The organism is Clostridiales bacterium FE2011, assembly GCA_017569305.1.
GTDB lineage: Bacteria > Bacillota > Clostridia > Christensenellales > Aristaeellaceae > Aristaeella.
In genome coordinates this window covers 576,715-807,400 of the sequence record CP069418.1, presented here as the reverse complement: position 1 = coordinate 807,400, position 230,686 = coordinate 576,715, and the positions used below count along the sequence as shown (strand labels likewise).

Annotated in this window: 231 protein-coding genes, 8 tRNA genes, 1 other RNA gene, 2 pseudogenes and 1 riboswitch (1 of these 243 cut by a window edge); of the genes and pseudogenes, 140 read left to right on the top strand and 102 right to left on the bottom strand. The window is 52.2% G+C overall.

Going from position 1 to position 230,686, the window contains the following annotated elements:
- Positions 1–46: 46 nt before the first annotated feature.
- From JRC49_03905 to JRC49_03855, 11 genes are all read left to right on the top strand, one after another.
- On the top strand, positions 47–250 hold the full coding sequence (locus tag JRC49_03905; GenBank protein QTE71981.1) for a 4Fe-4S dicluster domain-containing protein: 204 nt from the start codon (positions 47–49) through the stop codon (positions 248–250).
- A gap of 16 nt (positions 251–266) precedes the next feature.
- Positions 267–1,343 (top strand): 3-methyl-2-oxobutanoate dehydrogenase subunit VorB, encoded by a 1,077-nt coding sequence (locus JRC49_03900; protein ID QTE71980.1) that lies wholly within the window; start codon positions 267–269, stop codon positions 1,341–1,343.
- Between the two features lie 2 nt (positions 1,344–1,345).
- Complete coding sequence (locus JRC49_03895; GenBank protein QTE71979.1) at positions 1,346–2,083, top strand: 2-oxoglutarate oxidoreductase; 738 nt, start codon at positions 1,346–1,348, stop codon at positions 2,081–2,083.
- Between the two features lie 3 nt (positions 2,084–2,086).
- Positions 2,087–2,623, top strand: coding sequence for a 2-oxoacid:acceptor oxidoreductase family protein (locus tag JRC49_03890; GenBank protein QTE71978.1), 537 nt, complete (start codon positions 2,087–2,089; stop codon positions 2,621–2,623).
- 184 nt (positions 2,624–2,807) lie between these two features.
- Positions 2,808–3,842: a hypothetical protein gene (locus tag JRC49_03885; protein QTE71977.1), complete on the top strand. Its 1,035-nt coding sequence runs from the start codon at positions 2,808–2,810 to the stop codon at positions 3,840–3,842.
- A gap of 200 nt (positions 3,843–4,042) precedes the next feature.
- The gene (locus tag JRC49_03880) at positions 4,043–5,623 is read left to right on the top strand and encodes a 2,3-bisphosphoglycerate-independent phosphoglycerate mutase (protein ID QTE71976.1); all 1,581 of its coding nucleotides are present in this window, start codon (positions 4,043–4,045) and stop codon (positions 5,621–5,623) included.
- Between the two features lie 91 nt (positions 5,624–5,714).
- The gene (locus tag JRC49_03875; protein ID QTE71975.1) at positions 5,715–6,686 is read left to right on the top strand and encodes a carbohydrate kinase family protein; all 972 of its coding nucleotides are present in this window, start codon (positions 5,715–5,717) and stop codon (positions 6,684–6,686) included.
- A gap of 15 nt (positions 6,687–6,701) precedes the next feature.
- A complete protein-coding gene (locus tag JRC49_03870; GenBank protein QTE71974.1) occupies positions 6,702–7,619 on the top strand; it encodes a pseudouridine-5'-phosphate glycosidase in 918 nt (305 codons plus the stop codon).
- Between the two features lie 42 nt (positions 7,620–7,661).
- Complete coding sequence (locus tag JRC49_03865) at positions 7,662–8,450, top strand: esterase family protein (GenBank protein ID QTE71973.1); 789 nt, start codon at positions 7,662–7,664, stop codon at positions 8,448–8,450.
- Positions 8,451–8,500: 50 nt separating this feature from the next.
- Positions 8,501–8,622: riboswitch (FMN riboswitch) on the top strand.
- A 108-nt stretch (positions 8,623–8,730) separates the two neighbouring features.
- Positions 8,731–9,324 (top strand): ECF transporter S component, encoded by a 594-nt coding sequence (locus tag JRC49_03860; protein ID QTE71972.1) that lies wholly within the window; start codon positions 8,731–8,733, stop codon positions 9,322–9,324.
- A gap of 144 nt (positions 9,325–9,468) precedes the next feature.
- Positions 9,469–11,247, top strand: a complete 1,779-nt coding sequence (locus JRC49_03855; protein QTE71971.1) for an NFACT family protein — start codon at positions 9,469–9,471, stop codon at positions 11,245–11,247.
- Between the two features lie 117 nt (positions 11,248–11,364).
- On the opposite strand, the gene JRC49_03850 is transcribed toward JRC49_03855, so the two are convergent.
- The 4 genes from JRC49_03850 to JRC49_03835 all read right to left on the bottom strand — a co-directional run bounded on the left by JRC49_03850 (position 11,365) and on the right by JRC49_03835 (position 16,883).
- The gene (locus JRC49_03850) at positions 11,365–12,615 is read right to left on the bottom strand and encodes an endo-1,4-beta-xylanase (protein QTE71970.1); all 1,251 of its coding nucleotides are present in this window, start codon (positions 12,613–12,615) and stop codon (positions 11,365–11,367) included.
- Positions 12,616–12,687: 72 nt separating this feature from the next.
- The gene (locus tag JRC49_03845; protein ID QTE71969.1) at positions 12,688–14,334 is read right to left on the bottom strand and encodes a nucleoside kinase; all 1,647 of its coding nucleotides are present in this window, start codon (positions 14,332–14,334) and stop codon (positions 12,688–12,690) included.
- Between the two features lie 96 nt (positions 14,335–14,430).
- A complete protein-coding gene (locus tag JRC49_03840; protein ID QTE71968.1) occupies positions 14,431–15,432 on the bottom strand; it encodes an exonuclease domain-containing protein in 1,002 nt (333 codons plus the stop codon).
- 158 nt (positions 15,433–15,590) lie between these two features.
- Positions 15,591–16,883, bottom strand: coding sequence for an NAD(P)/FAD-dependent oxidoreductase (locus JRC49_03835; protein ID QTE71967.1), 1,293 nt, complete (start codon positions 16,881–16,883; stop codon positions 15,591–15,593).
- A 198-nt stretch (positions 16,884–17,081) separates the two neighbouring features.
- Here JRC49_03835 and JRC49_03830 point away from each other — a divergent pair, with 198 nt between their 5' ends.
- The 15 genes from JRC49_03830 (at position 17,082) to JRC49_03760 (ending at position 34,618) form a co-directional block, all read left to right on the top strand.
- Entirely contained in the window at positions 17,082–17,864 is a 783-nt protein-coding gene (locus JRC49_03830) for a transporter substrate-binding domain-containing protein (GenBank protein QTE71966.1), read from the top strand.
- A gap of 95 nt (positions 17,865–17,959) precedes the next feature.
- Positions 17,960–18,607: an amino acid ABC transporter permease gene (locus JRC49_03825; protein QTE71965.1), complete on the top strand. Its 648-nt coding sequence runs from the start codon at positions 17,960–17,962 to the stop codon at positions 18,605–18,607.
- A complete protein-coding gene (locus tag JRC49_03820) occupies positions 18,607–19,377 on the top strand; it encodes an amino acid ABC transporter ATP-binding protein (GenBank protein ID QTE71964.1) in 771 nt (256 codons plus the stop codon). Before JRC49_03825 ends, JRC49_03820 begins: the two co-directional genes overlap by 1 nt.
- On the top strand, positions 19,374–20,168 hold the full coding sequence (locus JRC49_03815) for a hypothetical protein (GenBank protein ID QTE71963.1): 795 nt from the start codon (positions 19,374–19,376) through the stop codon (positions 20,166–20,168). The genes JRC49_03820 and JRC49_03815 overlap by 4 nt, the downstream gene beginning before the upstream one ends.
- A 51-nt stretch (positions 20,169–20,219) precedes the next feature.
- Positions 20,220–22,130, top strand: coding sequence for a helix-turn-helix transcriptional regulator (locus JRC49_03810; GenBank protein QTE71962.1), 1,911 nt, complete (start codon positions 20,220–20,222; stop codon positions 22,128–22,130).
- Between the two features lie 95 nt (positions 22,131–22,225).
- A complete protein-coding gene (locus JRC49_03805; GenBank protein ID QTE71961.1) occupies positions 22,226–23,146 on the top strand; it encodes a sugar ABC transporter permease in 921 nt (306 codons plus the stop codon).
- Between the two features lie 14 nt (positions 23,147–23,160).
- Complete coding sequence (locus JRC49_03800) at positions 23,161–24,051, top strand: carbohydrate ABC transporter permease (protein QTE71960.1); 891 nt, start codon at positions 23,161–23,163, stop codon at positions 24,049–24,051.
- A 69-nt stretch (positions 24,052–24,120) separates the two neighbouring features.
- Positions 24,121–25,653, top strand: coding sequence for an extracellular solute-binding protein (locus JRC49_03795; protein ID QTE71959.1), 1,533 nt, complete (start codon positions 24,121–24,123; stop codon positions 25,651–25,653).
- A 154-nt stretch (positions 25,654–25,807) separates the two neighbouring features.
- Entirely contained in the window at positions 25,808–27,568 is a 1,761-nt protein-coding gene (locus JRC49_03790; GenBank protein ID QTE71958.1) for a flavocytochrome c, read from the top strand.
- Between the two features lie 170 nt (positions 27,569–27,738).
- Positions 27,739–29,517: an indolepyruvate ferredoxin oxidoreductase subunit alpha gene (iorA, locus tag JRC49_03785; GenBank protein ID QTE72781.1), complete on the top strand. Its 1,779-nt coding sequence runs from the start codon at positions 27,739–27,741 to the stop codon at positions 29,515–29,517.
- Positions 29,517–30,125 (top strand): indolepyruvate oxidoreductase subunit beta, encoded by a 609-nt coding sequence (locus tag JRC49_03780; GenBank protein ID QTE71957.1) that lies wholly within the window; start codon positions 29,517–29,519, stop codon positions 30,123–30,125. The genes iorA and JRC49_03780 overlap by 1 nt, the downstream gene beginning before the upstream one ends.
- A gap of 4 nt (positions 30,126–30,129) precedes the next feature.
- Positions 30,130–31,371: a phenylacetate--CoA ligase gene (locus JRC49_03775; protein QTE71956.1), complete on the top strand. Its 1,242-nt coding sequence runs from the start codon at positions 30,130–30,132 to the stop codon at positions 31,369–31,371.
- Between the two features lie 409 nt (positions 31,372–31,780).
- Complete coding sequence (locus JRC49_03770; protein ID QTE71955.1) at positions 31,781–32,797, top strand: ABC transporter substrate-binding protein; 1,017 nt, start codon at positions 31,781–31,783, stop codon at positions 32,795–32,797.
- A 91-nt stretch (positions 32,798–32,888) separates the two neighbouring features.
- Positions 32,889–33,824: an ABC transporter permease gene (locus JRC49_03765; protein ID QTE71954.1), complete on the top strand. Its 936-nt coding sequence runs from the start codon at positions 32,889–32,891 to the stop codon at positions 33,822–33,824.
- On the top strand, positions 33,824–34,618 hold the full coding sequence (locus JRC49_03760; protein QTE71953.1) for an ATP-binding cassette domain-containing protein: 795 nt from the start codon (positions 33,824–33,826) through the stop codon (positions 34,616–34,618). Before JRC49_03765 ends, JRC49_03760 begins: the two co-directional genes overlap by 1 nt.
- Before the next feature lie 71 nt (positions 34,619–34,689).
- Here the strand turns inward: JRC49_03760 and JRC49_03755 are convergent, their stop codons facing one another.
- Positions 34,690–35,682 (bottom strand): LacI family DNA-binding transcriptional regulator, encoded by a 993-nt coding sequence (locus JRC49_03755; protein QTE71952.1) that lies wholly within the window; start codon positions 35,680–35,682, stop codon positions 34,690–34,692.
- Between the two features lie 268 nt (positions 35,683–35,950).
- Between JRC49_03755 and JRC49_03750 the strand changes: the two genes are divergently transcribed.
- From JRC49_03750 to JRC49_03730, 5 genes are all read left to right on the top strand, one after another.
- Positions 35,951–37,417, top strand: coding sequence for an extracellular solute-binding protein (locus tag JRC49_03750; protein ID QTE71951.1), 1,467 nt, complete (start codon positions 35,951–35,953; stop codon positions 37,415–37,417).
- A gap of 117 nt (positions 37,418–37,534) precedes the next feature.
- A complete protein-coding gene (locus tag JRC49_03745) occupies positions 37,535–38,470 on the top strand; it encodes a sugar ABC transporter permease (protein ID QTE71950.1) in 936 nt (311 codons plus the stop codon).
- Position 38,471: 1 nt separating this feature from the next.
- Positions 38,472–39,320 carry a carbohydrate ABC transporter permease gene (locus tag JRC49_03740; GenBank protein QTE71949.1) on the top strand — a complete coding sequence of 283 codons (849 nt, stop codon included), beginning with the start codon at positions 38,472–38,474 and terminating at the stop codon, positions 39,318–39,320.
- 23 nt (positions 39,321–39,343) lie between these two features.
- Positions 39,344–40,741, top strand: coding sequence for an arabinan endo-1,5-alpha-L-arabinosidase (locus tag JRC49_03735; GenBank protein QTE71948.1), 1,398 nt, complete (start codon positions 39,344–39,346; stop codon positions 40,739–40,741).
- Positions 40,738–41,661 carry a glycoside hydrolase family 43 protein gene (locus JRC49_03730; GenBank protein QTE71947.1) on the top strand — a complete coding sequence of 308 codons (924 nt, stop codon included), beginning with the start codon at positions 40,738–40,740 and terminating at the stop codon, positions 41,659–41,661. Before JRC49_03735 ends, JRC49_03730 begins: the two co-directional genes overlap by 4 nt.
- Before the next feature lie 59 nt (positions 41,662–41,720).
- Here the strand turns inward: JRC49_03730 and JRC49_03725 are convergent, their stop codons facing one another.
- On the bottom strand, positions 41,721–42,908 hold the full coding sequence (locus JRC49_03725) for an SAM-dependent methyltransferase (GenBank protein QTE71946.1): 1,188 nt from the start codon (positions 42,906–42,908) through the stop codon (positions 41,721–41,723).
- A gap of 177 nt (positions 42,909–43,085) precedes the next feature.
- Between JRC49_03725 and JRC49_03720 the strand changes: the two genes are divergently transcribed.
- From JRC49_03720 to JRC49_03700, 5 genes are all read left to right on the top strand, one after another.
- On the top strand, positions 43,086–45,530 hold the full coding sequence (locus JRC49_03720; GenBank protein ID QTE71945.1) for an adenosine deaminase: 2,445 nt from the start codon (positions 43,086–43,088) through the stop codon (positions 45,528–45,530).
- 75 nt (positions 45,531–45,605) lie between these two features.
- A complete protein-coding gene (locus JRC49_03715) occupies positions 45,606–46,730 on the top strand; it encodes an AI-2E family transporter (GenBank protein ID QTE71944.1) in 1,125 nt (374 codons plus the stop codon).
- Positions 46,731–46,833: 103 nt separating this feature from the next.
- Positions 46,834–48,321, top strand: coding sequence for a hypothetical protein (locus JRC49_03710; protein ID QTE71943.1), 1,488 nt, complete (start codon positions 46,834–46,836; stop codon positions 48,319–48,321).
- Complete coding sequence (locus tag JRC49_03705; protein ID QTE71942.1) at positions 48,318–49,094, top strand: hypothetical protein; 777 nt, start codon at positions 48,318–48,320, stop codon at positions 49,092–49,094. Before JRC49_03710 ends, JRC49_03705 begins: the two co-directional genes overlap by 4 nt.
- A gap of 145 nt (positions 49,095–49,239) precedes the next feature.
- Positions 49,240–50,565 carry an MATE family efflux transporter gene (locus JRC49_03700; GenBank protein ID QTE72780.1) on the top strand — a complete coding sequence of 442 codons (1,326 nt, stop codon included), beginning with the start codon at positions 49,240–49,242 and terminating at the stop codon, positions 50,563–50,565.
- 285 nt (positions 50,566–50,850) lie between these two features.
- On the opposite strand, the gene cysK is transcribed toward JRC49_03700, so the two are convergent.
- Positions 50,851–51,783, bottom strand: a complete 933-nt coding sequence (cysK, locus tag JRC49_03695; protein ID QTE71941.1) for a cysteine synthase A — start codon at positions 51,781–51,783, stop codon at positions 50,851–50,853.
- A 353-nt stretch (positions 51,784–52,136) separates the two neighbouring features.
- On the opposite strand from cysK, the gene JRC49_03690 reads away from it, so the two are divergent.
- The 12 genes from JRC49_03690 to JRC49_03635 all read left to right on the top strand — a co-directional run bounded on the left by JRC49_03690 (position 52,137) and on the right by JRC49_03635 (position 64,620).
- Positions 52,137–52,739: an epoxyqueuosine reductase QueH gene (locus JRC49_03690; protein QTE71940.1), complete on the top strand. Its 603-nt coding sequence runs from the start codon at positions 52,137–52,139 to the stop codon at positions 52,737–52,739.
- A gap of 56 nt (positions 52,740–52,795) precedes the next feature.
- The gene (locus JRC49_03685; GenBank protein QTE71939.1) at positions 52,796–54,940 is read left to right on the top strand and encodes an RNA-binding transcriptional accessory protein; all 2,145 of its coding nucleotides are present in this window, start codon (positions 52,796–52,798) and stop codon (positions 54,938–54,940) included.
- 131 nt (positions 54,941–55,071) lie between these two features.
- Entirely contained in the window at positions 55,072–56,346 is a 1,275-nt protein-coding gene (locus JRC49_03680; protein QTE71938.1) for an adenylosuccinate synthase, read from the top strand.
- Between the two features lie 51 nt (positions 56,347–56,397).
- A complete protein-coding gene (locus tag JRC49_03675; GenBank protein QTE71937.1) occupies positions 56,398–57,813 on the top strand; it encodes an adenylosuccinate lyase in 1,416 nt (471 codons plus the stop codon).
- 12 nt (positions 57,814–57,825) lie between these two features.
- Positions 57,826–58,611 carry a tRNA (guanosine(46)-N7)-methyltransferase TrmB gene (gene trmB, locus JRC49_03670; GenBank protein QTE71936.1) on the top strand — a complete coding sequence of 262 codons (786 nt, stop codon included), beginning with the start codon at positions 57,826–57,828 and terminating at the stop codon, positions 58,609–58,611.
- Positions 58,612–58,865: 254 nt separating this feature from the next.
- Positions 58,866–59,606 (top strand): transporter substrate-binding domain-containing protein, encoded by a 741-nt coding sequence (locus JRC49_03665; GenBank protein ID QTE71935.1) that lies wholly within the window; start codon positions 58,866–58,868, stop codon positions 59,604–59,606.
- A 116-nt stretch (positions 59,607–59,722) separates the two neighbouring features.
- Complete coding sequence (locus JRC49_03660; protein ID QTE71934.1) at positions 59,723–60,487, top strand: amino acid ABC transporter permease; 765 nt, start codon at positions 59,723–59,725, stop codon at positions 60,485–60,487.
- Positions 60,474–61,196, top strand: a complete 723-nt coding sequence (locus tag JRC49_03655) for an amino acid ABC transporter ATP-binding protein (protein ID QTE71933.1) — start codon at positions 60,474–60,476, stop codon at positions 61,194–61,196. The genes JRC49_03660 and JRC49_03655 overlap by 14 nt, the downstream gene beginning before the upstream one ends.
- A 58-nt stretch (positions 61,197–61,254) precedes the next feature.
- Positions 61,255–61,980: a M15 family metallopeptidase gene (locus tag JRC49_03650; GenBank protein QTE71932.1), complete on the top strand. Its 726-nt coding sequence runs from the start codon at positions 61,255–61,257 to the stop codon at positions 61,978–61,980.
- Between the two features lie 23 nt (positions 61,981–62,003).
- Positions 62,004–62,864, top strand: a complete 861-nt coding sequence (locus tag JRC49_03645; protein QTE71931.1) for a M15 family metallopeptidase — start codon at positions 62,004–62,006, stop codon at positions 62,862–62,864.
- Positions 62,865–63,536 (top strand): response regulator transcription factor, encoded by a 672-nt coding sequence (locus tag JRC49_03640; protein QTE71930.1) that lies wholly within the window; start codon positions 62,865–62,867, stop codon positions 63,534–63,536.
- On the top strand, positions 63,523–64,620 hold the full coding sequence (locus JRC49_03635; protein QTE71929.1) for a HAMP domain-containing histidine kinase: 1,098 nt from the start codon (positions 63,523–63,525) through the stop codon (positions 64,618–64,620). Before JRC49_03640 ends, JRC49_03635 begins: the two co-directional genes overlap by 14 nt.
- Before the next feature lie 47 nt (positions 64,621–64,667).
- Here the strand turns inward: JRC49_03635 and JRC49_03630 are convergent.
- From JRC49_03630 to JRC49_03600, 7 genes are all read right to left on the bottom strand, one after another.
- Positions 64,668–64,738 (bottom strand) — tRNA-Gly (locus JRC49_03630).
- Positions 64,739–64,741: 3 nt separating this feature from the next.
- Positions 64,742–64,817: transfer RNA gene (locus tag JRC49_03625), tRNA-Gly, on the bottom strand.
- A gap of 22 nt (positions 64,818–64,839) precedes the next feature.
- A tRNA-Leu gene (locus JRC49_03620) sits at positions 64,840–64,920 on the bottom strand.
- A gap of 29 nt (positions 64,921–64,949) precedes the next feature.
- Positions 64,950–65,022 (bottom strand) — tRNA-Lys (locus JRC49_03615).
- A 5-nt stretch (positions 65,023–65,027) separates the two neighbouring features.
- Positions 65,028–65,099: transfer RNA gene (locus tag JRC49_03610), tRNA-Gln, on the bottom strand.
- A 41-nt stretch (positions 65,100–65,140) separates the two neighbouring features.
- Positions 65,141–65,217, bottom strand: a tRNA-His gene (locus JRC49_03605).
- Positions 65,218–65,225: 8 nt separating this feature from the next.
- Positions 65,226–65,302 (bottom strand) — tRNA-Arg (locus JRC49_03600).
- Between the two features lie 159 nt (positions 65,303–65,461).
- Here JRC49_03600 and rnpB point away from each other — a divergent pair.
- An RNA gene (gene rnpB, locus JRC49_03595) (RNase P RNA component class A) lies at positions 65,462–65,797 on the top strand.
- A 48-nt stretch (positions 65,798–65,845) separates the two neighbouring features.
- Here rnpB and JRC49_03590 read toward each other — a convergent pair.
- Both JRC49_03590 and JRC49_03585 read right to left on the bottom strand, forming a co-directional pair.
- The gene (locus JRC49_03590; GenBank protein ID QTE71928.1) at positions 65,846–66,688 is read right to left on the bottom strand and encodes an MBL fold metallo-hydrolase; all 843 of its coding nucleotides are present in this window, start codon (positions 66,686–66,688) and stop codon (positions 65,846–65,848) included.
- Positions 66,685–67,155 carry a nucleoside deaminase gene (locus tag JRC49_03585; GenBank protein ID QTE71927.1) on the bottom strand — a complete coding sequence of 157 codons (471 nt, stop codon included), beginning with the start codon at positions 67,153–67,155 and terminating at the stop codon, positions 66,685–66,687. Before JRC49_03585 ends, JRC49_03590 begins: the two co-directional genes overlap by 4 nt.
- 446 nt (positions 67,156–67,601) lie before the next feature.
- Between JRC49_03585 and JRC49_03580 the strand changes: the two genes are divergently transcribed.
- The 6 genes from JRC49_03580 to JRC49_03555 all read left to right on the top strand — a co-directional run bounded on the left by JRC49_03580 (position 67,602) and on the right by JRC49_03555 (position 86,659).
- Positions 67,602–68,834: a winged helix-turn-helix domain-containing protein gene (locus JRC49_03580; protein QTE71926.1), complete on the top strand. Its 1,233-nt coding sequence runs from the start codon at positions 67,602–67,604 to the stop codon at positions 68,832–68,834.
- 442 nt (positions 68,835–69,276) lie between these two features.
- A complete protein-coding gene (locus tag JRC49_03575) occupies positions 69,277–70,509 on the top strand; it encodes a hypothetical protein (GenBank protein QTE71925.1) in 1,233 nt (410 codons plus the stop codon).
- A gap of 2,114 nt (positions 70,510–72,623) precedes the next feature.
- Positions 72,624–82,331: a Cna B-type domain-containing protein gene (locus JRC49_03570; GenBank protein ID QTE71924.1), complete on the top strand. Its 9,708-nt coding sequence runs from the start codon at positions 72,624–72,626 to the stop codon at positions 82,329–82,331.
- Between the two features lie 124 nt (positions 82,332–82,455).
- Positions 82,456–83,391 (top strand): LysR family transcriptional regulator, encoded by a 936-nt coding sequence (locus JRC49_03565; protein QTE71923.1) that lies wholly within the window; start codon positions 82,456–82,458, stop codon positions 83,389–83,391.
- 462 nt (positions 83,392–83,853) lie between these two features.
- Positions 83,854–85,233 (top strand): magnesium transporter, encoded by a 1,380-nt coding sequence (gene mgtE, locus JRC49_03560; protein QTE71922.1) that lies wholly within the window; start codon positions 83,854–83,856, stop codon positions 85,231–85,233.
- Between the two features lie 4 nt (positions 85,234–85,237).
- Positions 85,238–86,659: a flippase gene (locus JRC49_03555; protein QTE71921.1), complete on the top strand. Its 1,422-nt coding sequence runs from the start codon at positions 85,238–85,240 to the stop codon at positions 86,657–86,659.
- Between the two features lie 213 nt (positions 86,660–86,872).
- On the opposite strand, the gene JRC49_03550 is transcribed toward JRC49_03555, so the two are convergent.
- From JRC49_03550 to JRC49_03535, 4 genes are all read right to left on the bottom strand, one after another.
- A complete protein-coding gene (locus JRC49_03550) occupies positions 86,873–88,114 on the bottom strand; it encodes an LCP family protein (GenBank protein ID QTE71920.1) in 1,242 nt (413 codons plus the stop codon).
- Between the two features lie 145 nt (positions 88,115–88,259).
- On the bottom strand, positions 88,260–89,480 hold the full coding sequence (locus JRC49_03545; GenBank protein QTE71919.1) for an LCP family protein: 1,221 nt from the start codon (positions 89,478–89,480) through the stop codon (positions 88,260–88,262).
- 46 nt (positions 89,481–89,526) lie between these two features.
- On the bottom strand, positions 89,527–90,123 hold the full coding sequence (gene yfbR / locus JRC49_03540; GenBank protein QTE71918.1) for a 5'-deoxynucleotidase: 597 nt from the start codon (positions 90,121–90,123) through the stop codon (positions 89,527–89,529).
- A gap of 162 nt (positions 90,124–90,285) precedes the next feature.
- Positions 90,286–90,528 carry an AbrB/MazE/SpoVT family DNA-binding domain-containing protein gene (locus JRC49_03535; GenBank protein QTE71917.1) on the bottom strand — a complete coding sequence of 81 codons (243 nt, stop codon included), beginning with the start codon at positions 90,526–90,528 and terminating at the stop codon, positions 90,286–90,288.
- Positions 90,529–90,788: 260 nt separating this feature from the next.
- Here JRC49_03535 and JRC49_03530 point away from each other — a divergent pair, with 260 nt between their 5' ends.
- The 3 genes from JRC49_03530 to JRC49_03520 all read left to right on the top strand — a co-directional run bounded on the left by JRC49_03530 (position 90,789) and on the right by JRC49_03520 (position 94,329).
- Entirely contained in the window at positions 90,789–91,460 is a 672-nt protein-coding gene (locus JRC49_03530; GenBank protein QTE71916.1) for a (d)CMP kinase, read from the top strand.
- A complete protein-coding gene (locus tag JRC49_03525; protein QTE71915.1) occupies positions 91,453–92,100 on the top strand; it encodes a 1-acyl-sn-glycerol-3-phosphate acyltransferase in 648 nt (215 codons plus the stop codon). Before JRC49_03530 ends, JRC49_03525 begins: the two co-directional genes overlap by 8 nt.
- Positions 92,101–92,196: 96 nt before the next feature.
- Positions 92,197–94,329 carry a bifunctional 4-hydroxy-3-methylbut-2-enyl diphosphate reductase/30S ribosomal protein S1 gene (locus JRC49_03520; GenBank protein ID QTE71914.1) on the top strand — a complete coding sequence of 711 codons (2,133 nt, stop codon included), beginning with the start codon at positions 92,197–92,199 and terminating at the stop codon, positions 94,327–94,329.
- A gap of 63 nt (positions 94,330–94,392) precedes the next feature.
- On the opposite strand, the gene JRC49_03515 is transcribed toward JRC49_03520, so the two are convergent.
- The 3 genes from JRC49_03515 to JRC49_03505 all read right to left on the bottom strand — a co-directional run bounded on the left by JRC49_03515 (position 94,393) and on the right by JRC49_03505 (position 97,346).
- The gene (locus tag JRC49_03515) at positions 94,393–94,893 is read right to left on the bottom strand and encodes a helix-turn-helix domain-containing protein (protein ID QTE71913.1); all 501 of its coding nucleotides are present in this window, start codon (positions 94,891–94,893) and stop codon (positions 94,393–94,395) included.
- Complete coding sequence (locus JRC49_03510; GenBank protein QTE71912.1) at positions 94,865–96,436, bottom strand: SH3 domain-containing protein; 1,572 nt, start codon at positions 96,434–96,436, stop codon at positions 94,865–94,867. Before JRC49_03510 ends, JRC49_03515 begins: the two co-directional genes overlap by 29 nt.
- A 181-nt stretch (positions 96,437–96,617) precedes the next feature.
- Positions 96,618–97,346 (bottom strand): SH3 domain-containing protein, encoded by a 729-nt coding sequence (locus JRC49_03505; GenBank protein QTE71911.1) that lies wholly within the window; start codon positions 97,344–97,346, stop codon positions 96,618–96,620.
- Positions 97,347–97,552: 206 nt separating this feature from the next.
- Here JRC49_03505 and JRC49_03500 point away from each other — a divergent pair, with 206 nt between their 5' ends.
- The 3 genes from JRC49_03500 (at position 97,553) to JRC49_03490 (ending at position 99,711) form a co-directional block, all read left to right on the top strand.
- Entirely contained in the window at positions 97,553–98,971 is a 1,419-nt protein-coding gene (locus JRC49_03500; GenBank protein ID QTE71910.1) for a family 43 glycosylhydrolase, read from the top strand.
- Between the two features lie 53 nt (positions 98,972–99,024).
- Positions 99,025–99,112: transfer RNA gene (locus JRC49_03495), tRNA-Ser, on the top strand.
- 128 nt (positions 99,113–99,240) lie between these two features.
- On the top strand, positions 99,241–99,711 hold the full coding sequence (locus JRC49_03490; GenBank protein ID QTE71909.1) for a hypothetical protein: 471 nt from the start codon (positions 99,241–99,243) through the stop codon (positions 99,709–99,711).
- Here the strand turns inward: JRC49_03490 and JRC49_03485 are convergent.
- From JRC49_03485 to JRC49_03470, 4 genes and pseudogenes are all read right to left on the bottom strand, one after another.
- Positions 99,643–99,966 (bottom strand): annotated as a pseudogene (locus JRC49_03485) (recombinase zinc beta ribbon domain-containing protein). The gene JRC49_03490 and the pseudogene JRC49_03485 overlap by 69 nt on opposite strands.
- Before the next feature lie 210 nt (positions 99,967–100,176).
- A pseudogene (locus JRC49_03480) lies at positions 100,177–100,668 on the bottom strand (recombinase family protein).
- Positions 100,669–100,778: 110 nt separating this feature from the next.
- Complete coding sequence (locus JRC49_03475) at positions 100,779–101,243, bottom strand: hypothetical protein (protein QTE71908.1); 465 nt, start codon at positions 101,241–101,243, stop codon at positions 100,779–100,781.
- A 159-nt stretch (positions 101,244–101,402) separates the two neighbouring features.
- Positions 101,403–101,780 (bottom strand): helix-turn-helix transcriptional regulator, encoded by a 378-nt coding sequence (locus tag JRC49_03470; protein QTE71907.1) that lies wholly within the window; start codon positions 101,778–101,780, stop codon positions 101,403–101,405.
- Positions 101,781–101,940: 160 nt separating this feature from the next.
- On the opposite strand from JRC49_03470, the gene JRC49_03465 reads away from it, so the two are divergent.
- From JRC49_03465 to JRC49_03405, 13 genes are all read left to right on the top strand, one after another.
- Positions 101,941–102,186, top strand: a complete 246-nt coding sequence (locus tag JRC49_03465) for a hypothetical protein (protein QTE71906.1) — start codon at positions 101,941–101,943, stop codon at positions 102,184–102,186.
- A gap of 183 nt (positions 102,187–102,369) precedes the next feature.
- Positions 102,370–102,591 carry a hypothetical protein gene (locus JRC49_03460; GenBank protein QTE71905.1) on the top strand — a complete coding sequence of 74 codons (222 nt, stop codon included), beginning with the start codon at positions 102,370–102,372 and terminating at the stop codon, positions 102,589–102,591.
- Between the two features lie 11 nt (positions 102,592–102,602).
- Positions 102,603–102,812, top strand: a complete 210-nt coding sequence (locus JRC49_03455) for a hypothetical protein (GenBank protein QTE71904.1) — start codon at positions 102,603–102,605, stop codon at positions 102,810–102,812.
- Positions 102,813–102,832: 20 nt separating this feature from the next.
- On the top strand, positions 102,833–103,117 hold the full coding sequence (locus tag JRC49_03450) for a hypothetical protein (protein QTE71903.1): 285 nt from the start codon (positions 102,833–102,835) through the stop codon (positions 103,115–103,117).
- 4 nt (positions 103,118–103,121) lie between these two features.
- Complete coding sequence (locus JRC49_03445; GenBank protein ID QTE71902.1) at positions 103,122–103,625, top strand: hypothetical protein; 504 nt, start codon at positions 103,122–103,124, stop codon at positions 103,623–103,625.
- A complete protein-coding gene (locus tag JRC49_03440; protein ID QTE71901.1) occupies positions 103,583–103,855 on the top strand; it encodes a hypothetical protein in 273 nt (90 codons plus the stop codon). Before JRC49_03445 ends, JRC49_03440 begins: the two co-directional genes overlap by 43 nt.
- Before the next feature lie 212 nt (positions 103,856–104,067).
- Positions 104,068–104,322 (top strand): hypothetical protein, encoded by a 255-nt coding sequence (locus JRC49_03435; protein QTE71900.1) that lies wholly within the window; start codon positions 104,068–104,070, stop codon positions 104,320–104,322.
- On the top strand, positions 104,319–104,681 hold the full coding sequence (locus JRC49_03430; protein ID QTE71899.1) for a hypothetical protein: 363 nt from the start codon (positions 104,319–104,321) through the stop codon (positions 104,679–104,681). The genes JRC49_03435 and JRC49_03430 overlap by 4 nt, the downstream gene beginning before the upstream one ends.
- Positions 104,682–104,704: 23 nt before the next feature.
- Positions 104,705–105,625, top strand: a complete 921-nt coding sequence (locus JRC49_03425; GenBank protein ID QTE71898.1) for a DUF3102 domain-containing protein — start codon at positions 104,705–104,707, stop codon at positions 105,623–105,625.
- Between the two features lies 1 nt (position 105,626).
- Positions 105,627–106,145, top strand: a complete 519-nt coding sequence (locus JRC49_03420; protein QTE71897.1) for a hypothetical protein — start codon at positions 105,627–105,629, stop codon at positions 106,143–106,145.
- A complete protein-coding gene (locus JRC49_03415; GenBank protein QTE71896.1) occupies positions 106,129–106,278 on the top strand; it encodes a hypothetical protein in 150 nt (49 codons plus the stop codon). Before JRC49_03420 ends, JRC49_03415 begins: the two co-directional genes overlap by 17 nt.
- 52 nt (positions 106,279–106,330) lie before the next feature.
- The gene (locus JRC49_03410) at positions 106,331–107,242 is read left to right on the top strand and encodes a DnaD domain protein (protein ID QTE71895.1); all 912 of its coding nucleotides are present in this window, start codon (positions 106,331–106,333) and stop codon (positions 107,240–107,242) included.
- Between the two features lie 35 nt (positions 107,243–107,277).
- Positions 107,278–107,754 carry a hypothetical protein gene (locus JRC49_03405; GenBank protein ID QTE71894.1) on the top strand — a complete coding sequence of 159 codons (477 nt, stop codon included), beginning with the start codon at positions 107,278–107,280 and terminating at the stop codon, positions 107,752–107,754.
- Between the two features lie 87 nt (positions 107,755–107,841).
- On the opposite strand, the gene JRC49_03400 is transcribed toward JRC49_03405, so the two are convergent.
- Positions 107,842–108,486 carry a hypothetical protein gene (locus JRC49_03400; protein QTE71893.1) on the bottom strand — a complete coding sequence of 215 codons (645 nt, stop codon included), beginning with the start codon at positions 108,484–108,486 and terminating at the stop codon, positions 107,842–107,844.
- A 207-nt stretch (positions 108,487–108,693) separates the two neighbouring features.
- Between JRC49_03400 and JRC49_03395 the strand changes: the two genes are divergently transcribed.
- The 35 genes from JRC49_03395 to JRC49_03225 all read left to right on the top strand — a co-directional run bounded on the left by JRC49_03395 (position 108,694) and on the right by JRC49_03225 (position 140,799).
- Positions 108,694–109,881, top strand: coding sequence for a modification methylase (locus tag JRC49_03395; GenBank protein QTE71892.1), 1,188 nt, complete (start codon positions 108,694–108,696; stop codon positions 109,879–109,881).
- Positions 109,881–111,047: a DUF262 domain-containing protein gene (locus tag JRC49_03390; GenBank protein ID QTE71891.1), complete on the top strand. Its 1,167-nt coding sequence runs from the start codon at positions 109,881–109,883 to the stop codon at positions 111,045–111,047. Before JRC49_03395 ends, JRC49_03390 begins: the two co-directional genes overlap by 1 nt.
- A gap of 22 nt (positions 111,048–111,069) precedes the next feature.
- The gene (locus JRC49_03385) at positions 111,070–112,881 is read left to right on the top strand and encodes a DUF262 domain-containing protein (GenBank protein QTE71890.1); all 1,812 of its coding nucleotides are present in this window, start codon (positions 111,070–111,072) and stop codon (positions 112,879–112,881) included.
- 33 nt (positions 112,882–112,914) lie between these two features.
- Complete coding sequence (locus JRC49_03380; protein ID QTE71889.1) at positions 112,915–114,357, top strand: hypothetical protein; 1,443 nt, start codon at positions 112,915–112,917, stop codon at positions 114,355–114,357.
- Positions 114,358–114,395: 38 nt separating this feature from the next.
- The gene (locus tag JRC49_03375; GenBank protein QTE71888.1) at positions 114,396–115,172 is read left to right on the top strand and encodes a DUF4062 domain-containing protein; all 777 of its coding nucleotides are present in this window, start codon (positions 114,396–114,398) and stop codon (positions 115,170–115,172) included.
- Positions 115,173–115,348: 176 nt separating this feature from the next.
- Positions 115,349–115,951, top strand: a complete 603-nt coding sequence (locus tag JRC49_03370) for a hypothetical protein (protein QTE71887.1) — start codon at positions 115,349–115,351, stop codon at positions 115,949–115,951.
- 4 nt (positions 115,952–115,955) lie between these two features.
- The gene (locus JRC49_03365; protein ID QTE71886.1) at positions 115,956–116,474 is read left to right on the top strand and encodes a hypothetical protein; all 519 of its coding nucleotides are present in this window, start codon (positions 115,956–115,958) and stop codon (positions 116,472–116,474) included.
- On the top strand, positions 116,471–118,309 hold the full coding sequence (locus tag JRC49_03360) for a phage terminase large subunit family protein (protein QTE71885.1): 1,839 nt from the start codon (positions 116,471–116,473) through the stop codon (positions 118,307–118,309). The genes JRC49_03365 and JRC49_03360 overlap by 4 nt, the downstream gene beginning before the upstream one ends.
- 13 nt (positions 118,310–118,322) lie before the next feature.
- On the top strand, positions 118,323–118,583 hold the full coding sequence (locus JRC49_03355; GenBank protein QTE71884.1) for a hypothetical protein: 261 nt from the start codon (positions 118,323–118,325) through the stop codon (positions 118,581–118,583).
- A gap of 13 nt (positions 118,584–118,596) precedes the next feature.
- Entirely contained in the window at positions 118,597–120,243 is a 1,647-nt protein-coding gene (locus JRC49_03350; protein QTE71883.1) for a phage portal protein, read from the top strand.
- Positions 120,244–120,282: 39 nt separating this feature from the next.
- Positions 120,283–121,470 (top strand): Clp protease ClpP, encoded by a 1,188-nt coding sequence (locus tag JRC49_03345; GenBank protein QTE71882.1) that lies wholly within the window; start codon positions 120,283–120,285, stop codon positions 121,468–121,470.
- A 14-nt stretch (positions 121,471–121,484) separates the two neighbouring features.
- Positions 121,485–121,913, top strand: a complete 429-nt coding sequence (locus JRC49_03340) for a hypothetical protein (protein QTE71881.1) — start codon at positions 121,485–121,487, stop codon at positions 121,911–121,913.
- Between the two features lie 35 nt (positions 121,914–121,948).
- Complete coding sequence (locus JRC49_03335; GenBank protein QTE71880.1) at positions 121,949–123,010, top strand: major capsid protein; 1,062 nt, start codon at positions 121,949–121,951, stop codon at positions 123,008–123,010.
- 64 nt (positions 123,011–123,074) lie between these two features.
- Entirely contained in the window at positions 123,075–123,509 is a 435-nt protein-coding gene (locus JRC49_03330; protein ID QTE71879.1) for a hypothetical protein, read from the top strand.
- Positions 123,506–123,688 carry a hypothetical protein gene (locus JRC49_03325; protein ID QTE71878.1) on the top strand — a complete coding sequence of 61 codons (183 nt, stop codon included), beginning with the start codon at positions 123,506–123,508 and terminating at the stop codon, positions 123,686–123,688. The genes JRC49_03330 and JRC49_03325 overlap by 4 nt, the downstream gene beginning before the upstream one ends.
- 6 nt (positions 123,689–123,694) lie before the next feature.
- Positions 123,695–124,036: a hypothetical protein gene (locus JRC49_03320; GenBank protein ID QTE71877.1), complete on the top strand. Its 342-nt coding sequence runs from the start codon at positions 123,695–123,697 to the stop codon at positions 124,034–124,036.
- Between the two features lies 1 nt (position 124,037).
- Positions 124,038–124,694, top strand: coding sequence for a hypothetical protein (locus JRC49_03315; protein ID QTE71876.1), 657 nt, complete (start codon positions 124,038–124,040; stop codon positions 124,692–124,694).
- Positions 124,695–124,710: 16 nt separating this feature from the next.
- On the top strand, positions 124,711–126,219 hold the full coding sequence (locus tag JRC49_03310; GenBank protein QTE71875.1) for a hypothetical protein: 1,509 nt from the start codon (positions 124,711–124,713) through the stop codon (positions 126,217–126,219).
- 18 nt (positions 126,220–126,237) lie between these two features.
- A complete protein-coding gene (locus JRC49_03305) occupies positions 126,238–126,753 on the top strand; it encodes a phage major tail tube protein (protein ID QTE71874.1) in 516 nt (171 codons plus the stop codon).
- Between the two features lie 68 nt (positions 126,754–126,821).
- Entirely contained in the window at positions 126,822–127,349 is a 528-nt protein-coding gene (locus JRC49_03300; protein ID QTE71873.1) for a hypothetical protein, read from the top strand.
- A 173-nt stretch (positions 127,350–127,522) separates the two neighbouring features.
- Positions 127,523–128,440, top strand: coding sequence for a hypothetical protein (locus tag JRC49_03295; protein QTE71872.1), 918 nt, complete (start codon positions 127,523–127,525; stop codon positions 128,438–128,440).
- Positions 128,441–128,451: 11 nt separating this feature from the next.
- Positions 128,452–128,667: a hypothetical protein gene (locus JRC49_03290; protein ID QTE71871.1), complete on the top strand. Its 216-nt coding sequence runs from the start codon at positions 128,452–128,454 to the stop codon at positions 128,665–128,667.
- Between the two features lie 32 nt (positions 128,668–128,699).
- Positions 128,700–132,428, top strand: coding sequence for a phage tail tape measure protein (locus tag JRC49_03285; protein ID QTE71870.1), 3,729 nt, complete (start codon positions 128,700–128,702; stop codon positions 132,426–132,428).
- An 18-nt stretch (positions 132,429–132,446) separates the two neighbouring features.
- Complete coding sequence (locus JRC49_03280) at positions 132,447–132,674, top strand: hypothetical protein (protein ID QTE71869.1); 228 nt, start codon at positions 132,447–132,449, stop codon at positions 132,672–132,674.
- Positions 132,675–132,678: 4 nt separating this feature from the next.
- On the top strand, positions 132,679–133,425 hold the full coding sequence (locus JRC49_03275; protein QTE71868.1) for a hypothetical protein: 747 nt from the start codon (positions 132,679–132,681) through the stop codon (positions 133,423–133,425).
- Between the two features lie 13 nt (positions 133,426–133,438).
- Positions 133,439–133,807 carry a hypothetical protein gene (locus JRC49_03270; GenBank protein ID QTE71867.1) on the top strand — a complete coding sequence of 123 codons (369 nt, stop codon included), beginning with the start codon at positions 133,439–133,441 and terminating at the stop codon, positions 133,805–133,807.
- Positions 133,780–134,880 carry a baseplate J/gp47 family protein gene (locus tag JRC49_03265; GenBank protein ID QTE71866.1) on the top strand — a complete coding sequence of 367 codons (1,101 nt, stop codon included), beginning with the start codon at positions 133,780–133,782 and terminating at the stop codon, positions 134,878–134,880. The genes JRC49_03270 and JRC49_03265 overlap by 28 nt, the downstream gene beginning before the upstream one ends.
- On the top strand, positions 134,877–135,515 hold the full coding sequence (locus tag JRC49_03260; protein QTE71865.1) for a phage tail protein: 639 nt from the start codon (positions 134,877–134,879) through the stop codon (positions 135,513–135,515). The genes JRC49_03265 and JRC49_03260 overlap by 4 nt, the downstream gene beginning before the upstream one ends.
- Positions 135,516–135,529: 14 nt before the next feature.
- Entirely contained in the window at positions 135,530–136,105 is a 576-nt protein-coding gene (locus JRC49_03255) for a phage tail protein (GenBank protein ID QTE71864.1), read from the top strand.
- Positions 136,105–136,854 (top strand): hypothetical protein, encoded by a 750-nt coding sequence (locus JRC49_03250; GenBank protein ID QTE71863.1) that lies wholly within the window; start codon positions 136,105–136,107, stop codon positions 136,852–136,854. Before JRC49_03255 ends, JRC49_03250 begins: the two co-directional genes overlap by 1 nt.
- Complete coding sequence (locus JRC49_03245) at positions 136,851–137,918, top strand: hypothetical protein (protein QTE71862.1); 1,068 nt, start codon at positions 136,851–136,853, stop codon at positions 137,916–137,918. Before JRC49_03250 ends, JRC49_03245 begins: the two co-directional genes overlap by 4 nt.
- A gap of 74 nt (positions 137,919–137,992) precedes the next feature.
- Positions 137,993–138,967 carry a hypothetical protein gene (locus tag JRC49_03240; GenBank protein ID QTE71861.1) on the top strand — a complete coding sequence of 325 codons (975 nt, stop codon included), beginning with the start codon at positions 137,993–137,995 and terminating at the stop codon, positions 138,965–138,967.
- A gap of 5 nt (positions 138,968–138,972) precedes the next feature.
- A complete protein-coding gene (locus JRC49_03235) occupies positions 138,973–139,548 on the top strand; it encodes a hypothetical protein (protein QTE71860.1) in 576 nt (191 codons plus the stop codon).
- Positions 139,545–139,934 (top strand): hypothetical protein, encoded by a 390-nt coding sequence (locus JRC49_03230; protein QTE71859.1) that lies wholly within the window; start codon positions 139,545–139,547, stop codon positions 139,932–139,934. The genes JRC49_03235 and JRC49_03230 overlap by 4 nt, the downstream gene beginning before the upstream one ends.
- 253 nt (positions 139,935–140,187) lie before the next feature.
- Positions 140,188–140,799, top strand: a complete 612-nt coding sequence (locus JRC49_03225) for a tyrosine-type recombinase/integrase (protein QTE71858.1) — start codon at positions 140,188–140,190, stop codon at positions 140,797–140,799.
- 81 nt (positions 140,800–140,880) lie between these two features.
- Here the strand turns inward: JRC49_03225 and JRC49_03220 are convergent, their stop codons facing one another.
- Complete coding sequence (locus tag JRC49_03220) at positions 140,881–142,074, bottom strand: DUF4062 domain-containing protein (GenBank protein QTE71857.1); 1,194 nt, start codon at positions 142,072–142,074, stop codon at positions 140,881–140,883.
- A 421-nt stretch (positions 142,075–142,495) separates the two neighbouring features.
- Here JRC49_03220 and JRC49_03215 point away from each other — a divergent pair, with 421 nt between their 5' ends.
- Positions 142,496–143,578 (top strand): hypothetical protein, encoded by a 1,083-nt coding sequence (locus tag JRC49_03215; protein ID QTE71856.1) that lies wholly within the window; start codon positions 142,496–142,498, stop codon positions 143,576–143,578.
- Between the two features lie 255 nt (positions 143,579–143,833).
- Here the strand turns inward: JRC49_03215 and JRC49_03210 are convergent, their stop codons facing one another.
- The 19 genes from JRC49_03210 to JRC49_03120 all read right to left on the bottom strand — a co-directional run bounded on the left by JRC49_03210 (position 143,834) and on the right by JRC49_03120 (position 158,047).
- The gene (locus JRC49_03210; protein ID QTE71855.1) at positions 143,834–144,052 is read right to left on the bottom strand and encodes a hypothetical protein; all 219 of its coding nucleotides are present in this window, start codon (positions 144,050–144,052) and stop codon (positions 143,834–143,836) included.
- A gap of 16 nt (positions 144,053–144,068) precedes the next feature.
- Positions 144,069–144,251: a hypothetical protein gene (locus tag JRC49_03205; GenBank protein ID QTE71854.1), complete on the bottom strand. Its 183-nt coding sequence runs from the start codon at positions 144,249–144,251 to the stop codon at positions 144,069–144,071.
- Between the two features lie 57 nt (positions 144,252–144,308).
- A complete protein-coding gene (locus tag JRC49_03200) occupies positions 144,309–144,470 on the bottom strand; it encodes a hypothetical protein (protein ID QTE71853.1) in 162 nt (53 codons plus the stop codon).
- The gene (locus JRC49_03195) at positions 144,467–144,883 is read right to left on the bottom strand and encodes a hypothetical protein (GenBank protein QTE71852.1); all 417 of its coding nucleotides are present in this window, start codon (positions 144,881–144,883) and stop codon (positions 144,467–144,469) included. The genes JRC49_03200 and JRC49_03195 overlap by 4 nt, the downstream gene beginning before the upstream one ends.
- Positions 144,880–145,263 (bottom strand): hypothetical protein, encoded by a 384-nt coding sequence (locus JRC49_03190; GenBank protein QTE71851.1) that lies wholly within the window; start codon positions 145,261–145,263, stop codon positions 144,880–144,882. The genes JRC49_03195 and JRC49_03190 overlap by 4 nt, the downstream gene beginning before the upstream one ends.
- Complete coding sequence (locus JRC49_03185) at positions 145,263–145,538, bottom strand: hypothetical protein (protein ID QTE71850.1); 276 nt, start codon at positions 145,536–145,538, stop codon at positions 145,263–145,265. Before JRC49_03185 ends, JRC49_03190 begins: the two co-directional genes overlap by 1 nt.
- A 64-nt stretch (positions 145,539–145,602) precedes the next feature.
- The gene (locus JRC49_03180; GenBank protein ID QTE71849.1) at positions 145,603–146,079 is read right to left on the bottom strand and encodes a hypothetical protein; all 477 of its coding nucleotides are present in this window, start codon (positions 146,077–146,079) and stop codon (positions 145,603–145,605) included.
- 4 nt (positions 146,080–146,083) lie between these two features.
- Entirely contained in the window at positions 146,084–146,878 is a 795-nt protein-coding gene (locus tag JRC49_03175; GenBank protein ID QTE71848.1) for a hypothetical protein, read from the bottom strand.
- Positions 146,879–146,909: 31 nt separating this feature from the next.
- On the bottom strand, positions 146,910–147,794 hold the full coding sequence (locus JRC49_03170) for a hypothetical protein (GenBank protein ID QTE71847.1): 885 nt from the start codon (positions 147,792–147,794) through the stop codon (positions 146,910–146,912).
- Between the two features lie 13 nt (positions 147,795–147,807).
- Complete coding sequence (locus tag JRC49_03165; protein QTE71846.1) at positions 147,808–148,467, bottom strand: BRCT domain-containing protein; 660 nt, start codon at positions 148,465–148,467, stop codon at positions 147,808–147,810.
- Between the two features lie 67 nt (positions 148,468–148,534).
- Entirely contained in the window at positions 148,535–149,302 is a 768-nt protein-coding gene (locus JRC49_03160) for a hypothetical protein (GenBank protein QTE71845.1), read from the bottom strand.
- Positions 149,303–149,365: 63 nt separating this feature from the next.
- Positions 149,366–150,391, bottom strand: coding sequence for a hypothetical protein (locus tag JRC49_03155; protein QTE71844.1), 1,026 nt, complete (start codon positions 150,389–150,391; stop codon positions 149,366–149,368).
- A 153-nt stretch (positions 150,392–150,544) separates the two neighbouring features.
- The gene (locus tag JRC49_03150; protein ID QTE71843.1) at positions 150,545–151,285 is read right to left on the bottom strand and encodes a hypothetical protein; all 741 of its coding nucleotides are present in this window, start codon (positions 151,283–151,285) and stop codon (positions 150,545–150,547) included.
- Positions 151,286–152,757: 1,472 nt separating this feature from the next.
- Positions 152,758–154,950: a hypothetical protein gene (locus tag JRC49_03145; protein ID QTE71842.1), complete on the bottom strand. Its 2,193-nt coding sequence runs from the start codon at positions 154,948–154,950 to the stop codon at positions 152,758–152,760.
- 577 nt (positions 154,951–155,527) lie between these two features.
- Positions 155,528–155,938, bottom strand: coding sequence for an HIT domain-containing protein (locus JRC49_03140; GenBank protein ID QTE71841.1), 411 nt, complete (start codon positions 155,936–155,938; stop codon positions 155,528–155,530).
- Positions 155,939–155,983: 45 nt separating this feature from the next.
- A complete protein-coding gene (locus JRC49_03135; GenBank protein QTE71840.1) occupies positions 155,984–156,484 on the bottom strand; it encodes an NUDIX domain-containing protein in 501 nt (166 codons plus the stop codon).
- A 73-nt stretch (positions 156,485–156,557) separates the two neighbouring features.
- Positions 156,558–157,001 (bottom strand): GNAT family N-acetyltransferase, encoded by a 444-nt coding sequence (locus JRC49_03130; protein QTE71839.1) that lies wholly within the window; start codon positions 156,999–157,001, stop codon positions 156,558–156,560.
- 127 nt (positions 157,002–157,128) lie between these two features.
- Positions 157,129–157,647 carry a GNAT family N-acetyltransferase gene (locus JRC49_03125; GenBank protein QTE72779.1) on the bottom strand — a complete coding sequence of 173 codons (519 nt, stop codon included), beginning with the start codon at positions 157,645–157,647 and terminating at the stop codon, positions 157,129–157,131.
- A 52-nt stretch (positions 157,648–157,699) separates the two neighbouring features.
- Positions 157,700–158,047, bottom strand: coding sequence for an inorganic pyrophosphatase (locus tag JRC49_03120; GenBank protein ID QTE71838.1), 348 nt, complete (start codon positions 158,045–158,047; stop codon positions 157,700–157,702).
- 430 nt (positions 158,048–158,477) lie between these two features.
- Between JRC49_03120 and JRC49_03115 the strand changes: the two genes are divergently transcribed.
- The gene (locus JRC49_03115) at positions 158,478–159,599 is read left to right on the top strand and encodes a peptidoglycan-binding protein (GenBank protein ID QTE71837.1); all 1,122 of its coding nucleotides are present in this window, start codon (positions 158,478–158,480) and stop codon (positions 159,597–159,599) included.
- Positions 159,600–159,682: 83 nt separating this feature from the next.
- Here JRC49_03115 and JRC49_03110 read toward each other — a convergent pair whose 3' ends face one another.
- From JRC49_03110 to JRC49_03065, 10 genes are all read right to left on the bottom strand, one after another.
- Positions 159,683–160,171 carry a GNAT family N-acetyltransferase gene (locus JRC49_03110; protein ID QTE71836.1) on the bottom strand — a complete coding sequence of 163 codons (489 nt, stop codon included), beginning with the start codon at positions 160,169–160,171 and terminating at the stop codon, positions 159,683–159,685.
- 113 nt (positions 160,172–160,284) lie between these two features.
- Positions 160,285–160,989: a radical SAM protein gene (locus JRC49_03105; GenBank protein QTE71835.1), complete on the bottom strand. Its 705-nt coding sequence runs from the start codon at positions 160,987–160,989 to the stop codon at positions 160,285–160,287.
- A gap of 104 nt (positions 160,990–161,093) precedes the next feature.
- Complete coding sequence (locus JRC49_03100; GenBank protein ID QTE71834.1) at positions 161,094–161,417, bottom strand: AAA family ATPase; 324 nt, start codon at positions 161,415–161,417, stop codon at positions 161,094–161,096.
- A gap of 114 nt (positions 161,418–161,531) precedes the next feature.
- The gene (locus JRC49_03095) at positions 161,532–162,071 is read right to left on the bottom strand and encodes an NUDIX hydrolase (GenBank protein ID QTE71833.1); all 540 of its coding nucleotides are present in this window, start codon (positions 162,069–162,071) and stop codon (positions 161,532–161,534) included.
- A gap of 89 nt (positions 162,072–162,160) precedes the next feature.
- Positions 162,161–162,361 carry a hypothetical protein gene (locus JRC49_03090; GenBank protein QTE71832.1) on the bottom strand — a complete coding sequence of 67 codons (201 nt, stop codon included), beginning with the start codon at positions 162,359–162,361 and terminating at the stop codon, positions 162,161–162,163.
- Positions 162,362–162,447: 86 nt separating this feature from the next.
- Positions 162,448–163,503 carry a DUF3795 domain-containing protein gene (locus JRC49_03085; GenBank protein ID QTE71831.1) on the bottom strand — a complete coding sequence of 352 codons (1,056 nt, stop codon included), beginning with the start codon at positions 163,501–163,503 and terminating at the stop codon, positions 162,448–162,450.
- Positions 163,504–163,655: 152 nt separating this feature from the next.
- Positions 163,656–163,973, bottom strand: coding sequence for a hypothetical protein (locus JRC49_03080; GenBank protein QTE71830.1), 318 nt, complete (start codon positions 163,971–163,973; stop codon positions 163,656–163,658).
- Between the two features lie 144 nt (positions 163,974–164,117).
- Positions 164,118–164,732, bottom strand: coding sequence for an HAD family hydrolase (locus JRC49_03075; protein QTE72778.1), 615 nt, complete (start codon positions 164,730–164,732; stop codon positions 164,118–164,120).
- A 75-nt stretch (positions 164,733–164,807) separates the two neighbouring features.
- Positions 164,808–165,407 (bottom strand): YdcF family protein, encoded by a 600-nt coding sequence (locus JRC49_03070; GenBank protein QTE71829.1) that lies wholly within the window; start codon positions 165,405–165,407, stop codon positions 164,808–164,810.
- A 134-nt stretch (positions 165,408–165,541) separates the two neighbouring features.
- The gene (locus tag JRC49_03065) at positions 165,542–166,402 is read right to left on the bottom strand and encodes a LysR family transcriptional regulator (protein ID QTE71828.1); all 861 of its coding nucleotides are present in this window, start codon (positions 166,400–166,402) and stop codon (positions 165,542–165,544) included.
- A gap of 198 nt (positions 166,403–166,600) precedes the next feature.
- On the opposite strand from JRC49_03065, the gene JRC49_03060 reads away from it, so the two are divergent.
- Positions 166,601–166,810, top strand: coding sequence for a hypothetical protein (locus tag JRC49_03060; protein QTE71827.1), 210 nt, complete (start codon positions 166,601–166,603; stop codon positions 166,808–166,810).
- 151 nt (positions 166,811–166,961) lie between these two features.
- Here the strand turns inward: JRC49_03060 and JRC49_03055 are convergent, their stop codons facing one another.
- The 10 genes from JRC49_03055 to JRC49_03010 form a co-directional block, all read right to left on the bottom strand.
- Positions 166,962–167,567: a hypothetical protein gene (locus tag JRC49_03055; GenBank protein ID QTE71826.1), complete on the bottom strand. Its 606-nt coding sequence runs from the start codon at positions 167,565–167,567 to the stop codon at positions 166,962–166,964.
- Between the two features lie 67 nt (positions 167,568–167,634).
- Positions 167,635–168,444, bottom strand: coding sequence for a nucleotidyltransferase domain-containing protein (locus tag JRC49_03050; protein ID QTE71825.1), 810 nt, complete (start codon positions 168,442–168,444; stop codon positions 167,635–167,637).
- Between the two features lie 145 nt (positions 168,445–168,589).
- Positions 168,590–168,973, bottom strand: coding sequence for a VOC family protein (locus JRC49_03045; protein ID QTE71824.1), 384 nt, complete (start codon positions 168,971–168,973; stop codon positions 168,590–168,592).
- A 55-nt stretch (positions 168,974–169,028) separates the two neighbouring features.
- Complete coding sequence (locus JRC49_03040; GenBank protein ID QTE71823.1) at positions 169,029–170,012, bottom strand: aminoglycoside phosphotransferase family protein; 984 nt, start codon at positions 170,010–170,012, stop codon at positions 169,029–169,031.
- 28 nt (positions 170,013–170,040) lie between these two features.
- The gene (locus JRC49_03035; protein QTE71822.1) at positions 170,041–171,090 is read right to left on the bottom strand and encodes a helix-turn-helix transcriptional regulator; all 1,050 of its coding nucleotides are present in this window, start codon (positions 171,088–171,090) and stop codon (positions 170,041–170,043) included.
- A gap of 200 nt (positions 171,091–171,290) precedes the next feature.
- Complete coding sequence (locus JRC49_03030) at positions 171,291–172,043, bottom strand: AAC(3) family N-acetyltransferase (GenBank protein QTE71821.1); 753 nt, start codon at positions 172,041–172,043, stop codon at positions 171,291–171,293.
- Between the two features lie 21 nt (positions 172,044–172,064).
- Positions 172,065–172,721 carry a phosphotransferase gene (locus tag JRC49_03025; GenBank protein ID QTE71820.1) on the bottom strand — a complete coding sequence of 219 codons (657 nt, stop codon included), beginning with the start codon at positions 172,719–172,721 and terminating at the stop codon, positions 172,065–172,067.
- A 48-nt stretch (positions 172,722–172,769) separates the two neighbouring features.
- The gene (locus JRC49_03020; GenBank protein QTE71819.1) at positions 172,770–173,144 is read right to left on the bottom strand and encodes a hypothetical protein; all 375 of its coding nucleotides are present in this window, start codon (positions 173,142–173,144) and stop codon (positions 172,770–172,772) included.
- An 88-nt stretch (positions 173,145–173,232) separates the two neighbouring features.
- Entirely contained in the window at positions 173,233–174,240 is a 1,008-nt protein-coding gene (locus JRC49_03015) for a beta-lactamase family protein (protein ID QTE71818.1), read from the bottom strand.
- Between the two features lie 23 nt (positions 174,241–174,263).
- Positions 174,264–174,872, bottom strand: coding sequence for a GNAT family N-acetyltransferase (locus JRC49_03010; GenBank protein ID QTE71817.1), 609 nt, complete (start codon positions 174,870–174,872; stop codon positions 174,264–174,266).
- 414 nt (positions 174,873–175,286) lie between these two features.
- Here JRC49_03010 and JRC49_03005 point away from each other — a divergent pair, with 414 nt between their 5' ends.
- The 8 genes from JRC49_03005 to JRC49_02970 all read left to right on the top strand — a co-directional run bounded on the left by JRC49_03005 (position 175,287) and on the right by JRC49_02970 (position 183,801).
- Positions 175,287–177,758: a bifunctional metallophosphatase/5'-nucleotidase gene (locus JRC49_03005; GenBank protein QTE71816.1), complete on the top strand. Its 2,472-nt coding sequence runs from the start codon at positions 175,287–175,289 to the stop codon at positions 177,756–177,758.
- Positions 177,759–177,851: 93 nt separating this feature from the next.
- Entirely contained in the window at positions 177,852–178,643 is a 792-nt protein-coding gene (locus JRC49_03000; GenBank protein ID QTE71815.1) for a hypothetical protein, read from the top strand.
- A 35-nt stretch (positions 178,644–178,678) separates the two neighbouring features.
- Positions 178,679–179,689, top strand: a complete 1,011-nt coding sequence (locus tag JRC49_02995; protein QTE71814.1) for a YdcF family protein — start codon at positions 178,679–178,681, stop codon at positions 179,687–179,689.
- A 48-nt stretch (positions 179,690–179,737) separates the two neighbouring features.
- Positions 179,738–180,295: a transporter substrate-binding domain-containing protein gene (locus JRC49_02990; protein QTE72777.1), complete on the top strand. Its 558-nt coding sequence runs from the start codon at positions 179,738–179,740 to the stop codon at positions 180,293–180,295.
- Between the two features lie 47 nt (positions 180,296–180,342).
- The gene (locus JRC49_02985; protein QTE71813.1) at positions 180,343–181,563 is read left to right on the top strand and encodes a DUF819 family protein; all 1,221 of its coding nucleotides are present in this window, start codon (positions 180,343–180,345) and stop codon (positions 181,561–181,563) included.
- Between the two features lie 56 nt (positions 181,564–181,619).
- A complete protein-coding gene (locus JRC49_02980) occupies positions 181,620–182,033 on the top strand; it encodes a hypothetical protein (GenBank protein ID QTE71812.1) in 414 nt (137 codons plus the stop codon).
- 11 nt (positions 182,034–182,044) lie between these two features.
- Positions 182,045–182,683, top strand: a complete 639-nt coding sequence (locus tag JRC49_02975; GenBank protein ID QTE71811.1) for a M15 family metallopeptidase — start codon at positions 182,045–182,047, stop codon at positions 182,681–182,683.
- A gap of 17 nt (positions 182,684–182,700) precedes the next feature.
- Complete coding sequence (locus tag JRC49_02970) at positions 182,701–183,801, top strand: haloacid dehalogenase-like hydrolase (GenBank protein ID QTE71810.1); 1,101 nt, start codon at positions 182,701–182,703, stop codon at positions 183,799–183,801.
- Positions 183,802–183,908: 107 nt separating this feature from the next.
- On the opposite strand, the gene JRC49_02965 is transcribed toward JRC49_02970, so the two are convergent.
- The 14 genes from JRC49_02965 to JRC49_02900 all read right to left on the bottom strand — a co-directional run bounded on the left by JRC49_02965 (position 183,909) and on the right by JRC49_02900 (position 193,937).
- Positions 183,909–184,649 carry an alpha/beta hydrolase gene (locus tag JRC49_02965; protein QTE71809.1) on the bottom strand — a complete coding sequence of 247 codons (741 nt, stop codon included), beginning with the start codon at positions 184,647–184,649 and terminating at the stop codon, positions 183,909–183,911.
- 49 nt (positions 184,650–184,698) lie between these two features.
- Positions 184,699–185,154, bottom strand: coding sequence for a GNAT family N-acetyltransferase (locus JRC49_02960; protein QTE71808.1), 456 nt, complete (start codon positions 185,152–185,154; stop codon positions 184,699–184,701).
- 24 nt (positions 185,155–185,178) lie between these two features.
- On the bottom strand, positions 185,179–185,673 hold the full coding sequence (locus tag JRC49_02955) for a nucleoside deaminase (GenBank protein QTE71807.1): 495 nt from the start codon (positions 185,671–185,673) through the stop codon (positions 185,179–185,181).
- 13 nt (positions 185,674–185,686) lie between these two features.
- The gene (locus JRC49_02950) at positions 185,687–186,790 is read right to left on the bottom strand and encodes a GNAT family N-acetyltransferase (protein QTE71806.1); all 1,104 of its coding nucleotides are present in this window, start codon (positions 186,788–186,790) and stop codon (positions 185,687–185,689) included.
- 95 nt (positions 186,791–186,885) lie between these two features.
- Positions 186,886–187,224 (bottom strand): ASCH domain-containing protein, encoded by a 339-nt coding sequence (locus JRC49_02945; GenBank protein ID QTE71805.1) that lies wholly within the window; start codon positions 187,222–187,224, stop codon positions 186,886–186,888.
- Between the two features lie 143 nt (positions 187,225–187,367).
- Positions 187,368–188,078, bottom strand: a complete 711-nt coding sequence (locus tag JRC49_02940; GenBank protein ID QTE71804.1) for a hypothetical protein — start codon at positions 188,076–188,078, stop codon at positions 187,368–187,370.
- Between the two features lie 46 nt (positions 188,079–188,124).
- Positions 188,125–188,904: a sugar phosphate isomerase/epimerase gene (locus JRC49_02935; protein QTE71803.1), complete on the bottom strand. Its 780-nt coding sequence runs from the start codon at positions 188,902–188,904 to the stop codon at positions 188,125–188,127.
- Positions 188,905–188,969: 65 nt separating this feature from the next.
- Positions 188,970–189,776, bottom strand: coding sequence for an NAD(P)-binding domain-containing protein (locus JRC49_02930; GenBank protein ID QTE71802.1), 807 nt, complete (start codon positions 189,774–189,776; stop codon positions 188,970–188,972).
- A 42-nt stretch (positions 189,777–189,818) separates the two neighbouring features.
- Entirely contained in the window at positions 189,819–190,406 is a 588-nt protein-coding gene (locus JRC49_02925; GenBank protein ID QTE71801.1) for a GNAT family N-acetyltransferase, read from the bottom strand.
- 45 nt (positions 190,407–190,451) lie between these two features.
- On the bottom strand, positions 190,452–190,916 hold the full coding sequence (locus tag JRC49_02920) for an HIT family protein (GenBank protein ID QTE71800.1): 465 nt from the start codon (positions 190,914–190,916) through the stop codon (positions 190,452–190,454).
- Between the two features lie 49 nt (positions 190,917–190,965).
- Positions 190,966–191,451, bottom strand: coding sequence for an AAA family ATPase (locus tag JRC49_02915; GenBank protein QTE71799.1), 486 nt, complete (start codon positions 191,449–191,451; stop codon positions 190,966–190,968).
- Positions 191,452–191,556: 105 nt separating this feature from the next.
- Complete coding sequence (locus JRC49_02910) at positions 191,557–192,354, bottom strand: class I SAM-dependent methyltransferase (GenBank protein QTE71798.1); 798 nt, start codon at positions 192,352–192,354, stop codon at positions 191,557–191,559.
- A gap of 46 nt (positions 192,355–192,400) precedes the next feature.
- Positions 192,401–192,844: a GNAT family N-acetyltransferase gene (locus tag JRC49_02905; GenBank protein QTE71797.1), complete on the bottom strand. Its 444-nt coding sequence runs from the start codon at positions 192,842–192,844 to the stop codon at positions 192,401–192,403.
- Positions 192,845–192,872: 28 nt separating this feature from the next.
- On the bottom strand, positions 192,873–193,937 hold the full coding sequence (locus JRC49_02900; protein ID QTE71796.1) for a beta-lactamase family protein: 1,065 nt from the start codon (positions 193,935–193,937) through the stop codon (positions 192,873–192,875).
- A 284-nt stretch (positions 193,938–194,221) separates the two neighbouring features.
- On the opposite strand from JRC49_02900, the gene glgB reads away from it, so the two are divergent.
- Positions 194,222–196,168 (top strand): 1,4-alpha-glucan branching protein GlgB, encoded by a 1,947-nt coding sequence (gene glgB / locus JRC49_02895; GenBank protein QTE71795.1) that lies wholly within the window; start codon positions 194,222–194,224, stop codon positions 196,166–196,168.
- 170 nt (positions 196,169–196,338) lie between these two features.
- Positions 196,339–197,235 (top strand): helix-turn-helix transcriptional regulator, encoded by an 897-nt coding sequence (locus JRC49_02890; protein QTE71794.1) that lies wholly within the window; start codon positions 196,339–196,341, stop codon positions 197,233–197,235.
- A gap of 54 nt (positions 197,236–197,289) precedes the next feature.
- On the opposite strand, the gene JRC49_02885 is transcribed toward JRC49_02890, so the two are convergent.
- From JRC49_02885 to JRC49_02855, 7 genes are all read right to left on the bottom strand, one after another.
- A complete protein-coding gene (locus JRC49_02885; GenBank protein QTE71793.1) occupies positions 197,290–198,006 on the bottom strand; it encodes a sulfite exporter TauE/SafE family protein in 717 nt (238 codons plus the stop codon).
- A gap of 29 nt (positions 198,007–198,035) precedes the next feature.
- The gene (locus tag JRC49_02880; protein ID QTE71792.1) at positions 198,036–198,317 is read right to left on the bottom strand and encodes a hypothetical protein; all 282 of its coding nucleotides are present in this window, start codon (positions 198,315–198,317) and stop codon (positions 198,036–198,038) included.
- Between the two features lie 179 nt (positions 198,318–198,496).
- Positions 198,497–199,246: a hypothetical protein gene (locus tag JRC49_02875; GenBank protein ID QTE71791.1), complete on the bottom strand. Its 750-nt coding sequence runs from the start codon at positions 199,244–199,246 to the stop codon at positions 198,497–198,499.
- Positions 199,247–199,443: 197 nt separating this feature from the next.
- On the bottom strand, positions 199,444–200,058 hold the full coding sequence (locus tag JRC49_02870) for a 2-dehydropantoate 2-reductase (GenBank protein ID QTE71790.1): 615 nt from the start codon (positions 200,056–200,058) through the stop codon (positions 199,444–199,446).
- Positions 200,059–200,075: 17 nt separating this feature from the next.
- Positions 200,076–200,621 carry a GNAT family N-acetyltransferase gene (locus JRC49_02865; protein ID QTE71789.1) on the bottom strand — a complete coding sequence of 182 codons (546 nt, stop codon included), beginning with the start codon at positions 200,619–200,621 and terminating at the stop codon, positions 200,076–200,078.
- A gap of 4 nt (positions 200,622–200,625) precedes the next feature.
- A complete protein-coding gene (locus JRC49_02860; protein ID QTE72776.1) occupies positions 200,626–201,180 on the bottom strand; it encodes a hypothetical protein in 555 nt (184 codons plus the stop codon).
- A gap of 22 nt (positions 201,181–201,202) precedes the next feature.
- Positions 201,203–201,751, bottom strand: a complete 549-nt coding sequence (locus JRC49_02855) for a GNAT family N-acetyltransferase (GenBank protein QTE71788.1) — start codon at positions 201,749–201,751, stop codon at positions 201,203–201,205.
- Positions 201,752–201,974: 223 nt separating this feature from the next.
- Here JRC49_02855 and JRC49_02850 point away from each other — a divergent pair, with 223 nt between their 5' ends.
- From JRC49_02850 to JRC49_02840, 3 genes are read left to right on the top strand one after another with little or no spacing between them, the layout of a single operon-like run.
- Positions 201,975–202,586 (top strand): TetR/AcrR family transcriptional regulator, encoded by a 612-nt coding sequence (locus tag JRC49_02850; protein QTE71787.1) that lies wholly within the window; start codon positions 201,975–201,977, stop codon positions 202,584–202,586.
- A 9-nt stretch (positions 202,587–202,595) separates the two neighbouring features.
- A complete protein-coding gene (locus tag JRC49_02845) occupies positions 202,596–203,843 on the top strand; it encodes an MFS transporter (GenBank protein ID QTE72775.1) in 1,248 nt (415 codons plus the stop codon).
- Between the two features lie 28 nt (positions 203,844–203,871).
- On the top strand, positions 203,872–204,708 hold the full coding sequence (locus JRC49_02840; protein ID QTE71786.1) for a CPBP family intramembrane metalloprotease: 837 nt from the start codon (positions 203,872–203,874) through the stop codon (positions 204,706–204,708).
- 60 nt (positions 204,709–204,768) lie between these two features.
- Here JRC49_02840 and JRC49_02835 read toward each other — a convergent pair whose 3' ends face one another.
- Together JRC49_02835 and JRC49_02830 are read right to left on the bottom strand one after the other, a co-directional pair.
- A complete protein-coding gene (locus JRC49_02835) occupies positions 204,769–205,245 on the bottom strand; it encodes an SH3 domain-containing protein (GenBank protein ID QTE71785.1) in 477 nt (158 codons plus the stop codon).
- A 130-nt stretch (positions 205,246–205,375) separates the two neighbouring features.
- The gene (locus JRC49_02830) at positions 205,376–206,221 is read right to left on the bottom strand and encodes a CPBP family intramembrane metalloprotease (protein QTE71784.1); all 846 of its coding nucleotides are present in this window, start codon (positions 206,219–206,221) and stop codon (positions 205,376–205,378) included.
- Positions 206,222–206,475: 254 nt separating this feature from the next.
- Here JRC49_02830 and JRC49_02825 point away from each other — a divergent pair, with 254 nt between their 5' ends.
- Positions 206,476–207,690, top strand: coding sequence for a glycoside hydrolase family 18 protein (locus JRC49_02825; GenBank protein QTE71783.1), 1,215 nt, complete (start codon positions 206,476–206,478; stop codon positions 207,688–207,690).
- A gap of 71 nt (positions 207,691–207,761) precedes the next feature.
- Here JRC49_02825 and JRC49_02820 read toward each other — a convergent pair whose 3' ends face one another.
- Positions 207,762–208,427 carry a hypothetical protein gene (locus JRC49_02820; GenBank protein QTE71782.1) on the bottom strand — a complete coding sequence of 222 codons (666 nt, stop codon included), beginning with the start codon at positions 208,425–208,427 and terminating at the stop codon, positions 207,762–207,764.
- A 57-nt stretch (positions 208,428–208,484) separates the two neighbouring features.
- Positions 208,485–209,069 carry a DJ-1/PfpI family protein gene (locus tag JRC49_02815; protein QTE71781.1) on the bottom strand — a complete coding sequence of 195 codons (585 nt, stop codon included), beginning with the start codon at positions 209,067–209,069 and terminating at the stop codon, positions 208,485–208,487.
- Positions 209,070–209,333: 264 nt separating this feature from the next.
- Between JRC49_02815 and JRC49_02810 the strand changes: the two genes are divergently transcribed.
- On the top strand, positions 209,334–209,978 hold the full coding sequence (locus JRC49_02810; protein QTE71780.1) for a class I SAM-dependent methyltransferase: 645 nt from the start codon (positions 209,334–209,336) through the stop codon (positions 209,976–209,978).
- A 56-nt stretch (positions 209,979–210,034) separates the two neighbouring features.
- Here JRC49_02810 and JRC49_02805 read toward each other — a convergent pair whose 3' ends face one another.
- The 4 genes from JRC49_02805 to JRC49_02790 form a co-directional block, all read right to left on the bottom strand.
- Positions 210,035–210,697, bottom strand: a complete 663-nt coding sequence (locus JRC49_02805; protein QTE71779.1) for an HAD-IA family hydrolase — start codon at positions 210,695–210,697, stop codon at positions 210,035–210,037.
- Between the two features lie 2 nt (positions 210,698–210,699).
- Complete coding sequence (locus JRC49_02800) at positions 210,700–211,512, bottom strand: helix-turn-helix domain-containing protein (protein ID QTE71778.1); 813 nt, start codon at positions 211,510–211,512, stop codon at positions 210,700–210,702.
- 296 nt (positions 211,513–211,808) lie between these two features.
- Complete coding sequence (locus JRC49_02795; protein ID QTE71777.1) at positions 211,809–212,858, bottom strand: M42 family metallopeptidase; 1,050 nt, start codon at positions 212,856–212,858, stop codon at positions 211,809–211,811.
- Between the two features lie 23 nt (positions 212,859–212,881).
- On the bottom strand, positions 212,882–213,952 hold the full coding sequence (locus tag JRC49_02790; GenBank protein ID QTE71776.1) for a DUF4003 family protein: 1,071 nt from the start codon (positions 213,950–213,952) through the stop codon (positions 212,882–212,884).
- A gap of 474 nt (positions 213,953–214,426) precedes the next feature.
- Here JRC49_02790 and JRC49_02785 point away from each other — a divergent pair, with 474 nt between their 5' ends.
- The 6 genes from JRC49_02785 to JRC49_02760 all read left to right on the top strand — a co-directional run bounded on the left by JRC49_02785 (position 214,427) and on the right by JRC49_02760 (position 221,139).
- A complete protein-coding gene (locus JRC49_02785; GenBank protein ID QTE71775.1) occupies positions 214,427–216,154 on the top strand; it encodes a proline--tRNA ligase in 1,728 nt (575 codons plus the stop codon).
- A gap of 233 nt (positions 216,155–216,387) precedes the next feature.
- Positions 216,388–217,650 (top strand): Trk family potassium uptake protein, encoded by a 1,263-nt coding sequence (locus tag JRC49_02780; protein QTE72774.1) that lies wholly within the window; start codon positions 216,388–216,390, stop codon positions 217,648–217,650.
- Positions 217,651–217,662: 12 nt separating this feature from the next.
- Positions 217,663–218,310, top strand: coding sequence for a TrkA family potassium uptake protein (locus JRC49_02775; protein ID QTE71774.1), 648 nt, complete (start codon positions 217,663–217,665; stop codon positions 218,308–218,310).
- Between the two features lie 31 nt (positions 218,311–218,341).
- On the top strand, positions 218,342–218,542 hold the full coding sequence (locus JRC49_02770) for a hypothetical protein (protein ID QTE71773.1): 201 nt from the start codon (positions 218,342–218,344) through the stop codon (positions 218,540–218,542).
- Positions 218,475–220,442 (top strand): sensor histidine kinase KdpD, encoded by a 1,968-nt coding sequence (locus JRC49_02765; GenBank protein ID QTE71772.1) that lies wholly within the window; start codon positions 218,475–218,477, stop codon positions 220,440–220,442. The genes JRC49_02770 and JRC49_02765 overlap by 68 nt, the downstream gene beginning before the upstream one ends.
- Entirely contained in the window at positions 220,435–221,139 is a 705-nt protein-coding gene (locus tag JRC49_02760) for a response regulator transcription factor (protein ID QTE71771.1), read from the top strand. The genes JRC49_02765 and JRC49_02760 overlap by 8 nt, the downstream gene beginning before the upstream one ends.
- Positions 221,140–221,176: 37 nt before the next feature.
- Here the strand turns inward: JRC49_02760 and JRC49_02755 are convergent, their stop codons facing one another.
- Positions 221,177–221,644, bottom strand: coding sequence for an NUDIX hydrolase (locus tag JRC49_02755; GenBank protein QTE72773.1), 468 nt, complete (start codon positions 221,642–221,644; stop codon positions 221,177–221,179).
- A gap of 167 nt (positions 221,645–221,811) precedes the next feature.
- Here JRC49_02755 and JRC49_02750 point away from each other — a divergent pair, with 167 nt between their 5' ends.
- The gene (locus JRC49_02750; protein ID QTE71770.1) at positions 221,812–222,354 is read left to right on the top strand and encodes a hypothetical protein; all 543 of its coding nucleotides are present in this window, start codon (positions 221,812–221,814) and stop codon (positions 222,352–222,354) included.
- Positions 222,355–222,362: 8 nt separating this feature from the next.
- Here JRC49_02750 and JRC49_02745 read toward each other — a convergent pair whose 3' ends face one another.
- The 4 genes from JRC49_02745 to JRC49_02730 are packed head-to-tail and all read right to left on the bottom strand — an operon-like array spanning position 222,363 to position 224,667.
- Positions 222,363–222,773, bottom strand: a complete 411-nt coding sequence (locus tag JRC49_02745; protein ID QTE71769.1) for a GNAT family N-acetyltransferase — start codon at positions 222,771–222,773, stop codon at positions 222,363–222,365.
- A gap of 24 nt (positions 222,774–222,797) precedes the next feature.
- On the bottom strand, positions 222,798–223,322 hold the full coding sequence (locus JRC49_02740) for an adenylate kinase (GenBank protein ID QTE71768.1): 525 nt from the start codon (positions 223,320–223,322) through the stop codon (positions 222,798–222,800).
- A gap of 19 nt (positions 223,323–223,341) precedes the next feature.
- Positions 223,342–223,944 carry an AAA family ATPase gene (locus JRC49_02735; GenBank protein ID QTE71767.1) on the bottom strand — a complete coding sequence of 201 codons (603 nt, stop codon included), beginning with the start codon at positions 223,942–223,944 and terminating at the stop codon, positions 223,342–223,344.
- Positions 223,945–223,974: 30 nt separating this feature from the next.
- Positions 223,975–224,667 carry a 2-phosphosulfolactate phosphatase gene (locus tag JRC49_02730; protein QTE71766.1) on the bottom strand — a complete coding sequence of 231 codons (693 nt, stop codon included), beginning with the start codon at positions 224,665–224,667 and terminating at the stop codon, positions 223,975–223,977.
- A 260-nt stretch (positions 224,668–224,927) separates the two neighbouring features.
- On the opposite strand from JRC49_02730, the gene JRC49_02725 reads away from it, so the two are divergent.
- The 6 genes from JRC49_02725 to nadE all read left to right on the top strand — a co-directional run.
- Positions 224,928–226,016, top strand: coding sequence for an alpha/beta fold hydrolase (locus JRC49_02725; protein QTE72772.1), 1,089 nt, complete (start codon positions 224,928–224,930; stop codon positions 226,014–226,016).
- Positions 226,017–226,409: 393 nt separating this feature from the next.
- Positions 226,410–227,075: a hypothetical protein gene (locus JRC49_02720; GenBank protein ID QTE71765.1), complete on the top strand. Its 666-nt coding sequence runs from the start codon at positions 226,410–226,412 to the stop codon at positions 227,073–227,075.
- A gap of 3 nt (positions 227,076–227,078) precedes the next feature.
- Positions 227,079–228,488: a hypothetical protein gene (locus JRC49_02715; protein QTE71764.1), complete on the top strand. Its 1,410-nt coding sequence runs from the start codon at positions 227,079–227,081 to the stop codon at positions 228,486–228,488.
- A gap of 148 nt (positions 228,489–228,636) precedes the next feature.
- The gene (locus JRC49_02710; protein ID QTE71763.1) at positions 228,637–229,350 is read left to right on the top strand and encodes an NUDIX hydrolase; all 714 of its coding nucleotides are present in this window, start codon (positions 228,637–228,639) and stop codon (positions 229,348–229,350) included.
- A 4-nt stretch (positions 229,351–229,354) separates the two neighbouring features.
- Positions 229,355–229,891 (top strand): cysteine hydrolase, encoded by a 537-nt coding sequence (locus tag JRC49_02705; GenBank protein ID QTE71762.1) that lies wholly within the window; start codon positions 229,355–229,357, stop codon positions 229,889–229,891.
- Positions 229,892–229,915: 24 nt separating this feature from the next.
- On the top strand, positions 229,916–230,686 hold the 5' portion of the coding sequence (gene nadE / locus JRC49_02700; protein ID QTE71761.1) for an NAD(+) synthase. Its footprint extends 18 nt past the window's final position; the window shows 771 of its 789 coding nt (coding positions 1–771); it begins with the start codon at positions 229,916–229,918; the stop codon falls past the right edge of the window.

Here is a 230,686-nt window from a genome sequence, read left to right as displayed (position 1 = left end):
GGGAAACCTATAATAGGCTTAATCATTTTCTAAGGAGGCGGAAGTCATGGCCAAGCTGACCATCGACCGTGAGACCTGCAAGGGCTGCGGCCTCTGTGCCGATGTCTGTCCCAAGCATCTGCTTGCGCTGAGCAAGGAGATCAACACCAAAGGATATCATCCCATCGGAATTACGGATCAGGAAGCCTGCATCGGCTGCGCGTTCTGCGCACGCATGTGCCCCGACGCCGTAATCAAAGTGGAGAAATAAAGGAGGAAGCGAATCCATGGGTGAAAAAATGCTCATGAAGGGAAATGAAGCCATCGCCGAAGCCGCGATCCAGGCAGGATGCCGCTTCTTCTTCGGCTATCCCATTACCCCTCAGAACCAGATCCCGGAATACATGTCCAAGCGGCTGCCGAAGATTGAAGGCGGCTGTTTCCTGCAGGCGGAGAGCGAAGTGGCCGCCATCAATATGGTCTACGGCGCGGCCGGCGCCGGAGCGAGGGTTATGACCTCTTCCTCCAGCCCGGGAATCTCCCTGAAGCAGGAAGGCATCAGCTATATTGTGGGCGCGGAACTGCCCTGCGTTATCGTAAACATGGTGCGCGGCGGCCCCGGACTGGGTTCCATCCAGCCCGCCCAGAGCGACTACTATCAGTCCACCCGCGGCGGCGGACACGGCGACTACCGGATGCTGGTGCTGGCTCCCTCTTCCGTCCAGGAAGCGGTGGAACTGACACAGGAAGCATTTGACCTGGCGGATAAGTACCGCAATCCCGTGCTGATCATGGGCGACGGCCTCATCGGCCAGATGATGGAGCCCGTGGAGATGCCGGAACGCAAGGAGAAGACTGACCTGCCCGAAAAGACCTGGGCGGCGACCGGCTGGACGCCGGACTGCGGCCGGGAACGGGCGATCATCAACTCCCTGTACATTGATCCCGCCGTGCTGGAAAAGCATGTGAACAAGCTGTACGCCAAGTACGCTGTTATGGAACAGACCGAATGCCGCTGGCAGGAAGAAATGACCGATGACGCGGATTTCGTCATCGTCGCCTACGGCACCACCGCCCGTATTGCCCGCAGCGCCATGCGCAAGCTGCGCGACGAAGGCATCAAGGCCGGCCTGATCCGTCCCATCACCCTGTGGCCCTTCCCGTCGGCCCCGATTGCCAAGGCTGCTGAGCATGCCAAGGCCTTCCTGACCGTGGAAATGAGCATGGGTCAGATGGTGGATGACGTGAAGCTGGCTGTGGACGGCAAAAAGCCCGTGCACTTCTTCGGCCGCACCGGCGGTATTGTGCCGACGGTCCGGGAGATCATCACCCAGGTTGAAAATCTTGCCAAGGAGGGGAAATAAGCATGGCTGTTGTGTATGAAAAAACAAAGCTGCTGACCGACAAGCCGCTGCATTATTGCCCCGGCTGCACCCACGGTATCATCCATCGCCTGGTGGCGGAAGCCATCGACGAACTGGGCATCCAGGGAAAGACCATCGGTATCGCGCCGGTTGGCTGCGCCGTGTTTGCCTATGACTATTTCAACTGTGACATGATGGAAGCCGCTCACGGTCGTGCTCCGGCTGTGGCCACCGGCTGCAAGCGGGTCAACCCGAACAACATCGTGTTTACCTATCAGGGAGACGGCGACCTTGCCTCCATCGGCGCGGCGGAAATCACCCACGCTGCGACCCGCGGCGAGAACATCACCGTAATCTTTGTTAACAATGCCATTTACGGCATGACCGGCGGCCAGATGGCGCCCACCACCCTGCCGGGCCAGGTGACCACTACCTCTCCCTACGGCCGGGATCCCAAGCTGTGCGGCTATCCCATCCGGGTCAGCGAAATGCTGGCGACCCTGGACGGCCCCGCCTACATCTCCCGCGTATCCGTGCATGACGTGAAGCACATCATGGAAGCCAAGAAGTCCATCAAAAAGGCATTCGAAATGCAGATTGCCGGCAAGGGCTTCTCCCTGGTGGAAGTGCTGTCCGCCTGCCCCACCAACTGGGGAATGACGCCCCAGGAGGCGCTGAAATGGGTGGAAACCAACATGATTCCCCAGTACCCGCTGGGTGTGAAAAAGGAGGTTGAGTGATTCATGGAAGCTCAATTTCTGATTGCAGGTTTCGGCGGACAGGGCGTGCTGCTGATCGGCCAGCTGCTGGCCAAGGCGGCCATGCACGAGGGGATGAACGTTTCCTGGATGCCTTCCTACGGCCCGGAAATGCGCGGCGGTGAAGCCAACTGCGCCGTGGTAATCTCCGATGAACCCATCGGTTCCCCGCTGGTGACGGAAATCCCGATCGCCGTGATTATGAACAAGCCCAGCATGATCAAGTTCACTCCCGCCATGGAGAAGGGCGGCATCATGCTGTACAACTCCTCCCTGATCGATATCACCCCCGACCGGGACGATATCACCGCGATTCCCGTGGACTGCAACGGCATTGCTGAACAGCTCGGCAACAGCCGGACCGCCAACATGGTTATGCTTGGCGCGATCCTGGAGAAGACCGGCGTAGTGAGCATCGACTCCGCCATGGAAGCCCTGAAGGCAACCTTCGGCCCGAAAAAGGAACACCTGCTGCCCATCAACCGGCAGGCCATGGAAAAAGGCGCCGAAGCCGTTAAATAACCCTTGTAATGAAAGCAGCCCGCAGCAGTATGCAGCGGGCTGCTTTGCGTTTCCGCCCGCATTGACAACGGGTGGGAAGTATGAGAAAATCTCTTTTTGTCCGGGAACTTCGCAATCCGTAAACAGCAAGGTTCTGCCGGCTCCGAAGAAGAAAACTGTCAGAGGGGAAGAAAACAGTATGCATATGATCAAGCGTTTTATCCTGTGCACGGTTCTTGCGGCACTGTGCCTGATTTCGACGCAGTGTTTTGCTGAAACAAAGTCCTTTTCTTCAGTGAAATCCGCGATTGAATATGTTACCGCCAACCAGCCGGCTGAGCTGACGCTGGAAAAGAACAAGTTCAAGCCCACGGACCTGCTGAAAATCAAGAACGTGATGCCGGAAAACTCCGTTTTCCATTTCACGACAGCCTGGGGCAAAGTCACATTCTCCGATGACGTGGAGGATCTTGACCTGAAGCCCAAGGACGCAGGGGTGACCATTGATGAGCTGCGGGCTATCGTCCAGCTCTGCCCCAAGCTGAAAAGCGTCGATAACTCCAACAAGGCAAATCCGTCCAACAAGGATATGATTCCGCTGATCGAGGAGTATCCTGACATCCATTTTGACTGGAAAATCAACCTGGGCAAGGGACATTACGTCTCCTCCAAAGCGACCGTTTACTCAACAATGAACAGGATCGGCTCCGGAAAGGAACTGAATTCCGCCAACCTGGAGCTACTGAAATACTGCCCCAACCTGAAGGCACTGGATATCGGGCATAATAACGTGACCACCCTGGACTTCCTGCAGTATGTGCCTGAGCTGGAACTGCTGATTATTGCGGACAACGAGGTGACCGATATTACGCCCATCGGACAGCTGAAGCACCTGAAATATGCGGAACTGTTCAAGAATTCCTTCAGCGACCTGTCCGCCCTGGCCAACTGCACGGAACTGCTGGACCTGAATATTACCTGGTGCCCCGTGACTGATCTTTCTCCGCTGGATGACATCCAGACGCTGGAACGTTTCTGGGCGAATATGATGCGCAAGCTGCCGGAGGAACAGATCGGCCGCTTCCGGGAAAAGCATCCCGATACCGAATCTTATTTCTATCCTTCCCACGCCGCGACGGTGGACGGATGGCGGGATCATCCCCGCTATAAGCATTATATCTGGTGCTTTAAGAACCATCAGTGGATTCCCTTTGACGAACCGCTGCCGACTAAGAAATAAAAGACGGTTTATTACCTGATCCGGACAATGCAGGGACGCTGTGGAAATGGACTTCCGTCCATGGTACAAAACGTATATTGGCCATGCTTCAACATTGACTTTTTGGCCGGTTTCCTGTATCGTTTATAGGGTTAGACTATTCCCGCTCCGGCTTGTCCGGAAAGGGATTCCTAATATCTGTTACAGGAGGAAATTCCGATATGAAAAAGCCCGTTGTACTGGTTGTTATGGACGGTGTGGGTGAATCTTCCGAAGCGCTGGGAAACATGGTCATGCAGGCCACGACTCCTACCCTGGACGCGCTGAAAGCCAATGATCCTTTCCGGACCATCAAGGCCCACGGTACCGCCGTTGGTCTTCCCTCAGACGACGACATGGGCAACAGCGAAGTCGGCCACAACGCACTGGGCTGCGGCCAGGTCTACTCCCAGGGTGCCAAACTGGTCAACGAATCCATTGAAAGCGGCAGCATCTATGCTTCCGATACCTGGAAGGAACTGGTTGCCGGAGTCAAGACTTCCGGCGGTGCGCTGCACTTTATCGGCCTGCTGAGCGACGGCAACGTACACAGCAACATCGGCCACCTGCTGGCCATGCTGAAGGAAGCCAAGGCTGAAGGCGTCAGCAAGGTCCGGGTACATATCCTGCTGGACGGCCGTGACGTTCCCGCCACTTCCGCCCTGGAATATGTGGATCAGCTGGAGAACACCATTGCCGAGCTGAAGGATGCTTCCTTTGATGTATGCATCGCTTCCGGCGGCGGCCGTATGCAGATCACCATGGACCGCTACCAGGCCAACTGGAGCATGGTGGAAAAGGGATGGAACATCCATGTGCACGGTGAAGGTCGTGCCTTTGCCTCCGCCAAGGAAGCCATCGAAACTTACCGTGCGGAACAGCCCGGCGTGATCGACCAGGACCTGCCCGGATTTGTGATTGCCGAGAACGGACAGCCCGTGGGCGCCATGAAGGACGGCGACAGCGTGATCCTGTTCAACTTCCGCGGCGACCGCGCGCTGGAGCTTTCCATGGCCTTTGACGGTGACGCTTCCTTCGACAAGTTTGACCGGGGCGTGATGCCCAAGGTGCTGTATGCCGGCATGCTGGAGTATGACGGCGACCTGCACATCCCCCACAAGTACCTGGTGAACCCGCCGCAGATCCGCCACACGCTGACCGAGCTGCTGGTGGAGAACGGCATCAACGAATATGCCTGCTCCGAAACCCAGAAATACGGCCATGTGACCTACTTCTGGAACGGCAACCGCAGTGAGAAGTTCAGCGAAGAGCTGGAGACCTGGCAGGAAGTGCCCTCCGACGTGCGCTCCTTTGATGAGTGCCCCTGGATGAAGGGCACCGAGATCACCGACCTGGTGATCGAAGCCATCGAGAGCGGCAAGTACGGCTTCATCCGCTGCAACTTCCCCAACGGCGACATGGTCGGCCACACCGGCAACCTGTATGCCACGGAAATCGCGGTGGAGACCGTTGATCTCTGCCTGACCCGGATCCAGAAGGCCTGCGATGAGCACGGCTGCATCCTGGTGGTGACTGCCGACCACGGCAACAGCGACCAGATGCTGGAGAAGAACAAGAAGGGCGTTGTTTCCGTCCGTACGGCCCACAGCCTGCGGCCCGTCCCCTTCATCATCCATGACGCGGATGAACGGCACGAGATGGACATGGAGAGCCCCTTCGGTCTGGCGAACGTTGCTCCCACGGTGGTAGAGCTTCTGGGACTGAAGCCTTACGACTGCTGGGAAAAGTCCATGCTGAAATAAAAACACGGACAGCCGGGCCGATTGCCCGGCTGTCATTCTGTCAGAAAAGAAATGATTGGGAGTGAATCCGGTGAACCTGTATACATCCCCTGTGCCTCGCAGGGAAGGACCGGTATTTGACCGCCAGGCCCGGCTGCGGACCGAAGCTCCGGTATTTGTAATCGGCGCGGTTAACATGGACCTGGCCGGGACACCAACGAATCCGCTGCGCGAGGGAGATTCCAATCCCGGGCGGATTACCCTGACTCCCGGCGGCGTGGGCAGGAACATCGCAGAAAACCTGTGCCTGCTGGGAAGAAAGGTTTCCCTGATTACCATCATGGGGGAGGATCCCTATGCGGAAATGATCCGGGAACACTGCCTGAAGGCCGGCATTGACCTGCAGTACAGCTTTACGGAGCCCCGGGAAAACACCTCAGCCTACCTGTGCATCAACGGCCAGGACGGCGACCTGAACGTGGCTGTATCGGACATGTCCATCTGCGACAAGCTGACGCCGGACAAGCTGGAGCCCCTGCTGCCGGTGCTGAACCACGGAAGTATGGTGATCGCGGACGCGAACCTGCCGGAGGAAACACTGGCCTGGCTCGCGAAACATATTACTGTACCGATGGCGGCGGACCCGGTGTCCGTATCCAAGGCAGCACGCCTGAAGCCGCTGCTTTCCCGCCTGACGCTGCTGAAACCCAATGTGCCGGAAGCGGAATTGCTGACGGGAATGACCATCGGCGGAGACGCGGACCTGCCGAAGGCGGCGGACGCGCTGCACAGGCTGGGGGTTCAGCGGGTTTATATTTCCCTGGGCGGAAAAGGCGTCTGGGCGGATGACGCCCGGGAGGGCGGCGTACTGCTTCCCTGTATTCCGGGACCGGTGGTGAATTCCTCCGGATGCGGCGACGCCTTTGTGGCGGCAGCGGCTGACGCCTATCTGAGCGGCCTGAACACCATGCAGGCAGCGGACCGGGCGCTGGCGGCTTCCGCCATCTGCGCGGAGGATTCCGCGGCAGTCAGCCCGAAATTAAGTAATAAAGCAATTGATCTGAAACTGGGTCTTTCAATGTGAAAAGGAGCATTCGTTATGAATCTGAGCAAATATCTTTCCGTATCTCCTGAAGTGCAGGAAGCACTGGCGGCCAACAAGCCTGTTGTGGCCCTTGAATCCACCATTATCTCCCACGGTATGCCTTATCCCCAGAATGTGGAGACAGCGCTGAACGTGGAGAAGATCATCCGGGAGAACGGCGCCGTACCGGCGACCATTGCCATCATCCAGGGAAAGATTACCGTGGGCTGCACCCCGGAACAGATTGAATACCTGGGCAAGAAGGGCCTGGCGGTTACCAAGGCCAGCCGCCGCGACCTGCCGGTGCTGCTGATGCGCGGCGAGGACGGTGCGACCACTGTGACCACCACCATGATCGGCGCGGCCCTGGCGGGCATCCGGGTATTCGCCACCGGCGGTATCGGCGGTGTGCACCGCGGCGCGGAAACCACCATGGATATTTCCGCTGATCTGGAAGAACTGGCACAGACTCCGGTGATGGTGATCTGCGCGGGCGCCAAGAGCATCCTGGACCTGGGACTGACCCTGGAATACCTGGAGACACACGGCGTGCCGGTGATCGGTTACGGTACGGAAGAACTGCCCGCATTCTATACCCGTTCCTCCGGCTTTAAGGTTGACTACCGCCTGGATACCCCCAAGGAAGTGGCGGACGCCTTCAAGGTGAAGCTGGACTGCGGCCTGCAGGGCGGTATGCTGGTGACCAATCCGATTCCGGAGGAGTACTCCATGGATCCGGATTACATCAACAAAAACATTGACGAAGCGATTGCCGAATGTGAAAAGCTGGGCATTCACGGGAAACAGACTACGCCATACCTGCTGGACAAGATCCAGAAGCTGACCGGCGGCGATTCCCTGAAAGCGAACATCCAGCTGGTTTTCAACAACGCAAGGCTCGGCGCAAAGATCGCAAAGGCCCTGTGCGAATAATAAAGGTCATTCCGGTATCAGAACCGAAAGGGGAGAGGTTCCATGGCATTTATACAGGTTCAGTTTTTCTCCGCAGCACTGAATGTGGCATCCACTGTGAATGTGATCCTGCCTGAGGTCAACCAGGGCATTGGGATGGGTTCGTCCAAGGATGAACGCCCGCCGAAAGTGCTGTACCTGCTGCACGGATACAGCGATGATCATTCGATCTGGATGCGGCGGACTTCCGTGGAACGGTACGCGGCGAACCATAACCTGGCGGTGATTATGCCGGCGGTCAATCACAGCTTTTACTGCAACGAGGTCTACGGGGAAAAATACTGGGACTATGTGAGCGACGAGCTGCCGAGGACGATGCACCGATTCTTCCGCCTGAGCAGCAAACCGGAAGATACCTATGTGGCCGGCCTGAGCATGGGCGGATACGGTGCCATGAGGCTCGCCCTGACCTATCCGGAGCACTTCGCCGGCGCGGCTTCCTTCAGCGGCGCGGTGGACCTGGAAACGATCTTCTATCAGCGGCATCTGGGTACCGAGATTGACCGGGTATTCGGTGAGCAGAAGCAGATCAAAGGCTCGGAGTACGACCTCTTCTACCTGACGGAGAAGAATGCAAAGGCCGCGCATAAGCCCTGGCTGTACGTCAGCTGCGGCACGAAGGACTTCCTCTTTGATCAGCACAAGGCGTTTGTTCCGAACCTGAGAAAGAACGGCTGGACTGTGATGAGCCATGAGGAACCGGACGCCGTCCATGAATGGGGATTCTGGGACCAGCAGATCAAGGCGTTCATCGAACTGATTTACGCAAGAGAAGATACAGAAAGGGATTGACGAACGGGAAAGAAGTCCCTATAATGTACCCGTACATTGCGTACCACTTAAAGCTTCTTCGGGGATGGGTGAAATTCCCTACCGGCGGTAAAGCCCGCGAACTGAGCATCTGCTCAGCCGATCCGGTCCAATTCCGGAGCCGACAGTAAAGTCTGGATGAGAGAAGAACGGAAACAGAGTCATATATGCGCGTGCGCGCGCTTTTAGCTCTCCGCCCCCTTGAAGCAAACCGAGAAGTTGCTTTGAGGGGGCGCGCTCATTTGAAGGAGGGCTTTCAGCCATGGTTAGCACAACAAAGACCCGTTTCTCCGTCGGCGTGATGACCCGCGTCGCCATTCTGGCGGCGGCCGCATCCATCCTGTTCCTGATCCAGATCCCGATCGTTGCCTTCTATAAACTGGATCTGTCCAACATCCCGGTTCTGCTGGGCGCGTTCTCCATGGGCCCCATTCCGGGCATGATGATCCTGGCGCTCAAGAGCCTGATCGGCCTGCTGTCTTCCTCCAGCGCCGGCATCGGCGAACTGGCGGACTTCATCATGGGCGCCGCACTGGTGCTTCCCGCCGCGCTGATCTACCAGCAGAACAAGACCCGGAAGAGCGCGATCATCGGTATGGCTGTCGGCACTCTGTGCATGGTGATTGCCGGCGTGCTGGCGAACAAGTATATCATGCTGCCTTTCTACATGGGCGCTTTCCACATGGATATGGACGGTATCCTGCGGTTTGCCAATGTGGCAGGCGTTGACAGCGAGTGGAAGCTGCTGCTCATGATCACCGGTCCCTTCAACCTGCTGAAGGGTGTGGTGCTGAGCGTGGTGGCCGGCCTGATCTACAAGCCGCTGTCCCCGATCCTTCACGCGAAGGTTCGTTAATGAAGCTTTATCCTTATCCTCATCCTACAGGACCGGGCAGGGAGAAATCCCTCCCGGCCCATTTTTTTCATGCTTTTTCCGGGTATACATGGTATAATCCGAATAACCCGGTTTACGGGAGCACCAATTCACGGTCGATGCCGGATGGTATTTGAGACCGGAGAGGGGAAAGACAAGCATATGCCGATGGACGGACTGACGGTGGGATTTGCCGCCAGGGAACTGAATGAAATCCTCCGGGACGGGCGGATTGACAAGATCACCCAGCCGGAGCGCGATACAGTTGTGCTGGTGATACGTGCGGGAGGCGCGAATCACCGGCTTCTTCTGTGCGCCTCGCCGAACAATGCCCGCTGCCATCTGACGATGAACAATTATTCCAATCCGCTTGAACCGCCGGCGATGTGCATGCTGATGCGCAAGCAGATTTCCGGCGCGCGGATTACGGAAATCAGGCAGGTTGAGGGAGACCGGATCGTCTATGTGGATATGGACGCGGTCAATGAGCTGGGGGATCATGTGCTCCGGCGCCTTGTGCTGGAGATTATGGGACGGCATTCCAACCTGCTCCTGCTGGACGAGAATGACCGGATCCTGGAAGCGACCCGCCACGTGAACCCGGAAATGAGCCGTGTACGGCAGATCCAGCCTGGGATGACATATCTTCCGCCACCTTCCCAGGATAAGCTGAATCCGGAGACACTGACAGAAGAAGCACTGTATGAACGCCTGAGTGCGATGCCGGACGCCCGGCTGAGCCGTGCGCTGGCGGATACCATCACAGGCCTCAGCCGCGCGTCGGCGGAGGAACTGGCCTGCCGTGTGCTGCAGCCCGGGGAGGAACAGCCGGCAGACCTGAAGAATGCCTGTGAACGCCTGGCAGCTTTCCTGAAGAAAATGCCGTCCATGGCGGACGCCCGGGTACTGATGAAGGACAACGGAGAGGCGGAAGACGTTTTCCCCTTTGCCTATCTGTCCAGGCCGACGGACCTGCAGCGGTCCTGCAAAACGCTGAGCGAGGCACTGGAGGTATATTTCGGCACACGGGACGCCCGAGAACGGCTGAACCAGAAGAGTGCCACCATGATCCGGATGCTGAAAAGCCAGCTGGAGCGCTGCCAGCGGAAGCTGGCGATCCAGCTGGAAGAGCTTTCTTCCGCGGAGCGGATGGATGAATACCGCCGGATGGGAGAGGCAATCAACGCCAATCTCTATCAGCTGAAAAAAGGCATGACGGAGGCGGAACTGCCCGACTGGAATGATCCGGACGGGGGAACGTTGACGATACCGCTGGATATCCGTCTGACGCCCAGCCAGAACGCCCAGAAATACTTCAAGAAATACCAGAAAGCCCGTTCTGCCATGGAAATCGCCGCGCAGCAGCGGGACAAGACCCTGGAGGAAACGGACTACCTGGAGGGCATGCTGCTGGACGTGGACAAGTGCGTCGGCGAAAGTGAGCTGGAGGAGATCCGCCAGGAGCTGGTACGCACCGGCTACATGAAAAAGAACACCAATCGCCGCCAGCAGCGCCAGCTGCCCGGCAGCAAACCGTACCGCTATGTTTCCGCGGACGGAATTGAAATCCTGGTAGGCAAGAACGCTGCCCAGAACGACCGGATTACCCTCGGCGCAAAGGGCGAAAACACCTGGCTGCATGCCAAGGATATGCCGGGAAGCCACGTGGTGATCTGCCACGAGGGAGAGGTTCCCCTGGCAACAATGAAGCAGGCGGCAATGCTGGCAGCCTGGTACAGCAAGGGACAGCGGAGCTCGCTGGTGCCGGTGGACTATACCCTGCGGAAGTATGTTAAAAAGCCTTCCGGGGCAGCGCCCGGGAAGGTGATCTATACGCACCAGAAAACCGCGTATATGACGCCGGAAGAAGAGGAGATTAGGAAGATCAGGCTTGTGGAAGCCTGATCTTCCAATGAATAATGAAAACTGAAAACTTAAAACTGAAAAATAATTTATAGTGTAAAACGTCCCGCTGGATTGTTCCGGCGGGACGTTCAGCATTGTTTTCTATTGTTTGGGAAATTATAAATCCGATGGAATTGAGGAAACGTCGCCTTTCAGGGTGTGGTAGACGGCGTCGAAGCAGGTCTTGATTTTATACCTGGTGGTGAGCAGGCAGCCGTAGGGGCTGTTCAGATTATAGACGTAATTGCCTTTCATGGCTGCGGGCGCGTCCACCAGACCCCAGATACAGACGGCGGTCAGGGGACTGCTTTCCTCTGTGTTGGCTTTCATGAAAACATCACTGAACAGCCTGGAATAGAACGCGTCGTGCTCCGCAACCTTGGTTTTGTCGAAGTTGCGAACGGCCATTTCTGTCAGCTGAACATCCATGCCCAGAGCGGCATAGGTTTCGATGGATTCCTTCACATCGGTGATAATGGAGGGCTCCAGACAGCCTTTCTGTTCTCCATAGCCGCCCATATAACCCTGCATGCCAATGCCGTCGATCAGGGAACGGGGATTGCCGTCCTCATCCTTCGCATAGGACTGAATGCTTTTTACCAGCGCGCAGGCCGCTTTGCGCTTCGCAGAAAAGAACAGGTTATAGTCGTTGTAGAACAGTTTGATATCCGCGCCGAGATTATCCACGGCGTTTCGGGCGCAGAGGAAGGCATACTCAACATAGTCGTCCCCGACATATTCCAGGAAACAGTTTTTATCGCCGTTCCGCTTGGTACGCAGACGCCGCAGGTCTGTGACGCTGTATTCGCCGCCGTTGTCGCCGATGGCTTCATTGACGACGTCCCAGCAGTAGATGACGCCGGGAAACTTCTTTTCAAAATGATTGATGACCCGTTCAATATAACAGGCAAGGCGGGCACGCATCGTTTCCTTATCAGCGATAGGCTTGCTCATGTCATAGTCTTCATGGAAAAACCACTGGGTCATATAAGCGTCCCAGACAAGCACATGGCCCCGGATGCGGATGTTGTTTTTCTGGGCCCAGGAGATCATGGCATCCGCCCGGGAGTAGCTCATGCAGGGCATGCCGTCCTTGGCGGATTTAGACGCCCATTCATCCAGCAGTGAATAGGCCTTGGTCTCATTGCAGCAGGTCAGGGAGTTGAAATGGCGGGCCAGGAAATCCATAAATACCTGGTTCCTCATATCATCATAGCTGAAAGCACCGCCGAACTTGAACCCATAAGGTTCAGCCAGTTCCCACATGGGATCATAATCTTCCGAAACAGTTCCGGCTTCCTCAGCGAAGACGGACAGGGGAAGAAGGCAAACCAGGAGGACAAGAAGGAGGGACAGAAAGCGTTTCATGAGAAAGAGTCTCCTTTAGTGAAGAGTGTAGAGTGAAGAGTGAAATAGTGTCTGATATCAGCGCAGCTGATATCAGACCTCCTCCATGGTGCAGCCGCCGATGAATTCACGCAGCAGGGAAAGCGGCGGAATCTCGTTCAGGACTTCTTCATCCACATCCGGCAGGTAGTTCAGGGCCTTGATCAGCCGGCGGGAGAGCAGGTAGTTCGGGGAATCGGAAGGCACCTCCATGAGCAGCTTGAAGGCATACAGCTTCAGGATCGGCAGCTCATAATGGAGCGCGGTGTTGAACATGCTGTCCGCATTCTCCTGATAGGTGAAGATGTATTTTTCCTCTGCACGGCGAACCCGGGGCCAGATCTCCAGCGTGGTTTCCGGCGGATAGCCGCGGAACTGGTTGTCCCGGACAATACGGCGCAGCAGACGGACGTCTGTGGTGCGGATCCGGTTGTGGTCATCCAGGTTCAGGCAGGTCAGGGCGCTGGCGAAGACCCGGTAGATCTCGTCCGCGGGGAGCATATCGCAAACCAGCGGATTCAGGCCGTGGATGCCTTCCATGATGATGATTTCGCCGGGAGCGAGGGCGGTGGGCGGCGTCAGGTAATCCTTGACGCCGGATGCAAAATCGAAGTTAGGCATGAAGACTTCCTCGCCGTTCAGCAGCCCGGTCAGGGTATCGGAGAGGAGCTTCAGGTCCAGCGCGTCGATGGAGTCATAATCCTTGGTGCCGTCCAGCTGCAGGGGCATATCATCCCGGTTGACAAAGAAGTCATCCATGGAGATGCGGCGGCAGGCATGGCCGTACATCTGCAGGTGTACGCCGAGACGGCCGGAGAAGGTGGTCTTGCCGCTGGAAGAGGGACCGGCGACCAGAACGATGTGCTTGTTCTGCTCATGGATCTTCCGGGCGATATCGTTGATGGCGGATTCATGAAGCGCTTCATTGACACGGATGAAATTCCGCAGCTTCTTTTCCTCAATCATCCGGGACAGGTCCGAGACGTTGGTGACCCCCAGGATCTCGCACCATTCCGCACTCTGGCTGAAAACTTCCAGGTGCTTCGGACGGTAGATATAGGGCGCCGCGTGTTCAAAGTCAGAACCGGCCGGGAGCTGCAGCACGAAACCGCCGCGGAGCTCAAACATGGTGAAGACTTTTACGTAACCGGTGGAAACGGTCATGGCACCGTAGAAATACTCCCACATGCCGTCAATGCAGTACATATTGAAATAGGGAGCGGGACGATGTTTCAGCAGGGAAACTTTATCCTCCTGCTGCTCCTCTTCGAAGTAGCGGATGGCATCATCCTTTGTCCACCGTTTCTTTTCAAAAACGAGATCCAGGTCTGTCAGCCGGTGCATTTCATTTTCGATCCGGACGATATCCTGGCGGTGCAGGTCCACTCCGGGGAGACGGACAAACACGCCGTAGCCGACGGAGTACTCAATCCTGACCCGCTGGTAGGGATAGAGGTGGCGGAGCGCCAGCAGCATCACAAAACGCAGGGAACGCTCATAGATCCGGCGCCCTTCCTCATTTTCCAGGGTCAGGGGGATCAGCGTACAGTCCTGGCGGAGCTCGTCATTCAGCTCGCAGACCACGCCGCCGGACTGGGCGGCAAGCGTACCCACGGGAAAAGCGTCCAGCGCTTTCAGGCACGCAGCGACTGTAGTGCCTTCCGGGAATTCTTTTTCTTTGTTCATGGAACGGATAATCATATAGTAACCCTCCTATCAACAATTTGTCGGGTTTGCTTACATTATGATCTGTATCATCCTTATTATCGTTGACGGGTTGTATGCTTTTATATCGGATTAATCGAAGGGCATGCTGGATACGTCCGCGTTCAGCAGTTCCTCATCCGGATCGGGCAGGGAGCCATGCTCCGCCAGGTATTTTTCCAGGCGCTGCTGCATCTGAAGCTGCTTGGTATGCACATAGGCCACATTGGCATGGGTGGCCGGGGCGGTGGCACGGGTCATGATCTTTTTGCCATCGTCATCAATACGGAAATGCAGGCGGATCAGGATCCGGCCATGGTTTTTACACTTGGCAATGGCAATGTACTTATCAGCGCTCTGTTTAATATATTCGCCATCGAGGGCCAGAACCCTTCCGCAGCGCGGGCAGGTAGGATGAATCGCAGACTCGCTTGCCAATGCTTCCCGGACAGAATCGAAGATTTCGCCGGGAGTCTTTTCACGGACGGAACGCCGGCCGTGGATCAGTTCCTTCGGCTGGCGGGCATAATTCAGCACAGCGGAGGGATCGGGCAGGGTACGGAATACCAGTGCCGTATACCAGGCGTCGTTCAGCGCGTTATGGAAAGCCATGTTTTCATCCGGCTCAATATTCATCAGCTCCATGGCGGCTTTCAGGCCGGCACGGTCCTTCAGCTTATGCTCCTGGCTGAAGAGCTGCTGGATGTCGCACAGGGGCGGCAGCGGAATATCTTCGCAGTGGAAGAAATGAATGTTCTGATACAGGACGCTGACGTCGTCAATTCCCCAGGTGAGCAGGGTATAGTCCTCACCGCACCAGGAGGTGAACTGCTCCAGCGCTTCCCGGAACGCAGGCGCTCCGGCCAGGGTTTCCGAATCCAGGCCGGTCATCCGGCGGATGCGGGGATGGATCCGGAGATAGTGGGTCGGCGCGATCGGGATGGAAATGGAGTCAGCGGGGTTCAGGTCAGCGTCCAGTTTCACTGCGCCGATCTGGATCATCTCGAAAATCAGCTTGTCACCGACTTCACGGTAGGTGCGGCTCTGATAGGAGATGGGCTGGTTCCATTCAAGGTCAAGGATGATGTAGGTCATATGGTTTCACAACCCCAAATTAAAAATGAAGAATGCAAGAATTAAATTCAGAATTAATGGATGAAGCCCCTGCCAGGGCGCCTGTAGTCCGCAATCTCAATCGTCGCAGTGAACCTTGCGAGGGCGCTTCGGTTCTCTGCTCGTTTCGATTGACTCGTTCAGGTCGCTTTTGACTGCGTCAAATGACTCACAGGGTCACCGCTTCCTTCGCTCCCCAAGCTGATTGCCTGTCCTGCAGACGCTCCTGCGAGAGCGCCTGTACTCCAGGCAATCTGTAAGTTAAATCCTCCTGTATGGGCGTCGACGTCGATCATTTCGCCGGCGAAGTACAGGTTGGGGATCAGTTTGCTGCGCATGGTGCCGGGCTCGATTTCCTTCACGCTTACACCGCCGCGGGTGACGATGGCTTCGGCAATGGGCCGGGGAGCCTTTACGGTCAGCGGCAGGGCTTTGAGCGTGGTGAGCAGGGTTTCCCGCTGGGCAGCAGTGATCTGGTTGCAGGGTAGAACCGGGGAGATCCCGCAGAGCCTGGGGAAGATTTCCGCAAGGCTGGCGGGCAGCAGGCCCGGCAGGACGCTCTTCAGCTGCTTTTTACCGGCTTCTGAAAAGTCCCGGCGAAGACGGGCATCCAGCTGTTCCCGGGTGAGACCCGGCTTCAGGTCAATGGACAGGCGGGCGCCTTTGGCAGGATCCGGCAGGTGGCAGCTGGCTTCCAGCGCCAGAGGGCCGGAGATCCCGAAGTGGGTGAAAAGCATTTCTCCCAGTTCGGAATAAAGCGTTTTTTTGCCGGAAGTCAGATTCAGCGTGACATTCCGGAGGCTGAGCCCCTGGAGTTCCTTCGGCCAGGTTTCTTCTGTCTCCAGACCGACAAGGACAGGGGAGGCGAGGACTACGGTGTGTCCCAGCGCTTCGGCAAAGCGGAATCCGTCGCCGGTGGAACCGGTGGAGGGATAGCTCAGGCCGCCGCAGGCCAGAATGACCGCGTCAGCGGGAAGAAAGGTTTCGTCCGCCAGCACCGCGCCTGAGATCCTGCCGTTTTCCGTTCTGAGACTGCGGACATCGGCATTCAGGCGGATCCGGACATTCAGCTTCCGGAGCAGGCCGGCCAGGGCTTTTGTGACATCACTGGCTTTTTCAGAAGCAGGGAAGACCCGCTTTCCGCGCTGCACGGTGACAGGGCAGCCGTTTTCCTCCATCAGGGATATCATATCCCGGGACGAAAAAAAACTCAGCGCGCTGTAAAGAAACCGCGGATTGCGGGAAACCTGGGACAGGAACTCGTCCAGGTCGCAGTCGTTGGTCAGGTTGCAGCGGCCTTTGCCGGTGATATAGACTTTCTTTCCGAGTTTTTCGTTCTTTTCGAGCAGGGTCACATTTGCCCCTGCTTTGGCGGCAAACACAGCAGCCATCATGCCGGCTGCGCCGCCACCGATGACCAGTATTTCAGCCATGGAAATTCTCCCTCCGAATCAGTACGGCGGAAACGGCGGAAAAGCTTTCCGCAGCTCCTGTGAAAGTATACGGGAAAAGCGGAAAATATGCAAGAAAAGCAGGAAAAAGAGCTTGACTTTAGCTCGATAAAGTGATAATGTACTGATGTGATCCGGAAAACGGATCCTTATCCAATGATTCTGAGGAGGAAAACACCAATGAAGAAACTGCTTGCTCTTGCCCTGGCCCTGTGTCTGGTTCTCGGCGCTTCCGCTGCCCTGGCGGACGAATTCAAAATGGGCATCGACGCGGAATACCCGCCTTTCAGCTATCTGGACGATGACGGCAGCTACGCCGGCTTTGACGTTGAAATGTGCAAGGCAGCCTGCGATATTCTCGGCCTGGAACAGGTGATTGTTCCGATCAACTGGGATACCAAGCTGATCTCCCTGGACAACAAGGAACACGACTGCGTCTGGTCCGGCATGACGATCCTGGACACCATGAAGGAAGCCGGATATGTGCTGTCCTTCCCCTACTATGACAACACCCAGGTTGTGCTGACCAAGGAAGGCAACGGAATCAGCACCGTGGAAGACCTGGCCGGAAAGCGTGTGGCTGTGCAGCTGGGCACCTCCGGCGAAGCCCTGCTGGCCGATCCGGAAGGACAGCTGGAGCTGGCTCAGACCTTTGAAGGCGGCGCTCCCGTGACCATGGAGAACTTCAACATCTGCGGCACCGAGCTGGACGCCGGCGGCGTGGACGCGGTTGTGATCGACTTGCCCGTGGCCCAGAACCTGGCCAGCCGCTTCAACGGCTTCGTGATCCTGGACACCAACCTGGGCAGCGAACAGTACGGCATCTGCTTCCGCAACGGAGACGATGAGCTGTGCAAGAAGTTCGAAGACGCCATCATGAAGCTGGTGGAAGACGGCACTTACCTGAGCCTGGCCCAGAAGTACGGCCTGGATGAGAACGTGCTGTGCCTGCTGAACAAGTAAGTTTTTTCCCGCGGCGCGGGAGATGACAGAAGTCTGATCACGCAGGGGCCCGGTAACAGGCCCCTGCGATTTCACATTGAAGGAGCTTCCGAATCATGACGATCCTGACGATGATCACCAAGATGAGCGAGGGCCTGGGAAGAACCTGTGCAATCTTCTTCCTGACGCTCCTTTTTTCGCTGCCGCTGGGACTGATTGTGTCCCTGCTGCGCATGAGCAGGAACAAGGTGGTTTCCTCCATCATGAAGGTATACATTTCCGTGCTTCGCGGAACACCGCTGATGCTGCAGCTGCTGGCAGTGACCTATGGCCCTTACTACCTTTTCGGGATCAACGTTTCCCGGGAAAAGCTGATCCCGGTGGTGATTGCCTTTTCCCTGAACTATGCGGCATACTTCGCGGAGATCTACCGCGGCGGCATTGAGTCCATGAGCCTGGGCCAGTATGAAGCGGCGGAGGTGCTGGGATACACGAAATTCCAGTGCTTCATCAGGATTATCCTGCCACAGGTGATCAAGCGGATCCTGCCCTCGGTGACCAACGAGATTGTAACCCTGGTGAAGGACACCTCCATGGCGTTTACCGTGGCCTATCAGGAGATGTTCACCATCGGCAAGCAGATCGCGAATTCCCAGACCAGTTTCATGCCCTTTGTGATCGCAGGTGTGTTCTATTTCCTGTTCAACGCAATCGTGGGCTGGGTCATGGGACGGTTTGAGAAGAAACTGAGTTATTACAGGTGATGACGATGAGCAAGCTTCTTGAGATTAATCATTGCAGGAAACAGTTCGGCAGCACGGAGGTGCTGACGGACCTGAGCATATCAGTGGAAGAGGGACAGGTGCTGTCCATCATCGGCCCCAGCGGCAGCGGAAAATCCACGCTGCTGCGCTGTGCCACGCTCCTGGAAACCATGGACGGCGGCGACCTGATCTACCTGGGCAACTATGCCGCGCGGGACGTAAACGGAAAAGCGGTTTACGCGGCGCCGGCTGAGCTGCAGAAGATCCGGGGCATGTTCGGCCTGGTGTTCCAGAACTTCAATCTTTTCCCGCACTATTCCGTGCTGAAAAACGTGATGGAAGCACCGATGCTGGTGCAGAAGCGGCAGGAAAAGGAAGTCCGGGAAGAGGCCATGGCCCTGCTGGAGCAGATGGGCCTTTCAGACAAGGCGGACGCCTATCCCTATCAGCTGTCCGGCGGACAGCAGCAGCGGGTTTCCATTGCCCGGGCGCTAGCCATGAACCCGAAGATCCTGTTCTTTGACGAGCCGACTTCCGCCCTGGATCCGGAACTGACGGGTGAAATCCTGAAGGTGATCCGGAAGCTGGCGGAGAAGAAGATGACCATGGTCATTGTGACCCATGAAATGAGCTTTGCCCGGGACGTTTCAGACTGGGTGGTGTTCATGAACGGCGGCGTGATTGTGGAACAGGGAGATCCGCGGGACGTGATTGACAATCCGACCCATGAGCGGACGATTCAGTTCCTGAGGAGACTGCAGGAGAAATGAAAACATACCGGTATGTAAGGCTGGACCCGACAGGCAATATCACCTGCCTGGTACTGGATCCGGCGGATCACGGGGACGAAAAAAACCTGACCCGGGAACTGCTGAAGGAATGCGAGCAGGTGGCATACCTGGAGAAGCCTTCGCTGCCGGGTGCTGTGGCGGCCATCCGCCTGATGGGCGGTGAATTCTGCGGCAACGCGGCCATGGCGGCCGGAGCCTGGCTGGTCCGGGATGAACTGGCAGCAGGCAGCGAAATGTCTTTCCTGATACAGGTGTCCGGAGCGCCCGAACCGGTGAACTGCCGAATCCGCAGGACAGGGGAGGCTTTTGAGGGCACGGTGGAAATGCCTCCGGTGAAGGAGATCCGGGAGGCAAATATCGCAGGCATGTCCTTTACACTGGTCCGGATGGACGGCATCGTTCACCTGATCCGGGAGGGCAATCCCCTGGAAAAGGAAGCCGCGGAGAAGCTGCTTAAGGAAGCGGCTGATACACTGCCGGACGAGGCTGTCGGCCTTTTGCAATGGAACCGGGATACACAGTACATGTGCCCGCTGGTATACGTGCGGGGCAGCGGAAGCCTGGTCTGGGAAAACGGCTGCGGCAGCGGCAGCGCAGCTGTCGGCGCGGCGGAAGCACTGCGGACAGGAAACGGATTGCAGATTACGCAGGTGAAGCAGCCGGGCGGCGTGATCGGCGTCAGCGCGGAGGCGGAGGACGGACGGATCCTCTCTGTACAGATCACCGGACAGGTCAGACTAAATACAGAAACAGTCATTGAGATCCCGTAAGGGATTGTGTTATACTCTTCTCATCACAAAAAAAGACAGAAGGTTCAGCCCATGATACACAGAGCGGAAAACAAAACACGCCATCGCAGGGTTCAGCTGCAGATGGTTGTTTTGCTTTTGCTCTTTACGCTGCTGACGACCTCGCTGACGGGATGGATTATCTATGACCGGACTTCGGACCAGGTGATCCGGGATACCTGGCAGCAACAGGAGGCGCTGCTCCGCAGTACCGTGGCAGCGGTGAACCGGGAGATTGAGCAGGTGAAGTCTTTCTCCTGGCAGATCAGCAATGACAGCAGCGTGCAGAAGTACCTGCACCTGATGGAGGAAACACCGAAGGATATCCTGACCAAACGGGGCATCATTGAAAAACTGCAGCAGATGAAGGCCTTCAGCAACACCATGGCGGATATCGGTATTTACGCGGAAGGCATGGACATCATTATTACCGGGGAGAGCAGCTATCGGGCGGCAGACTATTACAGCCGGATCGACGGCATTACACTGGAGAAGATGATCGGAGAGCGTTCCGTACCGGGCACGGTGGCGCTGGGCCGCTATGCGGGGAACGGGACGGTCAGCCGGATCCTGAGCAAGGAACCGGTGCTGGTCTTTGTCAGCAGCCTGCCGCTGAACGCACAGGCCGGGAAAAGCTATGCTTTCTTCCAGCTGAATGCGGACAGGCTGTATGCCTGCCTGCCGGAAAGCGACGCCGGGACGCTGCTGCTGACGGACGGGGAAGGCATCCCGGTGATCCCGACGGACACAGAAGACAGCGCCGCAATCAGCCGGCAGTATGTACAGGAAAAACAAAACCGGATTCGCTATAACGGCAGCGAATACGGTGTGCTGAGCATGGAAACGGCCGCTGAGGGGCTGAACTGTACCGCTGTCATTCCTTACAGTGAACTGCTGAAACCCAGCCTGCGCCTGCGGGATGTGGTGATGCTGGTGATGGGCATTTGCATGGCGATCGGCCTTGTGGCGGCTGTGCTTGCCTCCAGGCGCCTGTATGCGCCGCTGGAGAGACTGCTGGGTAACGTCCGGCAACTGTGCCGCAGCTTGCCGGATGACAACCGGGGAAATGAATATAAGATGCTGGACGACGCCATCCACCTGATTTCGGCGGAAAACCATGAACTGACGCTTTCCAACCGGGAAGTGAACCGGCTGCTGAAGAACCGGCTGCTGAACGACTGGATGGAAGGCCGCCTGAAGGGAGACGCTGGCGAAACGCTGGCCAAGGTCGGTGTGGAACTGCCCTATGGGCTGGTGCGGATTGCCGTGGCTGAAACAGCGCCGCGGGACCTGGAACGACTGGAAGCACGGACGGGAGCAAATACGGCGGATCGTATTGAAACCCTGGCAGCAGAATCCGACCTGGGATTGCTGCGGGTCTGGTGTGCCAGACGGACGGACGGACTGATCCTGATCCTGTTCAACCTGAACGGAGAGCCGTCCGAAACCGCGTCGGTCGGGCAATGGCTGCAAGTCTGCCGTGAACAGGTGTTCGGGGAGTGCCCCTGTGCCATCGGCCTGGGCGGAATCCGCGAAAAAGAACGAGCGGCAGAATCGCTTGTGGATGCGATGATCGACCTGCGCAGCGGCGAGGAAAGCCGGGAAGAGAAGCATTACGCGCGGCTGACTGAATACATCCGGAAGGAATACATGCATGAAATCTCCCTGGACAGTGCAGGGGAAGCCCTGGGCATGTCGCCCAGCTACATCGGTCTTGTATTCCGGAAGGTGGGGGAGACCAGTTTCCTGAAATACCTGACAGATATCCGGATGGCAGAGACAAAACGACTGCTGAAGGAAACGGATCTGACGCTGCGGGAAATCGGTGAAAGAGTCGGAATAGAGAACCAGAATACGCTGATCCGCACGTTTAAAAAGGCCACGGGCGTTACGCCGGGACAGTACAGAGTGTCAAATCAGGCGATGCATTCGCAGAATGGATGATCGCTTTTCAGCAAATCTGAAGCCAGTTTCACAGAATGGCAGATAGCCTGCGGGCGTGTTTTCATGCTACCTTCAAACCAACGGAGGTGGACCTCATGCATACATCCCGCGGCGCGCGGCTCTGGCGCAGGATCTGGGCATCCAGATACCTGTATTTGATGTTTTTGCCTGTCTTTTTATATTACGTCATATTCCGCTACGGGCCTATGCTGGGCCTGTCCATTGCATTTAAGGATTACAATGCGTTCCTTGGATTTGACAGAAGTCCGTGGGTGGGCATCAAATACTTCAAACAGTTTTTCAATTCCATCTATTTATGGAGACTGCTGCGCAACACGCTGCTGATCAATCTGTACGACCTGGTCTTCAATTTCCCGGCGGCGATCATCCTGGCACTGCTGCTGAATGAGGTTCAGCAACGCCGGTTCAAGAAGACGGTACAGACCATCACCTATATGCCGTACTTCATTTCCAGCGTTGTGCTGGCCAGTATGGTGGTGCAGTTCCTGTCTCCCTCCAGCGGCATCGTCAACAACCTGATTGCCGCACTGGGCGGGGAACGGAAATATTTTATGACCCAGCCGGAATCCTTCCGCACGATCTATACAATCATGAACCTGTGGAAGAACATCGGCTGGAACTCCATCATCTTCCTGGCGGCCATCAGCGGAATCAACGGTGACCTGTATGAAGCCTGCCGGGTGGACGGAGGCGGACATCTCCGCCAGACCTGGCACATCACGCTGCCGGGAATCGCGGGGACGATTGTGGTGCTGCTGATCATGCGGCTGGGTCACGTGCTGGACGCCGGCTATGAGACCATCCTGCTTCTGCAGAACAGCGCAAACCAGGAAACCAGCGATGTGATCGGCACCTATGTGTACCGCCGCGGACTCAAGGGCGGCGAGTACAGCTATGCCACGGCTGTGGGTATGTTCCAGAGCGTGATTGGCTTTGGAATGGTCATTTTTGCGAACTGGCTCAGCCGCCGTTACAGTGATACGAGTCTGTGGTGAGGGGAGGAACGAGTATGGAACTTACGCGCAGACATACCGGAATCCGGGTATCCCCCGGCCGCAGGGCCTTTGTGATCATCAATACCATTGTCCTGCTGCTGGTCAGTGCCATTATGCTGTATCCTGCCATCTATGTGATTGCGGCATCTTTTTCCGAGGAGACGGCAATCCTCCGGGGAGACGTTTTCCTCATCCCTGTGCGGGCACATGTGAAGGCCTATCAGAAAGTTTTTGTATATCCGATGCTGTGGCAGAGCTACAGAAACACCCTGATCTATACTTTCCTGGGCACGGCCATTAACCTGGTGCTGACGGTATTCGGCGCATGGGCGCTGAGCCAGAAGAAAATGGTGGGACGCCGCTTCCTGACCCTGATGTGCACCTTCACCATGTTCTTCGGCGGAGGCATGATTCCCACATTCCTGGTGGTCAAAGGCCTGGGACTGCTGAATACAATCTGGGCGATTCTGCTGCCAGGCGCAGTGAGTACCTATAACATGATCCTGATGCGTACCTTCTTCCGCCAGATTCCGGAGAGCCTGGTGGAGGCGGCGGAGCTGGACGGGTGCCGGGATTTCGGCGTGCTGTTCCGGATTGTATTGCCCCTGAGCCTGGCCAGCCTGATGACCATCGGAATGTTCTATGCCGTAGGACACTGGAACAGCTATTTCCCGGCGGTGATGTACCTGACAACAAACAAGGAACTGAATCCGCTGCAGATTATTCTCCGCCAGGTGGTGCTGCTGAACGAGATTGTGGAGAATGCCAGCAGTACGGAAAACGTGATGGCGGAGGGAATCAAGTATGCCACGATCGTGGTGGCCATGCTGCCGATGCTGTGCATCTATCCCTTTGTGCAGCGGTATTTTGTCAAGGGCGTTATGGTAGGCTCCGTGAAGGAGTAATGACTTTGGTCTGACCCCCGGAGGATGGGGTTTTGATAGCATTACCAAATCACAGAAGGAGGAAGAATCATGAAACACTTTTCCCGTCTCCTGGCGCTGCTCCTGGCAGTTGCCCTGCTGCCGCTGTCCTTTATGGCAGCCGCGTCCGCGGAAGAACCCGTGACGATCACCATCTGGGGTTCCGACCGTGAGAATATGCCTTTCCGCAACGGCCTGTGGACCATTGACGTCCTGCAGGAAAAGCTGGGAATCAAGATTGAGATTATCTCCGCTCCCACCGAGAACCTGGCGGAGAAATACGGCCTGCTGATGGCCGGCGGCGACCTGCCCACCATCGTGCAGTACAAAGCGAAGGACCTGCTGCTGTACAAGGACGCCTGGACTCCCCTGAATGAGCTGATCAACGAGACCGACACCCCGAACCTGTGGAAGGTCTACAGCGACGCGGAGATCCGCCGCAAGGTTTCCGACGCGGACGGCATCATGCGGTTTATCGGACAGCGGACGGCCATCACCGCCGGCAAGCTCTACTTCTGGCGCCAGGACTGGCTGGACAAGCTGGGACTGGAAACCCCGAAGACCACGGAAGACCTGTACAACGTGTTCAAAGCCATCAAGGAAGGCGATCCCAACGGCAACGGCGAAGCGGATGAGATCCCCTTTGCGGTGCGCAAGAACGGCAGCAACAACCGCGGCAACGTGATCCCCTTCATCAACAACTGGGGCATCGCCGAGACCTTCTTCGCGGAAGACGGCCAGGTGAAGTTCGGCGCCACCGATCCCCGGATGAAGGACGCGCTTGAATGGCTGAACCGCTGCTATGCGGAAGGTCTGATCGACCAGGAATACCTGACCCGCGACAAGACCGCGTGGTACAGCGCCTGGACCAACAACCAGGTGTTCATGAGCTATGACTGGAGCGCCTACATTGACAACGTAGCCAACCTGTTCAAGGATGTGGAAACCGATATCAACATCGTCGGCGCCGTTCCTCCGGAAGGCCCCACCGGCATCAGCGAGACCCGTGACCAGCTGCAGCCCATCACCGTGGATGAGGACTGGAACGCCGGTATCTTTGTCGGCGCGACTGAAGAACAGAAGAAGGCCGCCCTCAAGCTGCTGGACTACGTCTACAGCGAAGAAGGCATGATCCTGATGAACTTCGGCGAAGAAGGCACCCACTTCAACATTGTGGACGGCGACTACAAGTATTCCGACCTGATCATGAACAACCCCGACGGCCTGTCTCCCCAGGACGCCCTCCGTTCCTTCGGTATCCAGAGCATGCTGACCCTGCTGCAGGACGCCCGTTATGAGCGTGCCTTCGTCAGCGACGAGGTCAACCGGATCCGTGATATCTACGAGCAGGAAGGCCATATCGGCGACGCATTCCCGACGCTGGCGTTCACCAATGATGAACAGGGTATCATCAATGAAAAGTACACCGAAATCGAAACCTATATGAACGAGACCATTGATAAGTTCATCATGGGCGTTGAACCGCTGGACAAGTTTGACGAGTATGTGGCTCAGGTTGAACGTATGGGCCTGGCGGACGTGCTGGCTGTCTATCAGGCTGCCTATGACCGCTACATGAAATAAACGGTAATCTCCTGACTTTGGGGAACGGGTCTGCGGATCCGTTCCCCTCTTTTTTACCTGCTGACATTTATTGACAGTGATTCGGCGGATATAGTAAGATGAAGACGGATGAAAACTGACTGACAACTGAACATGACCGAATGGAGGAAAACCGATGAAAAAGCTGTTTTGCCTGATTCTGACGTTCGCCCTGCTGCTGGTATCCGCCGCGGTATTCGCGGAAGCGCAGCCGGAGGAGTCCCTGTTTACGCCCGGAGCCTATACCGGGGAAGCCCAGGGCATCTTTGTGCCGGTCAAGGTGACGGTGCAGGTGAGCGAAAACGAGATTGAGACCGTGCTGGTGGACGCCACCGGGGAAACGCCCGAGCTGGGCGGCATCGCCGCGGAAAAAATGGCCATGGCCATTATGAACGCGCAGACTCCGAACGTGGATACCGTGAGCGGTGCCACCGTGACCAGTAACGCGATTATCGCCGCCGCGACCTCCGCCCTGGAGCAGGCAGGCGCGGACATTGCGGTGCTGGACGCGAATCGCAAAGACACCAAGGACGCCGGTCCCAAGGAAGAAAAGACGATTGATACGGAAATCGTGATCATCGGTGCCGGCGGCGCGGGTATGACCGCAGCCATCATGCTGCAGCAGGCCGGAAAGGATTTTGTGATCCTGGAGAAAATGCCTTACGTGGGCGGCAACACCACCAAGGCCACCGGCGGCATGAACGCTTCTGAAACCCATTACCAGAAGGAACAGGGAATTAAGGATTCCAACGCGCTGTTTGCGGCTGACACCATGAAGGGCGGCCACGCGCTGAACGACTCCTCCCTGGTGGCTGTAATGGCCAACAGCTCCGCGGGAGCCATTGACTGGCTGGATACCATCGGGGCGGAACTGCCAAAGATATCCTTCTCCGGCGGCGCTTCCGTGAACCGTATCCACGCTCCGGCGGACGGTTCCGGCGTCGGCGCGTACCTGGTGGACCGCTTCTCCGCGAAGCTGAATGAGCTGGGCGTGGAAGTGATGCTGGAAACCGCGGCAACCGAACTGATAGCGGACGCGGACGGAAAGATCACCGGCGTGAAGGCGGAGGGCCCGGACGCGGTCTATACCATCAACGCCAAGGCTGTGATCCTGGCCAGCGGCGGATTTGGAGCCAACGAGGAAATGTACACCACCTACCGTCCTGACCTGAAGGGTACGGTGACCACCAACGCGCCGGGCGCAACCGGCGACGGTATCGTGATGGCGCAGGCACTTGGAGCCGACCTGGTGGATATTGAGCAGATCCAGCTCCATCCCACCGTGGAACAGACGACCTCCATCCTGATTACTGAATCGGTCCGGGGCGACGGCGCTATCCTGGTGAACCAGAGCGGCGTACGTTTTACCAACGAACTGCTGACCCGTGACGCGGTATCCGCGGCGGAACTGGCCCAGGAAGGCAGCTATGCCTACATCATCTTTGACCAGAAGCTGCGGGATAACCTGAAGGCCATTGAAAAGTATGTGAAGAGCGGCATTACCGTTCAGGCGGATACGATCGAAGGCCTGGCGGAACAGCTGAACATCGATCCCGCGACGCTGGCAACGACGCTGGCTGACTGGAACGAGATCGTGAAGAACAAGCGGGATACCCAGTTCGGCCGAACCACCGGTATGAATGAAGACCTGACCACCCCGCCGTATTACGCCATCAAGATCGCTCCCGGTATTCACCACACCATGGGCGGCGTGAAGATCAATACCGCGGCTGAGGTCATCAATACCGACGGCGCTGCCATTCCCGGACTGTTCGCAGCCGGTGAGGTCTGCGGCGGCGTGCATGGCGGCAACCGCCTGGGCGGCAACGCGGTGGCGGATATCGTCATCTTCGGCCGGATCGCGGCGGAAAGTGCCATGGCTTACCTGGCCAAATAAAGCTTTACGGACAACTGAACCTGACCGCCGGAGCGTATGCTCCGGCGGTTTTTCTCTGTTCTTTCCCCGTTTCGTTATTGTCCTGTCCTGTGCCGGATGGTAAGATAAGAAAACGGCAAAAACAGAGATCCGTTTATCATTTCAGAGGTGAGCAAATGAAACAGTACGTTATGGGAAACGGCGCAATTGCGCTGGGAGCGCTGGCCGCAGGGGTGAATCTTGTGGCGGGGTATCCCGGTACGCCGTCTTCCGAGATCATAGAGACGATCTCCCACTATCCGCATGATGGCCTGCATCTGGAATGGTCCGTCAATGAGAAAGCCGCGCTGGAAGTAGCCGCTGCGGCTGCCTACAGCGGCGCCCGGGCGATGGTCACAATGAAACAGATGGGCCTGAACGTTGCTTCTGACCCGCTGATGTCTGTGGCCTATATCGGCGTGAAGGGCGGGCTGGTGATTGTGAGCGCGGACGATCCGGGTCCCATCTCCTCCCAGACGGAGCAGGATACCCGCAGGTATGCGGATTTCTGCCGTATCCCGGTATTTGATCCTTCTTCACCGGAAGAAGCGTATGAGATGATCCAGGAGGCCTTTGCGTATTCCGAGAAATACAGCACGCCTGTACTTTTCCGGCCGACCACCAGGGTCTGCCATGCCTATGCCTCCGTGGAAACCCCGGACAGCTTCGCACCGAAGGCGTATGAAGGCTTTGAACGGGATCCAGGCCGGTGGGTGATTTTCCCGCGGCTGTCCTACATCAACCACGGCAAAATGGAAGCACGCAATGTGGAAGTCGGCAGGGATTTCTCTTCCTTCCGGTTCAACACCGTCGAAGGCGAAGCCTCAGAGAAAGCGGTTGTTACCTCCGGTGTGAGTTATACCTACGTCAAAGAGTGTCTGAAAGGCCATGAGGGGGTCCGGCTGATCCGGATTGCCACGGCATTCCCGTTCCCGGAGGATTTCATCCTGAAGGCCCTGGAAGGCGTGAAGGAGGTGCTGTGCATTGAGGAACTCAGCCCGTTTATTGAGGAGCAGATCCTGAAAGCAGCCGGAAAGCATCACCTGGCGCTGCGGGTTTCCGGAAAACTGGACGGCAGCGTTCCCCATAACGGAGAAAACAGCGTGGAGCTTTGCACAGGCATCCTGAATACCTTCCTGGGAGTCCGGACCGGCTATGATCAGCGGGATCTTTCGGATGCACCGGCACTTCCGGTGCGTCCGCCGGTGCTGTGCGCCGGCTGTCCGCACAGGGCTTCTTTCTACGCGGTGAAGAAAGCAATGAAAGGCCGGAAGGCAGTATTCTGCGGCGATATCGGCTGTTACACGCTGGGAAATGCCATGCCGCTGGATATGGTGGACACCTGCCTGTGCATGGGCGCGGGCATTACCATGGCCCAGGGCCTGAGCCACATGAACCGGGACACGGTCAGCTTTGCCTTTGTGGGAGATTCCACTTTCTTTGCTTCCGGAATGACCGGTGTGGTGAACGCGGTCTATAACGAAGCGGATATGATCCTGTGCGTGCTGGACAATTCCACTACTGCCATGACAGGCCACCAGCCCCATCCAGGTACCGGCCGGAACATGATGGGGAACGTGGTGGAGAAAGTCAATATTGAAAAAGTACTGGAAGGAATCGGGGTTAAGAAGATCGTGACGGTCGATCCCCTGGCACTGGAAGACAGCATCAGGGCTGTGCAGGAGTGTGCCGAGGAAACCGGCGTCCGTGCAATCATCTTCAAATCGCCCTGCGTAGCCATCACAAAGCCGGAAAAGAAATGCGCGATTGACACTGCAAAGTGTGTTAACTGTAAAAAGTGTATCCGGGAGATCGGTTGTCCCGCGCTGATCACGGTGGACGGCCGGGTGGCCATTGACCGGAACCTGTGCGCGGGCTGCGGCCTGTGCAGCCATATCTGTCCCACCGGCGCGATCGGAGGTGAGCAGTGATGAACAAGGATATCCTGATCTGCGGTGTGGGCGGCCAGGGAACCGTCCTCGCATCCAAAATCATTGCCGCGGCAGCGATGGAAGAAGGCAGTCCCGTTCATTCCGCCGAAACCATCGGAATGGCCCAGCGGGGCGGATCGGTTACGAGCCACGTCCGGATCGGCGGGGAAGCCTGTTCCCCCCTGATTCCCTATGGCAGCGCGGATATGCTCCTGGCTTTTGAACCCGGGGAAGCAGTCCGGAACCTGAAGTATCTCCGGCAGGGCGGGATCGCGGTGGTGAATACCGCCCCGACGAAACCTGTCACGGAATCCCTGCGGGACACGGGATATGACGGCAGGGAAATGATTGAATACCTGCAGCAGAAATGTGACTGCATCCTGATCAACGCGGAGGAAGTCTGCAAACCCTTCGGATCCACCCGGTTTTTCAACGTTATCCTGCTGGGCGTAGCTGCGGGTTCCGGCCATCTTGGCCTGAGCCGGGAAACCCTGCTGAAGCAGCTGGAGAAGCGGGTACCGCCCAAATATCTGGAGATAAACACCAGGGCCTTCCTTGCCGGCGTCGAGATTGCCGGACAGGCATCCGGTGAACGGAAAGGAGAATAAACCCATGAGAATCAACGAGACCCAGCTGGCCCTTGTGGACAAGCAGATCAAGCGTATTCTTGCCAGCGGAAACTATTACAGCGAAGTGTATAAAAAAGCCGGTATCACCGGCGTGAGCACCGCTGAAGAGTTTGAAAAGATCCCCTTTACCGATAAGGCGGACCTGCGCAATGCGTATCCGCTGGGAATCCAGGCTGTTCCGGATGAACAGGTTGTGCGGATTCACTCCTCCTCGGGCACGACCGGCAAGCCGGTGATTATTCCCTATACCGCGAAGGACGTGGATGACTGGGCCACCATGTTTGCCCGGTGCTACGAGATTGCCGGGATTACCCCCAAGGACCGGATCCAGATTACCCCCGGGTACGGCCTGTGGACGGCCGGTATCGGATTCCAGGCCGGCTGTGAAAAGCTGGGCGCCATGGCGATCCCGATGGGTCCCGGCAACACCGACAAGCAGCTGCAGATGATGATCGACCTGGAGAGCACCGTGATCTGCGCCACTTCTTCCTATGCGCTGCTGCTGGCGGAGGAAATCAACAAGCGCGGCCTGAAGGACAAGATCAAGCTGAAGAAGGGCGTTATCGGCTCTGAGCGCTGGAGCGAAGCCAAGCGGAAGTATATTGCCGAAGCGCTGGGCATTGAACTGTATGATATCTATGGCCTGACGGAGATTTACGGCCCCGGTATCGGCATCAACTGTCCGGGTGAAACCGGCATGCATATCTTTGATGATTTCCTGTACACGGAGATCATTGACCCGGCGACGGGCAAAGTGCTTCCGGAGGGAGAAGAGGGCGAGATCGTCATCACGACCCTGGTCAAGGAAGGCGCTCCGCTGATCCGTTTCCGTACGCACGACCTGTCCAGGATCCTGCCCGGCGAATGCCGTTGCGGCCGGACCTATCCGCGGCTTGATATCATCAAGGGCAGAAGCGATGACATGTTCAAGGTGCACGGCGTCAACATGTTCCCGAGCCAGGTAGAGGAAGTGCTCGGCATGGTGGACGGCGTCTCCAGCGAGTATAAGATCGACATCGCCCATGACGACAATTTCAACCGGGATATCATCATGGTGACCGTGGAAGCGGAAGGCCGGGTAGACTTCACAGCGACAGGGGAGAAGATCAAACAGCTGTTCAAGTCCAGGCTGAATGTGACGCCGAAGGTGGCCGTGATTGCCCTGAATACGCTCCCGCGTTCCGAAAAGAAGACCCAGCGCGTGTTCGATCACCGGGCTGAATAAGTACGGTATTCATAATACAGGGTAAAAACAATCTGCACTCTTGACAGATGACCGGAGAAAGAGTAACCTTCACATAAACCATTGAAGGAGAATAGTAGCAACCCCGCGGCACGGTACAGGGAGCTGCCGATAGTGGAACGGCGGCGCGTGCGGAGGATGTGAATGGGCTCCTGAGGGCGTTCCGAAAAGCAATGAGTAGGAAACGACGGGGGACGCACCCGTTATCAGGGCGGCACGTATCAGGGGTACGTGATGAATGAGATGGCATTCCCTCCGGGGAGAGTCAAACTGAGTGGCACCGCGAGATAATCGCCTCAGTACACAGAGATCCTGTGTGCTGAGGTTTTTTGTTTCCGGCTCAATCCCCCCTGAATTTCATACATCCACAGATGAAAGGAAGGACAAAACAATGAAAAAGGCACTGGCACTGGTACTCTCCCTGATGATGGTATTCTCCATGATTTCCCTGGTTTCCGCTGAAGAAAAGACAAGCTTCAAAATCGGCATCTGCAACCTGGTTGATGACGCGAGCCTGAACCAGATCATCGCGAACATCCGTGAACGGCTGGGCGAGATTGAACAGGAAAAGGGCGTGACAATTGAAATCGCCGAAGACAACTGCAACCTTGATTTCAGCGTGATGCAGCAGATCATTGCCGATTTCATCGCGGATGAAGTGGACCTGATGGTGGGTGTCGCGACCCCCGTGGCCCAGAACATGAAGGCTATGACGGAAGACAACAAGATTCCGGTGGTGTTCGCTGCCGTATCTGATCCGATCGGGGCAGAAGTGGTGGAAAGCCTGGAAAAACCCGGCTCCAACATGACCGGCACTTCTGACTACCTGGATACTGCCGCAGTGCTGAACCTGATCTTTGCCGCCAATCCTGACGCGAAGAAGGTCGCCCTGCTGTACAATCCCTCTGAAGACGCTTCCGCCACGCCGATCGCTGCCGCGAAGGAAATCCTGGGTGAAAAGGGCATTGAAGTGAAAGAATACACCGGTTCCAATGCCTCTGAAGTCATGCTGGCTGCGGAAGCCATTGTGAGCGATGAAATGGACGCTGTCTTCACCCCCACTGACAACACCATCATGAATGCGGAACTGTCCATTTATGAGACCCTGGCTGAAGCGAAGATTCCGCACTACACCGGCGCAGACTCCTTCGCCCTGAACGGCGCCTTCCTGGGCTACGGCGTGGACTATGCCAACCTGGGCCGTGTGACCGGCGACATGATTGCCGCGATCCTGCTGGACGGCGCGGATCCCGCAACCACTCCCGTGCAGACTTTCGACAACGGTACTGCTACTGTGAACATCGAAACCTGCGCGGCGATTGGCTTCGACTTTGAAACGATCAAGGAAGCTTTCGCTCCCTACTGCACCAAGGTGCAGGAGATCACCACGGCGGAAGCCTTTGAGTGATTCCGTACCTGATTTGCCAAAGCAACGCGGAGGGAAGGGTTCTTCCCTCCGCTGCGGTGTTTTCTAATCATGAAATAACGGGCTGTGTGTTATGACAATAGACAAGATTCTTGCTTTAGGCCAGACGGCCATGGAACTGGGCCTGATCAACTCCCTGACGGTACTGAGCCTGTTCCTGAGCTATTCCATGCTGAACGTGTGCGACCTGTCCACGGATGGATGCTATACGCTGGGCGCAGCTGTGGGCGCGCTGGTGGCGATAGCCGGTTATCCCTGGCTTTCGCTTCCGGCAGCTATGCTGGCGGGTATGATTTCCGGCTTTGTGACGGCGACCCTGCAGACCAGGATGGGTGTGCAGAGCCTGCTGGCAGGCATTGTGGTGAATACAGCCCTGTATTCCGTGAACATGGCGCTGACCGGCAACAAAGCGACCCTGGCCATGAATAAAACCACCACGATTTTCTCCATGGCGAAGAACCTGCTGAAGGGGACCCCGCTGGCAGGACAGAGCACGCTGATTGTGATGCTGGTTATTGTGGCACTGGTGGTGTGCTTCCTGTGCTTCTTCCTGAAGACCAAGCTGGGCCTGGCGATCCGGGCAACAGGAAGCAATGCAGACATGGTTAGATCTTCCTCAATCAATCCCACTTTCACGACCACTGTGGGTCTTTGTGTTTCCAACGCGTTCACAGGACTGAGCGGCTGCCTGATGGCACAGCAGGCCAAGAGCTTTGATATCAACATGGGCTCCGGCATGGTGACGGTTGCCCTGGCCAGCCTGCTGATCGGCGGTGTGTTTGTCGCAAAGCATAAGCCGATTCCGCTGAGGGCTGTGGGTGCAGTGCTGGGCGCGGTGATCTTCCGGATCGTATACGCCCTGGCCCTGCGGTTCAATATGCCGGCCTTTATGCTCAAGGCGGTATCTTCCATCATCGTGGTACTGGCCATCTCCGGCCCCTATCTGCGGAAACAGCTTCCGCTGATGATCCGCCGGTGGAAGGCTTCCCGGGAAGGGAGGAATGCCTGATGCTGGAACTGAAGAACGTTTGTAAAACCTTCCATGCCGGGACGCCGGATGAAAAGAAGGCATTGATTGACATATCCCTGAAGATTGAAGACGGCGATTTCGTCAGCATTATCGGTGCGAACGGCGCCGGGAAATCCACGCTGTTCAATGCCATCTGCGGCAGCTTTGTACTGGATTCCGGATCGATCTACCTGGGCGGAAAGAACGTGACCATGGTGCCGGAACATCAGCGGGCGAGACAGATCGGCCGCCTGTTCCAGGATCCCATGCGGGGCAGTGCTCCGGATATGAGCATTGAGGAAAACCTGGCGCTGGCAGCCGGCAACGGCGGCTGGCTGTCCAGGGTTTCCGCGGCAGACAAGAAGGCTTTCCGGGATCGCCTGAGCCTGCTGGATATGGGCCTTGAAGACCGGATGCGCCAGCCGGTGGGCCTGCTTTCCGGCGGACAGCGCCAGGCGCTGACACTGCTCATGGCAACCTATCACGTACCGAAGGTGCTGCTGCTGGATGAACATACGGCGGCCCTGGATCCCGGCACGGCGGAAAAAGTGCTGGCACTGACCCGGAGCATTGTGGAAGAGAATCACATCACCTGCCTGATGATCACGCATAACATGCAGTCCGCCCTGGACCTGGGGAACCGTACCCTGATGATGGACCGGGGGCGGGTGATCTACGACGTGACCGGCGAAGAACGGGCCAGCCTGACGATCAATGACCTGACGGACAAGTTCCGCCAGCTGAGCGGCCGGGCGCTGGACAACGACAGGATGCTGCTGGGCGTTGCAGAATGATCTGAATAATTGATGAATGATAAAACCGTCCGATATTTCGGACGGTTTTTTGATATACAGGTGTATCAGTTTCAGCAGCTGCCGCGGCAGATCAGGGAGACGGGAAGGACAACCTGCTGGGGCGGAAGGGAAGGATCATGGATCCTTTTCCGGAGCAGATCGATGGCGGTAACCGCCTCTTCCCGCAGGTTGGGATCAATCGTACAGATGGGCTTGGGGAAGTTGATATACCGCATGATGTTGTCAAAGCCCACAAGGCCGAAACTGCGGTTCATTCCCGCATTTTCCATCATGGTTATGATACTCCAGGCTTCCACATCGCAGAAGGAGAAGAGACCGGTGACGCCTTCCTCCTGCCAGGACTGAAGCTGTTTCAGGATTTCCTGCTCGTTTTCAGGCTCGGCGTAGTGAATGTTTCCTTCCGGAATGCCGGCATCCAGACAGGCCTGCTGGAAGCCTTCAAAACGCTTCTGGGAAGAGAAAATCACGTGACGGAAGGAAATCATGGCCAGGTTTTTGTGACCGCGTTCAATCAGATGGCTTGCAGCCAGACGGCCGCCCTGGGCATCGTCACAGATGACGCAGTCATCCTGTGCGCCCGTCAGGTAACGGCTGAGCAGGACAAAGGGAATCCCGGAGGAACGAAGCAGCTCCAGTGCGGGGGAGTCAATGGCACAGGGGGTGATCAGTACGCCGTCCACCTGGCGGGACAGGGCCATTTCCACCATGCGGCTTTCGGTTTCCGGGTCGTCGCGGGAGCCCAGGATCATCAGGCTGTATCCAAGACGAACAGCTTCCTGCTGGATCAGGTCACCCAGAACAGCGTAGAAGGGGTTCATCATGGAACCGGCAATCATGGCGATGGTTTTTGTCCGGCCGGAACGGAGGGAACTGGCAATATAGTTACGGACGTATCCCATTTCCCGGGCGACGTTCTGGATATGCAGGCAGGTGTCCCGGCTGATATCTTCTTTATTTTTCAAGGCGCGCGATACGGTATTAACAGTAAAACCCGTAGCTTTCGCGATATCCTGCAGGGTTACCCGGCTGTTGTCCCTGGCCATGTATGCTGCACTTCCATTTCCAAGATGATGAACACATCCTACCATACATTTTTTAAAAAATCAAAAATTTAGGGCTTGACAGAGGAATAAAACCAGTGTTATATTGTCATCACCGAACAACATTAACGATAATGTTAACGTTAATATTTCCCATAAACTACATGAGAGAACAAGTTGGTATCAAAACGTCGTACAACATTAACGTTAATGTAAACTCAGGGAATGATGAGCGCGAAATGCTCTTCAGAAATAAAAGGAGGAAGAACCCATGAAGAAACTGTTGGCTGTGCTGCTGACCGTATGCCTGCTGTCCACCCTGTGGACCGTATTTGCGGTTGCGGAAGACAAACCCACCATCGTCGTGAACACCTTTGCCCAGGAACACGAGAAGGCCATGTATGAAGAAGTGATCAAGCAGTTTGAAGAAGAAAACAACTGCATCGTGGACTTCCGGGTCTCCGGCGACCAGTACTGGCCCGAACTCGAAGCGTCCCTGACCGCGGGCAATGCCCCTGATGTCTTCTACCTGGGCGTTGGCGACGTTCGCAAGCGCGTCTGGACCGGCGCTGTGGCCGCCCTGGACGATTACCTGGATGTGAGCACGCTGGGCAATATATGGCCCGAAGCGCTGAACCTGTACAAGTATGACGAAGAGTCCAACAAGCTGGGCGAAGGCAAGATCTACGGCCTCCCAAAGGACTTCTCCGCTGTTTCCATGACCGTGAACAAGGCGATCATCCGCAAGCGCGACGCTGAGATCAAGCAGGCGATTGCAGACGGTATCCTGCCTTTCTATCCTGAAATCGATGAAAACGGCAACCTGCCGGTTTATACCTTCACCGAGTTTGCCAACCTGTGCAAGATCTGCACCTTTGAAGACGAAACCCTGCCCGAGACCGCCGGTTCCAAGCAGGTTTACGGCACCCACCTGTGGGAAGACTTCTGCCTGAAGCCCTTTATCTGGGGCGCCGGCGGAGATTACCTGAACGAGGACTGCACGGAAGTGCTGTTCAACACGGATAAGTTCATCGAAGGCTATGAAGGCTTCATGAAGATCGTTGAAGTGGGCGGCTCCGGCTCCTCCACCGACGAAACCTCCGGTTACCTGAAGTTCCTGGCCGGCCGCTGCGCTTTCTTCCCCTGCGGAACGTGGGACGTGGGCGCCTTCCAGGCGATCGAGGAAGATGAAGCTGTGAACCCCGGCAAGAGCTGGTTTGACTTTGACGTAGCTCCCTGGCCCATCAGCGACGAATACGCCTCCCTGTCCATCGAAGAACGCCAGGACAAGTGGGTCGGCCGTCTGGATTCCGTCGGCTTCTGCATCAGCGCCCAGTCCAAGTATCCGGAACTGGCCGCGAAGTTCGCCTACGCCATGAGCGCGGATCCCGAAGTGCAGCGCTTCCTGGCCAAGAAGGGCGGCCAGCTTCCGAACCTGAAGGAAATGGCTGAAGGCGAGTACCTGACCGATGACAGCTACTTCCCGGAAACCCGCGTGGTGTTCGTGAAGATGCTGGAAGGCCAGAACGGTCACCGCGAAGTGTCCTCCATGACCTGGAATGACCTGTGGCTGACTGAAGGCTTCAACACCGGCCTGACGAGCGTCTGGAGCTTCTACGAGAAGAGCGACCTGGGCGTGACCCCCATGGACGTGCGCACCTACTGCGAATCCATCCAGGATAACGCTCAGCAGCTGCTGAATGACGCCATTGACGATATGGAAGCCATGAAACCCTGACTACTGACGGAGTAACTCCTTTTTAATTCGAAGGAGGAGGGATTCCCCTCCTCCTTCCCTTCTTGTTTGACTACAGCGGCGGAAGGCCGGGGACCATTTAAGAAAGGAAGCGGAAACATGCAGCGGACTGCAGGAACAACTGTGGCAGCACCGGATCTGCGCCGGTGCGGGCTGAATTACCGGCAGAAAGATGCCCTCTGGGGATACGGCCTGATCACGATCCCGCTGATCGGTATGCTGATTTTTGTGCTGATCCCCTTCGGTATGTCCGTGTATGCCAGTTTTACTTCCTGGCCTATGGGACAGGCGATTGAGAAAGCAAAGAATGTGGGCCTGAAGAACTATATTGACATGTTCAATAACAAGCTCTTCTGGCAGAGCCTGGGGAATACCTTTTACTACATGATCGGTATCCCCATCGGCCTGGCGATTTCCCTGCTGCTGGCTTATGCCATGAACCGGGGAACGCACTATGAGAAGGTCTTCCGTGTGGTTTATTATGTGCCTGTGATTTCCAGCGTGGTAGCCATCACCTTCGTTTTCCAGCAGATCTTTAACTCAGACGTGGGGATCATCAATGAAGGACTCCGTGCGCTGGGTGTTTCAGATCCGCCCAACTGGATGAGTCATGCCGGCTATACCAAATGGGTCATTATGATCATGGCCATCTGGAAAGGCCTGGGCAGTTCCATCATTCTGTATATTGCGGGGATGCAGGGTATTTCCCGTTCCTATTACGAAGCGGCGCAGGTGGACGGCGCCAACTGGTGGCAGACCTTCCGGAAGATTACGCTGCCGCTGCTGATGCCTGTAACCTTCTACCTGATCGTGACCGGGGTTATCGGCGGATCCCAGATGTATGTGGAACCGCGGCTGATGTTCTCCGGCAACGGACCGAACAATTCCACCTTTACCACGGTGATCCATCTGTATGACCGGACGTTTGTCAACTCCAAGGCGGGCTACGGCAGTGCTGTGGCTGTCTTCCTGGCGGTCATCGTGTTCATCCTGACCCTGATCCAGTTCAAACTGAACGGAAAGGGGGACAAGTGAGATGAAAACAAGAAAACGGATTGTTGACATTGTCATTTTTGTCCTGCTGCTGGCAGGATCCGTACTGATGCTTTATCCTTTTGTGTGGATGGTTTTCACCTCGTTCAAACCGAAGCTGCATGTTTATATCGGCGGCCTGCTGCCGCAGGTATGGACAACGGAAAGCTATACCCAGATCTGGGGCGAAATCGATCTGCTCCGCGGATTCCTGAATACAGCCCTGTATTCGATTCCGCCGGTGATTATCGGATCACTGGTATCCGTAGCCGCGGCCTATTCCTTCGCCAAGATCCGGTATAAGGGCCGGAACGCTTTGTTCCTTTTCCTGCTGGGCTCCATCATGATTCCGTTTCCGTCGATCATGGTTCCCCAGTATGTGCTGTTCAGCGGTCAGTTCTGGATTTTCAGGGTCAATCTGCTTCAGTCCCCCTGGCCCCTGATTCTGCCGAAGCTGACCGGCAATGTAATGATGATTTTCTTCCTGCGCCAGTTCCTTTACGGAATCTCGGATTCCCTGGTGGAAGCCGCGAAGATTGACGGCTGCTCCCATCTGCGGATTTACTGGAAGATCATCCTGCCTTTGACAATTCCGGCGCTGAGCGCACATGGCGTTCTCTGGTTCATCGCGGCCTGGAACGACTACCTTGCGCCGACGCTGTTTATCAAGAATCCTTCCTGGCAGCCTGTTACCGTGATGATCGCCAAATTCAACGAGCAGTATGCCATCAACAACCATGTGCCGCGGATTATGGCCGGCAGCGTTATGCTGATTGTGCCTGTGCTGATTATCTACGGTTTCTTCCAGCGGTGGATTATCGAATCTATGATGTTTGCCGCAGTCAAGGAATAATCTTTTCCAAAGGAGCGTCAGCATTGAAAATCTTTCTTATGCTGCTTGCGGCGTTGATCCTGGCCGTTCCTGCGCCTGGCCGGGCAGCGTCTTTCAGTGACCTGGGAAACACCGAGCTGATTAACCGGCCGGAAGACTGGGGCGCTGTCAACACACATGATCCCTCCCTGGTTCGCGGGGATGACGGAAGATGGTATGTCTTCTCCACTGACGCCAGCGCAGGAGATATTCATCGCTGCGGCGTCCAGGTGCGGGCTTCGGATGACCTGATTCACTGGGAATACCTTGGGGCCGCTTTCGACGACTATGAAACAACCTGCGCCGAAGAGATTGCGGCCGCCAGGCTGAATCCGTCGAAACATGACGGCCTCTGGGCTCCCGACGTGGTGAAGGTCGGAAACCAGTGGCGGATGTATTACAGCGCGTCCACTTTTGGCTCCAGCCGCTCTGTGATCGGCATGGCGGTATCCGGCAGCCTGACGGGTTCCTGGGAGGATAAAGGGATTGTGATCCGCAGCGACGCCGGTGCCTCGGCAAAACCGAACGCGATTGATCCATGCATTTTTACGGATCCATCCGGAAAACAGTACATGACCTGGGGCAGCTTCTTCGGCGGCATCTGGCTGACTGCGCTTGATGAGAACGGGTTCGCGGAAGGCGAACCGGTGCGGATCGCCGGTTCCCGGGGCTGCAGGGCAGAGGGCAGCTATCTGATCTGGCTGCCGCAGACAGAATACTATTATCTTTTCGTTTCCTACGGCTCGCTGCTGGAGGACTACAACATCCGGGTGGGCCGCTCGCGGACAATCGAAGGTCCGTATCTGGACGCCAACGGGCGGCAGATGACGGACCTTGTGGCGGCGAATGAAAGCCGGATCGGTGTCAAACTGATGGGCGGCTATCAGCTGCAGCATGACAACGGCACTTCTCTCGGAATCAAAGCTCCCGGTCACTGTTCCGTTGCAGTGGACGGGGAAAGGCTCTGGCTGTGCCATCATACCCGGACCCAGAAGCTGGCTGACTGGTGGTTTGCCATGCAGATCCGGCCGATGATGCTGTCCGCGGACGGATGGCCGCTGGTGATGCCGATGAGTTACCAGGGGGAGACCTTTGAGCCGGTGACGGAACTGCCGGAGGGAGTCTATAACCTGATCCGGCATGAAACCGACAGCAACAAGGCTCCGAAGGTTTCCGAAAGAATCACCCTGAAGGACGGCAGGCTGGATGACCGGGGAAGCTGCGCGCTGGAGGACGGCCGGGTAAACCTGACGCTGGACGGCGTCTGTTATGACGGGGTGGCCCTCTGGCAGACGGACGATGAACGGGGAGGCCGGGTCATGAGTATTTCCGCCATCAGCGGGGAGGGCGAATGCATCTGGCTCAGCGAGGAAACGATACATGAGGAGGAAACTTCCCGATGAAACCGTTTATTGAACAACGGGCGGATCCCTATATCATCCGCAAGGACGGCTGGTATTACTTTACGGCTTCTGCCCCGGAGTTTGACCGGATTATCCTGCGGAAGGCAAGAACCCTGGAGGAACTGCCTGACGCCGTGGAAAAGATTATCTGGTCCCGGCATGAGAAAGGCCCGATGAGCTGCAATATCTGGGCGCCGGAACTGCACTTTGTGGACGGAAAATGGTATGTGTACTTTGCCGCGGCCAGGCGGGGAGCGGATGAATCCGGCGTTTATGATCACAGGATCTATGCGTTGGAAAATGATCAGGCAGATCCGTTTTCCGGCGGTTTTACCGAGAAGGGAAGGATTGATACCGGATGGGAGAGCTTTTCCCTGGATTCCACTACAGTATCCTACGACGGGAAACGGTATTTTATCTGGGCACAGCGGGATTATGAGATTCCCGGAAACAGCAACCTGTATATTGCGGAAATGAAAAACGCGCTGGAGCTGAAGCTGCCGGCGGTGAGACTGAGCATTCCCGAGTATGACTGGGAGTGCCAGGGATACCTGGTGAACGAAGGGCCTGCCTGCCTCATCCATAACGGACGGTTGTTTCTGACCTATTCCGGAAGCGCCACGGATGAGCGGTATGCGGTAGGCCTGCTGACGCTGAAGGAGGGCGGAGACCCGCTGGATCCGGAAGAGTGGATCAAATCGCCGGTTCCGGTGATGGTGACCGAGGAAAAGAACGGCTTATACGGACCGGGACATAATTCCTTTACCGTGGACGAGAAAGGCCGGGACCTGATTGTGTTCCATGCCAGGCCTTATCCCGGCTTTCACGGGGACGCCCTCAGCGATCCGAACAGGCACTGCTTCCTGCGCGGGGTAGCGTATACAGAGGACGGGATTCCGGTTTTTGCTGATAATGATTAATATGATTCGGATACAGCAAAGCCCCCGCACAGAAAGTGCGGGGGCTTTGTGCTGGCATTTTATTCTTCTGATGAATCCTTAATCAGCAGTTTATACAGGGTTGGGGTGACCTGGAATTCCTTCAGGGCGGATTCGATCTCCGGGAGCATGGCCTGCTTCCGCTTGGCGGAGGCCTTGGCACCGCCGGGCCGGAGGACTGCCCGGAGCATGATGTTCTTGGGGGTATGCTCCAGGTCGATGAATTCCAGCACCTGGGTTTCATAACCGCAGCACTCCAGGATGTCCGCCCGGAGAGCATCGGTCAGCAGGGCGGAGAAGCGCTCCTTGATGATGCCGTAACGGGTGAGGACGTTCAGGTTCTGAGAGGTGATGGTGTTGTTGATTTCATGCTGGCAGCAGGGAACGGAGAAGATCTTCTTCGCGTTCCATTTGACCGCGTTGTATAGGGCGTAGTCTGTGGCGGTATCGCAGGCATGAAGGGTAATAACCATATCCACGTCGTCATCCGGGGAGTAATCGGCGATGTCGCCGACCTCAAACCGGAGGGAGGAGTAGCCGTACTTCTGAGCAGCCTGGTTGCACTTCTCAATGACGTCCGTTTTCAGGTCCAGACCGATGATGTCCACGGCCAGGTGTCTGATCTCTGTGAAATAGTAGTAGAGGACAAAGGTGAGGTAAGCCTTGCCGCAGCCGAAGTCGATGACGCGGAGGGGCTTGTCCGCGGTATAGTCCTTATACTCATCGTCGATGATTTCCAGGAACCGGTTGATCTGGCGGAACTTGTCATAGCGGGAGCGGATGATCTTACCTTCCGGGGTCAGGACACCCATATCCACCAGCGGAGGAACGATCATGCCTTCCTGCAGGATGTGGTTTTTCTGCCGGTTGGGAAGTGCCTTGGAGCGGACCAGGGGCGTAGCCTGGACAGAGGCGGTGGTAGTGACGTGCGCCTTTCCCTTTTTGGACAGGAGAATCTCCATGACCCGGCCGTCATTCAGCCAGAGGTTCAGCTGGCGGTAGGTTTCCGCGGCCGTTTTCAGGCAGAAGGAAAGGATATCAGTAGCGGGAACGGTCTCGTGGAAAACCTGGGTGACCGTAAAGGAGGAGACAAAGAACTCCTCTCCGTTTCTTTCCGCCCGGATCTTCCGGTACTTTGTTCTGGAGGGAAGCGGATTGCTGAAAATGACCGACTGCAGTGCGTCGGATGTAAGGGGGCGAAGCGCCTCGTCAAGACTTTCGTAATTCATGGAAAACCTCCGGATCATACAAACCGCCTGAAACGGCGGGAAACACTCTGGAACAACGTCATAGTACCACATCCGGGGATGAGCGTCCAGCAGCGCAACGGGGTTGAACGCATTTCCGGAACGTGATATAGTGGGCAAAAGGGAACTGAAGGAGCGCAGAGCGGGAAAGGAAAGGGCATGATCTTTTTTCAGCAGTTCTATCTCGATAAAGAAAAGGATATTGCGGTCGACCTCTGCATGGAGGGAGACCGCCTGTTTTATACCATCCGGACGCCGAATCACCATACCGGCAACCTGATCACCAACCTGGCCAGGCTGTGCGGCCTGCAGACAGAGGAGGATGACCGGGGACTGAAGGTGATCCGGGATGAGATCCCCTGTTACTATGACGGGGATAACCGTAAAATGTATATCCTGCGGCTGGGGAACACGAAGATCGCCAATATTTTCCCGGACGGCAGGGTGGAAATGAAGGCTTCGATTCCCGCCATTTCCAAAACCCTGATGAGCCAGACCCGGGACTACCGGCTCGGGGTGGCCAAGACGATCGTGAAAACCTATATCCGCAGCGAGTGCAAGTTCCATACGGACCTGCATACGCACATGAACGGCAACCTGCCGCCGGACGCGCTGATTGCCCTGGGCATTGTGCGGCAGCTGCGCTATCCCTATTACTACATTAAAAAACTGGGACTGAAGTGTGACTCGTCCCAGACAGCAAAGCTGGAAAAGCGCCGGGCTGAAACGGAGAAAAAGCTGGGAGAAACCGGCCTGACCGGCAAGTACCGGGACCGGCGGATTGACGACCATACCTTTATCAATTTTGCGGAGCTGATCCTGGGAAATCCTACGGACGCCCAGTATAACATTGACCGGATCCGGAACTCCCTGACCATCCCCAAGGACGGACAGGCGGTGTTCGCGGACCTGGAAAAGGTATACCTGTACCGCTATGTGTTTACCAAGGGAGTGCCGGCAGAGGATCCCTTCAGCGGGATCAACCTGGCCCTGATCCCGGACCGGGAAGTGCTGGCTTACGCGGAGCAGATGCGCCGGGACCGGGAAACGGAACGCTTCGGAAGCAACACCCTGTACCAGGACCTGCTGCTCTGGATTGCCCGGGAATACCGCCGCAGGGGGATTGAGTACGCGGAAATTTCGGATACGGCCCTGCTGAACCGGGATCTGTTCGCTGCAAGACTGCGGGAAATCCATGAAGTGATGCCGGCTGTGAACCGGGAGACCGGGGTGATGCTCCGGTTCCTGGCCGGTATCCGCCGGATACCGCTGACCATTATCCGGGACAGGATTACCCCGAACGACTACCTGGCGGACAACCTGCAGATCCTCCGGGCGATAGCCGGGGATCCCTATGTGGCCGGAAGCGATATCATCGGTGAGGAAATCAACAGCATCCTGGAACTGCGGGCGGTGATACGGGAACTGGTCCGGATCGCGGGAGAACACGACGGCTTTGTGATCCGGATTCACGCGGGCGAGAATGACTCCCTGAGGGACAACGTGGCCAACAGTATTGACTGCGTGAAGGAAGCACTGGCGCCCGGACAGCCCATGCCAGCCCTGCGGATCGGCCATGGTCTGTACACCTGCGACCTGAAGACAGCCCGGGGCAGGAAGCTGCTGGAGGACATCAAGGAACTGGGCGTGACGCTGGAATTCCAGATCACTTCCAATGTGCGGCTGAACAACCTTTCCCGGCTGGACAACCATCCGCTCCGCCGGTACCTGCGGGCGGGCATTGCCTGCGTACAGGGAACCGACGGCGGTGCCCTGTACGGAACGGATTCCATTGATGAGGAACTCTCCCTGGAAAAACTGCTGGGGCTGAGCTTTGAGGAACTGAAGAAGATGCGCCGGGCGGATGAACGGATCCTGCAGCGGAGCCGGCAGGTCTTTGAGCAGCGGATGGCGGCGTTCCGGGAGGACTGCGGTGCCGGAGACGCGGAAAAGTGGTACCAGCGCAGGCTGGAGGAGACGCCGCGGATCACCCAGGACCTGTGGAAGGAATCCGGACGGATTGACGCGGCGGAGGAGCTGAAGGAACTGATTGCGCCGCTGCCGGAAGGCCTGTTCCCGGTAGTGGTGGCGGGCGGCAGCTTTAACCACAGCGGACACCGGACGGTGATCCGGGAAGAGGATCAGCAGATGATTGACCGGCTGCTGGACACCCTGGATCCGGCCAAGACCTTCTTTGTGATCGGCCACAGCCTGACGGGGCTGGAGGGCCGCCTGGCCGCGAGGAACCGGGGACGGTTCCGGATTTTTGCCATTGTGCCTACACGGATCAGCCGGGCTGAGAAGAAGCGGCTGCAGGAGGCCGGCGTATCGGTACGGATCTCCATTGAAAGCTCCGGAATGGGTCTGTACAAGAGCTTTGCCTATGAGATCTTCAAGCGTATGAACTCCGTACTGCTGGCCTTTGACGGCAACGCGCCGGCCATGAACCTGATCCAGGAGGCGCGGAACGGCCGGGGAAAGTGCCGGATTTTCCTGAATCCCCGTTCCCGGGGACTGAGCGAGAAGGCGAAACTGCTGGAAGGATACGTCCGGCCGCTGACGGAAGACGCGGATATCGCAGGCGTTGTGGAAGAACTGAGATAAGGGCCTTTCTCTTTACAAATACAGCCCTTCAGGGGTAAAATATACTTTAGTTTTTGCCTGAAAGGCGGTGATCGGATGAGCGAAGAAAGAAAAGCGGCTGAGCGGATGCTGCTGCGTCTGCTGGGCGTTGCCGCGGCGTTTGCCGTTGTACGCTGGGTGCTGCCGGAAGTGTGGGACAAGATGTCTCCCTTTATTATCGCTGTTCCGATAGCGGCCGCGCTGCAGCCGGTGATCCGGTTCCTGCAGAAACGGATCAAACTGAAACGAAGCCCTGCTTCGCTGATTCCGGTGCTCCTGCTGCTGGCTCTTTTCCTGGGACTGATTATCTGGCTGCTGATCTTTACGATCGGTCATGTTCCGGGAATCGTCAGTCAATCCGGAGACCTGATGACTGAGAGCATCAGTACGATGCGGCTGGCGATGAGCAATCTGCTTACAAAAATCGGGGAATCCACCGATCCCGGAGTGGCAGACTGGATCCGGAATGCCCTGACCACACTGCTGGAACGCCTGAGCATATGGGGAACCAGTATTGCGCAGACTGTGGGCACCTTTGTTGTCAATCTGGCGACAGCCATGCCTTACAGTATCATCTATATCAGCTTCCTGACTATCGGCCTGTACTTTATTGCCAAGGAATATGAGGAAATCCGCAGCTACCTGCCGGGCGGAAAACGCCGCAAGCAAGACAGCCGGACCACCCAGCTGACCAATTCCACGGTGAAAAGCCTGTTCGGCTACCTGCGGGTCCAGGGCACATTTGCCCTGATTGTCGGGATTGTGTCATGGATTTACCTGACCTGTTTCGGCTTTTCCTACGCGGGCATCACGGCCCTCTTCTGCGGCGTGATGGAACTGGTGCCGATGATCGGCAGCGGCGTACCCTATATTATTATGAGCGTTATCCAGTTCCTGCTGGGGAATACGGCGGCGGGATTCCAGATCCTGTTCCTGACCCTGGGCCTGCAGCTGCTGCGCCGGGTGCTGGAACCGAAACTGATGTCCGATTCCATCGGTATTACTCCGCTGGAGAGCCTGATCGGCATGTTTGTGGGTATGCGCTTCGGCGGCATCATTGGCCTGATCGGCGGACCGGTGCTGATGTCGGTGCTGGTGGGCGCTTTCAAGGGTGGATTGTTTGCTTCCACAGCAAGAGACTTCCATCTGATCTCCGTCTGGATGAAGAACAGATTGAAATAAGCTTTCAGGAGGAACACTCATGTACAGTTGTCCCGGGTGCGGGTCCCAGATGTTGTTTGATATCCCCAGCCAGATGCTGAAATGCAATCGCTGCGATCGAACCATGAGCATTGCTGAGGCGGACGAGAAGGAAGCCCGGCAGGCGGGAAGCAGCTTCGATATGGAACTGCTGACCTGCCCGACATGCGGCGCGGGAATCCATGCGCTGAATACCGCCGCGGCAGCTTTCTGCAGCTACTGCGGTTCTTCTGTGATGCTGGAAAAGCAGGAAGCACAGTATGATCCGCCGGAGAAGGTGATTCCTTTCCAGATTACCCGGGAGCAGTGCTTTGAAAAATACCAGAGCATGCTGAAGGGCAGCTTCTGTGCCGATCACCGGCTGAAGGAGCATATTTCAGCGGACAGCTTCCGTGGTATTTATGTGCCTTACCACACTTACAATGCGAGCGTGGATGGCACCATGACCCTTGAAGGACATGAGGACAAGGGCAATACCACATACTACTACAAGACCCAGGTCAAACTGGATCACCGGTATGAAGGGATTATGCATGACGCCTCCCGGGAAATGCCGGATAACATTTCTGAATCCATCTCGATTGCCCATGGCGCACAGGAACGGATGGTTCCGTTTTCGCCTGCCTACCTGAGCGGTTTTTACGCGGACGTGGCGGATACGGATCCGGATGTTTACGTGCCCTATGCCAAGTCCGAAGCTATCCGTAAGGGACTGGAGGATACCCTGCCGAGGCTGAAGGACGACTCGCTTTCCTATTCCATGTCGGAGGCGGAAAAGGCGCTGACATCCAAGGCGCATGCAACCTATACCGGGGACGCGCTCCTGCCGGTATGGTTTATGTCCATGAAGAGCGGAAAACGGGTGCTATACGCAGTACAGAACGCGGTGACCGGTGAAATGTGGGCGGATATTCCGATGGATATTCCGCGGTTCGCACTGGTGGCGCTGGCATTGGCGGCGGCCCTGTATGCCCTTTTCCAGAACTACCTGGCCCTGCGTCCGGAAATGGTCATGATTACGGCCATGCTGCTGGCGCTGTTTGCCCAGTGGGCCGTTAATTCCAGAAGAACCCGGATGAAAGAAAAGGAAATGATGGAAGCCGTAATCCAGGGTGAAACGGTGGACGTTCAGGACCGGGTCAACAAGATGAAACGGCTGGAAAAACGGGTAGCCCGCCAGAACAATCACGGGATCTTCCGGTACCTGGGGATCTTTGCGCTGGGCGCGGCTTCCTATCTGAGTATGGATCTCCTGTCGGGCCTGGATAATATCCGCATTTACAAATACGGATCCCTGGCCCTGCTGGTGGTGATGGGACTGATGATCCTGCCGCTGGGCGACCGTTCCAAACTGCCGTTTGGCTGCTTTGTAACCTTTACCGCGATGGCCGCGGGTACGGTTATCCTGCTGCTGGATCCCTTCCACAGCGCGGATATGCCGATTTATATCGTGACACTGGCAATTATGGCCGGCGTGATCTGGGAATGCCTGGAACTGCTGAAACTGTACAACAAATCCTGTTCGAATACGCTGCCTCAGTTTGAGAGCCATCAGGGAGGTGAGCTTCTGTGATTTCAATGTCCAAAAAGCTTACGGCCTTGCTGCTGCTTTTGATCCTGCTGATTCCCGGGTTTGCCGGAGCGGAAAAACTGACAAAGACCAATGAAGAAACCGGCTATATTGCCGTGATCGACGATGGCGCGCTCCTGCTGGATGCCGCGGAATACAATGACGTGATGAACACGATGATGGGAATCACGGATTACTGCAATGTGGGCCTTTATACCTATCATGGCGAATCACGGGCATACGTAGGCGACAAGGCGGAAGAATGGGCAAACAAGACGTTCACCGGGCACTGCACGTTGTTTATGATCGATATGACGACGAGGCAGATTATGCTCTGGTCCAGCAGTGATATGAGGAAGACCATTACCCAGGCCAAGGGTAATATCATTGTGGACAACGTCTATACTTATGCCTCTGACAAAGAATATGCCCGCTGCGCCATGACCGCGTTCAACCAGACACTGAGGGTGCTTAAGGGCGAAACGGTCAGCGGACCGATGAAGTATATAAGCAATGCGCTGCTGGCGATTGTTGTTGCCCTGCTGCTGGCCTATCTGCTCATTTCCACACGGCATGAACAGGAAGTTAAGGTCAGTCTGCCGGAGATTATCACAGCCACGGCGGGCATGGGCGCGGTGATTGGTGCCAAGAAACTGAGCCGGAAGGTGCATCATAGCAGCTCTTCCAGCGGCGGATCCCATGGCGGCTTTGGCGGCGGCTTCAGCGGTGGCGGCGGAGGCGGCTTCAGCGGCGGCGGCAGCAGCCACGGATTTTAATCAATTCAGAATTATGAATTCAGAATTCAGAATTATTGCTGATCGGATTCTGAGTCATTGATCGCTGTTCAGTTGGATTACCCTGACAAAGAATCCTATGATAGAGTGAATAACGATGAATTATGAGTTAACCTCCACAGGAGCTATGACCCGGAAGGCACTGTCTGTTGCCTGGCCGGCGATGATGGAAAGCTTTTTCGTGGCGCTGGCCGGCATGATCGATACCATGATGGTTTCAGCTCTGGGAAGCTATGCCATCGCGGCGGTCGGCCTGACCAACCAGCCCAAGTTTATCGGACTGACGATTTTCTTTGGGATCAATGTGGCGGTTTCCGCCCTGGTGGCACGCCGCAAGGGGGAAAAACGCCAGGATACGGCCAACCAGATCCTGCTGACGGCGATTATCCTGGCCTGTATTGCCTGCGTCGTGGTATCGGTGCTGTTTGTGGTCTTTGCTCCCTGGATGATGGAACTGGCCGGCAGCAACGCGGATACGCATGAGGCGGCGGTGACTTACTTCCAGATCATCATGGGCGGCACATTCTTCAATGTGATTACCATGGTGATCAATTCCGCCCAGCGGGGGAGCGGCAATACCAAGCTGTCCATGACCACGAACCTGACCAGCAGCGTGGTGAACATCCTGTTCAACTATCTGCTGATTGAGGGTCACTTCGGCTTCCCGGCCTGGGGAATCCGGGGCGCGGCGATTGCCACGGTGCTGGGCACGGTGGTGGCTGCCGGTATGGCGGTATCCTCCCTGTTCCGCCGGAACAGCTATGTGCGTATTCCCCTGATGAAACAGCTGAAACTCCGTTATTCACGGGACTGTGCGAAGTCCATCTGGCATCTGGCGCTGAATACGTCCCTGGAGAATATCGCGGCGCGGGTCGGCTTCCTGGCGACGGCCATGATTGCGGCCCGGCTGGGAACGGATGAGTTCGCGGCGCACAATATCGGCATGAGCATCCTGGGCCTGGGCTTCTCTTTTGCGGACGGCATGCAGGTAGCGGCAGTGGCGCTGGCGGGTGAGTCGCTGGGCGCCGGACAGAAGGAAAGGGCTAAACGCTACGGCAGTATCTGCCAGCGGATCGGCCTGCTGATTTCCTTTATCCTGGCATTGCTGCTGTTCTTCGGCGGACGATGGTTCTACGGACTGTATTTCAGCGAGCCTCATATCCTGGAGATGGGCGAACTGATCTGCCGGTACCTGATTGTGATTGTACTGCTGCAGATCAGCCAGATTATCTTTACCGGCTGCCTGCGGGCGGCGGGCGACGTACGGTACGTACTGTATGCAGCCATGATTTCCATTGCGGGAATCCGGACGGTATCCACCCTGCTGATGGTGAACGTGCTTGGCTGGGGACTGACCGGCGTCTGGCTGGGAATCCTTGCGGATCAGCTGTCTCGGTTTATCATGGTTTCCCTGCGGTTTAAGCAGGGAAAGTGGGTTGATCTGAAGATCTGAATCAGAGATTCCTATCTTCAGAGATGAAGAATGAAAAATGAAGAATGGCGGAGAAAAACGCACCCGGCGGGTGCGTTTTTCATGTTTATATGCCAAGGGATTCATCCATTACGGCTGCGCCTTCAGTCGGAAAGACAGCCAAATGATCTGACATCGGCAGGAGAGTATCAATCTACAATTAATCTTGATATCCGTTTTACGATAAGCGAACCCCCGCGGGAGGCCTTCCGCGGGGGTTGCTCTATGGAGGTGGTTTGTATGCTTACAATGCAGAATGCATGGTAATCATTCAGTGAAGAGGGCGGTGGAGTAGTAGCGGTCGCCGCTGTCGGGCAGCAGGGCTACGATGGTCTTGCCCTTATTCTCGGGCCGCTTGGCCAGCTGGATGGCACCGAAGAGGGCAGCACCGGAGGAGATGCCCACGGAGATGCCTTCCTTCTTTGCCAGCAGCTTGGCAGTGGCAAAGGCATCCGCATTGGCGGCCTTGAAGATCTCATCATAGACCTTGGTGTTCAGCACGTCCGGAACGAAACCGGCACCGATGCCCTGGATCTTGTGGGCGCCCGCATGGCCTTCAGACAGCACGGGGGAGTCTTCCGGCTCCAGGGCGACAACCTTCACGTTGGGGTTTTTGGACTTCAGGTATTCACCGACACCGGTCAGGGTGCCGCCGGTGCCGACACCGGCAATAAACAGGTCAACCTTGCCGTCCGTATCGTTCCAGATTTCGGGACCGGTGGTTGTCCGGTGAATGGCGGGATTTGCGGGGTTCACGAACTGGCCGGGGATAAAGCTGTTGGGCGTTTCCTTCGCCAGTTCTTCAGCCTTGGCAATGGCGCCCTTCATGCCCTTGGCACCCTCAGTCAGCACCAGCTCGGCACCGTAGGCCTTGAGGATGTTCCGGCGTTCCACGCTCATGGTTTCGGGCATGGTCAGGATGATGCGGTATCCCTTGGCGGCGGCGATGGAAGCCAGGCCGATACCGGTGTTGCCGCTGGTGGGCTCGATGATGACGGAGCCTTCCTTCAGCAGGCCTTTCTGCTCAGCATCCTCGATCATGGCCTTGGCAATGCGGTCCTTAACGCTGCCGGCGGGATTGAAGTATTCCAGTTTCACCAGGACGGTGGCTTCCAGTCCCAGCTCCTTTTCGATATTCACGACTTCGACCAGGGGGGTATTCCCGATCAGCTCCAGAGAGCCTTTGTAAATCTTAGACATAATCCTTACCTCCTCGATGTGTTGCGGACAATATATCATAGTAAACCTACTAAGTCAATAGGTAAAAGATAGATTGTTCCTATCAGGTCTTATAGTACAAGTTTATAGGAATATCGTGAGCAGGTAAATGAAATGTTTGCCAAAGGCAAACATGAAATATGGAGGGCGAGCCCTCCATATGAAATATCGTGCTGCGCACGATGTGAAATATCCGCCCGTAACGGGCGAATGTGATATTTGCTTCAAAGCCTATTTTACAAAGCCGGACAGCGATTGACGGGGGACGTGTTCAGTTGACTTTATAAGGAGAGAAGTGTAAAGTTGGCCATGCAGTAGAAAGAGGAGTGGAGCCTATGGAGAAAAGAAACTATCAGCGGGAGATGGAAGCTGAAATCGCACGGCTGGAAGGCCGAAAACCGACACTGCTTCTGCACAGCTGCTGCGGTCCATGCTCCAGCGCAGTGCTTGAGCGGCTGACCGAGCATTTCCAGGTGACACTGCTGTATTACAATCCGAATATTGAACCGGAAGAGGAATACCTGCACCGGCTTTCAGAGCAGAAACGCCTGCTGACGCTGCTGCCGGGAGAGATACCGATGCTGCCCTGTGATTATGATCACGAGGCGTTTGACGCCTTCGCACCGGCACTGGCGGACGCTCCGGAGGGCGGGGAACGCTGCCTGGCCTGCTTTGCCATGCGGCTGAACTATACCGCGGAGCAGGCGAAAGCCCACGGCTTTGAATACTTTACGACCACGCTTTCCGTCAGCCCGCACAAGAACGCGGACAATGTGAACCGGATCGGGGAGGAAGCCGGAAAACGGTACGGGGTGAAATACCTGTTTGCTGACTTCAAGAAAAAGAACGGATACCTCCGATCCCTGGAACTGTCCAGGGAGTACGAGCTGTACCGGCAGGACTACTGCGGATGCAGATATTCAATGCATAATGCATAATGCACAATGCATAATGAATGGTTTGGAAAAACAACTCAAAGGAGAAAAGAGATTAAATGGATTTTGTGAACAGACTGGCGGGGGAGTTTAAGCTGCGGCCGCAGCAGGTACAGGCAGCGGTGGAACTGCTGGACGCGGGGAACACGATTCCCTTCATTGCACGGTACCGGAAAGAAGCGACTGGCTCGCTGGATGACCAGGTGCTGCGGGAGATGGCAGAACGGCTGGAATACCTGCGGAACCTGGAAAAGCGCCGGGAGGAAATTGCTTCTTCCCTGGAAGAACAGGGCGTCATGACCGATGAACTGAAGGCCCAGCTGGCAAAGGCTGTGACCCTCAGTGAACTGGAAGATATATACCGTCCTTTCCGGCCGAAACGCCGGACCCGGGCAACCGTGGCAAAGGAACGGGGACTGGAACCTCTTGCCCTGTGGCTGATGCTTCAGCAGGCGGGAGATCCCGCGGCGGAAGCGGCCAAGTATATCAATGAAGAAAAAGAAGTGCCCGACGTGGAGACGGCACTGGCCGGGGCAAGGGATATCCTGGCGGAAACGGTGAGCGACAGCGCGGAGATCCGGAAGGAACTGCGGGCGCTGCTGAACCGGGAAGGCGTCCTGCACAGCAAGGCAGCCAAAGAGGAAGACAGCGTATACAGCATGTATTACGACTTCCGGGAGCCGGTGAGGAGCATTGCGGCGCACCGCATTCTGGCGGTGAACCGGGGCGAGCGGGAAGAGTTCCTGAAGGTGACCCTGGAGGCGCCGGAAGAAAAGGCCCAGGACGCGATCCGCAAGGCCTTTGTGCGGAACAATACTCCCGCGGCGCAGCAGGTGGCGGAAGCCTGCGCGGACGCCTGGGAACGGCTGGTGTTCCCATCCCTGGAACGGGAAATCCGGAACGACCTGACCGACCGGGCCAACGTCAGCGCAATCAAGGTGTTCAGCGACAACCTGCATCAGCTGCTGATGCAGCCGCCCATCAAGGGCAAGGTGACCCTGGGCGTGGACCCGGGCTTTCGGACGGGCTGCAAGCTGGCAGTGGTGGACGAAAACGGCAAGGTACTGGATACCGGTGTGGGCTATTTCACCCTGCCGGGCAATGAAGGCGGCAAGGCAGCCGCGGCAAAGCTGATCAAAGGCTTTGTGAATAAGTACGGCATTACGGCGGTGGCCATCGGCAATGGCACGGCCAGCCGGGAAAGCGAACAGTTTATTGTATCCCTGCTGCCGGAACTGCCGGGCGTGGCCTATATGATCGTCAGTGAGGCGGGTGCCTCGGTATACAGCGCCAGCAAGCTGGCGGCAGAAGAGTTCCCGGACTTTGACGTGACCCAGCGCAGTGCGGTTTCCATTGCCCGCCGGATGCAGGACCCGCTGGCGGAACTGGTGAAGATTGATCCGAAGGCCATCGGCGTGGGTCAGTATCAGCACGACCTGAAACAGAATGAGCTGACCGCGGCCCTGGACGGCGTGGTGGAACAGTGCGTGAACCAGGTGGGCGTTGAGGTCAGCACGGCCTCGGCGGAACTGCTGAGCCATGTGGCGGGCATCGGGCCGGCCCTGGCCAAGAACATTGTGGCATATCGCGAAGAAAACGGCATTGCCAGCCGCGCGACCCTGAAGAAGGTGCCGAAGCTTGGACCGAAGGCCTATGAGCAGTGCGCGGGCTTCCTGCGGGTGATGGACAGCAAGAATCCCCTGGATGCCACCGCGGTCCACCCGGAAAGCTATGACGCGGCCAAGCTGCTGCTGGAAAAGCTGGGCTATGATATGAAGGAAATCCGGGGCGGCGCGGCGGACGTGGTGCACCGGGCCAGCCGCTACGGCCACGAAAAGCTGGCGGCGGAGATCGGCGTCGGACTTCCGACGCTGAACGATATGCTGGGTGAACTGGCCAAGCCCGGACGGGATCCCCGTGACGAGCTGCCCAAGCCGGTGCTCCGGACGGACGTGCTGGAGATGAAGGACCTGAAACCCGGCATGGAACTGACCGGTACCGTGCGGAACGTGATTGACTTCGGCGCCTTTGTGGATATCGGGGTGCACCAGGACGGACTGGTGCATATCAGCCGCATGGCGGAGAAGTTTATCCGGCATCCCTCCGAGGTTGTGAAGGTGGGGGATATCGTGAAGGTATGGGTGGTCAGTGTGGATGAGCAAAAGAAACGCATCGCACTGACGATGGTACAGGGAAGAATGTGATTTTCAAAGCCGCCGAAGATTATGTTTTTTGGCGGCTTTTGAATTGCCTGAATGATTGACACGCTATGGGTTCGGCGGTAAAATAACTTGTTGTGTTTTTGGCACAAGTATGACGACCGGAGGAAGACAAAATGGCTTGTACAGCGATCGTTGGAATCAACTGGGGCGACGAAGGCAAAGGCCGCATGGTGGACCTGCTGACGGAGCAGATTGACATTGTGGTTCGCTATCAGGGCGGCGGAAACGCCGGCCACACCGTTATCAATGAGCACGGAAAGTTTGCCCTGCATCTGCTGCCCTCCGGCATTTTCCGGAAGAATGTGATCAACATTCTCGGCAACGGTGTTGCCATGGACCCGGAAAGCCTGATGAATGAGATTAAGGACGTTGCGAACAAGGGTGTTGCCGTGACTCCCGAAAACCTGAAGATCAGTGACCGTGCCTCCCTGCTCATGCCCTGGCACCGCCGGCTGGACGAGCTGGAAGAACAGCGCCTGGCTGACAAGAAGTACGGTTCCACCAAACAGGGTATTGCTCCCTTCTATTCTGACAAGTATCAGAAGAAGACCGTCATGGCGGGCGAACTGTTCTATCCGGAACGGCTCCGTGCCCACCTGAAGGACCTGATGGAGTGGAAAAACCTGATCATCAAGGGCGTATACGGTGCCGAACCCTATACCTGGGATGAGATTGAAAACTGGCTGAACACCAGTTGCGAAGCCATTAAGCCTTATATCTGCGATACCGGCGACCTGCTGCGGGAAGCGGAAGAGAACGGCAAACGGATTATGTTCGAGGCCCAGCTGGGCTCCCTGCGTGACCTGGATCACGGCATCTATCCGATGACCACCTCCTCCAACACCATCGCGGCATACGCACCCGTGGGCTCCGGCCTGCCGAGCGCCCAGCTGGACCGGATCATCGGCGTGGTGAAAGCTTACTCCACCTGCGTGGGCGAAGGCCCCTTCACCTGCGAAATGTTCGGTGAGGAAGCGGAAAAACTGCGTGAAGCGGGACATGAATACGGCGCCAAGACCGGCAGACCCCGCCGGGTCGGTCCGGTGGACCTGGTGGCCACCCGTTACGGCGTGCAGGTGCAGGGCGCCACGGAGATTGCCCTGACCAAGCTGGACGTGCTGAGCTACCTGGATGAGATTCCCGTCTGTGTCCGTTATGAACTGAACGGCGAGATGACAGACAAGTTCCCCTTCCCGGCAGCGCTGGATGACTGCAAGCCCGTGATTGAAACCGTCAAGGGCTGGAAGAAGGACATCAGCGGCGTACGCACCTGGGAAGACCTGCCTGAGGAAGCCAAGGCCTATGTGCAGATGATCGAAAAGGCGATCCGCTGCCCCATCAAGTGGGTTTCTGTCGGACCGGAAAGAGACAGCATCATTATGCGGTAATAAGCCAACTGAGGTTTACGGAAGACACACGATACAGAATGGAGAAAAACGATGACACAGCAGTATGAAACCCCACTGTCCTCCCGGTATGCTTCCAAATATATGCTGGAGCTGTTCTCTGCCGATACGCGCTACCGGACCTGGAGACGCCTCTGGGTTGCCCTGGCCAAGGCTGAAATGGAACTGGGCCTGCCGGTGACGCAGGAACAGGTGGACGAGCTGGCGGCCCATATCGAAGATATCGACTATGACTGCGTGCGGGAGCGGGAAAAGGAAGTCCGCCATGACGTCATGGCTCACGTTTATGCCTACGGCAAAGTTGCTCCTTCCGCGGCAGGCATTATTCACCTGGGCGCCACCAGCTGCTATGTGACCGATAACGCCGACCTGGTGATCTACCGGGACGGCCTGAAGTACCTGCGCGGGGAACTGCTGGGCGCCATGAAGAGCCTGTGCGACTTCGCGGAGAAGTACAAGGATATGCCCACGCTGGGCTATACCCACTACCAGCCGGCACAGCCTGTGACCGTGGGCAAGCGCGCTTCCCTCTGGCTGCAGGACCTGGCCTCTGACCTGGAAGAGATCGACTTCGTGATCGATCACCTGCGCTTCCTGGGATGCCGCGGCACCACCGGTACCGAGGCCAGCTTCATGGACCTGTTCGAAGGCGATGAAGCAAAGATTGATGAAATGAACCGCCGGATCGCGGGCACCTTCGGTTTCTCCGAGTGCTTCACCGTGTCCGGACAGACCTATCCCCGCAAGACGGACAGCCGCATCCTGAACGCACTGAGCGCCCTGGCCCAGAGCTGCTACCGCATGGCGAACGATATCCGCCTTCTGCAGCATGACCGCCAGATCGATGAGCCCTTTGAAGAAAACCAGATCGGCTCTTCAGCCATGGCTTACAAGCGGAATCCCATGCGCTGCGAACGCGTATGCTCCCTGGCCCGTTACCTGATGGCGGACGCCATGAACGCGCCACTGACCGCCTCTGTACAGTGGATGGAACGGACACTGGATGACTCCGCCAACCGCAGGATCTCCCTGCCGGAAGCCTTCCTGTGCGCGGACGCGATCCTGCGCCTGGTCCGGAACATTGCCGGCGGCCTGCGGGTAAACGAAAAGGTGATCGACAAGACCCTGCGGGAGTATATGCCCTTCCTGGCCACCGAAAACCTGATGATGGAAGCGGTGAAGCGGGGCGGAAACCGGCAGCAGCTGCATGAAATCATCCGCCGCTGCTCCATGGCCGCAACCGAGAAGATGAAGCAGGGTGAGCCCTGTGACCTGCTGGCCCGGCTGGCCGCGGAAAAGGACTTCGGCCTGACCGAAGCGGAGATGCAGGCGGTGCTGGATCCGGCCAAGTATACCGGCCGCTGCGGCGCACAGGTGACCGCGCTGGCGGAGAAACTTCGCCCGCTGTTCACGGAAGCCACTGAAACCAAAGACTCCATCGATCTGTGAGGATTTAGACCGATGCACATGCGAACCAAGAAATGGGCAAGACCTGAACTCCAGGCCTGCCCGTTCTTTATTGATGCGATTAAGGGCCCGGACGCAAAGACCGGCGCGCTGAGGGGAACCTGGCGTCCCCGCTTTGCCAACCCTGACCTGCCGCTGCACATTGAAATGGGCTGCGGCAAGGCTGTCAGCACGGCCAAGATGATCGCGGACAATCCGGAGATCAACTTTGTGGCCGCAGACCTGAGCGCAGACATCCTGGGCGTCGCCCGGCGGAACATCGTGGACGCCTGCGGGGAGAACCCCGGCAACGTCCAGCTGGTTATGGCGGATATCTGCTTTGTGGACCAGGTATTCGGCCCGCAGGAGCAGGCGGAGCGCATCTATATCCACTTCTGCAATCCCTGGACCGAGCATCCGAAACATGAGAAGCGCCGGCTGACCCATCCGCGGCAGCTGATGCAGTACCGTACCTTCCTGAAGGAAGGCGGGGAGATCTGGTTCAAGACGGATGACGATACGCTGTTTGAGGATTCGTTAGCCTACTTTGACCTGTGCGGCTTTGAACCGGTGAAACTCGGCTATGACCTGCATGCGGACGACTTCCGGCCCAATTACATCAGCGAACACGAAGAAAAGTACACGGCCCTCGGTGTGCCGATCAAGTACGGTGTGTTCCGTATGAAGCCGGAAACCCCGGATTTCGATCCGACCCGATTCCGCCTGACTCCCGGAATCAAAAAAGAAGCGATTGAACGGATGAACCGTGCTGTCATGCTCGCTGATCAGGAAGAAAAATAAGAAGCTGCCCGGCTGTGTATGCCGGGCGGTTTTTCTTTTTTTAGTAAGGTCAGCAGGTACTTGCTGCCGGCTTATAAGTTACAAATGCATAAATACAGCGGAAATGCATGAATAATCGTTATAATTATGCATAATATTCATGAAAAACAAAAATAATTGTATAAAAATGCATAAAATGTGTTGACAAGGGTGTATCCGGGTGCTATACTGACGCCAATCCTAACGGAAAGAACAGAAATGAGGAGGCACTCACAATGAAAAAGATTCTGGCAATGGTTCTGGCACTGGCCCTGGTATTGAGCGTAGCCGCGGCTACTGCTGAGTATAAGACAATCGAAGCCGGCAAGTTCATCTATGCCACCAGCCCCGATTTCCCGCCCTTTGAAAGCACGGATGACAATGACAACGTCATCGGCATTGAGCCCGACATCCTGGCGATCATCTGCGAGAACCTGGGCCTGACTGCTGAACCCTACGCCATCGACTTTGACAGCGCTCTGGTTGCTCCCAGCGCCGGCAAGGCTGACGCCGTGGTTTCCGGTGTGACCATCAAGGAAGAGCGGAAGGCCAGCATGGACTTCACCATCCCCTATGTGACGATCGTGCAGGGTATCGTGTTCAAGACCGGCGCGGACATCACCATGGAGAACCTGGGTGAAAAGATGATCGGCGCCCAGAGCGGTACCACAGGCAAGGACCTGGCCGTTGACAATTTCGGCGAAGATCACGTGACCTCCTACGATAAATACTCCCTTGCGTTCCAGGCCCTGCAGAACGGCCAGGTGGACTGCATCATCGTGGACGACATGGTCGGCGAAGCTTATGTGAAGCAGATCCCCGGACTGGAGATGTTCAAGACCGACTATACGCCTGAAAACTTCGCTTTCGGTTTCGCCAAGGGCAACACCGAACTGCTGGACGCTTTCAACGCTGAACTGCAGAAGCTGATCGACAACGGCACCATCGAAGAGATCATCCTGAAGTGGCAGGAATAATACAGAAGGCAGAAAGTCATTTTCACGCCGGAAGGAAAAGGCAAAAAAGCCTTTTCCTTTCTGCGTTATTATCGGAGAACAGCACGATCAACCAGTGAAGGAGAGGATCCGTTTCCATGGAACAGTTTGTGGCCTGGAAGGCAATGATGGCTGCGAATGAACCTACCACATTGTGGCAGCAATTCTATGTCCTTTTTTATCAGGCATTCATCGAAAATGACCGCTGGCTGCAGTACCTGAACGGCGTGGTGACCACGCTGTACGTGACGGTGCTGGCACTGATGCTGGGCGTGATCCTCGGTATCATTGTCGCGGTGATCCGTACGGCACATGACCAGCAGCGTCCCGGACACAAAAACCCCGTTCTCGGGTTCATCAACGGCCTGCTGAAGATCTATGTGACCGTGATCCGCGGTACGCCTATGATGGTGCAGCTGATGATCATGGGCCTGGTTATCTTCGCTTCCAGCCGGAATTTTGTGATGGTCGGTGCGTTGACGCTGGGTATCAACTCCGGCGCCTATACAGCTGAGATCATCCGCGGCGGCCTGATGAGCGTGGACCATGGACAGATGGAGGCCGGACGCAGCCTGGGCATGAACTACACGGACACGATGCGGTTTGTGGTGGTGCCCCAGGCCATCAAGGCGATCCTGCCTGCGCTGGGCAATGAGTTTATCGTGCTGCTGAAGGACACCTCCCTCATCAGCGTGATCGGTGGCAAGGAACTGCTGTACGCGGCCCGGAGCGTAGCTTCACGGAACTACGAGCCGATGTACCCGTACCTCGGAGCGGCGATTATTTACCTGCTGCTGGTGATGCTGTTTACCTGGCTGCTGGGAATCTTTGAGAGGAGGCTGCGCGCAAGTGATAGACGTTAAAAACCTGACCAAGAGCTTTGGCGATCTGCAAGTGCTAAAGGGCGTCAGCGAGCACATCAACAAGGGCGAACGTGTTGTGCTGATCGGACCCAGCGGCAGCGGAAAATCCACTTTCCTGCGCTGCCTGAACCTGCTGGAGACACCCACCAGCGGAGAAATCATCTTTGAAGGCCAGTCCATTACGGATGATAAATGCGACATCAACAAAATCCGCCAGAAGATGGGCATGGTGTTCCAGCATTTCAACCTGTTCCCGAATATGACGATCCTGAAGAACATCACGCTGGCTCCTGTACGGACCGGACTGATGAGCAAGGACCAGGCGGAAAAGGAAGCCCGGGAACTGCTGAAGCGCGTCGGCCTGGAAGACAAGGCAGACAGCTATCCCGCCCAGCTTTCCGGCGGACAGAAACAGCGTATCGCCATCGTGCGGGCCCTGTGCATGAAACCGGAAGTGATGCTGTTTGACGAGCCCACCAGCGCCCTGGACCCGGAAATGGTCGGCGAAGTGCTGGACGTTATGAAGGAGCTGGCGAAGAGCGGCATGACCATGGTCTGCGTGACGCATGAGATGGGCTTCGCCCGGGAAGTCGCTGACCGGGTGCTGTTCATGGATGAAGGAAAGATCCTGGAGGAGGGTACTCCCGGCGAGATTTTCACCAATCCGAAAGAACAAAGAACGAAGGATTTCTTAAACAAAGTTTTGTGATATAATCATGTCATTCAGAGCATCGTTCTGAATGACATTTTTCCATGGAGAAAAAGAAATGACGTCATTAACCAAGCTGATCTCCCTGGTTGCCGCCGCCTCCATGACGGTATCGGGAGCACTGAATACCGCAGCCCCCCAGAACGACGTGAACGGCCTGCTGTTCCTGGCAAATCGCCAGTATATGGTTTCCGAAGCCTATGAGCCGGATGACCTGGAAATGAGCGACGTGCCCGGACAGGTGCGCCGGATGCGGAAGGAAGCCGCGGAAGCCCTGCGTGAAATGTTCCAGGCCTGCAAGGAAGAAATCGGCGTCCAGCTCCTTTCTATTAGTGGTTACCGCTCCTATGAAAGACAGGAGGGTATCTATAAACGGAAGCTGCGCACTGTGAAGGGGAACGTGGAAAAGGCGCAGGAATATGTCGCGCCGCCCGGATCCAGCGAACACCAGCTGGGCGTGGCCATGGATATCGGACAGAAACACAAGATCCACCTGGAAGTATCCTTCGCGGATACCGAGGGCGGTAAGTGGTGCCGGGAAAACTGCTGGCGGTTCGGTTATATCCTGCGGTATGACGAGCCCTGGGAGGGAATCACCGGCTACAAGTATGAGCCCTGGCATTTCCGCTATGTCGGCAAGGAATACGCCAAGGAGATCCATGACGCCAATGTGCCGCTGGAGACCTGGCTGATCAGTCACCGGGTGGAGGTGCTGCAGAACCTGCTGCAGAAAGACGTGAAGCTCCCTGCTGCAGCTGACAGCTTTACCGTGAAAGAAGAATGATACGATTAGGTGAAGATTGCTTTATGAAGAAAGTATGCTGTTTACTGCTTTCCCTGATGCTGCTTCTGCCGGTGCTTGCCGCCGCGGAATCGGATGAGGAAGAACTGCTGATCGAGGAAGTCGTTGAGGGTGAAGAACCTGTAAAGGAAGTCACGGGTCCTTCCGAACCTGTATGGGATTTTCCGGTGGCGCTGGAGGACATGGACCCGGAGTACATCATCCTGGCCAACAAGCATTACCTGCTGGACAAAAAGTATGTGCCGAAGGATCTGGTGAAGGTTCCCTCCAAGCCCGACAAGGGCGGCATTTCCTGGGCTGTGAAGCCCAAGGACGGCCAGAAGCTGCGCAAGGTCTGCTCTGACGCGCTTTGCGAAATGAACGCTGCCATCCGTGCCGCCGCGGAGGAGAACGGATACCGGAAACTGTACCTGAAGAGCGCCTACCGTTCCTATTCCACCCAGAAGACGATGTACAACAACCGCCTGAAGAAGAATCATGGCAAGGATGACGGCTGGGTGTCCAAACCCGGCGCCAGCGATCATCAGACAGGCCTTGGCTGCGACGTGGTGCCTGCCAACTGGAAAGACAAGGCCATGAATGATAAAATGATGAAGGAGCCGGAATGCCAGTGGATGGCAGATCACTGCCAGGAATTCGGCTTCATCATCCGTTATCCGGCGGATAAGCAGGAAATTACCGAGATTAACACGGAACCCTGGCACCTGCGCTATGTGGGTATCCCGGTTGCCACCTATATCATGGAGAACGGCCTGTGCCTGGAAGAGTTCACCGAACAGCTCCAGCAGGCTATCCAGGATTACCTGGCAGCCGGCGGAGACCGGGCGAAGGTGGAAAAGTTTATTCAGACCCCAACGGAGGAATAAATGAAGCTGTTGATTGTGGACGACGAGGCACGCATTCGTGCCCTGATCGCCAAATACGCCGCCTTTGAGGGCTATGAGACCGACGAGGCGGAAAACGGTATGCAGGCCGTGGAAAAGTGCCGCCAGAACCATTATGACCTGGTTATCATGGACGTGATGATGCCGGAGCTGGACGGCTTCTCCGCCGTGCGTGAGATCCGGAAAACGGATCCCATTCCGGTGATTATGCTCTCCGCCCGCGGGGAGGAGTATGACCGGATCCATGGCTTTGAACTGGGCATTGACGACTACGTTGTGAAGCCCTTCTCCCCGAAGGAGCTGATGATGCGCGTCGGCGCGGTGCTCAAACGCAGCGGCGAGGCGGAGAAGAAGGCGGAGGAGACGGTTTCCATCGGCGGCCTGACTGTGGACTTTACGGCCCGCCGGGTGCTGGTGGACGGCGTGGAAGCAGAGCTGAGCCCGAAGGAATACGACCTGCTGTTCTACATGATCCGCAACCGGGGCATCGCCCTGACGCGGGAAAAACTGATCAGCGACGTATGGGGCTATGACTTCTTCGGAGACGACCGGACGCTGGACACCCATATCAAGCTGCTGCGCAAGCAGCTGGGGCCCTATGCGGACAAGATCACAACGCTCAGAGGGGTAGGCTATCGTTTTGAGAAGGAATAATCTGGCTTACCGGGAGGAATTCCTCGCCGGCCGGGTCGGTATCCGGGCCAAGATACTGATATATCTCGCGATCTTCGCGGGATTTATCATTTCCACGGTATGGATGCTGCAGGGAGTGCTGTTCCGGAACCTGTACCGGGGCGCGTCCGTGATCCAGATTGAGGACGCCGTACGGACCCAGTTCCTGCTGACTGTCGGCGCGATTGTGCTGGCAACGGTCCTTGTGGGCTTTACCATGGCCAGGATCATCTCGGAACCCATCATTGAGACCAGTGAGGCGGCCAGGGAACTGAGCCGTTCCCGCTACACCCGCCCGCCGCACAGCGGCGGCTACCGGGAGATTGCGGAGCTGAACGATACCCTGGTACGGGCCGCGGAGGACCTGGGAAAGGTAGAAGACCTCCAGCGGGAGCTGATCGCCAATATCAGCCATGACCTGCGCACGCCCCTGACCATGATCGAGGGCTATGCGGAAGCCATGCGTGATATTCCTGAAGAGGTAACGCCCGAGAATATGCAGATCATCATTGACGAGACGAACCGCCTGAGTTCCATGGTCAATGAGGTGCTGGATTTCAGCCGGCTCCGCACCGGCAATATGGAACTGGAAAAGAAGCCCTTCAACCTGACGGAAGAGATCCGGGAGATCTGCAACCGGGTAGGACGGATGACCTCCGTGGACGGCTATACAGTGATCTTTGAACCGGCGGAAGACCGGGAGGTTGTCGGAGACCGGGGTAGGATCGGCCAGGTGCTGTACAACCTGCTGGGAAACGCGCTGACGTATACCGGAGAGGATAAAACCGTCCGGATTACCCAGCGGGATACCGCGGCCGGCATCCGCGTACAGATTTCCGACAGCGGGGAAGGCATTCCCGCGGACGAACTGCCGTTTATCTGGGACCGGTATTACCGGAGCCGGGAAAACCACCGCCGATCTGTGATCGGAAGCGGCCTGGGCCTGAATATCTGCCGGGGTATCCTGGAAAAGCACGGCGCGGATTACGGCGTCAGAAGCGAACCGGGGCAGGGGACAACCTTCTGGTTCACACTACCGACAGCACCGAGAACAGAAATGGATTAACAAGCATAAGAAAACAACCGATGCATCTGCATCGGTTGTTTTTTGCGAGCGGGTGATGGGAATCGAACCCACGTGACCAGCTTGGAAGGCTGGAGCTCTACCATTGAGCTACACCCGCAAGTGGAGCGGTAGACGGGACTCGGACCCGCGACATCCACCTTGGCAAGGTGGCACTCTACCAACTGAGCTACTACCGCATATAAGGGAACCGGGATACTGTGCGGACGAAGAGACTCGAACTCTTACGCCTTTCGACACCAGATCCTAAGTCTGGCGCGTCTGCCATTCCGCCACGCCCGCAGGACAGACCCGGCGAAAGCAGAGGAAAGTGACCCATTGGAGATTCGAACTCCAGACACCTTGATTAAAAGTCAAGTGCTCTGCCAACTGAGCTAATGGGTCATATGCTGGGGTGGCAGGGCTCGAACCTACGAATGCGGGAGTCAAAGTCCCGTGCCTTACCACTTGGCTACACCCCAACGTAGGTAATTCTGCCAGCTTGACGCCGATAGAAGGAAAATGGGGTGAGTAGTGGGACTCGAACCCACGGTCTTCAGAGCCACAATCTGACGCGTTAACCAACTACGCTATACCCACCATGTACTTGGCGCGCCTGGAGGGACTCGAACCCCCGGCCCACGGCTTAGAAGGCCGTTGCTCTATCCAACTGAGCTACAGGCGCATGCCACAGGACGGCTTCCGATCTTTATCGGCGCTTTCAGTGGAAACCTTCCGTTTCCGCTGACAGATACGTATTATATCACTGTGAAATACTGGTGTCAACGTTTTTTCACCATTACACATTGACAAATCATCACGGGAATATTATGCTATCCGCGTGCGAGGTGAACAGACGGTCGCAGGCCTTCGGGCATGAGGAAAGTCCGGGCACCACAGGGCAAGGGTGCCGGCTAACGGCCGGCGGAGGCGACTCCAGGGAGAGTGCAACAGAAATAAACCGCCGCCCTTCGGGACGGTAAGGATGGAAAGGCGAGGTAAGAGCTCACCCACAAACCTGGTAACAGGTCTGTGCTGTAAACCCCACCCGGTGCAAGATGCAATGAGGGCATGTCGGCGGCCCGCCGCGCCCCTCGCGATCGCTTGAGCCGTGCGGTAACGTACGGCCTGGATAGATGACCGTCCAATACAGAACCCGGCTTATGGTCACGCTCGCACGACGTGAAAAAGCTCTCCGCAGAGGAGAGCTTTTTCTTTGCCATAGACCTTATTTCATTTCTGTCGTGATTTCCCCGTTCCGGAGGGTTACCAGCACGCCTTCTTCGGCATCCTGGGTGATCAGCACAGGAATCTTGCTGTCATTCAGCAGCTTGAGTACCCGGGGATCCGGCGTATCCGGTTCGTCTTCCGTATTGGTGGAGATCACCGCCAGGGAAGGCTGTACAGCATTTACAAAGGCATTGCAGGTGGCGTCTCCTTCACCGTGGTTGCCGACCTTCAGCACATCCGCGTGGGGGATGAGACCAGCTTTCAGCAGGGAATCCTCTTCCGGGAATTCCATATCTCCCGTCAGTAGGATGCTTCCGCCGCCGCCTTCCGCCAGGATGACCAGGGAATTGTTGTTTTCCGCATCCTCATTCAATTCCAGCGGGCCGAGAACCGTCAGCTTTCCGCCGTCCAGCGGGAGCGTATCACCGGACGCCAGGTAATTAATCTCATGATCCGTTTTCTTGGTGGCTTTCTCAACGGGATGCTTTCCGTCTTCCTTCTTCAGCACATAGTACTTTGAAGTATAAATGTTCTCGACGACAATTTCAGATTCCAGCAGCGCTTTCAGCCCACCGGTGTGATCCGCATGGGTGTGGGTCAGGATCACGCCTGTCAGCTTTGTGATGCCTTCCTTCCTCAGCACATCGAGAAGGATGTCCGAGTTCTTTTTGATGCCTGTATCGATCAGGTAGGCGCTCTGGCCGCAGCGCAGCAGCAACGCGTCCGCTTTACGTACGTTGATCGCCAGCAAGGACATTTCCGGCTCTTCCGTCTGTTCACCGCATCCTACGGAGCACAGCAGGGAAAGAACCAGAAGAGATGTCAGCAGAATCTTATTCATTCGTTTCCTCCTTCCGGACGTCTCTCACTAAAGAAACGATTCAGCAGTTCCCTGCATTCCTCTCCGGAATCAGACTGCTCCCAGACTGTATGTCCGTGAAGCAGCGGATCCGCCGGCAGGTCGTAAATGCTGCCGCAGCAGCCGGCTTCCGGATCGGCAGCGCCGAATACGCACCGGCCCAGCCGGCTCATGAGGAGCGCACCGGAGCACATGGGACAGGGCTCCAGGGTCACATACAGCGTACAGTCCTTCAGGCGCCAGTTCCCAAGCTTTGCCGCGCCGTTGCGCAGGCACAGCATTTCCGCATGGGCGGTGGGATCCTTCTGCGCTTCCCGCCGGTTATGATCCGCCCAGAGGAGGGTATCGCCGTGATACAGTGCGGCACCGACAGGCACCTCGCCTTCGGCAAAGGCTTTCTCAGCCTCCTTCATGGCTTCCAGCATACCGGCCCGGTCCTGTGTATTCATGGCGTTCTCCTCCTTTCCGGATATCCATTGTTTGCCTTCATTATTATAGAGACAAAGGAAAATGTCAACATTTGAGAACAAGGACAATCCTGAGCAATTTCGGTTACACCTGAGGGACTCAAAACATGCTTTGTGAAGCCGGCCATGAAACCAACATAGGCAAGGTTATGTAACTGTGAAGTAAGTTTTTGACAGCATGACTTTTCGATTTTGCCGAAAGGTATAGGAAAATGAAGGTTCAATTTGTAACTGATACATGAAAATATTTTTGAAAAGGTTTTCTGACTCATGTAACAAAATACTTGCAAAATGGGATACAGACTGCTACAATGTAACCGTATTGTAAAATGTGAACGTCTGTTGATTTGCAGGAAACAATTGCGCAACATTTGCAAAGAGTAAACGCTTTAACACGGCAGAGTAAAAGGGTACGAGGGAGAGAAAACATGGCAGAAACCATTCGGATTCAAATGATGGATCACTTCCTGATCTATATAGACGAGAAGAAGACAGATCAGCTTGCGGTCAAGTCCAAAAAGGGCGCGGCCCTTGTTCAGTATCTTATCCTGAACGAAGGAGAGCGGGTCCCGAACCAGAAACTGCTGGCTGCCCTGTGGGACGAAGAAAAGAGCACCAATCCTGAGAACGCCCTGAAGACGCTCGTCAGCCGTCTGCGTGTGCTGCTTAACCAGATTGATCCCGCGCTGGGTGCGTGCGTGGTTTCCGACCGCGGTGCCTATCACTGGCAGTGCCCGGAAAACATGACCATCGACATGTACGAGATCGATTCGATCTTTAACCGCCTGGCGGAGAACAATGTACCCCAGGCAGAACTGCGCCGCCTGTACAACCAGCTGCTGGAGAAGTACCAGGGCGACCTGCTGCAGCACTCCGAGCAGAACGAGTGGGCGCTGGCGAAGGCCACTACCATGCACAACAAGTACATGGCTGCCGTTTATGCCTATATTGAAATGCTGAAGACCAGCGGACAGTACGCAGATATCGTGAGCATCTGCCGTCGCGCACTGGATGTGGATTCCTTTGATGACCGTCTCCACATGGAGCTGATGTCCGCTCTGATCAAGATCAACCGGACCGGCGAAGCCCTGGTGCAGTACAAGCACGTTGTCCAGCTGAATTATCACTACCTCGGCGTACAGCCCAGCGAAGACCTGCAGGAGTTCTACAAGCAGATCGTATCTGCCGGCAAAACCCTGGACTTTAACCTCGAATCCATCCGCAACGAACTGCGTGAGAGCGGCGAACGCCGCGGCGCCTTCGTGTGCGAATACACCGTATTCAAAGAAATCTTCAACCTCCAGATGCGTAACCTGGAACGCCTGGGTGCGACCATGTTCCTGGCGATCATCATGGTGTCTCCCTATAACGATAAGGAAATTGACACCATGCGGCAGAACAACATCATGAACGGCCTTCTGGAGATCCTGACGAAGAACCTGCGCAAAGGTGATACCATCACCCGTTTCGCTCCCACGGTTTTCGCCCTGCTCCTGCCCACGGTAAACTACAACACCGGCGGCATGGTACTTGAACGTATCAAGCGGGTGTTCTACCGCAGTTACCCCAACAGCAACATTGTCTTCAATTACCGCGTCGGCCCCCTGAATTCCCAGAACATGGCTCCGGATCATCCGGAAATCGAGCCCAGACTGGAATAATCACTTCCTGAACTCAATCACAACGCGTTCCCGCAGGGGAACGCGTTTTTTTGTGCATGAAATAACCATATTTCTTTATTAATGTAACTAAGTAAAGGAAAGAAGTACCTGTATACCAGTACAAAAAAGAGCATAAATCAAATAAAAAACACAAAAAAACAGATAGGTTTATACAATCGAAAAAGTATGATAAAAGTGAGGAAGTCACAAAGATTACATGGCCAAACAAGCAAAAAGGCCATGTAATTAACTATCTGGAAAACACTGGTCAGAAACCTCTCAAACGCTTGAAAACAAAAGATTGTTATGGTAGGATAATATGATTGAGTGCAGAGATTAATCGTTTGCACTATTACACATAAACGACACAAGAATAATACGATAGTTACACAGAGCGATCTGTGGATACTGGTTATTACATTCACACAAAGGAGTCGGGACTATGAAAAATCGTTTCATCCAGATGTTTCTCGTGATCTGCGCAGTGATGCTGATGATCTGCGCTGTTTCCGTGTGGGCAGCTGCTGAAGATGTAACTGCCACACCTACAGACCTGGCGCCTGTTGAACAGGAAGAGTCTGTACCGGAAACAACCGAACCCGAGACAACAGAACCGGAGACGACGGAGCCGGAGGCAACCGAGCCTCAGGCAGCCGAGTCTGAGGTGGTGGATCCGGAAGAAGCGGTTGAGGAGGAAGCTGCCGACAGCATGGAGATTATCATCACCAAGGCTGTCCGTATCGGCGACTCCTGGAGCGGGACGATGAAGAAGACAAAGCCCGCAGTCCTGAAGCTGGACATAGATCATGCACAACAGGTGAATCTGGTTGTGCTGGGTCGTCATGGCTGGATCACAGTGGAGAAATCCGACAGGCTTTCAGATAACCCTGCCAGAACCCTGACAAATGACGAAACAAGTCAGACAGTCATCAGCTGGTATGCTGAGGCAGGATCCTACCTGGTCACCCTGGGACCTGTGGAACCCAACCTCATGGCAAAGCTGAATGTCTTCATTATGAATGAAGCTGAATATGAAAGCTGGTTAGCTGAACAGGCGGAGCAGCCAGAGGAAACCGAAGAACAGGCAGAAGAGGACGAAGAGAAACCAGCTGATGAGATAGCAGAAAATGAAATACCGGCGGAAGAAATAGATGAAGAAGAAACAAATGACGAGCCGGATGAAATAATTGAAGAAGAGGAAGAAACGGAAAAAGCTCCGGAGGATGAAACTATAGAGGAAGAGAATGGGGAAGAAACTGCAGAAAACCCGGAGAATGAAGAGAATACGGAAATAACAGATGACTCAGAAGAAACAAATGAGAATGTGAATGAATTAACTGAGGGAGAAGAACCTGCTGAAGAAGATCCGGCGGACATTGAAGAAACAGAAGAAAACATACCAGAGTCTGAAACAACTCCTGAAAGGCATATCAGGGTTGATGTGACTTGGGATGTGCCGGAACCGATCATTGGCGATACCGCCCATTTCGTGGCAGTTATGGAAGGATATGACGAACTGCAATACACCGTGCAGTGGCAGTATAGTCCGGATGAAGAAACTTGGTACGATATACCCAATGAAACCAAGACTACAATGGACGTTGTCGTTACTCCTGAAAATAACATAGTGTACTGGAGAATACTGGTATACTTAGAGGAAAATCAGGAAGACTGATATACATTTGCCGTGCCCGAATGGGTACGGCTTAAGCTGCTTCTTAACGACTGAATAGTTTGTTGAAAAGAGGGAACCTGATGAAGTACACGATGAAGAAAACAATCGCTTTCCTGCTCACTCTCGTGATGCTGGTGAATATTCTCCCTGTATCCGTACTGGCAGATCAGCCTGCAGAAGGAAGAAGGGGACCATTGAATGCGCCAGCGACAAGAGGCGCTGATGGAAATACAGAAGACTTTGATGTGGAAGTCAGTTTCCATGATTATGATGATAATCCGATTGCTGCGCCGAGTGTGACGGGAAACTACTATCTGATCGTAATGGATACGTCGGATTTTTCTGCTGGTACAGTTGCAAACAGTCCTAACAATACATACTGGAGTATTGTGAATCTTGGTAACCGAGCAGGAACGCAAACTCCGTTTACTGTTCATATTCCGGGATTAAGCAATCAGGAATATCAAGCGTATAGTGATGATCAGCATAATCCTATTGGCCTTGCATACAGTGATCTTCCTGATGAAGTCAAAAGCAATCTGAAGGTTCGTCTGGTTCATACAACGGAAGAGCTGCCTCATATTGGTAAGCTCAAGGATATAGCACGTAATCAGACTGAAAAATATAATACAATTATGAATCAGAGCTTCACCGGCTATGATCCGTTAGGTACAAACGGACCGGTCAGCGATGGAGCTGTTGATTACCGCACAGGATTCAAGCAGGGGAATACAAAGGAACTGGATGTTGTCATTGAATTTGATCCAACTGGAAATACTACAGCTATTGAGTCGGGTGTGTACTATGTAGTTCTGGAAGCTACCAGTGCAGACGGAAATAGCAAATACTATAAAACAATAAATTTGACGACAGACGGATCAGCAAAAACTATCATAAATGTTGAAGATGGATGGTCTGATGGGCAAAACTATTCGCCCAACTGGCAAGGAATAACCGCAAAAGTAATAACAGCGAAACCTAACGCTGGTGGTATCTCTGCAGGTCCAAACAAACCGACTGAAGATAAATATTACGATGTGGACTATATCAAAAGCTATAAATATACATATCAATATACACAGGAGACAGATGACGAACAGCACATCCTCCATATGGAACATAAATTCATACTTTCCTATTATCCGTTGGAGAATGCGCTGAATCCAATGTGGGTTCTCGGACCTGGGGTTAACTATGGTGTTACAGCTCAAACATTTAACCAGACAGGCCATATGCAAACGAATTTTGCAACCAATTATTATATATGCCATGGTGGCGATGACGTTAATGTCCAACCAGATCTTGGCGGAAATGCAACAGGTTCAGTTGTTGCAGGACATATTGATGGTGTTATGCATATGAATGCACCAAATACTGGCGATGTGGTGCTGTTTATAGACAAAGAAGATGAAAGTAAGATTCTGAATAAAAAATCGAATGTGATTGTGGTTGAATCATCTGCGGAGAAGATAGCACAATCTATTGTAAATCCTATTTTAAATCATGGCCAGGCTATGTCTGATATTCTGCGCCAAAAGGAGGCAACATATAAACCAACGTCTCAAGGATTTGACTTGACGGTTTTTGAAGATGGAAAAACGATTTACATTGATCCGTCTGAAATTGATTTTAAGCTAGATGGATCTCCGTTAAAGATACATTTGCATAAAAATCAAACCATTGTTTTCAACGAACTTGGAACTGACGTTCACATTGGAAAAATAGAGTATACTTATTCAGATGGAACAAATGCTGATACTGATGATGGTAAAGAATGGCTTTCTTCTCATGTTGTTTTCAATATGCCAAATGCAACGTCTGTGGAGCTAAATGAAGCAATTGGCATGTTCCTAATCCCGCAGGGAACCTCAAAAACAACTATTACGACGTCTAGTGAAGGTTGGATCATATCTGGTGGCGAGGTGACAAGCGGAAATCAACAAAATGAATGGCATTGCAGAAACAAATCTCTTACACTTGCAGTGGATGCAGATACACAATTTGGGAAAAAAGTGAATAATGTATCGCCTGCCGCAAGTGAAGTGTTTGAGTTTGATTTATATCAATGGGATGAAAATGAAGCAAATGATACCAGTGATGTACATTGGACAAAAGTGGCAACGCTGACTAACAGCGGCCCGTCTATGGCTTATTCCGTATTGTATAATAATGGTCAAGGCGGAAGAGTCTTTAAAATCAAAGAAAAGGGCAAAGCATCAACAACAAAGGGAACCTATATCTGCGATACAGAAGAATACTATATAACAATTGTATATATGGGTGCCAGTGGTGTGGTTTATGCGGCTTTCCCGGAGTATTATGACAATGTCGAATATGCAATTGCCAAATTCCGTAGTAATGATATCAGTGGAACACCTGAGTCAAGTGAGTTTAAAGGAATTGTGGATGCAACCGAAGACGAAAATGCTATAAGCGCAATTACTTTCAATAATACACGGCAACCGGATAATATTACCGTTAATAAGGCTTGGGCATATACGACAGAGAATAGTGCAATTGCTACTGAAAGCAGAATAACACTTGCGAATGGAACACAATGGCCGACGGGAACGACGGTTACTATTCAGCTGCAAAAACAGGTCGGCGAGGGCGAAATTGTGGACGTGGAAGGCAAATCTGCGATTTTGAGTGCAGATCAGCCGAGTTATACATTTACCGGCCTGGTGCAGTATGAAGGTGATGATGAAATCACGTACTCCGTGAAAGAAACAAAAATCGAGGGTACGTATGCGGAACACTTCGAACTGGAAAAAACAGAACAAAAGAATGACGGCAGTTTCCTGATTACAAATAAAGAAAAAACAGCGGAACTGACTCTGACAAAGTCTGTAACAGTCAATAACGGTACTCTGGCTGATATGGATATCCAGTTTGTTGTGAAGGACGAGGATGGCGAAACTGTCACAACTGTGACAATGAAGTATCCGTCTGAGTTTACGGATGGAAGCAAATCAGTAAGATTGACCCAGGCAGATGGTATTCTACCTGGAGAAACGTATACGGTCATCGAAACTGCAACAAGCGCACAACAAGCTGGATATACGCGCACAACAACAGTGACAGTCGGAGAAACAGCAACACCGTTTACAGGCATCGATAATCCGTCCGGAACAGTTGTTATCAACGAAGATACGAATCTCGGTAGTATTGAGTTTGGAAATGCATACATCTTGGAGACTGTGGACATCGAAGTCGACAAGGCCTGGCTGAACGCGGACGGAAGCAAGACCTGGCCTAACGGCGTAACAGTCGGCATCCAGCTGACGGCTGACGGCAGCGATGTGACCGGCAAGACCGCGACACTGAGCGCAGACCAGACAAGCTACAAGTTCACAAGCCTGCCGAAGTACAAAGCAGACGGCACGACCGCGATCGCGTACAGCGTGAAGGAAGCGGAAGTGCCCGGATACGACAGTGATGTCGGCACTCTGACGAACGGCAAGATCACTGTTACGAATACTCAGGAAACCGTTGAAGTCGAGGTTGACAAGGCCTGGCTGAACGCGGACGGAAGCAAGACCTGGCCTAACGGCGTAACAGTCGGCATCCAGCTGACGGCTGACGGCAGCGATGTGACCGGCAAGACCGCGACACTGAGCGCAGACCAGACAAGCTACAAGTTCACAAGCCTGCCGAAGTACAAAGCAGACGGCACGACCGCGATCGCGTACAGCGTGAAGGAAGCGGAAGTGCCCGGATACGACAGTGATGTCGGCACTCTGACGAACGGCAAGATCACTGTTACGAATACTCAGGAAACCGTTGAAGTCGAGGTTGACAAGGCCTGGCTGAACGCGGACGGAAGCAAGACCTGGCCTAACGGCGTAACAGTCGGCATCCAGCTGACGGCTGACGGCAGCGATGTGACCGGCAAGACCGCGACACTGAGCGCAGACCAGACAAGCTACAAGTTCACAAGCCTGCCGAAGTACAAAGCAGACGGCACGACCGCGATCGCGTACAGCGTGAAGGAAGCGGAAGTGCCCGGATACGACAGTGATGTCGGCACTCTGACGAACGGCAAGATCACTGTTACGAATACTCAGGAAACCGTTGAAGTCGAGGTTGACAAGGCCTGGCTGAACGCGGACGGAAGCAAGACCTGGCCTAACGGCGTAACAGTCGGCATCCAGCTGACGGCTGACGGCAGCGATGTGACCGGCAAGACCGCGACACTGAGCGCAGACCAGACAAGCTACAAGTTCACAAGCCTGCCGAAGTACAAAGCAGACGGCACGACCGAGATCGCGTACAGCGTGAAGGAAGCGGAAGTGCCCGGATACGACAGTGATGTCGGCACTCTGACGAACGGCAAGATCACTGTTACGAATACTCAGGAAACCGTTGAGGTCGAGGTTGACAAGGCCTGGCTGAACGCGGACGGAAGCAAGACCTGGCCTAACGGCGTAACAGTCGGCATCCAGCTGACGGCTGACGGCAGCGATGTGACCGGCAAGACCGCGACACTGAGCGCAGACCAGACAAGCTACAAGTTCACAAGCCTGCCGAAGTACAAAGCAGACGGCACGACCGCGATCGCGTACAGCGTGAAGGAAGCGGAAGTGCCCGGATACGACAGTGATGTCGGCACTCTGACGAACGGCAAGATCACTGTTACGAATACTCAGGAAACCGTTGAAGTCGAGGTTGACAAGGCCTGGCTGAACGCGGACGGAAGCAAGACCTGGCCTAACGGCGTAACAGTCGGCATCCAGCTGACGGCTGACGGCAGCGATGTGACCGGCAAGACCGCGACACTGAGCGCAGACCAGACAAGCTACAAGTTCACAAGCCTGCCGAAGTACAAAGCAGACGGCACGACCGCGATCGCGTACAGCGTGAAGGAAGCGGAAGTGCCTGGATACGGAAGCGAAGTCAGTGATCTGACGAACGGCAAGATTACAATTACAAATAAACAAGGTACAGTAGATATATCTGTAGACAAGGCGTGGTTGAATGCGGACGGAAGCAAGACCTGGCCTAACGGCGTAACAGTCGGCATCCAGCTGACGGCTGACGGCAGCGATGTGACCGGCAAGACCGCGACACTGAGCGCAGACCAGACAAGCTACAAGTTCACAAGCCTGCCGAAGTACAAAGCAGACGGCACGACCGCGATCGCGTACAGCGTGAAGGAAGCGGAAGTGCCCGGATACGACAGTGATGTCGGCACTCTGACGAACGGCAAGATCACTGTTACGAATACTCAGGAAACCGTTGAAGTCGAGGTTGACAAGGCCTGGCTGAACGCGGACGGAAGCAAGACCTGGCCTAACGGCGTAACAGTCGGCATCCAGCTGACGGCTGACGGCAGCGATGTGACCGGCAAGACCGCGACACTGAGCGCAGACCAGACAAGCTACAAGTTCACAAGCCTGCCGAAGTACAAAGCAGACGGCACGACCGCGATCGCGTACAGCGTGAAGGAAGCGGAAGTGCCCGGATACGACAGTGATGTCGGCACTCTGACGAACGGCAAGATCACTGTTACGAATACTCAGGAAACCGTTGAAGTCGAGGTTGACAAGGCCTGGCTGAACGCGGACGGAAGCAAGACCTGGCCTAACGGCGTAACAGTCGGCATCCAGCTGACGGCTGACGGCAGCGATGTGACCGGCAAGACCGCGACACTGAGCGCAGACCAGACAAGCTACAAGTTCACAAGCCTGCCGAAGTACAAAGCAGACGGCACGACCGAGATCGCGTACAGTGTGAAGGAAGCGGAAGTGCCCGGATACGACAGTGATGTCGGCACTCTGACGAACGGCAAGATCACTGTTACGAATACTCAGGAAACCCTTGAAGTCGAGGTTGACAAGGCCTGGCTGAACGCGGACGGAAGCAAGACCTGGCCTAACGGCGTAACAGTCGGCATCCAGCTGACGGCTGACGGCAGCGATGTGACCGGCAAGACCGCGACACTGAGCGCAGACCAGACAAGCTACAAGTTCACAAGCCTGCCGAAGTACAAAGCAGACGGCACGACCGAGATCGCGTACAGTGTGAAGGAAGCGGAAGTGCCCGGATACGACAGTGATGTCGGCACTCTGACGAACGGCAAGATCACTGTTACGAATACTCAGGAAACCGTTGAGGTCGAGGTTGACAAGGCCTGGCTGAACGCGGACGGAAGCAAGACATGGCCTAACGGCGTAACAGTCGGCATCCAGCTGACGGCTGACGGCAGCGATGTGACCGGCAAGACCGCGACACTGAGCGCAGACCAGACAAGCTACAAGTTCACAAGCCTGCCGAAGTACAAAGCAGACGGCACGACCGCGATCGCGTACAGCGTGAAGGAAGCGGAAGTGCCCGGATACGACAGTGATGTCGGCACTCTGACGAACGGCAAGATCACTGTTACGAATACTCAGGAAACCGTTGAAGTCGAGGTTGACAAGGCCTGGCTGAACGCGGACGGAAGCAAGACCTGGCCTAACGGCGTAACAGTCGGCATCCAGCTGACGGCTGACGGCAGCGATGTGACCGACAAGACCGCGACACTGAGCGCAGACCAGACAAGCTACAAGTTCACAAGCCTGCCGAAGTACAAAGCAGACGGCACGACCGCGATCGCGTACAGCGTGAAGGAAGCGGAAGTGCCCGGATACGACAGTGATGTCGGCACTCTGGCGAACGGCAAGATCACTGTTACGAATACTCAGGAAACCGTTGAGGTCGAGGTTGACAAGGCCTGGCTGAACGCGGACGGAAGCAAGACCTGGCCTAACGGCGTAACAGTCGGCATCCAGCTGACGGCTGACGGCAGCGATGTGACCGGCAAGACCGCGACACTGAGCGCAGACCAGACAAGCTACAAGTTCACAAGCCTGCCGAAGTACAAAGCAGACGGCACGACCGCGATCGCGTACAGCGTGAAGGAAGCGGAAGTGCCCGGATACGACAGTGATGTCGGCACTCTGACGAACGGCAAGATCACTGTTACGAATACTCAGGAAACCGTTGAAGTCGAGGTTGACAAGGCCTGGCTGAACGCGGACGGAAGCAAGACCTGGCCTAACGGCGTAACAGTCGGCATCCAGCTGACGGCTGACGGCAGCGATGTGACCGGCAAGACCGCGACACTGAGCGCAGACCAGACAAGCTACAAGTTCACAAGCCTGCCGAAGTACAAAGCAGACGGCACGACCGCGATCGCGTACAGCGTGAAGGAAGCGGAAGTGCCTGGATACGGAAGCGAAGTCAGTGATCTGACGAACGGCAAGATTACAATTACAAATAAACAAGGTACAGTAGATATATCTGTAGACAAGGCGTGGTTGAATGCGGACGGAAGCAAGACATGGCCTAACGGCGTAACAGTCGGCATCCAGCTGATGGCTGACGGCAGCGATGTGACCGACAAGACCGCGACACTGAGCGCAGACCAGACAAGCTACAAGTTCACAAGCCTGCCGAAGTACAAAGCAGACGGCACGACCGAGATCGCGTACAGTGTGAAGGAAGCGGAAGTGCCCGGATACGACAGTGATGTCGGCACTCTGACGAACGGCAAGATCACTGTTACGAATACTCAGGAAACCGTTGAAGTCGAGGTTGACAAGGCCTGGCTGAACGCGGACGGAAGCAAGACCTGGCCTAACGGCGTAACAGTCGGCATCCAGCTGACGGCTGACGGCAGCGATGTGACCGGCAAGACCGCGACACTGAGCGCAGACCAGACAAGCTACAAGTTCACAAGCCTGCCGAAGTACAAAGCAGACGGCACGACCGCGATCGCGTACAGCGTGAAGGAAGCGGAAGTGCCCGGATACGACAGTGATGTCGGCACTCTGACGAACGGCAAGATCACTGTTACGAATACTCAGGAAACCGTTGAAGTCGAGGTTGACAAGGCCTGGCTGAACGCGGACGGAAGCAAGACCTGGCCTAACGGCGTAACAGTCGGCATCCAGCTGACGGCTGACGGCAGCGATGTGACCGGCAAGACCGCGACACTGAGCGCAGACCAGACAAGCTACAAGTTCACAAGCCTGCCGAAGTACAAAGCAGACGGCACGACCGCGATTGCGTACAGCGTGAAGGAAGCGGAAGTGCCCGGATACGACAGTGATGTCGGCACTCTGACGAACGGCAAGATCACTGTTACGAATACTCAGGAAACCGTTGAAGTCGAGGTTGACAAGGCCTGGCTGAACGCGGACGGAAGCAAGACATGGCCTAACGGCGTAACAGTCGGCATCCAGCTGACGGCTGACGGCAGCGATGTGACCGGCAAGACCGCGACACTGAGCGCAGACCAGACAAGCTACAAGTTCACAAGCCTGCCGAAGTACAAAGCAGACGGCACGACCGAGATCGCGTACAGTGTGAAGGAAGCGGAAGTGCCCGGATACGACAGTGATGTCGGCACTCTGACGAACGGCAAGATCACTGTTACGAATACTCAGGAAACCGTTGAGGTCGAGGTTGACAAGGCCTGGCTGAACGCGGACGGAAGCAAGACCTGGCCTAACGGCGTAACAGTCGGCATCCAGCTGACGGCTGACGGCAGCGATGTGACCGGCAAGACCGCGACACTGAGCGCAGACCAGACAAGCTACAAGTTCACAAGCCTGCCGAAGTACAAAGCAGACGGCACGACCGAGATCGCGTACAGTGTGAAGGAAGCGGAAGTGCCCGGATACGACAGTGATGTCGGCACTCTGACGAACGGCAAGATCACTGTTACGAATACTCAGGAAACCGTTGAAGTCGAGGTTGACAAGGCCTGGCTGAACGCGGACGGAAGCAAGACATGGCCTAACGGCGTAACAGTCGGCATCCAGCTGACGGCTGACGGCAGCGATGTGACCGGCAAGACCGCGACACTGAGCGCAGACCAGACAAGCTACAAGTTCACAAGCCTGCCGAAGTACAAAGCAGACGGCACGACCGAGATCGCGTACAGCGTGAAGGAAGCGGAAGTGCCCGGATACGACAGTGATGTCGGCACTCTGACGAACGGCAAGATCACTGTTACGAATACTCAGGAAACCGTTGAGGTCGAGGTTGACAAGGCCTGGCTGAACGCGGACGGAAGCAAGACCTGGCCTAACGGCGTAACAGTCGGCATCCAGCTGACGGCTGACGGCAGCGATGTGACCGGCAAGACCGCGACACTGAGCGCAGACCAGACAAGCTACAAGTTCACAAGCCTGCCGAAGTACAAAGCAGACGGCACGACCGCGATCGCGTACAGCGTGAAGGAAGCGGAAGTGCCCGGATACGACAGTGATGTCGGCACTCTGACGAACGGCAAGATCACTGTTACGAATACTCAGGAAACCGTTGAAGTCGAGGTTGACAAGGCCTGGCTGAACGCGGACGGAAGCAAGACCTGGCCTAACGGCGTAACAGTCGGCATCCAGCTGACGGCTGACGGCAGCGATGTGACCGGCAAGACCGCGACACTGAGCGCAGACCAGACAAGCTACAAGTTCACAAGCCTGCCGAAGTACAAAGCAGACGGCACGACCGAGATCGCGTACAGTGTGAAGGAAGCGGAAGTGCCCGGATACGACAGTGATGTCGGCACTCTGACGAACGGCAAGATCACTGTTACGAATACTCAGGAAACCGTTGAAGTCGAGGTTGACAAGGCCTGGCTGAACGCGGACGGAAGCAAGACCTGGCCTAACGGCGTAACAGTCGGCATCCAGCTGACGGCTGACGGCAGCGATGTGACCGGCAAGACCGCGACACTGAGCGCAGACCAGACAAGCTACAAGTTTACAAGCCTGCCGAAGTACAAAGCAGACGGCACGACCGCGATCGCGTACAGCGTGAAGGAACTGGATGTTGCAGGCTACACGAGCAGTATCGGTGCCTTGGAGAATGGCAAGATCACGGTTACAAATACACAGAAGACCGGTGATCTGACTGTCAGTAAGACGCTTGTAAGTGATGCCGCTGTCGATGCGGACCAGGTGTTTGAATTCACAGTTGTGTTGAGTGATACGACCATTAACGGAACTTATGGAGATATGACGTTTGTTGATGGTGTGGCAACTGTTGAACTCAAGGACGGCGAAACTGTAACAGCATCAGGGCTACCGATTGATATTGAATTCAGTGTCAAGGAAGAAGAATACGAGCAATTTACGACAGAAGCTGAAGGTGCGAGTGGAATCATCATTGAAAACGAAGAATGCATCGCTGATTTTACAAACACCAGAAAAGTCGGTGACCTGGAAGTCAGTAAGACCGTGAAGAGCAGTGTCAGCACAGATGCGGACAAGAAGTTTGAATTCACGGTGACGCTCAGTGATACCACCATAAACAAAACTTATGGCGATATGACATTCATCAACGGTGTAGCAACATTCGAACTGAAGGATGGCGAGACGGCAACAGCAACAGGGCTGCCGACAGACATTGAATACACCGTGGAAGAAGCTGAAAGCACTGACTATACTGTAACTTCGACGAACAGTGAAGGAACGATTACAGTTGAAGGCTGCGCAGCTGAGTTTGTGAATGCGAGGATCCTGACAAGCGTCGCTGTGAAGAAGCTCTGGAAGGACGAAAACAACAGCGACGGACTGCGGCCGACCGGACTGAAGATTGAACTTTTGGCGGACGGCGAACTGACCGGCAAGTCTGTGAACCTGAATGCGGATAACAACTGGGTCGGACAGATCGACCAGCTGCCGAAGCGCAAGGACGGCAAGGAAATCGTATATACCTGGAAGGAGCCGAATGTGGTTGGATATACCCTGACGGGTACATCTACCAGCGGATCGCTGACTACACTGACCAATACACATGAAGCCGAAAAGACCAAGGTTGAAGTGAAGAAGGTCTGGGTGGACAGCGGTGAACATCCTGCGGATGTCGAAGTCCAGCTCTATGCTGACGGCAAGGCTTTGGGAGACGCTGTGAAACTGAATGCCGGTAACGGCTGGAAGTTCAGCTGGAACAACCTGTGCCGGAATGTACGCGATGACGGAGTGGTCCGTGAGATCAAGTACACAGTGGCTGAAACAAAGATTCCGGAAGGCTATGTTGCAAAGATCACAGGTAATGCTTCCACCGGATTTGTGATCACCAACACCAAGGAAACAGGTAAACTGGTGATTGAGAAGGAGTTTGATATTCAGATTCCTGAAGAAGAACCGGAAGAGGAGGTCATGACCACCGACATCGAGATTGTGAAGATCTGGGATGACAATAACAACAAGGACGGAAACCGGCCGAAGAGCATCACGGTTCATCTGTACGCGGGCGGCGAGGAAGTCCGGAGCGCAAAACTGACTGCGGCTAACGGATGGAAGCATACATTCGGCGAGCTGCCCAAGTTTGTGAACGGTCACCCGATCACCTACACCGTGAAGGAAGATCCGGTTCGCTGGTATGTGGCTGAAATCCATGGATATACCATCCGGAATAAGTATCAGCCGGAAATGACCAGCGTCTCCGTCAGGAAGGTCTGGGACGATGAAAACAACAAGCACATGTTCAGACCCACAAGCGTCCATATGACCCTGAGCAATGGCATGAGTGTAATCCTGAACGAAGAAAACGGCTGGATGGCTTCGATTACCGGCCTGCCCACCATGGTGAACGGAAAGCCGGCCGAGTACACCTGGACAGAGCAGGAAGTGATCGGCTATGAGCTGGAAAGCATGGAAACAGAGGGAACGGTGACAACATTCACCAATAAGCCCTGGAGCCGCCCGGACAAGCCGACAGAGGGTAAGACACCGCGTCTGCCGGGTGAGGAAATCATCATTGAAGAGTATGAGACGCCCCTGGGAGTGGATGTAATCATCAACCACGTGGGTGACTGCTTCGATTGATGAGAAGATTCTGGTTTGAGACAGGGGACCGGCCGGAAACGGCCGGTCCTTTTTGACAATCCACGGCATGTGTGGTAGGGTATGATTTATCCTGGAAAAACGTAATGAGAGAAGCGTGCAGGTCATGACGATTCAACAGCTGAACTATGTGATCACCATCTCTGAAAAAGGATCGCTGAACAAGGCGGCTGAGGTGCTGTATGTGACGCAGCCTTCGCTGACCAGCGCAGTCCGTGAACTGGAGAAGGAGCTGGGAATCACGCTGTTCAACCGCGGCGGAAAAGGCGTTACACTGACCAATGACGGGGCGGAGTTTATCCAGTATGCCCGGCAGGTGGTGAACCAGTACGACAGACTGTTGGAAAAATATGGAAAAGGCGGAAACCTGAGAAAGAAGTTCGGCATTTCCTGCCAGCATTATTCCTTCGCGGTCAAGAGCTTTGTTGAAATGGTCAAGCATTTCGATACTGACGAATATGAATTTGCAATCCGGGAAAGCAAAACCCGGGATGTGATTGAGGACGTGACCACCGGCAAGAGTGAGGTGGGTATCCTTTACCTGAGTGACTTCAACCGGAAGGCAATCGGCAAGTTCCTGAAGAGCAGCCAGCTGGAGTTCCACCCGCTGATCAAGTGTGAACCCTACGTGTATCTTTGGAAAGGACATCCGCTGGCAAAACAGAAGTCGATCCGGCTGGAAGAACTGCGGGACTATCCCTGTCTGAGCTTTGAACAGGGACCGAGCGGAGCGTTCTATTTCGCGGAAGAAATCCTGAGCACGTATGACTATATCCGGACCATCAAAGCAACAGACCGGGCAACAATGCTGAACCTGATGGTGGGTCTGAATGGATACACACTGTGCAGCGGCATCATCTGCGAAGAACTGAACGGATCGGACTATGTGGCAGTGGCCTTTGAGGACAAGGAGGAAGAGGTGGCTGCCGGACGGATGGAAATCGGGTATATCGTGAAGCAGAATATGATCCTGAGCCAGATGGCGGAAATGTATATTGCGGAACTGAAGAAGTATTTACAATCAATTAAGACTGAAAACTGAAGACTGAAAACTTAAAAATGTATAGAAAACGAGGGATTTCCACCAGAGCGATGTAACGCGAAAAAGGGGGAAATCCCTTGTATTTATGTAGGTAAAAACAGGCTGAAAAACAATTAAGAAAAACGAAACATTTCAAGGATTGACAAGCAAAAAAAGATGATACTATAATAGCGTGAACGGCCGGGCGGAGAGATCTGTTTCCGGCTGAAAAAATGAAAAAAACAAGGAGGGAATGTCATGGACGCTGGGAGTAGCAGCGGCATAGCGGTTGGGCGAAGACAGCGGGTTCCGGGCGTCGTGGCGTTCCGGTTCCGCGTGTCATAAATTCAATCTGCCGCTATGTCTGATACCGGGAAGACCTTTTGAACCGAACCAGGATGCCTATGGTTCGGACAGAGGTATGTGCCCGGTATTATATGCTTCTGGCAACTGACCATTCTAACCAAATGGGAGGGAGCAAGCATGGCGGAACATTCTGTCACAGTTGAAAACACTTTACAGACTCTGCTTACAGACAAAAAATACTCCACAATCCGGGATATCCTCGTAACGATGAATCCCGCGGATATTGCTGCGGTTTTTGCCGGCGTTGAACCGGATAAACTGCCGCTTTTATTCCGGCTCCTGCCAAAGGAGCTGGCCGCGGAAAGCTTCGTTGAAATGGAGAGCGAGGAGCAGGAATCCCTGATCAAGGGTATCAGTGATAAGGAACTGCGTCAGGTTATGGACGAACTGTACGTTGACGACGCGGTGGACATTGTCGAAGAGATGCCTGCGAACGTGGTACAGCGTATCCTGGCCCAGGCCGATCCGGAGATGCGCAAGGAGATCAACGAGATCCTGCAGTATCCGGAAGACTCCGCCGGATCCGTGATGACGACGGAGTACGTGAAACTGACTCCGGACATGACGGTGGGCGACGCGATCCTGCGGATCCGCCGTACCGGCGTAGACAAGGAAACAATCTATACCTGTTATGTGCTGCAGAATCGGCTGCTGGTTGGTACAGTGAGTGTCAAGAGCTTGCTGCTGGCGCCCAGCGACCTGCAGACGATTGACAGCATCATGGAAAGCAACCTCATCACCGTGACCACCCATACCGACCAGGAAGAAGTGGCCCGGATGATGAGCAAGTACAACCTGCTGGCAATTCCGGTTGTGGACGGAGACAACCGTATGGTCGGTATCGTAACATTCGACGACGCCATGGATGTTGTTGAAGAAGAGACCACCGAGGACATGGAAATCATGGCCGGTATGACGCCGAGCGACAAGACCTATTTGCGGTCTTCACCGATCGACTTGTTCCTGCACCGGATTCCCTGGCTGTCCCTGCTGATGATTTCAGCCACCTTTACGGGAATGATCATCTCTGGCTTTGAAGAAGCACTGGCCAGTATGACCTGCCTGGCAGCCTTTATCCCGATGCTGATGGATACCGGCGGTAACAGCGGATCCCAGAGTTCTGTTACGGTCATTCGTGCCCTGTCCCTGGGCGAACTGGAATTCAGTGACCTGGGCAAGGTAATCTGGAAGGAAATCCGGACAGCTCTGATCTGCGGCGCCTGCCTGAGCGTGCTGTGCTTCGCTAAGGTTATGCTGGTAGACCGGCTGCTCATGGGTAATGAGGAAGTGAGCATCATGGTCGCAGTGGTTGTAGGCCTGACGCTTGCGGTGACAGTGCTGTGCGCGAAGCTGGTTGGCTGTACGCTGCCGATGCTGGCAAAAAAACTTGGCTTTGACCCAGCAGTTATGGCCAGCCCGTTTATTACCACAATCGTGGACGCCCTGAGCCTGCTGGTTTACTTCGGAATCGCGACGTCGCTCCTGAAAATAGCCTGATATTATGAGTACAAAGAAGAACGTAGCTTACAACGTGGCCTACAGGATTTTCTCGGTCCTGCTGCCTGTCATCACGGCTCCCTATCTTTCCCGCGTTGTCGGGAAGGCTGGCGTTGGCATGTATTCCGAGGCCTGGACGGTAAGCGAACTCTTCTGCCTGGTCGGAATGCTGGGACTGGCAGATTACGGAGTCCGGACGATTGCCCAGGTGCGGGATGACCGGGAAAAGCTGGACAGGACTTTCTCCGGCATCTGGCAGATGCAGCTGCTGGTGGCCGGTATAACGCTTCTGTTCTGGTTTGGCTATGTATTCCTGGTGGCAGGAAAAGAAAAATATATAGCTCTGCATCTGACCATGATGAGCGTCAGCTGCCTGTGCAGCTTCGACTGGTGCCTGATGGGTCTGGATCAGTTTAAACCCGTGGCACTTCGGAACACAGTGGTCAAACTTGTTGCAGCAGCAAGTGTGTTTATCTTTATCAAAAATATAGACGATCTCTGGATCTATGGCTTTGCCTGGAGCCTGGCAACGCTGCTGGGAAACCTGAGCTGTGCGCTGACGCTGAGGGGAAAAGTAACCTATCATCGGGTTTCCACGAAGGAGACGCTGAAACATCTGCGTCCCTGCGCGGTGCTGTTCATCTCCGTTGCCGCGGTGAGTATCTTCCGCAAAATGGATAAGATAATGGTTTACAATATTGCTGGCGAAGAACAGAACGGCCTGTACGAGAACGCGGAAAAGATCATCTATTGCCTGAGCGGATTCATTTCCGCTATTGGAACAGTGATGATGGCCAAAGTTTCCCATATGCAGGAGAAGGGCGAAACCGAGAAAATTGCCCGGAATATTGACCGGAGCATGAATCTGGTAATCTGTATGGTCAGCGCGATGGCCTTTGGCGTGGCGGCTGTGGCAGACCGTTTTGCACCACTGTTCTTTGGGGAAGAATTCCGCTATTCCGGTGTGCTGATGGTGCCGCTGGCCTTTACGCTGATCATGATCGGCTTCGCGAATGTGATCCGAACACAGGTGGTATTACCGCAGAAACGGGATCATATCTTTGTGAAGAGCGTATGCGCCGGGGCTGTGGTGAACCTGATTGTGAACGGCAGCCTGATTCCTTTCATGGGAAGCATGGGCGCAGTGATCGGTACTCTGATGGCGGAAATGACGGTGCCGGTGGTACAGTTCATTATCCTGCGGAAAGAACTGCCCTATAAGCGGTTTATCGGATACGTCGGTATTTATGCTGTGATGGGTGGGATTATGCTGGTTTGTGTCCGGCTGATCGGACAAGTGTTCCCGGCAGAAAACTGGCTGAACCTGGGGATTATGACGGTCACTGGTGTGATTGTGTACGGCGTGATGTGCCTGATCTGGTGGAAAGTGAAAGGGAATTCAGAATTCAGAATTCATAATTCATAATTATTTCTGGTACGATGCCAGCAGAATGAAGATGTCTGATGTGCAGTATGTGAAAAATGATATATTTTGGGATTCCTCCAATCGCTTTCGCTCCGTCGGAATGACAGCCGTGTGTGCATGGGTTGGGGTTAAGGTGTTCCGATTGGCTGAAGGTTATAAAATGAAAACGGACGACCTGACGGTCGTCCGTTTTGATATGCGGTTCAGTGGTGCTTACTGGGCATTGGCGGGATAGTATTTACCGTAGATGAATTCATGAAGGGATTCAACGGTAAACTGTTTATCTTTCATAATCGTGACGCTGGCGCCATCGACAGTATCATACTTCCAGTGACCGTCGATTGGAATCCGGAACTCGGAGATCAGGGAATCTGTGGATTCAAGGTTATCCATGACACCAGAGGACATAACCTTGCCGGCCAGCTGCATGATTGTGCTTGGATTGACGTTGGTAATCGGGTAGGAAATAAAGTCTGATACCAGGTCCAGCACATTCAGCTTGTTTGCCTTGATTTTTTCCAGGGTCTGCTTCAGCAGGCAGTCCAGCAGGTGACGGGTGCGGGCGGTGCGGACGAAGTCGCTGTCAATGCTCCGGAGACGGGCATACATCAGTGCCTGGATGCCGTCCAGATGCTGCACGCCGCTTGTCTTTTTCAGCTTGTCCCGTTTGCCGTTCTTATCGTCATAGGAATTAGCGATGGCCTTGCCGTGGGAAATCTTTTCACCTTTGGAGTTTTTGATGGTGCCTGTGGACAGGTATGTATTGATGGCGGTGGCTTCTGTTTTGGTCAGGTCGAGATCAACACCGCCCAGGCCTTCGATAATCTGCGCGACACCGTAGAAGTTGATGGCGACATAATGCCGGATGTTCAGCTCAAAATTGTGATTGACCGTCCGGATACAGGTTTCCGGCGTATCGGTCCAGGATACAAATTCACCGTTTTTATAGTTTGCGTGACCGTAGCTGTTGGCGATGATGGTCTTATTCTTCCGGCCGGGCACTTCCACGTAGGTGTTGCGGGCAATGGAAGAAAGCTTGATGGAACCGTCATCCAGGTTGATGGAAAGAACGATCAGCACGTCGGAACGCTTGGAATACTTACCCTGTTCCGTGAGCAGCTTTTCCTTTTTCGTTCCGCGGACGTCCAGGCCGATCAGCAGGATGTTGACGATATTATCCGGCAGGTTTTCATTGATTTCCAGTTCGTTCGGATCAATGGACTCGTCCAGTTCATACTGGGCGGCAAGCTTTTCTATATCCTCATCGCTGACGGCGGAAAGACTGTAGGTTTCACCGGTCTCATCATCTCGCAGGAGCAGGTTGCCTTCTTCATCAAAAGAATAATCCTCATCGAGGTTAACATCTTCCGTAACCTCTTCCTCAGCCTGCTCCGCATATACAAAAAGGGGAAGAAGCAGGGCGAGTGCAAGGATCAGGGCGAAAAATCGTTTCATACAAACCTCCGTTGAACATGATTCATAATCATATCATATAACGGTGTGAACCGGTAAAACATTGCAGAAAAAGTTTTCCGGTCAAATCCGCGGCATATAAAAACGGACAGCCCGAAAGCTGTCCGTCTGATTCCTGCCTGAATGATTATTCTCCGGCGGGATAGTATTTGCCGTAGATGAATTCGTGCAGCCCCTCAATGTTTTTCTGGAGATTGCCGTTGGTCTTGCTCAGCCAGATTTTGCCGTACAGGTCGCCCTTTTCCTGGACATAGGACCAGGTCTTGGTGTTGTCATCCGCGCTGCCCATGGGGATACGGAACTGTTCCATAATGGAATCGCCGGATCCCAGTTTGTTGAGGATGCTGCCGCCCAGGACGGTGCGGATCAGGTCGAACATGGTAGCAGGATTCATGTTGGAATTGATGTATTCCACAGAGAAGCTGACCAGGTCGATGATATCCGTGTTGCCCTTGAGCACTTTCTGCAGGAGCTTGTCCAGCAGGTTGCGGGTACGGGCTGTTCTCTGCCAGTCATCGCCCAGGTTGTACTTTTTCTTGGTCTTGTTCTGGCGAAGCCGGGCATACATCAGGGCCTGCAGGCCATCCAGGTGCTGTACGCCGTCTTCCACCTTCAGTTCAACACGGGCAGCTTTGGCTTCCTTTGTGTCATAGTGCTTGGAAATGGACTTGGCGTTCTTTTTCAGGTAGTAGTTGATGTTTGCCGCTTCGCCCTCGGTCAGCTCCAGATCGATGCCGCCGAGCTTATCCACGATGGCGGCTACGCCACGGAAGTTGATCATGACGTAATACTGGATGTTCATTTCGAAGTTATAGTTCACCGTCGCAATGGCGCGCTGGGGATCGTCATGGAATTTACCCTTGTCATCAAAGGAACGAAGGGAGTAGTTGATGGGGGAACGGACGCCGGTGAAGGGATTCATGACGACCGTATCACGGAGAATGGAGGAAAGCTTTACGTCGCCTGTTTCCGTATTCAGGGAAAGGATAATCTGGACGTCCGCCAGCTTCACGTCTTCCTCGATAAGTTCCGCATTGCGGGTATCCACACCCAGCAGCAGAATGTTGATCACGTTGTCCGGCAGGTTCCGGTTGATGAACAGGTTGTTTTCATCCAGTTCGCCTGTGGGGACAAAGTCCGCATTTTCCAGGGCGCTGCGGATTTCTTCCTGCAGTTCTTCGGAAACGGGCTCGGCGTTGATGACTTCATCTGAGATCCCATCATCCTCATCCAGGTCCATATCCTCGACTTCTTCTTCCAGATCGAAGTCCTCCTCGTCCAGTTCCGCAAAAGAACAGGCGGGAAGGAGCAGGGCAAAGATGAGCAGCAGGGCTAAGAGTCGTTTCATGAGTTAACCTCCAAATTATTCTTTTAATTCTGACCGGGAGGACTGCTTACCGGTTTTCGTCAGAAGGATGGTTCAGCTCGTCCAGGGTCATGTCGAAGGCGGGCAGGAAATCGGTGAGGAAATCCTTGACCTCCGGCAGGTCGATGGCAGAGATGCTTTCGCGGATGTTTTCCGCGGCGTAATCGAACTCCCGGTTGCCGGCACGCTGTTCCTCCATGCACTTGATGCAGGCGGAAATACGGTCGGCGGCTTTGACCAGAGTGTGCTCATATCCGGAGGCCTGCTTCATATACGGGGTAAAGGCAGGCTGCAGGTCTTCCGGCAGAAGCGCCAGAAGCCTGTCGGCGGAGAGCTCCTCCAGCCGGTGATAGGCGCCCCGCAGTTCATCACTGTGATACTTGACAGGCGTCGGCAGATCGCCGGTCATCACTTCTGTCGCATCATGATAAACCGCCAGGGACAGTACATGCTCCGGATCAACATCCTTTCCGTAACGGTCCCGGGCGATAATCGCAATGGCGTGGGCGATCATGGCCACCTGCAGGGAATGCTCAGCGTCATTCTCGGGCACGGTGTTGCGCATGAGGCTCCAGCGGTGGATCAACCTGAGCCGGGAAAGATACGCGAAAAACGGAAAGGACATGGAAACCCTCCAGAGATCATGAATAATGATCCTTCACACCCCTGAAAAAGACAGATCAGTGATCCGGATAACAGCATTTATTATACGCTGAGGGAAGGGAAACTTCAAGAAAACAAAAAATCCCGGAATGGTCCGGGATTGAAAAATCACGAGCAGAGAATGTCAGATGGCTTTGATTTCCTTGAGGCAGCGACGGCAGATCAGCTTGTCCTTGTAGGCAGTCAGCCCGGTCTTGCCTCCGCAGAAATGACAGTCAGCTTCATACTTGCGCAGGACGATGGAGTTGCCCTCCACCATGATTTCGAGCGTGTCTTTGGGGCCGATCTCCAGAGTGCGGCGGAGTTCTACAGGCAGGACAATTCGTCCCAGGGAATCCAGCTGACGGGTGACTCCTGTTGATTTCATGGTAAAAACCTCCTTGTCCGGAGACGTCTGATATCAAGCTCATTATAAAAGTACGGTATAAATGTGTCAACTATAAAATCACAAAGAAAGCGGACGTGTGATTGTAAAAATCTATTTATTCCCAGAACATGGAAGAACCCCGGGAAAACAGCATACGGATTGAATAAAAAGAAGCTGAAGAGTATAATATAAAAGGTTATATAGATACGGGGAAAACGCCCGGAACCGGGACGGATTCCCGCTTACAGGAGGATATAAGCATGAGGCTTAACGTTGGCATTGACGGTCCGGTCGGCGCAGGCAAAAGCACGGTTGCGGATGCGGTTGCGGCAAAGCTTGGCATTCTGCATCTGGATACGGGAGCAATGTATCGCGCACTGGGACTGACTGCCCTTAGAAGGAATATGGACGTTCAGGATGAGCAGGCGATTGTGGCCCTGTGCAACAGCCTGAATTTTGCCGTCACCCATGAGACGGACGGACAGCATACGTTTGTGGAAGGGGAGGATGTGACCGGCCTGATCCGCACCCAGGAAGTAGGCATGGCAGCCTCCACTGTAAGCCGGTATGCCGAGGTGCGCAAGGCTATGGTGCGCCTGCAGCAGAAGCTGGCATCGGAAACGGATATGCTGCTGGACGGCAGAGATATTTGTACTACGGTACTTCCTGACGCAACAGCAAAAATTTACCTGACCGCGTCGGCGGAGGAACGTGCCCGCAGGCGCTTCCTGGAGCTGCAGAAGAAGAACAGTTCCGAGACTTTCGAACAGGTGCTGGAAGAAGTGATCAAGCGGGACGAGCAGGACATGAACCGGCCGGTGGAGCCGCTTCGCCAGGCAGAGGACGCTGTGCTGGTGGATTCCACGAACCTGACTTTTGATGAGGTGGTGGATACGATTCTCAGAATTGTGGAGGAAAAACGCCATGGCTGAGAAGAAACTGGAAGCGGTGACAGAAAAACGCGGTATCCTCTATGAAATTGCCCGGGTGCTGGCCAATATCCTGTTCCACACCCTGATGCCGGTCCGCTTCCATCACAAGGAACGGCTGCTGCAGGATCCGCCCTATGTAGTGATCGGCAATCACCGGCATGCGTTGGATCCTGTGGTGATGGCCATGGGAATTCCGCGCCACCAGATTGTGTTCCTGGCGAAGAAAGAACTGGCTGGAAACAGCAAATTCCTCCGGAACATGCTGATACGGCTTCACTGCATCCTGGTCGGGCGGCATGAATCCGATATGGAAGCCATGCGCGCCTGCATGAAGGCCGTGAAGATGAAGAAGATCCTACTGATCTTCCCGGAGGGTACCCGCCACCATGAGGGACAGATGGAGCATATTGAATCCGGTACGTCCCTGATTGCCATGAGATCCAAGGCCCCGGTAATCCCGATCTACTTTGAACGGAAACTCAGCCTGTTCAAGGTGACCAACCTGTACGTCGGGGAGCCGATTCCCTATGACGACCTGCTGGCAGAGGGAATCAATACAGATACCTGCGAGCGCATGAATGAAAGGCTCCGGGAGACTTTCCGGACCATGATCAAGGACGCTGAGCAGGGAAAAAACTGAAAATTTCTCAAAAATATTTGTAATATTGGCAGGAAATACGTATAATAAAGAAGAAATATTTCAGTTGAACATTATTTTTTGAAAGGGAAAGGGAATATGCCTGTTGAGGTAGCAGCGCACGCCGGTTTCTGTATGGGCGTCAGCCGTGCAGTTGAAAAGGCAGAAGCGATGGCCACAGACGGGATTCCCTCCTGTACGCTGGGAGAGCTGATTCATAATCCTGAGGTGATCCGCCGTCTGGCGGAACGCGGACTGGAACCGATCGGCGATCCCTCAGAAGCTCATGGCCGCAGAGTTTTGATTCGCAGCCACGGAGTTTCCCCGCAGGTGCTGGAGGAGCTGAAGGCAGCCGGCAATGAAGTGCTGGATCTGACCTGCCCCTTTGTGGACAAGCTTCACCGGATTGTGGAGGAAGGCTCCCGTGACGGAACTCCCGTCATTCTGGTGGGAGAGCGGGATCATCCGGAAGTTAGGGGGACTGCCGGATGGGCACATGGCGAAGTAATGATCGTCGCCAGCCCCGATGAAGCAGAACAGCTGCCTGAGATGGAACAGGCTGTGGTAGTCTGTCAGACGACTTTTCCTCACAGCAAGTGGCAGGATATCCTGACCGTGCTGGAGACAAAGGTCAAAAACCCGGACTGCCGCTGCACCATCTGCAATGCCACAGAAATCCGGCAGAAGGAAGCCGGTGAACTGGCTGCCCGCATGGACGCAATGATCGTTGTGGGCGGCCGGAACAGCGCCAACACACGGAAACTGTACGACATCTGCAGAAGTGCCTGTCCCAGGACCATTCTGGTAGAGAGTGCGGCGGAGATTCCGCCCGCCTTTGCAAATAAGGATTCCGAAAAGATTGGAATCACCGCCGGTGCATCTACGCCGACGGATTCACTTAAGGAGGTTGTCACACGCATGAGCGACATGGAGAACAAGGACCTGACCCCTACCACGGAGGTGGAAGCAAACAATGACTTCATGGCGGAAGTCGAATCTACTCTGGTGAGGATCCGGCCCGGACAGACTCTGACCGGCAAGGTCGTGCAGATCACCGAGGACGAAGTATGCGTCAGCATAGGCTACAAGGCCGACGGACTGATCAAGCGCACCGATCTGGTTGATCAGGATGTCAAACTGGATGACGAAATTGAAGTCGAAGTCGTAAAGGTCAACGACGGAGAAGGCAATGTGCTGCTGAGCCAGCGCAACATCGTCAACCGGAAGGCGTGGGACGCCATGATGGAGAAGTACGACGCGGGCGAGTATGTGGACGCTGTCGGTAAGGAAGCCGTCAAGGGCGGCCTGATCGCTGACATTTCCGGCGTACGCGCTTTCGTTCCTGCCAGCCAGCTGAGCCAGCGCTATGTTGAGAAGATCGCTGACTTCGTCGGCAAGGAAATGAAGCTGAAGATCCTGGAAGTGGATCCCCAGAAGAAACGCGTTGTTGCCAGCCGTAAGGCTGTTGTGGCTGAAGAAGCCGCCACGAAGAAGAAGGAAGCCTGGGAACGTCTGGAAGAGGGCATGGTCATCCATGGCATCGTCCGCCGCCTGACCGACTTCGGTGCTTTTGTGGACGTCGGCGGTGTGGATGGTCTGATCCACATCACAGACCTGAGCTGGGGCCGCATCAAGCATCCCAGTGAAGTCGTGAAGCCCAACCAGGAAGTGGATGTGAAGATCCTGTCCCTGGATCCCGAACGCGAACGCATCCAGCTGGGTTACAAGCAGCTGCAGCCCCATCCGTGGGACGGCGCGGTTGAAAAGTTCCCCGTTGGCGAAGTGGTGGACGGCAAAGTGGTCCGCATCACCGACTTCGGTGCCTTCGTTGAACTGGAGCCCGGCCTCGACGGTCTGGTTCACATCAGCCAGTGCTCCACTGCCCGCGTGGCCAAGGTGGAAGACGCTGTGAAGGTCGGCGATGAAGTGAAGGTTAAGGTGCTGGGCGTGGATCCCGAGAAGAAGCGGATCAGCCTGAGCATCCGTCAGGCCATCGAGCCCGAACCCGTGGCTGAAGAAGCTGCCGAGACTCCCGCTGCTGATACCGAGTATGAAGTGGTTGCCACCGAAAGCTCTGTTTCCGAGAAGTTCGCCGAGGCTGCCGAGGAAGTAAAGGAAGCCGTCGAAGAGAAGGTCGAAGAAGTCAAGGAAGCGGCTGAGGAAGTCGTGGAAGAAGTCAAGAAGACCGCCAAGAAAGCCAAGAAGGCTGTTGAAGAAGCGGTTGAGGAATAATCCTGATACAGCAAAGGAGCTCTGCCAGATGGCAGAGCTCCTTTTTTGCTTCAATAAGAAAGATCAGTTTACCGGCGGCTGGGCAGTGCCGAATTTGTTTTCCGCAATCTGTTCGTCCATCCACAGCCGGAGGTTGGAAACGCTCTGGGCAATCCGGTCCAGGACGCCCTTGATCTTCATGAAGTCCTCGTATTCATCTGAACGCACCTGGCCGTCTTCGGCGATCTCCAGCAGGCGGTTTTTGATGCGGTCCATCTGGTTGACGGCATTCAGGGTTTCCACGGCAATCTGGGTCAGTTCCTTTGATTCCGCACGAACCACCTGGGTTTCACCGATGGGGCATTCATTGCAGCAGTAGTAATTGAGCAGGGCGGGAGCACGATAATGCTCGGCCAGCAGGATCACGTCCTCAGGCTGAATCTGTGTGCGTCCGTTCTCAATCTTCTCAATGCGTTCCGGAGAGAAACCGGGAACCAGTTCGCCGGCTTTTTCACGGGTCAGGCCCAGGTCCTCACGCGTTGTCTGCCAGATGGATTTATTCTCCTTCGTCGACTTTCTGCCCATCGTTCTTTTCCCCTTCCAGTTTTAAGAATTTCTGATTGACCCATCCGCGGAGCCCCTTACCCTCCACGAAATAGAAGTCTCCTTTTTCGGATATAACGGCGACGGGAGTCCCCGGCTTCCATTCGCCGATACTTTTTGCTTTGGCGGAAGGCTCTTTCCTGACAGTAATGGGAGAGGTTCCCGCTGTCTTGCCGTTCAGGGTGATCAGCCCGGTGCGGAAGCTGTCCTCAGAAACAGGGAGAAGCTCCGCTGATTCTTTATTGATAAATCCGAAGCTGTCCTTCCATGCGATGTAGTACTGCTTATCGGTAATCCCAATGACAAATGCCATGGAACCATAGGGAATCGGTTTGGTGATACCGTCCTTCTTCTTGCCGTTGCCGTCGGTAAAGGAAGCGCCCTTCTTACCGGTAACCTGGATCAGCTGCGAGGTTTCAGAACCGGTGGTGGTCCACTGCAGGTCCCGGGTATTCACCCGCAGGGCTTCTTCCGAACCCGCGAGGGTCACCTTGGAGACCAGGGAACCGGCGTACTCCATATCCGTGACGGATTCACCGTTCAGCTTCAGCCAGGAGGAGCGAACCGGACGCATGCCCTGCTTTGCGCAGTAGGACAGATCCAGCCAGTATTCCAGGCCGCCGTACTCGCCGGTTTCAAAAAACCAGCGGCAGCCGGGGATTTCCTCGGGAGAAGCAACCGCGGCAAAAATGCCGTTATCTTTCTGAATGTACATGGTGGCTTTTTTGATCCGTTCCGCGGTAGCGCCGGGAGCGGAGTCCACCACATGTACTTTGGTTCCGTCTTCGCTCAGACCGTCCGCCAGGGCTATATGACCGATAACAATCATAAAGCTGAACCGGCACCCTTGGTTGAGCCAGATTTTCAGCTCGGATTCCGATTCGATCAGGTCATGATGCGTCTGGAAACCGAAGTTTTCTCCGGCGGTCATCAGCAGGCGCTCATTGTCTGTTCCGCGGCCTTCGATATACATTCCGGAGTATTTGGTTGCCAGCTTGTCCGGCATCACTTCCTCACCGGTGAAACCCATCCGTTGCAGGACGTGGCTGAGAGTGAAGATGGCGCATCCGGCTTTTTCCAGGGAACGGTGGTGCTTCTTTGAGTAGGTTTTGTCATGCCACCAGCCGTCCTTCTGGCTGTACAGCACATCCGAACCTTCCTGGATTTCGGCAGTGCCGGAAACCGGAATGGTAATACTGACGGATTCCTCATCCTTTTTACCGTAGGATACGATGGCGGTCAGCGTGTAGGTGCCCTGCTCACGGGGACGGAAGGAAGCGGTGTAGTGCTTGGAAAGCTCCTTGTCCTTATCCTTGAAAACCACACCCTTTGACGTGCTCAGCTCATACCGCACGCCGACGGCGCCCTGCCGCCCGGGAGTGACCGTCACATCCACATATTCACCCATCTTCGGGTTTTCCGGAGAGAAGGTTACTGTGGTCTCTGCCGAGGCTGACGCGCCGAGCAGCAGCAACAGCAGAACCGCAAGGCAGAGATATATTTTCGCAAATCTGTTCATCTTCATCCCAATACCGTTTCGTGTCTCTATATCCTGCCCGGCATCTGGCCGGGCCCACAACACGCCTATTATAGCAAAGAGAATGGTTGAAAACAAGCAAAGCAGGGTGAAAACGGTACGGATGAAAGTAACAAAACTGTAAAAAAAACACGGCCGCTTATGCGGCCGCATAAAAGAAAGGGAAAGATCAGTTGATCACAGGAGCAACATACTGGCTGTTTACCCAGGCGTAGAACTCATTGGTTGTTCCTTCGTTGAATACCATCCGGGAATAATCGCCGCTGACGCCGATGAGGCTGCCGACGGTGAAACGCTTAACAGTCGAGTATTTTGTCATGGTGCTGTCATCGTACAGATCAGTGTCCCAGGTGACAACATACCTGCCGTTATAGTTTTCCGGAGCATCCTTCATCCGGATGAAAGCAGTGCCGGGCGTTGATTCGGTAGCCTGCACAGCATACCAGCCATTCGCTTCGGAAATGACCAGGAACACGCGGTTGGTCTGCTCGCCGTTCTTCAGGCCGTCACCCCAGGGGGTGGCATACAGGTTCAGCAGCCTTGAAGCAATGAGGTATTCCGGATCAATCTTGATGAGACTTGCCTTTGCGTATCCATAGTACTGATCGCTGGGAATGCCGCAGGAGTCAAGATCCAGCAGATAGAAGTTGCCGTCCTGGGTGATGCCCAGAACCTTCACGGGCTGCCCGTTACGGATGGAACCGTAGGTTGTGCCGCTGGTGGAAGGCTTATTCCGGACATTCATCTTGGTACAGATGACAACGCCGTAGTGAACGTCGTTGTACATATACGCCTGGTTTACGGGATCCCAGGTGGAATAGCCGTCTGCATGCGCAGCGGGGAGAAGAAGCATGAGCATCACAACAATGGTGACCATAGCCAGTAAACGTCTCTTCATGAATGAAATCCTCCCTTCAGATGTAGCACGGAAAAGAACCTTCTCATTAAATAAAACGGGGACATAAACAGTTTTCTTTCAATAGAAGTATTATACCATAAATACAATAAGAAGAAAACGACGGAAAAACCAAATTCTTTTGAATTGACTTCATCCGATTGATCCGATATGCTTTACAACAGACAGGAAAAAAGGAGACGACAGCTATGAGCCGGAAGTCGTTTGTAAAAGGTGCCAATCCCTATATGCCCCTGTGGGAGCATGTACCGGATGGAGAACCCCGTGTGTTTACCCATAACGGGGAAGAACGGGTATATGTATACGGTTCCCATGATACAGAAAAGGCAGAATACTGCGGCCGGGACTATGTGGTCTGGTCTGCACCGGTAACGGACCTGACAGACTGGAAGTGCCACGGAACCTGCTACAAGGCGGAGGATGACAGCATCCTCTATGCTCCGGACGTGGTGAAGAAGGGCGATACCTATTACATGTATGCCGCGGAGCGGAAGGGCTCCCGGATCATGGTAGCTAAGTCTGACAAGCCCTGGGGACCTTTTACGAATCCTGTCCTTACCGAGCTGGGCTTTGATCCCGGCGTCCTGGTGGACGACGACGGAAGGGTCTATGCCTACTGGGGCTTCTGCAAGTCCTACTGCGCGGAACTGAACGAGGATATGGCGACCATTATCCCGGGCACGCTGCGGGAGAATCCGATTCCGCACTGCCGGGCTGCCTGGTCTCCTGAAGATGACGCTTTCGGCTGGGAATCCTTCTTTGAAGCCTCCAGCCCGCGGAAGATGTTTGGCAAGTATGTATATATCTTCTCCCGCCGGGTGAACGAGCCTGTGCCGGAACTGGGCGTATACGACGACTGCAACGGCTTCCTGTCCTATATGTGGAGTGACTGGCCGCTGGGCGGCTGGCAGTGGGGCGGAGATATCAGCTTCAATGGCGGAGAGATCCTGACAGATGCGGAAGGGAAGGGAACCATGACCTTCCGCTGGGGCAATAACCATGGCTCCGTCATGGAAGTGAACGGGCAGTGGTACGTGTTCTATCACCGGCAGACCGGCCTGAACGAGTATTCCCGCCAGGCGATGCTGGAGCCTGTGGACGCGGTACTGGGCAAGAACGGAAAAGTCTGGATCGGCAAGGTGGATTACCTGGATGGTGAACCTGTCGCTTCCCGGCCTGTGGAAATGACTTCCCAGGGGCCGCAGGTCAACGGCATCAATGCCCGTGAATGGATATCTGCCGGATACACCTGTCATATGCACGGCGGTCAGGAGACCGCCTGGATTGAGCCTGTATATGAGCAGCGCGAGGATGTTTCCGCCAGGGTAATGAACATCACGGACGGCCTGACACTGGGCTTCCGTTATCTGCAGTTCGGCCTGAACACGCCGAAGAGTATTACTGTTGTGATGAACACAGAGTCAAAGGCTTCCATCAGCGTCCGCCTGGATACTCCCGGAGGACGGGAGATCGCCTGGATGGAAGCGGAAGGCGGGAAAGTGACTGTCCCGCTCAAGAGCGGCGTGACCGGAAAACACGCGGTTTACTTTGTGTTTAACCTGCCGGAAGGCAAGGCAGAAATGGACCGGTTCACGTTTGACGACTGACCGTCCAAGCTTGTCAAATAACGGGCGGTGTGCTATAATTCGCCCGTTGCCGTGGAGCGGTATCGAAGTGGTCATAACGGGGCTGACTCGAAATCAGTTTGTCGGTTTACCGGCACGTGGGTTCGAATCCCACCCGCTCCGCTTTTTCGATTCAAATCCGAACCCGCCAGGAGTTCGGATTTTTCTTTGTTTGCGGGATTTTGTAGTGCTTCGGAGAGGGCTTCGAAGGTGACCTGATTGCCTCCACGAATGTTATAAAAGACGATGATGTGATCATCATATACGTAGATGCTATTGATGAATGCGTCCAGGAGTCGGCGGACGAAAACTTCGTCATCCGGATCACCGGACTGGAAGGTGGAAAGCCAGGCGAGGACTTCTTTTTCGGAGAGACGGAGGCTCATTGCTACGCGCATTTTGGCGATGTCGGTTTCGAATTCGGCTTTCTGGGCTTCCAGCTGCTCTATGCGGGAATAGATTTTTTTATAGGCGACCTGGGGCGCGTCGACCAGGGCATCAACAAGTTTTTCCTGTTCATAGTTGATCTGTGTGAGGGCTTTTTCCAGCTCTTCAACGCGGGATTGGGAGAATTCTTTGTTATATTCCTCGACAACGGCAGACGCGATGGATTCCATACGCGAGGGCGTGAGGATATATTCCATTGTTTGATGGAAAATATACTTTTCCATTTCTTCGCGGCGCTCGTTCTTTTTATGGCAGCCGTGACGGCGCTTTCGTGAGTAGCACGAGTAATAACTGTGAATAGCGCCGGTGTGGGATTTGCCGGATTCACCGAACATGGGAGAGCCACACAGGCCGCAGTAGATCTTCCCCTGCAGGAGATACGGGATCCGCGCTTTGGTAACAGCTGGCGCGTGGGCAACTTCTTTCAATCGTTCCTGCACTTTGTCAAACACCTCCCGTGAGATAATGGGAGTAGCGCAGCCTGGGATCAGCTGGCCTTTGAAGATGTGTTCCCCGATGTAGGTTCTCATATGCAAGGCGTGCTGGAAGGTGGTATAGGTCAGTGGATTGCCGTTGCGGTTGCGGACACCGCGCCGGTTTAATTCGTCAATAATCTCTTTCTTGTTGACACCCTGGGCGTACTGCTCGAATACGTAACGGATAATGGGCGCCTTCTTTTCATCCGGCACCAGCTTTTTATCAACGACTTTATAGCCGTAGGGGATAATGCCGCCGCAGAAGTTGCCTTTCTCCATGCTCTCGCGGATGCCGCGCTTGACGTTCTGGGAAAGGTTAGCGGAGTAATACTCTGCCATGGATTCCAGCAGACCTTCCAGGATGATGCCTTCCGGTGCATCGGTGATGTTTTCCTTCACGGACACAACGCGGACACCGTGCTTTTTCAGACGGGCTTTATAGATGGCGCTGTCATAACGGTTACGGGCAAAACGATCCAGCTTCCAGACGATGACCATTTCAAACTGATGTTTCGCGGCATCCTCGATCATGCGCTGGAAATCGGGGCGGGCGTCCTTTGTGCCGGTTAAGGCACGGTCAATGTATTCGCCCACGATCATCACGCCCTGCTGCTTCGCCCAGGCGTGGTTATCGTGCAGCTGGCCTTCGATGGACTGTTCAGTTTGACCGTGAGAGGAATACCGTGCATAGATTACAGCCTTTGGCATGTCGGCTGATGATTTCGATTTCTGCGGCGCGGTATCGGTGCGTTTCATGTTTGCTCTCCTTGACTACACACTACGTCCGCGGTATAATATATATGCAAATCGGACAAGTGGTGTTGGCTGGTTTTGCATGTTCCGCTTCGGTTTTCGGAGCGGATTTTTTATTTGCGTTCTTCGGCAATCAGGTAGACGATATCAGCTGATCCTTTTTTCAGCGTGTCCACATAATAATCATAGTTTCCGGAATATACCAGGGCGCGGGATCCGGTTGCTTTCACTTTATCGAGGATATCGCCCAGGTCAATATAAATATTGCCGATGTTCAGTATAGCTTCTTTCATTGCGCTGCTGTCGATCACACGGAAACCTTTGTCCTGTGAGGCGTCAAATTCCAGCGCGGACATGGCAGCTGCACAGCTGATATAGGACTGCTGATTTGCAGACTCTTCGTCTGAAGAGACAGAGAGGGTCATCAGGACATCGTGAACCGTAAAATCTCCCGGGTAAACGCCGATGCTTCCGGCCAGGGATTCAACGATCTGAAGTTCGCCGGTCCAGAAAGAGGGTGTGGATGTGCCAGGCATCAGATCAAAAGTGGTTCCGTTGACCTGCTGATATTCATCCATTCTTTGCGTGTATAATTCAACAAACTCAACTAAGCCGCGCTTATCAGTTACATTAGCGAAGGCAACACATGGCAACAATATGACTGCAACAAACAGGATAAGTATGTACTTTTTGTGCATTTTAACTATCCCCCATGAAATGTGATATGGGTTGATGCGTTATATGTTTGATGATTCTTCCCGCAGGCTCGGGTTTGAGGACATGTTGGTCATTGTGGAAACAGCGAGGGATCTGCCGGATGCATTAAGCGAACGGAAGCACTGAAGGATGTGTAACTCTTCAGGCGTAAGGCAAACAGATTCAACGTCGCTGCGATGATCAGCGGAGCTTGCTTCCTGATCGATCCCGGTTTCAAGCAGAACGTCACCGGATACAGCCAAGAATTTGGAAATCTTATTGAGTTTGATTGCATCCGGATGTCTCTTGCCGGTTTCGTATCCGCAGTAGGTGGATTCAGTAACGCCCAAAAATGCGGCGACTTCCTTCTGCGTTTTGCCAGCGGCTTTTCTGGCTTTGCGAAGTTGCTCTTTCAACATTATGAAGTTGACCCCCCTTCTTGTTTAGTTTACACAATACTTGGCGAAATGTCAAGAAATTTTGCGGGAAAAATCATTATAAAGTGGCAATGCGCCATATACACATACAATATGTGGGCGTAACACCACGGAACCCTCAGTGAAAAGGAGTGACGTTTTCTTGTTTCCGCATCTTTATGCTATGCAGGGAATCCATCAGCTTTCCATGGATGACATGGGTGGTATCATCGGTAAGAGTCAATCAGCGTTTATCCAGAAGATGCAAAACGGCAGCTTCACTCCGTGTGAATGCAAAGTGCTGTGTCAGTATTTCGGAAAATCATTTGACTACTTGTTTGCTACACAGGAAGAGATCGACGAGGCTGATTCACCTGGGAAAAACGATCAAAAAACAGAAAATTTGTAAATGCCGTGAACACCGCTCGGACAAAGGATCCGGGCGGTTTCTTTTATGTCTGAAAACTTGGCGAAACGACAAGAATTTTGTCAAAAGGGTTGACAAGTTGGCGAAAAGCCAGTATAGTACACAGTACCTTGGCGGAACGCCAACTAAAGAGGTGATGTTCAGTTGTTTCCACACCTTTACGCGATGAAAGACGCGCACGGCCTGTCTTTTGATGATATGGCAGATATCATCGGCAAAAGCCGCCAGGCGTTTCTTTACAAGATGCAGAACGGAAGTTTCACCCCCTGCGAGTGCAAGATCCTTTGCAGACACTTCAAAAAATCCTTTGACTATCTGTTCGCTACGATGGAAGAGATTGACGCCATTGATGCGCTTGTCATACAGGACAAGCAGTACAGCGAGTGAGGTAAACAGCGATGGCAAAGAAGACATTTATCCAGATAGGATTTACCGCGCTCCGTGCGCCAGGCACAGGAGAGTTTCTTCCGGCTGTGCCGCTTTATATCGAAGAGGATGACAGCGCGAAGGAAGCCGTCAAGCAGGTGATGGAGGATATCGGAAATCTGCTGGCGCAGCGAATGAAAGCCTACAAAGACGGCTGCCGTGAGGCAGGCGTCACCATATAACACATCAGGAGGCCAACACCATGCAACAGGTATTTGTTTTACGACTAGGAAGTTTACCGGATCCAAAGCGGCATCCATTCAGGCGGCGGCTCTGTGAAAGAGTGCTGGCTGCCACGCCGGGGTATATCGACCACGGCACAACAGGCAGCGGTGAAACGCTGCTCTTTTTAGGTACGCGAACTCACGCAGAAAAAGCCAGGGAGGCTATGAGAAAAAGCATGAATCCCGTGGATGATGCCATATACACGGCCAATGCGGATTATGAATCGCATACATTCCGCATCATTGGCCCGCTGGAGGATTGAAAGCATGCTGCAGAAGGTAATTGCCGTCGATTTTGACGGGACGCTGTGTGAGGATGACCGCTGGCCGGAAATCGGAAAGGCGAACAGGGGCGTGATTGATGCGCTTTTACGAGAGCAGGCGAACGGGGCAAAGATCATTCTCTGGACCTGCAGAGCCGGGGAGCAGCTGGCAGAGGCGGTGAAATGGTGTACCAGGGAAGGCATTGTGTTTGATGCCGTGAACGCGAACCTGCCAGAGCATACAGAACTGTTCGGCGGTGATTCCCGGAAGGTACACGCATCGGAATATTGGGATGACCGGTCGGTCATTGTTGGCAAAGACAGGATCTCAAATCTTACGGCGGTTATCAAAGGCTCAAGGGCTTATCCAGGGGTGGAGACCACCTGGCTTGACGAGGGAATCTCTCTTCGCTGCCGGGAGACAGATCTGGGAATACCGCGCGGGCTGAAAAGGGGATGGATGATGTGCAAAAGCGTGATAGCTGCGCTGAAAAGAAAAAAGACCTGACGCACGGATCCATTGTGTGCGGGTATCAGTATCACGAGCCCAGGAAACGACTGCGGGATAAACTGCGGGAGATCGTGAGGATACTGCGCGGGCAGGAGAAAGCAATCGCCATGGGATCATGTGACAGGGGAAGGATCCTGAGCATATCAGAATACAGGAATACTGCCGGACACGGGATGACCGGCAACATGTGCGGATGCGATTCGCAGCGGGCCGTTCGAAGGGAATGAAAGGAAGGTGTGCGCTCCTGACTTCGGACGGAGGATTAGTGCTACTCGCTGCGGGCCGGTTCAACTCCGGCCACGCACACCAGGGCGCAAGCCCCATATCAGCTGCCGGGAGCTGACAATCCCGGAATGAATCAGACAGCATATGGCGACAGGGAAAGACCTGCGACAGCCGGGATAGACCGGCTTGCCAACACCACGGGAAAGGAGGAGCCATGCCCAAAAGCATGGAGGTTATCAGGATCAGTGCGCCCGTGCCGGGGACATGTCCGGTATGCGCAACGGTACACGATAAAGCTGAACCGCACGACCTGAACAGCCTGTATTACCAGAATCAGTTTTTTAAAACGCACAGGAGGTTTCCCACCTGGGCAGACGCATTGTGCCATTGCGATTCCGCGATGAAAACCATGTGGTGTGAAAAACTGAAGCGGGCAGGAATTGAGGTCGTTTTTCCTGACGAAACATGACCGGAAAATGGATGGACATGCAGACGTGTCCTGAGCCGGAGGATGGAAAAACGCGGTATGTGCTGGTATGGCACGTATATCAGAAATGCATGGTATACGACTGCCGGAAGGCACGGAAGAATCGGTTTGTTGTGCGATGGATGGAGATCCCCGAGAACTGGATCCCGATCCAGGAGCGAAGACCGGCCTTCAGGGATGCGAACAGCCTGGGTGTAGTGATCGCAAAGGACGTGCACGGTGACGTGCGCCTTCGCAGCTGGCGTCATGTCAGCTGTGGGGAAGGTATCACACATTGGATGCCGACGCCGGACGCGCCGGCAGACCAGAAGGAACTGCGGGATCAGGCGAATACAGCCTGATACGCGAGAAAGGAAAATGAATTATGACACTAGCCAACACCACGAAAAAAGAAGTCAGCAAAATCGACAGCCTTGCCATGGAAGCCCGTGCGCTGCGCACGAGCATTGATCTGAACATGTGGCAGCTGGCCCGCGTGTTTGCGGAGGCCAAAGAGCTTGTGAAACACGGGGAATGGGAAAGGTGGCTGAAGGACAACGCGGATTGCAGCGTCCGGACGGCCCAGGCCATGGTGGCCGCCTATAAGCGTTTCGGCGGGAAACCGCAGCTGGAAGACATCGGACGGAGCAAGGCGTTCAAGCTGCTGCCGCTGCCGGAAGAAGCCGAGGAGCAATTTCTGAAAGACCATGATGTATCAGCTATGAGCGCCCGTGAAGTAGAACAGGCGGTTAAGAAAGCACGGGAGGAAATGCAGGCGCAGATCAACCAGGAACATGAAGCCCGGCTGGCCGCGGAAAGACGGGCGGCAGACGCGGAGAACAGACCGCCGGAGATCCCGGAGGGGATGACACAGGAGCTTGAAAACTCCCGGGCGGAGATTGAACGCCTGAAGGCAACCGGCAGCGCGGCCATGGAAGAAGCCCGCCGGATCGCCGGGGAGAACAACCAGCTGAAGCAGGAAATCCGGGATCAGAAAGCCGCCCTGGAGGAACAGCAGGAAGATCTGAACCGTGCCCAGGCGGAACTGCTGAATGCCAAGAGCGCGATTGCCAAGGGGGACGCGGAGCGTGTGCCATCGGATCAGCTGACGCCGGAAGTGTTTGCAGGAGCGGTGAGACAGTTTATCGGTACCTGCGCACGGCTGCCGCAAATGCGGGTGACTTTTGCTGCGATGGACAGTCAGACCAAGGACGAATACAGCGTTCTCCTGGAAACCGTGGAGAAGTGGGCGAAGGACAGCCGGAAAGCCTTGGAAACGACGGGCGCGGAAGGGACGGTGATCTGACATGAAGACACAGGAACAGAAAGAACTCTCCATTGCGCGTGAATCCGGAGCAATCCTCGTTACGCCGGAAGTGTTAAGCGGTGTGATAAAGGAATTGCTTCAGCCGGTCATGCAAAGCATGGCAAAGATCCTGGAAAACAATACCGCTGCCCTGGAACAGCTTTCTTCCGCGCAGAGTGTGCAGAATGACCGGCTCGAAGCGCTGGAACGACAGATCCGCCTGCAAACGAAGGTGGACAGCAAACAGGCGAGCTATCTGAATAATGCGATCCGGCAGAGAAGCCGGGAGCTGCTTTCAAAGCGCGAGATTGAGGATAAGAAAGCTGTTACGAAGCTGGGTAACCATATCCGCCGGGCGGTGCTTGCCAGGTATGGCATATCCTCCCTGCGGGATGTGCCGAAGCATGAATACACGGTGGCCATGCAGCAGATTGAAATCTGGAACAACGCGCTGCTTGTCGGGGATGTGGTGAAGGATGCGCGGGAAAGGATGGCGGTGAACGATGACCAGGGACAGTGAAGAACGCCTGAAAGCGCTGGATGACGAACGGGTTGAGATGGTGAAACGCCATGAGAAACCCGTGCTTATACATGCCATCAGTGCCGCGTATCTGAAAGAATACAGCGAAGCACATCGCAATGATCACACATAACAGACCGGTAAACTAAGAAACGAGGAATCAGCCAATGCCAATATTCAACTATGTGCGTGAGCACAGGCGGTTTATTCGGTATGCGTCAGATCATAAGCTCACGTCCGCAGAACGCCTGCTCTGGTATGCCCTGATTGAGATTTTCAACGAGGAAGCAGAAGGCAATGTGTGGACTGACGATTTTATCCGCATCAGTAATAACCGAGTGCTCATGTTATGCGATCCCATGGGGATCGACACCATGGTGCGGGCAAGAAACGGGCTGAAACAGCGCGGCCTGATTGATTTCAAGCCCGGCAGCAGGAACAAGGAGAATCCGGCATACAAAATCAAGCTGTTTTATCCGGACGGTTATACGCAAAATACGATCAACACAGGGGGCAACATACAGGGCAACAGAGGGTACAACATACCCGGCAACACAGGGGGCAACATACCGGCCAGCATGGGGAGCATATATATAAACCCAAATAGGGGATATACGCAAACCGAAAGGTATGTTGACGATGATGATGACGTTGACGACATCCTCGCGCGCGAAGAAGGGGGAGAGGATCCAATCCCGAACCGGGCGGAGCGGGCAACGGCGATCACAATCGGATTCCGGCGGGCGTTCGGCAGAGCACCTTATCCCGTGGAAATCAACCGGTTGGTTGTTATCGGATGGCGGATGCAGTTTTCCAGCGACATGGTCAATAAAGCGCTGGAAACAGCGGCGGGGCATGGTGCGCAAAGACCCGTGGACTATGCCCTGTCCATCCTGGGCGATTGGCGAGAGAACGATGTGATGCAGCCGCACCAGGTAGACGAATACCAGGTTGAGCACCGTGTCGAAACAGGCGATATCTGGTTCGGGCGGAGCTCGGAGGAGAATGACGAAGCCCGGAAAGAAGCACGGCGGCAGAGGCGGGAGGAAAACCGGAAGGCCGGGATCACGCCGATGTTTGAAGTGCAGGAAGGATAACAAAAGCGCGAACGTTCGCGGGTTAGGAGCAGACGATGCAGGAAGGACGTTTTCAGCCGACGGTCATTCACAACAAAGACATTCCGCTGCTTGCGGAAGTGCTGTGCATCATGCAGGATCTCCGCATGACGGAACAGCAGCGCGAATGGCAGCATGACCGCCTGACAAACATTACGCCGCACCTGACGGGAATGCCGTGCGGCGGAGGGCTGCCGAAAGGTCTTGAAGAAGCCTTTGCGGTTATTTCGGAGCTGGAAGAAAAGCAGGCGGCAAAGTGCCGGGAATACGCCGATCAGCTGCAGAAAGCCCAGAAGATTCTGAACAGTATCGCCAGCCGAAGCCTGCGAACGTTCGTAATGATGAAGTACATGTTTGAGACGCCGGACACGGAAATACGCAGGGAATTAAACATGACCCGGCGCGGCTTTGACCAGGCCAGGAAGTGTGTGGAGGACGCGCCTAACATGGCCAGCGTCCGCTGGCAGGAAAAGTATGTTGTGGCAAAGAAGTGATATGCAACGAAGAAAGTATAAAATGATTCTGATAACCATTAAAACGCCAAACCTATTAAATCAGGCTTGGCGTTTTTGTATATACTATCAAACGATAATCATATGATTATCTGTCAGTAATTTCAGCTTTCCATTCTCTCTAATAGTATATATTGCATCATCAATAGGTCCATCAGGGAAAGGTTCTGTGGCGGCACAGACTTTAAAGAAAACAACAAACGGTGACTCGGCACGACCTTCCGTTATTGCCACTGATAATTCATTCTGAGCTTTAACAATTTTCAAACTAGCGATACTAGTATATTGATCATCTTGTAGCTGAACATCCTGAAGTAAAGATAATACGCACAACGAAATATCCTGAATAATCGAATCATTAATCTTGATATTATAGTTTTTTCCGAACTTTTTCCATTCTTTTTTCCAAGTTTCTTCATTAATTCCGTTTGCACCTTGAAGCTTTTGACTGTTACCTAATGAATGTATTTCATTATGGCTTTTTGTCCGATAATGATTCTGTATAATCTTCTTTATACCAGTGGTTGCTTTTCCTTGGTCTCTTTCCCGATGCGCAATCGTATCACAAATATCATAGATATTAGCATAACTGCCTTTTTGTATGATAGATCGAATAAAAATGAATAAACCAATAAGATCAAACTCATCAAACGATTGGCTTTCTATAAGGTGTTTGTAATGCTCCAGGATCAATTGCTCTTTCTTACTTAACAAAATCTTTCACCTCCGTTTTTGTAAGCGTAGTTTTATCTGCTTTTCCATTTTTGCCATATCTAGTGCTAGAAAGTCAAGCTGGTTTTTGTTTAATGGATGCAGGTTTCTTTTTCTATGTACAGGTGTGGTATTTATGCTATAATAATTATTTAGAATAACATGCCAGACAAAGCAGATTGTACTTAATGAAAAGGAGACCGTGAAGTAATGGCCGATAATACAAGTTTAGGCGCTGCGAAAACGGCAAAAAACGATGAGTTTTATACGCAGTATAGTGATATTGAAGCTGAGATGAACGCATACGTGGAATTCAATCCCGATGTGTTTCGCGGAAAGACGATTCTCCTTCCTTGTGATGATCCAGAATGGAGTAATTTTACAAAGTATTTTGCTTCTAATTTCGAACGCTTTGGACTGAAAAAATTGATATCTACATCCTATGCCAAGAGCTCCGGCAGCAAACAGTTAACCATGTTTGAATCCAGTTCTCCGTTATATGATATTGATAAGCATGATACGCATGGAAAACTGTTTACACTCGTCGGAGACTCTGATGGTTCCGGAAATATCGATATGGATGATATTGAATTCTCTGGATATCTGGAAGGCGATGGTGATTTCCGGTCAAAAGAAGTTTGCGCTTTACGTGATGAAGCGGATATGATTATCACAAATCCGCCATTTTCCCTTTTCAGGGAGTTTCTTACATGGATCATGGAAGCTGGAAAGAAGTTTATAATTTTGGGAAACATGAATGCAATCACAAATAAAGAAATGTTTCCTCTGTTAAAAAGGAATTCGATGTGGCTTGGATATAAATCCTTAAGTCAGGATATGTATTTTCACGTGTCTGAACAGTATCAGTCATGGTTACGTTGTAATAAAAAAGAAGGTTCTGCATATAAGATTATAAATGATGTTGTGATGGGGCGGTTGGCGTCAGCTTGCTGGTTTACAAATATTGATCATGGTAAACGACATGAAAAACTACTATTGGATACTTTGGCGCATAATCTAAAATTTAATAAGAAGTTGAAGAAGAAGTTAGAACAAGACGGCCTTTCAACATATGCACATTATGCAAATTGTAATGCTATAGAAGTTCCTTTTGTCGAATGTATACCGTCGGATTATGATGGAATTATGGGTGTTCCAATAACATTTATGGATAGATATAATCCCGAACAATTTGATATCTTGGGACTAGATTACGATAAGGATATTGAAAGTAATGAAGGCTTAGATTCAGAGTTTGTAAAGAAATATTATGAACAAGGAAATACAGGAAGTATTTGCGTTGGTCACCCGAGCCTAGGCTATTATAATGAACAAGGCAAAGTTTTCAGGACATATCGACGTATTCTCATTCGGTCGAAGAAGGGAGGTAACGCTTGATGAAGACAACGCTTCATACTGATTGGACTGTCGGCGATGTCTGTAAAGGCTTCAGTTTTGATAGAAATGAAGGTAAAGGTTTGTTTGGGTTGAATGGTCAGCTGATTATTCAGCCGGAGTATCAGCGCAATTATATTTACGGCGATGGAAAGCGGGACGTAGCTGTTGTGGAGTCCCTGCTGAAAGGTTACCCGCTTGGGCTGCTCTACTTTGTCCTTAACAGTGATGGAAAGTACGAAGTCCTTGACGGTCAGCAGCGCATTACGTCCTTTGCCCGTTTTGTCAATCAGTCCTGGCCGTTTGCGGTAGAACGCAACGGCAAGCCGCGGTACTTTAGCAGCCTGGATCCTGATGACCAGAAGAAGATTACAGATGCCGTCCTGACGATTTACGTCTGTGAGGGCGAACCTTCCGAGATACAAGAATGGTTCGAGACGATCAATATTGTTGGCCTGCCGCTTGCAAAGCAGGAGCTCAGGAACGCATCATATCATGGGCCGTTCGTGACGAAGGCACGAGCAGTGTTCTCCAATACCGGTAATGCGAACATGAACCGTTGGCAGACGTACGTTAAGGGTGATCCGAAACGTCAGGCAATCCTTGAAACTGCATTGGATTGGGTTAGCGATAGTAACATTGATGATTATATGGCAAAACACCGGCAGGATACCAATATCGATGAGCTGAAGAACAATTTCGAGACGGTGATCGATTGGGTTGACTCCGTATTTGAGTACACGGGCAATGAAGTCTGTGGCCTTGATTGGGGGAGACTGTACCGGCAGTACCATACGAACGCATATTCCAAAGATGCTATTGCCGATAAGGTCGAGGAACTGCTCGGAGATCCGCAGGTAACAAATAAGCGGGGTGTCTTCGAATATGTTCTGGGCGGTGAACAGGATCCGTCGTTGTTGAACGTCCGAGTCTTTGATGAGAAGACGAAACGTGCAGTTTATGACAAGCAGACAAAGGATGCACAGACGAAGAACGAATCAAATTGTCCTCTGTGTGCAATTGGTCATGATGCTAATGCGAAGCGAATTTACAAGATTAATGAAATGGACGCTGATCACGTGACAGCCTGGTCACATGGCGGGGCAACGGATGCATCAAATTGTCAGATGCTTTGTAAGACGCATAACAGGGCGAAGGGAAACAAATAACAGTTAAGGATGTGAGGATCCCGTGAATGGTGAAAAGTTTACACTGATGCAGTATTCCGTTAACGCAATTCTGGGCCTTATTGACGCAGGACAATTTGTCATACCGGAAATACAGCGTCCGTTTGTGTGGAGACGCAGCCAGGTGCGGGATCTGATCGACTCTCTGTATAATGGATATCCGACAGGGTATATCATTACCTGGAAAAACCCGGATGTCAGGACAAAAGACGGAAAACTGTCCGGTGGGAACCATGTTCTGATTGACGGACAGCAGCGGGTGACAGCACTTATGGCTGCGATATCCGGCATAGAGGTTATGGACGACGATTTCCATAAAGATCGGATTAAAATAGCATTTAATCCGCTGGCGACAGACCCGACCAAGCGTTTTGAGGTTCAGGACGTTTCTCACCTGAAAGACAAGAAATGGATCCCGGATATCGCGGAGCTTTTTAAACCGGAATTCAAGCAGAGAGCTTTTGAAAACGCCTATGCAGAGGCCAATGAGGGCGTAGATCTTGATGAACTGTCTGAAACACTGACTAAGCTTAAGGGGATCGCAAACCGGCAGGTTGGTGTGATTGAATTGGATCATTCCCTGGATATCGATGAGGTTACTGAAATCTTTATCCGCATCAACTCCAAGGGAACAGCCCTGAGTCAGTCTGACTTTGTTATGTCCAAGATGGCTGCAGATACCGTTCATGGCGGAAATATGATGCGCAAAGTAGTTGATTATTTCTGTCATCTGGCAGTAAAACCGGAATTCTATGCCACAGTGGCAAAAGACACGGAGTTTGCACAGACGCCCTATGCGGCTAAAATCAAATGGCTTGCCAATGATTATGAGGACATATACGATCCGGATTATGGCGATATGCTCCGAGTGGCCTTTATGTACAGCTTTAGCCGTGGCAGAATGACGGATCTGGTAAGCCTGCTGTCAGGACGTGATTTTGTCACAAGGGAATTCAAAGAAGAAATTGTTGAGGAATCATATAAAAAGCTGAATGAAGGCCTGATGGCGTTCATCAATGAATACAATTTTGAGCAGTTTGTGCTGGCCATCAAGGGCGCTGGTTATAAATCAAGCAAGCTGCTTACATCCCAGATGACGCTGAACTTTGGATATATGCTTTATCTGAAGCTGCTCAAGGATCCGACCATAGCAAACGATCAGGTGAAGCGCTATGTACAGAAATGGTTTGTATTAACCACTCTTACGGGTCGTTATGCCGGATCCCCTGAGACGACCATGAGCCGGGATATCCGCTTGATAGAGGAAAAAGGTTTTATCAGTTTCTTTGAAGAGGTTGAACGATCCGCGCTGGCAGATACCTTCTGGGAAGTAACGCTCCCGCAAAACCTGGAGACGATTTCTGTAAACAGTCCGGCGTTCAATACCTTCCTGGCCGCGCAGATCAACATGAACAAGAATTCTTTATTCATGCACGGAACTATGATTTCGGACCTGCTGAATATATCCGGCGATGTGCATCACATCTTCCCCAAAGCATACCTGAAAAAGAACGGTATTGTTGCCAAGAGCCGGTATAACCAGGTGGCAAATTATACATACCTGGATACACAGGTTAATAAAGCGATCAGTGATGACGCGCCTATTGATTATTTTTCCCGCGCGGTGCAGCAGTGCAGCACCCAAGAACCGACCATCGGTAATATTACTGATCTTGAGACATTGAAACGGAATATAGCGGAAAATGCTTTGCCAGGTGAGATTATCAGTATGACCGTTGCGGATTATGATGAATTCCTGAATAAACGCCGGCATCTGATGGCAAAGATGATTGAGACATATTATAAGCAGTTGTAAAAAACAATGAATTGATACGAGGTGGAACGTATTATGCCGGATCTTAAGAAATTGCAAAGCATAATTGATTCCTTTTTACAGTGCAATAATCGTTCCGAGGCAGAAATACGATCCAAATTTGCTGTCCCTCTGATTGAGTGGCTCGAATATCCGATGGAATTTCGCTCCGAGGAATTCCCTGTGTATGGATACGAAGGCTCTAAGCCGTTACCCGCAAAAGGCGCTGATTTTCTTCTGTTTGATGACAAAGATTACAAAAGTCATGATCAGCGTCGTAACACTCATACTGAATGGGTTAATAAGCACAGCTTATTGATACTTGAGACAAAGAAGCCGGAGAAAATGCCGGAAGTATTAGGACAGGCACAATTTTATACATTCTGGACAAAGGCAGTAGCATACATAACTACAGACGGCTGTAAAATAATAGGGTGTATATATAATCCGCTTTCAGCTGATGAAGTAATTATTAATTGTGATGTAAAAGACCTTCCTAACACTGAGGAAATAACGCGTTTTGCATTTCCTGAAATCAAAAAAATAAAAGAGATCGATTTCTCAAAAGAAATTGAATCCAGAATCGACAATGAGGAAATAGGCGGGGAGATTGTTGATCCTGATACAATTAAGGTTCCGCAGAACTTGGTCAGTTACATGCGAAGTGCATTAGGAAAGAACGCTACAGGGTTATCAGAAGGAAGACTCTTAGAAAAGTATTTAAGATCTACTGATTTCTATCTTCAGCAGGATATGAGATATGGCATTCCGGAATATATGTTTGATATTCCGCGGGGCGTGACCAGCGCTATGATATATCTTGATGATTCTCTCATTCCGTATATGAGAGGTGATGTATATCAGTATTATAGGGACGATCTGGAAAGACTTGAGTTTCAAAATGATTACCTAGAAGTAAATATACTACTGTTAAACGACACTATAGCAGGTGCTTCGATTTACTTCCATGTTTTAGATTATCATGTTTCTGAAAGAATACTCAATCTCCAACGTATACAAAAATTGTTCCAGACAAAAAAGATCAGACTTGAATATGACAATAAAACAATAGAGCTATCTCTCAAAATATTTAATGTCAAAGAGCAGCAGAATCTTGTTCAATACTGGCTGGATTGTATGAATCAGATAACTGCTATAGAGGAGTTTTTTGATATCAAGTTTGTTTTATATCCAGTTAAATCGGTTGAGGAGTCGGAGCAGCTTTACAGGCATATTGACGCAGTATATAAGAGCATCACAAAAGAACGCAACATCACGTTCTGCAAAGAAGGCGAAAAGTGTTTCAAGAGTCTAAAACTTACTGAACCGATCACCTTGCCAGTGGAAGAACCGCTTAATCTAAGATCCATAAAAATACATAATTATATGTTTAAACCGACAAAAATGAACTTGATTCCACATAAGAGGAACCTTGTTATCTCGGTTGAGTTTGTTCCTGAAGAAGTTGCCAATTCATAAAGTGGATTAGAGAAAACAAATAATTGGAGTGATGCGACATGGACAAGAAGTATCAGATTTATATATCTTCAACCTATGAAGATCTTCGGGAAGAACGTAATAAAGTACGGGACGCTATTCTGTCCATGTACCACTTTCCTGTAGGCATGGAAATGTTTGGAGCTGCCAATGAAGGACAATGGGAAATAATCAGGGAGACGATTGAGAATTCTGATTATTATGTTCTGATTATAGGTCACCGATACGGGACAATTATTCCAAATGGCCCCGATAAAGGAATCAGCTATACAGAAAAAGAATACAGGTATGCAAAAGAAAAAGGTATTCCTATTCTTGCATTCTTGATTGATGAATTTGTGCCTGTTAAGGCTGCATATGTAGAGAATAAGCATATCAAAGAGTTTGAAAAGTTTAAAGCTGACGTCAAAAGAGGGAGAACAGTAACTTGGTGGAAAAATGCTGACGATCTTGCGCAGAAAGTAATATCTGCTCTATACAAACAGATAGAGAGAACGCCCCGTCAAGGTTGGATAGCTGAAAAAATAGATATAGATAAATATGAGGCTCTAAAAGAAAATCTTGATTTACACAAACAAGTACAGATGCTTAGGGACGAACAGAAGAAACTTATTGATAAATATAATGAATTGGTGAATGACTATGATGATGTACAGGCAATGAATGATATATTCATGTATGTAATGAGTAACTGTAGAAAAGCATTATTTGATTTTTATGGGCGAAAAATCAGCCAAGAACAGTTTGCCGAGCTACTCCGTGAGTATCTTTTAACTTCTCCTTTTAAGGATAGGTGATTGTGAACGGTTATATGGCAGGATTGCACAAAGCAGATTTGCTTATACTGTCAAAAAATGTGTTGAAATGACAAATCGGTTATGCTAATATGATACCATCGAAAGAGGTGTGAATAAGACGGACGGTGCGAACCGCCCGTTTTTTGTATGCGCTGCGCGTGACGGGAGGTGACGTTATGGCGTATGGCATTTATCTGACGGTGGATGCATCCGACCTGGAACAAAAGATCAACCTGCTTCGCCGGAACATGAGCGGGGCGCAGTTTGAAAGAGCCATGTACGGGATTTTCAACCGGACCAGCAAGCATGTGAAACGGATCCTGCAGGAAGAGCTGCCGAAGCAGTACGTCATTTCGCCCAGCAAGGTCGGCAAGGCGGTTCAGCGTCCGCAAGTCAGCGGCACCAGCTGCATTATCCCGATCCGGGACAAGCGCGGGAACATCGGCAGCCAGTACGCGGCCAGCGGTGGTGCGCACGGCTGGAATAGCCTGAAAAGGAAATACAAGGTGAAGGCACGGATTGTGAGAAGCGGGCAGAGCACTCTTCCCGGAAGGGTGATGGCCGGATATCCGCCGTTCCGCAACCTGGGCAGTAAGCTTGGCAAACTGACCTTTACGCGCACAAGTAAGGCGCGGGGGCCGATTATGAAGGTTTCCGGTATAGCGATTCCGCAGATGCCGATGAACCGCAGCCAGGGAGAAGTGCAGCAGGATATAGCGCTGTTCCTTGCCAAACAGATTGAACAGCGCTTTATGTACCTGATGGGATCCGGAAGGTGATGCAATGGGGATTGCATTAACCAAGAAGGAGCTGGCGAGTGTGGCCGGGTACACATACCGCAGACTGCATGATATCGACATGGAGCTGCCCGCAAATAAAAAACTGTTTGTACCCAGCGAGGCGGACTCAAAAAAGTATGACCTCGCTCTTTTTGTGCAGCGATGGGTGGAATACAACAAGGATTCCGCCGAGGAAGAAAACAGGGAACTGTCGGTAGTGAAAGCACAGCATGAGTGGGTGAAAAAAGAGAAGACAGAGATTGAGGTAGCCCGTCTGAAGGGCGAATACGTAGAGATCACGGAAGTACACAGGTTATGGAGCAATGTGGCGGCCACCGTCCGCGGGCGGTTTGTGAACCTGGCAAGGAAACTAGCGCCGGCGCTGGTGATGATCGACAATCCGGACAGGATCGAAGCCATTATCGACCGTGATGTACGAGACGCATTAAGTATGATAGCCAACACCCCTCTGCCTGGCGAGGACAGCTGCCAGACGCCCGATGAGGAAGATGAGGACGAATGAACCTTCTGGAACTTGGGCGGGATATCCTGAATAGTTTCCAGCCGCCCAGCGATGAAAGCGTGAGCGAATGGGCTGACCATTACCGGGTCATCGTCGGCAAAAGCGCGCCGGAACCCGGCCCATGGCATACAGACCGTGCGCCTTATCAGAAAGAAATCATGGACAGTTTCAGCCAGCGCGGTATACATGACATTGTAGTGATGTCCAGCGCGCAGATGGGCAAGACGGACATGCTGATGAACATGATGGGGCGCATGATGCACCTGAATCCCGGCCCGTCGCTGCTGGTTATGCCTGCCGAGGATGATGTGCAGAACTTCAGCAAAGAACGGCTGACGCCGACGATTGAGGCAACGCCGGTACTAAATGAACTGACCTTCGGCGGAAAAAACAGCACGATCACGCAGATCAACTTTAACGGCGGTTTTATCAGCATGACCGGTGCCATGAGTCCGGGCGGCCTGAAGTCCAGGCCGGTTGAGAACCTGTTCATGGATGAAGTGGACGGATACCCGCCATCAGCGGGCATTGAAGGCGACCCGGTGAGCCTGGCACGGAAACGTACACAGAATTTCGCTTTTGCCAAGCGGGTGTTCACCAGCACACCGACGATCAAGGCGACCAGCCGGATCTACCGGGAATTCCTGCGGGGGACACAGGAAGAATGGGAACCGACCTGCAAGCATTGCGGGCAGCACAGTAAGCTTGTTTTTGAGGATATCTGCTTTGAGAAGCAGGAGACCGCCGAGAATGAAGGGATAAAGGAATACGAGGTTACAAGCGCACGGTGGCAATGCCCAAAGTGTAAAAAGTACATGGAAGAATGGGAGGTTAAGCGCACACCGGCACAATGGGTTGCATACAACCCGAAGGCATTAAAACGCGGGATCCGATCCTTTCACCTGAATGCTTTTCTGTCGCCCTGGGCGGACTGGAAGGATGAATGCAAGAAATTTCTGGATGCAAAGGATGATCCGGAAATGCTCAAGACATTTTATAACCTTGAGCTGGGGATCCCATTTGAATTCAAGGACACGACAACCATTCCGGAAATGCTGTATATGCGCCGCGAACACTATGCGGCAGAAGTTCCGAACGGGGTGCTGGTGATCACCATCGGTATTGATACCCAGGATAACCGGCTGGAATATGAGGTCAAAGGCTGGGGACGGAACGAGGAAAGCTGGGGATTGGAATACGGCATTCTTCCCGGACGGGCAGATGAGCCGGAGGTCTGGGAAATGGTGGATGAGCTGCTGGACCGAAAGTGGCATCTGGAAAACGGGCGCACGATGAAAGCGGCGGTCGCCTTCATGGATGCCGGCGGCCACTATTGGGATGATGTGGTGCAGCAATGCTACAGGCGGAGGCACAAGCACCTGTATTCCATTAAGGGCGCGAATAAGGACACCGGCGCGCTTGTACGGCATACCAAGGGAACCGGGCAGGAACAGAACCGGTTTGAACTGAATGTTTCCGTCGGCAAGCGTGCAGTGTTGCATAACGCGGGCGTGATGGAGCCAGGGCCGCGGTATATGCACTTTCCGGATGACGATGACAGGGGATATGATGAACATTATTTCCGTGGACTGATCTCCGAACAGGTTAAGCTGGTGAAGAAGAACGGCGTATATGTTGAAAAGTGGGTCAAAACCTATACCCGGAACGAAGCACTGGACGTGAACAATTATGCCCGGTGCGCGTTCAAGGGATTCCGGATTGACCTGGATGCCTGTGAACAGAAACTATACGGTGAAACAAAAATCCAAAGGGCGGATACTTCCGGCAGACCGAGAAGGCCCAGGGGGCTGGTATCAGCCGGAATCAAGATTTAAGGAGGCGGTGCGCATGGCCTATCGAAATGGAGTGTATACACACGCGGCATACACCTATGATGAAGTATGCACATACCTAAAACAGTACAAAGCCGCACTGACCGCGCTGGTAAACGGACAGGTGAAGGAATACACCATCGGGACGCGCAGCGTTACGATGATGGATCTGGGCGATATTCAGAAAATGATTGATTACTTCGCCGGGATCAAGGAAAAATACGAGACCAGCAAGCGACCGTCACGGAGCGTGGCGGTCGTTTTTCGTGACATGTAAGGAGGGATAAGGAATGGCAAAGAAGGTTCTGAATTCCTCCATGACCATGCGGGAACGGTTGGCGGTGCTGATCAACCCGGAACAGGGTGTAAAAATGCACCGGGAACGGGTGAAGAAGGAACGGCAGGAGCTTGCAGGAGACTTCCTGAACGCGGTCAAGACGGCCAGCGCGAGCGGCTACCGCTATCACGGAGCCAGCCAGACGAAAAACAGTCTGATCGGCTGGATTACTGGCGGCGGCAGCGCAGAAGATGATATTGACCGCCAGGGATCACTGCTGCGGGTTCGAAGCCGCGACCTGTATACCGGCGGCGGCCTGGGACGCGGCGCGCCTTCCACGATGGTTACGAGCGTGGTCGGCTGGGGGATCCGGCCGAAACCGAAGATCGATTATGAAGCCCTGGGGATCAGCGAAGAAGCGGCGATGGAATGGCAGAAGGCCGCATTACGTGTATTCAACCTCTGGGCAAAGACCAAGATGTGTGACGCGACACGGCAGCATACCTTCTGGGAGATGCAGGAGCTCGCATTCCGTTCGGAACTGGTCAGCGGCGATGTGCTCGCCCTGTTCGGCATGAAGCCAAATCCGCGAAATCCCTTCCAGACCACGATCCGGCTGATCGAGGCAGACCGGCTCTGTACGCCTGAAAGCCAGAGCGGAGAGAGCGAGGCCAAGAACACGGACGGCGGAGGACGCATTGTGGATGGTGTGGAGCTGAACAAGGACGGTGAAATCATCCGTTATCACATTGCAACACATCATCCATTGCAGGAAGAAGTGCCGGACGAGATCACCTGGGAGGCGATTGACGCATACGGTAAAGAAACCGGTATGCCGAACATCCTGCACCTGATGACCGCAGAACGCCCCGAACAGCACCGGGGCGTGCCTTTTATCGCCGGGATGATCGAACAGATCAAGCAGCTGGACCGGTACATGGATGCGGAGCTGGCAGCCTCGATTGTGGCGGCTATGCTGACGGTTTTCATTACAAGCGACGCGACGGATGACGACGGGTATGACAGTATCAATGATTCCATTTCCGAAGAGGAAAAGGTGACGGATGACAGCCTGCATGTGGAACTGGGCAACGGCAATGTGTATGAGCTGCCGCCCGGAAAACAGGTGCAGAAGATCGGGGACAACCGTGCGCCGACGGCCTTTGATTCCTATACGAGCCAGATCATTACCATGGTCGGCAGCAGCTGTGAAATACCCTATGAAGTGCTGATGCACAGATATAACAGCAACTTTACCGCAGCGAACGCGGCGCGGCTGGATTTCTGGCGGGTTGTAACCCGGTACCGGGAACGCTTTTTGCAGAGCTTTAACCAGCCGGTTTACGAAGCCGTGATCGCGGAAGCGATTGCCCTGGGGCTATTGGATGCTCCGGGGTTTTTTGATGATCCCATCATCCATGACGCGTGGTGCGGCTGTCAGTGGGTTGGCAGCAGCCGGGGACATGTACAGCCGGTACAGGAGGCTGACGCGGCCAAGACGCGGATGGAAATGGGTATCACCACCGGCGAGCAAGAGGCCATGGAGTACGGCGGTACCGACTACATGGAGAACATCGAGCAGCGCGGGCGTGAAATGAGAGCATGGGAAGAGGCTACGCCGCAAGCAGCAGCGCAAGGCAGTACAGGCGGGACAGATTAGCCTCTTCCCATGACATACAGAGCATAAGGAGGCGGAGACATGCCGAAGATCAATATGGGATTCCAGCTGGAATTCAAGACCAACAAAGTCAGCGAAAAAAAGGGCGAAGTGATGATCTTCTCCGTGATCAGCGGGACGAAGTTCTGGGGCGATGAAGTGACCAGCCAGGACTTTATCAAAGCCCTGAACGACCTGGGTGACGTGGACGAACTGACGATCCGGATTAACAGCCCCGGCGGCGCGGTGAATGAAGCAATCGCGATGCGGAGCGCGCTGATGAAACACGGGGCAAAAAAGACCGTGGACATCGAAGGATCCTGTTGCAGCGCAGCCACGCTGATTGCCTGTATCCCCGGCGCGCATGTACGAATGGCAAAGGGGAGCGAGTACATGATCCACCGCTGCTCGTGGGCGGTACGCGGCCATGCGCAGGACATGCTTTCCGCCTATCAGAGCATGATCAACACGGATAACGACATTGCGGATATCTACGCGGAACGCAGCGGCAAGAAGACCCGGGAGGAATTCCTGAAGCTGATGGACGCGACCACCTGGTACAACACCGAAACCGCGATGCTTGAGGGGCTTGTGGATGAAGAGATCGAGGCGGCCGAAGGCGAAGAGCAGATTGCGGCCTGTGCCGTGACCGAAGAGGTCTACAAGACCATGCAGGAGATCTATGACAATGTGCCGGAGATGCCGGTTGTGAAACCGGAAGCCGCACAGGAAGAAGCAGAAACAAACACAGTCAGCAACGAGAAAACGGCAGTTGCCGCCGGAGACTCGTCTGAAAATACGGGCGATATGCCCAAGGATGAAGGAGGAATCCAAATGGTTGAACTGAAAGACGCAACTGCCGAAGTAATCCAGCAGGAGAATCCCACGGCGGCGGAGGCGATTGCCAAAGCCGCGGTTGCGGCGGAGCGCAAACGCCGGAACGACATTATGACCCTGAAGCCCAAGGGCGCGAAGTGGGACAAACTGGCCGAGGTCGCGCTGAACGAAGGGAAGAGCGCGGCGGAATTCCTGCAGACTGTGATTGCCGAACAGGCGAAAACCGGCGAGGAATACCTGGCAAACCGTCAGGAGGAAACCAAGGCTGCCGGGAATGTAGGCGCAGGAGATCCGGCTGATCTGAGCGGCGGTGCGGAAAACGAGGACAAACTGGCGAAGGAAATCGCCGGTCTGGCTGCCGGGATGAACGTCACCGTGACGGAAATGGAATAAGGAGGAAAAGCACCATGGATAAACTGTTTGAGACCATCGGAAGGAGCGAGATCAAGGATCTGCTGGCGAACGGTGATGCCACTGCGGTTGCCGTAAGCATGGAACCCGGAAACGGCATTGTGCCCTATGGCACGGTGATTTACCGGAAGAACGGCGCACTGTACGCGCCTGCCGCTGCCGCGAATATCGCGGAAACGGCTGAACTGCTGGTACTTCGTGACAACGTGGATACCACCGACAGCGCAACCGTGGCAGTGGCTGCCGCCGCCTATGAGAAGGGTACCTTCAAGGCCGGTGCGGTAAAGATTGCCGACGGCACTCCCGTGACAGCCGCACAGGCGCGTATCCTGCGCAAACAGGGCATTACCTTCAGCCCGTTTGATGACTGGCGGAAAGATGATGTGGAAGCGGACAACACCGTGAGCGGCGGCAACGGCGATTGATCCGGGATGAATAACAGATAAGGAGGAACAAGACAATGCCTGATAACTTCAACCTTTTTTCCACGGGCGTAATGACCAAGGCCGTGGAACTGATGCCGCGGACATACACCTTTCTGAGTGACACCTTTGCCAAGGAAGGCGAGGTATACGAGGATGATAATGTCATGTATGATTACCGGCGCGGTACGGAAACCGGCCTGGCTCCCTTTGTTGTGCCCGGCACCGGCGGCGTGGCCGTGAACCGCGATCCCTTCGAGATGCGCCGGATCGCTTTCACTACGCTGGCGCCGGAAATCCCGCTGACACTGGCGGATGTTTCCACACGGCAGTTTGGCGAAACCGTGATGGGCGGGAAAACACCGGAGCAGCGGCAGAAACAGGTGCTTGCCCGCGATCTGACGAAGCTGCGCGGCATGAACCAGAACAGCCGGAACTGGCTGATCCGTGAAGTAATGCTGAAAGGCAAAATGGAAATCCGCCGGTACACCAAGAATGGCCGCGAAAAAGAGCCGTCCATGGTGGCGGACTTCGGTTTCCAGAATATCTACGTTCCGGCTACCGCGTGGAACCAGCCGGGAGCCAAGATCAACTACGATATGGAAAAAGCTTTCGATATCGTATATGACGGCCTGGGCGACGTGGATATCATGGTCATGGGCGCGGGTGTGTTCGAGGCGATGAGTGAGAACAGCGACTACCTGAAAAAGCTGGACATGGACCATGTGTACATGGGCGAGATCGCGACCAAGTATGCCGGTCAGGGCGTCCGGTACCGGGGCAGCAACTCCGACGGCGTGAAGATGGTCAGCTATTCCGGCCATTTTGTGAACTTCGACCGGCGGGTTGAGTATTACATCCCGGAAGGCTACATCCTGATGGGTTCCAGCAGCAACAAACCGCTGACCATTCATCACGGCCCGATCAATGACTTTGTCGGCCAGGATGAAACCGCGAAGATCAAGACCTACATCAAGAAAGAAGTCGCCTTCCGCAAGGGCGGCGCGAGCACGGAGTCCATTACCACCCGGCTGGTTTCCAGCCCGACCGTTGTGCCGGACAATATCGGCGCATGGTGCCTGATGAAGGTGCTGGGATAACAGACAAACAGATTCGGAGGGCCGCCTGAAGCGATCAGGCGGCCCTTTCTCGTGGAGGTACAAAATGAAATATTATGCCAAAACCTACACCGCCGATCCGAAAATCGGCCTGCTGACGCCCGGGGAATTCCTGACCGAAGAACAGGTGGCTGCCCTGGGCAAGGACAGGCTGATGGATATGATGGCGCGCGGCGTTCTGTGTGCCGTGGGCAGCAACGCTCCGAAGGCGCAGAAGCCCGATGATCAGGGCGCACCCGATGCCGGTGAGGATCCGGATGCGGATGATGCCGATGGAGACGCCGAAGACGCGGATGACGGCTCCGAGGATGGAACCGAGGACAACGAAGCCGGGGAAGGCAATCCGGATGATGAAGAAGAGGATCTGCCGGAACTGGACGGAGCAGGCGCGATTGACGAAGGCGGCAAGCCGGAGGTAAAGAGCGCGAAAAAGCCCGCGAAGACCGCGGCGAAAAACGGCGGAGGGAGGAACCGGAAGTGAGGATTAAACACATCGCGGACGGCAGAATCGAGACCGTTGAGGACTGCTGGGGTGAGCGCCTGATTGAACAGGGAAAAGCTGTGCCCGCCAAAGCCGAAAGCGCGTCCGTAACGGACAAGGCTGCCAAGCCCGCAGCGCAGGCCGAGACAGCGAAGAAGCCCGGCGATAAAAAGCGGTGATGCAGCGTGGCACTGACCGATCTGATTGCCGACCATAACCACCGTGTTTTTATGAACATGGATCATTTCGGGGAAATCCACTACTGGAACGGCAGGAAGATCACCTGTGTTCCGGATGACGAAGAAGCCCTGAAGCGGAAAAACAACAATGTCAATGATATCTCGTGGGACAACAACACACGCACATTACTCATCCACACGCCGGTTGACACTTTTCCCGACCACAGACCGGAACCGAACACACAGGTTGTGTTTGACAAGCGGGTGATGAAGGTGCTGGACATCCACGATAACAAAGGCATGTATGACATCTTGCTGACGGTATTCGATCCGAGGGAGTTGATATAAGATGCGCTTTACACAAAGATTCGAGGGACTGAAAAAGTGGGTGAAGGCAGAGCTTTGCGAAGGGCGCAGCATGAAAGCCCCCGGGGAAAAGATGGATATCACCGACGTTCAGTGGCGCGAACCGAGCTGCTACCTAGGCTGGGCGCCGGCGAAGATGGATCAGGCAGGAAACCTGACCGAGATTCCGGCTTCGACCGTGCCGGGGATCATTATCATGCCCAACCAGCAGTACGCCAAGTACATGGAAGAGCGAAGGTTCGACCGGTACAACGGGATTCACAGGCCGAAGGAGATGGGACAGCACCTCGGCATTACCATGCTGTTCAGTGTGTATGAACCGGGAGTACGGCTTCCGGGTTTCGTGGAAAGTGGCGACGAGAACGGAAACAACCTGGACATGAGCCTGCTGCTGGAAGGAACGGAGCAGGGGTTCTACACGCTGTTTAACTGGCTGGATGACTGCATGAGCGGACTGCTCGGCCAGAAGATGATCCCGGAGACAGATCTGTTTGTAGACGAGGAATCTGTCACATACAGCCTGTACACGGATCAGAACTACGTGACAGACCGGCGGCCCCTTTACTACGGGTTTGTGAACGTTGTGTTCGGCTGCTACGCGAACGAAAAAACCAATCCTGAAATCGACAATTTATTATGACAAGGAGGAATTCCATATGAGCGATTATCTGCATGGCGCGTATGGCGTCGTACAGGCTGTCGGCAACCGCGTTGCTGACGAAAGCGAAGGCGTGATTGTCTATGTCGGCACCGCGCCGGTGCATCAGCTGGCGCTGGCGAACGGGGCGGGTTATCCCGTGAACAAGCCCGTGCTGGTGAACAGCATTGCCGAGGCAAAGGCGGCCTTCGGTTATTCCGATGCCTGGGACAAGTACACGCTTTGCGAAGCGATGTATGTCCACTTTGAAATGAATGGCGTTGGCCCGCTGGTGCTGATCAACGTGCTTGACCCCGCCAGGGCAGACCACAGGAACGGCGCCAAAGTGACAACCACGAAGGCACCCGAAAGCGGTAGGATTATGATTGCCAGCGCGGAGGATATTATCCTCGAAACGGTTGTCATCAAGACCGCGGACGCGACACCCTTGGAGAAGACCAAGGGCGTGGATTACAGCATTGCCTACAACGGAGACAAACAGCAGATCATCATCGAGGAGATCGGCAACGGGCTGGGTACCGGCGAGCTGACGGTGGAATACTTCACCATCAAACCCAGCGGCGTTACCACTGCCGATGTGATCGGCACAACCGACGGCATGGGCCTTAATACCGGCCTGTTTGCGGTGAGTGACGTGTATCCGAGAACCGGTGATGTGCCTTCCTACCTGGCCGCACCCGGGTTCAGCAGTGATATTGACGTGCATAACGCGATGTGCCAGATCAGCAAGAAGATCAACGGGCATTGGGATACCTACATGTTTGTTGACCTGCCGCTGATGAACGGGCAGACGCAGCTGAGGCTGGACACCGTGGCGGCATTCAAGGAAGCAAACGGCTTCAACAAGGACAATGAAACCGTGTTCTTCCCGATGGCCCTGGGTACGGACGGGAGAAAGTACCATCTTTCCGTGCTGGCCGCGGCGAACTTCCAGGCTTTGCTGATGCAGAACGAGGGGATCCCCTACATGGTGGCCAGCAACACCGCCTGCAAAATCATCCAGAACCTCTATATGGGTGAAGCGAACACCGCCAGGCTGTATGATGACGCGATCATCAACAAATACCTGAACAGCAACGGTATTGCCAGCGCGTGCTATACCGCCGGACGCTGGTGTATCTGGGGCTGCCACAGCGCGCAGTATAACCCGGAGAACGGGAACCAGATCAACGTCAGCGAAGTCAACATGATGATGCTGTACTACGTCAGCAACGACTTCCAGGCGCGGCGCAGCCAGGACGTGGACAAGCCCGTGACCGCGAACGATATCAAGACCATCATCGCGGAGGAACAGAGCCGCATTGACGCGCTGAAATCCATTGGCGCGCTGATCCACGGCGAGGTACGGCTGAACAGCACCGCCCAGGCGCAGGCGGATATCCTGATGGGAGACTTCTCCTTCATCTTCGACCTGACGCCGACACCGATTGCCCGCAGCCTGAAGGCTGTTGTCAACTGGACGGACGAAGGTTTCGTGACATACATTCAGGCGATGACCGCCGAATAAGGGAAGGAGGATAAAACCATGCCCAAGAGAGTATACTGCAATGTCGAAAAGCACCGGCTGATCGACAACAAGAAGGAAATTGAGGATGTGACCAAAATCGGTCTGCCCACGATTGCGCACCCCACAACGGAGGTAAAGAGTTCCGGTATGGCAATGGATGTTTCCATGCCGGACACCACCCACCTGAACGCGATGGAGTTCACAATCTACCACAACAACGGCGTGAATTGCCCGCTGCTGGCTCAGCCCGGCAAGCACACCATTGAGGCACGTACTGCCCGGCAGCGGTATGACGTGCAGAAGGGCGATATCAAGCACGAGAGCGTGAAATACCGCGTGGTGGGTGTGCATGTATCGACCGAGAAGGGCGATATTGAAACGGGCAACCCCTATGGCAGCACCGAAAAGTATTCCGTGCTGCGGTATGAGGAAGAGGTTGACGGAAAGGTGACGGTGATCGCGGACGCGATGGCCGGACTGATCAAGTTCAACGGAAAGAACTGCACATCCGATGTGGATAATCTGCTGAAGTAAGACAACTGCAGGGAAGGCGCGAACGTTCGCGCCTTTCCTGCTTTTGATTAAACAGAAAGGTGAACAGCATGGAAGAAAAGAAAAACGGTGCGATAGAAAAGAACGTGACTGCTCCCGAAACAACCGGACAGCCGGTACCCGCCGCCGGAACGGAAGAAGAGAAGGCGGCAATTGACCAGGCAAGGAAGGATCTGCAAAAGACCATCCAGGAAAACCTGGAGAAACAGCGGGAAATGATCAGAGAGGCGAACGCGGCCATTGCCGAAGGGAAAGGAAAGATCAGGCTGGAAACGCCGATCACCGTGCATGAAACAGAATATAAAGAGCTGGAATATGACTTTACGGTGCTGAAAGGGCTTGAATACACGGATGCCATGGACAGCGATCCGAATGCCGTGAACTCTTTCAACATTACAAAGCGGCAGGCTCTTGCCCTGTTTGCCAAGGCCGCGGCCAAGCAGACAGAGGGGCTGGATATGCAGGACATTGTGGGCGAAATCGGTATGACAGACAGCGTGGAAGCGGTGGAAATTGCCACGCTTTTTTTCAACGCCTCGCGGAGGGCGGGGCGAATGCGTATCTCGAAAAAGCCGTGATGGCCTCCATGCTGACGCATACACCCGTTACATCCTTTATGGACATGACCATACGGCAGTTTTACAGGATGCTGCAGGTGATCTGCGATGTGATGGAAAAACGGCGGAACGGCGGAGAATGACAGACAGGCGGTGGGGAATACTCACCGCCTTTTTTCAAGAGGTGAAGCAGCGTGAACATCATCTGGCAGGACAAAGACATTACAGAGTATGTGATGATCAGAAAAGCCGTGGCGCGGGACACCTGCGGGGGACGCTGCGACGGGCTTGATATTGAATTTGAAAACGCGGAAAGCTGGTACCGGTGGGGACCGGCGGAGGATGACGAGATCCGCGTAAAGAGGGACGGATGGGACAGCGGGATCCTGTACCTGAACACTATTGCACCGGGAAACGGAAAATACCGTGTGCTGGCAACAGCACTGCCGTGCAAGGCGAGGAAAAAACGGTGGGATAGTTTTGAAAACAAAACAATTGAGGAAATACTGCGGAAATGCGCGGCTCAGACAGGCATGGATTTTCGCTTTTTCGGGATAGATGGCGGACAACGGATTCCCTATATCCAGCAGGAGAACGAATGCTGCGCGGCCTTCCTACACCGGCTGGCACTGCTGGAAGGAGCCAGGCTGAAATGCATCAACGGTCGGTATGCGCTGATCGGCCTTGATTGGGCACAGGAAAGAACACCGGTGGGAATTATTACGATCAGCGCGGATCAGGACGGAACAGATTACCGGCGGAACGGAGCTAAAGACCGGGGAATGATCATCACTACGCCTTACGCAACAGGGAAGGCAACGGATGAAGAAGTAAGCGTGACACACGCAACACAGGAGATTACTGAATATCCGGCATTGAATAATATCCAGGCTGCACGGTGGGCAAGAAACCTGCTGAAGGAGAAAAACCGGAAGTGCGAGAGTATGACGATCCGGAGCACGTTCTGTCCGGCATGGACGGCCATGAGTCGGATAGACATTACCGGCGGGACGGACGCAGACGGACAATGGCTGATTGAGGATGTGGAACACGATCTGAAGGAAGGTACAAGCCGTGCGACAATGCATCGCTGCATCCTGACAGTTGTATAAGGAGTGTGCGGATGGGAAAACAGGATAACATCATAACCGGTGCGACGATTGAAAGAGGGCAGATCATGGAGGTTGCTGCCGGAGGATACCGGGTGAGGAATTTTGACCGGCCGGGGCTGGTTTCCCGTGTGATAACGGGAACGGATGATACCGTATACCAGGTGGAAGACAAGGTGTATTTCTTTATGTTTAACGATGGAAACGGGAAGATACTTGGCAGATTATGACGGATCATGCCGCGTAAGAAGGATGTGAATATATGGCGAGCCAGACACTTGAAACCATTATTGCCATCAACGCGAAGGTCGGCAACGGGTTTGCGGCAGTTGGCGCGACGCTGACGGAACTTGGATCCCTGATCGGCGGGACAAGCCGGGAACTGATCAATTTCGGCAAGGAAAGCGCTGAAGTATACAAAGACTATGAAAAGTCCATGCATGAGGCGGAGGTTGCGCTGTCCACAAGTCACGGGCGCAACACAAAGGAACTGGCTGACGCCATGGACACACTGAACGCCAAAGCGACAAAATGGGCAGCCACGACCATTTTCCACACGGATGATGTAGCCAGCGCAATTAACCAGGCGGCGCATGCGGGCTGGAACCTGGACGAAATACTGAACGGAATACCGGTTGCGATGGAGCTTGCCCAGGCGGGCAGCATGGATCTGAGTGACGCGCTGATGTACATTACCAAAACCATGAAGGCATTCGATGTGCCTTATGACGAGCTGGGTGAATTCATAGACATGTGGGTTTACGCGGCAAACAGCTCCACCGGCAATGTGCAGGACTTCGGGGACGCCATGAAAAAGATGGGCGCGACCATGCGCTTTACAGACTCCAAGGAAGAACTGTTTTCCCTGATCGGCCTGATGCATGACATGGGTGAAACGGGCAGTACGGCAGCTACGCTCCTGCGGACAAGCATGATGCGTATCCTTGCGCCCAGCGGCGTATCCAGCAAGGTGATGGAGCAGTTGGGGGCGACGGAAGAGGAAATACGGGAAATCCGCGAAGACGCGAGCAAGATGGAGGCGCTGGATCTGCTTGAATCCTATGGATTCAGTGCCTTTCAGGACAACGGACAGGCCAAGCCGATCATCGATATCTACGCGAGCCTGGGACAGGTGCTTGCAGAAATTGCCGGAGGGTATGAGAACATCACAAAGAACCAGACAACGCTTGGTGTTCTCGGTACTATTTTCGGAAACCGCGGTATAACCGGCGCACTGGACGTTGTGACCGCCCTTCAGAACGCAGTTGAACTGCGGGACAAGCTGCTTGCCGGAAATGCGGAGGGATACGGCGAGTATGCCGCAGAAACCATGATGGATACCCTGTACGGGCGGACAGAGATCTTCGAGAGCAAGATTGAACGCCTGAAGCAGGTTGTCGGTGAAGAATTGAACGACCAATTATCCGATGTGATGGAAGGCGTAGGCGGGATTGTTGATGACATTGCCGAGATGGATGAAGGCAAGTTTTCTGCGCTGGTGTCCGGTCTGGAAGTGATAGCGGCAGCTGGCCCCGGATTAATGATGGCCGGCGGTGCATTCCGGCTGATCGGGCATATCCTTGGACCCGCTGGCGGCATCGGCCTCGGCCTTGTTGCCCTGGCTGCGGCTGCGGCGGCGATCAAGCAGCTGGAAGATTATGATTTTTCCCAGAACTTCGGCAATATGGAATTGGACAACACGGAGATCAAGAACTATGTTCACGCGCTAGGCGAAGATTTCCGCAATGCCTACACATACACGGACGAATTTGCCAGGGCGCTGGAAGCGGCCAAAACGAACTATCAGGAAGCAAGCGGCACCTTCAGCAGTAATTTGTTTTCGCTGATGATTACGAATACCAAGCTGACAGAGGACGATTTGGCCGGATTGCTGAACTTGGGCAGCCAGATGTATGAATATGTCGAACAGGCGATATACAGCGCGGCCAGCGGGAGCGGCGAATACTGGACAGCATTGTTTGGCGGCGGGGATGCGGAAAGCATCGATAACCCGATGTATGACAGAATCATCGAGCTGACAAACAAAGAGTACCTGGAAAACCAGGCGCAGCTTGAGGATATCGGCAAGAGAATGCGGCAGTCCATCATGGATGCGTTTGCGGATGACAGTGCAATCAGCGAGGAAGAATATAACAAAATCCTCAAAGTGATGCGTGAATACAACGATATGGTGGCCCGCGCCGCGGAAGAAGCGGCGGCGGAGGAAAACTATATCAAACAGAACCGCTGGCTGGAACAGGCGCAGACAGCCAGCTTGGAAGATATCAAGGACATTGCCGGGGAGGCAGAAAAAGAGCGGGACGAAATTCTGGCTGAACAGAAGAAGCGGTTTGAAAACGAGTATTACCGGCTTGAGTATCGCGGGGCGGATGAGGAAACGCTGCGCGGTGTAAAGGCGAGGTACGAAGAGGAACAGAAGAAAACATCCATGGCCTGGGATGATTTCCTGTTCACCCTTTGGGACAGTCAGATTGCCAACAGCGGGCAGCGGGAAAACTATGATCTGCTGGCACAGTATGCCCGGATGTACCAGGAAGGGCAGCTGGACGCGGAAGCAATCAATGTAATGCTGCGGAACAGCATGGGCGACAGTGAATATGCCGGAGGATGGGGAACCGGCAGCGACAGGGCTCAGCTTGGTCAAATGCTGGGTTTGATGATGCTGTCTATGGGCGGCATTGATGAAGTTGCCAATAAGATTGCCTATTACGAGCAAAATGGTGACAAAGCATCCGCTGCCAGGTTGAGACAGTTCTACACAATGGAACAGCTGATCAACAACTTTGGCATTCCATACAAGCTGCCGGATATAGGATGGTTCGATGTACTGGGGCTGCAGGCGGATTTTGTCAACACAAACCAAAGGGGATCGGATCCGGGATGGATGCCTGCTGAAAACAAAAACGCCTTTGAAGCGCTGTTCGGCATGGGTGACATGAGCGTAGCGGATGCGAAAGCAACGATTGACCTTCTTGGACGGAGCAAGGAATCCGTTTACGGTCTGCTGACGGTCATTGGAGAAGAAGCTAAAAAGAACGCGGCAGATAATGCGTCCGGAAAAGTGCCGATGGTAGGTTACGACATGAGCATAGCGAAAGACAGGATGGATAACGTGTCCAAGATTATGTGGGACACGATCTACGAATCCCTATCTTCCACATATGACCTGGAAGCCGTAGCCAAGGGCAAGGAGTGGTTTGCGAGAGATACAGCGCTGAACTACTTCGCAATATGGGATTTGCTCTACGGAGAAGCAAGCAAAAACCCGGAAAAGTACCGGCTGCCGATCACACCGGAAATACCCCAAAACGTGCAGGTTGATCCTGTGCCGGTGCCGATTGAACCTGTGAACAGAACGGACGGTGCAAAAGACAGGCTGACCCAGCTGGAAGAACAGGGAATAGAAGTAAAAGTTGGCGCGGAAGGCACAGAATTAACCGCAACGATTGACGCGGAGGACGGAAGAAGGCTGGTTGAATACCTGGACGGTGATGCGACAGATCTGCACACAAAGATATATGACGAAGACGGGAAGCTGCTGACGGAAATGGTGACAGGCGATGTGAGCCAGCTGCGAGCCCTGATTGAAGGCCAGAACGGACGCACGATCACGGTGAACATTACCGGAAAGAAGATGTTCGCAGAGGGCGGACGCGCCACGGAGGCTTCGATCTTCGGCGAGGTGCCGGGACAGGCTGAGTGGGCGATCCCCGAAGCGCACACGGAAAGGACGGCTGAACTGCTGAACGCGGCGCGGGCGGCCAGCGGGTTTACCTGGCCGGAACTGCTTTCACGGTTTGGCGGACTGAACGCAAACCCGCAGACCCAGCCCACAACCATTGTTTACAGCCCAACGATCAACGCGGCAGACGCCAACGGAGTTGAAAAGGTGCTGCAGGATGACAAGCGCAGGCTGGAGGAATGGTTTGAGAACAAGAAAATGCGTGACGCGGTGGAAGTTTACACCTGATGAAGGGAGGTGGCCCTGATGGAAATGAGCGGATACAGCTACACGGCCAGTGCGGGAGAAACGGCGGACAGTATTGCCCTGGATCTTTTCGGGGATGAAAAGTACGCGGCGGAACTGCTTTGCGCAAATCCGGAGCTGGCGCTGAAAGCCAGAATGGCCGGAGGGGAAGAATGGCTGCTTCCCGTGATTGATATTCCGGCGGAAGGCGCACAGGCCGCACCGGAAACAGCTCCATGGAAGGAGTGAGAAGATGAGCGATCCGATCATACAGTGGCATGATGTGAAGTTCTACGCGAATGCCAAGGAAGTACGCGGCTTTTCCAACCTGACGGTGAGCGGAAGTGTGGAAACACAGGATCAGGAAAACGAACGGAGCAAGTACGTATCCAAGAAGAACAGCAAGGGGTTCGAAATCAGCCTGACAGCTTTTTTTGACAAGCGGCTGGGAATCAGCGATGTGAAGCAGGAGGCTATGAAGCTTGTCAATTACGGTGCTAACGGCCAGACCGGCTATATCTATTCGAACAACAAAAAGCTTGTGACATGCGTAATGATGCTGACAAACGCCAAGGCGCAGAAGATCATTATGACCCCCAAGGGAACATGGATCAGCTGCGAAGTGAGTATGACGCTGAAAATGGCCAGCAAGCTTTCGGGCCTGGACAGCAGCGGAGGCGGAGGGAACAAGAGCAGCGGAGGATATAAGTATTCCGTGACGGTTTATTACAGCGGGAGCAGCGGAGCGGTTTCATCCGTGACGGGATACAGCAACGCATCCAAGGACGCGGCACGAAAAAACGCCTGGGCGAAGGTGCCCAAAACGGCACACTGGGCCAGTGAAACAAAGTCCCAAGCATCCAACCAGACACAAGGAAGAGTGACTACCGCAGCCAAGCAGCAGCAGACGGCAAAAAAGAACAGCCTGCTCACCGGGATTACCAACAGAATTAACCAGGTTAAAAACAAATTGCTTAACATTGTCAAGCTAAAAAAGTAAGGGAGGCGCGGCAGTGGCACAGTATGAAATAGACAGTCGAAATCTACCGCTGGACTTTGAAAGCACAATGAAAAGCGACATGATTGAGCGCACGATCCGCAATGCCAAGAACCTCCTGATGTGCCGGAGAAACGAGATCCCCTATGACAGACAGCGAGGGCTCGATCCCGGCATATTTGATATTCCACTGGCCGAGGCACAGGCCCTTATAACACAGGAACTTGACCGGGTGATGCTGTGGGAGCCGGACGCGGAGGTTGTGGAAGGCTGGCTGGAACAGGACGAGAGCGGTGAAACGATTGTGCATTGTATCATCGAAATCACAATAGGTGAGCAGGGGGAGGCGAAGAAAGCATGGATAACACCGAACTGCACTATCTGACCTATGACGAAGGTGCGGTCTGGGAGGAAATGGTGATGGCTTATATCGGCGCGGGCGGCGATATTCTCTATCCCGGCGATGAAAAAGAAATGCTTCTGCGGGGAATGCAACAGATTATCATCCAGGCTTTCGCGGGGATCGATAACGCGCTGCGGATGAATACCCTTCGCTATGCGGTACGTGACTATCTTGATATCTATGGAGAAAAACGAGGCTGCTACCGGATCCAGGCGATGCCGGCGACGGCAACGGTATCCATTACGACAAATGCCACGGGTGAGCCGTCTGTTATTCCCACCGGAACAGCGATGACGCAGGATGGGAGCATTATGTGGACGCTGAATGAAGAGATCACCCTGACCGGTCTGCAGGAGACCCATACGGCGACCATCACGGCCAGCACGTCTGGCGCGGCGGGAAATGGACTGCTTGCCGGAATGAGCATGGATCTGCTGTCTCCGGATGATGCGATCAACAGCATTGTTGTATTGACGGACGCAGTGGGCGGCCAGAACGAAGAAAACGACGAGACATACAGGGAACGGATCCGGCAGCACGGACTGACGGCGGTGACAACCGGCCCGGCAGATCAGTATGAACAAGCGGCGAAAGAGGTCAGCTCCGAGATCCTGGACGCGGTTGCCGTAAACGGCGGCATTGGCAAGGTGAACATTTACATCCTGCCAGCCGGAGAGCAGGGAACAGCTGCGCTGATCCAGGCCGTTGAGGATGCGTTGAACGCGGACAACGTGAGGCCGCTGAACGACCAGGTGACGGTGTCGCTTGCGACGCCGAGACCTTATGTGCTCAATGTCAACTATGCGGTGTATAACGGGCAGAACATCAGTACGGCTCTGGCGCGGGCCATTGATGAATACCAGAAATGGCAGGATCAGGCCATCGGCAGGGCATTTAATCCGGATAAGCTGAAAGCAATGCTGTATAACGCCGGGTGCAGCCGGGTTGAACTTGGCTCCGGCTGTGAGTTTGACGGCGGGAAAGCCGAGTATACGGAGATCAGCGCGAACGAATACTGCTCCGGGACTATTACGCTGGCGGTGATAAACGAATGATCACATACAGCATAGAAGAAATACTGCCCGGGTTTGTCCTGGCAGACAGGAACGGATACGCGATGGCGAAGGCATTGGAAGCGTGCCTGAACTACTTCCTCGCCAGATGCCAGGAAGGGCTGGACGCCCTGCTGGACATAGACAAAATGCCGGAGTGGCGGTTGGACGAGATGGCGTGGGAGTATAACTGCCTGTATGACTATAAGGCGGATATTGACGCCAAGCGCGGATGGATTAAAAACGCCTATGACTACTACAAATGCCACGGGACGGCGGAGGGAATCAAGCAATACCTCGGCGCGTATTTTTACAGAGCCGCGGTGGCGGAGTGGTTTGACGCGGAGCTGGAGCCGGGCTACTTCGACGTGATTGTATCCGGACTGAGAACAGCCGCAAGCGAGGCGTGGATCCGAGCATCGGTTGAGAAGGCAAAGAATGTACGGAGCCTGCTGCGGAACGTTATTTTCTATGGCGGAGAGACCCGGAACACGATGCACGGCGCAACGGGGATCGCGAGCATGGGCACGGTGGACAAAGTTACGATGATCCCGGACGCCTACACGTCAACGATCAGGGACATTGAGGACATGACGATCAGTACCCTGCAGCGCAGGGATATACGGAAACTGCAATAAGAAGGAGGGAGAACATGGGCTGGACAGGAGTGATTACAAACGTCGGGAACGCCGCGCTGGAAAGGGTGATTGCCAGCGGCAGCCAGCTGAATATCAACGAGGTGAAGATCGGGACGGGATACACGAACCCGGCCAATGCCCGGCAGCGGATTTCGCTGGTGGAAGAGGTTGGCAGAGGCAGCATAGAACGGAAACGGATTGTGAACGGCGGAATGGAGCTGTCTATCTTTATCCCACCGCAGGATATGGAGTACCTGATAAAGGAGGTTGGCGTTTTTGCCACGATCAACGGGCAGAGCGTGATGGTGGCGCTGTATCAGGATAGAGACGGGCTGAGCATTCCCTCCCGGGCGGCTTTTCCGGATTACGCGTTTAACCTGGTGGCGGTATGGGACATAGACAGCACGGGAGAGCTGACGGTGACGATAGATCCTTCCGCCCTGGTGACGCGGCACGCGATGGAAGAGGCACTGAGTGACTATGTCACGGTGGATCAGGGACCAGAGAACGCCGGGAAAATTCTGGCGGTGGGGCAAGACGGGAGGATCACCCTGAAAGAAATCGGACTGGCGACGGGGGTGGGCTTCTGATGGACGAACAGCCGAGGTATTACCTGGTAAAGACGGAGGACATGTGCCGACTGGCAGAGACGATCAGGGGACAACTGGGGCTGATAGATGATCTGGTGTGGCCGGATGACTTTTTCAACGCGTTTTATGATGTTCCCTTCAATTACGCGGGCAGACTGGAATCTGCCGTGCATCATATCCGCGGTGTAAGGAAAGTCTATGCCTATGCCAATGAAAAGGACTGGGAAGACACACACGGGGTACCGGCACACAGCCTGGCGATCTTTGTGAAGGGCGGGGATGAAAGCTCCATTGCCCGGGCGATTATTGACAACAAGGCGCCGGGAGTTCCGACAGTAGGCGATATCAAGCAAACGATCTGGGACGGCGAGAAGGATGTTACTGTCAGGTTTTCGCGACCGGCGAACGCGGAGAGATGGGTTTTTGCGCAAGTAAAAGCTGTTTTGCGGGGAGAAAAAACAACTGCGGAAAGGGCACGGCTTGCAGCGGAAATACAGCACCGGATACGGCTGAAACTTGATGAGGTACCGTTTGGAGGAACGCTTGACCTTGATGATGTGAACAATACGGTCAAATATTATTTCCAGAACAGCAGCATCGAGATTGAGGAGATCCGGATGAATGCTCCGGGGGATGACCAATACAGATCAAGCGGGTACATACACCTGGCATGGAATGAATGCCTATACACCTATTACGACATAGGGCGCGACTTTGTGACGGTAGATTGGGAGGTGAGGACAGAATGACGGGAACGACGCATTACGGCCTGACACAATATGAAAATGACAGAGAGAAGATGCGCATTGTTCAGGCTGAGCACAGCCTGAACAGGGATATGCAGATAATCGACCGGGTGCTGCACGCACACGCAGGCTCTCTGGCGAAGGAGTTTGAACCAGGGGAGCACATCCGCCGGGACGATTTCCGGATGCATGAGGACGTGTTGTACCGCTACAGCGGGGCGGACGCGCCGGGGGACAATTATGTTGTCAGCGGGTGGAACCAGGCGGAGTGGACACCGGCGACGATTGAAGAAATGCTGGCTCTGGCAATTGAAAGGGAACAGGCGGACAAACTGGATTTACAGCTGCATCCGGACAAGGTCGCGCCTTACGGGTATATCGGCCGTAGGGTGGAAGGCGGAGGGACGATCTTCTTTGATTACCGGCTGGGTTTCCAGGGCGATGTGACGGTGGAACCGAGGATTGAACCCGATGATGAGGATTATCATGTGGATCCCGCGACGGGACTGGTGGTGTATGACAGGCCCGATAGCAGTACACCAGGCCGGTTTCTGGTGGTGAGTGATGACGACATAGGAGAGACCGCAAACAGTCTTTTGTGGGCAGAAGAGGGAAATAGTAACGCATTGGCTTCGTGCTATGGAGCTGTGGGCTTTGGGGAAGGGGAAAACAACACAGAACGATGCATAGAGGCGGCACGGAGTGATGACCTGCTAGGGGGCGGTGCAAACGGCTATCGGGCCATATGGAAATATATCAATGAGATGAAAGGCCCGGTGACCAAGGGCAAATGGTTCCTTCCTTCCAGGGATGAATTGAACGTGTTGATGAATGTTCAAAGTAGGAACTATAGCAAAAGGAAGGGCTATAACCCGGAGACGCAGGCATGGGATATCCAGATTCCCAGGCTGCCGGTGTGTTTTTATGCCAGGTACTATTATTCTTCTTCAAAGCCTTTGCTTCTTTTGGGGGGCGTATCTATTGCTGAATTTTCCAATGAATCCATGAAAACTTTACAAGGATCGCCGTACCCGAATATAAAGGTCCGGCTGGTGCGATGGTACTGATTTCAGGGACAGATAAATAATCAAAGGACGTCAGGTTTCGATCTGGCGTTTTTTCATGCTAAGGAGGTGTTTCAATGGGCAAATACAGCGCGGAGGCACTGAGCCTGGCCGGGGATAAATACCTGGGCAGAAAATACTCGGAAATGGATTGCCAGGCGTTTGTAGAGAATTCCATGCGCGATGTGGGTCTGATGATGGATCTGAAGGGCAGTAACGCCTGGTACCGTGAAGTGATGAAAAACGGATGGGTCGGAAGTCCGGAAGAATGCAAGAAGGTGTTCGGCAGCATACCGAAAGGTGCGCTGCTTTTTATTCACGCTTTTGACAAGGGTGAGGAACAGCGCGGGTACCATGACGGCCTGGGGAATGCAAAACACATCGGGATCAACACAGACCGCAGCGGGGATGACATGGTACAGCGGGCCAGGGACGCCGGAGCGAATTCGCCGGAGAAATGGAACTACGGTGACGGCGCTATACACAGCAGCAGCGTACGGGAACATGTGACCACCAGCAAGTTTGCCGGGAAGAGCATAAACGGTGGGTGGAACAAGGTTGGCCTGTACAGCAAATTTACCTACGGAGAAGCGATTGACCGCCAGCTGGCGGAGATCACCGGCGAGAATGCCTCGACCGGAAATAAAAACGAAACACAGGAGGTGACAGGCATGTATGAAGCGATTCTGGAAGGCGGAAAAACCAATAGCCCGATCAATATCCGCAAAGTGGCTGACGGCGGCCTTCAGGACAAGCTGAACCAGGGAACACGGGTAACGGTGCTGGCGGAAAGCGGAGACTGGTGCAAGATCAGCTACCAGAAAGGCAACCGTACCGTGACGGGATTCGTGAAGGGCGAATTCGTGAATGTTGCGGATGACGCGCCTTCCAATCCGGATAACGGCGATGCTCCGGCGGCGATCAGCGAAACGGAATGGGACAACAAGACAATCTCCATTACGCTGACCATGACGGAAGCTGCCGCGGCAGCGATGCTCCCGGTGCTGGATAAACTTGTTCGCGAAATCGTGAACAAGGTCGGGAGGGGGTGATGGAAATGGAACAGGTAAAGGAGTTGACATATCAGGGGGTCGCTCCGTGGATGCTGTGGGTAACGGCGATTGTAGTCGTTGTTCTGTGCGCGGCCATCGCGACGGTGTGGAAGGTGGTACAGATCAACCGTGACGAGAAGAAGCGCAAACAGGATGAAATGCGGGCCATCGCGGAGAGCGTTTTCCAGGAAAAGGTGTCGGCCCTGGCGGAGGATATCAGCCAGAAGGTGACGGACAGCATGACGGCCACGATGAAGGACAAGTTTGCCGAGATTGACCGGAAGCTGGACAACGACAAACGCCACATCGAGAATGCCGAAAAGCAGAGCGCGGAACATGAGAAAGCGCTGGAACGCATTGAATCGACTCTCGAAAGTGTTGACAACAATATCAGGGACATGCAGCGGGGGTTTACCTGCCTGGCACGGGGGACAATTGCAACCCTTAATCATCAGCGGCACAACGGGAATGCAGATGAACTGGACAGCGCGACGGAGGAACTGAACAACTACCTCACGGAGCGACCGATTGCCCCGATGCAGAACAATTCAAACAATAAAAACAGGAGGAATGAACAATGAAGAAGATCTATTTTTGCCTTATGCTGATCATGACGATGACCATGTTATTTTGTGCGGCGGCGGTGGCGGAGGAATATACCGCCGTAGCTGGCGGCGCGCTTCCTGCAGAACCTTTCAGCTGGGATTACCTGGCAACCATCGCCGGAGCAACCCTGGCAACCATGCTCATTGTGCAGCTGCTCAAGCTGCCACTGGATCGGATATGGAAAATTCCGACACGCATTGTGGTTTACATTATCGCCCTGGTGATCAGCCTGCTTGCCACGCTGTTTACCGCCGGACTGACGATCCAGAGCGGACTGCTGACAGCTGTTAATTCGGTCATTGTCGCGCTGGCGGCCATGGGCGGGTATGAAGTGGCGATTTCCAAGCTGGAAAACAAATAATACAGACATTATCCGGCCTATAAGGCCAGGGCGGCGGCACCGGACAGGCGGCCTGCCCGCCTGCTGAAGCGGAGGCTTTTGCCCGCATGTGACGACAGGGACGCATGCGGGTTTTTCTACTGCGCGGAGGTTCAAGGCGGGCTATTTTTCAACATATATGCCCCGTGATGTGCGGAAACGCATGGCAACCATCACGGGGCTTTCTTTTTTTCTGCCATATGTAATTGACATAATAATGGAGGGTGAAAACACAATGGAAACAGTACAGCCTATACGCGACCTGGACGTACTCAACAAGTGCTATGAAATAGCGCGGAGGCACGACAAGACCCGGAAGACCGGCGAGGTCAGCTGGGAACTGATCCTGCTGATCGGCTTTAATACCAGCCTGCGGGTGAGCGATTTCCGGCGGTTTAAGGTGGAGGATCTGCGAGGGAAAGACTATGCGCAGATGAAGGCAAAAAAGACCGGGAAAGAGGCACGGATCCTGATCAACCCGCCGGCACGGAGAGAGATCAACCGGCTGCTGGCCGGACGGAAGAGCGACGAATATATCTTCCAAAGCCGCCAGCAGGATACCATTACGCATAAAAGAAGGCCGATCACGCGGCAGCGGTGCTATCAGATCATCAACGCCATTGCGCGGGAGGCGGGGATCCAGGACAGGATCGGCTGCCATACGCTGCGGAAGACTTTCGGATACCACTACTACAAGATGACCGGCGATGTGGTGAGTTTACAGCGGATATTGTGTCACAGTTACCAGCGGGAAACGCTGGTGTATATAGGCGTGGTGCAGGAGAATATTGACGAGAGTTTGATGAAGTTTAATATGCTGGCGGGGAAGAGAGTGAGGGAAAAATGAAAAACAAGTGAATATGCCAAATAAATACATGAAACAATGATAGGTATTAAAACAAACTGTCATTGTGCTGTAGCATAAAACTTAACGGTATTTCTTTCGCAGCGATTGTAGACAATCCTGTATTTGCTCCAACGCTCCAATGATGATCAAGGGTGTTTTATACATATTAGAAGCTGATTGAAAACTATTGTAATGAAGCATTAGATGTTTATAATCCGTATCAGATAAATCCCGTTCATCGAGAGCTTTCATCGTAAGATTAAATTGATTCTTTGCCTCCACAAGTTTAAAGTTGGGACAGTATCTTTTTTCTAGAAGCATTTTGTAATCTGATAATGCTTCCAATGCATTGTCAAGCAGATGAGAAAGTGAAGGTTTTATGACATTAGGAACAGCATTATGTCGGGGATTCATGTGAGGATAATACTCGAGAGGGTCCGATTGCATAGAAGGATCGCGCTTAGCTGAAGGATAGTATGTGTTTGCCGTTGTAGATGCGGAGGACTCGTCTGAGTTAGAAGATGTGGAAGGTTTCGTGGGCTCTTTTCTATTGCGCGATTTGCTTTCTTCTAAGTCAGCATATAGAGTTTCATACCTATTTTCTAAATCTTTATGTGATGATAATAATACCTCATATTTCTTTTTTAATTCCGCATAATTGTCATAATATCTTGCGTTTGATTTTTCCAATTCTGCGTTTCTGTCATGTAAACGTTGGTTTTCTCCGCTGATTATATTGAAATATTGAGGAGTGTTCTTGGAACTTGTGGAATCTGCTCGGATCCAACCGGGGCGAGGTGTTCTTTCAATTTGTTTGTATAGAGCAGCTGTAACTTTCTGTGCGAGATCGTCTGGATTCTTCCACCAATCAACGTTTCGTCCTTTTTTGACGGCTGATTTAAACTTATCAAACGCCCTGGTGTGCGTTTTCTCAACATAATCAGGTAAAACGGGTACGCTCTTATCAATTAAGAGGGCAAGGATGGGAATTCCTTTCTCTTTTGCATATTTGAATTCTTTTTCTGTATAACTGATACCGGCATCGGGACCATCTTCAATTACCGTGCCATAACGATGACCAACAATAAGAACATAATAATCAGATGTGTCAATTGTTTCCTTGATTATTTCCCATTGTTCCTCGTTGGCAGCACCAAATAATTCCATGCCTACAGGGAAGTGATGCATAGAGAGGATTGCATCCTGGACTTTATTGCGCTCTTCCCGAAGATCATCATAAGTTGATGATATAAAGACCTGATACTTTATTTCCATAAAGCAACCCCTCAATATGTATTTGAATGAGTATATGAAACGCAGATTCTAACTTTGATAAAATAGCATATATATTATTGTGAGTCAACTTGTTTAATTGGAGTGAAATAGTAAGTGTATTTATTGATGCATGGACTGAGCTTGACATAATAAGCCATGGTTAAACGTAGCGAACTAAGCAAGGTGCTTTCTCATCGTATATAATAGGAAGCAAAAAATCAAACGACAGTTTAACACAACCCCCAATTATGACAAAGTGCGGAAGAGGCGCGTTCCTATGCGGAGTTGCCCCTTCTTTTTTTGAAGTTTTCTACAACTAAACAATGCAAAACCATATGAAAACGAAAAAAAAGCAAACAGCTTGCAAAAATGATGGCATAATAATACTGATAAGTAATCGTTGAAAGTGAGAATAATAGCCATGAAGAATTTAGTATATGATAGTTTATATAAATTCCTCGTTTCTTTAGGTATTATTCTCATTGTTTTCCCAATTGTTGCATTTGTTTTTCTATATAACGCAGAGCCTGTACTTATTAGTCAGGAGGATTATAATCTTCTCTCTGAGACCTCTAAGAATGTCCTTTCGCTGAAAGATTATCTTTCAGACACAATTCTCAAATTACCGTCATGGGTGCTTATTGTACCAATGTTATTAGGAATTGTTGCGTTAGGATTTGGATTAATATGGTGGAGAAAAACACAGAAGAAACTGGATGAAAAGCTTGACGAGGAAGTAAAAAAGGCGAAACTTGAGTCTAAATTCCAGCAAATGACAAATCAGGAGAAAGAAGAAAAGATACGCAATAAAGTTGAAGTAACAATTCTAGAACCGAATTCGGAGAAAAACGAGAATTCCAAGAATGACAATGATCATAATGAAGACGCAGAAGAAAAGCATGGGTCTGATCCTGATCAGACGCCAGATAGTTCTTCTTCCTCAGCTATCAACCCGGATAAACCATATACTGATATAGATGAATCAGGAAAAAGTGCAGAAAGGGAGGAAAAAGAGCAGGACGATAAAAAGAACCCAATTACAGATCCACTCAAAGAGTTTTATCAGAAAATAAGTGGCGCAGCAAATTATAGTACCTATGCACATGTTGAAGATTTGTTCTATGCATACTTGAAAAAGATGTATGCATCATATTATGCACCTATTCAACGCGATATGCGAATTAATAATCTCGATTATGATATTATTGGACTATCAAAGGATAATGATGTCGATCTAGTTGGACAAGTAATGTATTTCAAAGACAGCCATAAAATTCCACAACGTTTACGACTATTTGCGGAAAGAACACGTAGGACTATTGAGGATTACAAAAAGACTACCAATCGTACTCAAAGATACATATTATTGATTGTAACAGATAATGAAATATCAACACAGGAAACAGAAAAATATAAGATGTTGTTCCAAGAGTATAATGGCTCTTCTAGCGTGGAATTAGTTTTTATGGATTTGAAAACATTGGAAAAATTGGCCAAAGACTAATATGCATAGGAGCAAGTCTTGGCCTAAAAGGATTAGATATCAATTATTGATATATCAAGATTCTTGGACACATTGATTTATGATCGAGGCTCAACTAATGGATGTCATCCTATATTTTGCGGGATCTAGTTTTTCAGTCGTCCGAAGAAAGTTGCCTGACACTGATGCCATAGAAAACAAAAATGCCGCTCGTCCACCAAACGAGCGGCAAGTCTATTTTATACACACATGAAATGGTTTCGCGGCGTTTGCGGGTTATGCCCGTATAAGAACACCGTTATCTTCGTTTTGTTTCCAATGATGATAGCGGCCATCAGGATCCTTGAATTCAATGTCATAGCCCCAGCAATCGGAGCTGCCGGCATTCTCACGGTCGCCATAATAATCCTGCGTAAGGATCTTGGCAACGGTAAAGGTATAACCCAGGGCGCGGATCTTGTCACCGGGCCTGATGCGGTTTGTGTCATTAAGCATTGCGTTTGTCCTCCTTTCAGAACAGGATGCCGGAAGCAATAACAAACAGCAGGAACGTGATTGTTCCTGCTGCGGCAGCGAAGGCGCACTCGGCGCGGGCTGTCATGGGTTTACGTGACCACTCGGCGGCCTTTTCCATCTTGCGTTGGAAGGCGATCCGGCGGTCGATAGGGCGTGTGGTGTTGGCTGTGTACTGCATGGTGTTTCTCCTTTCTGCCCTCGTAACCTCCGGGGCGGGATATTGTTAGTTCGGCAATCAGTGCGCTATACGCACATCGTCAATCTGCCAGGCACCACAGAATGTGTTACCTGCTTTTTCGCTTTCATCCATTTCCTCGAAACGTTCGCGGGCTTCTTCCTCGCTATCGGCTTCAATATCGACAGCGCCTTCAAGCATGTATGTGACGGTATACTTCATTCTTCGTCACCTCCTTCATAAGCCGGGTTGGGCACAAGTCCTTTAGGCGCAAAGGTGAAAAGATCATCTGCGTATTCAGCGAGGAAATCTGCGAAGGCAATGGGATGCTCTTCGGACAGCTGCACGAGGATCTGACAATCGCTTGGATCCGCGCTGTCGCTTTCGCCGTCACCGACCATATAGGTCATCACGTCACAGACCTCAATCTCACGGGCGTTACATTGCTCCTGGCAGAGTTCATCGAAAGCATCACTGTTGAGCAGATCATCCTGGCGAGCCACGATCCCGCCGCTGACATGCGGTCTTTCATCACCGGCTTCGATGCTGTGAAAAATGATGGAGCGGCGATCAAGGCCAAGCCAGCGCCACAGGAAATCCTTCACATCAGCAGCGTCATTGATCAAAATAGTCATTGTGCATCCTCCTTTCCGTCAGGGGCTTTCATGCGTACATCGATCACGGCATCCGGGAAGGCACGGGTGAACAGGTCAACGAGTAATGCCCACTGTCTGCAATGCTCGCGGTAGATTGTCAGATGCGTTATCTGTCCGTTGCTGTCGAACATGTTATGCTGAGTGCCATCGTCGCATTTTTTCAGACCGAGGCAGCGTTCTGCGTGAACCTTATCGCAGAAGAACCACGCCACGGTGTAGAGATCCTGGCCGTCTTCGACAAACTCATGGGTGACGATCATCAGCGCGTTGCCTTCGTAAAAGTTGCTTGTGTATTCCTGACCGTTGTATACCTGGGTGACGGTACCGGATTTTTCTTTGAAATCCCATGTTAATGCCATTACGCATTCCTCCTCATATTTGTGTCGGTCGGTTGGTCAGTGCTTGCCGCAAAGGGAAGATCGCTTGTGAGGATAGACAGCAGGGCTTGCCAGTGCAGCCTTTCCTGTTCCGCGTTGGACATATCATCCGGATGACAGTTGGGGTAATAGACAATGCCGGTTGCTGGATCCTTGTGGTAGACGCTGCGAAGATCCTGCCGGTTCAGTTCGTCAATTCGATCCCTGACATACCGGACAGCATGCTCTTTACGTGCGGCTTCGGTACAAATGATCATGGGCGATGCTCCTTTCTGCCCGCGTACCATGCCCACGGGCGGGCAACGGAATGATCCGGCGCCGTCAGTCCATCTGGTAATACACGCCGGACGGGATGCCGTCGCTATCCAGGCTCTTGCTGAAAGCTTCGGCCATTTGAGTACGCCTGTTTCCCTGGCCGGAGAGGAAACCCGTAATCACAAGGCAGTCCTCCCACTCGTAGCAGTGAAAGCCCAGGGATGTGATGGCCTGCTCCGCGGCGTCTTTGGTTATGCCATAGGATTTGTAATCGAGGACGGGAGCGTCAAAGTTGCAGGTGCCGCCGTCATCGTCCTCCGCATGTTCCATGCTGGCGACAGTGGCGCGGCGCAGCGCACGGATCAGTTTGTCCTCTGCGGTGAGAACTTCGGTGCTTTCGCAATAGAGCGAAGCAAACATTTCCGGCGACATGTTCACGCACGGCTTATGGCTGCTTTCCTCGTCTTTGACCAGCGTAAGACCTGGGGTAATCTCATGCTGATTGGATTCGGTGTTATGGGAAGTGATGATCTGATTAATCATGGCGTTATTCCTCCGTTTCGTTTACTTGCTTCAGGTACTCTTTACGTGCTGCTAAATATGCATTGCGCTGCGTTTCGGTGAAGTTGAGCTGATCAAAGTAATTGTCCAGTTCGGTCTTGGTGCCGTCATGCGCAAATTGAAGGTTTCCGAAAGCGCTTAACGTGTCATAATCCGCCTGATAGTTGATGCAGTATTCGTGGTTGTACATCTCGCTAATGAAGGCTTTCTTCAGCACGTCAAAATCGCTTTGACATTCATGCCACGCCTTTTCCAGCGCGATATGAAGAGCCAGGTGATGCTCGATGAAGGCGGGATCATCGAAGTATGCGAAGCAAACAGGGTTGTAATGCATTGAGGCGGTCTGCCGTTTGAAGGCTGCCTGCTGTTCCTTGGTGGGGTTGATGGCGTAGAAGATCGAAACGTGATGACGGCGCATGCCATAATAGTTGTGCAGGAACTCGGATTTGCGCTTGTATTCGTCATAGCTATGTACGGGTGATGTGATCTCAGCCTCGGTAAAGAGCTTGCTTTCCGCGTAACGGATCAGCCGGGCTTTCAGACCTTCACGGTCAGGGTCCAGCCCTCGGAAGTGAAGCTCGTAATCATTGGCGTGATAGACATGCATACCATCCATGAACACGAGCGTGCTATAACCGAAATAGCCGCCGAAGTCTACGAAGTAGACGGTATGCTCCTTGATCTGCATGGATTCTTGCGCGATCTTGCGCGCTTCATCCTCGGATAAGGCCTCGATCATGCTGATTGTCCAATCTTTTTCGATTGTGGTGTTGGCGTTCATTGTGTTGTCCTCCTTATTGTGTGATGAATATTTACGCGCCTTTTCTGACAGGCGGGTATGCATAACGGGCGTTGGGCATGGGCGCTTTTCCGTGATACTGCTTTTTGATCTCGTCATAGCGAGCCTGCTCTTTTTCGTTCAGGTACTCACCGCGATTGATCATGTCGCGTATGTAGGAGTGGACCGAAACCCAGCTCAGCTGAAGCTCCTCATGGGAGTGACAGATCCAGATCCTCATGCCTTTTCCGTCATAGTCCACGAAGCCGCTTGCTCCGCACTTGAGAGTGTGAGAGTGTCCGGATATGCCGTGTTCCTCTTTGAGGAACGCTTTTGCATCGGATGAGGTGGGATTGTGAGCATAGAGTGCTGCGATACGGATTTTGCGGTCCGATACATAGTTGTCCGAGCCATGGAGCGCGTAGCATATTTCCTCGGAGTCGATGTTCACCTTGGCTGGCAAAATGGTTTTAGTCCGTTTTTCGGTTTCCGTGGCTTTCACGGGCGTTGTGGGCTTGATGGGTGCTGCGTCCTTGGCTGGATCCGGATCGGCTTTTGTTTCTGCCTTCGCGCTATCGGCATACATCGTGATGAAATAGCCGCCGTCAGCAAGGCCGATATGCTTGGCAAAGATCCAAAGCGATTCAGGATCTTTGTAACCGGGGATCGTGCGCTCAATCCAGCACTCACGATCACGTGACCATTTGAATTCCCTCCAAATGGCCTGCTTGGTTTCGTCATCATAGGCCTTGTAGGTGGGCTTCGTGATGTGAAGTTCAAGCTTGCCGGTATCGAGGTTGTGGACAAAATAATCCGCGGGCGTTATGTCTGTGTCCTGTGTTTGAAGGATCGGCAGGAACATTGCTGTGAACTGTTCCGGCGTGAGGGTCAGGGGTTCAGGCGTGGTGTTGGTTTTCATGGTGTATTCCTCCTTATGCGTTGTTATTTGCAAGCCATGCTCCCAGGAATGACGCGAAATCGTCAGGTTCGAAAGTCAATGGCTGATGCAACATGATGAAGAATTGTTCCGGGGTGATTTTTTTGCAGGACGGCCACTCGTCAGCTTTGTCCAGCTTGCGTGTGCCGGGCTTGTTGCCCACGACCAGGAGTGTTGTGGAAGCTGGCATAGCATCAAATGCTTTGCCGCCGTTTTCCTGAACGGCTTTGATTGCTTCACTCCGTGTCATGCCGGGCAACGTGCCGGTGAAGGAAACGGATTGTCCAAGGAAAGCATTGTTGCCGCAGCGCGTGATGATCTTTATGGGAGATTCTGCCGGCGCTTCCGGCGGTTCATCAGCCGGTTCGCTGGCCGGTGAATTATCCCCGGAATGATCTATCGGCGGTTGCATTTTGCGCGGACGGCCAGGCTTGCGTTTGGGGACTGCATCATTAGCGGCCTTCTTTGCTTCCTTTGCTGCTGCAATATCCGCGTTATGCTGGCGAATAGCTTCACGCCGTGCTGCTTCGCGTGATTCTTTGGCAGCAATCTTGCGCTTCATTTCAGCCTTTTCCTTATGCGCGTCAATAAACGCCTTGATACAGGGAATGAGCAGAATAATAAGGCCGGGGAGGTAAAGATAACCGTACTTCATGGTGCAGTCCTTTCTGCCCGCGTACTATGCCCACGGGCGGGCGGATGATTTCAGCGCGTTTGGGTTGTTAACGGCCTTTGACACGATAATCAATGTCGCCGTGCTGGATCATGCTGTATGTCCGGTCACCGGCAACAATGATGTGATCGAGCACGAGAATACTTACGCCGTTGAGCAGGCGCTGAAGCTGTAATGTCGAGCTGATATCCTCCGGCGAAGGCGCCATTGTTCCGCCCGGGTGGTTGTGCGTGAGAAGGATCGAGTGGGCGTTATAATTCAGCGCCGTCTCCATGACAATCCGCGGATAGGCGGAGACTTCGGACAGGGAACCATCGGAGATCTTGCGCTTTCCGAGCACTTCGCACCGTGCGTTCAGGCACACAACCCAGAACTGCTCGTTGCGGATGCCGGTGAGCAATGACAGGCAGAATGATTCGGCTTCACGGCTGTTGGCAATCTTGAGTGGCTGATCCATATCACGGCGTTTCCAGGCCTTCATAACGGGGATAAATGATGCAATCAGGTTGGCCGTTTTCACGCCGATGCCGTTCACGGTGAGCAGCTGTTCGGGGCGTGCTTCGAGAACGTTTTTCAGCGAGCCGAAATAGTCCAGCAGCGTATTGGCAACGCGATCCCTGTAACGTGCGGCGGATAAGGTGAGAATGAAACTGAGAACCTGCAGATCATCGAGGTCAGGGGCGTTTTCGCGGAATGTCACGATATCGGGCGTGGCGTTGGCGAGAGGGGAGGAAGCGTTTGTGAATAATTCCGGGGCGTCAAAGTCCATTGCGAGTTGTCCAGGGATGATGTTCGTGATCGTGGTGTTGGCGTTCATTGTGTTGTCCTCCTTCAATGTTGTGCCCGGTCTATTGCCCGGCCGGGAGGGTAATTGAATTGATTAGGCGGCGTTGTGCTTTGTGTATTCGCGTACATGCAGATCACGCACGACACTTTCAAACTGTTCGGGTTCGATGCAAAATAGCGGTTCGAAAATAAGGCGTGCTGCATATTTCCGCAGCGTTGCTTTAGCGAGCGTTTCGCAGGCGTTGTAATACGCTTCGGTGAATGTGGCTTTTTCGGCCTCATCCGTTGCCTTGTCAAGGCTCTCTTTTGTGGCAGCTTTGGCAACCAGGGCAGCGCGTACCGCTTCCATCGCTTCGTCATAATCCTTATGCGCCTGCATAATGATCTGGTGGCGTTCCTGGGATTCCTGCCGATTCTGCTCGTCTTTGGCTTCCTGTGCTTCAATCGCTTTGCGCTCGTCATCATTGGCAGGCGGTTCCGGAATCTTGTCGGCACTGCTCCGAAGCGGCAGGATAACACCATCACCGCTATCGCATGTGATTACGAGTGGCCTTATGAGGGTGTTCCAGAATATTGTGTCGGCGTTCGGAAATATCGTGGCGGCGTCAAGCAGGAGAAGTGCATTGACGTTCGGAGCATGAGGTCCAAAATCCCAAGCTGGTTCAAAATTGCTCCGGCGGCGTCCTGTGTACTTTGTGCGCTCAATCGCTATGAATTCGCGTAACTCCTTTACGCTTGGCATAGGCAGCGGTTTCCAGCCCTGAAGGCTTGCAGGGAAAATGCGGTCGAGGTCAATGGCCTCACCGGCTTCGTCAGGCCGTTCCGGCAGGGGCAAATGATTTTTCAGCCGGTATGCTACGTACCCGTTGCAGACGCATTGACGCCCCTGGGGGTCAATCCACGGATAGGCAAGGTTCATGCGATTGTCCTTCTTTGTGACGGCCAGGATTTTCTCAATCACTTTGACAGCGTTGCCAACTCCTTTGGAGTTGGCAATTTCGGTGCGGATTTGTGCTTCGAGATCGTTACGAAGGGCATCGAGCGTTTCACGCGGGGAACACCGGTCATCGAAAAGGGCAATTGCTTCATTGACGCGGGCGAGGATATCTTGTGTGCGCATATTTGCGGCTCCTTCCTGCTTGCGTAGCAAGCACAAATGATTTGTGGCCGTTGGTCTGAAAGACCAACGCATAAAAGCGACCGCCCTCTTTTGAGGGCGGCCAATAACGGCGAATGTGCCGGGAATGGTTTCGTTGCGTAGCACCGCCCGCCCTCACTTGAGGGCGGTCAGGGTGGCGGCCAGCTCCTTCGCGGCGCGGTACGCCTTGCACGTGAGCTTCTTGTTCCAGGTCTTGAGGGCGGCGCTGAAATAGAACCCGGCGGACTCAACGGCGGCCTTCTGCTTTGCAGAAGGTGTGCCTGTGAAACTCACCCTCGTGCGCTGGGTCGCCTGGTCGAACGTGATCGCCCAGCCCTTACCCGTGATGGAGGTGCCGATCCAGCCTTTGCCGGCGGGCTCAACCTGCTTTGCAGGTTCGGCCTTCGGGGCGGCTTTGGGCTGCTTTGCAGCCTTCACGGGGGCAACGGGCTTGGCTTCAGCCTTCGGCTGCTTTGCAGCCGGGGTAGCGGCCTTGGGCTGCTTCGCAGCCTTCGCCGGAGCAACGGGCTTGGGTTCAGCCTTCGGCTGCTCCGCAACCGGGGCGGCTTTGGGCTCAGCCTTCGGCTGCTCTGCAGCCGCATTGGCCATGGCGGCCTCAAAGGCGGCGTGGTACAACGGGTTGCTGGTGCCGATGTGGATCCGGCACGAAGTGCCGCCGATCTTCGCGAAGGCGTAGACGTCGCCGCTCTTGCGGGATACGCTGTACGAGCAAGCGAACGTGAACCCGTCGAGCGTGATCGTGGTCGGCGCAAAGCGCCAACCGGCATTGTCCGGGCTGACGGGGACGGCCTTCGGCCGTTTTGCGGCGGTGGCCTTCGGGGCGGTGGTGGCGGTGGTGTTGGCGGTGGTCTTCATGTGTGTGCTCCTTCCTGCGCTCTGTGGCGCTGTCGAGTGTGTGTCCGGCGGGCCGATCGGCCTTCGCCGGGCCGCCGTGGCCGGTTGGCTCTGGCGGCATAAACAGCTTGCCACAAGGCGGCGACCTTTGCAAATCGCCAAGTTTCCCCGTAGGGGAAACTTCAGGAATACAACAACGATAAACTTTTTTACGTAGTAAAAAAGTTATATCGTGTTGAGAAGAATTTTTTTGCCCTTTTTTTATTCACTTTTTTACTTCGTAAAAAAGTGAATAACTTTTCGACTCCGGCAGTGATGCCAGCTGTGCCAGGATTCAGTCAATATCCCCTAAAGGGGATATTGGGTCGCGCGTGTACTTTTAATGGGCCGAAGCTGCCGGGTCGGTCCGGCTTCGGTCTATTAGCGTGCTGCGTGCGCAACCCGCAATTCCCCGTAAGGGGAATTGGACGGTGGTTTGACTGCTGGATCCGGCGGTCTGTCCCTTCTATTCCGCGCATATATGCGACTCTCAACCCCGAAGGGGTTGGCCTCATGTGGCATAACGCCAACTTCAACCCCGAAGGGGTTGCCGGTTTTTATCGACAGGTCAAAGCGTATGAGCCTCATCCCCCGATAGGGGGATGAAGGGCAAAGTTTATCCAAAATGATCAGCCCCTTAAGGGGCTGCGGTTGATGTTGAGGCAACAAGGTTCAATCCCCCTGAAAGGGGGATTGTCGCCTTGCTTAAACAGCATTGTTGCCAGGCAACTCAGCCCCTTTAGGGGCTGGTAGTGGGTTTGAGCAGCATGGAGCTCAACCCCGAAGGGGTTGCTGATCTGTCGGAGCAGGCTGTTTGGCGAAATGATATAAACCCGAAGGGTTTATCGGTCAAAGGGTGCTTTGCGGATTCAGCCCCTTTGGGGCTGGCTTCGCAACGTAATGCATGAGGTCAACCCCTATGGGGTTGGCGATTGGTCGGAAGTCAGGGCATCAGCCCCTATGGGGCTGGCCTCGCAACGTGTAGCATGGGGTCAACCCCTTTGGGGTTGGCGGTCTGTCGGTTGCCAGGACTTCAGCCCCTTTGGGGCTGGCCTCTGCCTGGGAGCAGGATCTTCAGCCCCTTTGGGGCTGGCGGTTTGGAGACAGCCGGAAAATCAGCCCCTATGGGGCTGGCCTCGCAATGCGTTACGTGGAGTTAAACCACGAAAGCAGTTGCTTTGCAACAGCTTTCGCGGTTTAAAGCGGCGAACCGTTCCCGGTCCGGTCACAGTACCGAAGGTACTGTGACCGGGAGGAAAACCCTTTGCGGGCGCTTGCGACGCACGGATTCACTAAAAAATTTGTTTTTTTTATTAGTTTCATTCATCTGATATGTCACAAAAAAGATCTCGCGCGTGCGCACGCGCGATTAATTTGTGAGAATAGAAAAAAACCGACCGAAAAAGACGATCGGTTTTCCAGGACAAACGTGAAATCGGGTAATATGAATTATTTCATGTTGTATACTTTTGTTGACTATATTTCCAGAGAAAGCCACCAGCTGTTTTTTGCTTGCCTTTGAGTGCATCTGATATGCTTTTGACATTGATTTGCAATGATCGACCGGCTGAACGTATAGATGAAAATGTCTGTATATAATTTCCGTTTGTATCATATTGATCAATAGATTTGGGTTGGAAATCTGATGCTGATTTTATTGATGTAACGGGAGCAATTTGCATGGGTGAATCTTGACGATTCTCTCGTCTCCAGATATAACCACCAGCCACATTACGTTGACCATTGATACATTTCCATATACTGGATACAGATATGGAATTTTGAACGGAAGCGTCTGATACATTATTATACTGTGTCAAGTATTCACCAGAGACACTATATTTCCGGATTACGATCTTTGATGTTCTATGTTCAGTTTCATGTGATGGTAGATTTAATATAGGAGCCATGTCTACACCATTAGGAGCAGGTGACTTCATGGCAATATCTTCCTTATCCCGGTAAGGACGTATTCCATGTTCTTTGATGAAAGCATCGACTGAATTCTCATTAATGAGTGTTTCATAGGACCAATAAAGAATTGTTATCCCTTGTTCTGCAGCTTTAGCTTTTTTAATTCTATCCAGCTCCATACGATATTTATAATCATCTTCTCCACCAAAGAAATCAATGCTTTTATAGTGTTGTTCACCTTGATATTCAATTCCAATCTTTCTGGTGGGAAGATATATATCCAGACTTTGTGCGTTTAGCCAATCAGCACGGTATTGATATATTGCATTGGAGACTCTTTGTTGAATCATTCGATATAGTCTGTACTCATTGACCCATTTTGTTGGAATACGATCCTCTTTTTTCATCTGCTGATATAGTTTATCTGTTCTGCTTTTCCATTGTTTCTTTATGGCATTAAATATTGGTGTTAGAACGTATCCACGTAAAACAAATTTCTGTGAATCGGTTGTTACATGCCTGGAAATGTTGATTTGCAGCATATAAAAAATATAGAAGATGCGATCCTGACTAGATAGGTATTCTGCAATTTTTTTCATGTATGGTCTTTCCTCATCATTGTGAGCAAAAAGGCTGTACATCATAATCATATTATCTACTTGATCGCCAGAAAAAGTAACATAGTATACTGGACGCTCTTCGTCCAAGGAAACACTTTTTGCACATTGGGCTAACTTGGCACCACAATAATATGTCTTGTCATATGATGCTCCAATATGGAAAGTAAAGAGTTTTTCAGTATCATTTTTTTTGCTAGGGAATGAAGATGCATACTGTACTATGTTTTCCAGAAGGGAAACAGAGTATAACAAATAATCAGCGGATTCATCGTCTGCTTTTCGAACAATTGTGTTTAAGTCTATGTCTATACCAAAGGAACGTATCTGATCAAGACATTTCCATAATCTCTGTATTATTGGAGAGTTGGATTCAGCCAAACTTTCTTCGCCTTTGTTTGCAACAAAAGATCGATATGGTGATATATTTGCTATGGTTATGAGTTCAATATTGTCATGTGTTAATTCCGGCACTTCAGCGATGGCGATTTGTGTCCATTTTTTATCGCAGGTTATGTTTTCCAGTTCTGTTAATTTTGCACTTGTGGCGTCAATATAATGGATATCATGTGCGTAAAGATCATATTTGTTGCGTGCGGGAATGGTGTGTGTATAAATAACATCATCTTTGCTATTTCTGGAAGAGAATTCTAAGGTGTATGTTGAGAAGAACATCCTATAAGCACTGTATCGCTCAATAACACCAGCCCAAATAGGACAACCATTAACGGTGAAGAACCACTGCTTGTGAACATAAAATTTTATATTCCCATTGAAAAAGGCTGGTTCATTAATTGCTGAAACCAATTTGATTTCACATAGGTCATTTATAAAATAATGTGTTTTCTCCAAATGATGGAAAAGATCAAATGCCTTGCCAAGAAAGATGGCTTGACCATCGGTTATGTAAAACTTTGCAATTGATTCATCAAGATAGACTATGCCCCAAGAAGAAAAAGAGACTGGTATCCATTGATTGGATTTGACATTATATACTTGGAAGTCTACATTGTTATGATCTGGCGATTCCATATCTGCACAATACATGTAGAATCCAATAGGACAATCAAAACCAATGGTATATTCAGTGCCTGGGTAATAAAGTTTTTTTTCCATGCAGCCCTCGCATTAAATCAAATATGTTTAATGTAATTGTAACTACATGTTATTTTATAATGCTTCGCGGGAGTATGCAACCAAATATACCTTTGACAAAAATGAACTTGGGTTCGGATTTGAATCGATACGCCCCGCGCGAATTGGGCACCTGCATTATTGCAGGTGCTTTTCCAATTACGCGCGGAGCTGGGTGGGATCCACCCGTTCGCTCAATCTACATACAGCCGCCTTGGAGCGGCGTCTGTACTTGTTTCGCGCTAACAAACTTAGGTCGCTTTCGCCTACAGCGATTATCCGCATCTTCAATAGTCGCAACTCCCCACTGGGGAGATTGTTCCTTTTCAGATGACCTCAGAATCGATGAGATTTCTGCCACTGGCGGTCATCGGTTCTTCGCCCCCGCTGGGAAGACGCTTCCTTCGTTTGCCCGCTCCGCCAAAGAATGCCTGTCCCAATGGACAGGCATTTTGACTATGTTTCACATATAACAAGGAGACCGAGAACCGTCCCCTGTATCCTCCAGGGAAATGAACAGGGAAGAAAACGCTTTTCTTTCCCGTCATCCTTGAATATATCAGATCATTTTCAGCCTTTCGTGCATAACGCGCAAATCTTCCTCAGCCCCTTCCGGCTTAGGCCATTCTCCAGGGTTTCCCAGTCGATCCCCGATTTTTCTCGGGATTATGTGAACATGAAAATGAGGGAGAGACTGGCTAACGGGACTGTTGGCCGACATGATGTCGGCTCCGTCGTAACCGCAGTCTTCAATCAGATGTTTACTGATCTTCTGTACCATGGACCAAACCTTGCAAGCCACAGCTTCGGGACAATCTGTCACGTATCGATAGTGCTTCTTGGGTATAACAAGAATATGTCCGTCATAATCCTTCGAGATGTCCATGAACGCGAGAGCCTCATCATCTTCACAGATTCTGAGCCCTTGTATCTCACCGGAACCTATTTTGCAAAATACACAGTCTTCCATATTTTCCTTTCCACCTATAGGAAGATTATCTTCCGAGTTAAATGATTAAGCTTTTCCCGCAGCCCATTCGAGTATGATATCAGAATCGTAGCCATTAAGCTCACCGGGCAGTTCTGTGTGTTTAAAGAATCTGTGTTCCATGACCTCTTCGGGGTCATTCACAATTTTGCCTTCGAACTCCTTTGTGATAAATACGATGCCCGGTCCAAAAGTAACATCTCCATTGGGATATTCGATAATACGCTTTCGACCTGAGAGAAGCTTAAACACTTCCAGCTTTCCCAATGACAGTCCAGATTCTTCTTTAGCCTCACGTTTAACCGCTTCTTCAAAAGTCTCTCCCATTTCCATGGATCCGCCTATGATTGCCCAGCGACCATTGTCCCGGCGTTTTTGCAGCAATATCTCCCCATCGTTATTCTCGATGATTACGCCACATGCACAGCTCATGATCGGCGCATGCCCCACAAATTTGCGCATCTCCTTGATATAACCATTCTTTTTATAATAATCGATGTATTCGTCAACCGTCATGTTTTCCTCCATAACACGTAATATTCAAAGATATTTTTTGTTTTTCCGCCTTATCATCTTCCCGGCAGGCTGGAATCACGTCAGTTTATTGCATTTCCCGGACAATCATACATTCCATCTGCAGATCATAAGGCTCTGCCTCAGCAAGGGAAGGAATAGGGTCAGAACTGAGGCGGAACCCCATGGCGGTGTAGAAGTTTATTGTTTCTTCAGAAGAGCAGCAGGATGCATACAAAGCATGAGCTCCCATCTTCAGGGCTTCCTGTCTGGCGGCTTCAAACAAGGCTCTGCCGATTCCACGATGGCGGTAATCCCTGGAAACATGGAAGCTGTCAATAATAAGCCGGCCTTTGTTCAGCCTGGGAATCAGCATGATTTCGCCAATTACGTGATTTCCTTCATAAGCGCAATATGTCACGTACCGCCCGCTGAGAATCTCTTCAGCTTTTTCGATAAGACGCGCGGCATCCCAATCCTCAGTGAAGGGATTGTAAACCAGTGTCAGCTTCCCGTTCTGCAGGCGATACACATTTTTTACTTCCTGATACCGCCGAAAGTCTTTCAGCGAGTCCCGGGTGAAGTTATTACTGTCAATAAGCTTTATTTCCAAATCATTATGCCTCTCATAGTTAAGAAAATCAAAAGTTAATGTTCCATTACACGCCAGAAATGGTCATACTCTCCCATTCTTCCCTCAATATAGAATAACACAACGTATCGCTCTGATCTCTTGCGTGCTTTCGAAGCCTGCCCTCTAATGTGAAGGCACATTTCTCCAATACCCGGGTACTTTCAGCATTATGGGAACGGACCCAGGCCGCAATCACCGCCAGGCCCAGTTCAGAAAATCCATAATCGACCATGCGCTTTACTGCTTCTGTGGCAAATCCTCTGTTACGATAATCTGCCGCGATTGCGTATTCCAACTCCACATAGCCCTCGTACCGGTTCATGTCTCCCAGACTGATGAAACCGATCAATTCAGTGCTTTCGCGGTGAATAATCGCCTTGAATTGATCGCCCTTAGCCCAGAATTGTATAGCTTCCTCGGCATCCTGAATGGATTCGAGAAATGCCACACCGCTTTTGCGAAGTGTTTCATCCCGGCATAATTGATATAGCGCCGGGGCATCACTTTCCTGCCAGTTTCGTAATATCAGATGCTTAGTTTCAATCATCATACTCTTTTAAGTTGTTCCTCCAACATATGATCCGACAAACAGGAATTTATCGACGTATCAAAACGCCTTTCATATACTGCGTTTCATTATGCGTTTTATATACTTCCATCTTTTCCTCTTCTGTACAGCCAATCAGTATCTTGATCTCAGAGTCCCGCTTCATCAAATCGACAATGCACATGACGGCATCGACTGTTTTCTTGCCGCTGCCGACCCATACGTCAATTCCTGCTCCGTCCATAGAGGAAGTGTTTTTCAGATAACCATAGTCAACCCGATATATGAAATCCGGGAATCTTGGATGGGCAGATCCTTTTGGTCTGTCGATGACAATTTCGGAAGTGTTCACCAGCTCATCCAGTGCATTCCAGAAATCCTCATTATAATCATTCATTTTATTTTCCTCCGCCAGATTCAGATTTGCCACAGACGATAATATCGAAAGGTAATGTATACGCTGAAAACGATCATACCAAAGCATGTGTTTCCAGTCAAACTGAAGCAGGCGAGGGAAGTTTTTTCCATGGAAATACAAGGCCGAATATGTCAAAGCCAGAATGGATTTTCCCTGCCTCCTTTGCTTCTGCTATACACTGAAAGGGATAGATCAATTGTGAAATGTTAAATTTTGCAACAAATACTATACAAATTTGCAACATAATGTTATAATCAGAACGGCAAATAACGGGATTGTTCTATAAAACACACGGCGTTTTCACAAGCTGGAAGCCACATATATATGCTTGAGACATTATCCGGATAAATCAATGGGGGTGCAGCAGCTGACAGGCTGACGGGAGGAAGACAGTATGACCAATAGTTTTATGTTCAGAAACAAGATGCTTCGTTTCCTTTTGATCCTTTCTTTATGTATATCCATGACTGTGCCGGCCCTGGCTTATGAAGGGACAACCCTCTATAATGGATGCAGCGGGGAAGAAGTCCGGGTAATGCAGCAGGCGCTGATTGATCTGGGCTATCTCGAAGGAAAGGCTGACGGCAAATATGGCGATAAAACCGAAGAAGCTGTTCGAGCATTCCAACGCAAAAATGGTTTGACACCCGATGGCCTGGCTGGAAAAGACACCCGTTCACTGCTGGAATCGGCACGGAACGGCAGCAGTAAAGCTGCAACAGGGAATGCTGCCAAACCTTCGGCATACAACGAGGGGACCCTCTATAACGGATGCAGCGGAGAAGAGGTTCGTGCAATGCAGCAGGAGCTGATTGATCTAGGCTATCTCGAAGGAAAGGCTGACGGTAAATTTGGCAATAAAACCGAAAAAGCTGTTAAGGACTTCCAGCGCAAAAACGGCCTGACCGAAGACGGCCTGGCCGGAAAGAAAACCCGGTCGGTACTGGATTTGGTGTATAAAAGAAAAAATTCCCCTAAGGAAATGACGGCTGCCCAGATCCAGGTATACGATGAGAGGGAGGGAATCGACTGGACTCCCAAGGAGAATAAAGCCCGGCAGATTCTGAATGCGGAAGGTCACAGCACTGACGGACTGAACTATATTGAACATTCCTTTGCTCCGAAGGGAGGCAGTGCGCTCCCGTTCGATTATTACTCGCTGAGTTTCTACAAATCCAAGGAAACCAGTGTATACGACTGTACGTATGCCGTTCATCTGGATCCTAATGGAAAGCTTGTCCTGATGGACACCGAGGATTTCGGCGGAAAGAAGCTGACGCATATAGACGATCCTGTTGCCGGGGATGTGAACAATGATCTCATGAACAAGGCGAAAGAAGAAATCAAGCGTTTCCTGAAACGGTACGGCTATTCATCTTTGGTTAAGAAGGTCAGCAAGCTGAAAGTGAGCCAGATCTCCGTTTCGAACGATAACGAGGATATTTATTACACATTCAGTGAGGCATTCATGATCCGCGTCCGGGTTGCACCAACCCTCCGGATCGATTACTTCTGTTATAATGGACAATAGCCTGGAATACTTTCGGGCCCGCTGCGCACAGCAGCGGGCCCGGTTTTATTGGCGGGAAGAAGAAAAATAACGTCCCCTGTCTCCTATAAATTAAACTCAAATATGACACCGTCTTCCTGCTTGTTTTCGTGCCCGGTGTCGGTTTTTGTTACCACGCCGCCCATTCGCTGATAGAACTGCATGGCATTCTCATTGTGAGGACTACAGTCGCAGGCAAAACGGTTGATCCCTTTTTCCTGACAGTAATCCTTCAAAATGGCGAAGGCCTGTTTTCCAATCCCTTTGTGTTGATACTCTCGCAGCACATACAGGGAACGCAGCCATATCCCGGAGCCAGCATGCTGAAAAATGAAATATCCGATATCAGCGTCACCGTATTTAATCAGATATACCGTGAAGGATGGATTTGAAATCTTTTTCAGATCGCGCTGTTGATGCCAGTCATAGTCGAAATCATCAATGACCGCATCCGGATAAATGCCCCGATACGTCGTATCCCAAATCCTCTGCCGAAGCGTACTGATGGCTGCCGCATCACTGGCTTTTGCCGGGATAAATTCTACGTTCATCATATCTTCTGTTTGAACCGTTCAATAGGAAAACGGTTCTTTTGCAGTAATCTTTTAAGTTATCTCTCCAACATATATTCGTGCAAGCAGGAATTTGCAGGGTTCCTGGCAATGGTTTATGGACGGTATGTTCTGATGATTTCAAGAATATCTGTTTCATAAACGTTTCCGTTCAGGACATCACCGTTTGCGTCGAAGGATATTGTTTTGATATTCTTCGGATCTTCCTCATAGGGAGAAACAGGCGCGGCGTTATCATCAAAGTATTCCCGAAGATATTTGAGCGCGTTCCCTGACGGAAAGATCACATTCCCCTGATTCAGCGGGATATGCAGAGGGTTGAATGCCTGGATGATTTCTTTTGTTTTTTCATTGTAGGGATTTTGATCTCCGGGGCTTACCAACCACGCGGGCTGGAGCTTGATCGGAATACCGGAATCAACGGCGCATTCGGCAAAAAACATAACCGTATCGAGAGGAATGGTTTCCTGATGAAACGCGTCAACGGACAACAGCAGAGCATTGACTCCGCTGTCAGCTAAACTCAACGCAACAGTTTTGATCTTGTCTTTATTCTTTGAGAAAAAACCGTTTGTGATAACCTGCCTTTTAGCGACTCCCAGACTTGCTGCGGTTTTGTGGATTGCGCAGACTGTATCGGGATAAAGCAACGGTTCTCCGCCAAACGTCATCACCGTCGAAATCTCGTAAGACGAACAGATCTTTCGTACGGCTTCTGCAGCGACCGTTTTGTCGATATGTTCCGTAAAGCCGTCATGATTGCCTTCCGAGCAGTGCCTGCATTTTCCTGTGCACGCCATTGTCACAACAAATTCGATTTTTTCCAGGTTCTTTATATATGGATTCATTATGCGTTTTACTCCCCAAATATCGATTTGGCTATTTTAATCCATAAAACAGGAATTCAGCGATTCAATTCATACCATACATCTATCTCGGCTTTATCAGGTGTTTCAAACATTGAAAGCAGCTTATTCAGCAAACCTTCATCCATATAAAAGTCTGAACCGCCATTTCCTTCTTCGATTCTTTTATTGCGCTCTTCTATATTTCGATTCCAGGTATCATCATCGATATCAATATAATGCCATTCATAGCTTATATCATATGATTTTAAGTATGCTGAAATATCAGCCCTGTTTTCTTTTGTCCAGAATCCCCAATCCAATATTACATTAGCACCTGCTTTACAAATTTCCACAGCTTTCTTTTTCAGATAATTATTCACACGCTGAGCAAATATATTACTATATCATTTTGCTGTTTACCTGTTGTGTACGGTAGAAAGCTCAGGACTACTGTACACAACTGGTGGCAACTTGTATCACAAAATATTGTCATGTTATACACCATAAATCCTCGCAGTTTTTAAGATTGCTGCAACTGTTCCATTTACACAGATGGTATTATCCATACACATAGAAACTGCCTTCTCTAGAGGAACAAAGCTGAATTTTATATCCTCACCCAGATCTAACTGCTGCTCAGATACTCGCTTTATATTTTTTGCCAAATAGATATTTACCTGATTAACATCTTTAGTAGGGTAATCATAGTTGGTAAACAACAATTCCCATTCATCTGCAGAATATCCTGTTTCTTCCAGTAATTCTCTCTTAGCTACTGCTAATGGATCTTTCTCTCCTAAATCAAACGTACCACCAGGTAATTCAATAAGGTGCTTGTCTATTGGATATCTATACTCATCTTTGATAATTATTCTTTTTTCCTCATCTATTGCCACTATCAACGATACATTTTTTCTTTCTATTACAAAAAAATCATCGATAATATCTCCGGTAGGAAGCTTTACTTTATCTTGTCTGACTTTTAAGAATTCATTATCAACTAAATATTGGCTTTCCAGATTTTCCCATTCCATATCCGTTTCTTTCCTCACGTCAAAATTGAATTATTTAACCGTTTATACCTTGCAAGCCCGCATAATCCTCTCTGAGCAAGCCATAAATATTATAATCGCAATAAACAGAAACCATTTTTCCTTGGCGAACGGTCCCCTCTTTTATAAAATTCTCCTTGCTCATTATTAATCAAATCATAAGTAACCTCATCTGTAGATAGAATGACCGCATTGTATTTCTCTTTAAGTGATTTTGCATAGTATGATTTACCACTGCATATTTTTCCGCATATCAAATATACTTTTCCCATATAGTCTCTCCATAATCAATAAAGTCAAAATGGTTCCTCAGAAATCTCATCAAAAGGAGACAGAGAACCGTTCCCTGTGTCCTGCGTCATTTCCTGTTTTGTTCCAGTATTTCCAAACCCTGTTCCAGGTTTTCTCCAAGGACCTCCTGAATCTTTTGGAAATCGTTTTGCTGGTGCAGCCTGTCAAGAACCGCAGCCAGTTCTGTTTTGCCATGCTTCCGGATAAACAAAGCCATGGCTTTTATGGCGTTTATATCTTTCTCCGCATAGAATCCCTTCCGGCAGCCGGACAGTTCCTCACATCCCCAGCATCCGTCCAGGCCTTTCTCCCTGCAGCAGGCAGTGTTTGGGCATACGCCGTCAGGAGAACAGGTCGCGTAGGAGCAGGTATTATATGCCGTCCTGCATCCTCCGCACCAGTCCTTCAGAAAACAGTGATTGCAGGACAGGCCGCAGTACGCAATGGGATCCACACCCTTTCTGGCCTTCTGGCACAGCTTGTTTTTGATGCGGCACATTGCCTCAATATGCATGATCCAGTGTCGGCTGAAGGGCATCTGAATCAACCCGCGAATATCTTTGCCGCACCAGTAATCGATCAGCCAGAAGGCATCCTCGTCATTGCTGACACAACGGCTGCCGATCAGCCTTTCCCGATCCGCATCGGAGAACTTCCGCTTCAGATCCTTGTATTCCAGTTTTCCCAGCAATCCATTTGTCGATTCCATAACAGCCCTGCAGTATTCAAATACCGCTTTCACATCAAGCTGCTCTGAAAAGTGCGCAATTTCCGCGCCTTTCAGTTCATTGCCGGTAGTAATGAGCGGACTCTTTGTTTTTTTCAGCCAGCCGTCTGTAAACAGGACCTGGTCATCCTGAGCGATCAATGTATGGGCGACAATATCCTCGATCCGGAAGATGTGCCACATGGAATAAGCCAGAGTCTTGCTGTGATATCCTTCAGCCCCGGCAAACGGCATCTGGTAAAACGCTTCCGCCGGAAATGTCTTCACAATGGATGAGATCTGCCCGAACAGTTCATCTCTTAATTCAAACAGGACGTCCAGTCCTTCCCGGAAACTTGCTTCTTTTCCGATCAAAGACTGCATTCTTTTGTTCTTTTCAGCCCAGTCCTTATTCATCTGATACCTCTCCGTTTCATAATGATTCTGTTATACGGCAGATACTCAAACTGATAGAGATCCAGTATTCCAGGTAAATCGTTCTTCATGGTCAGGACTATCAAAGACTACAGCGCAATGATAAGGCTGGGATAATCATAGAAATATCACTATTATTTCTGTAGTTTCTCTTTGATGATCTCTTTTGCTTCCTCATACACAGCGCATTTCTCGTATCCTTTGGTAAGCGTTGTTTTTATATGGAATGAGTGGCTTTCGAGACGATAAGGATAACCGCCTCCACCAAGAAGCCGTCCGATCTGTTTTTCCCCCAGATAAATCTCACATGGGGTAATGGCCGCAAAACCATATTCACACTCAAATCCGATGAAGTCCCTGCATTTGGGACAAAAGTACATGAAATTGGCGCTGATCGGGATTACATACTCTGATTTGCAGCTGTTACAAACAATCTTTTTTGTGTATGTCATAACTTCTGTATCATTCTTTCTGCCTGTGATCAGACTAAGGATGCTTTTCATTATTGATTCTCCAATAGAGTTAACATGATCAATAATCTTCCGAGATTTCCCTCCAATAGATGTCCAGACAAGCAGGCATTTGCCCAAAACTCTTCAGAATATGGACAGCAACTCTGACAAGCTGTTCACTTCATATCCGGGGGTCTCACTATCTCCCTGAATATTCCAGTACCTTCCGACTCCTTGCCTGATCCAGACCGTTTTCATTCCCATCTGCTTTGCCGGGACAATATCATTGTCAATACGGTCTCCGATCATGACGGCCTGTTCCGGCGTGCAGCCGGCCCTGATCAAGGCGATGTTGAAGATCCGGGGATCCGGTTTTGCGACACCTTCCTCAGCCGATGAGACAATCACATCAAAATACCGGCGAATCCCCATTTCTTCCAGCCTTTTTTCCGCTCCGGGGATCTGATTTGCGATGATTCCTAGCTTATACTTTTTCTTTAGAATACGGAGGCACTCCATGGTGTCAGGATACAATTCCTCATACAGGGGAGACCATTCGGGATAATCTACGCCGAGAAGACGGATCACCTCCCTGTGGCCTCTTTTGTTCTGCTTGTAAAACCCGATCGCCCGTGTTTTGACTTCTTCTACAGACACACCACCTGCTACAGCTATTTTTTGAAAGATGTCATCATATACTTTGGTTTCGTCTACCAAAGTGGAGCCAATATCAAAAAACAGCCATTTGACGCCGTCCATGTACTCCTCCACCGATCTTGTTTTTTCTGCCTGCAGCTGTGTGAACATGACCGCTTCTCCGGCAAATGGGATTTGTCATTTCAGATAATTCTTTATATCCACAACGAACTGATTTCCACAGCGGGTAAGTTCTCCAAGAACACGATCTATTCCTTCCTCGGTGGTATACCAATTGTCCTTAGTAATATTATAGCAGTGAACCGGCCGCACGATAAAGGATACGTCAGGGAAAGCCATTTGATAGAGCATTAAGCAACGTCGTGCGTGAAATGCCTTGCAAACAATCATGGCGGTTTTGACTTCCAGGCCTTTCTCATCAATGACTACCCGGGAGAGGAAGGCATTATCGCGTGTGTGTCCGGATTTGTTCTCACCGATGACAGCAGAAGCCGGCACTCCATTTTCGAGTAAAACATCTGTGAAGAACTCGCAATCAGAATGATAGTCGCCGTCGTAGATCTCTGCTTTTGAACGAACGCCGGGCCATTTGTCCCGTTTAACACTGACTCCACCGGAAGGGATTATCCATTTAGCATAGCCTTCCCGATAAAGCAACGCAGCATATTCCGGCTGCTCAGGGTGTGAGCCTCCGGGAAGAAAGATGGCGTCAACTTTTTGTAATTCATCATCAACAAATATGTAGTTGGAAATATCCGATATGATTCGACTCTGCATATTATTCCTTTCGACAAATCCTGATTTGCTTCAACTGATAAAACGATAGTGAGTTTGCCTTTACACGTATGAAGCAATCATAACAAAGCATATGCTTCCAGTCAAACAGAAGCGGGGAGACTATGCGGGCGGAGTTATGAATCCTGTATGGTTTCCACCAGCAGATTAAGCAGCTGACCTATCAAAGGATTGGATTGTGACTGCTTGCGGCAAACAAACAGGATCTCTGTTTCCAGAGTGCTTTCAGCAACTGTCCGGTACCATATATCCCGGATAACCTGGACCATGGAATGGGGAAGAAGCGCAAGACCGATTCCGGACTGCGCCATAGACAACGCTGTTCTGGCATCGTCACAAACGGCCTGGATGGAAGGCAATATGCCCTGATTGTTGAAAGTGTTGTGAAGAAAGGCTTCATACCGCCGGTAGATGATCAGGGGATAATCCGCTAATTCCCTGAGTGTGATCCTCTTCTTAATACAAAAACTGTCGATGTTGCCGACCGCAATAAAGGATTCCTTACGGAGCGGGTGAACTACCAATCCGTCCAGCCGGAGCGGACTTCGCAGAATCGCACAGTCCAGCATTCCTTTCTCCAGTCTTTCCCGCAGCCTGAATGAAGTGGCGTCCGATATTTCAAAAACCAGGTTTTCATCCGCCTGATGAAGCCTTGTCAGAACGGGATTCAGGAGAATGGATGTCGAAGGCGTCACGCCGATGCGCAGCGTTTTTTTCGTCCCTTCTTTTGAAACTTCCCTGGAGACAGCCCGTTCCAGTGACAGTAAGGTTTGGGCCCGCTCATATAACAGCTGTCCGGCGGACGTCAGTTCGATATTCTTCTTTCCCCGAAGAAAAAGTGTTACACCGAGCTCCTGTTCCAGCATTTTCATATGGTAACTCAAAGGCGGCTGGGACAGATTCATTCGCCTTGCCGCTTCGCTGATACTTCCCGCATCAACCACTTCCCGGAACATACGCAGCTGCCGGATCTCCATTTTATTGTACCTCCTGAATTCATCCATATAAATATACTATGGATAAGAACCAAAAACAATATTTTACAGATATATCACTCTTCGTTATAATGCTATCGAAGAGCGCGATAGGGAAGCGTGATCCGCCGGCCCTGCGGTCAACACCCCCAATATCGCCGCTTTTCAATAGAGATTCGCATAGATGAGGAGGAAATAAATATGAAAAAGAATCTTGAAATTGCTGTTATAAATTTCTTCGGTATCGCTGCTCTGATTGGTCTGCTCGATCTGCTTGCTGCCCGCTTCAGCTTTGCTGCTTTTACGCAGATCTTCAACAGGCCCGGCCATATCGCCACTGTCTGCGTATTGGGACTAATCCTGGCTGTCGGTGCCTTCTTCCGGACAAGCCGCAACGATCAGAATGCCTGACGGTATTTATCATCATTCATCAGAAAAAGACCGGGATGTTTCCCGGCTTTTTTTCATTTCAATCAATTGCAGATGCCCTAGGGCTTCATGCACCTGGCGTTATAAAAAGAGACAGGGAAGTGATCCCTGCCTCCAGTCAGAATTTCCGTAATTATTTGCCGAAGTGCCTGTATGCCAGAACCCCGATGGGGAGAAAATAAGCGCACCAGCATACCAGGGCAATCACTCCGCCATTGCTGGTTTCTCCGTTTGCCATGCCGGTGATCACACCTGTCATCGGCATGAGAAAGCAGCCGATAAAGAAGATCCCATGGATCATCATCAGGTATTTGAGCCATTTTTCTTCCTTGCTGCCTGCCTGGAATGACAATCCGATAAAGAAAGTGGAGAGGGCCATCATGCCATACCCCAGAAGATCATAATTGAAAAGCAGACCGCCCCGCCTGAAGTCCAGGATGCGCAGCGCGTCCTCGCTTAACCCGCCAAGATGCACGCTGGTCGTCTGGGCAAAATATACCAGGAAGATCAGCACGGCATAGACGGCAGAAAACACCATACCGATCATGGAGACGGCTTTCCGGTCATCGGTGCTTTCATGATGAAAACCTGCAGCCATCATGATATAGCCTATCGGCAAAAACATGCAGACAAGGTATGAGCCAAAGGTAAAGTTTATGATCAGGCACACAGCAAAAAGGAAAACGGTAACGGCAACAATGGCCGCCCCGATCTTCGGTACTGTTTTGTTCAGATTCATCTGCAGTTGCCTCCTTTGTCAGAAAAATCAAAGTCGATGTGCTGCCGCAACCATCATTTCGCAGCATTTATTGAAGATCTTTATAATATTCATACAGCATCTCCTGCGTGACAGGGACTTCATATCCTTCGAGTTCTTTATATACCAATGCCGTCAGGTTGATAAGCCTTTTCCATAATTCCGACGGGCTTTCCCTGGTGACATAAGTACTCCGGATCGCTGCTTTTTCAGTTTCCGGCAATCTGTCGATTTCGCGGTTCCGTCCGCTCTCCAACCTGTAACGGTCGCCCAGCAGATCAATATACAGCGCCCTGGCTGCATCCATTTCCCCAATAGCCCGGAAACAGTTCCCGCGGCGAATCGCAACAGCGGCATGCATCAGGAAAAACCAGACGACATTACGTGCTTGTTCCATATCCTTCTTCTGCTTATCACCGTAAATCCTGTCATCCATCCACTCCAGCGACTGCACCATTTTTTCCTCCACAGTGCCGGAATGGTCAAACAGGACCTTGAAGGCCGGTTTCCATGCCGCTGCGTGTTCATACGTGCCGTATCCGATGTCAATTTCCAGAAGATCGGATAAGAGGTAATTCTGGAGATGCCTGGATTCATCCTGCTTGAAAAATGCCAGTTCATATTTCGTGGAGATCTCACGGCGCATATATTCCATGACTTCAGACATGGATTCGCCAGAATCCAGCGCAATCACAAAATCCAGGTCCGAACGTTCGTCATGAAACCCGTTTGCACCGGATCCTACCTGGACCAACGAGACTATTTTGTCGCACTGACTGGCAACTGAAAGGATATAATCAAAGGCGTTCTGTCTGTCCTGCACGCTGAAAACCATACCCATTGCTTCGATTCCTTTCATAAATACTCGATTTATCAACAATCGATTCACTTTAAAGGTTTGTCCTGTCACAATAAGTTCTGCATAAGTGTTATTGTTTTATCATTCTGACTTCCACAATTGGGGAACCAGTCCTGATTTGCTTACAGCTAATCAATTCCCAAACTTAAACAGTCAGTTCAATCAGATTGTCCTCGACAGCCACAATACAGGACTCATAATAGCCATCGCCTGTTGTCCTGGGCCCACTGACAACCTCATAGCCATCGGCTTTCATCTGAGCAGTCAGTTCATTAACCTTTTCTTTACTTCCCACAGAAAAAGCAATATGGGAATATCCCGACCGGTCCGGTTCCTTTTTGGGATCCGCCATGCCGGGCTTATTCATGATTTCAAGCCTGGAACCATCATCGAAAGAGATAAAATATGAGCGGAATCCGGTTTTTTCATTATGGTATCCGTTATTGGAAGTTCCGCTGAAATACTTCAGAAAGAAATCCCGGGCCTTTTCCAGGTCGGCAACAAATATTGCTGCATGATCAATTCTCATCTGAGTCTCCTTCCACAGACTGTCTTTTATTCGTTATTTCCTGATACAAGATCCGTCAAAGAAGCTTAAATGCCATCTCAAACATTTCTTTTGAATCAATTGCGTTTCTGATGTAAGTGGGATTATCCGGTTCGTACCGGACGTATTTTTCCACTTCTTCAATCAGCGCAAGATAGCAAACCGCAAGAGCGTACCTGATTTCTGTTTCCTCCGTCAGAAGGATTTTATCCTGAGCCATCTCGTTATAAATATCCAGTTCTTTCTGCTTGGCCGAAAGGGGCGCTTTGGGCCCGGGACCAAGTGCTACAAAATCAGCAACCGGATCACCCCAGAATCCACGCTCCGGATCGATCCAGCATATTTTACCTGTTTCCTCATTGCAGAGAATATTGCTGTCCCACAGATCAAAGTTTACCATCCTGCAAGGTGCTGCGCGGAGCAGCTTTTCATGTTTATCGATGAATCTTATAAACTGCTCTCCGGTGGGTGTGTCATGACCAAGACTTTTGCAGTCAGCGACCAGCATGAGTGCCATGTTTTTCAGGGCTTCATACCATGAAGGCATAAGTCCTGTCTGGATATAGCCGTATCCGTCATTTTCAATCCTGTGTATTTTAGTAAGCATGCTGATTTTCTGCTTTTGAACCGCTTCATATTCCTGATCGGAGAAGCCCATCTCCCACGACGGCTTTCCAGGCATCATCTCCATGATAAAACAGTTGCTTTTTATGATTCTTTTTGAAAAATCAGACGCATAGATTTCAGGGCAGAGAATGTCTGTCTTCTCGTGCATCTGAGAATACCAGAAGACTTCTGACTCCATCATGTTTTTTTCATAACTGAGAACTTTTGCGCCCGCAGGGGGAGCGATCTTTAACACGCAAGTAAGACCGTTATCGCAGGTCACCTTGTATGCTGCATTGAATTCTCCATTTCCCAGGACGGCTATATCAAGCACATTTCCCAGGTTATGAAAAGAAAACAGTTTTTTGATCTCGGTTTCCGAAGCTTCATACTTTGTCTTGCTGATGATCATCATGTCACTTCCTCACATACTAAACCTATTGTTACAAGAGATCCCGTAATTCCGGATCGGCGTTCTGCAGGATCTTTTTCACGGCGTCCATGGCTGTTACCCCGAAAAAATCATGGGCATTGGTCCTTTCCGAATCGCGCACGTATTTAACCATGTTCGCTGCATAGTTCGGCGCGGCGTCAAAGGCACGGGCAAGGGACGTTGCTTTTTTGATGGACTCCACCGCTTCCTTCCGCTTCCCGGAGTTATACTGAAAGATTGCCAGAAAGGAATAGAAAACAACGATCATCTTATCAAGGAATCCAGGTTCCTTTGTTTTTTTCAGACCTTCCAAAGCAGGGATGATCCAGTGCATCATTTCCATGCCAGATTCATTGTCACACTTCGCGTTAAAGAGCATTGCATAGCCGACCACGACCTGGATAAGCGAGCTGATTGTCCGCAGAAACCCATCTTCCAGATAATCATTTGCTTCCTCCCGATCTCCTCCATGGGAAAGCAACTCGATTCCGATCAAATCATTAAAGATGGCACCGGCGTTGTTGGCCTTCAGCAGTTCCAGCGCTTTGTCCGTCTCGCCCAGCATCTCATGCATCTCAGCCATCATGCCGCCGATCGTGGATTCGTTCACCCTGGGATCCGTGCACTGAGACACCAGCAGCTTCGATTTCTGCAGCAGTTCAATAGCCCGCCGAAGCCAGGGCTCCTTTTTTGTCTCGGCACCGAAGGTGTAGTAAACGTGCGCGGCTGTAAAGACAACCTCAAAGGAATGCGGGTATTTCCGGGCCGCCTTTTCCGCCTCTGAAAGCATTTCATAATCCCGGTTGTTGCTTGCCTCCCGCAGTCGGTGCACGGTGGCACTAAGCCGGTTGTCCTTCATCTGATATCCAAGCAGCATATCCACGGAAACGTCAAAGAAATCCGCCATTTCCATGATGAGCTTCAGTTCCGGCAGGGACGATTTCGATTCCCATTTATATACCGCCCCCGCTGACACTCCCAGCATCTCTGCCAGCTGCTCCTGGGTCAGCCCGCGCTGCTTCCGATATGCCCGGATGTTTTCCGCAATTCTGGTTTCCATCTTCCGGCTCCCTTCAAGTATTATCTAAATATTATACAGTGATACCGCGGCGCTTTAAAGATACGGGCATTATAATTTTATGACTAGTTACTCTACCGCTGGTATGAGTTGCGGGTGAAAAGCCAGCCGGAAAATGAAAAAAACCGGCATTTCTGCCGGGTGCAAGATCTGAAAAGGGAAGGGAAGCAGCCTGTATTGATTCATTTCAGGCCCCATAAACCAAATGGATCACGAAGCAGTTCATCCCTGTAAATTGAAACAACATCCAGGATATCAAAGAACATGACTTTGCATGGGCCGATATAAGTCTCTTTAATGAGCCCCCGATCATAAGCCATTTGCTGTATTGTATACCAGGCTTTCACCGGCGGATGCCCGGCTTCCGTCATCCATTTGTCCGACGGATATTGGGACAGGATTTCTTCAGTAGGAGCAAACATATCGTTAATCTCTTTGGGAGTGTCGTCCTCCATGTAGTGCATGGCCGTGAGCTTATAGATGTCCACACCAAAGAGCAGCGCTTTTCCGCAATTATGGATGGGGTAGTTCAGACCGCTCCGAACTGCTTCCTCACCATGTTTTCCCCAACCGGCAGTACTGATCGTATCCCTGCCTGCATATGTGTCAGGCAGCTGGCGAAATGTGTCTGCTATGATACCCATTGCTGTTCTGGGAGCATCCGGATCAAGCAGTTTGATTTTGACTGTCATGCCCATTTTACGGTCTTCTTCTGTCAACTCATATTCCGGACTCAGCCGGAGCGCCGGCATAAAGATACTTCCTTCGGGCGTTACGATCTCTTTCAGCGTATCGATCAGGGTCATTGCTCCGCCTTCCAGATGGCCGAAGCTGCTGAGTGAACTGTGAACTTCCAGCACCATGCCGGCGTTCACTCCCAGATTGATCAGCGCATCCTTCAATTGCTGCCTGCTCACACAATTGGTTTTATCCATGAGCCTTCCTCCTGAACCCAATTATCTCTTCATTTCATTATTCCGGATCAATTGAATCACATCCAGATACGGCCTGATACCTTTTACAGAGTACCCCATTTTTGCCAGATACTGACTTTGGATTTTGCTATTATCATGCAATAAAAAGTATGTTCTTGCAACGTCATACAATGCCGGGCCCCTGCATACATTCATCATGTCAATAAGCACTACATTTTCATGCTCATCGACCATCACATTGTTAAGATGATAATCTCCATGAATAAAGGCATTACCATCATCCAAAGCATTGATTTCAGCAATGGTTTCCGCATCTGTCGCAAACACTTTCAGGAAGTCTTTATAAGAGATGGATTCATCTGCACGGTGTTGCAATAACTGTTTATGAAATCCGACAAATCTATCCATCCACATATTACATACAGGTTCGCTTTGCCCGGCCATTTTCTGAGAAAGCATTTCTCCGGGAATCCGGTCATAAACAATCCCTTGCCGATCGCCTTCCATAACAAGCTTATGAGCCCTGGACGTTCTTATCCCTAATGTCCATGCCATCGCCGCATTGCGGAACTCATGTTCAATATATTCCGCCGGATAGTGGGAATAAAACAATTTGCATACCAGATTATTCCCGTATTCGTATATTTCCGCAGTGTTTCCTTTTGCTATCAGTTTCATGCCTCAGATCACCGCCAAACGCCAATTGCCGATTGTTACAATATACCTTCAGACGCCAAGACCCGCGAGGAGAAAACAGATTGATGAAACCGCGGACATAGGAGTCATGATGTACTTTTCCTTTTTGCTGGTCGAAAAGAAATTCATCACCGTATTACCAAGAAAGAAAACAGTGAAAACAAAGCAAATGATCTTTGTCACATTTTCACTGATAAAGCAGGGCAGGGTTCCCGACGCAGCGAGCAGGATATAAAGCGCAAATATCTGCACCGCGAGCTGACTTGCGGCAACGGGCCTGAGCTTCCGGGGCCAGACTTTATATCTCCCGCCCATAGTCAGTTCTCCAAGGGGAAGTCCGCATAAAAGAAGAATGCTGAGTATGATCACTGCTGCAAGCTGCAGTGCGCCAATGTAAATATGCATGATTTATTTATCCTCTCAATTTTGTATTGATTCATTTCAGGTCATACGCAAACCAAATGCATTACGAAACAGTGCATCCCCGCAGGGTTTATCCTTTGGCGTGTATAAAAAGCTGTTCTCCTGCCTCGGATACTTTTCCAATCATTTTCGTACCCGTTATCCCGAATTTGTTGGTCATAACAGCCACGCAGTAATCTTCTGTAAGAGAGAATTTCAGGAACGTAATAAAACCGGCATTCACTCCCATGTGATGAGCAGAGTCTGTGTTGCATTCCACGCATAGTCCATAATTATTCATGACCGGGGTCATCATGCGGACTGCGGTTTCTTTGGAGAGGAAAGTTCCTTCCCTGAAACTTCTGGAGAGGGCAATGCCGATTTTAACCAACTCGTTCGGCGTGGCCCACAAGCCTGCTGCGGCATGTTCCGGATAATAGTGATAGCCATGTGAGTGGTCTTCCCATATTCCCAACTGACCGCCGAATGCAGCGTTTTCAATCATGCCTTCGTCAAGCGGCTGGAAATAGCCGCTTCGCGTCAAACCCAGCGGCGCGGCGACTTCCTGCGCAAAAGCATCCTGAAGCGTCGTCCCTGTGATTCTCGTAAAAGCAAGTTCCGCAAGGGTAATCCCGCCGCCGGAATAAGAGTACTGTTCTCCATAGGGCATTGTTCTGCAGACCTTGGGCGTGTTTCCGCTGCCGTTCAACACATCTTCCAAGGAGAGAAGTCTGTGCCTGGCACGATATCCGGGAAAACCGTGAACGTTGAAGCCGGCCGTATGAGAGAGCAGAGCGCTAAAGGTAAGCGGAAAATCAACGAAGTCCGAAATCACACCCGAAATATCCGCGTCAAGATCGATGATCCCTTTGTCAACATATCGCAGGAGCGTTGCGGCAAACACGGGTTTGCTGACAGAACCTGCCTGAAACAGCATGTCAGAATTTACGGGAAAATTCTTTCCAAAGCGGCCGGTGCCCAGACAGAAGGTTTCAATGGAATCGCCGTTTGCGACCGCAATGCTGGCACCATACCTTTTTATTTTTCGGATTCCCAATATGCTGCCTATATCAACGCCGTGAAAAAGCTTTTGATCCACTTCGATTTCTCCTTAAAGCCAGGTCAGTTCCGACTGCCTGACGTCGAACGTCCATAATACGGAGAATCACCGTAATACCGGTTCCTCAGGGTACAGCCTGACCAGTATCTGCGGAAATAGTAATAATCGTCGGCGTACCGGTTGAGGTGATAATCGTAGACGGTCCGTTTTTCAAAGAGCCGGAAGCCGCTTTTTTCAGCAGTTCTGCGGGAAGCCGGATTGTCCACATCCATAACCACAGTCAGATAATCAACCCCGTGTGTCCGGCAGAATTCTTCAGCGAATGCCTCCGCTGCTTCAGACGCATATCCTTTCCCGGTATACGTGCCGATCATCATCCAGCCCAGATCGTATTCATGGAGCATATTCTGCTTACAGAAAGTAAGGGCACCCATAACGTCGCCGGTTTCCCTGCTTTCAATGGCATAACAGCGCCATGTATCAGTATCGCCGGTAGCCTCAATCTTTTGAAAGGCGCGGATGTATCTCGGCATATCCGCACATTCCGCACCTACGTCCAGAAAATCCGGGCAGAATTCCATTACCTGGGGATCGGTTTTGATCCTGTACAGAGCGTCTGCGTCTTCCTCCCAGAACGGACGGATGATCAGCCTTTCTGTCTCAATCAGCATCCTTTTTTCCTTTCCATTTTCGTCTCACTGTAATGTGCCGATGCACGATAGAAAACGCTTCAATTATATAAGAGAGCAGACTTTAATTGAAGACACCAATGGTATTAATAGTATATGAATTAACAATACCGATAGTACGAAAAACGGAGCTATACAGAAGAGGTAAGAGAACCACACAAATCAAAGGGAGGCAGAGGATGATCCATCTGACGCATCACGTGAAATGTGGACAGTGATTGATACAAATGGTATAATATTCAAAAGAAAAACTGTCAAAATTCATAATCTTTTTCAGATTCATTATTGATCTGTGAAAACGCAAACATTTGTCGTTGTTTTATCCAAATATACGGAGCAGTAAAACCCCAAAAGGAGATTGATGACTGGTAAAACAGCAGAGGAGGACAGGCGACAATGAAAAAAGTGCTGTTGGTTATGCTGGCACTGGTTATTCTGACCAGTACTGTTTTCGCTGAAGAAGGAATCGACTCCACGCCTGGATCAGCGGAAACATATAAGGGCGAATGGGCAACCATCGGAGAGGCGCTGGCGTCAGAGGAATACACCGGTATCAGGGGTAGTGACGAAGAGTATTGCGTTGTGATCGTGAAGCCGGATGATACCTATATCCGCCTGGTGGCTGAGCTGGATGAGAAAGCCAAAGAACTGAATACTGCCACAATGGAATATGTGGACGTCGACACGCTGGAGGCCGCATTTGAGGCATATAACGCATATATCGAAACCCTGCCTGTTTCCTATGAGGAGGAAATCACCGCACAGCCAAAGTCCCAGGAAGAACTGGATACACTGGCGGGGAAAACACTGTTGGAAGTGGAAGAAGCGGGCTATGAATCCGGCTACTCCAACATGGGTGAAGATGACGCAGCCATCTATACCGTAAGCTGCGGCCTGTTTGAATATGATCTGCTGCTGAACGAAACCTATACTGAATACATGGAGCACAATGACAACGGCTATATCGGTGACCTGACGGTGAAAAGCGCAAGCTTTGCCGGCCTGTCCCATGACGCAGCGCAGCTGTGCTTTCATGCGGATGGCATTTATGACGAGAAAAAGGATCCATGGGGTGAATACACATCATTTATGGATATGATCACCAATGCAGTGACAAGTGAAAATCCGGAGGAAGCAGTCCAGGCACTGATTGAAGCAATGCCGGAACAGGCGGAAGAAATCAGGATGTTTGCAGATGCTTTTGCTGCCATGAGTGAGCTGAATGATGAGTCCGGAACGGAGGCAACCGATGATGCAAGGGACGAATCTGCCAGCCGTCCGACAGAAACTCGCATTTGTGTGTTTGAAACCAGTGACATCCACGGCTATCTGCTGGATACTTCGAGCGGAGACGAGAACACCTTCCAGTACCGCCTGGCCTATATAGCCCAAATCGTGAACAATGCCAGGGCATCCGGAGAATATGATGATGTTCTTCTTCTGGATGGAGGCGATATTTACCAGGGCATGCCGGCGTCAAACCTGACGAACGGCGCAGCCATGCGCGCCGCGTTTGACGCAATGGACTACGACGCCGTGGCGCTTGGCAATCATGAATTTGACTGGAACGTAACGCAGTATTGCGCTGATCCGGACGGAACCCTGCCTGCTTATCAGCTTGGCGTTTACAGCGGCGATCCGGATATTCCGGTCCTGGCCTCCAACCTGTACTACGCAGGTAGGGATGAACGCGTCGATTTCACACGGGACTATGTGATCGTTGAAAAAGCGGGTTTGCGCATTGCTGTCATCGGGTATATTGCCGATTATGCCATGTCTGTTATGGCAGACAAGATTGCTCCTTACAGGATTGAAAGCGATCTGGATTCATTTGCGAGACGGGTAAAAGAGATCAACGAGGCTGAGAAACCGGATATCACCATTGTCCTGAGCCATTGCAATCCTATCCCTGTGGCAGAAGCGCTGAGCCCTGAGGATGTGGATCTGGTGGCCGGCGGGCATAAGCATCGGGGTATCTATGGATTTGCGGACAGCGGCGTGCCATACATCCAGGCAGACGCAAATGCCCAGGGTTATGCTACTGCAACCGTTGCAATCGGACAGGATGGTACGGTTCGCATCGAGGAACCTGTATATTCTGAAATCACTCAGAACAAAGAGGCTCTTTTCGATATTCCGGAGAACGCAGAACTGCTGGATGATACGGTTCTTGCAATCTCCTACACAGCCTGGGCGGAGATCAGCGATGAAATGAGCGAGGTATTGGGATATATAGATACGCCTATTGAAAAGAAAGGCTTTGTAGGAGAAAGGGAAACGAGCGGCGGAAACTGGATTACCGGCCTGATGCTGAGGAAAACGGAATCCGAAGGCGCTGTGGCAGCTTTCTTCAATTATAAAGGCATTCGTGCAAGCATTACGATTCCCGAAGGACAAAACCGTCATAATCTGACGGTCGGCGATGTGTATTCTCTTGTGCCTTTCAACAATACCTGGCTGATCTACGAACTTACCGGGCCGGAAATCGCACAGCAACTGCTCAAGGGTTTTATCAACCCGGATTATGGCGATCAGGTGAGCGGATTAACCTATGAGTATATCAATCATGGTACTGAAGAGTATCCGGAAATCGAGATCATCAGTATTACACTCAACGATGGTACTGAAGTGGATCTCAATGATACGAAGACGCTTTATCGCGTCTGTACATCAAACTACAATGCCACATTGGACGGCAGTGTTTTCCTTGATAAGACACCGGTTATACCTGAGTCGGAAGCGCCTATCGACAATCTTACGGTCATTGAACTGCTGCGCGAGGAGGCAAGTGAAAACGACGGCCGTATCTCCGTAGATACGGAGCCACGGGGTTTCCGCCTGGAAGAAGCACTGGATGACGCAGCTTGATAAAGTTTGCCGGCCCGCTGTCAGCACGTGAATATAATGCGGGACGGTACACATAATGCAAACGCCAAAGAAGGAATGGAGGATCAGATCAGAATGTCTATTTGGAAATACAGGCCCATGAAAAAGGGTATGACGCTGCTGATGGTTTTTCTGATGATCATTGGCATGAATCTGGCCGGCGCGGAAGAAGTAATCACTTATTCGGGTGACACTCTGTCTGAGCAGGTGGAAGGCCTGCATGTGAATATCCAGCATATGGCGGATTCGCCGGAGTGGGTGGTTAACCTGCCCGCTGCACAGGATGCAGACCAGCTGTTTGTTGTGGCGGCCATGGGCATGGATAAAACCACAGCCTATATCACCATGCACCAGAAGGATGAAAACGGCGTCTGGAAGCAGATCCTCTCCACACCGGGCTTTGTAGGCCGGAACGGAATGTGCTTTGACGCGGATCGGGCGGAGGGTTGCGGACAAACGCCCATCGGTGTTTATCACTTCAACAAAGCATTTGGGATTGCGGCTGACCCCGGATGCGCACTGCCCTATATCCAGGTGGATGACAATATCTACTGGTCGGGTGATCCGGATAGGCATTACAACAAAATGGTGGATATCCGGGACGTACCGGATCTGGTGATGGATGACAGTGAGCATATTGTCGATTACGAATACCAGTATCAGTACTGCCTCAATATCAGCTTCAACGAGGAAGGGACACCCGGACGCGGATCCGCCATCTTCCTGCATTGCTTTGGGCCTGCCAAGCCATATACGGGCGGCTGCGTGGCGGTGCCTGAAAATATCATGCGGATGATCATGCAGCAGGTGCTTCCTGAATGCGTGGTGGTCATTGACACCTTTGAGAACCTGGGCGGCAGTTTCTGACCGACGGATTAAAGGCGATAAACAGGGAGGGCACGATGAAACGGCTTGCTTCAATGATTATCAGTATCATCCTGATGATTACCACTTCAGTGGCAGAAGAGGGACATGAAATGGCTCGGACTGCCCAGGATATGATAGAAGAACTGGCGGTTTATTACGGCACATATGGCAGCGAAGCGGAAGAAAAGACCGCAGAACTGCTGGATGAACTCTGTGCTGCGGATCCTGTTTCAGGAGCAAAGTGGGGAAGGATCATGCAGCTCTGGAAAACAGTGAATGAAGATCCTGAAATCAATGAAAACATCCTTCCGGACGGGCTGCCGGAAACCGATGAATTATGCATGATCGTGCTCGGCTTTCAGCTGAATCCGGACGGCAGTATGAAGGATGAACTGATTGAACGGCTGACCGTTGCAAAAGCCAGCGCCGAAAAGTATCCCAATTCCCTGGTTGTCTGCACCGGCGGCGGAACCGCGGCAGAGAATCCGGATGCGACGGAAGCCGGGGAAATGGCGAAATGGCTGATTGAAAACGGCGTGGATCCGCAGCGGGTGATTGTGGAAGACCAGTCCCTGACAACCGCCCAGAACGCGATCTATACGTACCGGATCCTGACGGAACAGTATCCGCAGGTAAAACAGCTGGCGATCATTTCCAGTGATTATCATATTGCAACCGGCACCCTGCTCTTTGGCGCGGAGGCAACCTTACAGGCGGAAGAAGCAGGGAAAGAAACCATGACAGTGGTTTCCAACGCGGCCTGGCATGCACCTTCCGGCACCCTTTCCACGATGTTCCAGGCAGGAGCTTTGATCGAGCTTTCCGGTGACGTTGAAACAGCCTTCGAGATCTATTATGAAACCTATGATATTCATGAACTGCCTGCCATTCATACGGTTTCAGACACGCCGACTTTGGACCGGATCTGTGAGACGGGCGTGCTCAGGGTCGGAACAGCGGGGGACTACAAGCCCATGTCATTCCTTGAGCCGGAAACCGGCACGTACTGGGGCTTTGACACAGAACTGGCGGAGGACCTGGCATAGTCCCTGGGGGTTGAGATCGAATATGTCCCGACATCCTGGCCAACCCTGATGGAAGATACACAGACGGGTCAATTTGACCTGGCAATCTGCGGCATCACCGTCACTGACGCGCGGAAAGAGCAGGCCCTGATGTCCGACGGATACCTGCAGAACGGCAAGACTGTCCTTTGCCGTGCGGAAGACGCGGACAGGTATACTTCCCTGGAAGCTATCAACCGGCCGGAGGTTCGTGTCATGGAGAATCCGGGAGGACTGAACGAGAAATTTGCGCGGGAGAACCTTCCGGATGCCACACTGATTATTCACGATATCAATCAGGAGATCCCCGGGCTGGTCGCATCCGGGGAAGCGGACGTCATGATCACGGAGATCATGGAAGCCGAATACTATGTGGGGCAGGACAGCCGTCTTGCCGCGCCGCTGATCTATGAGCCTTTCACAAACGGACAGCTGGGAATACTGATGCCGAAAGGAGCCGAAGACCTGCTGGAGTATGTAAATCAATTCCTGGATGACGAAAAGAAAACCGGCAGACTGGACGAACTGGCCGAACAATATATTTATCGCTATATCATGACAGAGGAAGAACAGCAGCCTGCCGCATAAAGCATTTTCGATGATATCCTGCATGACACAGAACAGAGGAATTCATTGTGGAACAGACAGTCCAAACCCTGATAGCCGCTGACAACCACTGGGCGCTTCTCGCTGTGCTTTTCGCAGCAACGGCAGTCGCCATCTGGCTGGAGCAGAAATATAAATGGGCTTCGAAGATATCCGGGGCGATCATCACACTGGTGATTGCGCTGGTATTGGTGAACACGCATGTGATCCCGGACAGCGCGCCTGTGTTTGACGATATCGTCTGGGGCTATGCTGTTCCGCTGGCGATTCCGCTGCTGCTTCTGCATACAAACATCCGGAAGATCTGGAAAGAGACCGGACGATTCCTGCTGATCTTCCTGATCGGCGCAGCCGGTACCGTAGTCGGGACAGTGCTCGCAACGCTGCTGCTGGGCGGCGCTGTACAGGGCCTTCCCGGTGCGGCTGCGATGATGACCGGTTCCTATATCGGCGGCGGGGTGAACTTCACAGCCATCGCGGACGCTTTCCATGTGGACAGCAGCCTGATCTCGGCTACGACGGTGGCGGACAACCTGAACATGGCGCTGTATTTCCTGGTGCTGCTGGGGATCGCCGGAAGCGCTTTCTTCAGGAGCCGTTACAACCATCCCCATATTGATGAGGTGGCCTCCAAGGGAAAAGGCGATACTGAAACGCTGGCCAAGCAGTACTGGACCCAGAAAAATGTGTCCCTGAAGGATATCGCTTTCGACCTGGCCTATGCTGCGGTTATCGTGTTCCTTTCCAGGCTGATCGGCAACTTCTTTGCCGGACTGATCCCGAAGGATAACTGGTTTACCCAGATGCTGAATACCTTCTTCGGAAGTCAGTATGTCTGGATCACCAACTTCTCCGTGATCTTTGCCACCTGTTTCCATAAGCAGACGGATGAGATGCATGGAGCGCAGGAACTCGGCACGTGGCTGATCTACCTGTTCTTCTTTGTAATCGGCGTACCGGCGTCCATCGGCGTGCTGATCCGGAACGCTCCGATCCTGCTGCTGTTCTGCATGATCATTGTGCTGGTCAATATGGCTTTCTGCTTCCTGGGCGGGAAGCTGCTGAAGTTTGACCTGGAGGATATCATCCTCGCTTCCAACGCGAATATCGGCGGACCGACCACCGCGGCGGGCATGGCCATTTCCCAGGGCTGGGCGAAACTTATCGGCCCGTGCATGCTGGTGGGCACATTCGGATATGTGATCGGTACCTGGCTGGGTATCTTGGTCGGATCCCTGCTGGGCGCATAAGGAGAGACGGATAATCATCCCGGAAGACAGAGCATGCTGATCCGGAGGAGGACAGGATGAAATTCAAGTACTGCAGGATTCAGGGAAAAGAACTTGCGGCCAATACCAGAACGGGTAAGGGCATTTTCAGCATGATGAATCAGCTGGTGACGAACGGGACGATGGAAGAGGAAGACGTGGGTCTTTTCAAGGAGATAGACTCATGGTTTGTGGAAGAGCTTCCTTTTCCGCCTCAATGCAAGCGCCAGGAGAAAGTCATCTGCTATTTCAAAGTGGAAAACTCGGAAATGATGATGAAAATGATTCAGCCGCTGCTCTGGCTGCTGGAGAGATACCAGCATCCGTATTATGTCGTATATACCAATTTCCCTGGCGAAATCGTATATGAAGATGAGTATCAGATTGTGGTGAAAGTCGACGAGAACATCGTTGTGGAAGACGTACAGGACAGCTGGTCGCCGGAGGAATAAGGAAAAAACATATGAAGTATTCGAATGACACACACGGCTTTGTCAGCGTCGGGGAAGTGATCCCGGACGTACTGCTGGATATCCGGTATTTTTCTTCTTTCAATTTCATCGGGAAACGGATCGACGGATATGAAGAACCGGCGGCCATTCTGACCCGGGAAGCGGCGCAGGCACTGAAAGAAGCCAGCAGGGAAGCGATGGAACAGGGATTCCGTCTCAAAATTTATGACGCTTACCGCCCGCAGAAGGCGGTGGATCACTTCGTTCGCTGGGCAAAGGATCCGGAGGATATCCGGATGAAGGTGTTTTTCTATCCGGACCTGGAAAAGACGGAAATCATTCCGCAGGGATATATCGCGGAACATTCCGGACACAGCCGGGGCAGTACCGTGGATCTGACGCTGTTTGACATGGCCACGCAGCAGGATGTGGATATGGGCGGCACGTTTGATTTTTTCGGCGAACTGAGCCATCCGGATTATTCCGGCGTCAGTGAAGTACAGCATGCGAATCGCATGCTGCTGCAATCACTCATGGTGAAACACGGCTTCCGTCCGCTGGAAACAGAATGGTGGCATTTTACCCTGGAAAACGAACCCTGGCCGGATACATATTTCACTTTTTCGGTCAGAAATGAATTCAACCACTGACAAGGGAGGAAAAGAAAATGAAAAGACTGCTGGCTGTAGTGTTGACCCTGGTGATGGTGGTTACGCTGCTTGCGGTTCCGGCGTTTGCCGAGGAAGACGGTTTTGTGTTTTCGGAATGGAATCCGGACGCACCGGCGCTGAAAACGCTGATCGAATACGTGGAAGATGTAACGGATGAAGCGTCTCCGAATTATATTCCGCCTGTGGACCGGATTGCTGTTTTCGATATGGACGGTACGCTCTGCGCAGAGCTTTATCCGACTTATCTGGAATATTATCTGCTGGAACGCAGGATCTTCTGCGATCCGACTTATGAACCGGATGAGGAGATGCTGGAATTCGGGCGGATGCTGCGGGATCACGCGCTGGATAAATCATTCCCGGACGGTATGGACGTGCTTCACGGCGAACATGCGGCCCGGGCTTATGCCGGCATGACACTGACGGAGTTCCAGGATTTTGTCACGCGGCAGCTGGTGCGTGAAACAGACGGATTCGAAGGAATGACCAACGCGAATACATTCTACCTGCCCATGATCGAGGTTGTGGAATACCTGCAGGAGAATGAGTTCAAAGTCTATGTCTGCAGCGGAAGCGACCGGTTCCTTTGCCGGACGTTTATCGAAGGCAATCTGGACATCCCGTATGAGCAGATTATCGGTATGGATGTGGATATTGAGGCAACAAACGAAGACGGTGCGGACGGGCTGAAGTACGTATACACAAGCGAGGATAATATTGTCCGGACGGATCGGCTGATGATCAAGAACCTGAAAATGAACAAGGTCAAGGCGATCGTGAAGGAGATCGGACGCCAGCCGGTGCTTTCCTTCGGTAACAGCAGCGGCGACGTGAGCATGCACAACTATACAATCTTCAACAACAGGTATAAGAGCGCAGCCTTTATGCTGATTGCGGATGACGAGGAACGGGATTACGGCAACACGGAGAAGGTTCAGCCGCTGAAGCAAAAATGGGAAGAGAGCGGCTATCATGTGATTTCCATGAAAGACGATTTCAGGACGATCTATGGGGATGATGTGGTTAAGACAGGCAGTTTCCACTGGCTTGAAGAGTTCGCAGACAACATACAGCCTGCAGCCGCAACGGGGGAATAACTTCCGGTGAAAATGGCGGAACAGGGTATATTAGGGAGGACGCTTCACTTACAGATAAACAAGGAGACAGAGAAAAAAAGCTCTGTCTCCTTGTTGCTTTATCTGCTTCAATTCACTGAAGATAGAAAGCCCAGAATCCTGCTGTTAATATCCTCTATCTGTTCACCGACAAAATGAGGCCGGTGACCGCCGCCGAGGACCTTGTAAATCTTTGCTGAAGGAACTTTTTCCTGCATTTCCTCACAGGTGCCAAAGGGATCATTCTCCCCGTTGATGAAAAATGCCGGACAGGTAATGCTCTGCCACTCGGCATTCGTCAGATGGGGACTTTGCTGCCAGTCAGCTACGGTGTTTTTCAGATACGTCTGCCAGTCGCCCCGGTGCGCCTCATAATGCCTGACTTTCATGTCCTCGATGAAATCCGTGTGACCGTTCTTAAGCAGATTCTCCGGCAGGAAATCTGTCGCCCCTTCCGGCCGGGGATGAGCCGCGCCTCCGATGGTTACCAGGCTCTTTACTTTATGTGGATAATTGGCTGCCATGTGGCAGCCTACATAGGCACCGCAGCTATACCCGATGATATGCGCCTGGTGGACTCCCAGTTTGTCCAGGAACATGGCCATGTCATCAGCAACCATTCGACTGTTCCAGGTAAGATCGTCGCACAGGGTTCGTCCGTGACCGCGGAAATCAGGGAATAAGCACCGATATTTCCCGGAGAAGGGAATGATCTGTCCGGAGAAAGCCAGCAATCCCCGGCTGAAATGGCTGTGCAGAAACAATACTGTTTCGCCCCTGCCAAATTCCTCATAGTACAGATTCAGATCGTTGAGTTTTGCGTAAGGCATATGATTATTCGTCTCCTGTTATCTTTACTATTTTGAAGCATACCGGGATCTATCTTTCCAAAATAAAACGATATACTTTCACATTCCCGTCCATTTCAACAGACTGGATATCAAAACCGCATTTTTCTGTATAAAACTTCACGTTTTCGTTTTTATCCACCGGGGTGACCAGGGTGAATTTTTTCCAGTCCTCATAATATGATTTTGCGAATTCCATGGCAGCTGTTCCGATCCCTTTGCCCTGAAACTCCGGAATGACACACAAACATCCGACTTTATAGGTTCCGTCATCCATCTTTTTGCATGAAACAGAGCCGACCGGCTTGCCGTCAAAAATGATCAGATGCTTTGGATAATCAATGATGGACTGCTCCATCATCTCTTTGGTTTTTCCATATGCAGGGCATTCGCCGTATTTCAGATAATCGCTGTAAAACGCAGCGTTATAGATATCTATCAGCAATTCTGCATCCGCTATTTCAGCTTTCCTGAATTCAATGTCCATCAATATACCTCTCAAACTACAGATCTACCGGTTGTTCTTTTTGACTTCATCCATTTCAGCGATTAATTCTTCTAAGGGATGGTATTCGCCGCCCCACCATTCAAATACATGCATGCCTTCATCTTCAAGTACTGATTCCTTCAGCGTCATCAGGATTCCAAGCTGCTTAAGAAGTCCTTCACGGTCAACGGCCTGATAATCAAACGGCAGCAGTTTGCAAAACTCCTTATATGATACACCGCACACAACAGTATGAATGCCCAGGGAGGCTATAGCACCCAGACATCTCTCGCACGGTGCACAGCTGGTATATAAAACAGACTTTTCCAGAATATCATCGGAATACTTATTGGCGCATTTGTGTACCAGATTGAATTCCGCATGTCCGAAGATCCGTTTGGCAAAGTCGGCAGTATTTTCCGCCTCCTCCAGGATTTTTCCATCATAAACAAGCACGGCACCAAAGGTATCGTGTCCCTTTTTTCCTGAACTGACGGCCAGTTCATAGCATCTTTTCATATACTGTTCATGATTATCGGACATGGTATTCCTCCCTGATAACAATCCGTTCCTGAATATGAGTCATCCTTTGGGGGTTGTATACAGCCCTGCCTGCATATACCGTTTCCACGTGACGGAAACCGGCTTCCAGATATATTTTTTCCGGACGTTCTCCGTCCGGCCAATGAAAGGCTTTCCGGATACCGCTTACTTTACACCACTCCACATAGTGATAAGTTAAAGTTTTTCCGGCACCTACATTGCGATGCTGCTTTGAAACCAATACATAGTTTCCGCGGCATACTTTGCTGTCAGTAAGACAGTACAGAACGCCTATCGGTTTATCTTCAAGGTAAGCCACCCACAAGACTGTATTTGGATCATCCAGGGATTTTCTCAACACTTCTGTTTCCCATGGTTCTTCAGCCTCAATAAAAACCTGTTCAAAAGATGGATCCCAGCTTTGGACATTCCGGACAACAAGGCCTTCATTCGGCGTTATGCGATTCTCCGCCATCAGAACCATAAACTTCTGTTCCTCAATCCAAGAATCGAACCCTTCCTTGGCCAGATCATCCTTTATTTCCGTAAAATATCCGTTATCGCGTGCTGACTGATAGATCATCGGAGTCAGTCCTTTTTCCTGATAGAAGGCAAGGATATCTTTTAAAGTGTCTGACAGATTCCTGATTTTATCCCGGAAGATAACCGCGTGATTCGAATCATAGGAATCTTTATTTTGTGTGTTGTAAAACAGGATTCCATACGGCCGTTCCTCGTAATTGGTAAAGCTCCTGGGGAAAAGGTCCTCCAGCATAAAGCAGTCCTGTAAATTCATCTTGATTCTGGAAAACCTGATAAATTCATAGGGCAAATCCATATCTTCAGAATACTTGCGGATTTCAGCTTTTTCGGCGTCACTCATTTCATCGTAGAAAGGACGGTCCAATACTTTGCGGAAGATCTGAACGTCATCAATCCTGAGCACATCACCCCAGGGGGCCAGGTACGATTCTCCAACTTTATATTTTCCAACTTCTTTGAATACCCTTGTGGTATAGCAATATCCCTGTTTGTTCAGCCAGTTTTGAACTGACTCATATTCATGTTCCGGGAATGCTATTTTTTCCAACATACAGAAACTCCTATTATTCTAAACATTTCTGCATTACTACAGCATCTTTTCATATACTGTTCATGATTATCGGACATGGTTTTCCTCCGAAGATATTAATCTGTGCTTTTGTTCAATTTAGTCAATTCGATACCCACAACACCGTACTTTTCGATCTGCTCTTTTGTGTAATAGAGGAGCATATCGTCTGGATCCGCTTTTTCATTTTCCCTGTATCCAATGGATTGTTTGTCATGGTTCTCATATAGTTCGGAGAAATCTGAATACTTATAGATGTTTATCACTTTACAGGACAGCTTTTCCTGATTTGATGTATTTGTGAACTCAATGATATCATCCACCTTAATCATTGATCTTTTTTCGTCATTAAGGCGCATTTCAATTGTTTTCCAGCCCTCTTTGATGGCCTGAAAAGAATCGTCCCATAAGTTCATATAGTGTGTCATTTTATCTCTTCCCATTCTATTCACTTTGAAGTGATACTTGTCAACACAGACCTTTTTCAAACAACCTGATTTCCTTGTGTGTTCAGACGGTTTTGAATGATTCATATTCATGTTCCGGGAATGCTATTGTATCATACGAAAGCGCTTCTGCCTAAAACAGCCTTTACGAATGAGTTAATAATCCGGTAAGGTCCGTTTCCCCTGAAATCCAATTGGGGAATAAAAAGCGTTCCGACAAAAAACGGATGTTCTTTTAATTCGAATCCCCTGAGATATCCATTTTCAGTTTCAACTACAGACGAAATCATTTTGCTGCTTTGAAAGGCATTGCGATAGGCTTCATTAAACCCATAATTGCAGCGGTATTCACCGATGAATCTTTGTCCGTCTATTGTTCGAGCGAGGATTGAACTGGAATCAGGTATCTCAAGTTGTTCCTTTTTCCTCACTAAGGTGCATGACAGTTTTTCAATCACGGTGTCTGTACATTCCGGATCATTTTCTTCGCTGTCTGCATGATGCAAACCCAATACATTACGTGCGAACTCAATAACCATATGCTGAAAACCGGCACACGTACCCAATGCGGGCACCTTATTCTCCCTTGCATATTGAATTGCCGACAAAACATTGTTTACATCCTTATAAGGACTTCCCGGGGAAAACCAAAACCCGTCAAAGTGTTTTAAATAAGCAACAGACACATCCAAAGTATCGCTCATTATCCATTGAGCTTCAAGTTCGCCCTGGATTTCTGCCGCTGCATCCTTTATGGACTCTATGATAAGGCAATGGCTTTCCTCATTTAGATTATAGTCACCTATAACAGCTATTCTTTTCACTCCCTGCCTCCAAACAAAAGCTCATGGGGAACTTGAATCATGAAATTCACAACAGAAGCTGTTCCAGCCATTTGGCTCTTTCGCAGGCCAGTTGCAGGAAATCCCAAATCCCCAGATGCGTATAGTCCCAGTTCATCGGCTCCAGGGTTATCGCACCGGTGTATCCTGTTTTCCTCAGCTTTTCCGTAACTGAAAGCCAGTATACGTTACCGTCAAAAGGTAACCGATGCTGGTTATGGGATCCTCCATTATCCTGAAGATGCAGTGCCTTGAGCCGGTCGCCATATAATGCCAGCAAGTCTATACCGGCAGCATAGTTGATATGGTGACAACTGTCATAGCAGTAACCAATATGCGGAAACTTTACGCGGTTAAGCACGGCGACCAGGTTATGGACATTGCGAAGATTTTCAAACGCAATCTGAATGTCCAATTCTCCGGCATGGTCGATGATCCTGTCCAGTCTGTCGTTGCCGAGCCTGTTGATCGGGTATGTGTCATCAGGCAGGTGGATCACCACTGTCGGAATATGATGCTTATGGCAGTCATCGACACATTTCAGATAATCGCTGAACAGATGTTCTCCCTGCAGATTGTCTGATGACAGATCGTTCTGTTCATGAACAGGCGCATGCATGTTTTCAATGAGCAGACCGGCATCACGTGCCAGATCTGCGTCTTTCTCATACCCATCACCGCGTCCGAACTGATCGCTCCACCACAGCATTACACAGTCGAACCCGGCGGCTTTGATCAGTTTATATCTTTCACTGAAGGGCACATCATACCCGGCTCCATAACCGAAACAATCATAAATGCCTATCATTGAACAGTACCTTTCCCACAGTCTGATGATTTGATTTCAGCTGCAACAATCATGCTTCTTTTTGATCAGTCTGTCTTTAATCCGCTTACACGATCATAAGCTGCATCAATACATTGATTGATGATTTCACTCAGATTGCTGTTCTGAAGTTTGCTGATTCCTGCTTCTGTTGTGCCGCCTTTGGTGCTGATTTGTTCAATAAGGCTTTCAAATGTTTTATCTTCGTTCCTGATGATTTCAATCACATTTTCAAAAATACGGGTCGTGATTTCTTCACTGACAGCAGCATCATTGATTAGTCTGTCACAGGAATTCTTATATTCTTTCATCAGATAAGCCGCAAAAGCCAGGCCGCTGGCCGCGCAAATTGTAATACTCTCCAGCTTTTGCTCCGGCAGAACGATCAGGTATCCCAATGGCTGGAAAAGATTCAATGCTTCTTCTGTTTCTGCTGAATCATTTTCGCAACAAACGCTGATAACGCCTTTACAGAGTGATATTCCCAAGTTAGGCATCATTCTTATCAGACGATATTCCTTACTTGTATCCTGGAGCATTTCCCTCATATCGTTTATGCTGACGCCAGCCATAAAGCTGACAATCGTTTTATCCGAGATGTTCATTTCTCTGATCTCGGCAAATACTTCCAGTGCGTTCTGCGATCTGACAACAATGACAATAACATCTGATTCAGTAACCAGATCCTGCTTACTCGAAGTCACATTGATACATGGATAAATGCGCTTGATCACATTCATTGTTTCTGCGGTTCTGGCATTCAATATGATTCTGTTTTGTTTTACTCCGCTTCTTACAAGACCAGCGATGAGCGCTTTTCCCAGGTGCCCAGTACCAATAATACCAATGTTCATTTTCGCATCTCCCTTAATTTCCTGGCTTGTAGTCGGAACAAATCACAGCGTTTTCCGCATGACAACCTGGCCATTTTCTCTCGCGACTTCAACGAATCCTGCTTTCTGATATAGCCGGACGGGTCCCTGATAATCAAAGTCATTCCGTTCATCAGAAAGCTGAGCATAACCTTCAACAGCCGCGTATCCCTTTGTTTTTGCATCGCTGCAAACCCTGTCAATAAATGCTAACGCTATGCCCTTTCCCCGGTATTCGGGTGCGATTTCGAAACAGACAATGGAGATTGTTTTTCCGCAGGTGTTTTTTCTCGCAAAGTCTGGAACGAATCCGGCGTAACTTTCGATATCCGCCGCATTACACCAGCCGACAGACAGATCTCCGTCATAAGCCAGGTATCCCTGAATCTGATTCCGGTTCAGCATCTCCACGGCATATTTGCGCAGCGTTTCTTTGACGCCATATGTTTTAAACTCACTGACCATCCGGCTGATGCTTTCCTCGTCCTGATTGGGAGAGGTGCAATAGCACGGACCGTTTGGATTATCATCTGTAAATGCACGGTTGTCGAAAAAATCCAGATAGTCAGCAGTCAGTTCAGATGTCAGTGGTTTTATCACGATTGTTTTCATTCGACTATCCTCTCTGAAACAGTTTTTATAATACGGGTGGCATCATCACAGCAGCTTATCCAGTTCTTTGAGCAGCAGCTGCTTCATTTCTTCCAGCTCTTCACTGCTGGGCCTTTCGTCATCCGCATACATTTTTTCCCTCGGATACCACCAGGTCGGGCCTTTTCCCTTGTTGCCGTATTCGCCGAGGTCTCCGGCTTTGCGGGGGAACAGGTGCCAGTGGATATGAGCCCCTCCTTTACCGTTGCCAAGGCATTCATAATTCATTTTGTCGGCGCCGAAGGCGTTGCTGACAGCCTGGGCGACGAGAGTCATTTCCTCCAAATGCTTTGCCCTGACTGCCGGTTCGAGATCGAACAGTTCAACAACATGTTCTTTATAGATGAACAACGTATATCCTTTAAAATGCTGAAAATCTCCAATTACCACGTAACCGGTTTCCAGTTCTTTTACAAAATAAGGATTGGTACCGTCCCTGGTCATCTGAATCCGTTCACATACACCGCACATTTTTCTATCCCCTTTATTTCTTTTTGGCTGAGATTTGGTTCCTGAAATGTTATTGCATGACAAGTTCCGCGACCTGTTCAACAGGCAGGCCGCTGGTGTCGATGGTGTTGTCCATGGATGCAAAACCGGGCAGGGACTTCAGGCTCACATTCAGCCATTCATCCGTCCGCCATTCACAGTTATGATCATCTTTCCACCGCCTGATCAGGCTTTCCCGGCTGCAGACGAGTGTCATGTTCTTTACTTCCGCCTGCATAGCAGAAAGACCTTGGGTGATTTTTTGAATCACCCAAGGTTCATCCATTAACCATACCAGCACAACCATATTGCAAACAGAGCACTTCTGATAGTTGCCGATCATATGAAGTATATTATCGACAGCCATAGCCTTGGTTTCCTGATTGCCGACAAAAGGATGGATATCCAGGCACCAGTCTCCGTCAATAAAGGCGGTTCCCGGATGATGATCCGCGATATACTTGCCGACTGTGGTTTTTCCAACGCCCATGGGGCCGTTCAGAATAATGACTTTCATGATTCATGCTCCTGTTTGCCGCTTTGTACATTCAGTAATTGAAACGATCATACCAGAGCAAATGCTCCCGGTCAAACAAAGCAGGGAAGCGGACATGCTGTCAGTTCAGATTTTGCGGCCCTGAATGATCATGGAAAGCGGGAATCCCTGATGGTCGAGCTCAACAAATCCGCCGCCGATATCATGATCAAACTCCTGCAGCCCGGTCACAACGATCCCGTTGCCGCACATGCCGGAGATGATTTCCGACAATGAATGGGTGTAGTCGGTAAAGGTTTTTGACTGGTAGTGTTTCTGGGTCATATAGTACATTCCGCCGTTGCCGGTCCATTCATGCTCGAAATAGGAGAAGTGGCATTCCGCCCTGTGCTCAGGATCATACGGTTCGTCGCCTTCCGCAGCAAGCATATTCCGGAAGGGGTGCTCCTCGTTGATCAGGATGATAGCTCCCGGCTTCATGCATTTCGCGATCACCGCAAAAAAACGGTTCAGATCGTCAAACCAGCAGAGGGCGCCGATGGTGATAATCACCACGTCAAAAGTGTTCTTATACCGGTCGTCGATATCGTAAATATTGGCCGCCACAAACTTGCAGGGGAGGTTCAGCTCTTCCGCTTTTTCATTGGCAAAGGCCACCTGGTTTTCGGCAATGTCAAAACCGATGCCTTCTTTTGCTTTTCCGCATTTGACCAGGGACAGCAGCTCGCGTCCGTTGTTGCAGCAGAACTGGCCGATCACCGCATCTTCCGTGTTGATCTGTTTCAGTACGCTCTTTGTTTCCTCATTGAAAAAGGGATAGTCTTCATTCTGTATGCGTTCTGTGATATCCGCGCCCCAGGAAGCGTCCCTGTTATCAAAAGCCTCTTCCCAGGCAGCTTTGTTACCTTCAATATACTTTTCCATATTCTTATCCTTTGTTGTCTTTTTTGCTTGTAAACACTATATGCGGTTACTCAACGGTCCATTCAGTCCACTCGATATGATTGTATTGCATTACATCATCGGCACGCTTCATGCCGATCTTTTCATAAAACGGGACCGCATTTTCATTGGCGATCAGGTATACCGCGATATCCTTTTCACCGCCGGCAAGTTCATGAGCTTTTTTCATCAGCTTTGTCGCGATGCCCCGGCGCTCATAGGCCCTGTCTACTCCAAGATCCGTAATATACAGCCAGTAGCAGAAGTCCGTAAGCCCGAAAAGGACACCCACAACAAGCCCGTCAGCATTCCGGGCGACCAGACTGATCGAAACATTTTTGACCAGCTTCGGAATCCGTTCGGCAAACCGTTCCTTAGGATACTGGGAACCAAGGTCTGTCCTTTTCAGGAATTCAATGTATTCCTCTGCCGAGATGCGTTCTTCACGGAAGGTGATTTCCTCTTTATCCATAACAATCCAAATCTCCCTCAGTATGCAGTCACTGCTTCAGCTCCAGCAGCTTTTTGATGCCAAGCACCGTGGCAGGGATCCGGTCATTCGGTCCCAGGTTCGACAGGATGACAACCGCTGTCCTGTTTTCCGGATTGAACCCGAGATAACTGTTGTAATGCCCTGTGCCGCCGTTGTGCCAGATGAATCCGTTCTCCTGATCCTTGATCCAGGCCATCCCGATTTCATCCAAACGGATTCCCATCATCTTATGGCTTTCCGAAGCGGCGTTGATGGTTTTCAGGCTCTGATGGCATCTAGTGAAGACGGGATTATCCTCCAGCTGCAGCTGTGCATAATGCAGCATATCCTCAATATTGGACGTGACAGCACCGGCGGAGAGATAGCCGTCGTTCTCCTGCCAGTCCCAGTAATTGTCCAGGTCACCGTCATGTTCAGAAATCTTAGTCGCGGTCATACCGAGTTCTTCCTGAACAAAACCATTCAGCAGAGCGGTATAATCTTTTTCATAGACTGCTTCAAGCACCAGGCCCAGCACGGCATAGCCATAGTTGGAATAGGTAAAGCTGTAGCTGTCCTTATTCATATCCAGGCTTTTGCATTTTGCCAGCACCATTTCCCGGCTGATCCCAAAGAAACTGTTCTTTCCTGAAAAGAAGTTGCCGATCATCGGGGTTTCGAAATAAAAACCGTTATAACCGGAGGTGTGGGTCAGGAGCTCCGCAACGGTGGGATAGTTCTTTCCGGCGGGCAGGGACAGATATGTATCGATGGCGGCATCCGGACTGATCAGACCTTCGCCGACTGCCTTGCTGACCAGGGCAGCCGTCATGGTCTTGGTCAGGGAACCAATCTCATATGTATGCTTTTCAGGAGGAAGAACCTGGGCATTCTCCCCATAAACGGTAAAAGAGGCCTGCCCGTCCCGGATGATACCGACGGTGATCCTGGCATCCGGTTTGCCTTGGGTGGTGTAGTTCAGCGCATCCTCAAAGGTCAGACCGGGAACCTTTCCCATCTGGATCTTCCCATAAATCATCAGTCCGCCAAGCACCAGCGCCGCGAAAAGCACAATGCCTATCACAATAAACATAATTCTTTTCTTTCTGCCTTTCATTGATTTGCTCATGTTGGTTTTGCTCCATTTGTTCAAAGAGTTCCGGCAAACAATAATCCATATTATTATAAGACAGTACAGCCTTTATTTGAAGACACCAATGGTATTATTGGTATATGTATTTATGATACCGATGGTATGATAAACACACAGAAAAACTGAACCGATCTTGGAAAAAATGCGGCCAGGTATACCGCAGATAAATACGAATGTGATATAATCATCCTACAGGAAAAATGAAAAGAGGGGGACTTGGCTGTATGTGGTACAATCCGCCGGACGGACAGCGACGTGAAAGCTTTCACATGGGTAACTGTGTGGACGCATATGATTTTTTAGGTGCTCATCCCGTGGAAGAAAACGGGGAATTGAAATGGCATTTCTCCGTCTGGGCGCCGAATGCCCAGCGCGTCTCCCTTGTGGGTGAGTTCTGCGGCTGGGACAGGGAAGCCTATCCCATGGAAAAGCAGTATGACGGCATATGGGAACTGCGGCTGCCGGACGGGCTGTTTAATCCGAACCGGGATCCGGAGAAATACAGTTCTCCTGAGGCGGCAGAGCTGCTTCGCACCTACAAATATGCTATCCTCTGCGCCAACGGAGAATGGCATATGCGGGCCGATCCTTACGGCTTTGAGATGGAGCTGCGGCCCAGCAACGGTAGCAAGCTGCGGAACCTGGCGGAATATCAGTGGAATGACAGTGCATGGATGGAAGCACGGAAGGAAAAAGAACCCTGCCGCCTGCCCATGAACATCTATGAAATGCACCTGGGCACCTGGCGCCGGGGCGAAGGCGGACGCATCCTGAATTATGCCGAGATTGCGGATCAGCTTGTTCCTTATCTGCAGGACATGGGTTATACGCATGTGGAGTTTATGCCGGTGATGGAGCATCCCTTTGACGGTTCCTGGGGTTATCAGGTCATCGGCTATTATGCCGCGACTTCCCGTTACGGTACGCCGGATCAGCTCCGGTACCTGATCGATAAACTGCATCAGGCGGGCATCGCGGTTATCCTGGACTGGGTTCCGGCTCACTTCCCCAAGGACGAAGCGGGACTGCGCCTGTTTGACGGAACACCCTGTTACGAGCACGCCGATTCCCGCCGGGCGGAAATGCCGCAGTGGGGAACGCTGTTGTTTGACTATGCGCGGGGTGAGGCGGTCAGCTTCCTGACATCCAACGCGCTTTTCTGGCTCAAGGAATACCATGTTGACGGCCTGCGCTTTGACGCGGTCAGCTGCATGCTGTACCTGGACTTCGGCAAGGAATCCGGCCAGTGGGTACCCAACCAGTACGGTGGGCATGAAAACCTGGACGCGGTGCGCTTCCTGCAGAACCTGAACAAAGCCGTGGAAAAGGAATGCCCCGGCGCAATCACCGTGGCAGAGGAATCCACGGCCTATCCCAAGGTTACCCATCCTGTGGAAGACGGCGGCCTGGGCTTCAACTTCAAATGGAACATGGGCTGGATGAACGACATCCTGTCTTATATTGCCCTTGATCCGATTTACCGGCAGTATCATCACGATAAAATCACATTCTCGATGATGTATGCCTTCAGTGAAAACTATGTGCTGCCCTTCTCCCATGATGAAGTGGTCCACTGCAAGGGTTCCATGCTTGATAAACACCCCGGCGACCTGTGGAAGAAGTTTGCAGGCCTGCGCGCCCTGTACGGATACTATATGGTGCACCCCGGCAAAAAGCTGTTGTTTATGGGCGGGGAGTTCGGCCAGTTTGTGGAATGGAGAGACAACCAGCAGCTTGACTGGTTCCTGCTGGATTATGAAAAGCACCCGGATCTGCAGGAATTCGTGAAAGCACTGAATCACCTGTACAGCAGCGAACCGGCCATGCACAAGATTGATGACAGCTGGGACGGCTTCAAATGGCTGAACGTCAATGACAAGGAGCGCAGCGTGGCGGCTGTGATGCGTTCTGACGGCGAAGACGGTTATATTGCCTGCGCGGTGAACTTTACACCCCAGCCCTATCTGAAATACCGGATCGGACTGCCCTTTGACTGTGAACTGACAGAAATCCTCAATTCTGACAGGGAAGAGTTTGGCGGCAGCAACCTGTATAACGGTACCGTGCTTCACGCGGAAGAGATTCCCCAGGAAGAGCATCCCTTCTCCTGCGAGATCGTCCTGCCGCCGCTGGCCGCGGTTTTCTTCAGGGTTCAGAAAAAAGAGAAATAAAAGATTCACTGAATATCATCAAATAACAACTACAAGTTGAAAAACAAGGCAAAACTCCACATATAATTAAATTACAGTTGATATTTGCTATTCCAATCAACTGATAGTAGTGCTATGCTGTCATTGTACCAACCGGCGCGCGGCGGAAATAATAAGCGGGAGGACAGCATATGCCATTTTCAAGTGCATTACAGAGCTTACGGAAAGAAGCGAAGGTAACACAGGAAGAGCTGGCCCAGAACCTGGGCGTCAGTGCCCAGGCAGTGTCAAAGTGGGAAAACGGCAGTTTCCCGGAAGGTGACCTGATTCCCCGGATTGCGGATTATTTCCATGTTTCGATTGATTATCTTTATGGACGCGCCGGAAAAGAGACCGGCATTGAGCAGCAGGCTGTCAGTGCGCTGAATGCATTATGGGAATCCTATCGTCAGTCCGGTGCGGATATGGACGCTGCCAACAAAGCCTATATCGAAAAGATTTACGATATCATGTGGGCGTTCCAGATCAGCGCATGGATAGAGACCAGCGATTACTATCCACGGCCGGAAGGCACAGATGAGAATTCCAGGATGGCCAGCGTATATGCCAACAACTACGGTTACTCCTACATGTCGCCGAACAGGAACAAAGATTTTTATCTGTACCTGAAGGAGCCGGAGAACAAGGAAGGCTTTGGCGGACTGCTGCGTCAGTCAGACGACGTCCGGAACTTTTTCAGATTTCTTTCCGACAAGACCAATATGGAATTGCTCGGATACCTGTACCGTCTGAAATACGGTGAATATGTGAGACGGGAGACCTTAATCAAGGCGCTTGGTGTAAGCGGGGATCAGATTGATAAATCGCTGGAATACCTGATGAGCCTGGAAGAAGGGCACGGGAATCATCCGATTCAGTCCGTTTCCGTGGTCAATGACGAAGGCAAGGCGGAAACGGCATACGGAGTGAACATGAATATGGGCGGCCTGCTCTTTGGCCTGCTGGAAATCGCTGATACCTATGTGCATGCTCCGTGCGGGTTTAAACTGCAGATCATGAACCGTTGCAAAGAATGGGTGGAAAGGTAAGCAAAAGCAAAGGCACCTGCGGCTGCAGGTGCCTTAAAACATGGTGTGACGTCGTCAGATATTTGTTATGATCATTATAATGCCTGACAGGATCAGAAAAGCAATCACCAGACGCTTTACCGTTTTCTCATGAAGTACTTTACCGCAGCGTATACCGGTATATAACCCCGCTGCCATGAACGGGAGCAGAATAACGGCGTGTTTTACGGCTGACAGCGTAATGATGCCCAGGACGATATAGAGGATTATCCTGAAAGTGTTTTCGAGGATAAATATGGCGCAGATATTGGCTTTGAATTCATCGCTGCTTTCGGTTGTTCTTCCTACATAGGCGGCCAGCAACGCACCTACGCCGAACAGTCCGCACAGAACACCTGAGATGATTCCTATGACGGAGAGAAGAACCTTTGATTCTTTAAAACGGACGCTGCCTGATTCCCGCAGGAGCATTTCAATTCCGAGCAATATGACCACAACGCCGAAGATGATTTTAATATAGCCGGGATTGACGTTTTTCAGTAAAAGCGTGCCGACAAAGCTGCCTGCAAGAACCAACAGGGACAGGGGAATCCAGATTCCCGGTCGCAGCCTGGCTCTGTTCTTCCATGTCAGAATGATATTTGACGGATATCCCAGCAACAATTCGACCGGAGAAATACTGACGTTTGTTATGCCAAAGGCAAGGATTGACGTAAAAACAAGGGTGTTGGCGAATCCGCATACCCCTTTTATGAAAAAAGCAGCCACCGTTGCCAGAATCCACAATACCATTTTCTTGTGCTCCTTCGGCCTTGATTTTGTTATTCACAATCAAAAATGGTTTTGCCTTCCAGCATGTCTCCGTACTTTGCTTTCCATTCGCTGTGCACGGCGGACTTGTCAAAATTCTCCAGACCGGCAGGCGTCATCTGAAGCTCGATCATGATATGAAACCGGTTGGAACGGTCTGAACATGAGGTGTGGATGATCACATCCGAAATACCGTCAATGGACCGGGCAGCCTCAAAGTGACTGGTGATTTCCGGAACGAGAGCTTTCCAGTCTATGTTTTCCCTGAACTTGGCGATGATAAAGTGTTTCATGGCGCTGCTCCTTATGCTATTTGTTATCAAACAATAGCAAAAAAAGAATTGCAAGTAAAGTGCTTTTGAAAGCATAAAAGACCAATAAAAATGTTGAATTGTCGCACAATGAAGGAAAGCTGGTAAAACAAAAGGCACCGGTTTGCCTGAAACCAGTGCCTGTGAGTTTGCCGGTATGATCAGCCGTTGTCTGTGCGGTAACTGTAATCCATGACGGTGCTTTCGCCATCCTCAGTCCAGACTACATTGTAATTGTCGTCATAGGAGAATGTGACGGTGAAAGGCTGATCCGGATCGAAGAAACCTTCCGCGGTGATGGTGTCTGTTTCGGGATCATAATCACCCTTCAGGATGGCATCTGCCAGGATCTCATCATTTTCTCCGTACTGGTAGCAGCGGATATCATACTCGCCTTCATACCAGTCATAGAAGATGACTTCAATGTCATCCTTCATCCAGCGGCCGCCGTAGAAATTGCCGATGGGCTCGAACTCCAGATCCTTGCCGGCGTCTTCCTTCAGGTCCTCCCAGAGAAGGGTTCCTTCTTCGGTGATGGTCAACACCGCGTCTCCGTCTTCATAATAGATTTCGTCCCAGTCACCGGTGCTGATATCCTGCCGGTAATGCAGGCCGAAGGGAACCGCGGTGAGGGCGGTCTTTTCCTGATTGAGGGCCATGGCATATTCCCAGATGTCTTCCTTACCGTCAAGCCGGTGAATGACCATGGGCTTAATGCCGCCGTCTTCGCCGTAAACTTCAATGCGCCAGTCGCCATCCTCGGCAACCCAGGTGTTGATATAAGGCCGGGATTCCGGATATTCATCCGGATAATATCCAATCTCATCTTCCTCGTATTCTTCCTCGGCCAGGACTGATACGACGGTGAGGGAGAGACAGAGAACCAGAAGCAGTGCAAGCAGTTTTTTCATGGTGATAACCTCCTTTGTCGCGTGGCCGGCCTGTCCGGCACACATATATTTGTACGCAGCAAAAAACGGGACGGCAGTACAATTTGATTTTTCTATTTTTTTCCATTCCGTTCATCAATATTATACCGTAATCCCTGCCGGAGTTCAATCAGCATTCAAAAAGGCACCTGCGATTGCGGGTGCCTTTATGTGCTGCGTTATTTCATTTCCTGCTGCTTTGCCACGATCGCCCGGATGGTTTCCCAGTCGGGACACCGGCGATAGTTTCCGTTCGGGAAGGCAGCGGCTCTGTTCCATGGCCGGTCAAAGACCATGACCTTAAGATCCGGCAAATGATCGAAGAACCTGAAAGCCAGCGGTGAATCTTCTATAGCGTAATCAAACTGCATTTTATAGTAATCATCGAGTTTCAGGCTGAAATTACAGTTTTTCAGGAAGTTTTCCCTGCCGTATTTATCCAGGAAATACACGTTGACATCCTGAAGTCCGTGGCTGTCCAGCCATGCGCGGGAAGGCTCATAGGAACTGTAAGGACGGCCGGTGATAATCGACACATTATGCCCCTGGCGGAGCCATTCATTAATGACTGTAGACGCCCCGGGCGCTTCTTCGAAGGAGAGAAGGAAATCCGGCTCATGACCTTTGATGAGCAGTTCGTCATACTGTTCATCTGTCAGGTCGAAGGCCTGCTGAAGATTGAAATACCGTATCTCATCATAGGGAACGTTCTTTCCGAACAGATCAGCAGCCAGCCTGCCAAAGGCCCTTCCGGACTCGCACAGGCAGTCATCAAAATCGATATAGATATTCACAGTCACACATCCTTCTGTTATAACTTCAGCAGCATGTAAACCAGTTCCTGAAAACCGCTTGTGCGGGAGTTAAATCCCCGGGGATTCCGGCCGAATTCCTCAAAGCCCAGGCTTTTATATAATGCAATGGCTCTTTCGTTTTCGGCAACCACGTTCAGCTCCAGCTGGACATATCCGGCTTCCCGGGCACACTGAATGCAGGCTTGCATGAGGGCTTTTCCCAGGCCGAGCCCCCAGTATTCCTTCAGGACACTTATGCCGAATTCGGCGCGGTGCTTTACCTTGTATTTGCTGCCGACGGCTTCGATTCCGGCCATGCCGGCAATCTTGCCGTCCATGATGGCAACAAGCTCTATTTCATTCGGGCTTTCTGCTTTTTTAGCCAGGAACTGAGCTTCCTGTTCCGGATCATAACTGTTTTCATCAGGATATGACAGCAGGTAATCTGATTCTGCGTGGGTGAGGTTAAAGGCTTCATAAACATTGGCTCCGTCCGGTGCGTCGCTGTTCCGGATCAGTGCCTCTGTGCCGTTTTTCAGTACGATCTTCTGTGTATATTTCATCTGTTTATTTATGCTCCGTTTGTGTTATGTACTGCCTGACCGGATCGTCACACCAGACGTGTGCTTCTATGTACCGTTCCGGTCCGTGTGAACCGTCATCATTCCAGTCCTGAGGCAGTCCGTATTTCTCAATGACCTTCAGAATTTCTTCATAGGTGTACACCTTCCGCCTGTATTCTTTTCCGTCGTTGACACGCGGACTGAAGGTGGGCATGGAGTCCCCGTAGGTAAAGGAGATTTTTCGGGTATCAAACGCCTCGATCGGGATTTTCAGGAAGTCTCCCTGCTCAAACCAGGTGTTCAGCCAGGGACTGTGCTCCACAACCATGTAATAAGGCGAAGGGATCTCCATGATTCCACCCTTGGCCGCAAACTCCCGGCGAAGAACTGCCTCGCAGCTGCGCCGCTTCTCAATGTAGGTATCGTCCCTCTGGGCACACAGGGATTCGGGACGCTCCATTTTCAACTGATTCAGTACTTTCTCAGCCTCCTCCGCAGGCAGCGCCGTGAGACTCCGGAAGGGGCCGCTCCGTTTGTCAAAATAGTGATACAGATACATCATGCTATGCTCCGGACGTTTTTTACAGCATTCTGACCATCAGGTAATCATTGTCATAGCTGCCGTCAGGATATTTCATACCGTGGGGACGGGTGCCGAAAACCGTGAATCCATACTTCATGTACAGGTTAATGGCGCGACGGTTCTTTGACTCAACAGTCAGCTCAATCTGCTCATAACCGGACCTTTGGGCAAAGGCAATCAGCCGTTCCATCAGAGCGGAACCGATGCCCTGGTGCCAGTAATCCTTCAGGATTGAGATGCCGAGTTCACCACGGTGCATCAGACGGCTCTTCGGACCGTGAGAACATATATCCGCACAGGCGATGATCCGTCCATCCATCTCCGCCACCAGCATCAGGCTGCGGGGATCATTTCTTCTCCCGGCCAGTACAGAAGCTTCTTCCTCCACCGTATAATTAAACTCTTCCGGGGGACGCAGCAGGAAAGGCGTTTCACCCAGCATGACTTTCATATATTGCAGCATGAGCTGCGCATCTTCCGGCTCCACGGAACGAAGCGTACATTGCCGGCCGTCCCGGAGCGTGAGTGTTTCCGCAGAACAGATCATATTCTATCCTCCGTGTATCAGGAATTGAAATCAGCCTGTGATCGCATCGATCATACCAGAAGCCGGGGGAACAGTCAAAGCGGAAGAAGCAGTGAAAAGAAAAACCGACTAACAGTCGAAAAATGATTGACAAACCGCCAAAGACACTCTATAATCACAATCGACCGCCAGTCGGTTTTGTTCTGAATGTGCACAAAGAACAATGTTTAGGAGGAAACACAGAATGAAAAAAGGGGAAAAGCGTAAGCTGGATCTGATTCAGATTGCCTACCGGCTGTTTGTTTCCAGGGGATACGAGCATACCAGCGTGGATGAGATCATTGAGGAAGCTGGCATCGCCAAGGGCACATACTACTATTACTTCCAGAGCAAAGAACAGATGCTGGAAGAAGTGATTGAAATGATGCTGCAGGCGGAAGCGGAAAAAGCGGAAGCTGTTCTCCATACAGATCTTTCTGTGCCTCAAAAGATCGTCGGGATTATCGCGTCCATCCAGCCTGCCCAGGAAGAGCGGACGATTGACAACGCCCTGCACCAGCCGGAAAACATCCTGATGCATAACAAGATCAAAGGGCGTTTGTATGATCTGATTGTGCCGATCCTGTCCCGGGCGGCAGAAGAGGGCGTGGAAAAAGACCTGTTCCACTGTGACAATATTCCGGAACGGGTCAGGATGATCATGATCCTCAGCGGTGACATGTTTGACGGGCATGTTCCTGCCACACCCGCAACGATCGACGTTTTTATTGATACTACAGAGAAAATCCTCGGCGCAGAGCCGGGGACAATGGGATTTATCCGCGGGCTGATTCAGCACGCGGAAGATATTCAGTAAAGAAGGATCATAGTGAAAACCAAATCAAATCTACGGAAATTTATCCTGCTCTGGGCAGGCGAACTGATTTCATCCATCGGAGGCGGACTGACCAGCTTTGGCCTGGGGGTTTACATTTTCCAGCAGACAGGAAGCGCAGCCAACATGGCGCTGATCACACTGCTTGGATTTCTTCCTACACTTTTGCTCAGTGTGCCTGCGGGCGCCCTGGCGGACCGGTATGACCGCCGGCTGCTGATGATGATCGGTGACGGGTGCTCCGCGCTGGGCATTGTTTTCATCCTGGTCTGCATGATGAACGGCGGCGCATCCCTGGCTCAGATCTGCATCGGCGTACTGATCAGCTCTGTGTTTTCCGCACTGCTGGAGCCTGCATTCCGTGCCACGATTACCGACCTGCTGACCAGGGAAGAGTTTTCCCGGGCCAGCGGCCTGGTTTCCCTGGCGGGCAGTGCCCGATATCTGTTTTCCCCGATCCTGGCTGGTTTTCTGCTGACGGTCAGCGACGTGAAACTGCTGCTGGTGATTGATATCTGCACCTTTTTCCTGACGGTGATCAGTGCCGCGGTGGTTCGGAAAAGCATTGGAAAGAAAACTGCGGAAAAGAAGGAGGGCCTTCTGGACAGTATCCGGGACGGATGGAGGATCCTGCGGTCTGAAAGAGGCGTGCTGCTTCTGGTACTTGTTTCCTCCGCTATCACCCTGTTTATGGGGATGTTCCAGATCCTGGCGGAGCCTATGGTGCTCTCTTTTTCAGATGAAAAAACGCTGGGGATTACTGAAACCATCTGTGCCAGCGGCATGCTGGTATCCGGCCTGATCCTGGGCGTGCGGGGAATCAAAAGGAACTTTACCGGCATCATGAGCATGTCGCTTGCTGCTGCCGGGATTATGATGATCGGTTTCGGCCTGTTTGAAAACATCTGCACAATCTGCATTTCCGGGTTCCTGTTTTTTGCTGCCCTGCCTTTTGCCAACAACTGCCTGGACTACCTGACGAGAACCCATATTCCTGACGATGTCCAGGGCAGGGTATGGGGACTGATCGGCTTCCTGTCCCAGTTTGGCTACGTGATCGCCTATGCCGTATCCGGCGTTGCCGCTGACGCACTGGGTCAGTGGACCGGCATGGGAGTCGGAAGGGGATCCGCCATGGTAATCCAGGCGGCGGGCGGAATGATGGCGGCCATCGCTGTCAGCATGCTTTTCATCCGGAGCATCCGGGGACTGGAAAACAAAACGGAACAAACAGCATAAACAATAAGAATTAAGGAGAAAAATGAATATGCAGCCTACAGCCTATCGATACAGGCCTGTGTTGTTTTTTGCACTGGCTTATCTGTTCACATGGATTTTTTGGATACCGGCAATCTTTATCAAAGGAAACACCGGCACGTTCCTGATGATGCTGGGGCTTATTGCTCCGGCGGTGGTTTCCACACTGTTTGTTGTCTTCTCCGGATCAGACGCACTCAAAAAGGACCTGCGGCAGAAGATCGTCGGCTTTTACAAGGTGAAATGGATGAACGTCCTGCTGGCAATCCTGGTATTCGCCGGGATTACAGCCTGCTCCATCCTGCTGTCCCTGGCATTTGGCCAGCCGCTGAGCCAGTTCTCCTTTACCGAGGATTTTTCCTTTACCGGTGTGGGAATCGGCAGCGCGCTGCTGACAATCCTGGTTGCTTCGATTATCGAGGAAGTGGGCTGGAAGGGATACTGTGAGGATTCCATCGGAAACTATATGAACTGGTTCTGGGAATCCATGATTTTCGGTGCACTCTGGTCTTTCTGGCATTTTCCGCTGATCTTCATCCAGGGTACATACCAGGCGGGACTGATGGTTAATCCGCTGTATGTGATTAACTTCTTTGTCAGCGGCATTCCGCTAGGATTCATCATTACCTGGGTCTACCTTGCCAGTGACCGGTCGATTCTGGCCTGCATGGTCTTCCACCTGTTTGTCAATTTCATGCAGGAGAAGATCGCCATGACGCCCGAGACGAAATGCGTGCAGACTATTGTCGTTATAGCAGCTACAGTGATTATCGTCGCTGCAAAGAGGGACATGTTTTTTGAAACCCGCCATGTAGGCAGATTGCTGGATTCTGTTTCGGGAAAGTAAAAAAGCGAAAGAACAAGGGCACCTGATATCGCAGGTGCCCTTGAATCATGTCGGAAATGTTTACTTATGAATCCATCCGGAGGCGCCGCGCAGGCCGACAACGAGCCATTCGCCGTCATCCTTCAGGATGGGCAGGACGGTATCCTTGTCCAGCAGGCCGACCTTCAGGGCGGAGGTGTCATTCCAGGCATATACCGGAGTGGCGCTGTCAGCTTTGAACCAGGCTGGATCGATGGCCAGATAGTCTGCCTTCACCCAGCCTTCAGCGCTGTCTTCAGAATCCCCGGTAAAGATATGGGCCCAGCCGTCTTTCTGCTCATATACAATGATCCGGGCTCCGTCATGCAGGGTATCCAGGATGCCAGCGTTGGTGCCGGGAGCCTGACGCAGAGTCAGATCTTCGCACAGAACCACGGCCGAAAGGCCGATCTGCCCTTGACCATAGGGAGGAATAATCTCTGCCTGAGCAGTTATAACGCTTCCAAGAACAATCATCATTACCAGGGCCAGAATTGTTAACCAGACATGTTTCTTCATGCTCGTCAACCTCCTTTTCGTGTGTTCAATAAATATAACGATGCGCCTTGCCGTTTTGTTCCTCCTGTGTGCATTCGGGACGCTGAGCGGGGAGCCTGTGCGGCAATATGCTGTTTTGTGATTACAGCTATTATACTCCTGTTTTCAGCTTTTGACCATGATTCATTCTGTCAGCGGCAAACCACAGGATAAGAGCAGCGGCCAGCCAGAGAATCCGGAATACATTGGCGGAAAGATCGCCCGGGAAGGGATCGAACAGAGCGTTCCAGTCAAAGATTACGCCGATTGAGTCAATAAACGCGTGATATACCGCGCAGGCAATGATGCTTTTTGTTGCCTTATAGATGGCCGCCAGGGCAAAGGCCCAGATCAGAATTGTGATTCCGAAACCGATCATGCTGTCTCCGTAATGGTGAGACGTTGGATCAAGCCATACCGGATAGTGCCATGCATACCAGATGACGGAAGTTGTCAGGACGGAAAAGGGGAAGGGCATCCTTTTCTCCATTTCAGGCTGGAGCAGTCCCCGCCAGCCGGTTTCCTCGGCGATGCCTACAAAAGGGATCATGACGATAAAGAGAAGCGGAAGCATGTACCATGCCGTGCCGTTGGGCTTACCAAATAAGATTGCATATATGAGGGTAAACAGGCAAAACCCGCCGGTGATCAGAATGGTTTTTCCCTTATTCTCCGTGTACATGATATTGCTGAACAACTGCTTTACGCTGATTTTGTCCCTGATCAGGGAGATGATCAATACGGCAATAAAGGGCGTTGGCGTGGAAAACAGCAGACCGATGATAACGTACAGCACATAGCCGACAGACACAGCGCCTGTTTCGCTGTAAGCAACAGAATACGGCAGCAGCCAGACATGCAGTGTGACATAACAAAAGGCTGAAAGCGCGGCTACCAGCAGCAGATACCACAGCAGCCTGCCTGAGTGAATTGAGTTTTGAGTTTCTTTGTTTATCATGGAATTTCTCCTTCCTTTCTGTTTGGTACGCTGGTTAGACGGAGAAGTTCCGGTTTCGTTACAACAAAATACTATTTCCTGAAAATGGGACATTCCAGCCGGAAACGGTTACACAAATATGCATCCGGAAGCATATGAATATAACAGCACAATTCTTGACAACAACAGCACAAAGGGAGACAATTACGATCAATTCCAGGTGTGATAGAATGAGCCCAACAAGGGGACAACAATTACATTTGGAGGGATTAACAATGAAGAAGCTCCTTTGCGTGTTACTGACTGCTGCCCTGCTCTGTGCCCTTTTCCTGGGCGGCGCCTGTGCCGAAACGAAGAAAGAGGAACCCGGCGTGACTGTTTACTTTCCGAACTGGAACATTTATTCCGACAGCCGGCAGGATGTGAACGGCCTGCCGTGGGATCGAATCGACTGCGTGAACCACGCTTTCTGGGAAGTCATTCCTCAGGACGGCGGTTTCGCTATCGTGTCCACCGATCCCTGGGCGGATACGGATCCGGACAACCCCGTAGCCCATTTCGCCCAGTATGCGGAATGCGCGGAGAAATATCCTGACAAGCAGATCCTGATCTCCATCGGCGGATGGACGGACTCCGGCCACTTCTCCGAGATGGCACTGACCAAGGAAAGCCGCGGATCTTTCATCCAGAGCTGCCTGGATACCCTGGACGCTTATCCTTTCCTGTCCGGCCTGGATATCGACTGGGAGTATCCCGGCGTGGAACGTGAACCCGAGGATGAAAGCGACGAAGGCTGCCCGGTGGTGGGTGACGACTGGACCAACTATACCCTGATGCTGAAAGAGCTCCGTGAAGCGCTGGATGAGCATTTCGGCGAAGGAAAGAAGATCCTGACCGTGTGTGCCGGCGCCTCTGTCGGCTGGTCCCTGAGCAAGCAGGATTACGCTTCCCTGCATCCCTATGTGGACAAGATCAACCTGATGACCTATGACATGGCCGGCTCCTGGGAGGAGAACACGGGCCATCATACGGCGCTGCTGGGTGAAGTTTCCGCGGATACGGCCGTGAAATACCTGCTGGAGCAGGGTGTGCCGGCGGAAAAGATCACGATCGGTTCTCCGCTGTACAGCCATGGCTGGAAGATGCGTGAAGCGGCGGAAGAAACCGTTGGCGCTCCCGCTGACGCGATTGACGATATGACCTGGCATGACATTATGGCGATCGAGCAGGCTGCTGTGCCGGAAGGAACGCCCGGATGGCATAAGGGCTATGACGCGGAAAAGGGCGCTGCCTGGCTGTGGAACGACAATCCGGAAGCTCCCGAATATCTCGACTTCATCACCTATGAAAGCACCGAGTCCCTGGCGGCGAAGCTGGACTATATCAAGGCCAACGGACTGGGCGGCCTGATCATCTGGGAAGTGCATGGTGACAGCATCGATAACGACTGGCCGATGATCACACAGATGCACAAGGGACTGCAACCCTGAAGGGTTATCAAAAAGTAAAAAAACTCTGGCGGCCTGATGACCGCCAGAGTTTTTATATCGGGCTGCAACGCTTATTGAGCAGGGATATCGACAGGGGACATTTCGATGCCCAAAGGCTGGAGCAATGCCTGGATTGTTTCCGGGGATTCTGCTTCCGCTTCACTCAGGACGAGGAACATGCCGGTGGCATGATGCCAGCTCAAAGTGACCAATACAGGCACTCCCTTTTCAAAAATGAACAGATAGTATGCGGGTTCTTCAATTTCCAGTTCAGGCATGTTCATGATGGCCTGCAGCGCAGAGGTGAGGGAAAGAATATCCACGCCCTTCTTGCCGTTGATAATATTGGAAAGGGCGGTGATGCCGCTGGCCCGGGCCAGGAGCTGCTCCTGCAGGGCAGGGGAAAGGGCGTTAAACTTTTCCTGCTCGCTTTCGGACATCATCATTTTCAGCCATCCCATTGGGTCTGCCTGTTTCAGGCTGTATACGGCAACCGGCTTGTCATAGTCGCCTGTGTTGAACGTTGCCTCAAGCGTATCCAGGTTGGCACTGGCAGACATGAATATTTCCAGATAATCCCGGCTCTGCACCATTTCATTCATCACACCGACAACCTTAAGGCCGGTTTCATAGAGGTCCGGGGCGGCGGCCGCTTCTTCTTCTGCGAGACAGTATGTGCAGGACAGACTGAAGACCATGGCACAAAGCAGTGCCATTATTTTTTTGCAGTGATTCATTGTTTCTACCTCCTTTAATGTAAAACGATTCATAAGTTTTCCCTTTTTACCGGGGACTTATCTGAACCCCATGCCGAACCTGACGGTAGCTGCTTTCTCTTTGCCCAGAAGCCTTTCAAGCATTTCGAAAGCGACCTCCGGTGCGGTCTGGGGACAATAAGACGAAATAATATTCCCGTCGATTACTACGGGCTCGTTGATCACATTGACACCATAGCCGGCCAGTTCTTTCTGGCGATAGCCATCCGCCAGATGATAGGTAGTGGCATTCCTTCCTGCCAGGACGCCGCTTTTGCCTATGGGAAGCGCCGCAACGCATACGCTTGCGATGACCTTTTCCTGATTATTGAATTCCCGGATCAGTTCCAGAAAGCGTTCGTCATAGGCTTCTTCAAAATATCCGTAGAGGTGATCTCCGCCGGGGATGGCCAGGGCGTCATATTCTTCAGCATGAATATCCCGGATCAACTTATCTGTCTTAATTTCAGTGTTCCAGAAAGCACTGGGAACGGATGAATTAAATCCACAGGTATCCAGTTCAATATCATAACCGTATTCGCTTTTTGCCCATCCGACAACGTCATAGAAGGGCGCGAATTCCATCATTTCAAAACCTTTACAGCAAAACAAAAGTACTTTCATATCGCGCGAGTAAACCCTTCCGGTTATATTATTCCAGACAAGACAGGCTTATCTTCCAATGCCTGGATTACCCAGGGACATATCACTTCAGAGTGAACGGTATTATCATACCAAACATAACCCGATTCAGTCAAAAAACAGGATGATTATTATACTCGTCTACTGGCATATGCATGGCTTCCTTGACATCAATGACGGCAGGTGCTAACATCTGCAATTAGACAATACTAAACAACAGATTGTCTTTCAAAGAGGAGGCTTCATATGTCCAGTATAGAGTATAAAAAAGTATCCATTGCTGAGTTCTCCAAAGCGGCTGAAGTATATGAAACAGACCAGGCCGGTGTATATAAGATGTGCAAGAAGGATTATCCGGATGTGCTGGCCGAACTGGAGAAAGAAGAGTTCAATGATCTGCTTGACTGCGGATGCGGGACAGCCCCGATGCTGACCCTGCTCAAGGAGAAATACCCGGATAAGCGGTATACAGGCATAGACCTGACGCCGAAAATGATTGAGGTTGCCAGGGCAAAGCATATGCAGGGCGTCGAGCTTGTGGTAGGGGACTGTGAGAACCTGCCGTTTGAGGATAATTCATTTGACGCGGTTATCTGCTGCCAGAGTTTTCATCATTATCCCAACGTCCAGGATTTCTTTAACAGCGTATACCGTGTGCTTCGTCCGGGTGGAAGACTGGTATTGAGGGATATGACGGCGAAAAGCGCAGTGATGCTTTGGCTGATGAACCATGTGGAGGTGCCGCTGATCAACCTGACCGGTCACGGGGATGTTCATATGTACAGTGGAAAGGAAGTAGAAGCACTCTGCAATAATGCGGGCCTGAAGATGGAACTGTTTGAAGCAAGAGGCTTCTTCCGTTTGCATTGCGTAGCCAGAAAACCTGAATAATACCTGCAGAGACCAATGATAAAACCCCTTGATTGCTCAAGGGGTTTTCTTTCTGCTTATCCACGTGGATTCAAAACCAGGTTTTCAACTTCTGATGCCGAGGCGGCCAGGAAGGTTGCACCGGCGTTAGTCAGTTCGTTCCGGTCACCGTATCCATACAGGACTCCGATGCTGTCCATTTCAAGATTACGCGCGGCAGTGATGTCATTTTCACGGTCTCCGACCATGACAGCTTTCCGTATATCATTGACTCCGCATAGGCTGACAGCATACCGAAGAACGTCAGGCTTATCCTGCCTGTCCGTATCATTGGCAGTGGCCAGCACATCAAAGTATTTGCGCAGCCCAAAGTGTTCCAGTACCATTTCAGTTCCACGGAGTCCCTTGGAAGTAGCAATAATCAGTTTTTTTCCGGCAGCTTTCAAACCGGAGAGCATGTCCTCTATGCCGGGATAAACACTGTTTTCAAGCCGCCCGCCCATACCGTTGTAGTATTCCCTGAAAAAGGAAATGGCACGTTCAGTTTCTTCAGGGGAGTATCCCAGACCTTTTTCAAAAGAATCCTTTAGCGGAGGTCCGACGAATCTGCGCAGATCGGCGGGATCTGACGCCCGGCCTTCTATTTGCCGGATGGCATAGGCAAATCCGTTCATGATGCCGGGACCGGAATCAGTCAGCGTTCCATCCAGATCAAAAAAGATGAAATCGTACATGTTCATATTCATTTCACCTTCTTTTCAGCGACCATGATGTCCATACAGTGCTGGTGGGGAATACCGCCGCTGTTGCAGTCAAAGAGTTCCTCATCAATCCTGTGCATATGCCAGTCATGATAGTATGTGAACAGTTCTCCACTCTTCCACTCATAACGGTTGCCCTTTTTCTCTCCTGAGCGCTTCAGATAGGGCTTGGATACGAACACGTTGAGCGCGTGCAGCCCGCTGTCATTGGTATACTTTTTCAGGTTATCCGTGACTTCTTCCCGGATGTCCGGGCGCAGGAAGTGGAAAACGCCGCTGCTCAGGATGATGTCGTATTTTTCTGTCAACCGATAATCCGAGATATCAGCCTTGAAGAAATCCACGCGGGTGTTGCATCTTTCCGCCAGGATACGACCCTTTTCCAGACCGTTTTCAGCAATATCAATGGCGGACACGCGGTAGCCGTTCCGGGCCAGGAAAACGGCATCCTTTCCTTCGCCGCAGCCGATATCCAGTACCTTGTAGGGCTTTACCGGCGGCCGCAGCCGCAGGATATCATAGCAAAGACGGTTGGGTTCAATACCCCAATAGTATTCTGAAGTCTGGTATCTTTCCTCATAATCGGCCAGGATCGGAGACCGGTATCCCACAAGGGCGTCCACGGTTGTTCCCAATACTTCCGCAAGGGCTGTCAGCAGTTCCACATCCGGATGGGATGCGTCTGTTTCCCACTTTGAAACAGCCTGGAAGGAGACGGATAATTTCTCTGCCAGCTCCTTTTGCGTCATTCCCAGAGCTTTGCGTTTCCTGGTAATCGTTTCACCGATACTCATGGTACCCCTCCCCGGAATTCATCTTCTGATGAGTCCATTATAGGGGAGAATTCCACGAAAACAATAATCTGTTTGGAGAATTGAAAAGAAAAATCAACCAATAGTAGAATAATCGAACACCCGGGGTATTCCCGGGTGTTCATTCGTCCTTCGGACGCAGCAAGGGATTTCTCCACTACGGCTGCGCCTTCGGTCGAAATGACAAAGTGGACACTGGAGACCATCTGCACAGTGTCCACTTTGGTTTTGCCAACAGCCCAGCAGGCTGATATTCGGCTTACTCTACCAGTATCCTCTTACGCCAGCGCGTAGGCAACCAACAGGCGCAGCACGTTTTCCGCACCGTCCCGGTGGCTTCTCTCATAACCATGGGAAGCATATACTCCGGCGCCGATCAATCCATGACGGAGATCGTTGCCGGCTCCGAGCGTGGCTTCCACATCGCTTCCGTAATGCGGATAGATATCCACCGCATAGTCTGCTCCGCTTGCCTTGGCTGCTTCAATGAGGCCTTTCACAACAGGATAGCTGTAGGGACCGCCGCTGTCCTTGGCACAGATGGAAACCTGCTTTTCCGTGCACTGCAAGCCTTCACCCACGCAGCCCATATCCACGGAAACGGCTTCTGTGCATCCTTCCGGGACATTGCCGGATCCGCCGTGGCCGACCTCTTCAAAAACGGTGATGTGGGCATAAAGCGCGCGCTTCGGGACAATCTTTTCATCCCGGATGTATTTTGCAAGCCCGAGGAGAATGCCGACGCTCAGTTTGTCATCCAGGAAGCGGGATTTGATGTAGCCGGTTTTGGTGATCCGGACATTCGGCTCAAAGCATACGATATCGCCAACCGCGATACCGAGCTTTTCCGTGTCTTCCTTTTTCTTTACATCCTCATCCAGGACAACCTCACAGGTGTCCCATCCGCGTTTGACGTTGTTGTACTCGCCGTTCACATGGATCGAAGCGTTGCAGAGCTGGAAGGTTCCTTCATAGACCCCGTTGAATTTTGTCACAACACGCACATTCTCCGTTTCGGCGTTGTTGGGATTCATACCGCCCAGGTTGGTGAGACGGAGACGTCCGTTTCCTTTGATTTCCGCAACCATACCGCCAAGGGTATCGACATGCGCTTCCAGAAGCAGACCGTTATCCTTGTCGCTGCCGCCGAAAGAAACAAGTACTCCGCCTTTGTTGGTAAGCTTTGCGTCAAAACCAAGTTTCGTAAATTCATCCAATACCCACGCGGCCGCATTTTCCGTATAGCCTGTAGGGGAATCGATGTTCAGGAGGGTTTCGGTTTCCTTAACCAGGAAATCTGTGTACTTCTTCAGACTGATCTTTTTCATAATAAATCCCTTTGTTCACTTTGTTATTCTTCCGGCTGCTTTTGCGCATCGGATTTGTTGTCTGTTTCGACTTTGGCCTCGTCTTTTCCTTCATGAGACGCGGCAACCATCTTAAGCAGTGCTTCCACAACATGGACGGCAAAGGAGAAACGGGAAGCCTGTTGTTTAGCAAACAGCATGTCCAGGGTATTGGTCATCAGGGTGACGTTCACCTGGGCTGTGCCCTTATACTGATCGGATACGATCATCACAGCATGCAAGGCGCGCTTTTTCAGTTCGTCCTCTTTAGTGCCGTAGCCTTTCTGGTCTTTAAGGAACTCATCCGCTTCCTTAATTTCTTCCACCAGGGTTGGAATGGGAGTATCCGAGATGGACAGGGCGGCCAGCGGAGCCAGTTCGTCAGCATGGCCGTACTTGATTTCCGCTTCCGTCAGGGCGTCATACAGATCATTCAGCCGCTGCGCTTTTTCCTCCGGCAGGCCGCCAGTCATGGAAAAGACCTGGGCGGCGGTCTGGGAGGCGCCGCTGTTGGAGAAGTGCTTTTTAAGGGCCAGGTAGCCGGCTTCCACTTCCTCAGTCAGTTCATCTTCTGATTTGCCGGAGAACGCCATGAGCATTGCAAAGACGCTGTCCGTTTTATTTGTGAGGATACGGTGCTTCTGATTCATCCGGCGGTAAATCTGTTTGCCGCGGAGTGCTGTTTCTTCCGTCAGGGTCTGATCAGCGAGATCGGCAAGCAGGAACGCGGTCAGCACAAGATACTCCGTGCCCTTGAAATGCCGCTTCAGCAGACTGAAATAATCATTGGCGAGAGTCATCCGCTCTTCCGGTTTTTCCACCAGGGAGAGCATGCTTGCCAGGATGGAACGAACCTTTTTACTCCGGAATTTGGAAAAGAGCCCCGTGTGCTTTTTGATGACTTCACGGCATTCCTTCAGGCGGTCAGTGTCTGCCGTCTGCCCGCAGGCACAGAACACATTGGCACATACGGTATAAAGGTCATTGCTGTCCCATTTGAAAACTTTTCCAACGGTATCCCGGTTTGCAATGTAGTCCGCGCAGAGTTTTTCCAGTTCCGGCTTCATATTCTTCATTCCTTTTCTTTTGTTCTGAACAATTATCTGAAATTATAGCATACAGCAGCCCGGAAGATGTAACTTTTGTTGTTCTAAATTCGGATATTCATGTCAGAAACCACTGAAGGGAATAAGTTGCTGAAGGGTTAAAGGGAGCCCAGACAACAGCCGGAAGGCCTGATTTATAAAACATCTTGCATATTTGCCCAATCCTTTATATAATGGATGCCGTACGATGAAGGAGAAGGCTCCGCAGGGGATTTGCAGAGAGCGCATCCAAGGCTGAAAGGTGCGTATTCACCGGCGAACAGGCCGCCCGTCTCCAGAGTGCGCGGAAGTAAGCGCCGATGAGGTGAAATTCCGCCGGGGGCTCCCGATACAGGGCAGAGAGATGACGGCATACGCCGTCAAGCAAGGTGGTACCGCGAAGCATCAGCCTCGTCCCTGCACAGGGACAGGCTGTTTTTATGTGAAGTACTGGGAGGTCATTTTATGAAGGTCAGAAATCTCGTATCCAAGCGTTTCAAGGAAACTCCTGCGGACTGTCAGATTGCCAGCCAGGCACTGATGATGCGCGGCGGCTACATCAAGCCCGTGGGCAACGGCATCTTTACGCTGTTTCCCATCACCAAGCGTATCACCGCGAAGATCGAAAACATCATCCGCCAGGAGATGAACCGCATCGACGGACAGGAAGTGCTGTTCCCGGTTACCATGCCCGCAGATATGTGGCGCAAGTCCGGCCGGTATGATTCCATCGGTTCTGAACTGCTGCGGTTCAAAGACCGTTCCGGCGGAGATATGGTGCTTGGTATGACCCATGAGGAAGCTTCCGTCCAGCTGATGACGGACGTGGCTGACTCCTATACCCAGTATCCGTTCATGATCTACCAGATCCAGACGAAGTTCCGGGATGAACCCCGCTGCCGCGGCGGCCTGATCCGTGTGCGCGAGTTCACCATGAAGGACGCCTACTCCTTCCACACCTCCCAGGAAGACCTGGAGCAGTACTATATGCGCTGCTACGAAGCCTACAACCGCATCTATGCCCGCTGCGGCGTGCCGGAGGTTGTGGCGGTGGCCAGCGACAGCGGTATGATGGGCGGCAAGGTGAGCCATGAATACATGCTGCTGACCGACGTGGGCGAAGACACCATCGTGCTGTGCCATGACTGCGACTACCGTGCCAACATGGAAGCGGCTCCCTGCCTGCTGAACAATGAGCCCGGTGAGATTGCTCCGCTGGAAAAGGTGGACACCCCCAACGTCAAGACAATTGAAGACCTGTGTGCCTTCCTGAAGATCAAGCCCCAGCAGACCTGCAAGGCTGTGATGTACCAGCGCAACGTGGACGATTCCTTCGTGATCGTGTTTGTTCGCGGCGACCTGGACGTGAATGAGACCAAGCTGCGCAACTACCTGAAGGCTGAAGTGCATCCCGCCGTTGTGACCGAAGACAGCGGCATCCATGCCGGCTTCACCGGACCGATGGGCCTGCCGGAAGGCACGACCATTGTATATGACAGCTCCCTGAAGGGCATCGAGTGGCTGGCCACCGGCGCCTGCGAGGAGGACAAACACTACATCGGCTTCAACATCGCCCGGGATATCGGCGAAGTTGAATACGTGGACGTGGCCAAGGCCTTTGACGGCGGTATCTGCCCGGTATGCGGCAAGCCCTCCATCTACACCAGCCGCGGTATTGAGGTAGGTAACATCTTCCAGCTGGGTACCAAATACACCGAGTCTATGGATATGACCTATGTGGACCAGGATGGCAGCCTGAAGCATCCCATCATGGGCTGCTACGGTATCGGCGTAGGCCGCCTGGCCGCTTCCGTTTGCGAAGCACATCACGATGATTACGGCCCCGTCTGGCCCATGAGTATCGCTCCCTGGCACGTGCAGATCTGCTCCCTGAGAGCCGACCAGCCGGAAGTGATCGAGATAAGCCAGAAGCTGTATGACGCCCTGACCGCCCGCGGCGTTGAAGTACTGTGGGATGACCGCAGCGTTTCCGCCGGCGTCATGTTCTCCGACGCTGACCTGTTCGGCGTGCCGCTGCGCGTGGTTGTCAGCCCCAAGGGCCTCCAGAACGGCACCATCGAAATCGCGACCCGCGATAAGTCCATGAAGGAACTCGTGCCGGTGAATGAAGCGGAGGACTTTGTGGTCCGCTTTGTTGAGGACGCCCTGGCGAAACTGGAGTGCAAGCTGTAATCCTATCAAGTTTAATAAGCCTGTCTGAAAAGACAGGCTTTTTTGTATCCTAGAACACTGAATAATATCTGTCTTAATACTATCTTTATAAAGCGCAGAAGATTCTAACGTGATGCTAATGGCCTCTCCATTACCATAACTATGGTAATGGAGGGAGGCTTTTTGTGAGAATCTGGGGAAATCATCGGATCACAACTTTCCAGATTATCGCTCTGGGATTTTTTCTGATTATCATGGTCGGGACGCTGCTGCTGATGCTCCCGATTTCCAGCAAGCAACCTGGCGGAGCTTGCTTTTCAGACTGTGTGTTTACGGCAACTTCCGCCGTCTGTGTAACCGGCCTGGTTGTACGGGATACAGTCAGTCACTGGTCCGTGTTCGGACAGGCGGTTATCCTGATGCTGATTCAGATCGGCGGAATGGGTGTGGTTACCGCGGCTCTTACACTGGCGTTTATCTCCGGCCGCAGGATCGGTCTGATGCAGCGGAGCGTTATGCAGGAAGCTATCTCCGCACCGCAGGTCGGCGGCATTGTAAAACTGACACGCTTTATTGTCCTGACATCACTGAGCATTGAGCTGATTGGCGCACTGCTGCTGATGCCGGTTTTCATCCCCGAATTCGGATGGGGTCAGGGAATCTGGTTTTCAGTATTCCACGCCGTATCCGCTTTCTGTAATGCCGGTTTTGACCTGATGGGCGTTCATGGGGCGTATTCTTCCATGACCACTTATGCCCAGAACGTACTGGTTAATATTGTGCTGGTACTGTTGATCACCATCGGCGGTATCGGATTCCTGGTATGGAATGACGTGAAGGAGCATCGCTTCCGCCTGAAACAGTACCGCCTGCAGAGCAAGATTGCCCTGACGGCTTCCGGCGTGATGATCCTGATTCCGTTCCTGTGGCTGTGCTTCTCCGAAATGAAACAGCTGCCGGCAGGGGAAAGAATCCTGCCGTCCCTGTTCCAGTCGGTGACGCTGCGGACCGCCGGTTTCAACACCATGGAGCTGAATAACGTTGGCGGAAGCAGCCAGGCGCTTATGATCCTGTGGATGCTGATCGGCGGATCACCCGGATCAACCGCGGGTGGTATGAAAACCACCACGGGCGCGGTTCTGCTGCTGACGGCAATTGCAATCTTCCGAAGGAAAGAACATATTACCTGCTTCGGAAGACGTATCGGGGATGACGCGGTAAAGAACGCAGTGGCGCTGATGATTATGTATTTCGCCCTGTTTTTTGCCGGCGGACTGATCATCAGCAAGCTTGAAGCTCTTCCGCTGAGAAGCTGCCTTTTTGAAACGGCTTCCGCACTGGGCACAGTCGGACTGAGCCTGGGGATTACGACCCGGATCGGCGACCTTTCGAGACTGATCCTGGTGGCACTGATGTTCATGGGCAGGGTGGGCGGCCTGACGCTGATCTACGCGGCACAGTCGGTCCGGAAAACCACATGCTGTACGCTGCCCATGGAGAAAGTTACGGTTGGATAAAAGGAGAAGAAAATGAAATCTGTATTGCTGATCGGACTGGGACGGTTTGGCCGCGGTGTGGCGGAAAAACTGAACGAGCTTCACCATCAGGTGCTCGCAGTGGATAAGAACGAGGAACGGGTCAACGAGATTCTTCCGCTGGTGACAGACGCGCAGATCGGGGACGCAACCAGTGAAACCTTCCTTCGTTCGCTTGGTGTTGATAACTTTGACGTTTGCATTGTGACCATTGGTGAGGATTTCCAGAGTTCCCTGGAAACCACTTCACTGCTGAAGGAACTGGGAGCCAAAAAGGTGGTATCCCGTGCTTCCCGTGAAGTGCACAAAAAGTTCCTGCTGCGGAACGGGGCGGATGACGTGGTGTATCCGGAAGGCCAGCTGGCTGCCTGGACCGCGATCCGCCATACTACAGAGCATGTGCTGGATTATATCGCGCTGGACAGCGAGTATGCCATCTATGACCTTTCAGTGCCTGCAGAATGGCATGGGAAGACAGTCGGCGGACTGGATATACGCAGAAAGTATAACCTGAACATCCTGGCGGTCCGGGGAGACGGCCAGCCGAGTATGGTGGTTACCGGCGATACAATGCTGCAGGAAAACCAGACCATCCTCGTGCTCGGTAAATGGAAAGACGTTCAGAAGTGCTTCAGAATATAACCGACTTTCCTTAAAGGGGGAGGTATGTACGATGAAGGACTGGATTTTGCTCCTGGTACTTGCCATCTTTGGTATAATAGGGCATGTAGTGATGGGGCGGATTGATCAATCGATCGACCGTCATACTGCCGACAGAGATGAAACAGAGCAGGAGAAGATAACAAATGAGCCTTCAGAAGACGGAAAATCAAAACGCACGTATTCTGGTATGTCTCTCTTCCTCCATTTCTAATGTAAAAGTTATCCATGCCGCATCCAAAATAACAGCGGCATTTCACGGGACGCTGATCGCCCTGTTCGTGGAGACGCCTTCCTATGCCCTCATGTCAGATGAAGACAGGAAGCGTCTCCGCAGCAATATGAACCTGGCTGAAAAGCTGGGGGCAACGCTGGAAACAGTGACGGGTGACGACGTCCCTTATCAGATTGCTGAGTTTGCCCGGGTTTCGGATATTTCCAGCATCGTTATCGGTCAGACCAATACGGTTGGCGGGCTGCTGCGGCGGAAGAAATCCCTGACAGACCGACTGATGACCTATGCGCCGGACCTGGATTATTTCATCATCCCGGATTACGGCACAAAGGTTTATATGGCCCGGAAGCAGCCGGAGAGGAACCGGAAACGCCTGCTGGCGGACGGTGCGATCTTCCTGGCCTCCATGCTGGTCAGTACAGCCATCGGTTTCCTGTTTTCTCATCTGGGTTTTACAGACGCAAACATCATCATGGTTTACTTGCTGGGCCTGCTGGTGGTTTCCATCTCCACCACGCACCGGGCATACAGCATGGTCTGGGCGGTCATCAGCGTGCTGCTGTTTGACCTGTTGTTTACTACGCCCAAGTTTACATTCTATGCCTACGGTACAGGATATCCCGTGACCTTCCTGATCATGCTGGCGGCGGCCTTTACAATCAGTACGCTGGCAATCCGGCTGAAGCAAAATGCCGGACAGTCCGCCAAGGCGGCCCAGCGGATGAGCGTTGTGCTGGAAACAGACCGGCAGCTGACAAAGGCAAAATCCATGGAGGAAATCCTTTCCGTGCTGGCCAACCAACTGACAAAGCTGCTGGACAGAAGCCTGATCATCTTCCCGGCGGAAAACGATACGCTGGGGGATCCGATTTTCTATCCCGCTGCCGGAGATACGGTGCCGTACCGGACCAATGAAGAAAAACAGGCGGTGGAATGGGCTTTCGCGCATCATAAACGCGCGGGTGCCACAACCGAAGTCTTCCCGAAAACCGATTACCTGTATTACAGCATGCGGGTCCTGGAGCATGCCTACGGCGTTGTCGGTGTAGCGGTGCATGATACCCCGCTGGACGCTTCTGAGCAGAGCGTGCTTGCCTCTGTTATAGGTGAGTGTTCCCTGGCTATGGAAAACGCCAGGAACGCCCGGGAAAAAGAAGAGACCATGGTGCTGGCGGAAAACGAGCGCCTGCGTGCCAATCTGCTGCGCGCGGTATCCCATGACCTGCGTACGCCGCTGACATCCATCATGGGAAATGCAGACAGCCTGATGACCTGCGGGGATACGCTGGACGCGAAGACACGCGGACAGCTGTATAACGACATCTACCAGGACGCCCAGTGGCTGACCGGTATGGTGGAGAACCTGCTTTCCGCCAGCCGGATGAAGGAAGGAAAGCTGAACCTGAAGATGACAACCGAGCTGATGGATGATATGATCAGTGAGGCTGTTACACACCTGAGCCGGCAGCTGAAAGCCTATAACCTGCAGAGAAGCCAGTCTGATGAACTGCTGTTTGTAAAGGCGGACGCCCGGCTGCTGGTGCAGGTTGTGATCAACCTGCTGGACAATGCCATCAAATACGCACCCGAAGAATCCACGATCTGGATTGATACCCTGGCACGGGACGGGAATGTGGTTGTACGGATTGCTGATAACGGGCCGGGCATACCGGACGACCAGAAGGATCATATCTTTGATCTTTTCTACTCGAGCGGCAATCCGACAGGAGACAGCCGTCGGGGACTGGGTATCGGACTTGCCCTGTGCCAGTCCATTATCAAGGCGCATAACGGAACCATTACCGTTATGGACCATGAACCACAGGGGGCCGTGTTTGAATTTGTGCTGCCGAGGGACGAGGTGAACCTGAATGAATAAACCGCTGATTCTGATCGTTGAGGATGACGCGCCGATCCGCAATCTGATCTCCGTGACACTGGAAGCCCATGAATACAGGCATATTACAGCGGGAAACGCCGGAGCGGCCATTATGGAGGCAACATCCCATAATCCGGATATCATGCTGCTGGACCTGGGCCTACCGGATATGGACGGAGTGGAAGTGATCCGGAAAATCCGGAGCTGGTCCAATATGCCCATCATCGTCATCAGTGCCCGCAGCGACGACGCGGACAAGATCGAAGCCCTGGATGCGGGCGCGGATGACTACCTGACCAAGCCGTTTTCCGTGGATGAACTGCTGGCAAGGCTGCGGGTGACGATCCGGCGGCTGAATCAGACAAAGACTGACAGTGCTGATAGCCCCGTTTTCATGAACGGCAGCCTGAAGATTGACTTCGCTTCCGGGTGCGCTTATGTGTCTGACGAGGAACTGCACCTGACACCGATTGAGTACAAGCTTCTGTGCGTGCTGGCCAGGAACTGCGGCAAGGTGTTGACGCATAAATACATAACGCAGCAGATCTGGGGCGCCTCCTGGGAAAACAATGTGGCTTCCCTGCGGGTGTTTATGGCTACCCTGCGCAAAAAACTGGAAGTATCGCCGGACGCATCCATGCTGATCCAGACCCACGTCGGTATCGGATACCGGATGCTCAGAATTACGGATAATTAAGAAAAGGCACCCTGCTCGGGTGCCTTTTGCTATAGGTTTATGGCTGCTGCGTATACAGATAACCGGGATGACTTGTCTGGTAGGGAGTAAGTTCAAACCCTGTTCCGGACAGCGCACATTCAATCATTGTTTTTGTCAGGCCGGGGACCGTGTCATCCTTCAGGGCTTCGGTGGTATCCATCCAGACAACTTCACTGTTTTCATCTCCATCAGACCTGGCTTCACCTTCCACATACTCCACGGCAAAGACGGCGTACCAGTCCTTTGCGTTGAACCGCATGCCGATGAGGCGGCCGGCTTTGACACGGACGCCGGTTTCCTCCAGATACTCCCGAATGAGAGCTTCTTCCGGCACTTCGCCATATTTCACGTAGCCGCCGGGGATGATCAGCCTGCCGTTGCCGCTTCCATAAGTATGGCGTGCGAGCAGCACTTTGCCGTCCTTTATACAGACACCGGCAACCGATTGGCTCCAGTTGGTGTTGTTAATCTCTTCCTGCGTCATAGCCATTGTACTGCCTCCTAACGTTCTGAAATCTTGTCAGCCAGCATAGCAGAAAACAACCGCACAGTCAAAGAGAAAGAAACAATGATGATTAATATTGCGAAAAAAAGTATAATCCTGCATAATACGGATTATGATTCCAGCCTGAAACAATAAGGAGCCGGCAAATGAAAACCTGCATTATCTCTTTCAGCTCAAGGGGAAACGGTAACTGCGCACAGATCGGAAAACTGATCCGATCCTTGTCTGAGGAAGCTGTGCTGTTTCAGTTTTCGAATTTTGAGATTCATGCCTGCGGGAAATGCGGATATGAATGCTTCGCAGACCGCAGCAAGTGCCCGTATTACAGCGATATGGAATACCGGCTGCTTGACGCAGTTACAAATAGTGACCTGACTTACTTCATCCTGCCGAATTACTGCGATTATCCCTGCGCCAACTATTTCGTTTTTAACGAAAGAAGCCAGTGCTATTTCCAGGGCCATCCTGAACTGCTGGAAGCTTATGAGAAGGTTCCCAAACGCGCAATCGTTGTAAGCAATACAAATGAGGATAATTTCAAAACCGCACTGGCTTATCAGTCATACAAGGAGCCGGATATCCTGTTCCTGTCCGCAAAGCAATACGGGAAGGTCAGTATCCGCGGCGACCTGATGACAGACGAAAACGCCGTCAGAGACGTGACGGCGTTTATGAGAAAACCATTGTAATTCACAAATTAACGTTTATATCTCATAGAGACGCAGGCTTCAGTGAATCCGCAGCTTTTCCAGAAGGACAGGCCCCTCTCATTCCAGGGCAGCACGTCGATATCTACGGTATCGAGCCCGAGGTGTGCCATGAGCTCCCGGAAAGCCTGCTTTCCTTTGTGCTGCCTGCGATACGGCCTGTCAATATAGAACTGCCGAAGGTAAACCGGATCAGAAGTGTGCCGGATCAGCGCATATCCGATGATTTCGTCCTGCTCTGAAAAGAAATAAGCAGAATAATCGCCGGACAGGAAACCGGCCATACGGTTCTGCAGTTCTTCAACGCTCATGGGGTTATCGCTCTGCTCATCCTGGATGAGCATTTTGTTCATGGCTGCCAGGCGGGGAGTATCTTCCATGCCGCATTTGATGATTTCCATAATAGACTCCATAAAACGAACTGATTAATCCAGAAGGGAACGGATGGTCTGCTCATAATCCGAATCAATGAGAACCGGCTGCTCGCCTGCACGCGCGCAGCCTTCCCTGTATGCCCGGTTTTCCGCACGTACCCGGTCAATTGTACAGGCGGAGTCTTCTCCCCGGCATTCAACTTCTGACGCATAGCCTTTGATGGCTTCAAAATGAGCATCAATGTACGAATCTGTCATAGCCAGGCAGATATAACGGATATGCGGCAGATACTCTTCGTTAAAGTCCTGACGCCAGTTAAAAGGGATATAACAGCCTTCCACGATGAGATTCTGCACGTTTTCAACGGCAGTTTTGATCATCTCCCGGACAATCGGCCAGAGATAAGCGGTGAGCTCGTTATCATCCTCCGGAGTGAGGGCAGAGTTTCCGCTGCGGATGAGGCCCATTTTCAGATGGTCAATGGACAGATAGGGATACTTGTATTTTTCCAGCATTCGCTGTGCCAGAACGGTTTTCCCGGTGTGGGACGCACCCGTGATTATAATGATTGCCATATCGTACTCTTCCTGATTTTCAGACGCCGAAGCGATATTCTTTTTCTTCCTTATCGTTTGCTTTGAGATCAAATGTGCTGATGACCCGGTCCGCAACTTCGTCCGGATCCAGATTCGTGTTATCAATCTTCAGATGGTTTTCAAACCAGGTTTCGCCTTCGTCTGAGTTCAGTTTATACTGTTGATCGCTCCTGAGGATATCGGCCCTGCTCCAGGCAACATCACGCTTGGATGCTTTGCGCTCCATCCGGTGCGGCGTCTCATTCCGGGCCAGCCTGGTTTCCAGATTGGCACTGAGTTCGACAAAAATGAAGCGGCCGCCGCTTTCCTCAAACTGACGCTGCAGGCTTGTCAGGTATTCCCGTTCTTCCGGCTCGTTAAACGCGCAGACATATGTGAAGATCAGGTCCACATTGTGTTTTACGGCCAGTGAAAAGACTTTTTCCCGGATATCCTCATTGAGCTCCCTCTGTGCAGGCGTGGCAAAGCCAAAGATCCTGTCTGACAGCTCAATGCTGTCATGATTCATCATCATGTTATATTTCAGTTTATCCCTCAGGCTTTCCGCCACCGTCATTTTTCCGACAGCCTGGGGCCCGCATACAATGATCAGATTTGCCATATATTTCTCCTTTTCAGTGCTCTGAGCGGATCAGAAAACGGTTTTGACCGAAATCAGCCCATCAGTGTTTTTCTCGATCCGGATGATGAAATTGAATCTGTTCCGGTCTATGCACATCCAGAAATCTTTCTCCGGGAAAACATCCTGAAGATCAGGATCAAAGAAGTGCCTGCCGCCGCCTGCGCGAAGCGCCTTCAGCCGTTCATCAATATCCGGCATATCTTCCCCGGTCAGCAGGCTTCGCAGATAGAGCGCACAGAGCTCATCTTCCTCCGCGGGGGCCAGGCCTTCCTTACCCATGCAGACAAGGGTGACGGTTTCCGGGCTTCGCTGACGGATATAACCGGCGATGGCCTGCGCATTTACAAAACTGCCTGTCAGGATTTCTTCCGCATGGACAGCATTGGTTACGCCCTGAGTTCCGGCACTGGTGGTATGAATGATCCGCTTTCCCCGGATGGCTTCCGGGTTAACCGTGGAAGGGGAGTTTCCGAAATCAAAACCGTCCAGTTTCCTGCCGTGACGTTCTCCGATCAGCACAGCTTCCGGATCTTTTTCACGCCAGGAAAGCGCATCCTCAATTGCACCGACGGGGCGGATCTCTTTCGCACCCATGGCATAAAGCCAGCATTCCAGGGAGAAGGCGCGGAACACGTCAATGATGACAACCAGGCCTTTCGCCTGCTTTGCGCCCTCAATCAGATGGTTAATCCTGATCTCCACACTTTCACCCCCGCTGACGACATGCGATACGGATTATTTGACACATCATACCAAGTTCTTTGTGTCCCGTCAAAAAATACCATAAAGAAACAATGAAATGCAGTACTTTTACATGTTATTACGCAACGAGTGAGATGAAGTCACATAAGAATACCGGGTTTTATGGTATAATTCAAACAATACAAAGCGCAAAACAGAAGACAAAGACACAAGACAGAGGACCAAATACAGGGAAGGAGCTGTATGGGGTGAAGAAAAAGATGCCTGTCAGGAAAAAGATCCTGATTATCCTGGCCTGTGTACTGGTCCTGGTGATTGCGGGCGCCTGGATCCTGACGGAAGTGGAATGCAGCCGCTTCTTTGGCAGGCGCTACGAAACCGATAAGCTGACAAGGCAGCGCGCAGAGTTCTATGACGGACTTGAACGGACACAGTATATCTTTCCTTCTGATAAAGGACAGAAACTGACAGGGTATCTGTACTCTTCAGGGTCAGACCAGAAAGGTATTATTATCTTTGCCCACGGGTACGGCGGCGGACAGAGCTATTATATGAACTGCGCGGATTATTTCGCGAAGCACGGCTATTATGTATTTGCTTTTGACGCTACTGGTAGTGAAGAAAGCGAAGGCGAATCCACGCGGGGACTGCCGCAGGGCATGATTGACCTGTCATACGCGATATCATTTGTGGAAGAAAGCGGAAATTTCCCGCAGCTTCCCATTGCACTGTTCGGCCACAGCTGGGGCGGATACTGCGTGAGCGCTGTGCTGACGCTTCATCCCGAGGTGGAAGCAGTAGTCGCCTGCTCCGGCTACAATGATTCACTGGGCATATTCATTTCTGAAGGAAAGGCCATCGCGGGGCCGGCGGTTTACCTGACGCTGCCTTTCCTGAGACTGCATGATTATATTAAATTCGGGAAGTATTCCACCATCACAGCTGAAGACGGCTTCAACAATACCGACGCCCGGATTATGATTGTCCACAGTATGGACGACAAAGTGGTACCGACTGAGATTGGATATGACATCTATTACAGGAACCATAAGGATGATCCGCGTTTCTCCTTTATCTGCTATGAAGATAAGGGACACAGGTACTTCCATGAGGCTACGCCCTATGTGACAGAAACGGATGAAGCTTACCAGCAATGGCTGGAAACCCTGGACTATGATTATAATGACAAGGCTAACGCTGAACGGCTGGAAAAGGATCGGGAAAAGTATTACCAGGTGAATGTGGACGTGAAGAAATACTGGGAAAACAGGCTGAATAGGGAGCTGTTAGACAAACTGCTGGAATTTTATGACAGCAGTTTGTCTAACAAAATTAATACTGAAAACTGAAAACTTAAAACTTAAAAATGGTAGAGGAACCCGCTTCCGGAGGGAAGCGGTTTCTTCGATGAAAAGGAATAGTCTTTTGCTTCGCAAAAGAATGATATGTTGCTGCGCAACATGATATATTTGCTTAATGCAAATATGATAGATTCACCTAAAGGCGAATATGATATTTTTGACTTCGTCAAAAGTGATGATAGTGTTTTGGGCTGGTGTGTACATTGGGTAAAGGGTAATAAGTGAATAGTGATGAGTGAAAAGTGAAGAGTTGCCGCTGCACGGCAGGGAATAAAATCGGCAGATAAAGCATTATATATATGATCAGAAGCGGGATAGGCAGAGGAGGCGAGGGTGTGATATAATGCTCGCTGTATTCGGGATACAGGGAGAGAGAACGATATGCGGAAAAAGATTGTTGTACAGTGGGGAAGAATCATACTCGGCCTGCTGGTGTTTGCCTTTGGCGTTCATCTGACGATCTTTGCCAATATCGGACTGGCTCCCTGGGACTGTCTCGGAATGGGAATTGCGAAGCATACACCGCTGAATTACGGCCTTTCCATGACGGTTATGGCGCTGATTATCCTGGGAATCGACCTGCTGCTGAAGGAGCGGATCGGTTTCGGAACTATTATTGACGCGCTGCTGACCGGCAATTTTGTGCAGATGTTCAACGACCTGAATCCCCTGGCGGAAAATAAGAACACCTGGCTTGGCATTCTGATCATGCTTACCGGTTTTGTGTTTATGGCCCTGGGTATGTGGATCTATATGAAGGGGGAACAGTGCTGCGGACCGCGGGATTCCCTGCTGGTCGGCCTGGGCAAAAGGCTTCCGAAGGTGCCGATCGGCATTGTGGAAGTTATGCTCTGGGCAGCGGTACTGCTGACCGGCTGGCTGCTTGGCGGACCGATCGGTATCGGAACGCTGATCAGCACCTTCGGTGCCGGCATTGTGATGCAGCTGGTGTATAACCTGCTGAAGTTTGAACCCCGGCAGATCCGGCACAGGGACGCACTGAACACAATACGGATTCTTGTTTCCTCACGAACAGAAGGAGTATGAAAAATGAAAAAACTGCTCATAAGCCTGACCGCATTGATGCTGGTGCTGTTTGTCTGCATTTCCGTAATGGCGGAGAACAGCAGCCCTGCGACGCAACTGTATGATTCCCTTGTGCAGACACTGTTCCATACGGACAACATCACACTGACCGGCACGGCGAAATTCTCCCTGGACGGGGTGTGGTTCAAAACCGCAAAGATCACCCTGAAGCAGGACGGAAACCGGACCTTCAGGGAACTGTCGCTCAGAGGCCCCAAACGGGACGGAACGGTCCAGAAGAACGGTTATACCATTGTTACAGACGGTACTGCGCTCTACCTGATGGAGGCCGTTACTCCCGGTGTTTACAGAACAGGCGGAACGGCAGAGCATACCTCGCTGCTCCGCAATTCCCTCGAGACAGAACAGCTGATCGGCCTGGGCAGGGCCCTGGTGGGTCAGGCAGACCTGTTCCTGGGTGCCGATGCCGTGACGGAAACACGGGAAGGCGACATTCGCTTTGAGCTGAAGGACAATGTACCGGATCTGTTCAATGCCATGGTGAACAATATCTTCCAGTTTGCGGGAAGACGGTACTTTGATGAGGACTTCGACTGCTATTCCATGGAGAATAGCGCGAGAATCGATGATTATGAAACGGTCACCCGCGGCATTCTTTACACCGCCCGGACTGTATCACTGAAGGAAGCGTCTGTTACGCTAAAACGGTACGGGAACGGTGTTATGCAATACCTGGAAGGCGATATTGCCCTGAACGTGGAAAACGACGGGGAAGGCATGCGGCAGGTGGATGTCTCATTCCAGGTGAACGTGAAAGACGTGGATAAAACGACCGTGAAGCGGTTTGCACCGGATGATTACGGCGTTGTTTCAGAGTATGAAATGGCAGCCGCAGAACCGAGATTTTTTGACGACTCAGACCTGAACGGACCTGAACTGCAGGCACTGAATACCCTGACCAGCGCAGGCTTTGACAAGAACACGATCGTCTACATGGCATACTACAACAAAGCAGAGGAAGGATATGAAGTCAGTTTCGGAGGCGCGGAAGGATGGGAAGAGACCTTCCTGATTTCCGCAGATGAAAAGCTGACGGAAATGATCCCGGCAAGCTCCGAATGGCAGAACGGTTCTGAGGATCAGTTTACCTACAATCCGGAACCGGACAAAGAAATGGATGAACAAGCCCTGGAGTTCGTGAACTCCTTTATCCAGGGAGTGAATCCGGACCTGTCGAAAAGCCTGAAGGAACTGAAAACGGACTGGCTGTATAAACGGTACGACCATGTATACGCACAGTACACCGGGAAAACGCAGGATGAAAACAGCAGCGTCGTGACCGTTGTGGTGAGGATCAGCCCGGATCTCCGGATTGAATCCTTCTCCTGCAGACCGGACACCACGATCCAGTGAGCCGGAAACCTTATATACCAACAGGCCGCAAGGCCTGTTTTTTTGCACTCTCAAAGAATTATAGTAAAAATGACAAAAAATACTTGACAAATACAGCAAAGGTGTATATTTTAATTATAGTCAAACAGACCATAAAGGAGAGATGAGGATGCATGATTCACTGAAAGAGGGTCAGCTGTATGTGACGGTGGATATGATGATCCTCACCGTGCGGGAAGGGAAGCTGAACCTGCTGCTGTCCCAGAGGAAAGATAAACCCTATGCCGGACAGTGGGCTCTGCCGGGACGGTTTGTCGGGCTGGACGAATCAGCAGAGACAACGGTCCATAAACTGCTGGAGGAGATGCTGCCGGTAAAGGACGCGTTCCTGGAACAACTTTACACCTTCTCAGAAGTTAACCGGGATCCCCGGGGCCGGGTGATCTCCACCGCCTACCTGGTGATTATCCCCTGGAACAGGCTGGAAACACTGTTTGAGGAAGCACGGATTCCCTTCAGCCGGTTTGAAATATCCGGAGAAGCGGACTGGCTGCGGCTGAAAGGAACGGACGGAACAATCCTGACCGGCGGAGACCTGGCTTTCGACCACGGACGGATTATCGGGACGGGCGTACAGCGCCTGCAGGGCAAGATTGACTACACCGAGGTCGGATTCCGGTTCCTGAATGACCGGAACGCGTTTTCCCTGGGAGAACTGCAGACCGTGTTTGAAGCGGTACTGGGAAAGCAGCTGGACAAAAGCAATTTCCGCCGTACGATCAAAGCCCGGTATGAAGATACCGGAAAGATGACACTGACAGACCGGGAAGGCAGGAAGAGCAGAGGACGGCCGTCCCTGCTTTACCAACTGAAGGGAGAATAAAACCATGAAAGACAGAAAGATACTGGTTGCAGTGGACCTGCAGAATGACTTTATAGACGGCGCCCTGGGCACAAAGGAAGCGGAAGCGATTGTACCCGCCGCGGCAGCAAGGATCAGGGAATGGCGGGAAGACGGAGCGGAAATCTTTGCCACCCTGGATACTCATGAAGAAAACTACGCTGAAACACAGGAAGGAAAGCGGCTCCCGGTGGCACACTGTATCCGGGAGACAGAAGGCTGGCAGCTGAATCCGGTCATCCGGGAAGCGCTTGGAGACTGTATCCTGGTGGAGAAACCCACTTTCGGCAGCATCCGCCTGCCGGAACTGATCCGGGAAAAGATCGGGGACGGAAAAGGCGCGACAATTGAGCTGATTGGTCTTTGCACGGACATCTGTGTGGTTTCCAACGCATTGCTGCTGAAGGCAGCATTCCCGGAAGCAACGATCCAGGTCAGCAGCGGCTGCTGCGCCGGTGTGACGCCGGAGAAGCACAAGGCGGCGCTGGAAACCATGGCAAGCTGCCAGATCGATATCCTGTAATCAACCTCAAGGAGGAACCGATATATGAAAGCTTATGAGTTTAACGCGGAAAAAGTACGGGACCGGCTGGTGGAGCTGATCCGGGAAACGGCGGAGCGGCAAGGCTTCAGCCGCGTGGTGATCGGCATTTCCGGCGGCAAGGATTCCACGGTGACCGCGGCGCTGTGCGCCCGGGCACTGGGCAAGGAAAACGTATATGGTGTGATGCTGCCAGACGGGGAACAGAAGGATATCAGCGACAGCCGGAAAGTCTGCGAATCACTGGGTATTCAGCAGCGGACAGTGAATATCGGGGCGATGCATAAAGCCCTGAAGGAAGTGACCGACCAGAACGGATCTGTGGCGGCGGAAGGAGAATTTTCTGTGGCTTACAGCCGGGCGGCAGATATCAATGTGGGACCGCGCCTGCGGATGACAACGCTGCGCTATATCGCCCAGGCCCTGGATGCCAGACTGGCGGGCACAGGCAACCTGAGCGAGGCTACAACCGGCTACTGCACCAAGGACGGCGATACCTCCTGCGACTTTGCCGTGCTGGGAAAACTGACCAGCGTTGAGGTGGTTGAGGTCGGCAAGACCATGGCGGAGCTGCCGCGGGAGCTGGTGGAAAAGACGCCCAGCGACGGCCTGAGCGGCAAGAGCGACGAGGAAAACATGGGACTGAAGTACGCGGATATCCACCTCTACCTGCGGGAAGGTACCTGCGGCAATCCGGAAATCGATGAAAAAATCCGCAGAAGGGAAGCGGCCAACATGCACAAGCGGCGGATGCCGCTGATCCTGGACCCCTTCGGA

Bases quoted from the DNA above. Each gene is read 5' to 3' on its own strand.
- JRC49_02920 (QTE71800.1), bottom strand. From the start codon at position 190,916: ATGTGCGGTGTATGTGAACGGATTCAGATGACCAGGGACGGTACCAAT.
- JRC49_03815 (QTE71963.1), top strand. From the start codon at position 19,374: ATGAAAACATACCGGTATGTAAGGCTGGACCCGACAGGCAATATCACC.
- JRC49_03260 (QTE71865.1), top strand. From the start codon at position 134,877: ATGATCACATACAGCATAGAAGAAATACTGCCCGGGTTTGTCCTGGCA.
- JRC49_02990 (QTE72777.1), top strand. From the start codon at position 179,738: ATGGAAGATACACAGACGGGTCAATTTGACCTGGCAATCTGCGGCATC.
- JRC49_02995 (QTE71814.1), top strand. From the start codon at position 178,679: ATGAAACGGCTTGCTTCAATGATTATCAGTATCATCCTGATGATTACC.
- JRC49_03310 (QTE71875.1), top strand. From the start codon at position 124,711: ATGAGCGATTATCTGCATGGCGCGTATGGCGTCGTACAGGCTGTCGGC.
- JRC49_03890 (QTE71978.1), top strand. From the start codon at position 2,087: ATGGAAGCTCAATTTCTGATTGCAGGTTTCGGCGGACAGGGCGTGCTG.
- JRC49_02830 (QTE71784.1), bottom strand. From the start codon at position 206,221: ATGATAAACAAAGAAACTCAAAACTCAATTCACTCAGGCAGGCTGCTG.
- JRC49_03790 (QTE71958.1), top strand. From the start codon at position 25,808: ATGAAAAAGCTGTTTTGCCTGATTCTGACGTTCGCCCTGCTGCTGGTA.
- JRC49_03370 (QTE71887.1), top strand. From the start codon at position 115,349: ATGGCGTATGGCATTTATCTGACGGTGGATGCATCCGACCTGGAACAA.
- JRC49_03200 (QTE71853.1), bottom strand. From the start codon at position 144,470: ATGAAGTATACCGTCACATACATGCTTGAAGGCGCTGTCGATATTGAA.
- JRC49_03175 (QTE71848.1), bottom strand. From the start codon at position 146,878: ATGAACGCCAACACCACAATCGAAAAAGATTGGACAATCAGCATGATC.
- JRC49_02850 (QTE71787.1), top strand. From the start codon at position 201,975: ATGAAAAAAGGGGAAAAGCGTAAGCTGGATCTGATTCAGATTGCCTAC.
- JRC49_02790 (QTE71776.1), bottom strand. From the start codon at position 213,952: ATGAAGAATATGAAGCCGGAACTGGAAAAACTCTGCGCGGACTACATT.
- JRC49_03685 (QTE71939.1), top strand. From the start codon at position 52,796: ATGGATTTTGTGAACAGACTGGCGGGGGAGTTTAAGCTGCGGCCGCAG.
- JRC49_02720 (QTE71765.1), top strand. From the start codon at position 226,410: ATGCGGAAAAAGATTGTTGTACAGTGGGGAAGAATCATACTCGGCCTG.
- JRC49_03380 (QTE71889.1), top strand. From the start codon at position 112,915: ATGCCGGATCTTAAGAAATTGCAAAGCATAATTGATTCCTTTTTACAG.
- JRC49_03215 (QTE71856.1), top strand. From the start codon at position 142,496: ATGAAGAATTTAGTATATGATAGTTTATATAAATTCCTCGTTTCTTTA.
- JRC49_03035 (QTE71822.1), bottom strand. From the start codon at position 171,090: ATGGAAACCAGAATTGCGGAAAACATCCGGGCATATCGGAAGCAGCGC.
- JRC49_03575 (QTE71925.1), top strand. From the start codon at position 69,277: ATGAAAAATCGTTTCATCCAGATGTTTCTCGTGATCTGCGCAGTGATG.
- JRC49_03445 (QTE71902.1), top strand. From the start codon at position 103,122: ATGCTGCAGAAGGTAATTGCCGTCGATTTTGACGGGACGCTGTGTGAG.
- JRC49_03675 (QTE71937.1), top strand. From the start codon at position 56,398: ATGACACAGCAGTATGAAACCCCACTGTCCTCCCGGTATGCTTCCAAA.
- JRC49_03345 (QTE71882.1), top strand. From the start codon at position 120,283: ATGCCGAAGATCAATATGGGATTCCAGCTGGAATTCAAGACCAACAAA.
- JRC49_03720 (QTE71945.1), top strand. From the start codon at position 43,086: ATGATCTTTTTTCAGCAGTTCTATCTCGATAAAGAAAAGGATATTGCG.
- JRC49_02900 (QTE71796.1), bottom strand. From the start codon at position 193,937: ATGTTTATTGTGATAGGCATTGTGCTTTTCGCGGCGCTGGTGCTTGGC.
- JRC49_02980 (QTE71812.1), top strand. From the start codon at position 181,620: ATGAAATTCAAGTACTGCAGGATTCAGGGAAAAGAACTTGCGGCCAAT.
- JRC49_02765 (QTE71772.1), top strand. From the start codon at position 218,475: ATGAGCCTTCAGAAGACGGAAAATCAAAACGCACGTATTCTGGTATGT.
- JRC49_03095 (QTE71833.1), bottom strand. From the start codon at position 162,071: ATGGAATGGGAAAATCTGGAAAGCCAATATTTAGTTGATAATGAATTC.
- JRC49_03165 (QTE71846.1), bottom strand. From the start codon at position 148,467: ATGAAGTACGGTTATCTTTACCTCCCCGGCCTTATTATTCTGCTCATT.
- JRC49_03285 (QTE71870.1), top strand. From the start codon at position 128,700: ATGGCGAGCCAGACACTTGAAACCATTATTGCCATCAACGCGAAGGTC.
- JRC49_03475 (QTE71908.1), bottom strand. From the start codon at position 101,243: ATGGATGAATATCAGCAGGTCAACGGAACCACTTTTGATCTGATGCCT.
- JRC49_02795 (QTE71777.1), bottom strand. From the start codon at position 212,858: ATGAAAAAGATCAGTCTGAAGAAGTACACAGATTTCCTGGTTAAGGAA.
- JRC49_03305 (QTE71874.1), top strand. From the start codon at position 126,238: ATGCCCAAGAGAGTATACTGCAATGTCGAAAAGCACCGGCTGATCGAC.
- JRC49_03830 (QTE71966.1), top strand. From the start codon at position 17,082: ATGAAGAAACTGCTTGCTCTTGCCCTGGCCCTGTGTCTGGTTCTCGGC.
- JRC49_03010 (QTE71817.1), bottom strand. From the start codon at position 174,872: ATGCTGATTGAGACAGAAAGGCTGATCATCCGTCCGTTCTGGGAGGAA.
- JRC49_03755 (QTE71952.1), bottom strand. From the start codon at position 35,682: ATGGCCAGGGACAACAGCCGGGTAACCCTGCAGGATATCGCGAAAGCT.
- JRC49_03805 (QTE71961.1), top strand. From the start codon at position 22,226: ATGCATACATCCCGCGGCGCGCGGCTCTGGCGCAGGATCTGGGCATCC.
- JRC49_03795 (QTE71959.1), top strand. From the start codon at position 24,121: ATGAAACACTTTTCCCGTCTCCTGGCGCTGCTCCTGGCAGTTGCCCTG.
- JRC49_03840 (QTE71968.1), bottom strand. From the start codon at position 15,432: ATGACCTACATCATCCTTGACCTTGAATGGAACCAGCCCATCTCCTAT.
- JRC49_03025 (QTE71820.1), bottom strand. From the start codon at position 172,721: ATGAAACTGATAGCAAAAGGAAACACTGCGGAAATATACGAATACGGG.
- JRC49_03315 (QTE71876.1), top strand. From the start codon at position 124,038: ATGCGCTTTACACAAAGATTCGAGGGACTGAAAAAGTGGGTGAAGGCA.
- JRC49_03550 (QTE71920.1), bottom strand. From the start codon at position 88,114: ATGAAACGATTTTTCGCCCTGATCCTTGCACTCGCCCTGCTTCTTCCC.
- JRC49_03690 (QTE71940.1), top strand. From the start codon at position 52,137: ATGGAGAAAAGAAACTATCAGCGGGAGATGGAAGCTGAAATCGCACGG.
- JRC49_03885 (QTE71977.1), top strand. From the start codon at position 2,808: ATGATCAAGCGTTTTATCCTGTGCACGGTTCTTGCGGCACTGTGCCTG.
- JRC49_03510 (QTE71912.1), bottom strand. From the start codon at position 96,436: ATGAAGATGAACAGATTTGCGAAAATATATCTCTGCCTTGCGGTTCTG.
- JRC49_03880 (QTE71976.1), top strand. From the start codon at position 4,043: ATGAAAAAGCCCGTTGTACTGGTTGTTATGGACGGTGTGGGTGAATCT.
- JRC49_03680 (QTE71938.1), top strand. From the start codon at position 55,072: ATGGCTTGTACAGCGATCGTTGGAATCAACTGGGGCGACGAAGGCAAA.
- JRC49_03360 (QTE71885.1), top strand. From the start codon at position 116,471: ATGAACCTTCTGGAACTTGGGCGGGATATCCTGAATAGTTTCCAGCCG.
- JRC49_03470 (QTE71907.1), bottom strand. From the start codon at position 101,780: ATGTTGAAAGAGCAACTTCGCAAAGCCAGAAAAGCCGCTGGCAAAACG.
- JRC49_03810 (QTE71962.1), top strand. From the start codon at position 20,220: ATGATACACAGAGCGGAAAACAAAACACGCCATCGCAGGGTTCAGCTG.
- JRC49_03835 (QTE71967.1), bottom strand. From the start codon at position 16,883: ATGGCTGAAATACTGGTCATCGGTGGCGGCGCAGCCGGCATGATGGCT.
- JRC49_02970 (QTE71810.1), top strand. From the start codon at position 182,701: ATGAAAAGACTGCTGGCTGTAGTGTTGACCCTGGTGATGGTGGTTACG.
- JRC49_03765 (QTE71954.1), top strand. From the start codon at position 32,889: ATGACAATAGACAAGATTCTTGCTTTAGGCCAGACGGCCATGGAACTG.
- JRC49_03195 (QTE71852.1), bottom strand. From the start codon at position 144,883: ATGACTATTTTGATCAATGACGCTGCTGATGTGAAGGATTTCCTGTGG.
- JRC49_03085 (QTE71831.1), bottom strand. From the start codon at position 163,503: ATGAATAAGGACTGGGCTGAAAAGAACAAAAGAATGCAGTCTTTGATC.
- JRC49_03335 (QTE71880.1), top strand. From the start codon at position 121,949: ATGCCTGATAACTTCAACCTTTTTTCCACGGGCGTAATGACCAAGGCC.
- JRC49_02855 (QTE71788.1), bottom strand. From the start codon at position 201,751: ATGATCTGTTCTGCGGAAACACTCACGCTCCGGGACGGCCGGCAATGT.
- JRC49_02885 (QTE71793.1), bottom strand. From the start codon at position 198,006: ATGGTATTGTGGATTCTGGCAACGGTGGCTGCTTTTTTCATAAAAGGG.
- JRC49_03080 (QTE71830.1), bottom strand. From the start codon at position 163,973: ATGACATACACAAAAAAGATTGTTTGTAACAGCTGCAAATCAGAGTAT.
- JRC49_02935 (QTE71803.1), bottom strand. From the start codon at position 188,904: ATGATAGGCATTTATGATTGTTTCGGTTATGGAGCCGGGTATGATGTG.
- JRC49_03580 (QTE71926.1), top strand. From the start codon at position 67,602: ATGGCAGAAACCATTCGGATTCAAATGATGGATCACTTCCTGATCTAT.
- JRC49_03435 (QTE71900.1), top strand. From the start codon at position 104,068: ATGCCCAAAAGCATGGAGGTTATCAGGATCAGTGCGCCCGTGCCGGGG.
- JRC49_02725 (QTE72772.1), top strand. From the start codon at position 224,928: ATGCCTGTCAGGAAAAAGATCCTGATTATCCTGGCCTGTGTACTGGTC.
- JRC49_03340 (QTE71881.1), top strand. From the start codon at position 121,485: ATGGATAAACTGTTTGAGACCATCGGAAGGAGCGAGATCAAGGATCTG.
- JRC49_02910 (QTE71798.1), bottom strand. From the start codon at position 192,354: ATGGAAAAGTATATTGAAGGTAACAAAGCTGCCTGGGAAGAGGCTTTT.
- JRC49_03545 (QTE71919.1), bottom strand. From the start codon at position 89,480: ATGAAACGACTCTTAGCCCTGCTGCTCATCTTTGCCCTGCTCCTTCCC.
- JRC49_03350 (QTE71883.1), top strand. From the start codon at position 118,597: ATGGCAAAGAAGGTTCTGAATTCCTCCATGACCATGCGGGAACGGTTG.
- JRC49_03425 (QTE71898.1), top strand. From the start codon at position 104,705: ATGACACTAGCCAACACCACGAAAAAAGAAGTCAGCAAAATCGACAGC.
- JRC49_02785 (QTE71775.1), top strand. From the start codon at position 214,427: ATGAAGGTCAGAAATCTCGTATCCAAGCGTTTCAAGGAAACTCCTGCG.
- JRC49_03500 (QTE71910.1), top strand. From the start codon at position 97,553: ATGAGCCGGAAGTCGTTTGTAAAAGGTGCCAATCCCTATATGCCCCTG.
- JRC49_03555 (QTE71921.1), top strand. From the start codon at position 85,238: ATGAGTACAAAGAAGAACGTAGCTTACAACGTGGCCTACAGGATTTTC.
- JRC49_02780 (QTE72774.1), top strand. From the start codon at position 216,388: ATGGTCGGGACGCTGCTGCTGATGCTCCCGATTTCCAGCAAGCAACCT.
- JRC49_03530 (QTE71916.1), top strand. From the start codon at position 90,789: ATGAGGCTTAACGTTGGCATTGACGGTCCGGTCGGCGCAGGCAAAAGC.
- JRC49_03585 (QTE71927.1), bottom strand. From the start codon at position 67,155: ATGAATACACAGGACCGGGCCGGTATGCTGGAAGCCATGAAGGAGGCT.
- JRC49_03665 (QTE71935.1), top strand. From the start codon at position 58,866: ATGAAAAAGATTCTGGCAATGGTTCTGGCACTGGCCCTGGTATTGAGC.
- JRC49_03290 (QTE71871.1), top strand. From the start codon at position 128,452: ATGGGAAAACAGGATAACATCATAACCGGTGCGACGATTGAAAGAGGG.
- JRC49_03185 (QTE71850.1), bottom strand. From the start codon at position 145,538: ATGATCATTTGTACCGAAGCCGCACGTAAAGAGCATGCTGTCCGGTAT.
- JRC49_02815 (QTE71781.1), bottom strand. From the start codon at position 209,069: ATGAAAGTACTTTTGTTTTGCTGTAAAGGTTTTGAAATGATGGAATTC.
- JRC49_03265 (QTE71866.1), top strand. From the start codon at position 133,780: ATGGATAACACCGAACTGCACTATCTGACCTATGACGAAGGTGCGGTC.
- JRC49_02820 (QTE71782.1), bottom strand. From the start codon at position 208,427: ATGAATCACTGCAAAAAAATAATGGCACTGCTTTGTGCCATGGTCTTC.
- JRC49_02835 (QTE71785.1), bottom strand. From the start codon at position 205,245: ATGAAGAAACATGTCTGGTTAACAATTCTGGCCCTGGTAATGATGATT.
- JRC49_03850 (QTE71970.1), bottom strand. From the start codon at position 12,615: ATGAAACGCTTTCTGTCCCTCCTTCTTGTCCTCCTGGTTTGCCTTCTT.
- JRC49_02755 (QTE72773.1), bottom strand. From the start codon at position 221,644: ATGACGCAGGAAGAGATTAACAACACCAACTGGAGCCAATCGGTTGCC.
- JRC49_03365 (QTE71886.1), top strand. From the start codon at position 115,956: ATGGGGATTGCATTAACCAAGAAGGAGCTGGCGAGTGTGGCCGGGTAC.
- JRC49_03770 (QTE71955.1), top strand. From the start codon at position 31,781: ATGAAAAAGGCACTGGCACTGGTACTCTCCCTGATGATGGTATTCTCC.
- JRC49_03660 (QTE71934.1), top strand. From the start codon at position 59,723: ATGGAACAGTTTGTGGCCTGGAAGGCAATGATGGCTGCGAATGAACCT.
- JRC49_03455 (QTE71904.1), top strand. From the start codon at position 102,603: ATGGCAAAGAAGACATTTATCCAGATAGGATTTACCGCGCTCCGTGCG.
- JRC49_03525 (QTE71915.1), top strand. From the start codon at position 91,453: ATGGCTGAGAAGAAACTGGAAGCGGTGACAGAAAAACGCGGTATCCTC.
- JRC49_03110 (QTE71836.1), bottom strand. From the start codon at position 160,171: ATGATGAACGTAGAATTTATCCCGGCAAAAGCCAGTGATGCGGCAGCC.
- JRC49_02740 (QTE71768.1), bottom strand. From the start codon at position 223,322: ATGGCAATCATTATAATCACGGGTGCGTCCCACACCGGGAAAACCGTT.
- JRC49_03240 (QTE71861.1), top strand. From the start codon at position 137,993: ATGGGCAAATACAGCGCGGAGGCACTGAGCCTGGCCGGGGATAAATAC.
- JRC49_02840 (QTE71786.1), top strand. From the start codon at position 203,872: ATGCAGCCTACAGCCTATCGATACAGGCCTGTGTTGTTTTTTGCACTG.
- JRC49_02775 (QTE71774.1), top strand. From the start codon at position 217,663: ATGAAATCTGTATTGCTGATCGGACTGGGACGGTTTGGCCGCGGTGTG.
- JRC49_03210 (QTE71855.1), bottom strand. From the start codon at position 144,052: ATGCTTAATGACACAAACCGCATCAGGCCCGGTGACAAGATCCGCGCC.
- JRC49_02960 (QTE71808.1), bottom strand. From the start codon at position 185,154: ATGGACATTGAATTCAGGAAAGCTGAAATAGCGGATGCAGAATTGCTG.
- JRC49_03760 (QTE71953.1), top strand. From the start codon at position 33,824: ATGCTGGAACTGAAGAACGTTTGTAAAACCTTCCATGCCGGGACGCCG.
- JRC49_03860 (QTE71972.1), top strand. From the start codon at position 8,731: ATGGTTAGCACAACAAAGACCCGTTTCTCCGTCGGCGTGATGACCCGC.
- JRC49_03155 (QTE71844.1), bottom strand. From the start codon at position 150,391: ATGCGCACACAAGATATCCTCGCCCGCGTCAATGAAGCAATTGCCCTT.
- JRC49_03000 (QTE71815.1), top strand. From the start codon at position 177,852: ATGTCTATTTGGAAATACAGGCCCATGAAAAAGGGTATGACGCTGCTG.
- JRC49_03145 (QTE71842.1), bottom strand. From the start codon at position 154,950: ATGGAAAAAAAACTTTATTACCCAGGCACTGAATATACCATTGGTTTT.
- JRC49_03280 (QTE71869.1), top strand. From the start codon at position 132,447: ATGGAAATGAGCGGATACAGCTACACGGCCAGTGCGGGAGAAACGGCG.
- JRC49_02715 (QTE71764.1), top strand. From the start codon at position 227,079: ATGAAAAAACTGCTCATAAGCCTGACCGCATTGATGCTGGTGCTGTTT.
- JRC49_03730 (QTE71947.1), top strand. From the start codon at position 40,738: ATGAAACCGTTTATTGAACAACGGGCGGATCCCTATATCATCCGCAAG.
- JRC49_02860 (QTE72776.1), bottom strand. From the start codon at position 201,180: ATGTATCTGTATCACTATTTTGACAAACGGAGCGGCCCCTTCCGGAGT.
- JRC49_03020 (QTE71819.1), bottom strand. From the start codon at position 173,144: ATGCATATTTACATTGGCGCACTGCAGCTTGCAGCAGTGATCATACTC.
- JRC49_03090 (QTE71832.1), bottom strand. From the start codon at position 162,361: ATGGGAAAAGTATATTTGATATGCGGAAAAATATGCAGTGGTAAATCA.
- JRC49_03180 (QTE71849.1), bottom strand. From the start codon at position 146,079: ATGATTAATCAGATCATCACTTCCCATAACACCGAATCCAATCAGCAT.
- JRC49_03800 (QTE71960.1), top strand. From the start codon at position 23,161: ATGGAACTTACGCGCAGACATACCGGAATCCGGGTATCCCCCGGCCGC.
- JRC49_03205 (QTE71854.1), bottom strand. From the start codon at position 144,251: ATGCAGTACACAGCCAACACCACACGCCCTATCGACCGCCGGATCGCC.
- JRC49_03330 (QTE71879.1), top strand. From the start codon at position 123,075: ATGAAATATTATGCCAAAACCTACACCGCCGATCCGAAAATCGGCCTG.
- JRC49_03420 (QTE71897.1), top strand. From the start codon at position 105,627: ATGAAGACACAGGAACAGAAAGAACTCTCCATTGCGCGTGAATCCGGA.
- JRC49_03740 (QTE71949.1), top strand. From the start codon at position 38,472: ATGAAAACAAGAAAACGGATTGTTGACATTGTCATTTTTGTCCTGCTG.
- JRC49_03535 (QTE71917.1), bottom strand. From the start codon at position 90,528: ATGAAATCAACAGGAGTCACCCGTCAGCTGGATTCCCTGGGACGAATT.
- JRC49_02915 (QTE71799.1), bottom strand. From the start codon at position 191,451: ATGAAAGTCATTATTCTGAACGGCCCCATGGGCGTTGGAAAAACCACA.
- JRC49_03505 (QTE71911.1), bottom strand. From the start codon at position 97,346: ATGAAGAGACGTTTACTGGCTATGGTCACCATTGTTGTGATGCTCATG.
- JRC49_03030 (QTE71821.1), bottom strand. From the start codon at position 172,043: ATGGATAAAACCAATTGTGTGAGCAGGCAGCAATTGAAGGATGCGCTG.
- JRC49_03225 (QTE71858.1), top strand. From the start codon at position 140,188: ATGGAAACAGTACAGCCTATACGCGACCTGGACGTACTCAACAAGTGC.
- JRC49_03845 (QTE71969.1), bottom strand. From the start codon at position 14,334: ATGATTATCCGTTCCATGAACAAAGAAAAAGAATTCCCGGAAGGCACT.
- JRC49_03710 (QTE71943.1), top strand. From the start codon at position 46,834: ATGAGCATTGCTGAGGCGGACGAGAAGGAAGCCCGGCAGGCGGGAAGC.
- JRC49_02930 (QTE71802.1), bottom strand. From the start codon at position 189,776: ATGAACATTGGTATTATTGGTACTGGGCACCTGGGAAAAGCGCTCATC.
- JRC49_03520 (QTE71914.1), top strand. From the start codon at position 92,197: ATGCCTGTTGAGGTAGCAGCGCACGCCGGTTTCTGTATGGGCGTCAGC.
- JRC49_03870 (QTE71974.1), top strand. From the start codon at position 6,702: ATGAATCTGAGCAAATATCTTTCCGTATCTCCTGAAGTGCAGGAAGCA.
- JRC49_03865 (QTE71973.1), top strand. From the start codon at position 7,662: ATGGCATTTATACAGGTTCAGTTTTTCTCCGCAGCACTGAATGTGGCA.
- iorA (QTE72781.1), top strand. From the start codon at position 27,739: ATGGGAAACGGCGCAATTGCGCTGGGAGCGCTGGCCGCAGGGGTGAAT.
- JRC49_02955 (QTE71807.1), bottom strand. From the start codon at position 185,673: ATGAAAAGATGCTATGAACTGGCCGTCAGTTCAGGAAAAAAGGGACAC.
- yfbR (QTE71918.1), bottom strand. From the start codon at position 90,123: ATGTCCTTTCCGTTTTTCGCGTATCTTTCCCGGCTCAGGTTGATCCAC.
- JRC49_03170 (QTE71847.1), bottom strand. From the start codon at position 147,794: ATGAAAACCAACACCACGCCTGAACCCCTGACCCTCACGCCGGAACAG.
- JRC49_03245 (QTE71862.1), top strand. From the start codon at position 136,851: ATGACGGGAACGACGCATTACGGCCTGACACAATATGAAAATGACAGA.
- JRC49_02710 (QTE71763.1), top strand. From the start codon at position 228,637: ATGCATGATTCACTGAAAGAGGGTCAGCTGTATGTGACGGTGGATATG.
- JRC49_03075 (QTE72778.1), bottom strand. From the start codon at position 164,732: ATGGACGGCGTCAAATGGCTGTTTTTTGATATTGGCTCCACTTTGGTA.
- JRC49_03415 (QTE71896.1), top strand. From the start codon at position 106,129: ATGACCAGGGACAGTGAAGAACGCCTGAAAGCGCTGGATGACGAACGG.
- JRC49_03230 (QTE71859.1), top strand. From the start codon at position 139,545: ATGAAGAAGATCTATTTTTGCCTTATGCTGATCATGACGATGACCATG.
- JRC49_03460 (QTE71905.1), top strand. From the start codon at position 102,370: ATGAAAGACGCGCACGGCCTGTCTTTTGATGATATGGCAGATATCATC.
- JRC49_02875 (QTE71791.1), bottom strand. From the start codon at position 199,246: ATGAAAAAACTGCTTGCACTGCTTCTGGTTCTCTGTCTCTCCCTCACC.
- JRC49_03855 (QTE71971.1), top strand. From the start codon at position 9,469: ATGGTATTTGAGACCGGAGAGGGGAAAGACAAGCATATGCCGATGGAC.
- JRC49_03255 (QTE71864.1), top strand. From the start codon at position 135,530: ATGGGCTGGACAGGAGTGATTACAAACGTCGGGAACGCCGCGCTGGAA.
- JRC49_03750 (QTE71951.1), top strand. From the start codon at position 35,951: ATGAAGAAACTGTTGGCTGTGCTGCTGACCGTATGCCTGCTGTCCACC.
- JRC49_03220 (QTE71857.1), bottom strand. From the start codon at position 142,074: ATGGAAATAAAGTATCAGGTCTTTATATCATCAACTTATGATGATCTT.
- JRC49_02760 (QTE71771.1), top strand. From the start codon at position 220,435: ATGAATAAACCGCTGATTCTGATCGTTGAGGATGACGCGCCGATCCGC.
- JRC49_03190 (QTE71851.1), bottom strand. From the start codon at position 145,263: ATGGCATTAACATGGGATTTCAAAGAAAAATCCGGTACCGTCACCCAG.
- JRC49_03725 (QTE71946.1), bottom strand. From the start codon at position 42,908: ATGAATTACGAAAGTCTTGACGAGGCGCTTCGCCCCCTTACATCCGAC.
- JRC49_02975 (QTE71811.1), top strand. From the start codon at position 182,045: ATGAAGTATTCGAATGACACACACGGCTTTGTCAGCGTCGGGGAAGTG.
- JRC49_02735 (QTE71767.1), bottom strand. From the start codon at position 223,944: ATGGCAAATCTGATCATTGTATGCGGGCCCCAGGCTGTCGGAAAAATG.
- JRC49_03825 (QTE71965.1), top strand. From the start codon at position 17,960: ATGACGATCCTGACGATGATCACCAAGATGAGCGAGGGCCTGGGAAGA.
- JRC49_03275 (QTE71868.1), top strand. From the start codon at position 132,679: ATGAGCGATCCGATCATACAGTGGCATGATGTGAAGTTCTACGCGAAT.
- JRC49_03235 (QTE71860.1), top strand. From the start codon at position 138,973: ATGGAACAGGTAAAGGAGTTGACATATCAGGGGGTCGCTCCGTGGATG.
- JRC49_03820 (QTE71964.1), top strand. From the start codon at position 18,607: ATGACGATGAGCAAGCTTCTTGAGATTAATCATTGCAGGAAACAGTTC.
- JRC49_03565 (QTE71923.1), top strand. From the start codon at position 82,456: ATGACGATTCAACAGCTGAACTATGTGATCACCATCTCTGAAAAAGGA.
- JRC49_02810 (QTE71780.1), top strand. From the start codon at position 209,334: ATGTCCAGTATAGAGTATAAAAAAGTATCCATTGCTGAGTTCTCCAAA.
- JRC49_03040 (QTE71823.1), bottom strand. From the start codon at position 170,012: ATGATGATCATCAGCAAGACAAAGTATGAAGCTTCGGAAACCGAGATC.
- JRC49_02950 (QTE71806.1), bottom strand. From the start codon at position 186,790: ATGTTGGAAAAAATAGCATTCCCGGAACATGAATATGAGTCAGTTCAA.
- JRC49_03300 (QTE71873.1), top strand. From the start codon at position 126,822: ATGGAAGAAAAGAAAAACGGTGCGATAGAAAAGAACGTGACTGCTCCC.
- JRC49_03070 (QTE71829.1), bottom strand. From the start codon at position 165,407: ATGCAGAGTCGAATCATATCGGATATTTCCAACTACATATTTGTTGAT.
- JRC49_03405 (QTE71894.1), top strand. From the start codon at position 107,278: ATGCAGGAAGGACGTTTTCAGCCGACGGTCATTCACAACAAAGACATT.
- mgtE (QTE71922.1), top strand. From the start codon at position 83,854: ATGGCGGAACATTCTGTCACAGTTGAAAACACTTTACAGACTCTGCTT.
- JRC49_02925 (QTE71801.1), bottom strand. From the start codon at position 190,406: ATGAAAACAATCGTGATAAAACCACTGACATCTGAACTGACTGCTGAC.
- JRC49_03650 (QTE71932.1), top strand. From the start codon at position 61,255: ATGACGTCATTAACCAAGCTGATCTCCCTGGTTGCCGCCGCCTCCATG.
- trmB (QTE71936.1), top strand. From the start codon at position 57,826: ATGCACATGCGAACCAAGAAATGGGCAAGACCTGAACTCCAGGCCTGC.
- JRC49_02825 (QTE71783.1), top strand. From the start codon at position 206,476: ATGAAGAAGCTCCTTTGCGTGTTACTGACTGCTGCCCTGCTCTGTGCC.
- JRC49_02800 (QTE71778.1), bottom strand. From the start codon at position 211,512: ATGAGTATCGGTGAAACGATTACCAGGAAACGCAAAGCTCTGGGAATG.
- JRC49_03135 (QTE71840.1), bottom strand. From the start codon at position 156,484: ATGGAGGAAAACATGACGGTTGACGAATACATCGATTATTATAAAAAG.
- JRC49_02905 (QTE71797.1), bottom strand. From the start codon at position 192,844: ATGGATAAAGAGGAAATCACCTTCCGTGAAGAACGCATCTCGGCAGAG.
- JRC49_03515 (QTE71913.1), bottom strand. From the start codon at position 94,893: ATGGGCAGAAAGTCGACGAAGGAGAATAAATCCATCTGGCAGACAACG.
- JRC49_03895 (QTE71979.1), top strand. From the start codon at position 1,346: ATGGCTGTTGTGTATGAAAAAACAAAGCTGCTGACCGACAAGCCGCTG.
- JRC49_03115 (QTE71837.1), top strand. From the start codon at position 158,478: ATGTTCAGAAACAAGATGCTTCGTTTCCTTTTGATCCTTTCTTTATGT.
- JRC49_03250 (QTE71863.1), top strand. From the start codon at position 136,105: ATGGACGAACAGCCGAGGTATTACCTGGTAAAGACGGAGGACATGTGC.
- JRC49_03140 (QTE71841.1), bottom strand. From the start codon at position 155,938: ATGGAAGACTGTGTATTTTGCAAAATAGGTTCCGGTGAGATACAAGGG.
- JRC49_03120 (QTE71838.1), bottom strand. From the start codon at position 158,047: ATGAATGATTATAATGAGGATTTCTGGAATGCACTGGATGAGCTGGTG.
- JRC49_03900 (QTE71980.1), top strand. From the start codon at position 267: ATGGGTGAAAAAATGCTCATGAAGGGAAATGAAGCCATCGCCGAAGCC.
- JRC49_02745 (QTE71769.1), bottom strand. From the start codon at position 222,773: ATGGAAATCATCAAATGCGGCATGGAAGATACTCCCCGCCTGGCAGCC.
- glgB (QTE71795.1), top strand. From the start codon at position 194,222: ATGTGGTACAATCCGCCGGACGGACAGCGACGTGAAAGCTTTCACATG.
- JRC49_02880 (QTE71792.1), bottom strand. From the start codon at position 198,317: ATGAAACACTTTATCATCGCCAAGTTCAGGGAAAACATAGACTGGAAA.
- JRC49_02750 (QTE71770.1), top strand. From the start codon at position 221,812: ATGAAAACCTGCATTATCTCTTTCAGCTCAAGGGGAAACGGTAACTGC.
- JRC49_03105 (QTE71835.1), bottom strand. From the start codon at position 160,989: ATGGCGTGCACAGGAAAATGCAGGCACTGCTCGGAAGGCAATCATGAC.
- JRC49_02890 (QTE71794.1), top strand. From the start codon at position 196,339: ATGCCATTTTCAAGTGCATTACAGAGCTTACGGAAAGAAGCGAAGGTA.
- JRC49_03395 (QTE71892.1), top strand. From the start codon at position 108,694: ATGGCCGATAATACAAGTTTAGGCGCTGCGAAAACGGCAAAAAACGAT.
- JRC49_02945 (QTE71805.1), bottom strand. From the start codon at position 187,224: ATGAACTTATGGGACGATTCTTTTCAGGCCATCAAAGAGGGCTGGAAA.
- JRC49_03160 (QTE71845.1), bottom strand. From the start codon at position 149,302: ATGAACGCCAACACCACGATCACGAACATCATCCCTGGACAACTCGCA.
- JRC49_02705 (QTE71762.1), top strand. From the start codon at position 229,355: ATGAAAGACAGAAAGATACTGGTTGCAGTGGACCTGCAGAATGACTTT.
- JRC49_03355 (QTE71884.1), top strand. From the start codon at position 118,323: ATGGCCTATCGAAATGGAGTGTATACACACGCGGCATACACCTATGAT.
- JRC49_03450 (QTE71903.1), top strand. From the start codon at position 102,833: ATGCAACAGGTATTTGTTTTACGACTAGGAAGTTTACCGGATCCAAAG.
- JRC49_03045 (QTE71824.1), bottom strand. From the start codon at position 168,973: ATGAGAATTGATCATGCAGCAATATTTGTTGCCGACCTGGAAAAGGCC.
- JRC49_03590 (QTE71928.1), bottom strand. From the start codon at position 66,688: ATGAATAAGATTCTGCTGACATCTCTTCTGGTTCTTTCCCTGCTGTGC.
- JRC49_03645 (QTE71931.1), top strand. From the start codon at position 62,004: ATGAAGAAAGTATGCTGTTTACTGCTTTCCCTGATGCTGCTTCTGCCG.
- JRC49_03430 (QTE71899.1), top strand. From the start codon at position 104,319: ATGACCGGAAAATGGATGGACATGCAGACGTGTCCTGAGCCGGAGGAT.
- JRC49_03005 (QTE71816.1), top strand. From the start codon at position 175,287: ATGAAAAAAGTGCTGTTGGTTATGCTGGCACTGGTTATTCTGACCAGT.
- JRC49_03700 (QTE72780.1), top strand. From the start codon at position 49,240: ATGACCCGGAAGGCACTGTCTGTTGCCTGGCCGGCGATGATGGAAAGC.
- JRC49_03390 (QTE71891.1), top strand. From the start codon at position 109,881: ATGAAGACAACGCTTCATACTGATTGGACTGTCGGCGATGTCTGTAAA.
- cysK (QTE71941.1), bottom strand. From the start codon at position 51,783: ATGTCTAAGATTTACAAAGGCTCTCTGGAGCTGATCGGGAATACCCCC.
- JRC49_03905 (QTE71981.1), top strand. From the start codon at position 47: ATGGCCAAGCTGACCATCGACCGTGAGACCTGCAAGGGCTGCGGCCTC.
- JRC49_03060 (QTE71827.1), top strand. From the start codon at position 166,601: ATGAAAAAGAATCTTGAAATTGCTGTTATAAATTTCTTCGGTATCGCT.
- JRC49_02865 (QTE71789.1), bottom strand. From the start codon at position 200,621: ATGAAATATACACAGAAGATCGTACTGAAAAACGGCACAGAGGCACTG.
- JRC49_02965 (QTE71809.1), bottom strand. From the start codon at position 184,649: ATGCCTTACGCAAAACTCAACGATCTGAATCTGTACTATGAGGAATTT.
- JRC49_03050 (QTE71825.1), bottom strand. From the start codon at position 168,444: ATGAAAGGAATCGAAGCAATGGGTATGGTTTTCAGCGTGCAGGACAGA.
- JRC49_03055 (QTE71826.1), bottom strand. From the start codon at position 167,567: ATGAATCTGAACAAAACAGTACCGAAGATCGGGGCGGCCATTGTTGCC.
- JRC49_03065 (QTE71828.1), bottom strand. From the start codon at position 166,402: ATGGAGATCCGGCAGCTGCGTATGTTCCGGGAAGTGGTTGATGCGGGA.
- JRC49_03375 (QTE71888.1), top strand. From the start codon at position 114,396: ATGGACAAGAAGTATCAGATTTATATATCTTCAACCTATGAAGATCTT.
- JRC49_03745 (QTE71950.1), top strand. From the start codon at position 37,535: ATGCAGCGGACTGCAGGAACAACTGTGGCAGCACCGGATCTGCGCCGG.
- JRC49_02770 (QTE71773.1), top strand. From the start codon at position 218,342: ATGAAGGACTGGATTTTGCTCCTGGTACTTGCCATCTTTGGTATAATA.
- JRC49_02805 (QTE71779.1), bottom strand. From the start codon at position 210,697: ATGAACATGTACGATTTCATCTTTTTTGATCTGGATGGAACGCTGACT.
- JRC49_03775 (QTE71956.1), top strand. From the start codon at position 30,130: ATGAGAATCAACGAGACCCAGCTGGCCCTTGTGGACAAGCAGATCAAG.
- JRC49_03715 (QTE71944.1), top strand. From the start codon at position 45,606: ATGAGCGAAGAAAGAAAAGCGGCTGAGCGGATGCTGCTGCGTCTGCTG.
- JRC49_03150 (QTE71843.1), bottom strand. From the start codon at position 151,285: ATGAAGACCACCGCCAACACCACCGCCACCACCGCCCCGAAGGCCACC.
- JRC49_03640 (QTE71930.1), top strand. From the start codon at position 62,865: ATGAAGCTGTTGATTGTGGACGACGAGGCACGCATTCGTGCCCTGATC.
- JRC49_03780 (QTE71957.1), top strand. From the start codon at position 29,517: ATGAACAAGGATATCCTGATCTGCGGTGTGGGCGGCCAGGGAACCGTC.